This window comes from Promicromonospora aerolata (assembly GCF_042682255.1).
Classification (GTDB): Bacteria; Actinomycetota; Actinomycetes; order Actinomycetales; family Cellulomonadaceae; genus Promicromonospora; species Promicromonospora aerolata.
Genome location: NZ_JBHUHF010000001.1, coordinates 113831 through 344516, shown reverse-complemented (window position 1 = coordinate 344516; position 230686 = coordinate 113831). Strand labels below are relative to the sequence as shown.

Annotated in this window: 203 protein-coding genes, 7 tRNA genes and 2 pseudogenes (2 of these 212 cut by a window edge); 78 read left to right on the top strand and 134 right to left on the bottom strand. The window is 67.7% G+C overall.

The annotated features are described in order from the left end of the window. Together ACFSL2_RS01565 and ACFSL2_RS01560 are read left to right on the top strand one after the other, a co-directional pair. Positions 1–602, top strand: the 3' portion of a protein-coding gene (locus tag ACFSL2_RS01565; protein WP_377196143.1) for a hypothetical protein. 454 nt of this gene lie to the left of the window's left edge; the window shows 602 of its 1056 coding nt (coding positions 455–1056); the start codon falls outside the window, past its left edge; the stop codon is at positions 600–602. Positions 603–721: 119 nt separating this feature from the next. Then, positions 722–1495 carry a class I SAM-dependent methyltransferase gene (locus ACFSL2_RS01560; protein ID WP_377196142.1) on the top strand — a complete coding sequence of 258 codons (774 nt, stop codon included), beginning with the start codon at positions 722–724 and terminating at the stop codon, positions 1493–1495. A gap of 218 nt (positions 1496–1713) precedes the next feature. Here the strand turns inward: ACFSL2_RS01560 and ACFSL2_RS01555 are convergent, their stop codons facing one another. Continuing rightward, a complete protein-coding gene (locus ACFSL2_RS01555; RefSeq protein ID WP_377196141.1) occupies positions 1714–3078 on the bottom strand; it encodes an ATP-binding protein in 1365 nt (454 codons plus the stop codon). A 501-nt stretch (positions 3079–3579) separates the two neighbouring features. Between ACFSL2_RS01555 and ACFSL2_RS01550 the strand changes: the two genes are divergently transcribed. After that, positions 3580–5184, top strand: coding sequence for a recombinase family protein (locus ACFSL2_RS01550; RefSeq protein ID WP_377196140.1), 1605 nt, complete (start codon positions 3580–3582; stop codon positions 5182–5184). 93 nt (positions 5185–5277) lie between these two features. On the opposite strand, the gene ACFSL2_RS01545 is transcribed toward ACFSL2_RS01550, so the two are convergent. Continuing rightward, the gene (locus tag ACFSL2_RS01545) at positions 5278–6117 is read right to left on the bottom strand and encodes a hypothetical protein (protein WP_377183983.1); all 840 of its coding nucleotides are present in this window, start codon (positions 6115–6117) and stop codon (positions 5278–5280) included. 657 nt (positions 6118–6774) lie between these two features. Here ACFSL2_RS01545 and ACFSL2_RS01540 point away from each other — a divergent pair. Beyond that, the gene (locus ACFSL2_RS01540) at positions 6775–8691 is read left to right on the top strand and encodes an AAA family ATPase (RefSeq protein ID WP_377196139.1); all 1917 of its coding nucleotides are present in this window, start codon (positions 6775–6777) and stop codon (positions 8689–8691) included. A 542-nt stretch (positions 8692–9233) separates the two neighbouring features. On the opposite strand, the gene ACFSL2_RS01535 is transcribed toward ACFSL2_RS01540, so the two are convergent. Then, entirely contained in the window at positions 9234–9695 is a 462-nt protein-coding gene (locus ACFSL2_RS01535) for a hypothetical protein (protein ID WP_377196138.1), read from the bottom strand. A gap of 331 nt (positions 9696–10026) precedes the next feature. On the opposite strand from ACFSL2_RS01535, the gene ACFSL2_RS01530 reads away from it, so the two are divergent. Next, positions 10027–11235 (top strand): site-specific integrase, encoded by a 1209-nt coding sequence (locus tag ACFSL2_RS01530; RefSeq protein ID WP_377196137.1) that lies wholly within the window; start codon positions 10027–10029, stop codon positions 11233–11235. On the opposite strand, the gene ACFSL2_RS01525 is transcribed toward ACFSL2_RS01530, so the two are convergent. Beyond that, positions 11216–11692 carry a helix-turn-helix domain-containing protein gene (locus ACFSL2_RS01525; protein WP_377183974.1) on the bottom strand — a complete coding sequence of 159 codons (477 nt, stop codon included), beginning with the start codon at positions 11690–11692 and terminating at the stop codon, positions 11216–11218. The two genes, ACFSL2_RS01530 and ACFSL2_RS01525, sit on opposite strands and share 20 nt — an antisense overlap. Positions 11693–12138: 446 nt before the next feature. On the opposite strand from ACFSL2_RS01525, the gene ACFSL2_RS01520 reads away from it, so the two are divergent. From ACFSL2_RS01520 to ACFSL2_RS01435, 18 genes are all read left to right on the top strand, one after another. Next, positions 12139–12534: a hypothetical protein gene (locus ACFSL2_RS01520; protein WP_377196136.1), complete on the top strand. Its 396-nt coding sequence runs from the start codon at positions 12139–12141 to the stop codon at positions 12532–12534. Positions 12535–12678: 144 nt separating this feature from the next. Beyond that, entirely contained in the window at positions 12679–13983 is a 1305-nt protein-coding gene (locus tag ACFSL2_RS01515; protein WP_377196135.1) for a hypothetical protein, read from the top strand. 535 nt (positions 13984–14518) lie between these two features. Next, on the top strand, positions 14519–16363 hold the full coding sequence (locus tag ACFSL2_RS01510) for a phage tail tip lysozyme (protein WP_377196134.1): 1845 nt from the start codon (positions 14519–14521) through the stop codon (positions 16361–16363). A gap of 57 nt (positions 16364–16420) precedes the next feature. Further along, the gene (locus ACFSL2_RS01505) at positions 16421–17413 is read left to right on the top strand and encodes a hypothetical protein (RefSeq protein ID WP_377196133.1); all 993 of its coding nucleotides are present in this window, start codon (positions 16421–16423) and stop codon (positions 17411–17413) included. Continuing rightward, positions 17413–18105, top strand: coding sequence for a hypothetical protein (locus tag ACFSL2_RS01500; protein WP_377196132.1), 693 nt, complete (start codon positions 17413–17415; stop codon positions 18103–18105). Before ACFSL2_RS01505 ends, ACFSL2_RS01500 begins: the two co-directional genes overlap by 1 nt. Positions 18106–18243: 138 nt before the next feature. Beyond that, positions 18244–18990: a hypothetical protein gene (locus ACFSL2_RS01495; protein ID WP_377196131.1), complete on the top strand. Its 747-nt coding sequence runs from the start codon at positions 18244–18246 to the stop codon at positions 18988–18990. Then, the gene (locus tag ACFSL2_RS01490; RefSeq protein WP_377183955.1) at positions 18987–19724 is read left to right on the top strand and encodes a hypothetical protein; all 738 of its coding nucleotides are present in this window, start codon (positions 18987–18989) and stop codon (positions 19722–19724) included. The genes ACFSL2_RS01495 and ACFSL2_RS01490 overlap by 4 nt, the downstream gene beginning before the upstream one ends. A 63-nt stretch (positions 19725–19787) precedes the next feature. Further along, positions 19788–20297, top strand: a complete 510-nt coding sequence (locus tag ACFSL2_RS01485; RefSeq protein WP_377196130.1) for a hypothetical protein — start codon at positions 19788–19790, stop codon at positions 20295–20297. Then, positions 20297–21325 (top strand): hypothetical protein, encoded by a 1029-nt coding sequence (locus tag ACFSL2_RS01480; protein ID WP_377196129.1) that lies wholly within the window; start codon positions 20297–20299, stop codon positions 21323–21325. The genes ACFSL2_RS01485 and ACFSL2_RS01480 overlap by 1 nt, the downstream gene beginning before the upstream one ends. Positions 21326–21416: 91 nt before the next feature. Next, positions 21417–23708 (top strand): relaxase MobL, encoded by a 2292-nt coding sequence (gene mobL, locus ACFSL2_RS01475; RefSeq protein ID WP_377196128.1) that lies wholly within the window; start codon positions 21417–21419, stop codon positions 23706–23708. Positions 23709–23854: 146 nt separating this feature from the next. Further along, entirely contained in the window at positions 23855–24403 is a 549-nt protein-coding gene (locus ACFSL2_RS01470; RefSeq protein WP_377196127.1) for a hypothetical protein, read from the top strand. A gap of 417 nt (positions 24404–24820) precedes the next feature. Further along, a complete protein-coding gene (locus ACFSL2_RS01465; RefSeq protein WP_377196126.1) occupies positions 24821–25171 on the top strand; it encodes a hypothetical protein in 351 nt (116 codons plus the stop codon). A gap of 236 nt (positions 25172–25407) precedes the next feature. Next, on the top strand, positions 25408–27069 hold the full coding sequence (locus ACFSL2_RS01460; protein WP_377196125.1) for an AAA family ATPase: 1662 nt from the start codon (positions 25408–25410) through the stop codon (positions 27067–27069). 192 nt (positions 27070–27261) lie between these two features. Then, positions 27262–29277 (top strand): hypothetical protein, encoded by a 2016-nt coding sequence (locus ACFSL2_RS01455; RefSeq protein WP_377196124.1) that lies wholly within the window; start codon positions 27262–27264, stop codon positions 29275–29277. Between the two features lie 141 nt (positions 29278–29418). Beyond that, positions 29419–33453, top strand: coding sequence for a type IV secretory system conjugative DNA transfer family protein (locus tag ACFSL2_RS01450; protein ID WP_377196123.1), 4035 nt, complete (start codon positions 29419–29421; stop codon positions 33451–33453). Positions 33454–33630: 177 nt separating this feature from the next. Further along, positions 33631–39180 carry a hypothetical protein gene (locus ACFSL2_RS01445; protein ID WP_377196122.1) on the top strand — a complete coding sequence of 1850 codons (5550 nt, stop codon included), beginning with the start codon at positions 33631–33633 and terminating at the stop codon, positions 39178–39180. A 1-nt stretch (position 39181) separates the two neighbouring features. Then, positions 39182–40948 (top strand): hypothetical protein, encoded by a 1767-nt coding sequence (locus ACFSL2_RS01440; protein ID WP_377196121.1) that lies wholly within the window; start codon positions 39182–39184, stop codon positions 40946–40948. A gap of 36 nt (positions 40949–40984) precedes the next feature. Beyond that, positions 40985–41353 carry a hypothetical protein gene (locus ACFSL2_RS01435; protein ID WP_377183934.1) on the top strand — a complete coding sequence of 123 codons (369 nt, stop codon included), beginning with the start codon at positions 40985–40987 and terminating at the stop codon, positions 41351–41353. Positions 41354–41541: 188 nt separating this feature from the next. On the opposite strand, the gene ACFSL2_RS01430 is transcribed toward ACFSL2_RS01435, so the two are convergent. The 10 genes and pseudogenes from ACFSL2_RS01430 to ACFSL2_RS01385 all read right to left on the bottom strand — a co-directional run bounded on the left by ACFSL2_RS01430 (position 41542) and on the right by ACFSL2_RS01385 (position 49120). Next, positions 41542–41985, bottom strand: coding sequence for a DUF6283 family protein (locus ACFSL2_RS01430; protein ID WP_377183932.1), 444 nt, complete (start codon positions 41983–41985; stop codon positions 41542–41544). Between the two features lie 65 nt (positions 41986–42050). Beyond that, entirely contained in the window at positions 42051–42329 is a 279-nt protein-coding gene (locus tag ACFSL2_RS01425; protein WP_377196120.1) for a hypothetical protein, read from the bottom strand. Positions 42330–42331: 2 nt separating this feature from the next. After that, complete coding sequence (locus tag ACFSL2_RS01420) at positions 42332–43090, bottom strand: N-6 DNA methylase (RefSeq protein WP_377196119.1); 759 nt, start codon at positions 43088–43090, stop codon at positions 42332–42334. Between the two features lie 16 nt (positions 43091–43106). Beyond that, entirely contained in the window at positions 43107–43814 is a 708-nt protein-coding gene (locus tag ACFSL2_RS01415; RefSeq protein WP_377196118.1) for a hypothetical protein, read from the bottom strand. 56 nt (positions 43815–43870) lie between these two features. Then, on the bottom strand, positions 43871–44428 hold the full coding sequence (locus ACFSL2_RS01410; protein WP_377196117.1) for a hypothetical protein: 558 nt from the start codon (positions 44426–44428) through the stop codon (positions 43871–43873). Positions 44429–44915: 487 nt separating this feature from the next. Next, positions 44916–45968, bottom strand: a complete 1053-nt coding sequence (locus ACFSL2_RS01405) for a transposase (protein WP_377196116.1) — start codon at positions 45966–45968, stop codon at positions 44916–44918. Positions 45969–46018: 50 nt separating this feature from the next. Beyond that, positions 46019–46831: pseudogene (locus tag ACFSL2_RS01400) on the bottom strand (IS256 family transposase); the annotation flags it as partial. 10 nt (positions 46832–46841) lie between these two features. Beyond that, positions 46842–48047, bottom strand: coding sequence for an IS30 family transposase (locus ACFSL2_RS01395; RefSeq protein WP_377196115.1), 1206 nt, complete (start codon positions 48045–48047; stop codon positions 46842–46844). A 50-nt stretch (positions 48048–48097) separates the two neighbouring features. Further along, positions 48098–48622: pseudogene (locus tag ACFSL2_RS01390) on the bottom strand (transposase); the annotation flags it as partial. Between the two features lie 39 nt (positions 48623–48661). Then, a complete protein-coding gene (locus ACFSL2_RS01385; protein WP_377196114.1) occupies positions 48662–49120 on the bottom strand; it encodes a hypothetical protein in 459 nt (152 codons plus the stop codon). A 475-nt stretch (positions 49121–49595) separates the two neighbouring features. Here ACFSL2_RS01385 and ACFSL2_RS01380 point away from each other — a divergent pair, with 475 nt between their 5' ends. Continuing rightward, positions 49596–50327, top strand: a complete 732-nt coding sequence (locus ACFSL2_RS01380; protein WP_377196113.1) for a hypothetical protein — start codon at positions 49596–49598, stop codon at positions 50325–50327. A 32-nt stretch (positions 50328–50359) separates the two neighbouring features. On the opposite strand, the gene ACFSL2_RS01375 is transcribed toward ACFSL2_RS01380, so the two are convergent. The 8 genes from ACFSL2_RS01375 to ACFSL2_RS01340 form a co-directional block, all read right to left on the bottom strand. Then, positions 50360–51442 (bottom strand): AAA family ATPase, encoded by a 1083-nt coding sequence (locus ACFSL2_RS01375; protein ID WP_377196112.1) that lies wholly within the window; start codon positions 51440–51442, stop codon positions 50360–50362. A gap of 66 nt (positions 51443–51508) precedes the next feature. Beyond that, entirely contained in the window at positions 51509–52129 is a 621-nt protein-coding gene (locus tag ACFSL2_RS01370; RefSeq protein ID WP_377196111.1) for a hypothetical protein, read from the bottom strand. A gap of 45 nt (positions 52130–52174) precedes the next feature. Further along, positions 52175–52486, bottom strand: coding sequence for a hypothetical protein (locus ACFSL2_RS01365; protein WP_377196110.1), 312 nt, complete (start codon positions 52484–52486; stop codon positions 52175–52177). Between the two features lie 78 nt (positions 52487–52564). After that, positions 52565–52768: a hypothetical protein gene (locus tag ACFSL2_RS01360; RefSeq protein WP_377183916.1), complete on the bottom strand. Its 204-nt coding sequence runs from the start codon at positions 52766–52768 to the stop codon at positions 52565–52567. A gap of 202 nt (positions 52769–52970) precedes the next feature. Continuing rightward, positions 52971–55775, bottom strand: a complete 2805-nt coding sequence (locus tag ACFSL2_RS01355; protein ID WP_377196109.1) for an AAA family ATPase — start codon at positions 55773–55775, stop codon at positions 52971–52973. 563 nt (positions 55776–56338) lie between these two features. Next, on the bottom strand, positions 56339–56770 hold the full coding sequence (locus ACFSL2_RS01350; protein ID WP_377196108.1) for a hypothetical protein: 432 nt from the start codon (positions 56768–56770) through the stop codon (positions 56339–56341). Between the two features lie 207 nt (positions 56771–56977). Continuing rightward, positions 56978–58732 (bottom strand): AAA family ATPase, encoded by a 1755-nt coding sequence (locus ACFSL2_RS01345; RefSeq protein WP_377196107.1) that lies wholly within the window; start codon positions 58730–58732, stop codon positions 56978–56980. Positions 58733–59024: 292 nt separating this feature from the next. Then, the gene (locus ACFSL2_RS01340) at positions 59025–59279 is read right to left on the bottom strand and encodes a hypothetical protein (protein ID WP_377196106.1); all 255 of its coding nucleotides are present in this window, start codon (positions 59277–59279) and stop codon (positions 59025–59027) included. A 287-nt stretch (positions 59280–59566) separates the two neighbouring features. Here ACFSL2_RS01340 and ACFSL2_RS01335 point away from each other — a divergent pair. Next, positions 59567–60855 (top strand): IS3 family transposase gene (locus tag ACFSL2_RS01335; protein ID WP_377196105.1). Its coding sequence is split into 2 segments (ribosomal slippage): positions 59567–59840 and positions 59840–60855, totalling 1290 coding nucleotides; the frame shifts between segments, so codons are not numbered across the junction. 284 nt (positions 60856–61139) lie between these two features. Here the strand turns inward: ACFSL2_RS01335 and ACFSL2_RS01330 are convergent. The 3 genes from ACFSL2_RS01330 to ACFSL2_RS01320 all read right to left on the bottom strand — a co-directional run bounded on the left by ACFSL2_RS01330 (position 61140) and on the right by ACFSL2_RS01320 (position 64678). After that, positions 61140–61340, bottom strand: a complete 201-nt coding sequence (locus ACFSL2_RS01330; RefSeq protein ID WP_377183906.1) for a hypothetical protein — start codon at positions 61338–61340, stop codon at positions 61140–61142. A 354-nt stretch (positions 61341–61694) separates the two neighbouring features. After that, entirely contained in the window at positions 61695–63380 is a 1686-nt protein-coding gene (locus ACFSL2_RS01325; protein WP_377183905.1) for a hypothetical protein, read from the bottom strand. 65 nt (positions 63381–63445) lie between these two features. After that, positions 63446–64678, bottom strand: coding sequence for an AAA family ATPase (locus ACFSL2_RS01320; protein ID WP_377183904.1), 1233 nt, complete (start codon positions 64676–64678; stop codon positions 63446–63448). A gap of 174 nt (positions 64679–64852) precedes the next feature. Between ACFSL2_RS01320 and ACFSL2_RS01315 the strand changes: the two genes are divergently transcribed. Continuing rightward, on the top strand, positions 64853–64981 hold the full coding sequence (locus ACFSL2_RS01315) for a hypothetical protein (RefSeq protein WP_377196104.1): 129 nt from the start codon (positions 64853–64855) through the stop codon (positions 64979–64981). 169 nt (positions 64982–65150) lie between these two features. Here ACFSL2_RS01315 and ACFSL2_RS01310 read toward each other — a convergent pair whose 3' ends face one another. The 6 genes from ACFSL2_RS01310 to ACFSL2_RS01285 all read right to left on the bottom strand — a co-directional run bounded on the left by ACFSL2_RS01310 (position 65151) and on the right by ACFSL2_RS01285 (position 71020). Next, positions 65151–66170, bottom strand: coding sequence for a hypothetical protein (locus ACFSL2_RS01310; RefSeq protein WP_377196103.1), 1020 nt, complete (start codon positions 66168–66170; stop codon positions 65151–65153). Positions 66171–66276: 106 nt separating this feature from the next. Beyond that, positions 66277–67161: a hypothetical protein gene (locus ACFSL2_RS01305; protein ID WP_377183902.1), complete on the bottom strand. Its 885-nt coding sequence runs from the start codon at positions 67159–67161 to the stop codon at positions 66277–66279. 707 nt (positions 67162–67868) lie between these two features. Next, positions 67869–68378 carry a hypothetical protein gene (locus ACFSL2_RS01300; protein WP_377196102.1) on the bottom strand — a complete coding sequence of 170 codons (510 nt, stop codon included), beginning with the start codon at positions 68376–68378 and terminating at the stop codon, positions 67869–67871. Positions 68379–68545: 167 nt separating this feature from the next. Further along, the gene (locus tag ACFSL2_RS01295; RefSeq protein ID WP_377183900.1) at positions 68546–69646 is read right to left on the bottom strand and encodes a DUF6545 domain-containing protein; all 1101 of its coding nucleotides are present in this window, start codon (positions 69644–69646) and stop codon (positions 68546–68548) included. A gap of 210 nt (positions 69647–69856) precedes the next feature. Beyond that, complete coding sequence (locus tag ACFSL2_RS01290) at positions 69857–70255, bottom strand: hypothetical protein (protein ID WP_377183899.1); 399 nt, start codon at positions 70253–70255, stop codon at positions 69857–69859. A 249-nt stretch (positions 70256–70504) separates the two neighbouring features. Beyond that, entirely contained in the window at positions 70505–71020 is a 516-nt protein-coding gene (locus tag ACFSL2_RS01285) for a hypothetical protein (protein ID WP_377183897.1), read from the bottom strand. Positions 71021–71135: 115 nt separating this feature from the next. On the opposite strand from ACFSL2_RS01285, the gene ACFSL2_RS01280 reads away from it, so the two are divergent. Together ACFSL2_RS01280 and ACFSL2_RS01275 are read left to right on the top strand one after the other, a co-directional pair. Beyond that, complete coding sequence (locus ACFSL2_RS01280) at positions 71136–71834, top strand: SDR family NAD(P)-dependent oxidoreductase (RefSeq protein ID WP_377183895.1); 699 nt, start codon at positions 71136–71138, stop codon at positions 71832–71834. A 3-nt stretch (positions 71835–71837) separates the two neighbouring features. Beyond that, positions 71838–72926: a hypothetical protein gene (locus tag ACFSL2_RS01275; RefSeq protein ID WP_377196101.1), complete on the top strand. Its 1089-nt coding sequence runs from the start codon at positions 71838–71840 to the stop codon at positions 72924–72926. 41 nt (positions 72927–72967) lie between these two features. Here the strand turns inward: ACFSL2_RS01275 and ACFSL2_RS01270 are convergent, their stop codons facing one another. The 22 genes from ACFSL2_RS01270 to ACFSL2_RS01165 all read right to left on the bottom strand — a co-directional run bounded on the left by ACFSL2_RS01270 (position 72968) and on the right by ACFSL2_RS01165 (position 93450). Next, positions 72968–73303: a hypothetical protein gene (locus ACFSL2_RS01270; RefSeq protein WP_377183891.1), complete on the bottom strand. Its 336-nt coding sequence runs from the start codon at positions 73301–73303 to the stop codon at positions 72968–72970. Beyond that, entirely contained in the window at positions 73284–73901 is a 618-nt protein-coding gene (locus ACFSL2_RS01265; protein WP_377196100.1) for a hypothetical protein, read from the bottom strand. The genes ACFSL2_RS01270 and ACFSL2_RS01265 overlap by 20 nt, the downstream gene beginning before the upstream one ends. Before the next feature lie 41 nt (positions 73902–73942). Further along, positions 73943–74443: a hypothetical protein gene (locus ACFSL2_RS01260; RefSeq protein ID WP_377196099.1), complete on the bottom strand. Its 501-nt coding sequence runs from the start codon at positions 74441–74443 to the stop codon at positions 73943–73945. Between the two features lie 20 nt (positions 74444–74463). Then, on the bottom strand, positions 74464–75765 hold the full coding sequence (locus tag ACFSL2_RS01255; RefSeq protein ID WP_377183885.1) for a replication-associated recombination protein A: 1302 nt from the start codon (positions 75763–75765) through the stop codon (positions 74464–74466). Positions 75766–75795: 30 nt separating this feature from the next. Further along, on the bottom strand, positions 75796–76215 hold the full coding sequence (locus ACFSL2_RS01250) for a WhiB family transcriptional regulator (protein ID WP_377196098.1): 420 nt from the start codon (positions 76213–76215) through the stop codon (positions 75796–75798). Positions 76216–76278: 63 nt separating this feature from the next. Next, a complete protein-coding gene (locus ACFSL2_RS01245) occupies positions 76279–76806 on the bottom strand; it encodes a hypothetical protein (protein ID WP_377196097.1) in 528 nt (175 codons plus the stop codon). A 253-nt stretch (positions 76807–77059) separates the two neighbouring features. Further along, positions 77060–77728, bottom strand: a complete 669-nt coding sequence (locus ACFSL2_RS01240) for a hypothetical protein (RefSeq protein WP_377183879.1) — start codon at positions 77726–77728, stop codon at positions 77060–77062. A gap of 178 nt (positions 77729–77906) precedes the next feature. Beyond that, positions 77907–78539 carry a hypothetical protein gene (locus tag ACFSL2_RS01235; protein WP_377183877.1) on the bottom strand — a complete coding sequence of 211 codons (633 nt, stop codon included), beginning with the start codon at positions 78537–78539 and terminating at the stop codon, positions 77907–77909. Beyond that, positions 78536–78886: a hypothetical protein gene (locus tag ACFSL2_RS01230; RefSeq protein WP_377196096.1), complete on the bottom strand. Its 351-nt coding sequence runs from the start codon at positions 78884–78886 to the stop codon at positions 78536–78538. The genes ACFSL2_RS01235 and ACFSL2_RS01230 overlap by 4 nt, the downstream gene beginning before the upstream one ends. Continuing rightward, positions 78883–79146, bottom strand: coding sequence for a hypothetical protein (locus tag ACFSL2_RS01225; protein WP_377183873.1), 264 nt, complete (start codon positions 79144–79146; stop codon positions 78883–78885). Before ACFSL2_RS01225 ends, ACFSL2_RS01230 begins: the two co-directional genes overlap by 4 nt. A 186-nt stretch (positions 79147–79332) precedes the next feature. Next, positions 79333–79593, bottom strand: coding sequence for a hypothetical protein (locus ACFSL2_RS01220; protein ID WP_377183871.1), 261 nt, complete (start codon positions 79591–79593; stop codon positions 79333–79335). A gap of 446 nt (positions 79594–80039) precedes the next feature. Beyond that, positions 80040–80630, bottom strand: a complete 591-nt coding sequence (locus tag ACFSL2_RS01215; protein ID WP_377183869.1) for a zinc finger domain-containing protein — start codon at positions 80628–80630, stop codon at positions 80040–80042. Between the two features lie 120 nt (positions 80631–80750). Then, complete coding sequence (locus tag ACFSL2_RS01210; RefSeq protein ID WP_377183867.1) at positions 80751–82550, bottom strand: DEAD/DEAH box helicase; 1800 nt, start codon at positions 82548–82550, stop codon at positions 80751–80753. Beyond that, a complete protein-coding gene (locus ACFSL2_RS01205) occupies positions 82547–82747 on the bottom strand; it encodes a PDDEXK family nuclease (RefSeq protein ID WP_377183865.1) in 201 nt (66 codons plus the stop codon). Before ACFSL2_RS01205 ends, ACFSL2_RS01210 begins: the two co-directional genes overlap by 4 nt. A 134-nt stretch (positions 82748–82881) precedes the next feature. Continuing rightward, positions 82882–83133 (bottom strand): hypothetical protein, encoded by a 252-nt coding sequence (locus ACFSL2_RS01200; protein ID WP_377196095.1) that lies wholly within the window; start codon positions 83131–83133, stop codon positions 82882–82884. Between the two features lie 91 nt (positions 83134–83224). Further along, complete coding sequence (locus tag ACFSL2_RS01195; protein ID WP_377196094.1) at positions 83225–83389, bottom strand: hypothetical protein; 165 nt, start codon at positions 83387–83389, stop codon at positions 83225–83227. 28 nt (positions 83390–83417) lie between these two features. Further along, entirely contained in the window at positions 83418–86585 is a 3168-nt protein-coding gene (locus ACFSL2_RS01190) for a hypothetical protein (RefSeq protein ID WP_377196093.1), read from the bottom strand. Continuing rightward, positions 86554–86883 carry a hypothetical protein gene (locus tag ACFSL2_RS01185; protein ID WP_377196092.1) on the bottom strand — a complete coding sequence of 110 codons (330 nt, stop codon included), beginning with the start codon at positions 86881–86883 and terminating at the stop codon, positions 86554–86556. Before ACFSL2_RS01185 ends, ACFSL2_RS01190 begins: the two co-directional genes overlap by 32 nt. A gap of 5 nt (positions 86884–86888) precedes the next feature. Further along, positions 86889–88727, bottom strand: coding sequence for a DNA primase family protein (locus ACFSL2_RS01180; protein ID WP_377183855.1), 1839 nt, complete (start codon positions 88725–88727; stop codon positions 86889–86891). A 1469-nt stretch (positions 88728–90196) separates the two neighbouring features. Beyond that, positions 90197–90610: a hypothetical protein gene (locus ACFSL2_RS01175; RefSeq protein WP_377196091.1), complete on the bottom strand. Its 414-nt coding sequence runs from the start codon at positions 90608–90610 to the stop codon at positions 90197–90199. Positions 90611–90776: 166 nt separating this feature from the next. Continuing rightward, positions 90777–91577: a CPBP family intramembrane glutamic endopeptidase gene (locus tag ACFSL2_RS01170; RefSeq protein ID WP_377196090.1), complete on the bottom strand. Its 801-nt coding sequence runs from the start codon at positions 91575–91577 to the stop codon at positions 90777–90779. 19 nt (positions 91578–91596) lie between these two features. Then, positions 91597–93450, bottom strand: a complete 1854-nt coding sequence (locus tag ACFSL2_RS01165; RefSeq protein WP_377196089.1) for a DHH family phosphoesterase — start codon at positions 93448–93450, stop codon at positions 91597–91599. Between the two features lie 206 nt (positions 93451–93656). On the opposite strand from ACFSL2_RS01165, the gene ACFSL2_RS01160 reads away from it, so the two are divergent. Both ACFSL2_RS01160 and ACFSL2_RS01155 read left to right on the top strand, forming a co-directional pair. Then, entirely contained in the window at positions 93657–93992 is a 336-nt protein-coding gene (locus ACFSL2_RS01160) for a histone-like nucleoid-structuring protein Lsr2 (RefSeq protein WP_377196088.1), read from the top strand. Next, complete coding sequence (locus ACFSL2_RS01155) at positions 93989–94372, top strand: Lsr2 dimerization domain-containing protein (RefSeq protein WP_377196087.1); 384 nt, start codon at positions 93989–93991, stop codon at positions 94370–94372. Before ACFSL2_RS01160 ends, ACFSL2_RS01155 begins: the two co-directional genes overlap by 4 nt. 85 nt (positions 94373–94457) lie before the next feature. On the opposite strand, the gene ACFSL2_RS01150 is transcribed toward ACFSL2_RS01155, so the two are convergent. Next, on the bottom strand, positions 94458–94964 hold the full coding sequence (locus ACFSL2_RS01150) for an SLOG family protein (RefSeq protein ID WP_377196086.1): 507 nt from the start codon (positions 94962–94964) through the stop codon (positions 94458–94460). Positions 94965–96410: 1446 nt separating this feature from the next. Here ACFSL2_RS01150 and ACFSL2_RS01145 point away from each other — a divergent pair. The 3 genes from ACFSL2_RS01145 (at position 96411) to ACFSL2_RS01135 (ending at position 98585) form a co-directional block, all read left to right on the top strand. Next, positions 96411–96761 (top strand): hypothetical protein, encoded by a 351-nt coding sequence (locus tag ACFSL2_RS01145; protein WP_377196085.1) that lies wholly within the window; start codon positions 96411–96413, stop codon positions 96759–96761. A 63-nt stretch (positions 96762–96824) separates the two neighbouring features. Next, positions 96825–98126: a hypothetical protein gene (locus tag ACFSL2_RS01140; RefSeq protein WP_377196084.1), complete on the top strand. Its 1302-nt coding sequence runs from the start codon at positions 96825–96827 to the stop codon at positions 98124–98126. Positions 98127–98330: 204 nt separating this feature from the next. Then, on the top strand, positions 98331–98585 hold the full coding sequence (locus tag ACFSL2_RS01135; protein WP_377196083.1) for a WhiB family transcriptional regulator: 255 nt from the start codon (positions 98331–98333) through the stop codon (positions 98583–98585). Between the two features lie 117 nt (positions 98586–98702). Here the strand turns inward: ACFSL2_RS01135 and ACFSL2_RS01130 are convergent, their stop codons facing one another. From ACFSL2_RS01130 to ACFSL2_RS01115, 4 genes are all read right to left on the bottom strand, one after another. Next, complete coding sequence (locus ACFSL2_RS01130; RefSeq protein ID WP_377196082.1) at positions 98703–99026, bottom strand: hypothetical protein; 324 nt, start codon at positions 99024–99026, stop codon at positions 98703–98705. A gap of 69 nt (positions 99027–99095) precedes the next feature. Then, a complete protein-coding gene (locus ACFSL2_RS01125; RefSeq protein WP_377196081.1) occupies positions 99096–99635 on the bottom strand; it encodes a hypothetical protein in 540 nt (179 codons plus the stop codon). Positions 99636–99724: 89 nt separating this feature from the next. Then, positions 99725–100111 carry a hypothetical protein gene (locus ACFSL2_RS01120; protein ID WP_377196080.1) on the bottom strand — a complete coding sequence of 129 codons (387 nt, stop codon included), beginning with the start codon at positions 100109–100111 and terminating at the stop codon, positions 99725–99727. A 24-nt stretch (positions 100112–100135) separates the two neighbouring features. Then, on the bottom strand, positions 100136–100468 hold the full coding sequence (locus ACFSL2_RS01115; protein WP_377196079.1) for a hypothetical protein: 333 nt from the start codon (positions 100466–100468) through the stop codon (positions 100136–100138). 332 nt (positions 100469–100800) lie between these two features. Between ACFSL2_RS01115 and ACFSL2_RS01110 the strand changes: the two genes are divergently transcribed. Continuing rightward, a complete protein-coding gene (locus tag ACFSL2_RS01110) occupies positions 100801–101409 on the top strand; it encodes a hypothetical protein (protein ID WP_377196078.1) in 609 nt (202 codons plus the stop codon). A 262-nt stretch (positions 101410–101671) separates the two neighbouring features. Here ACFSL2_RS01110 and ACFSL2_RS01105 read toward each other — a convergent pair whose 3' ends face one another. The 10 genes from ACFSL2_RS01105 to ACFSL2_RS01060 all read right to left on the bottom strand — a co-directional run bounded on the left by ACFSL2_RS01105 (position 101672) and on the right by ACFSL2_RS01060 (position 107202). Continuing rightward, positions 101672–102169 carry a single-stranded DNA-binding protein gene (locus ACFSL2_RS01105; RefSeq protein WP_377196077.1) on the bottom strand — a complete coding sequence of 166 codons (498 nt, stop codon included), beginning with the start codon at positions 102167–102169 and terminating at the stop codon, positions 101672–101674. A gap of 286 nt (positions 102170–102455) precedes the next feature. Then, entirely contained in the window at positions 102456–102692 is a 237-nt protein-coding gene (locus ACFSL2_RS01100) for a hypothetical protein (RefSeq protein ID WP_377196076.1), read from the bottom strand. Then, positions 102689–103009, bottom strand: coding sequence for a hypothetical protein (locus ACFSL2_RS01095; RefSeq protein WP_377196075.1), 321 nt, complete (start codon positions 103007–103009; stop codon positions 102689–102691). The genes ACFSL2_RS01100 and ACFSL2_RS01095 overlap by 4 nt, the downstream gene beginning before the upstream one ends. Positions 103010–103176: 167 nt before the next feature. Then, complete coding sequence (locus ACFSL2_RS01090) at positions 103177–103362, bottom strand: hypothetical protein (RefSeq protein ID WP_377196074.1); 186 nt, start codon at positions 103360–103362, stop codon at positions 103177–103179. A 137-nt stretch (positions 103363–103499) separates the two neighbouring features. Further along, entirely contained in the window at positions 103500–103883 is a 384-nt protein-coding gene (locus tag ACFSL2_RS01085) for a hypothetical protein (protein ID WP_377196073.1), read from the bottom strand. 289 nt (positions 103884–104172) lie between these two features. Further along, entirely contained in the window at positions 104173–105552 is a 1380-nt protein-coding gene (locus ACFSL2_RS01080; protein ID WP_377196072.1) for an IS4 family transposase, read from the bottom strand. A 141-nt stretch (positions 105553–105693) separates the two neighbouring features. Continuing rightward, entirely contained in the window at positions 105694–105930 is a 237-nt protein-coding gene (locus tag ACFSL2_RS01075) for a hypothetical protein (protein ID WP_377196071.1), read from the bottom strand. Then, positions 105927–106217 carry a hypothetical protein gene (locus tag ACFSL2_RS01070; protein ID WP_377196070.1) on the bottom strand — a complete coding sequence of 97 codons (291 nt, stop codon included), beginning with the start codon at positions 106215–106217 and terminating at the stop codon, positions 105927–105929. The genes ACFSL2_RS01075 and ACFSL2_RS01070 overlap by 4 nt, the downstream gene beginning before the upstream one ends. After that, on the bottom strand, positions 106214–106666 hold the full coding sequence (locus ACFSL2_RS01065) for a hypothetical protein (protein ID WP_377196069.1): 453 nt from the start codon (positions 106664–106666) through the stop codon (positions 106214–106216). Before ACFSL2_RS01065 ends, ACFSL2_RS01070 begins: the two co-directional genes overlap by 4 nt. A gap of 107 nt (positions 106667–106773) precedes the next feature. Continuing rightward, the gene (locus ACFSL2_RS01060; RefSeq protein ID WP_377196068.1) at positions 106774–107202 is read right to left on the bottom strand and encodes a hypothetical protein; all 429 of its coding nucleotides are present in this window, start codon (positions 107200–107202) and stop codon (positions 106774–106776) included. Between the two features lie 692 nt (positions 107203–107894). Here ACFSL2_RS01060 and ACFSL2_RS01055 point away from each other — a divergent pair. The 3 genes from ACFSL2_RS01055 (at position 107895) to ACFSL2_RS01045 (ending at position 110165) form a co-directional block, all read left to right on the top strand. After that, positions 107895–108596 (top strand): hypothetical protein, encoded by a 702-nt coding sequence (locus ACFSL2_RS01055; protein ID WP_377196067.1) that lies wholly within the window; start codon positions 107895–107897, stop codon positions 108594–108596. Between the two features lie 76 nt (positions 108597–108672). Then, positions 108673–109038: a hypothetical protein gene (locus ACFSL2_RS01050; protein WP_377196066.1), complete on the top strand. Its 366-nt coding sequence runs from the start codon at positions 108673–108675 to the stop codon at positions 109036–109038. Further along, on the top strand, positions 109035–110165 hold the full coding sequence (locus ACFSL2_RS01045) for a hypothetical protein (RefSeq protein ID WP_377196065.1): 1131 nt from the start codon (positions 109035–109037) through the stop codon (positions 110163–110165). The genes ACFSL2_RS01050 and ACFSL2_RS01045 overlap by 4 nt, the downstream gene beginning before the upstream one ends. Before the next feature lie 568 nt (positions 110166–110733). Here ACFSL2_RS01045 and ACFSL2_RS01040 read toward each other — a convergent pair. Beyond that, the gene (locus ACFSL2_RS01040; protein WP_377196064.1) at positions 110734–111927 is read right to left on the bottom strand and encodes a UDP-N-acetylmuramate dehydrogenase; all 1194 of its coding nucleotides are present in this window, start codon (positions 111925–111927) and stop codon (positions 110734–110736) included. A gap of 961 nt (positions 111928–112888) precedes the next feature. On the opposite strand from ACFSL2_RS01040, the gene ACFSL2_RS01035 reads away from it, so the two are divergent. Beyond that, a complete protein-coding gene (locus ACFSL2_RS01035) occupies positions 112889–113581 on the top strand; it encodes a hypothetical protein (protein WP_377196063.1) in 693 nt (230 codons plus the stop codon). Between the two features lie 271 nt (positions 113582–113852). Here the strand turns inward: ACFSL2_RS01035 and ACFSL2_RS01030 are convergent, their stop codons facing one another. The 7 genes from ACFSL2_RS01030 to ACFSL2_RS01000 form a co-directional block, all read right to left on the bottom strand. Further along, positions 113853–114275, bottom strand: a complete 423-nt coding sequence (locus ACFSL2_RS01030) for a hypothetical protein (RefSeq protein ID WP_377196062.1) — start codon at positions 114273–114275, stop codon at positions 113853–113855. 754 nt (positions 114276–115029) lie between these two features. After that, complete coding sequence (locus ACFSL2_RS01025) at positions 115030–117030, bottom strand: ATP-binding protein (protein ID WP_377196061.1); 2001 nt, start codon at positions 117028–117030, stop codon at positions 115030–115032. Positions 117031–117990: 960 nt separating this feature from the next. After that, positions 117991–119967 (bottom strand): hypothetical protein, encoded by a 1977-nt coding sequence (locus ACFSL2_RS01020; protein WP_377196060.1) that lies wholly within the window; start codon positions 119965–119967, stop codon positions 117991–117993. 194 nt (positions 119968–120161) lie between these two features. After that, positions 120162–120935: a hypothetical protein gene (locus ACFSL2_RS01015; RefSeq protein ID WP_377196059.1), complete on the bottom strand. Its 774-nt coding sequence runs from the start codon at positions 120933–120935 to the stop codon at positions 120162–120164. Positions 120936–121121: 186 nt separating this feature from the next. After that, complete coding sequence (locus ACFSL2_RS01010; RefSeq protein WP_377196058.1) at positions 121122–124553, bottom strand: DEAD/DEAH box helicase family protein; 3432 nt, start codon at positions 124551–124553, stop codon at positions 121122–121124. A gap of 127 nt (positions 124554–124680) precedes the next feature. Further along, entirely contained in the window at positions 124681–125892 is a 1212-nt protein-coding gene (locus tag ACFSL2_RS01005) for a restriction endonuclease subunit S (RefSeq protein ID WP_377196057.1), read from the bottom strand. Then, complete coding sequence (locus tag ACFSL2_RS01000; RefSeq protein ID WP_377196056.1) at positions 125889–127397, bottom strand: type I restriction-modification system subunit M; 1509 nt, start codon at positions 127395–127397, stop codon at positions 125889–125891. Before ACFSL2_RS01000 ends, ACFSL2_RS01005 begins: the two co-directional genes overlap by 4 nt. Before the next feature lie 515 nt (positions 127398–127912). Between ACFSL2_RS01000 and ACFSL2_RS00995 the strand changes: the two genes are divergently transcribed. Continuing rightward, complete coding sequence (locus ACFSL2_RS00995; RefSeq protein WP_377196055.1) at positions 127913–129268, top strand: hypothetical protein; 1356 nt, start codon at positions 127913–127915, stop codon at positions 129266–129268. A gap of 81 nt (positions 129269–129349) precedes the next feature. On the opposite strand, the gene ACFSL2_RS00990 is transcribed toward ACFSL2_RS00995, so the two are convergent. Together ACFSL2_RS00990 and ACFSL2_RS00985 are read right to left on the bottom strand one after the other, a co-directional pair. Further along, complete coding sequence (locus ACFSL2_RS00990; protein WP_377196054.1) at positions 129350–129955, bottom strand: HIRAN domain-containing protein; 606 nt, start codon at positions 129953–129955, stop codon at positions 129350–129352. Positions 129956–130005: 50 nt separating this feature from the next. Next, entirely contained in the window at positions 130006–131622 is a 1617-nt protein-coding gene (locus ACFSL2_RS00985; protein ID WP_377196053.1) for a hypothetical protein, read from the bottom strand. A gap of 122 nt (positions 131623–131744) precedes the next feature. On the opposite strand from ACFSL2_RS00985, the gene ACFSL2_RS00980 reads away from it, so the two are divergent. From ACFSL2_RS00980 to ACFSL2_RS00960, 5 genes are all read left to right on the top strand, one after another. Beyond that, a complete protein-coding gene (locus ACFSL2_RS00980) occupies positions 131745–131948 on the top strand; it encodes an SOS response-associated peptidase family protein (protein WP_377196052.1) in 204 nt (67 codons plus the stop codon). A gap of 192 nt (positions 131949–132140) precedes the next feature. Next, positions 132141–132602, top strand: a complete 462-nt coding sequence (locus ACFSL2_RS00975; RefSeq protein ID WP_377196051.1) for a hypothetical protein — start codon at positions 132141–132143, stop codon at positions 132600–132602. Between the two features lie 365 nt (positions 132603–132967). Further along, the gene (locus tag ACFSL2_RS00970; RefSeq protein WP_377196050.1) at positions 132968–133717 is read left to right on the top strand and encodes a hypothetical protein; all 750 of its coding nucleotides are present in this window, start codon (positions 132968–132970) and stop codon (positions 133715–133717) included. 525 nt (positions 133718–134242) lie between these two features. Then, a complete protein-coding gene (locus tag ACFSL2_RS00965; RefSeq protein ID WP_377196049.1) occupies positions 134243–135058 on the top strand; it encodes a hypothetical protein in 816 nt (271 codons plus the stop codon). Between the two features lie 98 nt (positions 135059–135156). Then, on the top strand, positions 135157–135852 hold the full coding sequence (locus ACFSL2_RS00960) for a hypothetical protein (RefSeq protein WP_377196048.1): 696 nt from the start codon (positions 135157–135159) through the stop codon (positions 135850–135852). Positions 135853–135948: 96 nt separating this feature from the next. Here the strand turns inward: ACFSL2_RS00960 and ACFSL2_RS00955 are convergent, their stop codons facing one another. The 3 genes from ACFSL2_RS00955 to ACFSL2_RS00945 all read right to left on the bottom strand — a co-directional run bounded on the left by ACFSL2_RS00955 (position 135949) and on the right by ACFSL2_RS00945 (position 137848). Next, on the bottom strand, positions 135949–136095 hold the full coding sequence (locus ACFSL2_RS00955) for a hypothetical protein (protein ID WP_377196047.1): 147 nt from the start codon (positions 136093–136095) through the stop codon (positions 135949–135951). Positions 136096–136149: 54 nt separating this feature from the next. Further along, entirely contained in the window at positions 136150–137031 is an 882-nt protein-coding gene (locus tag ACFSL2_RS00950; RefSeq protein ID WP_377196046.1) for a 3'-5' exonuclease family protein, read from the bottom strand. Positions 137032–137359: 328 nt separating this feature from the next. Further along, complete coding sequence (locus tag ACFSL2_RS00945) at positions 137360–137848, bottom strand: hypothetical protein (RefSeq protein WP_377196045.1); 489 nt, start codon at positions 137846–137848, stop codon at positions 137360–137362. 174 nt (positions 137849–138022) lie between these two features. Between ACFSL2_RS00945 and ACFSL2_RS00940 the strand changes: the two genes are divergently transcribed. The 4 genes from ACFSL2_RS00940 (at position 138023) to ACFSL2_RS00925 (ending at position 147315) form a co-directional block, all read left to right on the top strand. Beyond that, the gene (locus tag ACFSL2_RS00940) at positions 138023–140431 is read left to right on the top strand and encodes a type IA DNA topoisomerase (RefSeq protein WP_377196044.1); all 2409 of its coding nucleotides are present in this window, start codon (positions 138023–138025) and stop codon (positions 140429–140431) included. 170 nt (positions 140432–140601) lie between these two features. Beyond that, complete coding sequence (locus ACFSL2_RS00935) at positions 140602–141501, top strand: hypothetical protein (RefSeq protein ID WP_377196043.1); 900 nt, start codon at positions 140602–140604, stop codon at positions 141499–141501. A 55-nt stretch (positions 141502–141556) separates the two neighbouring features. Continuing rightward, a complete protein-coding gene (locus ACFSL2_RS00930; protein WP_377196042.1) occupies positions 141557–143818 on the top strand; it encodes a hypothetical protein in 2262 nt (753 codons plus the stop codon). Beyond that, the gene (locus ACFSL2_RS00925) at positions 143815–147315 is read left to right on the top strand and encodes a hypothetical protein (RefSeq protein ID WP_377196041.1); all 3501 of its coding nucleotides are present in this window, start codon (positions 143815–143817) and stop codon (positions 147313–147315) included. The genes ACFSL2_RS00930 and ACFSL2_RS00925 overlap by 4 nt, the downstream gene beginning before the upstream one ends. A 114-nt stretch (positions 147316–147429) precedes the next feature. Here ACFSL2_RS00925 and ACFSL2_RS00920 read toward each other — a convergent pair whose 3' ends face one another. Further along, positions 147430–148215, bottom strand: coding sequence for a hypothetical protein (locus ACFSL2_RS00920; protein ID WP_377196040.1), 786 nt, complete (start codon positions 148213–148215; stop codon positions 147430–147432). A 196-nt stretch (positions 148216–148411) separates the two neighbouring features. Between ACFSL2_RS00920 and ACFSL2_RS00915 the strand changes: the two genes are divergently transcribed. The 4 genes from ACFSL2_RS00915 to ACFSL2_RS00900 all read left to right on the top strand — a co-directional run bounded on the left by ACFSL2_RS00915 (position 148412) and on the right by ACFSL2_RS00900 (position 153827). Next, entirely contained in the window at positions 148412–148864 is a 453-nt protein-coding gene (locus ACFSL2_RS00915) for a LexA family protein (RefSeq protein ID WP_377200749.1), read from the top strand. Next, the gene (locus ACFSL2_RS00910) at positions 148861–150135 is read left to right on the top strand and encodes a Y-family DNA polymerase (RefSeq protein WP_377196039.1); all 1275 of its coding nucleotides are present in this window, start codon (positions 148861–148863) and stop codon (positions 150133–150135) included. The genes ACFSL2_RS00915 and ACFSL2_RS00910 overlap by 4 nt, the downstream gene beginning before the upstream one ends. A gap of 186 nt (positions 150136–150321) precedes the next feature. Beyond that, positions 150322–153348 carry an orotidine 5'-phosphate decarboxylase / HUMPS family protein gene (locus tag ACFSL2_RS00905; RefSeq protein WP_377196038.1) on the top strand — a complete coding sequence of 1009 codons (3027 nt, stop codon included), beginning with the start codon at positions 150322–150324 and terminating at the stop codon, positions 153346–153348. Beyond that, positions 153345–153827: a GNAT family N-acetyltransferase gene (locus ACFSL2_RS00900; RefSeq protein WP_377183746.1), complete on the top strand. Its 483-nt coding sequence runs from the start codon at positions 153345–153347 to the stop codon at positions 153825–153827. The genes ACFSL2_RS00905 and ACFSL2_RS00900 overlap by 4 nt, the downstream gene beginning before the upstream one ends. 5 nt (positions 153828–153832) lie before the next feature. Here the strand turns inward: ACFSL2_RS00900 and ACFSL2_RS00895 are convergent, their stop codons facing one another. The 25 genes from ACFSL2_RS00895 to ACFSL2_RS00775 form a co-directional block, all read right to left on the bottom strand. After that, entirely contained in the window at positions 153833–154684 is an 852-nt protein-coding gene (locus ACFSL2_RS00895) for a hypothetical protein (RefSeq protein WP_377196037.1), read from the bottom strand. Positions 154685–154717: 33 nt separating this feature from the next. After that, the gene (locus ACFSL2_RS00890) at positions 154718–155686 is read right to left on the bottom strand and encodes a thiopeptide-type bacteriocin biosynthesis protein (protein WP_377196036.1); all 969 of its coding nucleotides are present in this window, start codon (positions 155684–155686) and stop codon (positions 154718–154720) included. Between the two features lie 12 nt (positions 155687–155698). Beyond that, complete coding sequence (locus ACFSL2_RS00885; RefSeq protein ID WP_377183740.1) at positions 155699–156868, bottom strand: lanthionine synthetase C family protein; 1170 nt, start codon at positions 156866–156868, stop codon at positions 155699–155701. Then, positions 156865–159939 carry a lantibiotic dehydratase gene (locus tag ACFSL2_RS00880; RefSeq protein ID WP_377196035.1) on the bottom strand — a complete coding sequence of 1025 codons (3075 nt, stop codon included), beginning with the start codon at positions 159937–159939 and terminating at the stop codon, positions 156865–156867. The genes ACFSL2_RS00885 and ACFSL2_RS00880 overlap by 4 nt, the downstream gene beginning before the upstream one ends. Positions 159940–160021: 82 nt before the next feature. Next, positions 160022–160180, bottom strand: coding sequence for an FxLD family lanthipeptide (locus tag ACFSL2_RS00875; protein WP_377183736.1), 159 nt, complete (start codon positions 160178–160180; stop codon positions 160022–160024). 50 nt (positions 160181–160230) lie between these two features. Further along, positions 160231–161460, bottom strand: a complete 1230-nt coding sequence (gene fxlM, locus ACFSL2_RS00870; RefSeq protein WP_377183734.1) for a methyltransferase, FxLD system — start codon at positions 161458–161460, stop codon at positions 160231–160233. 225 nt (positions 161461–161685) lie between these two features. Continuing rightward, positions 161686–162930, bottom strand: a complete 1245-nt coding sequence (locus ACFSL2_RS00865; protein WP_377196034.1) for a methyltransferase domain-containing protein — start codon at positions 162928–162930, stop codon at positions 161686–161688. A 123-nt stretch (positions 162931–163053) separates the two neighbouring features. After that, positions 163054–163668, bottom strand: coding sequence for a 3'-5' exonuclease (locus tag ACFSL2_RS00860; RefSeq protein WP_377179070.1), 615 nt, complete (start codon positions 163666–163668; stop codon positions 163054–163056). A 355-nt stretch (positions 163669–164023) separates the two neighbouring features. Beyond that, the gene (locus ACFSL2_RS00855; protein ID WP_377179072.1) at positions 164024–164560 is read right to left on the bottom strand and encodes an AAA family ATPase; all 537 of its coding nucleotides are present in this window, start codon (positions 164558–164560) and stop codon (positions 164024–164026) included. 128 nt (positions 164561–164688) lie between these two features. Continuing rightward, positions 164689–165366 carry a phosphotransferase gene (locus tag ACFSL2_RS00850; protein ID WP_377179074.1) on the bottom strand — a complete coding sequence of 226 codons (678 nt, stop codon included), beginning with the start codon at positions 165364–165366 and terminating at the stop codon, positions 164689–164691. Continuing rightward, positions 165363–166187, bottom strand: a complete 825-nt coding sequence (locus tag ACFSL2_RS00845) for a class I SAM-dependent methyltransferase (RefSeq protein WP_377179076.1) — start codon at positions 166185–166187, stop codon at positions 165363–165365. Before ACFSL2_RS00845 ends, ACFSL2_RS00850 begins: the two co-directional genes overlap by 4 nt. A 60-nt stretch (positions 166188–166247) precedes the next feature. Further along, positions 166248–167267 carry a CgeB family protein gene (locus tag ACFSL2_RS00840; RefSeq protein ID WP_377196033.1) on the bottom strand — a complete coding sequence of 340 codons (1020 nt, stop codon included), beginning with the start codon at positions 167265–167267 and terminating at the stop codon, positions 166248–166250. Continuing rightward, positions 167264–168979, bottom strand: a complete 1716-nt coding sequence (locus ACFSL2_RS00835; RefSeq protein WP_377196032.1) for a carbamoyltransferase family protein — start codon at positions 168977–168979, stop codon at positions 167264–167266. The genes ACFSL2_RS00840 and ACFSL2_RS00835 overlap by 4 nt, the downstream gene beginning before the upstream one ends. Then, positions 168976–169953: a thymidylate synthase gene (locus tag ACFSL2_RS00830; protein ID WP_377196031.1), complete on the bottom strand. Its 978-nt coding sequence runs from the start codon at positions 169951–169953 to the stop codon at positions 168976–168978. The genes ACFSL2_RS00835 and ACFSL2_RS00830 overlap by 4 nt, the downstream gene beginning before the upstream one ends. Continuing rightward, positions 169950–170963, bottom strand: a complete 1014-nt coding sequence (locus tag ACFSL2_RS00825; RefSeq protein WP_377196030.1) for an NAD-dependent epimerase/dehydratase family protein — start codon at positions 170961–170963, stop codon at positions 169950–169952. The genes ACFSL2_RS00830 and ACFSL2_RS00825 overlap by 4 nt, the downstream gene beginning before the upstream one ends. 69 nt (positions 170964–171032) lie before the next feature. After that, complete coding sequence (locus ACFSL2_RS00820) at positions 171033–172043, bottom strand: hypothetical protein (protein WP_377196029.1); 1011 nt, start codon at positions 172041–172043, stop codon at positions 171033–171035. Between the two features lie 119 nt (positions 172044–172162). Then, positions 172163–173533, bottom strand: coding sequence for a glycoside hydrolase family protein (locus ACFSL2_RS00815; RefSeq protein ID WP_377196028.1), 1371 nt, complete (start codon positions 173531–173533; stop codon positions 172163–172165). A gap of 60 nt (positions 173534–173593) precedes the next feature. After that, the gene (locus tag ACFSL2_RS00810) at positions 173594–173788 is read right to left on the bottom strand and encodes a hypothetical protein (protein WP_377196027.1); all 195 of its coding nucleotides are present in this window, start codon (positions 173786–173788) and stop codon (positions 173594–173596) included. A 197-nt stretch (positions 173789–173985) separates the two neighbouring features. Further along, complete coding sequence (locus tag ACFSL2_RS00805; RefSeq protein WP_377196026.1) at positions 173986–175317, bottom strand: cytochrome P450 family protein; 1332 nt, start codon at positions 175315–175317, stop codon at positions 173986–173988. A 72-nt stretch (positions 175318–175389) separates the two neighbouring features. Continuing rightward, on the bottom strand, positions 175390–176643 hold the full coding sequence (locus tag ACFSL2_RS00800) for a cytochrome P450 (RefSeq protein WP_377196025.1): 1254 nt from the start codon (positions 176641–176643) through the stop codon (positions 175390–175392). A 55-nt stretch (positions 176644–176698) separates the two neighbouring features. Continuing rightward, the gene (locus tag ACFSL2_RS00795) at positions 176699–177526 is read right to left on the bottom strand and encodes an HAD family hydrolase (RefSeq protein WP_377196024.1); all 828 of its coding nucleotides are present in this window, start codon (positions 177524–177526) and stop codon (positions 176699–176701) included. Positions 177527–177551: 25 nt separating this feature from the next. Beyond that, entirely contained in the window at positions 177552–177920 is a 369-nt protein-coding gene (locus tag ACFSL2_RS00790) for a hypothetical protein (protein ID WP_377179100.1), read from the bottom strand. Beyond that, positions 177917–178255, bottom strand: coding sequence for a hypothetical protein (locus ACFSL2_RS00785; protein ID WP_377196023.1), 339 nt, complete (start codon positions 178253–178255; stop codon positions 177917–177919). The genes ACFSL2_RS00790 and ACFSL2_RS00785 overlap by 4 nt, the downstream gene beginning before the upstream one ends. Then, on the bottom strand, positions 178252–178548 hold the full coding sequence (locus ACFSL2_RS00780; protein ID WP_377196022.1) for a hypothetical protein: 297 nt from the start codon (positions 178546–178548) through the stop codon (positions 178252–178254). The genes ACFSL2_RS00785 and ACFSL2_RS00780 overlap by 4 nt, the downstream gene beginning before the upstream one ends. Positions 178549–178739: 191 nt before the next feature. Continuing rightward, positions 178740–179099: a hypothetical protein gene (locus ACFSL2_RS00775; protein WP_377179106.1), complete on the bottom strand. Its 360-nt coding sequence runs from the start codon at positions 179097–179099 to the stop codon at positions 178740–178742. A 125-nt stretch (positions 179100–179224) separates the two neighbouring features. Between ACFSL2_RS00775 and ACFSL2_RS00770 the strand changes: the two genes are divergently transcribed. From ACFSL2_RS00770 to ACFSL2_RS00735, 8 genes are all read left to right on the top strand, one after another. Beyond that, the gene (locus ACFSL2_RS00770) at positions 179225–180010 is read left to right on the top strand and encodes a GntR family transcriptional regulator (RefSeq protein WP_377179108.1); all 786 of its coding nucleotides are present in this window, start codon (positions 179225–179227) and stop codon (positions 180008–180010) included. Continuing rightward, the gene (locus ACFSL2_RS00765; RefSeq protein ID WP_377179110.1) at positions 180007–180573 is read left to right on the top strand and encodes a GNAT family N-acetyltransferase; all 567 of its coding nucleotides are present in this window, start codon (positions 180007–180009) and stop codon (positions 180571–180573) included. The genes ACFSL2_RS00770 and ACFSL2_RS00765 overlap by 4 nt, the downstream gene beginning before the upstream one ends. Then, positions 180573–182099 carry a helix-turn-helix domain-containing protein gene (locus ACFSL2_RS00760; RefSeq protein ID WP_377179112.1) on the top strand — a complete coding sequence of 509 codons (1527 nt, stop codon included), beginning with the start codon at positions 180573–180575 and terminating at the stop codon, positions 182097–182099. Before ACFSL2_RS00765 ends, ACFSL2_RS00760 begins: the two co-directional genes overlap by 1 nt. Beyond that, positions 182096–182803, top strand: coding sequence for an SDR family NAD(P)-dependent oxidoreductase (locus ACFSL2_RS00755; RefSeq protein ID WP_377179114.1), 708 nt, complete (start codon positions 182096–182098; stop codon positions 182801–182803). The genes ACFSL2_RS00760 and ACFSL2_RS00755 overlap by 4 nt, the downstream gene beginning before the upstream one ends. Positions 182804–182982: 179 nt before the next feature. Then, on the top strand, positions 182983–183123 hold the full coding sequence (locus ACFSL2_RS00750) for a hypothetical protein (protein WP_377196021.1): 141 nt from the start codon (positions 182983–182985) through the stop codon (positions 183121–183123). Positions 183124–183551: 428 nt separating this feature from the next. After that, positions 183552–183923: a divalent-cation tolerance protein CutA gene (cutA, locus tag ACFSL2_RS00745; protein ID WP_377179118.1), complete on the top strand. Its 372-nt coding sequence runs from the start codon at positions 183552–183554 to the stop codon at positions 183921–183923. Between the two features lie 63 nt (positions 183924–183986). Next, positions 183987–185000, top strand: coding sequence for a helix-turn-helix domain-containing protein (locus tag ACFSL2_RS00740; RefSeq protein WP_377179120.1), 1014 nt, complete (start codon positions 183987–183989; stop codon positions 184998–185000). After that, positions 184997–186043 (top strand): helix-turn-helix domain-containing protein, encoded by a 1047-nt coding sequence (locus tag ACFSL2_RS00735; protein ID WP_377196020.1) that lies wholly within the window; start codon positions 184997–184999, stop codon positions 186041–186043. Before ACFSL2_RS00740 ends, ACFSL2_RS00735 begins: the two co-directional genes overlap by 4 nt. A 54-nt stretch (positions 186044–186097) precedes the next feature. Here the strand turns inward: ACFSL2_RS00735 and ACFSL2_RS00730 are convergent, their stop codons facing one another. Further along, positions 186098–186826 (bottom strand): GntR family transcriptional regulator, encoded by a 729-nt coding sequence (locus ACFSL2_RS00730; RefSeq protein WP_377179124.1) that lies wholly within the window; start codon positions 186824–186826, stop codon positions 186098–186100. 538 nt (positions 186827–187364) lie between these two features. On the opposite strand from ACFSL2_RS00730, the gene ACFSL2_RS00725 reads away from it, so the two are divergent. From ACFSL2_RS00725 to ACFSL2_RS00695, 7 genes are all read left to right on the top strand, one after another. Beyond that, positions 187365–187703, top strand: coding sequence for a hypothetical protein (locus ACFSL2_RS00725; protein WP_377179126.1), 339 nt, complete (start codon positions 187365–187367; stop codon positions 187701–187703). Further along, positions 187700–188524: an HAD family hydrolase gene (locus ACFSL2_RS00720; protein WP_377179128.1), complete on the top strand. Its 825-nt coding sequence runs from the start codon at positions 187700–187702 to the stop codon at positions 188522–188524. Before ACFSL2_RS00725 ends, ACFSL2_RS00720 begins: the two co-directional genes overlap by 4 nt. A gap of 39 nt (positions 188525–188563) precedes the next feature. Beyond that, positions 188564–189601 (top strand): protein-L-isoaspartate O-methyltransferase family protein, encoded by a 1038-nt coding sequence (locus ACFSL2_RS00715; RefSeq protein WP_377179130.1) that lies wholly within the window; start codon positions 188564–188566, stop codon positions 189599–189601. Positions 189602–189844: 243 nt separating this feature from the next. After that, positions 189845–190180: a hypothetical protein gene (locus ACFSL2_RS00710; RefSeq protein WP_377179132.1), complete on the top strand. Its 336-nt coding sequence runs from the start codon at positions 189845–189847 to the stop codon at positions 190178–190180. Next, on the top strand, positions 190177–190539 hold the full coding sequence (locus tag ACFSL2_RS00705; RefSeq protein ID WP_377179134.1) for a hypothetical protein: 363 nt from the start codon (positions 190177–190179) through the stop codon (positions 190537–190539). The genes ACFSL2_RS00710 and ACFSL2_RS00705 overlap by 4 nt, the downstream gene beginning before the upstream one ends. Then, entirely contained in the window at positions 190536–191078 is a 543-nt protein-coding gene (locus ACFSL2_RS00700; RefSeq protein WP_377179136.1) for a hypothetical protein, read from the top strand. The genes ACFSL2_RS00705 and ACFSL2_RS00700 overlap by 4 nt, the downstream gene beginning before the upstream one ends. Positions 191079–191288: 210 nt before the next feature. Further along, a complete protein-coding gene (locus ACFSL2_RS00695) occupies positions 191289–191576 on the top strand; it encodes a zf-HC2 domain-containing protein (RefSeq protein WP_377179138.1) in 288 nt (95 codons plus the stop codon). Between the two features lie 132 nt (positions 191577–191708). Here the strand turns inward: ACFSL2_RS00695 and ACFSL2_RS00690 are convergent, their stop codons facing one another. From ACFSL2_RS00690 to ACFSL2_RS00675, 4 genes are all read right to left on the bottom strand, one after another. Next, positions 191709–192239 carry an NUDIX domain-containing protein gene (locus ACFSL2_RS00690; protein ID WP_377196019.1) on the bottom strand — a complete coding sequence of 177 codons (531 nt, stop codon included), beginning with the start codon at positions 192237–192239 and terminating at the stop codon, positions 191709–191711. A gap of 212 nt (positions 192240–192451) precedes the next feature. Further along, positions 192452–192970: a hypothetical protein gene (locus ACFSL2_RS00685; protein ID WP_377179142.1), complete on the bottom strand. Its 519-nt coding sequence runs from the start codon at positions 192968–192970 to the stop codon at positions 192452–192454. 18 nt (positions 192971–192988) lie between these two features. After that, the gene (locus ACFSL2_RS00680) at positions 192989–193615 is read right to left on the bottom strand and encodes an SH3 domain-containing protein (RefSeq protein WP_377179144.1); all 627 of its coding nucleotides are present in this window, start codon (positions 193613–193615) and stop codon (positions 192989–192991) included. A gap of 256 nt (positions 193616–193871) precedes the next feature. Then, positions 193872–194360, bottom strand: coding sequence for a hypothetical protein (locus ACFSL2_RS00675; RefSeq protein WP_377196018.1), 489 nt, complete (start codon positions 194358–194360; stop codon positions 193872–193874). Positions 194361–194527: 167 nt separating this feature from the next. Here ACFSL2_RS00675 and ACFSL2_RS00670 point away from each other — a divergent pair, with 167 nt between their 5' ends. Then, the gene (locus tag ACFSL2_RS00670; protein WP_377179148.1) at positions 194528–196162 is read left to right on the top strand and encodes a competence protein CoiA family protein; all 1635 of its coding nucleotides are present in this window, start codon (positions 194528–194530) and stop codon (positions 196160–196162) included. A gap of 197 nt (positions 196163–196359) precedes the next feature. Further along, a complete protein-coding gene (locus tag ACFSL2_RS00665) occupies positions 196360–197724 on the top strand; it encodes a hypothetical protein (RefSeq protein WP_377196017.1) in 1365 nt (454 codons plus the stop codon). Between the two features lie 281 nt (positions 197725–198005). Here ACFSL2_RS00665 and ACFSL2_RS00660 read toward each other — a convergent pair whose 3' ends face one another. From ACFSL2_RS00660 to ACFSL2_RS00615, 10 genes are all read right to left on the bottom strand, one after another. Continuing rightward, entirely contained in the window at positions 198006–198623 is a 618-nt protein-coding gene (locus tag ACFSL2_RS00660) for a hypothetical protein (protein WP_377179152.1), read from the bottom strand. Positions 198624–199530: 907 nt separating this feature from the next. After that, positions 199531–200526 carry a PIN domain-containing protein gene (locus ACFSL2_RS00655; RefSeq protein WP_377196016.1) on the bottom strand — a complete coding sequence of 332 codons (996 nt, stop codon included), beginning with the start codon at positions 200524–200526 and terminating at the stop codon, positions 199531–199533. A 175-nt stretch (positions 200527–200701) separates the two neighbouring features. Further along, the gene (gene pdxS, locus ACFSL2_RS00650) at positions 200702–201643 is read right to left on the bottom strand and encodes a pyridoxal 5'-phosphate synthase lyase subunit PdxS (RefSeq protein ID WP_377196015.1); all 942 of its coding nucleotides are present in this window, start codon (positions 201641–201643) and stop codon (positions 200702–200704) included. Positions 201644–201780: 137 nt separating this feature from the next. Then, positions 201781–202368, bottom strand: a complete 588-nt coding sequence (locus ACFSL2_RS00645; protein ID WP_377196014.1) for a hypothetical protein — start codon at positions 202366–202368, stop codon at positions 201781–201783. Next, positions 202365–203594, bottom strand: a complete 1230-nt coding sequence (locus ACFSL2_RS00640) for a glycosyltransferase family 4 protein (RefSeq protein ID WP_377196013.1) — start codon at positions 203592–203594, stop codon at positions 202365–202367. The genes ACFSL2_RS00645 and ACFSL2_RS00640 overlap by 4 nt, the downstream gene beginning before the upstream one ends. Beyond that, positions 203591–204544 (bottom strand): phosphatidylinositol mannoside acyltransferase, encoded by a 954-nt coding sequence (locus ACFSL2_RS00635; RefSeq protein ID WP_377196012.1) that lies wholly within the window; start codon positions 204542–204544, stop codon positions 203591–203593. Before ACFSL2_RS00635 ends, ACFSL2_RS00640 begins: the two co-directional genes overlap by 4 nt. After that, complete coding sequence (gene pgsA, locus ACFSL2_RS00630; protein WP_377196011.1) at positions 204544–205224, bottom strand: phosphatidylinositol phosphate synthase; 681 nt, start codon at positions 205222–205224, stop codon at positions 204544–204546. The genes ACFSL2_RS00635 and pgsA overlap by 1 nt, the downstream gene beginning before the upstream one ends. Next, positions 205224–205796, bottom strand: a complete 573-nt coding sequence (locus tag ACFSL2_RS00625; RefSeq protein WP_377196010.1) for an HIT family protein — start codon at positions 205794–205796, stop codon at positions 205224–205226. Before ACFSL2_RS00625 ends, pgsA begins: the two co-directional genes overlap by 1 nt. Before the next feature lie 24 nt (positions 205797–205820). Continuing rightward, positions 205821–207863: a threonine--tRNA ligase gene (gene thrS, locus ACFSL2_RS00620; protein ID WP_377196009.1), complete on the bottom strand. Its 2043-nt coding sequence runs from the start codon at positions 207861–207863 to the stop codon at positions 205821–205823. 82 nt (positions 207864–207945) lie between these two features. Beyond that, the gene (locus tag ACFSL2_RS00615) at positions 207946–208371 is read right to left on the bottom strand and encodes a hypothetical protein (RefSeq protein WP_377196008.1); all 426 of its coding nucleotides are present in this window, start codon (positions 208369–208371) and stop codon (positions 207946–207948) included. 269 nt (positions 208372–208640) lie between these two features. On the opposite strand from ACFSL2_RS00615, the gene ACFSL2_RS00610 reads away from it, so the two are divergent. Both ACFSL2_RS00610 and ACFSL2_RS00605 read left to right on the top strand, forming a co-directional pair. Further along, positions 208641–210410, top strand: a complete 1770-nt coding sequence (locus ACFSL2_RS00610) for a cation:proton antiporter (protein ID WP_377196007.1) — start codon at positions 208641–208643, stop codon at positions 210408–210410. 9 nt (positions 210411–210419) lie between these two features. Further along, positions 210420–211118, top strand: coding sequence for a tyrosine-protein phosphatase (locus ACFSL2_RS00605; protein ID WP_377196006.1), 699 nt, complete (start codon positions 210420–210422; stop codon positions 211116–211118). A gap of 84 nt (positions 211119–211202) precedes the next feature. Here the strand turns inward: ACFSL2_RS00605 and ACFSL2_RS00600 are convergent, their stop codons facing one another. The 5 genes from ACFSL2_RS00600 to ACFSL2_RS00580 form a co-directional block, all read right to left on the bottom strand. Beyond that, entirely contained in the window at positions 211203–214943 is a 3741-nt protein-coding gene (locus ACFSL2_RS00600) for an Ig-like domain-containing protein (protein WP_377196005.1), read from the bottom strand. 287 nt (positions 214944–215230) lie between these two features. Next, positions 215231–215305, bottom strand: a tRNA-Val gene (locus tag ACFSL2_RS00595). Between the two features lies 1 nt (position 215306). Then, positions 215307–215377 (bottom strand) — tRNA-Cys (locus ACFSL2_RS00590). Between the two features lie 26 nt (positions 215378–215403). Beyond that, a tRNA-Gly gene (locus ACFSL2_RS00585) sits at positions 215404–215475 on the bottom strand. A gap of 186 nt (positions 215476–215661) precedes the next feature. Beyond that, a complete protein-coding gene (locus ACFSL2_RS00580) occupies positions 215662–216543 on the bottom strand; it encodes a S1 family peptidase (RefSeq protein ID WP_377196004.1) in 882 nt (293 codons plus the stop codon). 223 nt (positions 216544–216766) lie between these two features. Here ACFSL2_RS00580 and ACFSL2_RS00575 point away from each other — a divergent pair, with 223 nt between their 5' ends. Continuing rightward, on the top strand, positions 216767–217165 hold the full coding sequence (locus ACFSL2_RS00575; RefSeq protein WP_377196003.1) for a PPOX class F420-dependent oxidoreductase: 399 nt from the start codon (positions 216767–216769) through the stop codon (positions 217163–217165). 131 nt (positions 217166–217296) lie between these two features. On the opposite strand, the gene ACFSL2_RS00570 is transcribed toward ACFSL2_RS00575, so the two are convergent. From ACFSL2_RS00570 to ACFSL2_RS00560, 3 genes are all read right to left on the bottom strand, one after another. Next, a tRNA-Val gene (locus tag ACFSL2_RS00570) sits at positions 217297–217371 on the bottom strand. Positions 217372–217384: 13 nt separating this feature from the next. Further along, positions 217385–217455: transfer RNA gene (locus tag ACFSL2_RS00565), tRNA-Cys, on the bottom strand. A 48-nt stretch (positions 217456–217503) separates the two neighbouring features. Beyond that, positions 217504–217575, bottom strand: a tRNA-Gly gene (locus ACFSL2_RS00560). Between the two features lie 192 nt (positions 217576–217767). On the opposite strand from ACFSL2_RS00560, the gene ACFSL2_RS00555 reads away from it, so the two are divergent. The 6 genes from ACFSL2_RS00555 to ACFSL2_RS00530 all read left to right on the top strand — a co-directional run bounded on the left by ACFSL2_RS00555 (position 217768) and on the right by ACFSL2_RS00530 (position 226111). After that, complete coding sequence (locus ACFSL2_RS00555; RefSeq protein ID WP_377196002.1) at positions 217768–218874, top strand: chorismate-binding protein; 1107 nt, start codon at positions 217768–217770, stop codon at positions 218872–218874. 29 nt (positions 218875–218903) lie between these two features. Beyond that, positions 218904–219494, top strand: a complete 591-nt coding sequence (locus ACFSL2_RS00550; protein ID WP_377196001.1) for a dihydrofolate reductase family protein — start codon at positions 218904–218906, stop codon at positions 219492–219494. A 13-nt stretch (positions 219495–219507) separates the two neighbouring features. Further along, positions 219508–220356: an aminotransferase class IV gene (locus tag ACFSL2_RS00545; protein ID WP_377196000.1), complete on the top strand. Its 849-nt coding sequence runs from the start codon at positions 219508–219510 to the stop codon at positions 220354–220356. An 82-nt stretch (positions 220357–220438) separates the two neighbouring features. Next, positions 220439–220510, top strand: a tRNA-Val gene (locus ACFSL2_RS00540). Positions 220511–221268: 758 nt separating this feature from the next. Further along, positions 221269–222930 (top strand): beta-1,3-glucanase family protein, encoded by a 1662-nt coding sequence (locus ACFSL2_RS00535; protein WP_377195999.1) that lies wholly within the window; start codon positions 221269–221271, stop codon positions 222928–222930. Between the two features lie 229 nt (positions 222931–223159). Further along, positions 223160–226111: an AfsR/SARP family transcriptional regulator gene (locus tag ACFSL2_RS00530; protein ID WP_377195998.1), complete on the top strand. Its 2952-nt coding sequence runs from the start codon at positions 223160–223162 to the stop codon at positions 226109–226111. Here ACFSL2_RS00530 and ACFSL2_RS00525 read toward each other — a convergent pair. From ACFSL2_RS00525 to ACFSL2_RS00510, 4 genes are all read right to left on the bottom strand, one after another. Continuing rightward, positions 226075–227772, bottom strand: a complete 1698-nt coding sequence (locus ACFSL2_RS00525) for a peptidase inhibitor family I36 protein (protein WP_377195997.1) — start codon at positions 227770–227772, stop codon at positions 226075–226077. The two genes, ACFSL2_RS00530 and ACFSL2_RS00525, sit on opposite strands and share 37 nt — an antisense overlap. Positions 227773–227877: 105 nt before the next feature. Further along, positions 227878–228735 carry a peptidase inhibitor family I36 protein gene (locus ACFSL2_RS00520; protein WP_377195996.1) on the bottom strand — a complete coding sequence of 286 codons (858 nt, stop codon included), beginning with the start codon at positions 228733–228735 and terminating at the stop codon, positions 227878–227880. 97 nt (positions 228736–228832) lie between these two features. Continuing rightward, a complete protein-coding gene (gap, locus tag ACFSL2_RS00515) occupies positions 228833–229831 on the bottom strand; it encodes a type I glyceraldehyde-3-phosphate dehydrogenase (RefSeq protein WP_377195995.1) in 999 nt (332 codons plus the stop codon). Between the two features lie 140 nt (positions 229832–229971). Continuing rightward, positions 229972–230686, bottom strand: the 3' portion of a protein-coding gene (locus ACFSL2_RS00510; RefSeq protein WP_377195994.1) for a GlxA family transcriptional regulator. 242 nt of this gene lie beyond the right edge of the window; only the last 715 of its 957 coding nucleotides appear in the window; its start codon lies beyond the right edge, outside the window; its stop codon occupies positions 229972–229974.

Below are 230686 nucleotides of genomic sequence, written 5' to 3'. Positions count from 1 at the left end.
TTCCGGTGGTCACGACCCCTTCGGACGAGGCGGTGCGGGTACTGCACGAGGTCGGCGGAGAGCCTTGGCCCTCGTTGTTGTGCGGCTACCTGCAAGCCGCACCCCTTGGTGAGCGTCCACTCGCAGACCTGCTTGGTCTCCTTGGTCACGTCAGCGATCCGCCGGCGACTCCACGCTGGGACTATCTGGCCAGCAGCACACCCACCTATTGGCACCGCCTTGCGCAGGCGTGGATCTGCCTCGGCATCCTCCATCACGCGCCCGAGGAGCCGTGGGCAGCATCAACCCGGCGTCAGGTGCTCGTCGACCTCGCCTTCGGCGTCGAGGACTGGGTCTCCGACGCCGCGCTGTTCGCCCTGGTCACGATCGCGTTCCGCGAGCCAGGACTACGGGTCGAGGTGCACGACCTCGTACGCTCGCGGCTCGAAGCCGCGGTGGCAGCGGCCGACGGCCGCGTAGTAACGATCCTTGAGCCGCTCTCCGAGCTCATGCTGATCACACCCGGTTGCGACAACGACGACCGCGCCCTGGCCACGGCTTGCCTGGCAGCACCGGAGGCGACGGAGAAGCCTCGGAAGCGCCCCTGGTGGCGTCGTCGGTAGCGGTCCGGTCGCGAGCGCCCGGTCCTCGTCGGGTATCACTCACGATCCACTCTCGAAGGACGGCCGAAGAGGGCGAAAAAGGTGCGGTCCCCTGAGGAGAAGGTCAGTAGGCTCCCGGCGTGAGTCACCGACGACGGCCCTCGAACCAGAGCGAAGCGTTCTACGCGCACGCGAGGCTGTACGACCGGATTTTCCCGGGCGGCGGGCCTTCGGTCGACTTCTACCGGGCCGACGCCAACCGGCAGGGCGGTCGGGTGCTGGAACTCGGGTGCGGCACCGGGAACAAGCTGATCCCCATCGCGTCCGGCGGTCAGCCGTGCGTCGGCCTGGACCTCTCGCCGGACATGCTGTCCGAGGCGCAGCGCAAGGCGAGCGAGCGCGGTGTCGCGGTCGAGTGGATCCAGGGCGATATGCGGGACTTCGATCTGGGCCGCACCTTCGACTACGTGTTCATCGCTGCCAACTCACTGCTGCATCTGCATGAGGCCGAGGACCTGGTGAGCTGCTTCCGGTCGGTTCGACGGCACCTGGCCCCCGGAGCCAAGTTCGTCTTCAATGTCTTCAACCCGAGCGTGCAGATGCTTGCCGAAGCCGACGGCGTGCGCCGCACCCGGAAGTCGTTGTCGTTCATGGACCCAGACCGGGGCGACGTCAGCGTCGACGTCGCTGAGACCTATGACTCGCCCGCCCAGGTGACACGCGGGACGTGGTACCTCTCGACCGACTCCGAGCCGGACTTCGTCGTCGCCCCGCTCGAGGTCAGGAGCATCTTCCCGCAGGAACTGCCACTGCTGCTCTCGCTCGGCGGCCTCGAGCTCGTCGAGCGCTTCGGCGACTGGTCCGGTCGCCCGTTCGCCGCCGATGCACCGATCCAGCTCTGCATCTGCGAGTGATGGAGAGGCGCTGCGACTGCTGACCTTGATTCAGCAGGCGGCAGCGAGCCGTTATCGGACGAGTTATGGCCCCGCCAAGCCTGCTGAACGCAAATCAGGCAACGGCCCTCACGAGCCCCGCTCGGCCAGCCGCACCAGCGCCGGCTCCTCCTCGACGTTGATGCCGTGGTCCAAGGTCTTCGCGCACCCGAGCGACCTGAGGTCACCAGGGAATCCACTTAGAGCTCCCACAGGGAGGCGATGGGCAACCCGACGAGCTTCTCACCGAACCGCACACCCTGGTCCGCTGTGCCGAGCACGACTCCACCAAGGAACCTGTCGCCCAGGCGCTCAGCAAGCCGCTGTAGACCACGGAAGTGCTCGGGCTTGTAGGTCTGCTTCGCTTTCACCTCGAGGCCGAGGACCCGGCCATCGTCGAGCTCAAGGAGAACGTCCACCTCGACACCCGACGTCTCCCGGTAGTGGAAGACGGAGAACCGGGTGCCGCTCCAGGTCTGCTGCTTGCGCAGCTCGGAGACCACGAGACCTTCCAGCAGAGGACCCAGCAGCTCACCCCCGCCGACGAGTGCAGCAGCACGGGCGGCCGTGACACCCGAGAGATGCATCGCCAGCGCGGAGTCAGTGATGAGGCCCTTGGCCTTACCGGTCTGGCGAGTTGTGAGATTTCCCGTCCATGGTCGGATCCTCTCGACGAGATACAGCGTCTCGACGAGATCGAGGTAGGCGGTCATGGTCGTCTCGGGGACCTCGGCGTCCCGTGAGAGGCGGGCGCGGACCACCTCGCCGGCTTGGTTCGCCGCGACCAGGCGCAGGATCGTCGCCAAGCGATTGCCGTCGACGAGACGCCGAACATCGCGGGCGTCGCGCTGGACGATGCGGTCGACGTATCCATCGAACCAGGCCGCACGCAGTCGCGGCGACCGCCGGAAGACCTCCGGATATCCGCCTGCTGCCAGAAGGTCCGCATAGCCCTCACGCGAGACAGTCGAGCGGACGTCGAAGGGATCCACCCCAGCGACGAAGCGGGTCACGAAGTCGTCGACACGACCGTTGATCTCCCCCTGGCTCAAGGTCCGCAGCGGCAGAGTGACGGCTCGACCTGCTAGGGAGTCGGGCGTCCGTTCGAGCCGTAGCAGGTCGGCCGACCCGGTCAGAAGGAACCGGCCCGGGGTGCGAAGCCGGTCGATGGACGCCTTGATCGGCAGCAGCAGTTCGGGGGCACGCTGGATCTCGTCGATGACGAGCATCCCGTCGGGGAGCTGATTCACGAAGGCCTGCGGGTCGTTCTGCGCGGCGGCGCGCATAACGTCGTCGTCCAGGGTGAGGTAGCGCGCCGGTCGCTCCGAGCCTTCGACGAGCATCGTGGCGAGCGTGCTCTTGCCCACCTGCCGCGCGCCCTCGACGACAACCGCAGGGAAGGAGTCGACGAGTTCCTTGGCCCATGGGAGTGCATGGCGGGCGAGAATGTCGTTCGAGGTCACAGGACCATGAGACCTTGCAAGTCGCTGTTCTGCAAGCGCGAACCCGCTGTTCTGCAGAAGCCAGGTCGCTGTTCTGCAACCTCCAGGTCGCTGTTTTCGCACGATTCGGGATCGCAGTCGGCAGCGCTCGACCCGCTGGCATCTGATGAGATCGGGCCGCATCGGACGTAACCGTCACCGGGTCAGCTTGCCGACACCTGACCTTGCTTCAACAGGCGCCAGGCGGCCGCTATCGGAAGGGTTATGGCTCTGCCCAAGCCTACTGAACGTGGATCAGCCACCACCCAGTGGCTCACCTTGCCCAGGAAGCAGAGAGGCCCCGCGGACTCGATGTCCGCGGGGCCCTCCTTCAGTCACAGGACCGGGCTGTCACCAGCCGCGCTCCGCCAGCCGCACGGGCTCCGGCTCCTCCTCGACGTTGATGCCGTGGTCTAAGATTGTTCGATCCGGTGAGGGCATCGGAGCGAGCGTCGCATAGGGGAAGGCCATGCCATTGAGCCTAGTCAAGGCCCGATTCCGGGTCCCTGAGTCAGAGATTCAAGCCGAGGTTGACACGTGAGGCGGTCCAGGCGCACGAGCGGGCGGAAGCAGTGGCGGCCCGGCATGCGCGTCCTCCTCTACATCCGAGTCTCGAAGATCGGTGATCGGCACGACACCCTCATCTCCGACGACGTGCAGGAGGACGTTTGCCGCAAATGGGCCAGCAGAGAGGGGCTGGTAGTCGTCGGCGAACCTGTTACCGATCTGGACAAGACGGGTCGCGAGATGACCAAGCGGCAGATCTCGCACAGCATCGAACGAGTGCGACGCGGCGAGGCCGACGGAATCGTCGTATGGAAAGTTTCACGCTGGGGCCGCAACCTCATCGACTCCATGCTCAACGTCAACGAACTGCAGGAGGCTGGCGGGTTTATCGCATCGGCCACAGAGAACCTGGACGACGTCGAAACCCCGATGGGGCGCTTTTCGTTGACCCAGATGCTCGCAATTGCACAACTGCAGTCGGACCAGATCGGTGAGACATGGGAGAACATCCATGACTATCGGCGTCAACGAGGGCTGCCCCACAATGGCGGTCCACGTTTCGGCTATATTAAGAACGGTGACGTCGGTCGAGATGATCACCCTAGTCTCGTCTACACGATTGACCCACACACAGGACCCTGGCTTCGAAGGTGTTACGAAAACTTTGTCGCGGGCAAAGGAGTCAGCAAGCTTGTACTAGACCTAAACGAAAACGGCATCACCACCACTCGAGGCGGGCGCTTCACTTATCGAACGTTGCTCAAAATCCTGGACTCGGGGTTCGGTGCCGGATTGGTTATCGACCGTCGGGGCGCCAATCCGAACACCGACAAACCCAGTCTCGTTAACTACTATCCGGGCGCACAGGAACCAGTGATCGATACGGAAACGTGGGACGCTTACGTCGAGCGTCGCGCACGCAAGGCGCCACCTCGAGAAGTTTCCGCCCCCACTAAACTCTCTGGGCACCTCTACTGCGCATCATGCCAGCGCAAGCTGCGTGTATATTGGTCGACAAAAAGCGGCAGAAACAGTAGACATCGTGGCTATGAGTGCGGTCGCGACAAGTACAGCAATCAGACAACAATCCTCTGCCCCTCACCGGTCGCGATCCGGCAGAGCATGGCAGAGGCTAGCGTCTTAGAATGGCTGGAACGTAACGCACGTGGCGAGGATGACTTCGCCGCCGCGCTTGAGCGTCAGCACCAAAGAGAACAAGCATTGGCCGACGCCGAAGCAATTGATTCCGAGGTCGTGCGGTTGAAGTCTAGAAGGAAGCGCCTTCTTGACGTGTTCCTCGATGCAGATGGCGATGCCGAGGACTTGAAGGCCGAGTTCCGGGACAAGCGCGACGAGATCACGGCTCAGATCGAGGGACTCACGGCGAGGGCACAGTTCCTACGGAGCGAGAACTCAGTTGCGAAGGTCCCGTCGATCGAGGCCTTCGAAGGGCTTGTCGCGATTTGGCCCGATGCCGACGTGAACATGATGAATGAGGCTCTGCGGTCGGTGGTGAAGCGGATCTACGTGCACCGCGCGGGTGAGCAGAAGGCTGGGCTCGTGGGCCGTCTGGAAGTGATCGGCCTCTGGGCTGACGATCCGTATCAGACCTCGGAAAGCCAGGTCGGCGCCATGGGCGCACCCTCGTCTGCGTCGATCTCCGATGCCGACCGACGTTCGTAGATGACGTCGGACACGGCGTCGTCATAGGCGACAGCGACGCCCGGGCCGCTCCTGTCGAAGATGCTCTCCCAGTCGAATCCCATGGCCACGATCCTATTGGTACTCCGAGAGGATCCTCGCGATCCGGGTGTTGAGCTCGTCGGCTCGCGCGAGGATCGCGGCTTCCTCTTCCGGCGTGATCCGCCGCACTGGCTTCTTCGACCCGGGGTCGACCGGGTGGTCCAGGACGGTGGGTGCGTCGATCATCGTGGTCATCGTCCGGACGACGACCGAGAGGGACGACGAGTGCATCGAGGCGTACCGGTCGACGTAACCCCACTGGTCGGTCGCCGGCAGGAGGCCCGGGTGGTCGGGCCAGTCGAGCCAGCCGGGGCTCGGGTCGTCGCGCTGATGCCGGTGGGTCTGGTCGTCTGGGTCGTCGCGGCGGTGGCCCAGCGCCCGGACGGCCCTGTGTGTCCAGCTGCTGTTCGTGCCGATCACGTCGAGCCACGACCACACGGCGCACGCCGGGCATGAGGCTTCATCTTCTGTCCTGCGGATCCGAGGTCGCAGGTCCTGCAGCGCCCGTGGCGTGAGGCCGAGCGCACGGGTCCGCGTGAGTCCCAGTCCTCCGTGGCCGGTCGGTGCGAGCAGGACGGCGGCGAACAGCAGCCGGCGCAGCCTGAGTCGCGCCACCCAGTGGCTATTCGGGTCGGCGATTCGCGCAGTCCCGTGTCGCACGAGCCGTTCGAGGGAGGTCGCGTCGCCTCGAAGAGCGGCCGGCCACGCAGGCGCCGCGAGGTCTTCGGCCACGGGCAGCAGCGCGTCGAGCAAGGCACGAGAAGGGCTGGCCTGCCGGACGAACTGGTCGAGTGTCGTCTGGTCGCGGCGGTCGATCGGGGTCCCGGTGACCGCGCACCAGTCGAGCCAGAGGTCGGGTGCGGTGCTGCTCATCCCTCCAGCGTGTCACGCGACGCACAGGTGTCTTCATGCCCCGATAAGAGCCCTTACCAGGAACCCAGCCCGCCATGCCCGCCCTCCCCAACGAGGTGAATTCTCAGGTGTCCTCCGCTGTTGTCCTTCGTCAGCCGAGTTGGCGCATCGGTCACTTGATCTGTCGCATTCGCGATTTCCGGTCAATCTAGTTGTCGCACCGCAGGTCAGAGCGCTGGCCGCCGTCGGCGATTCGGTGATCCGTGACAGATCAAGTGACGGATCCCGCGCGAGGATCCGTCACTCTACTTGTCGCATCGCAGGTCAGAGCGTCGCGCTGCGCCAACTTGATTGACGGCGGACAGCTGTCCTCCGCCAGGCAAGTTGGCCCGTCCGCCACCTAACTTGTCCGTACGCGGTTCTCGGTCACTTAACTTGTCATCGGCGCAGGTCAGAGCGATGCGGCCATCAGATCCAAAGGCGCGGCGGCGACAACTTCACCGACCGGTTCCGGCAGGCGTGTCCGCCACTCAAGTTGTCCCACTGCAGGTCAGAGAGCCAGGCGGAGACAAGTTGAGTGGCGGAGGACATCAGGGCTCACGACGGGACCTACCCGGCCGTGTCGGTGGCTCCCAGTACGCTCGCCTCGCAGTGCCCACCGTTCGGGGAGGATGCTCAATGAGGCTGATGTCGTTCCGGGTTCGCCGGTACAGGAACGTGCTCGACTCGACAGAAGTGTCGGTCGAAGGTGACGTGACGACACTCGTCGGGATGAACGAGTCGGGCAAGTCAGCGATGCTCGACGCTCTCTATCGGCTGAACCCGGTCTACGGAGACACGTTCGTCGAGCGGGACGACTACCCGCGGTGGCGTTGGAAGCGCGACGGCCGGAGCGAAAACCTCTCGGAGGTCTCGCCGATCGAGGCGACGTTCGACCTGGACCAGGATGATCTGGCTGCGCTCAGTGACGCGCTGGGCACAGGTGTCGCTGCGCCAAAGACGGTGACTGTCGGCCGCCAATACGACGACGCGCTCTGGGTCGACATCGACATCGACATCGACCGCTTCATGCGCAACGTCCTCGAAGGCCACCCGGATCTGGACAAGATTCTGAGGACGCATGCCACCGTCACCGAGCTCAGGGAAGCCCTTGCCCCCGTCCCGGCCGCCGCCGTATCTGACGAAGCTGAGCTGGACGATCCGGAGGACGACAGCCCCGTCGCCAATGCTGCCGCGCTGGAGAGGATCAAGTCGCTCGTTGGACGCAACGACGATCTGAACATGATCGCGAGGGAAGTCGTCGCGGCTCGGATGCCTCAGTTCTTCCGGTTCGCGGGGTATCAGAACCTTGAGGGCCGTGTCGATGTCGCGACGCTGCGTACGCAGGAGGACGAGGAACCCGGAGCGTCACCCAAGCAGACTGCCCGTGCGCTCCTGCGCTTGGCCGAGACCGACATCGACTCGGTGACCGACGCCGAATTCGAGTCGCGCACCGCCGAGCTCGAGGCCGTCTCCAGCGATCTCTCACGCGAGATGGCCGAATACTGGAGCACCAACCCTGAACTCAGGATCAGGGTGGAGATCGAGGCGGAGACTGTGCCGCAGCCGCAGGGTCAGACGATCGTGGCGCGTTACCTCAATTTCCGCGTCGAGGACCGTAAGCACGACTTCACAAACAACTTCGCACTCCGCTCGTCGGGCTACCAGTGGTTCTTCTCCTTCCTCGCGGCGTTCAGCGAGTTCGAGGAACGAGAGGACGACGTTGTGATCCTGCTCGACGAGCCCGCGCTCACTCTCCACGCGAAGGCTCAGCGGGATTTTCTGCGCTTCATCAACGACCGCCTCGCACCAATAGGGCAAGTGATCTATACAACGCACTCGCCGTTCATGGTCGAGCAGATCGAGCGGGTGCGGGTCGTGGAGGACCGCGGCGAGGACATTGGTTCTGTCACTTCGTCGGACGCACTGGAGGTCGGTGAGGACAGCGCCTTTCCGTTACAGGCTGCACTCGGCTACGACCTCTCGCAGAACCTCTTCATCGGGGAACGGAACCTGCTCGTCGAGGGCCCCTCGGACCTCGCCTATTTCGACGTGATCAGCCGATACCTCCGTGACCAGGGTCGCGAGGGGCTTGACGACCGGTGGCGCATCCTCCCCGCGGGAGGTGCCTCGAACGTTCCCGCGTTCGTCTCGCTCCTCGGGCGCAAGGTGTCCGTCACTGTTCTGCTCGACTCGGGCACCGAAGGCGGCGGCAAGGTCGAGGCCGCGATCAAGGCAAACAAGATCGACGGTGGACGAGTCGTGTTCGTAGGTGCGGTCCTGGACCAAAAGCACAGCGACATCGAGGACCTGTTCGGCGTTGGTGACTACCTCTCGTTGTACAACGCCGCGTTCGCAAAGAAGCACAAGGTCGGAGACTTGCCAGATCATCCCGACCGCCTACTCCTGCGGCTTGAGGCGCTAGACGGCAAGTTCGACCACTGGCGCCCGGCCGAGGTGCTGCTCCGTGACCCGACGAAGGTCGAGAAGCTCTCACAGACCACGCTGAACAACTTCGAAGCGCTGGCACGCAAGATCAACGTCACCCATGCATGATGTGTCGATGCATGTTCGGAAGCTAACCCGGGATCGTCGCGTTGGTGCGGTGGACAGACGATCTGTCACCCTGCTTCGCCGTTGCCACTATCGGTGCCAGACGTGTACGTATTCGCTCGTCTTGAATGGGGCTCCCTCAGGACCTTTGGTGTAGGACGGAACCCACGTCGGCCGGCGCAGTGTCTGACGAGGTCCGTGGGGTTGCTGGCGCCAGTGGCCGCGCACGATCTACCGGTGACGGTACGTGCGCCCGCCGGCGCCGAGAGTTGTGTCGACGTGCTTCATACGACGCAGGTCGACCACAGTCACACCCGGGTTGGTGCCTGCCCGACGCCTTGCGGCCTTTCTGCCCGGCTGTACCCGGCGTGTGCTGGCGACCGTCGATTGCTTGCATGAGAGTCCACGCACCGACGAGCATCGCGACGAGAGCGCCGTAAGCGAGGTCCTGGCGCATCTCGGGCAGGTGCGTGGGGTTCCACCTCATCATGCTTCCTTCGGGTCGATACAGATCTCTGGCCAGGTCTCATCTATTGGTGAACCGCTTATTGCGTGGTGTGCTCGGCTAGCCAGTCCTGAAGGGTTTCTTCGTCCCACTCGGAGACAGGCTGCGGTGGCGCGCCGACGAAGGATCGCCGTGGATCCGTCGTCCGATTTGTCATTGCCCGTCTATAGGCGGCGTGGTCGGAGAAGTATGAGGTCACGTGGCCGTCGGTATAGGTGACGATCGTCGGGTTGTGACCGGTCGCATGGTCAGGCTCCCTCAGGCCCTGCTCCTCTGCGACGTCCCGCACTTGGTCGCGTAGGACGACAAGGCGTTCCTCAGCGTCGTCCGCAGCGTCCGCCTTGAGTTGTGACTTGGAACCGGCAAGGCCCGTACGCCAGGCGGCCGCCAGGGGTTTGATGATCCACCTGAACACCGCAAGGACAGCTGCCAGGATCACACCGCCGAGGACGACGTAGACGATCTCTTTGGTCTCAAACCCTTCCGCGAAAATGGTCGCCATGGGGTCTACTGCCCGACCCTGCAGCAACCTGCGTTACCCGTCTCGTGCATCCACCTTGAACCGCGCGGCGTGCTGCGCTCATAGTCCCGCTCATTCGCGCGCGAGGATCCATCCGTCATCTCGCGAGGATCACCTATGTCGTCGAGGTCCGCACGCCCGGCGCCTAGTCGACCACCACCTCCGAGCGCTGTACACGCTTCGTACCTAGCCATGGTGACGACCGTAGTCGGCAAATCCCGCAGCGCGCTATCGCCACCCATCAAACTCGATTTGTTCGTTGCCCGACGCTTCAGGAACTCGACGTCGTTTGCCCCCCAATTCTGGGCGGGGCGTGAACGACACTGGAGCGATGGTGATGGTGAACGCGCTGGAGCGCAGGGTGCACCTCGCGGCGGTCGACGCGCCGCCGGTGATCCTCGACGCTGACATCGCCGAAGAGCTGCACGAGCTCGAGGCTGTCTCCCGGGACCTCGAGACTCACACCCTGTCGATCAATACGCGGCGGGCCTACGAGAAGGCGTGGCGCTCGTTCGGCGGCTTCTGTGTCGACCTAGGCCTCGAGGCGCTGCCCGCTCACCCGCAGGTGGTGCGGTGGTACGTGGCGTGGATGTCGACCCAGGTCGACGACTGGGGCGAGCCCCGGTTCGCACTGGCCACCATCCGCCAGCATCTCGCGGGCATCGCCGAGCGCCACCTGCGTGACGGTTACCTCGACCCGACCGGTCACCGCGCGGTGAGCGACCTGGTCCGCGGCCTGGCGAAGCTGCGCGCCGCGAGGCCCGTGCGCAAGAGGCCCTTGGTGCTCGACAAGGTGGTACGGATCGTCGATTCGATGACCCACGACGTCTATCCCGCAGGTGTCTCGGCCACGAGGGACGCGACCGCGCTGTGGCTCGGCTTCGCCGGGGCTCTGAGGCGCAGCGAAGCGGCAGGTCTGCGGCTCAACAGCCTCGAGCTGCACCCGGGCGACGGCATCCATGTGCACGTGGGCCGGTCGAAGGCCGATCAGGACAACTCCCAGCCCGACGTCGTCGTCCTCCCCTTCGGCGGTACGCCACGGACTTGCCCGCCGTGTGCGGTGCACCGGTGGGTCGCACTGCTACGAGAGTCGGCGACTGTCGACCCCCGGACTCGTCGGCAGTCGCTCATGAGCCAGCTGTACGGCTACCAGCTCGACACGCATGTCTGTGGCGCCGACGGCGGCGGTCAGCTCATCGACGGTACGGATCTGGCATCGTCCGCTTACCTGCTGCGCGCGACGTACCGCAACCGGAAGGACGCACGGATCCACGAGGCCGGCGTCAGCGGCGACGCGCTGCACACGATGCTGCGCAGACGTATGACAGAAGCCGGGATGAATCCCTCGGCGTACGGCTTTCACAGCCTGCGCGCCGGGCACGTCACGCAGGCGAGGCGCAACGGCGCGAGCACCGAAGAGATCATGCGCGCGGGCCGGTGGCAGAAGGCCGAGACGGTGAACGTCTACGACCGGGAGTTCAACCCGGCCGCCCGCAACAGCGTCATGCGTCTGGGTCTGTGACCCGCGCGTCGATCGCGGCCTGGTGCTCCGGATCTAGCTTGTAGTCGACACGGGTCTTTGGATCCGCATCCCTGGCGTGCTTGCGAAGCTGCTCCCGTTCTGCGGACAGCAGCTGGATCTCCCGGGTGATCCGAGCGACCTCGTGACGCTGCTTCTCCCACAGCTGCTCGGCCGCTGCGAGCTCGGCGAGGCGCTCCTGGATCTCGGCCTCGTTCTCGCGGGCGGCATCGTCGCTCACGAGCACGATCAGCGGCACGCCGAGGGAATCGGCCGCGGCGACCGCCTCGTCGAGTCGGACCGCGCGGGTCATCTGCTCGATGCGGGTGATCCTGGTGGACTCGACGTTCTCACCGAGCAGCCGCGCCATGCGCCGGGCGAGCTCGGCCTGGCTGATGCCGAGACGCGCCCGCTCCTGTCGCAGGCGTCGCGCAAAGAGGTCTCCGGGCAGTGGGTTCATGCGGGTCGTTGCTCCTGGTCAGGTGAGCGGACATGCGGGCCTTGCATCTGTCGGAGCAGACCCTGCCACAGCAGTGCTGGAACAGCACATTACACAGATCGACCTGCGGATTCCACAGGGCCGCTGTGCGCTGCCGAGGCTGGCACGACACCGCCCGCCTCTCGCCACCGAGACCTATCGGAATCTATCCACAGCCCACCCGATAGTCCTATCGATTGATGACTCGAATGATGTAGATTGGCAATAGGAGACGCGCACGCATACGAGTAGACCCGGATCTTGTCGACGAGTACGTCGACCAGCCCGACCCTCAAGGCTCCTGGTCAGGATGCGTCCGACCGCATTGGCGATAGGTCGTCGCATCCTCTATCAGCAGGTAGTCGTGCTCGTGGTCTTGTGACTCGCCGTCATGTCACGAGCGATCCGAAAGGCCAGAGGGAAGAACCATGACGAGGATCTACTACGAGGCAACAGCCCTCGGACCGGCGTCGCTGCCGAGTGCCGCCTGGGACCTGACGAGCTTCCTGGAGAACGCCAAGGCCCAGGTCCAGCAATGGGGTGGTCTTGTGCTCATGCTGCTGGGGGCTGCCGCACTGGTGTGGGGAGGGGTGCTCCTCCTCAAGAAGCTATGGGCGAACCCGCAGACGGCCAGCCAGCAGGCGGGCTGGGGCACCATCGCCGCACTCATCATCTTCGCGGGTGCCCTGGGCACGGGCGGGTGGCAGTTCATCGAGACAGTCGGGTCCGGCGGCCAGCAGACCATCGAGGACCTCGGCGGAGGCACCGTGATCGTTCAGACCGTCGATCAGGTCGGCGGGGTCCTGGACCGCATCTCCGGCTAGGAGGTCCTCCCAGATACGCCCGGACACACGAGATGTCGCCGGACCGGAACCCCGGAGGAGCCCGGCATCCTCCGGCCCGGTTCGTCGTACCCAGGTCCGGGCCCGGTACAGGCAGGACAGAGAGCAGGGCGGCAGGCAGGGAACATGGGAATCAAGGACAAAGCACTGAACCTCGGCAAGAAGTTCAAGCTCGACTCGCACCACGCGATCGAGCGCTTCGGTGTCTTTTTCGGCATCTTCGTGGTCACGGGCGCGATCGTGATGGTGGGTTCGGGTGTCGCGGCCTTCAAGGCGGGTCGCGACGCGCTGTCGCAGACAGCTTTGTACACGCAGGAGTTCGTCACGTCGAAGACGGATCTCGGCGGCGACGTCGACGGGATCTACACGAACGAGAGCGGCGACAAGGCGCTCGTGATGATGCACTTCGACGAGAGCGCACAGATCTCGTACAACGCTGCGGACTACCAGGCGTTCCTGCTCGGTTCGGACACCTCGCTGAACAGCGAGCCGGTCAGCACCGGCGGGATCGAGGGGTCCTTCCACGTCTTCGGCTCGACCGGTTACGTCGGGGTCCTCCTGGACGCCGAGGAGCCTTTCGACCGTCAGGTCCTCAATCTGACCGTACGGGCGAACGCAGAGCTGTCCTTCGCGAAGCAGGATGGGACTGCGAACCCCGACGAGCTGGGTGGCGATCGGACTTTCGCCAAGTACGACCAGTGGAGGGTCTTCTTCAACCCCGGGGCCTCGGGAGCCGAGGTGATCCCCGCTCTCGACGCACTGACCTTCGATCCTGCGCGCGCGTTCTACGACGTCGTGCTCGAGACCCAGGAGGCGGAGCTCCGGACTTCCCTGGACCGGAAGCTCATCGAGATGCGCACAAGCCTGGCTCAGGTCGAGGCGTACACGACCGATCTGGAGATGACCAAGGTCGACGGGCTGTTCCTGCGTCCGCCGTCGGTGCCCGCGTCGCTGGCCGGCGACGAGATCACGGGTGTCTCGGCCGCTGAGGCGCAGGACGGTGTCTCGACGCTGACGCTGGAGACCGACCAGGTCGTCCCCGGCGGGTTCGGCCTCGACTGGCGCTCGGGCGACGTCTACGACGGCTACCTCGATGCCCTCGTACCTTCCGGGCAGAGCTACGCCGAGTTCCTCTCCGCGAAGCGTGAGGAAGTCGCGGACGGCAGGACTCAGAGGGTCTCGGACATGCAGTGGATCCTCTCGGACGGTTCCAGCCTCACCGACGACTACCAGCTCTCGGACGTGACGATGCGGCCCCTCACGACCGTGATGAACAACCTGTCACGGGCGTATCAGGACTACTCCACAGGCAAGGCCGAGTATCAGTCCGACCTGATGCTCGAGCTCCTCCGACTGGACGTCTCTCTACGCGGCGTGCAGTCCAACAGCACTGTCCGCGACGACCACGACTTCCTGACGACGCTCTACTGAGCGCGAACAGGTCACGACCGGGCACCGAACCGGGAGGGAAGTTCTGATGGCTACCGACAAGCCCAAGAATCCGGACGCGTCGGCCCGGTCCGGTACCTCCGCAGATCGGAAGGACGTGGAGGGGCACAGCAGCACGCAGCCACCACACCCGGCAGCACCGGAATCTGAGGGCTCAACCCCCTCACAGGTCCCTGCGAGTTCTTCGTCGTCGTCGGCCGGATCATCTGGGCGAGGCGGCAAGGACCTCGGCGCTGATCACGCCGGCACGAGCAGATCGCACGGGGACGGCACCAGACCGGGTGGGCCGGTCATGGGTCGAAGCAGACCTGCAGGCTCCGGCGGCGGACCCGCCACAGCCAAGCAACTGCCGATCCCGGCTTCCTCGGGCAGCCCGACAGCACCGACCGGACCGGACAATCGCCGGCCGGATGCCGGGGCTGCAGTTGCTGCCTCGCGTGCTGAGGGTGGCCCAGGTCCGATCTTGGGCCACCCTCAGGACGCAAGCCGCAGTGCGGGCGGCGTGGTTGGCCGGGCTGTGGAAGGCGACCGCGAGAGCAGCACCCGCCGCTACGCCGGCAAGGTTGTGGCCGGCAGCATCGGCGGCGGCCTGCAGGGCGGCCTGCATGGCGCTGCGGTGGGCGCGGTGAAGGAAGTCGGCATCGAGGCGGCAAAGGACACCGTCAAGGGTGCGGCCCAGGTCACCGGCGGCAGCCCGGACGCCACGCCGGCGGACGAGCGCGGCCTGGGTGCCGGCGGCACAGGCTACGCGCGCGCCGGCGCGAAGGCGGCGGACGAGGGCACGGGCTCGAAGGTCGCCAAGGGTGTCGCCGTCGGGGGTGCCGCGGCGGCCGCGCCACCGGCCATAGGTGTGCTCATGACGATGGCACTGCTGAACTGGCTGAAGTCGATGTTCTTCGCGTCCATGGCGTTGGCGGCCAACGCCGCGAACGCGCTGTGGATGTTCCTCGTCAACGTCGTCAAGGCGGTCGGTCACGCGGTGGCCGCGCCCTTCGTAGCGATCGGTGGGTTCATCGCGAACACCACGGGCGCGGTCCTGGGCGTCGCCGTCAGCGCCGCGGTGGCCCCGGTGGCCGCCGCGGCGTCAGGTGTCACCGCGTCGGTGGCCGCGATCGCCCTCATGAGCACCGTCGTTACCGGCGTCCTCGACCAGACGTCGCTCACCGAGGGTCGCATCAGCTCCAGCGGGTCGGCCTGCGTGGTCGAAACCCGCGGTGGCGGCGCAGCCGGCGTCGGGGTCTCGGTGAACAGCGAGCAGAACGCGAAGGCCGTCTATTCGGTGCTGAGCAGCTGGGGAATGCCAGACGAGAACATCGCGGGCATCCTCGGCAACTGGTCACAGGAGTCGGGTATCGACCCGACCTCGGTCGAGGCCATCTTCGACGAGCCCTATCGGATCGGCCCGCGCAAGCAGGCGGCCTGGGACGGGAACTTCACCCACATCCCCGGCCAGACGCACGGCGGTATCGGCCTGGGCCAGTGGTCGAACGGCCGCACGCTGCAGCTGCTCCGCTACGCCGAGACCAAGGGGCTCGACTGGTACACGATCCAGGCGCAGCTGGCGTTCATGGTCGAGGGCGACAACCCGAGCGACGTCGCGGTCTTCAAGGACATGATCACGACGTCACAGGGCTCGCCGAGCGCGGCAGCGATCCACTTCCACGACCGGTGGGAACGCTCCGCCGACAATGCGGCGATGAAGGCCGAGCGCTCCGCCGACGCCGAGATGTGGTTCGGCACGATGAGCGGCTGGCAGGTCGACGACTCCATCGCCGGCGGAGTCGAGGACATCGTCGGCGACATCGTCGGCGGAATCAGCAACGGGATCAGCACCATCCTCGGCAACTGCGGCGTCCAGGGTGAGAACATCGGCCTCACCGGTGGTGGGATGTCCGAGGCGGACGCCCAGGCACTCGTCGAGCTCTACAACGCGGAGGGCGACCAGATCCTCCGGGACACCTTCAACGGCGGCGGCCCCGGACAGTGCAACGGCAGCTACATCGAGAACTGCGTGAGCTTCTCCTGGTACTTCATCGTCAAGTACACCTCCTACACGGGTGGCTACACGCCGGGCAACGGCGTCGACGTGGCCGGGTCAATGGCGGGCGCGATGGGAAAGCACACCACGAAGACCCCGACGCCGTACTCGGTGTTCTCGCACGGCAACACCTCGGTAGCCGGCCACACGGGCATCGTCCTCGCCATCGAAGGCGATCGGATCCTCATCGGTGAGGCTGCCTACTGCCAGTTTCCCGGCCGGGTGCGGTGGGTCGAGGTCTCGGAGTGGAAAGACGGAGGCTGGGAGTTCGTCGACGTCTCGGACATGGTCGGAAACGGCGGGAACGACGAGATCAAGATCTAGATCTAGGTCGAGACCTGCCCCGTCCACTGGGTCAATGTCGAGGGAGGAGTTCGTGTCGTGACGGCAGCCGACGGCAAGACCGAGGACACAAGTCCGGACTGGGCCGACGCCGAGCCGGCGTCCGAAGAGAAGCCTGTCGCGTGGAACAGGCGCAAGCACTTCACTGGGCCCGAGCTCGAATCACGCTTCGACGACTGGGCTATGCGTCAGCGCGTGACCCCCGACGCACGCACACCCCAGGGCGACGCCCGATTGGTTCGACGCGCACTCGCTGCGGTCATGGGCGTGGGAATCCTCGTCCTCGTCGTCGCCACGGGCGTGACTGGTGAGAAGTACGACGCGACCCGGGCGCAGAACGAGGCCCGGATCGTCGAGCTCGAGGAGCAGCTGGCCAAGGTCGAAGCGGTGGGGCAGGACACGGACCTCGCCGAGCAGATGTCGACACTCACCGAGGCGGCCGCTGCAGATGCGGAGCAGGTCGCGACGGCCCAGCAGACCTTTGCCGAGCTCTACCGCGAGGCCAGCACGCAGCCCGGCCCGAACAACGGCGCGCCCAACCGGGCCATGCTCGACATCGCCGAGCACCGGCGACGGCTCGCGCCGCTGTTCAGCCACTCCTCCTACCTGGTCCAGGACGAAGAGGCCTACAACTGGTCGACGGCGACGTCGTTCGATGCGACCTCCGAGGTCGACCCTCGCTACGCCTGGTACATCCGCTACGACGGGCCGGACGCCGCCGATCCGCGTGCGTACACGTGGGCCCTCGAGACGGTGCTGCCGGACGTCGACTCCCTGGACACCTCGGGCACGACGGACCGGGCACAAGCGGTCTGGCTCTGTCGGGACGCGGCAACCGACGAGGTGCTCGCCTGGGCGAGCGCGCGCTACACGCATGACGGCACGACGGGGACCTTCGACCAGCTCGAGGTCGCGACGACGGCGGCCGGTGCGCAGTACCGGCGCGGCTCGAGCCCGCCTCAGGACCGGTCAGCGGTCCCAGAGATCGCCGCCGGCCTGGGCGGACAGGACAAGAACAGCGGCGGGAACTGATGAGCGAAGCATCGACGAGGCGAGGACTCTTCCGGCGCAACCTCTGGACCTCGGTGATCGCGGCCGCCCTGGTGGTGGTCTCGATCGTCGCAGGCCTCACCTGGAACGCCCAGCACGTGGACCTGGCCGGGCAGCAAGCGCGAATCAATGAGCTCGCCGGACGGCTGGCCGACGTCGAGCAGGAGAACGACGAGCGGGTGGAGGTGAACGTCCTCAAGTCTCTCGGCGTCAGCCGGTCGCGGATGGACACCGATGCCGCGGTCATCGAGTCGCTGCTCGATGTGGCCTTCACGTGGGACTCGGGCGTGGCCTACGACGAAGCGCGTGAGCGCCTCAAGGACCGGTTCGACCTCACCGAGGACGACGTGTTCCTGCAGGAGTTCATGCCTCCGTCGCGATTCAACGAGGTCCGCGACGGTCAGAGGTACTACTACATCGACGCGGTCGGGCTGAACTCGGCGATCGGCGACGATCCCGACATCGAGGTCGTCGAGGTCCGGGCGAGCGACTACGCCTATGCCGTCCTGGTCGACATCGCGATTACCTCAGACGCGGTGAGCCGGAACGACGCCAACAGTGCGAGCGTCACGGCGCACCGACCGATGCTGCTCTTCGTGACGGTCGACGCCGACGGAGCGGTCTCTGAGCTCTCTGGCGTCCCCGCGAGCGGCAGCACTCGCCATTCCGGATGATTCCATCCATCTTTCGAATCATCCTATTGATAGGCTTGCATTGGAACGCTAATGGACCAGCGAGTCGAGGCGAATGATGTCGACACGGATCGGCGAGTCGGAGGTCAGGCTGTGAGCGGTACGCACAAGAAGCGTTTCGTGACCCCGTCGAGCGTGTCGGGCCTCGAGCCGCCGAACGAGGAAGCTGATGCCCCCGACCAGATGGGGACCACCGGCGACATGCGCACCGGCACGGTCGTCGCGGCTGTGAGCATGGGCGTAGGGGCGCTGTTGTGTTTTGTGCTGGCCGCAGGGTTCGCCGGTGGCCGGCCCGGGGACAGCGCCCAGATGTCGCAGGAGCTCTTCGCCCTGCAGGAGCGGATCCGGGTCGCGGAGGCGAAGACCGTTGCCCTGCCGGGTGCGGAAGACGCCGACCGCGGTCTGGTCGCGGCCTTGTCTGCTTCTGGCCAGGTCGCGAAGCTGCAGAACGACTATCGCTATCTGACGCCCCACGTGGCCGCTTCCGGCGGTGACGTCGACTTCGATGCGAGCCTGTCGGGGCGCCGGAACCTCGTCCCCTACTTCGCGCCCTCGGTCGACCAGGCACGTCTCGCGCCCTGGTATCTGCTGGCCGGCGACAAGGACGTCGCGAGCGGCATAGGGACCCCGATGAGCTTCGACTCGGGCTTCGAGTGGGTCGCCCAGGTGCCCTACGCGATCACCGACGACAGCAGCGTCGAGGTCACGTGGCTGGCGTTGGAGACCCGGACCGGTCAGGGCGAGACACCGGCGCTGCTCGCCTGGGCCAGCGCCCACTACGACATGCACCGCAGGACGTTCTCGGGTGTGACGACGGGTACGACGGCGACGGGTGAGGCGCTGCGACTGGAGGTGACGGGATCGTGACCGCAGACAGGAGGTACTGGCTGCGCAGCCACGCCGGGAAGCTCCTGGTCGGCGGTGCAGGGGCTCTGCTCACGCTCTCGGTGTTCGCGCTCGGCTCGGCCCTGCTCGATGACGGCTCGACCGAGCCCGATGACGAGGACGCTCTGGTCCAGGCGCTCGAGGCAGATCTCGCCGTCGCGCTGCACGAGCTCAAGGTCGCGCACACCGCGCTGCAGACAGAGCTCGCGAGTACGGAGACCGATCGAGTGAGCCAGGACGAGGCCGTGATCCGGTCCCTCCTGCTCAGCCTGACGGACAGTTCGGCGTCAAGCCGGTCGGTCGCTAGGACGCAGGCGCTGCTCGACGCTCGCTACGAGTTCCTCGACCACGAGTCGAGGGTCCTGACCGAGTTCGTGCCCGGGTGGATGACGGCGACCGGATCCATGCAGGGCGCTGGCACTGTGTACGCCCTCGCCGGTCTCGACCTCGACGTGCGTGGCGTGCAGGGCCTGGACTACTCCTACGTCGGAGTGGCCCGGCTCGATCCTGTCGAACAGGACGAGAACAGCACCACCAAGAGCGAGTTCGTGGTGTTCACCTGCGCCACTGCCCATGACGGCACCGTGACGTCGCTGGACGCCTACCGAGCCTCGAACAGGACCCGCGATGTCCTGGTCGCGGCCAGGAACGAGGACGAATCTGCCGAGACCGGCATGACGCCGACGGCGGATCCGTCGTCCGATCAAGGCGGCTGATCGGCGCACTGATCGACCAGCACATACCCACAGGGCCTCGACGACACGAAGGGCGAGCAGAGTATGACCACCTCGACGTTGGACCAGACCGAGACGGCAGACACGACCGCTACGAAACCTGTGTCGAAGAAGCGGGATTCACGGCTCCGAGCTGTATGGCAGCACCTGGCCCCGACGAAGAGCCGCGACGGCGGTCTGCCGCTCGTCCTGTGGGCCGGGTTCTACCGGACAGTCGTTCTCGCCGGCGACTATCTGCTCGCGTTCATCTCTGCCATGGTCGTCATCCCGTCGTTGGGTGCCTGGCTGCACGCGCAGTCCGGTGCGTCCCAGGGCGGTCTCACCGAGGCCGGGACGGTTGCGATGTGGCTGATGCCCTTCCTCTTCCTGGTCGCTCTGCTCGTCGCCGGCGAGATCGCCCTCATGCGCGGCATGTGGCGCTGGGCGACGCGGATGATCGCGCGGATCCGAGACTCCCGGACCAAGGAGACCGAGACCGAGACCGAGAGCGAGACCACGGTGCCCCGCGCCAGGACCGGCCGACAGAGCAAGAGGAACCACAGGAGGAGCACGTGATGCGAACCGCAGGACTTCCGATGGACGACGTGTGGGCGCACCGTGTGCTGCACGAACGAGGTGTCAAGACGTACCGGATGGAGGGCGTGCCTGCCGAGATCGGTGTCCTGGTCGGATCGCTCGACCTCAAGCACCGCAGCAAGGAGGAGAACTACCGCCCGTACCTGCACCTGACCGGCGAGCTGCGTTCGATCACCCCGACCGAGCCGCTGCCGTACGCGATCTCCCAGGTGACCTACTCCCCCGGCCACGGAGAGAAGGTCGACGCGTTCTACGAGTTCGACGACCAGCAGCTGGTCGCGCTCGCCGCCAAGGGCTATTTCACGGACGGCTTCGTGGTGCCCGAGCAGGTCACCGGGATTGAGTGGGAGCTGCCTGCCGCGGTAGACGTTCTCGTGCTCGCCCCGTCGGGGATGCCGACCGAGGGTGACGCACCTGTGGTCTTCACCCGGGTGCACGACATCGGAGGCCTCGAGATCGATCGCGAGTCAAGTGGCTACGACCTCGCCCAGTACTTCGCCGAGCACCCCGCGGACGGCGCACGGAGGACGCAGACCGTCGTCGACGAGCGCGCGCTGTTGGCTCGCTCGGACGCGATCAACTCGTTGTTCACCCAGGACGAGCTGAGCCTGGACGCCGAAGCCGGGCGGGCTGGCGCTGCGCCCGGGGTCCAGGCGGAGCCGGTCGGCGACGGTGTGAGCGAGCGGTTGCAGCAGGTCGAGGCCGAGATCGCAGCCGAGGCCGAGCAGTTCCGCGCCGGACGCGAGCGTATCGAGGGCACCACCGAGAACCTGTACCGGGAACGCGTGGCCCAGCCGAGACCCGCGACCGAGCACAAGGGCGAGCCGTTGCTCGAGCGAGCGCCCCACGTCCCAGAGGCCGACCTGGATCTCGAGGTCGAGGAGCGGGAGACCCGCTGGCAGGCAGGCGAGCCCGCTGCGAGCTTCGAGGAGCACAAGCGCATGGTGGCCCGCCGAGCGGCCGACCTCGATCTCGACGACTTCGGCGAGCAGGGTCTGGGGTCCTGAGGACGGTCCAAGCACAGCGAGCGTGCGGCCCCGGTTGCTGGTGGACGGCAGTCGGGGCCGTGTCGTTCCGGGACAGAAGGAGCGCGCCATCATGGGTCTCAAGCAGGACATCGTCATCGTCAACGAGTTCTCGGTACCGCAGCCGGGTGGCACGGGATCTCGTGGCGCGACACCGGGCCGGTACGTCGAGCGGTACATGGCCCGCGCGCAGGCGACGGAGTCGCTCGCACCGATCCAGCGGCTGCGCACCGACGACTTCGTTCTGCGCTACATGGCTCGCGAGTCGGCCGTGGAGCGCGCCGGCCTCTCGCGCAGCACGGTCAAGACCCAGATGCGGCAGGCCCAGGCACACGGCGGCGTCGCCTTCGGCTACGGCTCGGTCTCCCTCTCGGACGAGCAGCTCAGGGCTGCTTCGAAGGATCTCCAGCAGCACTTCGACAGCGGCAAGACCGTGCTCAAGACGGTGCTGAGCTTCGACGAGGCGTACCTGAAGAAGCACGGCATCGTCGACCAGGACTTCCACTGCACCGAGCGCGGCGCCTACCGCGGCCACATCGACCAGATGAAGCTGCGCATGGCGATCATGCACGGCCTGGACCGGATGAGCGCCGGCACGAGCGGCTTCGACGACCTGCGCTACGTCGGAGTCATCCAGGTCGACACCGAGCACGTCCACTGCCACCTGGCCATGGTCGACGGCGGCCGGGGTCAGGTGACGAAGCACGGTACCCAGCGCGGCAAGCTGCTCGATCGCCACAAGTCGCGCCTGCGTCGCGGCGTCGACGCCTGGCTCGACCAGAAGCAAACTGTCGCCCACCTGTCGAGTGCCGTCGGCTACGAGCGGCGCAACGTCACGACGTTCATCAAGCGCTGGGCCCACGAGCAGATCCGAGCCGAGTCCCTGCCACAGTTCCTGCTCGCGTGCCTGCCGGCGGACCGCCGGCTGTGGCGCGCCGGCAGCAACGACCACCGCATGCGCAAGGCCAACCATCTGGTCACCGAGCTGGTGGTCGAGCAGCTGGAACGCCCAGGCTCCCCCCTGCCCGAGGCGATGGAGCGGATCATCGACTACGCCAACGGCCGGCGCGAGAGCGAGGACCTGTCCACCGACCAGTGGCAGATGCTCGTCGACCGTGGCCGAGCCCAGATCATGGAGCGTGCCGTCAACGGCATCTACCAGCTGCTGCAGGCGATGCCCGAGTCCGAGCTGCGGGTGCGCACGCCGATGCTCGAGCTCATGGGGATGGACTACGAACAGATAGCGGTGCTCGCCGCCGACCGGCAGAACACGGACGAGAGCGCCAAGGACGACCTGGTCTCCTTCGGCTTCCGGCTGCGCAGCTACGCCACACGCCTGCAGCACCACCGGGACAAGGCCGGGGTCTATCGCGACCTCGCGCGCCAGTGGGAACATGCCGAACGGGTGGGTGTCGCCGCCGAGGACTCCCGCCCCCTCTACGACTTCTATCGGTTCGAGGAGGACTATCACCGGCGGGTGATGAGCAAGTACCAGCACTTCCTGCCTTTCGTCGGGGACTCCGGGCAGTGGCACGAGCAACAGCAGCACGTCGCCGCCTACGGCCGGCGGCTGCTCTCGCTCATGGCGCTGCGCGCGGACGCCTCGCTGCGGCGGATGAAGGACCCCGAACAGGCCGAACGCCTGGGACGGACGATCTACGACCAGCCCGGCGGCAGGCACCTCACCGCCGGCAAGCACGGTCGTGCGGTGCTCGACCAGCGCATCCGGACGATGAAGCAGGTCTATGACGAGCGTCTCGAGCATCTGCGTGCCGATCTGGCGTCCTCCGGCCTCGTGCTGCGCGTGGGCCGTGCCACGGAAGACGACGGCAGGCCGCCGAACACGGGTGGGACCGAGAAGGTGAGCACCGACCTGGGGGTCGTCGTCGGCGCTGCGCACGACTTCGACGAGGTCAAGGCTCTGGATCTGCACCACCTGGGCTACGACTTCACCGGTGACGTCGAGGTCGGGCCGAAGGCCTGCCGGGACTTCGTGGCGGCCACCCGTGAGCGCCGCCGGTTGCTGCTGGCGGCGGCGACCTACCTCGACGAGTCCGGCCAGTCCGAGGCGATCTCCGACCTACCGGTGGACGACGTGGCGGTGATGACGCGCGTCTCCCGCGAACTGGCGACCCAGGCGGACGACGCCGGGACCGGAACCACCGTGCTCCGCTCACGGATCGCCGAGCTCCGCGCCGGGCGCGAGCAGGCCCGGCACGGGCGCCGGTCGAAGGCTTCTTCCCTGGACGCGGGGCTGGTCGTGCGCGTCCGCGCCGAGGTCGATGGCGCCGCGACCAGGCCGAACGCCACGAACACCACAGGATCCAAGCCGATTGATCTATCAACCGATGCACAACACGAGTGATAGATGATCGCTACGCCTTGTCGAATGATCTATCGCGCATTAGTCTGAATAGTGTTCGGCAGGCATTCGGAGACTTGTCCGGACGATGTGACTGATCATGGCCGACCTGTCGAGAGGGCAGGCGGATCGACGAAAGGCGAGAGATCATGGCACTTCTCAAGGGCAAGGGCGCGATGACCGGGGTCAACCTCATCGCGAAGGTGTACAAGAACGGCCGCACCCACGACGGCAAGACGCAGTACGCCGACGTCCAGGTCGACGCGCGCGACAGCCGCGGTCCGGAGCAGACGAACCTCCACCTCAAGTCCGAGCGGTACAAGACCGACGACGGCAAGACCGGCTTCAACAACGGCGCGCCGTACTCCATCGGGCAGCTGGAGGAGATCGTCAAGGCTGCGGGTCCGAACACCGAGCCGATCCTCGACAAGGACGGCAACGAGATCGGCACCCTCTACGGCCTCAAGGGCAACGTGATGCCGGCCTCGCGTGGCACCGGCCTGGTGGTCAACACCAAGTCGGTCCAGGCGAGCGAGTTCAAGATCGACAGCACCACGCTGGACAACCAGTTCGCGTCGATGCGCGCGGCGCGGGAGGCGCAGGAGGCAGCCAGGGAGACCCAGGTCGACGCTCCGGCCCAGGAGTCCGAGCAGGTGGTGGAGCAGGTGGTCGCGGTCGAAGAGCCCGCTGTCGGTTGAATCGACTCCCCTTCGAAAGGCCCCTGGAGTGCCATCCAGGGGCCTTTCCGTTCAGGACGGAGGATGATCGTGGTAGATCTCAGCAAGGGCCGTAGCCGGCCGATCGGGCTGGCGAGACAGGAAGGGCTCTCCCGGCAGCGCACAGTCGGGCGGCGTGGCGACCAGGATCCTTCGGCGCTTCGCCAGCAGGCCGCTCCGGAGGCAGCTCCGGAGGCCGTGCGGACTCCGGCAGTTCCACCAGCCGACCCGGTCGAGCCTGGTTCCCGTCCAGGAGTCAGCTCCCAGGCAGGCATGTCGGCGGTTGGACGCCCGGCACGGTCGGTGCCCTCGTCCCCGGCTCCTGGCGAGCAGGGCTCACCGTTCAACCCTGTCGTGCGTGAGCGCCGTACGTCGGCCCCTGAGAGCGCGGACCCGAAGATGATCACCTCCCGGGACGTGCCGACGACTCAGCCGGAGCAGCCGGATGCCACACCCAGGGGGCAGGAGAGTCGGACAGCGCAGCGCCGCGACACGGCGCAGGGCCAGTCGACGAATGAGGTGCCCGACCGCCCTTCGAACGCGATCGCCCATGAGGCCGAGAAGCGTCTTCCGCGCAGCGCGTACAGTGCGGCGCTCCTCGGACGCGTCAACGCGGTGGTACATCCGGATGGTGCCGGTGGCCCGAAGCGCCGGGTGCCGTCGCACAAGGCCCCAGTGAGCGAGCGGGTCAAGGACCAGTTCGAGCAGCCGACGACGCCGGCGGCAGTCGGGTCCGAGTACGAAGGATGAGCGCCCTCACTCGTCTTGGCGAGCAAACCGGCCAGACCCCGGAATCGCACCGAGAAGCGCCGCGGACCTTGTTGCCTCCTCATGAGCAGCGACCCGTCGAGCTCGCGCCTCGTCGACAAGCCCTGTCCGGCGCATCCCACGATGCACACCTCGGCGAGAGCTATGGGCTCCTGTCCAGTCTGGCGGACCCGCTCAAGCCGCCCGAGCGGCCGATCGTCGGTCGCGAGCAGGAGAAGATGCAGCTTCTGGCCTCGATGAACCGGCCCGAACTGTGCAACGCCCTTCTGCTGGCGGAAGCCGGAACGGGAAAGACGGCACTCGTCCAGGCGACGATGCTCGCCGATCCGGAGCGGCTCTACCTCGAGGTGGACCCGGCGCGGATGATCACGCACGCGGGCAACGCCGCGAACATGGCCTCGACACTCAAAGGTCTCTTCGACGAGGCCGAACGGTTCGTCGAGGACGAAGAGCGCGAGCTGGTGCTCTTCATCGACGAGTTCCACCAGATCGTCCAGCTCTCCGACGCCGCGGTCGAGGCGATCAAACCGGTCCTGGCAGCCTCGGGCACCCGTGGCATCAGGATCATCGCGGCGACGACCTACGACGAGTTCCACAAGCACATCTCACCGAACCAGGCACTGGTCGAGCGCCTACAGCGCATCAACGTCAACCCTCCGGACCAGCACACGACGGTGACCATCCTGCAGGCGATGGCCAAGCGCTACGACGTGTCCGACCAGTTCTACGACGACCACATCTTCCGGCAGATCTACGAGTACACCCAGCGCTACATGCCGGCCAGCGCCCAGCCGCGCAAGTCGATCCTCGTGCTCGACAGCATGGTCGGCTGGCATCGCCTCACGAAACGGCCGATGGACCGGGAGCTCCTCTCGGACGTGCTCCAGGAGTCCCTCGGCGTCAATATCGCCTTCCAGGTCGACGGGACGAAGATCAAGCAGCAGCTGGACGCCGAGGTGTTCAGCCAGGACCTCGCGACGAGTGTCGTCGCCAGGCGCCTGCAGCTGTCGGTGGCGGACCTGAACGACAAGGCGCGCCCCGAGGCGAGCTTCCTGTTCACCGGGTCGACCGGCGTCGGCAAGACAGAGCTGACCAAGCAGCTCGCACGGCTGCTCTTCGGCGACGACCAGCGCCACCTCATCCGCTTCGACATGACCGAATACGCCGAGGACTCATCATTCACGAGCTTCCGCTCCGAGCTCACCAAACGCGTATGGGACCTCTCGCACGCCGTGCTGCTCTTCGACGAGGTCGAGAAGGCCTCGCAGATGGTCACGCGCGTGCTGCTGCAAGTGCTCGACGACGGCCGGCTCACCGACGACAACAACCGCAAGGTGAGCTTCCTCAACACCTACATCGTGCTCACCACGAACGCGGGCTCCGAGATCTACAAGACGATCGCGCAGTACGCCGCCGACGACACCGGCTCCGGCAGGCAGCTGCTCGAGTACGAGAAGCTCATCCACCGCTCGATCTCCACGACGACCGGTGACAACAGGTTCCCGCCGGAGCTGCTGGGCCGCATCGACGCGATCGTGCCCTTCCAGCCGCTGTCGCTGGAGACGCAGACGAAGATCGTCCGCAACAAGCTGCGCCGGATGACGCAAGAGGTGCTCGTCAAGCACGACGTGCAGGTCCACACCGACAAGCGAGTCCTGCAGTACCTCATCGAGGACAAGGGCGACAGCGACTCAGACGCCGGCGGCGCCCGCACGGCCGTAGCGAAGATGACCGACGAGGTCACCACCGCGGTGGCGACGTTCATCAACGAGCATCCCTCGCAGCGGCAGATCCGCATCGACGTCGTCGGCGACCTGGTCAGCGACGACAAGAACCGGCTGAGCTCGGACGCCCACATCAGGGTCGGTGCGATGCGATGAGCGAATCAGCGACACCACCATAGATGCCCCCACTCATTCGATAAGCATGTCGATAGAGCAGCTAAGAGAAATGTAGATCATACGATCTGTGGCTAGTCATCGAAGGGATCGGTACCGATGGGCATTCTGAGAACGAGGACAGGACGCCGGAAAGTGGAGCGGAGGAAGAAGCACGACGAGCTTCTGTCCTCCGTGGTGAGGGAGACGGCGATCCCCGCAGCCGTAGAGCTGCTGCGGTCGAACTCGCGGTTCGTCTTCCCCAGCGGCACGGCATGGGTCATCCTCGTGCTCACCGCGGACGCGATCGGGGGGCTGAGCAGGCGGCACAGCCGGGACGAGGCGAAGGGCTCGATCATCGAGCTCATCGGCTCCGACCAGATCCACACCGTGGCGACCGCGGAGATGCTCGAGGAAGAAGTCTTCGGCATCATCCCCACCGACGAGACGCTGGCGCGCATGGAGGAGTACTCGCTGCTCACCGGTGCGCAGTACGCCTGGGCGGTCGTGTGGCAGAAGTCCAGCGGCGAGCTGCTCGTCGACGTGGTCAACGAGGCGACCTTCCTGCAGGCCCGCACGGTCGCCGCGGGCACCACCACGCTCGAGGACGCGGTCGGCATGCAGGCCTGGGCGGAACACAGCGGTCTGGTCGTCGAGGACGCCGCCGGCCCCGAGCTCGCGGCCGCTCCCGGCGCGGACTTCGAGCCCGTGAGGACGGCCGAGGACGAGGACGACGGGATCTTCGGTTCGGGGTCCGGTGACGACGTCGCCGACCCCGACGACGAGCCGGTCTTCGGCGACGTCGTCGACGCTGAAGCGGCCGAGTACGAGGGAGCAGACGCACCCGTGTTCGACGAGGACGCGGGTATCGACGATGACGGTGGGGCTCCGGTCGAGCCGGAGGCTACTGGCGCAGCACTCGAGGAGGTCGATGACGGCCAGGGCGTCGAGGGTGGCTATCGGGAGGACGACAACGTCAGTGGCACCGAGGACGTCGTGTCGTTGGCCGACCAGGACCAGGTGCGCGAGGTGATCGCCCGCCGTTTCCTGTCCGAGGATCTCGACCTCGCGATCCGCCTGGACGAGTTTCATGCCACCTTCGCGATCGGCGCTCCGGTCGTGCAGATCGACGTGCCCGAGGGGGCCACCGAGTGGCTGGGTGACCAGATCGCTCAGCTGGGCCGGCAGGCGAACGCGGAACTCGCCCAGCTCCGCTTCGCGCACGAGGACGAGCTGCGTGCGCTCTACGTCAACCTCATGTCGGCGCACGCCGAGCAGGTCATCCGGGAGGTGGCCACCGACCGCGACGGCGCGCTGTACAAGCTGCTGAAGGAGGCCGCGGAGTCTGAGCACCAGGAGCGGCTCGCCGAGAAGGAGCAGCGGATCCGGACCCGCAGGGCCGGGATCGTCAGGGAGTACGAGGAGCAGGCAGCCAGGCTCGCGCAGCAGGCGGCGATGCAGGCCGAGATCCAGTACAAGGAGCGCAACCGGCCGAGGATGGAGCGGGAGCAGGTCGACGCGGTCGCCGAGATCGAGCGGATCATCGACAACGACCGCACGCGCGACCAGCAGGAGATCCTGCGGGTCCGCCGGCAGCACGCGGCGCTGAAGATGCAGACCGGGCAGACGCGGATCTTCGAGCTGCTGCAGGAACGCCATTCGCAGTACCTGGCGGCCGAGGAGGAGCGTCTGGGCCGGTGGAAGATCGAGATCCAGACGGTTGTCGACGACAACCGCAAGGCCGACATCGCGCAGGCCGAGACCCTGGCCGAGCACCTGCGGACCGTGGACGAGATCGGCACCATGCGCCGTGAGCAGGAGGCTCTCGTCGAGTCGATGCGCACCGAGCACACCCACCGGATCGGCCGGATGGAGGACGAGCTCGAGCGCCTCCGCACGGACACCATCACCCGGATGAAGGCGCGCGACGAGGAGTGGCAGCACAGCCTCAACCTCGAGCGGGAGAAGACCAGCTCCCAGACGTCACGGGTCGCCGACCTGCTCAGGCAGGTCGAGATGGTCGAGGACACGACGGCTCGGCAGTACGAGGCACGCCTGTCCGAGCTGACGACCGACAAGGAGTCCTACGCCAACGCGCTGGCACGGGCCTCGGAGGTGCAGGGACGCTCGAGCAAGCTCTTCACGATCCTGGTCGTCGCGAGCTCGCTGCTGACGGGCGTGGCCGGCTTCATCATCGGCGCCGTCCTGTGACGCACGCAGAAGTCGGGGCGCGCACGAGGAATTGACGAGACGGCGCGTGGGGCCGCACCCCCACACGCGGTCGTCGACCGGGGAGGGCCTGCGGCGCACGCAGGACGACCGACGGACCAGGTTCGAGCGAAAGGAACCCCAATGGCTCTGCACAGGTGGAAGGCGACGCGGCCGAACGCGAAGAGCTGGGACAAGATCTCGGCCCGGGAGCCTGGCGAGACGCTGGCGAACCGGGACGTCTACGACGAACAGCAGCTGGACCGCGGAAGGTTCCGGACCCGGCGGTCGAGGGCGCCGGGCCTCGTCGCCGCCGTGGTCGCCGGAACGCTCGTCGCAGGCGTCACCTGGGTGCTCTACTCGCTTATCGCCACGGCAGTGATCTCGGTGAGCGCGTCCATCGGGGCGGGGCCGCCCGTCTCGAGCGGCGAGGCGGCCGGATACTACGTCGAGGACACGACGACGGGTGCGGGCGGGTCGGTCGTGACCTGCTACCGGCCTCTGGCCGAGACCGGCACCCCGGACCCCCACGCGGGCTGCTACCCCAACGCTGAGGAAGTACCCGTCCCCCACTGGTACACCGGCACACAGGACGGCACCCCGAGCACCGAGAACGGCGCGACGAACGAGGGTGCGACGCCGACGACGTTCCGTGAGCAGCTGATCTCCGTCTCACCGTTCAAGCACGTCGTCACGCTCGGCTCGGGCCTTCTTCTCACGCTCGTCGTCGGTACATGGTTCGCGCGCCGGGTCGGCGCGGCGAACCTCATGAACACCACGAGCGACATCAACCAGTACCAGAACGATCAGCACATTGCCCTGCCGGAGGAGATCCAGCGGAAGTTCGACTGGTTTCCCGACGCCGGTGCGCACTCGGACGTGCAGGTGAGCTCCGTGATCAGCCACATGATGCTCAAGCAGAAGGGTCTGGGGACCGTCGAAGTCTCCCAGCGCGCCGAGCAGGACATCTTCGACGAGGACGGCCACCTAGTCTACTACGCCGGCGAGGTCCTGGACGACGACGAGGGCAACCCGATCACCAGGACGCTGCCGATCATCGACGAGGCCTTCGGGAACGATCTGTTCGAGACCTCTGGCCTGCCGCAGGACAAGACGATGCGCAAGAAGTACGACACCACGGCCATCCCCTACAACCCGGACGGCAAGGACCGCGACAAGCTCGGGAAGTACAAGACGGTCGCCGACCTCATCAAGAACGACTGGACCTTCCCGGACTACGAGGTGCAACGCCCGGCTGGCGGCTACATCGTCGACACCACACCGGTGAACACGATGGTGCTGGCCATGACCCGCGCCGGCAAGGGTCAGGGCTATATCGAGCCGCAGATCGACATGTGGTCGCGCGAGAAGCGCCCGTCGAACATGGTCATCAACGACCCCAAGGGCGAGCTGCTGGTCAAGTTCTACGTCCCGCTGGTCACGCGTGGCTTCGAGCCGGTGCAGTTCAACCTCATCAACCCGCTGGCCACCGACATCTACAACCTGCTGGGCCTGGCAGCGGAGGCCGCTCGCGAGGGCGATGCGACCAAGTGCGCGCAGTACGTGGAGAACATCGCCGATGTGTTCTTCCCGCTCGACGGTGGCGAGGACCCGGTGTGGCCGCACGCGGCGAACAACGCCTTCAAACGCGCCGCCTATGGCCTGATCGACTTCTACCTGGAGGAGGAACGCGAGCTGCGCGGGGTCGCGGCGAGCACCGGCATGGACCCGGAGACGCTGGAGCGGCGCCTGGACGACATGTGGGGGGTGTCCACTCTCTACAACTGCTACCAGCTGTTCGTCCAGCTGACCTCGAAGAAGATCAAGAACCCCGAGGTCGAGCTGGAGAAGAAGGTCAAGGCCGGGCAGTTCGACCAGGACGAGGCGGCGCTGGCCGAGGAGCAGGAGAAGGCCGCGGCGCAGGCGTTCCTGTGGGAGGGCAAGGCGGAGCAGGACATGCTCACGCTCTACTTCAATGCGACCGAGGCGCTACCACGCAACACGATGCGCACGCTCATCGGCAACGCGAACAACGCACTGCGTGCGATGGCCGGCGCGGAGAAGATGCTCGCCTCGGTGTACGGCATCGCGATCACGGCCATGTCGTTCTTCACCGACCCGACGATCTCGACGCTGACCTCCGGCAAGCCCTCGCAGAACACCGACCTGGGCGGCTTGAGCTTCCCCCGCCGGTTCGGCGTGCGCTTCGCGCCCAACTACCTCAAGCGCGACCACCTCGTCGGCCAGCAGGCCGTGTGGTCGGCGTACGCGGACGCGATGTTCACCCAGGACCTGGGCACGGACTTCGAGCACTCCGACATCGTCAGCAGAGAGGGCTGGGCGCGGTACTACTTCAAGGGGAAGTTCCCCACCGACGAGGCGTGGATCAAGCTCGAGCTGGTCAACCCGCAGAGCAAGATGCTGGTGCGCACCTTCTATCTCCACTTCAGGAAGAACTACCAGGTCTCCCTCAACGGCCGGCACTACGTGACCGAGCCGGTCACCGGCAGGAAGATCATCAAGAACGGCGTGCTGCGCGAGCTCAGACCGGTGCGCGCGGGCGGGACGCGGGACGGAGAGATCCTCTCCTTCGAGCCCTCGGACACGATGTACCCGCACACCCGGTTGGACTTCTCCGGTGGCGGCAACCCCGAGATCGTCCAGGGCGAGACACGGGCGATCACGCAGACGATGGTGCGCTACTCGGAGTCACCCAAGGCAGTGTTCCTGGTGACCCCGCCGCACCTGATGAAGTACGCCAAGCTCATCCTGATCCTGGTCAAGCAGCTGGTCGACCTGAACTTCGACAAGTCGTACATGACCAAGTCGGACCAGAAACCGCTGTACAAGACCCGGTTCATGCTCGACGAGCTGGGCAACCTGCAGTCCGAGGGTCACGGCATCGCCGGCTTCGAGACGATGCTCTCGATCGGCCTGGGACAGGAGCAGCAATTCACGCTCATCCTGCAGACGCTCCAGCAGCTGCGCGACGTCTACGGCGAGAGCGTGGACAAGATCGTGCAGGGCAACACCTCGAACATCGTGTTCCTCAAGTCGACCGACGACTCGATGATCGAGACCCTCGAAAAGATGTCGGGCAAGACACACAGGTCCTATATCGACTCCAAGCAGATCAGCCAGGACCTGGACCGGATCGTCGGCGGCAAGACCGAAGGTCGTGTCACGTACACGATGAACACCAAGGAAGAACCGTTGATCTCCTACAACGACATGGAGTTCATCCCCCCGCGGAACTCGATCGTCTTCCGGGCCGGCGACCCACCCGTCTGGAACAGGAACGAGACGATCCTGCCCATGTCGTGGCGCCTGCTCAAGGACACGATCGCCCATCCGGGGCACGCATACACGCTGCAGGACATCCCGACACTGTCCTCGGCCATCGACTTCGACGTCCGCAACAACCAGCCAGACTTCGTCCGGATGCTCGACAAGCGCATGCGCCAGGCCGTGCGCGCCACGGACGCCAAGACGCTCTACAAGGAGACGTACCGATACCGGGACGTCGACATCGAACGCCTCGATCCCGACGTCTACTCCGACGAGGTCATGGAGATCATCACCATGATGACCGCGGCCGACGAGGGCCATGACCCAGGCGCCCCGACCGTCGTGGACCCCGAGGCCTACGCAGCCACGATGATGCTGGACGAGGACCAGTTCATCGACAACGTCGAGCTGGCCACGGAGGTCGCCGCACGCGAGGCAGCCCGTGCCGAACGGCAGCGCCTGGTCTACGCCGAGGAGACGATCAGCAAGGAGATGCTGATCAACCCCGACGGATCGGCGAAGGTCAAGAGCCTGGACACCGAGATCAGCGAGGCATACAAGTCCGCGCAGACCGACCTCGAACAAGATCACGAGCACTTCTCGGTCGGCGGTCACGGCGAGCTGCGCAGCGCCGACGGGTCCAAGACCTACATCAGCCAGGTCCGCTCGGACGCGTACACCGAGGCGGCCCGCCGGATCAACGGCCAGGTCAGGGACCAGGACACCCGAGTCTTCGCCGAGGACGACCTCACCGAGGAGGACCTGAAGTCCCTGTCGACAGTGAAGGTCCACGCGGCCTTCTACCAGTATCTCGCCGCGCTACCGAGCTGGGAGGTCCTCGCCGACGGCCGGTTCGACCGGGCAATGGCCATCGAGATGAAATCGAAGTAGGACGCGCCCTGCCTCCGTCGACCAGACCCTGAACCAGTGCCGAGGTGGCCGCCTCTCCCCAGAGGCGCAACCACCTCGGCATTGATCTTGTCGAATGCCTATCATCCTCCTTTCGATAGGTGGCGTATGATCTATGCATAGATCCAAGCGCCGAGCGTCCACAGGGGGCTGAGAAGCATGAAGAAGGCACATGGTCTGCGCAGGTACTTCTACGAGTACATCTATTACAAGGCAGTCGAACAGGCGAGGGCTCAGACCGGACAGGTCATTCCCATCTCTCAGGGCAAGGCGATCCGGGGCCGGGTCGACGAGATGCTCGGCGAACAGGGCACGGCGGTCGCCGACCCCCGGCTGGGTGTCTCCGACTGCCTCACCGCCATCGACCAGGCCTTCGGCGAGCGGGTACCGGGCTACGAGCCGCAGTTCGGAGACCACTCCACACGCGGCGAGCGGTACCTGGAGCTGCAGCGGGAGTTCACCGCGCAGACCGGTGTCGGTGCTCCTGTCGCCTCGAAGTCGGCCCGGCTGCCTATCAGTCCTTACGACCCGCACTGGTCGGAGCGTGCGAGCGTGAAGCGGGCGGGGACCGACCTGGTCTACCTCCCCGACGAGACGATCAACCGTGTCGCCGGCGGCGAGGTGGAGACCCTGGCCGAGCCGCGACGCGGAAACATGGTTCTCTGGCGTATCGACGACGAGGGTCAGTTCTACGAGGCCGGTCGGGCGATGACGAGCGACGACGCGGCCGGTCTCACGGCGCTCATGGACAAGATGAGCCAGCAGGAGTACGAGCAGGTCCGTGACTGGGTCATCGACGGCGGACGCGACCCGCGAACAGGACGGGTCGACCACAACCGCTTCATGTCATCGCAGGCCGTCGCGCGCTCGGCAGCGCTGCTCGAGGAGCTCAAGTCCCAGGGTGTGTCCTACGAGGTGCTGCGCGACCGCGAGCCCGGTCAGATCAAGGCGAAGGTCGCCGGGACCGGTATGGAGATCCGGCTGACCGACACACGCCAGGAGGAGTACGCCGGGGCCCGGATCTACGACAACGGCACCGTCCTGCGCTACTCGACGAACTATCGGGTCCCCGGCGGCATGGCGGTCCACTCCCCCACGCCCGCAGAGGCCGTGCAGCTGCTGCGCTTCGCCCAGGGCCAGCGCATCGAGCGCACCGACGTGCCGGGCCGGGCCGTCGGCGAGATCGGCACGACGCACCCGGAGCGCGGCCGCGGCGGCATCGCCGTGGACGTTCCCGACGCCTACCACGTCGACCGCGAGTCGATGTTCGTGGTGAGCGACTATGTCGTCCCCGGTCAGGCGAGTCCAGGTCCCGGCTCGAAGGTCATGGTGCGCAGGGACGCGAAGAACCGGTCGCTGCCGACCTTCTTCGTCGACGCCGAGCCCGCGGTGGTCTATGCGAGTACCGCCGTCCAGAGCGCTCGGGAGAACCTGCGCACGGCTCTGGGCGTCGAGAGCCTGATCGCGCACGCTGAGGCAGAGCGCGAGCGCACGGGTGGCCGGATCGATGAGATGGAGCTTCCGGAGTACTCATCCGACCCCGAGATCGCCGCGATCCAGCGCTCGTACTGGGATGTGCTCACCGGTGCCCGCGGCGATCTGCTGCGCCCGGGCGCGACACAGGAGATGTACCAGGAGCGCCTGGACGCGATCGGTGAGCTGCAGGCGGGTGATGTTCCCGACCTGGGCAACATCGTCTATGGCGGCACAGGCGCCGAGAAGGTCCGTGCGCATGCCGAGGACGTGCCCTTCGAGCTCGTCGGGACGTGGGAGGCGCAGCCGCACGACGTCGACGGCGAGTGGGTCGACCAGCGCTTCGACCCTGCCCGGGTGGCGAAGTACATGACCAGCGCGACAGGGCAGTGGTCGAACCTCGACAGCCTGGCCTCCGCTCTTCGGCGCTGCGGTGTCCCTCCCGAGGAGATGATGGGCTCGAGCTTCCAGACGACGCGGTTCAAGGACCGCCTGGTCAGGTTCGACGCCAGCCGCGCCGTGCCGATCGCCGAGCATGAGTCACCGTTCATCCGGCGTATCGGGACCACCGTGCGCGAGAGCCTCGAGCGCAACGCGGCGCTTGCGGCCGAGATTCTGATCGACGACAAAGGGGTGATCCGCTGGAGCGGCAGCAAGCTGCGCCGGAACGGGAAGGCCACCCCGTTCTCCGGCGAGATCGGTCAGGTCTTCGACGTCGGCCGGCACGGCGAGATCACCACCGTCTTCGCCAGCGGTGAGAACGCACTGGTCGTACCCGGCTACGAGGCCCGGATCACGGCGCAACCACCAGGTGCGGCGCCGACCTCGGTGGAGGAGCGCACCCGGCTGCGCGGCTACGAGCAGCTCATGCACGAGCGCATCCAGTACCAGATCGCCGGTGACGTCGTCTCCGGGCGCAGCGAGACCGGGGAGCCATCCTCGCTCAACACGGTGTACTCGCAGCTGTACGGCACGAGGCACCCGGTCGACTTCATCCAGCGCGCCACGACGTACGAGATCGACCAGTCCACCGGCGAGGTCAGTACGCACCTGGACGAGTGGACGGCGTCGATCCTGGCGACCGAGGCGCGCCGGGTGCGCTACTCGGGCGAGATCAAGCAGGGCTCGACGATCTACGCGGAGTACCGGGCTGATCGCGACCGCACGGATCCGGCCGACGACAACCGCTTCGACGCCTGGCGACTGACCGGCGGGAGGAACATGACGGTGCTCACCGGAAAGAACCGGAACAATGTCGCGGCCCCGGGCGGGTACTTCGACCCGGTCATGACCGGCGGCGCGACCAACCAGGGCATCGTGCGGTACCTGACACAGGACGCGACGGTCGCTCCCGACGGCTCCATCCGCCCGGGCGACCCGCAGACCGTGACAGGTTCGCGAGCACCGCTGATGAGCCGTCCCGAGCTCGAGACCCTGCGGTACGACCCGTTCGACCGCCAGCAGATGACTGCCTCGACCATCATGCAGTCCTCGCAGGTCACCCGCCCCACTGGTACGGCGCTGATGACGTTCGGCGGATGGACCGCTGATGACCCGATCGTGGTCAGCTCGCACTTCGCCCAGGACCATCAGATCCGCGGGGCCGGTGGCCAGCTGCGTGACCTCGTCGTCGGCGACAAGATCAGCGACCTGCACGGGAACAAGGGTGTCGTCTCCCTGGTCGTCGACCGGGAGATGCTGCCTCACGAGGCGCGTGAGCAGGGCATCGAGCAGGAAGTGGCCTGGTTCCGCGCCAACGCGGATCTCGATGTCGTCATGAGTCCGTTCAGTCTCATCTCCCGGCGCAATGCCGGCTCGGCGCGCGAGCTGATGAACGGACGGGTCGCGGGCTTGTTCACCCCCGACGGCGACTACAAGCGCGGCGCGCTCGGCGAGATGCGGTTCGTGGTGACCCACATGGCGGTCGACGAGAAGACGAAGATCTACGACGAAGCGCAGCTGCGTGCCGGCAGGGGTCGCAAGGCCTCCTCGCAGCTGGCCTGGGCGCTGCAGGCGCAGGGCTGCTCGGCGATCATGCGCGAGTTCTACGAGCACAACTCCGGCGCGGAGGCGAACCTGCGCGAGTACCTGCTCGTGGTGGGCATGGACATGGAGGCCGACGGCACGCTGCGGGTCATCGGGCAGGCCGAGAGCATCGACGAGCGCCCCGAGCGCCACCTCATCGCGATGCCCGAGCTGCAGCGCACCCAGCCACGCGCTCAGGGCCAGCGCCCAGGTCTGAACACCACGGCGATGCGCAAGTCCTTCGGCGAGCTGATCGGTGACCGGGGCGGGGACATGGAGATCCCGTTCCCGCTGAAGTACCCGACCGGTGAGGAGACCGAGACGGTCAGCGCGACCTCGTGGAGGCTGCCGGTGATGTCCTCGCACCTGCGCAGCGCCCAGGAGTTCGACGACGGCGCCTCGGTCACGCACGACTACACCCGCAGCTACCAGGACGTGTTCGTCGAGGCCTGCCGGTACCGGTACATGGCCGAGCAGCTCGAGGGTCAGGACCTGCCCCCGCAGAAGCGCGCCGAGGTGCGCCGCGCCATGGGCGAGTCTGTCTCACGGGCTCAACGCGCCTTCGAGGCGATCACGACCGACGTGCGCAGCCGGGTGCTCACGGGCAAGCACAACGTGTTCAAGACCGGTCTGATGTCCTCACAGTTGTCCGACTCGGCGACGATGGTCTGGACCGCGGACCCGCGGCTCGACGTCGACCAGGTCGCGCTGAGCTCGGTCAAGGCCGCACAGCTCGGCCTGGCCGAGGGCGACCACGCTCTCGTGTGGCGCGATCCGGTGCTCCGTGACGCCGGCGTGCGTTACATGCGGGTCGCGATCGACGACCGGCTCACCGGCGCCGCGATCAACCCGGTGATGGACCAGTGCTTCGACGGCGACTTCGACGGCGACGCGGTCGCCGTGGTGAGGCTGCACAGCGAAGCGGCCAAGGCCGAGGCGATGGATCGGCTCTCGGTGCCCGCGAACCTGCTCGAGACCGGAGTCGTCAGCCCGGACGGGACGCACCCGCTGGCCATGCAAGTCTCGCTGGACACCCAGGTCGCCATCTCCAAGCGCCCGGACCTGGCCGAGGACATGGACAGTGCTCGCAAGGAGGCGAACCGCCTGCGGTTCGTCGACTACGAGCCCGCGGAGCTGCGCGCCTGCAAGGAGATCGTCACCGAGGAGCTGAGCGGCTTCTACCGGGAGGCTCAGCGCTCGGAGTTCGGCTCCGCGCTCGTGTTCGGCGACCGCGAGATGCACCTGCGCAGCGTGCGGGAGGTCTGCGTCGAGACCCGTGCCAAGGGCAGCGAGCGGAAACTGGCCGACTATGCCCGGAACCTCGGTGACGAGCAGGGCGTGCCCGGTATCACGCAGGCCGACCAGGAGGCCTCGATGTTCGCCACGGCGATCAAGGCCCACGGCACGGGGCTGGGAGGCTCGTTCAGCCAACGCGCGGTGCGGGCCCTGCGCGGCGCGGACCTGAAGGCGGTCCTGGAAGTCACCTACCCGGTGACGCAGTCGATCCTCCAGGCCAAGCACGACGCTGCCGAGGCACGCCACAAGTACGAGATGCTCCAGGGTCCCGGCCGTGACCTGTGGCGAGGTCGCAAGCTCGAGCACGTCGGGCCGGGTCAGTGGCGCACCCAGGTCGCCGACGGCGCGCCGGTCCAGGCCACGGCCACGGAGTGGGAGGCCCAGTTCGCCGAGTTCTACGCCTCCAAGGAGGGCTTCGGCGTCGAGGTGAACCCGGACTACGTCGCCCGCGTCGCCCGCGCGCTGGAGGACCCCAGGACAGGGCTGATCCGCAACCTCGAGGAGGACCCGTCGCTGCGTGGCACCGTGATGGACCGGATGGCCTACGGCGGCACGTTCGCCGACCTGGTCGAGGCGGCAAAGAACCGCGAGAGCGTCTACGACGGCGAGAAGAACGAGCAGTTCGCGGCCACGCCGGCCCGCAAGGCCCGGGCGGAGACGGCCCGGCAGCTCGACACGCTCGAGACGCTCGAGACGCACGACCTGGACGAGGTAGGCAGTGCCGTGATCACCGTCGACGGCTCGGTGATCAAGCGCGATGTCGTCGCCCAGGAGGGGCGCACTCACCGCGCGCGGGGCGCCGATCGGCGTTCGGTGCACGCGGTCGGCGTCGGGGTCTCGCACCCGGTGTACACGCCGAGCATCGAGCTCGAGCAACAGCGCACCGGCGGGGACGACTACGGAATGGGGTACTGAGATGGCGCAGCGCAAGGACCTGGGGGCGGGCCCGACGAGCCGGCCGCAACCGACGAGGGTGCTGCCGGTCAGCACGGACGGCACGGTCCACCTGGACGGTAACGGTACGGCCGACGACGGCGAGCCGGTCGAGCCCGAGGTGATCGACGAGACGGGACCCGGTGATCCGCTCGGCGGGCATACCTGGCACGACAGGCTCCGGGACCGCGCCCGCGCGTTCTTCGGCGAGAGGACCCGTGAGCGGATGGCTGACCATGATCGCGTCCACCGCATCGACATCGAACGAGCGCAGGACGAGGACGACGGCAAGGACCAGCGCGAGCAGCTGCTGAAGCTGCGGGCCGAGACGAGGCTCGCGGGCGAGAAGTACATGGACTCGCTGCGGGACTCGAACCTGCTGGTCCCCGGGTTCAACGACGAGGAGCGCGACAAGCAGCTCGACGTCATGCACCAGGTCTACATGCAGATGATGATGCAGTCCTGCCTCAAGCCGCTCGCCCGCGGGGTGAGCACCACCTCGGTCGTCCAGGCCGCAAGCATGATGATGGCGATGCGGATGCTCTCGCCCGACTTCAGGAGGGAGATGGGCGTCTACCTCCAGCCGCTCAAGGACAAGATCCAGGAGCGCATCGACCTGCGGACGAATTTCGTGGGCTCCTGGGCCGAGGGCCTGTCCGAGTCGCACAACCGGCGCACGGACCAGCGCACGCGCGCACTCCTGCAGGAGACGCCGTCCCTGGCCGAGAGCGAGACGTTCCTCAGGCGGCGGGAGAGCAAGAAGACCGACCGTGGTTCCTACCTGGCGACGAGGTGGCAGCGCCGGGTGGACGATCTTGAGCGTCGTGAGCGCGGCAACCGGGAGATGTTCACCCCGGACTCGGCGGCGATGACCGAGGTCGCGCTCATGGAGAGCGCCTTCTGGAAGATGCGTGAACCGGATGCTGACACCGGCCAGATCTTCGAGAGCTACCGGGCGATGCGCAAGCGGCTGCGCGATCAGATGGGCGAGGACGGCCTGGAGCGTCAGGAGGTCGTCGCGCGGGCGCGGATGATCATCGGCCAGCGGATGGACTACGAGCCCGAGCTGCGCACCATGTTCAACGGCGTAGCCCACGGCCGGATCGTCAAGGCGATCCCGCACGAGGAACGGATCGGTGGCACCGACCACGTGCGCGAGGTCTGGAGCGGTCAGTTCGACGACCAGCTGGGCCAGCACGTCCCCGAGGACGGAATGTTCACGCTCCGCCGCCCCATGGGCGCGGACGCGCACCAGGTCCAGCTCGCCGAGACGATGACGACCTCCCTGCTCCACGCGCTCGACCGCGAGGACCGAGACGCCTTCGCTGCCAACGTGCAGGGCTACATGGTCGGCTTCGCGGCGAGGAGACAAGGGCTGGACACCCGGGGCCTTCCGCGCACGCTCGGGCACCGCCTGGACCAGTGCGAGGTGATGATCGCGAGCATGGACATCGACGGCCTGTCGGCCGAGGAGCAGCAGCGGGTCTACTCCAACGCCTACGTCGACGCGATGGAGGCCGCGGGTCAGAAGTACCCGGACCTGGCGCACGAGCTTCGGCTCGCCCTCGGTGACGACTGGCAGCAGACCCTGCAGATGGCAGTCGACGACCCACAGGGCTTCTACGAGGAGCGGCGGCTCAGGCCGCGGCCATACCGGGCGGGTCCGGCGCCCTCGACCGGCCACGAGGACGGCTTCGATCGCGACGCACCGGGGCAGACGTCCGCCACCGGCGGCTACCAGCCCGCGTGACAGACCAGGGACGAACAACCCAGGAAGAAGAGAGCCATGAGCGATGACCAGCGGGCCGAAGGGCAGCAGAGCCGGTACGGATCGCGCCTGGCGCGGATGTTCGGCTACGTCACGGCCAAGGACCGCGGCGAGTGGGAGCAGGAAAGGATGCAGAACAGGAGAAACGTCAATGCCGTGAAGAAGGGCGCGAAGTCGTCGCTGAGCTCGATGATGGAGTTCGGGGAGCGCAACATCGGCTCAAGGCTCGACGCGGCCCATCGCGTGGCGGCGCAGACGCGGTTCGAGGAGTCGCACGACAAGGTCGTGAGCAGGCACCGGGACCCGCGGACCCGGTCGATCGTCGAGACGGTCGACTACGAGCCCAAGGACGAGCGCCAGGAGATCGAGCCGGACATCGAGATCTAGGCGGACAGGCGGACGAGCGCCTGGTCGGTGCAACCTTGCCGGTGGCCTCGCGTCGTACCGGACGACGGCGAGGAACGGCCTGAAAAAGAAGAGCCCCGGTGATGCACGGGGTATCACCGGGGCTCTTGCGTCGCAGGTGGATCAGTGGTCGACACGCGCCGTGCGGGCAGCGTCCACGACGGACGGGTTCAATACCGGGCGCTGTCAGTCCCGGCCTGCGTGAGTTTCTCCCGCAGCTTCGCGTCGAGCGTGCGGCGCAGCTCTACGGTCTCGCGGGACGGGTCGGCCGCGAGCCCGTGCTCGGCGGCCTGACGGCCGGAGTCGAAGAGATCGACGCCGGTGCGGTAGCTGAGCAGCTGGTCGTGCTGTTCTCCGGTCAGGTGCCCGGTCAGCAGAGCCAGGCGAGCGCCGAGGTTGTGGTCCATCGGATGGCAGCTCGCCCATCCGGAGCAGATCCGATCGTTCTCGTGGTGGCACAGGAACAGGGAGCGCGGCTGTTCCCACGTCTCGGCGTCATAGCCGGTCAACAGGCTCAGCTCTTCGCGGTGCCACAGGCCGACCGGCGCATCGCGCCGGTACGGGCATGACCCACAGGGATACCTCGCCGGCAAGGGTGCGGGGAGGTTGCTCATGCAGGCTCCTGAGGATCGACGGCACAGTGGCCACGGCACCACGACTGGACAGACCACCAGGGATCTTACGGAGTGTCTGGGACCTCGGTCCGCGGATCGTCCGGTGCGCTCAGGACCTCGGCGACCCAGTACGTCTGGTCGCTCTGGACGACGCCGCCTTCGTGACCGTGGCAGGCCAGGTCGTGGCTGCCGTCCCAGGTGTGCGGTCCCTGCGCGATGACCGTTTCCGTGGGCACGTCGAGACCTGAGTGGGTGTGGTGGTGGAAGTCGCGGCAGCCCGACTCGTCGTCGTTCGCCAGCTTGAGCGCGCAGCACTCGCACAGGACGAGGGTCCGGCGTGGCATCGTCAGTCCTCCCTTTCGTCGTCGAGGCCGTCGGCCCCGGCGGTGACACGGTCGACGGGATGGTCGGCGGTGGGTGGGTCGCAGGGGGTGCCATCAGGAGCGCCGGCCCTTCGGAGTCTCGAGTCCCATCCGCCGATCACATGTGCTGGCGTGGGCCAGACGTCGCGCTGCTCGAGGGCGAGGGTGTTGCCGTGCACGACCAGTGCCGGGATGTGCAGCAGCGCCAGCTGGACGTACGTCATGTGCACGGCCGTGATGTCGATGTCCTGCGCGGTCACGTGCATGGATCTCTGATAGTTGATGCCGGCGTCGCTGAGAGCCTCGGCGGTGGCGACCACCATTCCGCCCGAACCGCAGGTGGGTTCGCTGACCGTCACGAACGCCTGCTCCTGCAGGCGCTCGACCAGGTCACCTGCGGTCATCCTGGCGGCGAGCACGCTGACCTCGTACGGCGTGAAGAATTGGCCGAGGCGCTCATTGCCGAGGTCGAGGCTCATGTACAGGGTCCCCAGGACGTCCGAGAGCCCGGACTGCAGCTCCTGCGCGAGAAGCGCCAGCGCCGTGGCGAACCGGTCCATCTCCTCGGGTGTGTAGGTCGCGGCGACGGAAAGATACCGGTCTTCCCGCTCATCGAATCCTCGTCGGTCGATGGCGTTCCGGATCGCGAGGGCGCAGAGCTCGCAGAAGTCCGTGAAGACCTGCGTGACCCGGCGCCGGCCCGAACCGGTGTTGGCTTCGAGGAGCTTCTTCAGGTTCGTCATGGCGCGGGCGCTCTTCCTACTCTTGGTCGTCGTCCGCGTCCGCCTCCTTACCGACGTACTGCGTCAGGAAGTTGCTGTTCGTCGGGTCGAACTCGTGAGCCTCGGTGAAATCGCGCAGGTACTCGGCCGGTGTGGGGCTGCCGGGCTCGGCCCGGACGGCACCTACGACCTCGGCGATCCACGTGAGTTCGTCAGCACCGGACCACTCCGACTTTGTGCCGAGGCCGAGCGCGATGGCGTCGACGACGTCGGTGTCGGTGACGTGGCCGGAGCTGCCGTTCTTCCGGGCGAGCGGCTTGCTGTAGTCGGGGATGAACCCCATGGCCAGCAGCACGGGCTCGGGCAGCTTGTCGGCGTTCCACATCGCGTCGGCGGCGTCCGTGGGCGCGCCGCCCCAGGATCGGCCGGCGGAGAAGTAGATCTCGTAGCCGGCCACGACGAGGAAGCTGGTCTGGCTGGAGGCGAGGGCTTCCTCGAGGCGGTCGATGATGGCGGCCCCAGCCTGTTTCGCGTATCGGAGGATCGGCTGGCCGTGCTCGTCGACGACCTCGACGGCGGGATCGAGGTCTGGCATCAGGTCGTGGATCTCGTCCATAGGCTCGTCGAAGCTGAACTGGGAGACGTCGTCGGTCTGCTCGAGCAGCTGGCGACCGCGGTCGAAGTCCGGAGGTTCGGTGCGGTCGGCCGGGACGGCGAGGGTCCCGATGAGCATGGCTGAGCTCATGGTGGTGGCTCCTTCTGAGGTATCGGTCCGGGGCGAGGTCGTGTGCGCCCCAGGGGTCATTGGCCGTCGCGGACCCATCCCAGGACGGTGTCGACGTCCTCGCTGTAGTTGGCCTCCACGACGGCTTCGAGGTCGGCGTCGGGGAACTTGAGGAGGTGCAGGCCTGCGTTGACGACGAGGTTGATGGCGTCGCCCAGGCGTTCGTCCTGCGGGGCAAGTGCGCAGACCTTGTCCGCGGCGCGGTTCAGCGCGGCACTGATGCGGTCGCGGGTGTGCTTCTCGGTGACCGGGGAGGCGTTGGCAACAGCGACCAGTTCGATCAGCTGCTCCCACTCCCCCAGCGTCATGTGGACACGGCCGTCGTGAAACGACGTCAAACCGGGCGAGCCGGCGGCGGCTATCAGCCGGTCCTTGAGCGCGTTGAAGCGCTGCTCAGGCGTCGATGTTGCGTTCTCGTTCTCCCTGGCCGCGCTGGCGGAGACGCATCTGCCGGACAGGTGCTCCTCGGCCCACAGGCGCCGGTCGAGTTCGCGGTTGGCGGGCGATGTGTATTGTCCGGAGGTGTCGTGCTTCTCGCCACAGTTCGGGCAGTCGACGTAGTGGGGTGCGGTCATCTGCGTCCTCCTGGCTGGTGGTGGCAGTTCAGTGGTCCTTGCATCGCCTTTCGAGCAGCCATCGGTGGAGCGCGCCGGGTACCGCGTCGGACTTACGGGCGTTCTGGCGGTGGCACAGGAGCTTGCCTGTTCCCCAGCTCGGTCGGCCCGCCGCGGCTCAAGGGGACAATGTGGTCGGGCTCGGTGCCCTGCTTAGGGCACCTGCCCAGAGCAGCGAGTGGCTGCTTGTCCGGCCAGCTGAAGAAGCGGGATGGGTCGTGCCTGCGGCGATTCAGGCCAAATATGACCGGGAGCAGGGTGCTCGGTATGAGCAACGCCTAGCCTCGATCATTCACTTGGTGGGTAGCCCGGCCTGAGCGGTTCGTCCGATTTGGTGGTTGGCGCGTCTTGGGCATGGTTGCCGTGCGCGTGTCGCTGCGTGCGCCGGTTCCGGCCGGGGGTTGTGCGGTCGCTCCGTTCCGGTTCGTGGGAACAGTCGTCGGGCTGGTCAGGTCACGGCGGGTAGAGCCGCGAGGCGGTGCCAGGCGGTGGTGATCGCGTCGGTGTGCGGGTGGTCGCGGTCGAAGCGCAGCCACCTTTTGCGGGCGTGGTGGGCCAGGCGGGCGGGCAGCCAGTAGACGAGCTTGCGCATCGTGGCTGGCTCGGCCTTCGCCAGGAGCTCGTGGTCGTGGAAGGCGAGCAGCCGGGTCCAGACGTCGAGGTCACGGGCGATGCCGGTCAGCAGGACCCAGGCGGTGTTGATCCGCCAGGACGCCGAGGGCAGCAGGCCAAGGCCCGTGGTCTTCGCGGCCCGGACGTGGTCCTCGACGACGGCGTGGTGACGGTGCAGGACATCGAGCCACTGCGGCTGGTTCGTCCCGGGGATGCCGCGCATCCGGCCGATGTTCGTCGCGGTGATCGCGTATTTCCACCCGGTGGCCTTCTCCAGGGCGGTGACCTTCCCCGCAGCCTGGTCGCGTGGCGCGATCGGGACCCGGCGCACGATCAGCCGCATGCTGGTCGGCCAGCCGGGCCGCTTCGCCAGCCCGGTCAGCTCGGCGACATGCCCGTACTCAGACCCGGGCCCGCCGCAGCCGTGGGTCTCGTCGCTGGTCGCGTCGTCGTAGTCGACGGGCGGGGCGATCGTGCCGTCCTGGTCGAGGTAGGGCACCCATACCCGCTCGGGCAGAGCCTTGATCGCTGCCTCCTCAACGCTGGTGATGGTCCAGCCGATCGTCCAGGCCACCCGGCGCCGGGTGGTGCCCAGCCGTTCCAGGTGGCTGACCGTGTCGTGGGACGCGCCGGCGCCGTCGATCCGCACCAGCAGCTTGGAGTGCCGGCCCTCGTCAGGGATCTGCGCGAGGACCTCGTCCAGCACGGTGACGTGGTCGGTCGCGGTATTGCTGCCCGCGTTCCCCGGTCGGGGCAGGATCGACAGGGACTCGCCGGTGTTCGCGATCCACCCGCCGAGGTGGTGGTGCCCGAACCCGCCCTTGTAGGTCCCCGTCGCGTTCTGCTTACGGGAGTGGCAGCCCACGATCGTGGCGTCCAGGTCCACCACGACCCACCCCTCCAACCGAGCCTGTCAACTTCTCTGTGTAAATGGCCTGGTCAGTAGGTCAGGTAGGGGTTGATGCGCTCGGGGTAGGCGAGCGCGAGCTGGGCCAGGGCCTGCTTCCAGTTCGTGGTGACCTGGCCCTCGACGAGCCTGCCGGAGGCCTTACGCTTCTCGGCCGGCAGGCCGCGTTCCTTCGCCCGGTCGCGGGCGCGTTTGTCCTCGATGTTGCAGATCGCCAGCCACAGCAGCTTGCGCACCGCGTCGTCGGTCGGGAAATGACCACGGTTCTTGGTCACCTTCCGCAGCTGGTAGTTCAGCGACTCGATCGAGTTCGTCGTGTAGATCACCCGGCGCAGCTCGGGCGGGAACGCCAGGAACGGCGTGAACCGTTCCCACGCGGCCTTCCACGTCGCGATCGCGTGCGGGTACTTGCGCCCCAGCGGTGAGGCCTCGAACGCGTTCAGTGCCGCCTGCGCGGCCTGGTCGTTGGCGGCCGTGTAGATCGGCCTCAGGGCCGCGGTGACGGCCTTGCGATCGGTGTAGGACACGAACCGCATCGAGGCACGGATCAGGTGCACGACGCAGGTCTGGACCACGCTGTCGGGCCAGGTCGCCTCGATCGCCTCGGGGAACCCCTTGAGCCCGTCACAGCACACGATCAGCACGTCACGGACCCCGCGGTTGGCCAGATCGGCACAGACCGAGGCCCAGAACTTCGCGCCCTCGGTGTTCTCGATCCAGATCCCCAGCACGTGCTTGATGCCGTCGAGGTCAACCCCGACGGCGAGGTGCGCGGCCTTGTTGCGCACGTGCGCCCCGTCGCGGACCTTGACGATGATCGCGTCGAGGTAGACGACCGGGTAGAACGGGCAGTTTCTAACGAACGAAGCGAATGCTTGAGGTCTTGGCTCGTCTCGTTGATGTTCTCATGAGCTGGGCCGGGGTGCGGTCGTTCAGGCAGGCGCGTGGCCGGTCGTTGAGCTCGACGGCGACGGTGTCGAGGTGCTCCTGGGTGTGGACAGACAGGTCGGTGCCCTTGGGGAAGTACTGGCGCAGCAGGCCGTTGGTGTTCTCGTTGCTCGGCCTCTGCCAGGGTGAGTGCGGGTCTGCGAAGTAGATCCGCAGCCCGGTGGACTGCTCGATCCGTTCGTGCTGGAACAGCTCGTTACCCTGGTCCCAGGTCAGGGTCCGGCGCAGGTGCGGCGGCAGGGCGCTGAACGTCTCGACCAGCGCGTCAGCCACGACCGTCGCGGAGTGCCCGTCGGGCAGGGCGACGAGCATCGTGGTGCGGGTCTTGCGGTCGACCAGCGTCGCGATCGCTGATCGTTGACCTGCACCGATGATCAGGTCGCCTTCCCAGTGCCCGATCTGGGTGCGCGCCTCGACCGCGGCGGGACGGTCGTGGATCGACCGCATCGCGGTGTGCTGGCGCAGCGCCCCGTCCTTGGACCGCCCGCGCCCGCGCTGGTGGCGGTAGGTGCGTCCGGTGCGTAGCGGGGAGTCGCACTGCCGGGTCGTGGCCGGCAGGATGATGCGCCCGTGGTAGATCGCCTCGTAGATCGTCTCTGGGCAGATCCACCAGGCCGGCAGGTGCGGGTAGCGACGCCGTAGCCACCGGCTGATCTGGCCCGGGGACCACTTCTGCGCCAGCTGACAGGCCACGATCCGGGCCAGCTTCGGGTCCGTCTCCAGGACGCGCGGCTTGGGACGTCGCCTCCGGGTGAATGCCTGGTTGTGGGCGTACCAGGGCTGGTAGCGGCCGCCGGGCCTGCGGTTGCGGGCGATCTCCTTGTAGACGGACTGGTAGGACTTGCCGATCCGGGCGGCGATCGACTTGACCGCCTCTCCGACGGCGATCCCGTCGGCGATCTCGATCCGGTCGTCCTGGGACAGGTACCGCGAGCTGATCGGCTTCTCCTCGACGACGGTCATGCTGCCAGCGTCGATGTACCAGTTCGATCCGGACGACGCCGACACGCCGACCAGCGCGGCGGCCTTCTGGCCCGACATCCCCGATCGGATCAGCTCGAAGTAGCGGCGCTTCGTGTCTGATGACGCCTTGTTCCATGCCCAGCGAGGCATAGCGGATCCCTTCGGTCAGGATTCGCTTCGTTCGTTAGAAACTGCCACGGCTCCAGCGGCCGGTTCTGCCAGGCCATGACCTCCTCGAGGATCTCGTCGATGACGTTGCTGATCGTCTCGTGGGACAGCTCGGTCCCGATCGTGGTCGCGAGGTGGTGCTCGATGTCGCGGATCGTCATCCCGCCCGCGTAGAGGCTGATGATCATCTCGTCCAGCCCGCCCAGACGGCGCGCGCCCTTGGGCACGAGCATCGGAGTGAACGTCCCCTCCCGGTCCCGCGGCACGTCCAGGGCCACGTCCCCGACCTCGGTCGCGACCGTCTTGGGCGTGGTGCCGTTACGCGAGTTCGGGAAGTGCTTCGCGTCCGGGTCGCCCTTGTCGTAGCCGAGGTGATCGGCGAGCTCGACGTTCAGCCCCCGCTCGAGTGCCGCCTTGATCATCGCCGGCAGCATCCCGCCGTCCCCAGTGAGCTTGACCTCGCCCGCGTCGATCCGGGAGAACAACCCGTCCAACGCACCCGACGCGACCAGCTCGGCAGCCATCGCCGACGTCGCGTCCTGCTTCTCGTCCGTCATGGACATACATGCTCCTCTCGAAAGGCCCGTGATCAGGCCTTACACAGACAAGTTGACACCCCCCTCCAACCGTTTGCCGCCGACCCGCAGCCACGGAAAGCCGCCCGGCCGCGCGGCCAGCATCCGCCACAACGTCCTGCGACTTCTGGCACGAGCCCGCGACAAACGCCTCAAGACCCGCTCGTCGATGGAGTCCAGAGTCCGCCACAGCGTCGAGTCCGAACCGCACGACCCGAACGTGCCGGCATGGCCGGCGAGCATCCGCTCGACCTGCGACAAGTTTCTGGCCCCCGCAGCGATCGCCGACGCCGCACCCACCAGCACCGCCCCGCGGCAGATCCGCTCGACCCTGCCCGGCCCGAACACCTCCGAGATCCGAGCGGTCAGGCCGACAGCGTCGGCGGTCTTACGCAGCAGCACCACACCCGCGTTCGCGACCAGCCCTTTACCGTCCCCGGTCAGTTCCAAACGCGCATCCCACGCGGTAGTCTCGCCCACCAGAAAGGTGCTCCGATCCTCAGCCCGACACGTCCCTCGACAAGACGTATCGTGCCAGTTCAGAGCACCTTTCCTATGCCTTGACTCACCTCACCCACAAAGGATCGAGGCTAGCAGAAGGCCCCTCGCACGAGTTCGGCTCCGTGGCGCCTTCTGCCAGTGCGGGTAACCGCTGGACTCAACGAGCATCCGGCCAGTGACGAGCGCGAAGTCCTGTGACCCACCCCAAGGACCACTTGGAGGGCAGAACCGCCGTATGCCCATTCCTCACCAGATGCCGTAATTAGGTACGCCTGACTAGGACGGTATGGTTCGTCGCATGAGTGCACGCGCCGAGGGCGGCGGGTGTGGCCGACCTGCCCGGGATCAGCCTCCGCAAGCCTGGACTCCGAGAGCGCCCGAAGATTACATTGCCGCTGGCGTGCGACCTCGCCGCCCCTCGACCGGTCAAGCACGGGAATTTACGGTCGCCGTAATGGCCGGTATCGCCTCAATCATTGCGGCCCTCGCTGCGGGGTACTGGGGGATTCGAACCGCCCGCCAAGCTAGTGGAAATCCCGCAGGGGGTCCCGAAGCTGATGCAGCCGCATCAAATTTCGTTTCCGCAATTTTCGGCTTCTCCATCTCTCTGGCGACTGCAGTCGTTGTCGGCGGGTACATCATGCGTGCTATTGCCCTATACCAGGCCGACCGTCGCTACGACGAGGTCAGGACTCGAGTCCAGGCCGCCGAAGACGCCCTCCAGGTTGCCCTTGAGAGTCAAGACCAGAACTTGGCTCTCCAGCGCATCTGGGCTGTCGTGCACGAACGTCTTGAGCAGTACCATCAGGACGCACAGCGCCAGGGGCGAATCGCGTTCTCGCGGGCAATGGGCGCGATGAGCCTAGGATTTCTCATATTGGCAGCTTGTGTTGCCGCGACATTCTTTGCTACTTCTGCCATCGGTATCGTTGTGACAGGTTCCCTGGGTGCAATCAGCGCGGGTGTAGCCGGATACGTCTCGCAAACCTACCTCCGCGCGTACCAAGATTCGGCCATCCACCTACGTGCATACTTCGCTCAGCCGGTCGAGGCATCTAGATTCCTCTTCGCGGAGCGTGCCATCGCTGTATCCGGGCTTCCTGACGCTGACCGTGCCGAACTTATGAAGGTGCTCGTGCACGCGATGGTTGCGGGTGGTCTCGGCAAGGCATCCGAGACACAGTAGCCATCCCTCGGTCGGGTGGTGGTGCCAGAGACTCAAAAGTCGATCGAGCGCTTCTGGGGGCGGCGCAGGACGACGGAGACGGCTGTCGGCCGCTCGTCGTCCTCGGCCTTGTCTTCGTCGTCACGGGTGTCGACGGGCTCGAACGCGCCGGTCGAGAGGAGGTAGCCGCCCTTGGTCGGCACGGCGTCGCGCATGCGGAACCGCAGGCCTGCACGGAGGTCCCAGTCGGTGATCAACTGTGTGCTGTCGCGGTCGAACAGGTCGACAGGGCCGGTCAGGACGTCGGTGTCGCCGTCGTCCCACGTCACGTGGGCCTCGACGTAGGAACCCGTGCGCTCCGTACGCTTGATGTTGAGGTCACCGAGCACCTCGGCGAACGGCTCCCCCAGGCGCAGCTCGAAGGCGACGGCCCGGAGGTGGTCGAAGTTGACGTCGTACTTTCGGGCAAAGTCGACGACCTCGTCCACCTCTGCGCCGGAGATCCCGGGGACATGGTTGCGCAGGTAGGTGGCGACCGTCGCAGGCTCCGGGTAGGCGAACCGCATGTGGTAGTGGAACCGGCCAGGACGGTTGAGCATGTAGTCGTTGACGCGGCTCAGCTCGTTGACCGAGAGGACGTAGAGGCGCTTGGTCACGCTCAGCCCGTCGAACAGGCTCAGGAACTGGTTCTGCGACTCGGCGTCCCCCTCGCTGGCGAACACCTTCTCGAACTCGTCGAAGACGACGACAGCCTCGCCGAGCTCGTCGAGGAACGACCCGAGCCCTGGCGTGGAGTGCTGCACGAGGACCGTCGGAAGCCGGTGCAGCTCGCGCATCTGCTCGGCGAGCATGCGGATCATCAGGCTCTTGCCCATGCCCTTGTCGCCGGAGAGGATGACCCCAAGAGACCTGTCCATCGCCCCGTAGCCGGTGACGATCCGCCGCACGCGGGAGGCATGGTTGCCGTAGATGGTCTCCTCGCCGGGGGCGAGCGGCTCGGCCTCGTGCAGGCTGTAGCCGCTCATCTGCGAGAACGCGATCGTGTAGGTGGCCACGGGCAGATCGTCGAAGGTCTGCACTGAGTCGTCGTAGAGCCGGAAAGCACCGCCGGAGGCGACGATCGTGGATGCGGGCATGGACGAGGTCTCGCTTTCGCTGGATCGTGGGGTGTAAGTGGTAGTACGGCTCCCGGGTCCAGGCGCTCAGCAGATCGGCAGCGAACCGCTGGCCGGTCGGTAGGCGCCATCGCGCTCGTCGAGCGCGGACTCCGTGAGGGTGACGGTGGCCGGCATGAGGAATGTCGCGACGAGCGCGGCCAGTCTCTGCTCGTCGCAGAGCACGCTGCTGGGGATTGCCCCAGTTGCACCGAAGAACTGCTCGGCACGCTCGACGAGGCTGGCGGTGCGGGCCACCCGGTCGGGGAAGTGCTCGGCGACGACCTGGCCTCGGCCGTACTCGGTGACGACCGAGTAGAGCACCCGGGGAGCGGCGCTCCTCTTCTCGGTGGTGCTCACGTACAGCTGCACGCCCCATGCGCGGCAGAGCGTCGCGATGGCGTTGACGACCACGTCGGGATCGGCCGGCCACTGTGCGACGTGCGCCCGATGGAGCTCGTGGATGTGGGCAGCGCGCTCGGAGGTGATCGTGCCGGCCAGGGTGTCGGAGGCGGCGAGGACCCCGACGCCCGCGCTCAGGCGCTGCTCGGGGGTCGCATAGTGGTCGTGGAAGACGACCCGGTCGTCGCGACAGACGATGAGGTCGTAGGTCGTCCGGGAGCTTCGGTCGGGCTCGGCGGAGTCGGCCCGTGTTCTGGTGGTGGTCATGGTTCGCTCCCTTCGAGGCTCCACCTGGTGGTTCGTGGTCAGCGTTCAGGCGACAGGCTCACCGAGTCCGGCGATGTAGGCGCGGACCCACGATGGCGTCAGACGGGGGCCGAACCGCTCGGGATCGACCACACGGACCTGGATCGGATTCCCGTTCTTGTCATTCCCGGGCAGAGTCGCATAGACCGATTCGCTGAACTCGTTCCCGATGAATGTCATGACATGTCGACAGCGGCCATTTTGGCAGGCGCAGACGGGAAACGGCAGGTCTTCTCCGTACTGGAAAGTGACGTGGTAGGCGAACTGTCCAGCGGCGCCGCGCTCCTTGCGAATCTTCCCGAGAATCGTCGCCATCATTCACTCTCCGTCGCTCTCAAACCTCTTCGGGCAGGGAATACCACTCGCCGCGTGGCCCGACTGCGTTACGACGGTGGATCACGCCGTCACGGGCATGTCCACGATGGCCTTTCCTTCGGCAGGACCGCAGAGCATTCGGCTCTGGAAAGCGCCAGCTTCGTGCCCGTCGTCAAATCTCACGACGTACGCGTCACCTGTGATGCGCTTGACGACGGTTGCGCACTGCCAACCGATTTCCTCACCCTTTTCCCAGCGAGGAGTCATGACGACGATCTCAGGCATTCCTCATTCACTCCCTCCGGGTTTTTGCATGCCGAATGGTTGCGGCCTGGTGGCCGTCACAGCCCGTCCGGCGCACACCGCAGGCGGCCGCTGTACACCTGGGACCTGCACGGTCTCGATTCATGGACCGGCCGACGCGGACGCGGGCGCTCCGTTTCGTGGTGCGAGCGGGCGCCCGCGTCCGTGGGGTAGCGGCGGTCGATCAGTCGGCCTGGCCGACCACGGCACCGTCATCGACGGCACCAGTCCCGGCTGCGTCGTCGTTGCTGTCATCGTCGAGGAGATCCGGGTCGATACCTTGCGCCCGTAGCGTGTTCTTCTTGTCGCGCTCGGTGAGGGCGTTGACGATCCGCTCGTAGCTGCTCTGGATCGGCGGGTTCTTCGCCGTTCCGTAGGACAGGACGTACTGGCTGTTCATCGCGCGGGTGAACGCCACGTAGAACATCCGCTTTGTGTCCTGGCTCATGGTCGTGTCTTCCTTGTAGAGGACGACGACGTTGTCGAACTCGAGGCCCTTGGCTCCGTGGATCGTCGAGACTACTAGGTCGGCCTTGGTCTCGAGGTTCTTCCGCTTGCGCTCCTGGTTCTTCTGCTTGTTGATGTTCAGCTTCTTCTGGGTGCGCTGGATCTCGAAGGACAGAAGGTTGTCGCGGAGCCGGTCGAAGAACGTCTCATGCGGCAGGGCGCCCTGGTTGCAGAGCGCGACCCACCCGTTGATGGTCGGGCTGTTCTCGATCCACCATTCGGAGATAGCGCGCAGGATCGCCTTCTCGACGTTCGGACTGCCTGCATTCTTCGTCAGCTTGTCCATGTTGTCCTTGATCCCCTGGGAGACCACGAACGCGGCGTTGCCCGGCAGGACCTGCAGGACGTCGTTCCAGTAGAGCTTGATGTACTTCGAGAAGATGTCCGTGGAGTAGACCCGCTCGCTGACGAGAGAGGCCACGTGCCGGCTCGGGTACTTCTTCTCGAGCGCCTCCTGGATCACCGCCACCTCACGGCGCGAGTAGGCCAGGAAGGCGACCTGCTCGCCCCGGTCGAGGCACTCGTCCACGTACTGGGGCACGACGACGTTACGCACGAGCGGCTGCAGGTCCTGGTTGACGAAGTCCCTGAGCCGGGTGACCTCGTGGTGGTCCAGCGTGACCTTCTGCTGGAACGAGTCCGCCGTGGGAGCCACGAGCGAGTTCGCCTGCAGCTGGATGTTCGCGAACTGGTTGGTCTCCAGCCCGCCGAGCACGACGTTGGCGAAGTCCAGGATCTCCTGGTTGCTTCGGTAGTTCGTCGTGAGCCTGAAGGTCGCGAAGACCCCAGAGCCCTCCAGCGTGTTGAGCGCTCTCGGGTTCGCCGATCGGAACTCGTACAGGGTCTGCGAGGCGTCACCGACGATGAACAGGCTCTGCGCGTGCTTGGTGATGTACTTCAGCAGGTAGATGAACTCGAAGACCGAGTTGTCCTGGACCTCGTCGATGATGAGGTACTGCGACTGGACGTGCGCGGGCTCGGCCATGTCGTCGATCCGCTGGTAGCAGATGATGATCTGCAGCTCCAGCGAGGTCTGCTGGATGCGGTTGAGCAGCGCGATCACCGCGTCGAAGTGGATCTCGACGAAGGTGTTCAGCGCCGTGAACGCACCGGTCTTGTTCTGGTCGACCTCCAGCAGGCGGGTGCGGAACTGTGCTGCGAGCTGGTTGTTCGGGTAGAAGATGTCGATCGAGTTGATGATCGTGTCGATCGCGGAGACCTTGTGGGTCGGGTGATTGAGCGCGTAGATGTCGATGATCTTCCGGGCGATGGTCATCGAGCCGACGTTCGGGTTCTTCTCCGTGATGTTGTCGGCCGCGGCGTTGGTGAACGACAGCACCGTGATGTCGCCGGCGGGGACCCCGCAGGCCTCGAGGTACTTGATGCGCTCGAGGATCACGGTGGACTTGCCTGTCCCGGCACCGGCCTGGGTCATGACCAGCGGCTCGTGCGTGGTCAGGGCGTCGAGCTGCTGCTTGGACAGGTGCGCCGGCAGCGCCGGGGGCGAGGCCGGAGCCGCGGGAACGGTCAGCTGGGGCTTCATCTGCTCGAGGTGGCCGAGCGTGTGGTTCATCAGCAGGCTGAGGTTCTGCTTCGAGAGCGTCGCGGCGACCTGGTCGGAGAAGGTCTGCTCAAGCGTCCGGTGGATCGAGCGGTAGGCCTCGAGCGGGACGTTGTAGTTCTCCAGGTAGCGCAGCTGGACGGCGAGCATGTTCAGTTGGTCCTGGGTCGGGCTCGCGGGCATGTCGGCGATGTACCGGCAGACCTCGTCGGCGATCGCCTCGGAGTCCCAGATCTCGGCCAGGCGCGTGATGCGCTCGTAGATCGGGTACGCACGCAGCCACTCGTCGAGGTCGTCGAGGTTGGACCCGGTCAGCCCGGCGCGAGCCAGCATCTCTTCGACGAACTCGCGGGCGTTCTCCAGCGGGCTGGTGTCCCACTGGAGGAGCACCGCGGCGTCGTGGTTGCCGTAGCCGGCCGTGGGCGAGACCAAGGTCGCGCGCTCCGGCTCGGGGAGGCCCTTCTTGAAGAAGTACAGCTCCATCCGGTACTGGATGACGAGGTCACGCGTGGGCCTGTCTCCCGACTTGTCCTCGTAGAGCATGAGCGCCTGCGGGGTCATGTCGAGCAAGACGTCCCAGTCGTCGTGCCGGCTGGTGGTGGTGTCCACGACGAAGCGGTCGTCGACGTGCGGAGCCGGGAGCGTGAACGACCCGCCGGCGTTCAGGGCGCGGCGGGTGATCGGCGCGAGCGGGATGGACGACGTCGTGATGTCGTGCTGCGTCGAGCTCTGCTTGACCTCGATGTCGTTGCCCAGGGCGTAGGCCGTGTTGGTCGCGGTGTTGATCGGCAGCAGGCTCTCGTTGAGCAGGCCGGTCTTCTTGCCGGACCCGGTCAACTTCGAGGAGAAGAACTTCGGGTCGGCGGCCTTGTGGGTGACGGCGGCCGTCGAGAGGTCGATGTCATCGAGCAGGATAGGCATGATGTCGTCTTTCGTCAGCCGGGTAGTGGGGTGGGATCGAGAGAAGAGGAAGTCGGTCGGCACAGCCGTTCTGACCAGAGCCGGATGGTCGATCGACCGCTGCACGGCGAGCATCGGCCGCGGTCGCATATCCGGGTCATGGGTGCAGGTGCGAACACGGACGGGGCTCTCGTCAGCCGACGAGCCCCGTCCGTGTTCCTCTCAACCCAACCCGTCAGGGGCCGTGAGGCCCCTGAGTCCGGGGTCTGTGGCGCAGCCACACCCCGGACACCACGCGCTACCCAGGCACGTGGTCGTTCATCAGCGGAGCTTCTCTCCTGGGGTAAGCGCCGGCAGGGACCGTCGGCCTCAGGTGCCCAGGAGAGGCCGAGACGAGGGATCCGTCTGGATCGACCTCGTTCAGCCCGAGCATGATGCCCATATCGTGCAGCTCGTCCGTGCTCCGGGCGTGGACGACGAGGTTGTTCAGGCGGCGGCGAGCTTCGTAGCCGGCTGATGGTGCTGAGCGGCCATGGCAGGCACGGGTGTCCTACGTCCCGTGCGACGCGGGGCGCCGAGCTGCCCTACATCAGCAGCAGTGCCGGCTCCTCGGACCACTGCATCGTGACGGTGCTGAAACGCTTGACATGGGCGTGAACCGCGTACCGCCAGACCTCGTCCGTGGTCGCGTCGTACGTCTTGGTGCCGGTCGCGTAGATCGTGGGCCCGTGATCGCTGTGCACCGGACCGAGCAAGGCCAGGACGTCTGCCAGTTCCCCGCGTTCGTCCTCGTTCAGCGGCAGGTACGCCATGAACACGGGCTCCACGTCGTTACGCGCCTGCACGGGCTCGTCCGGCTGGTCCAGGCTGGAGACCCACCCGAACCGGTCGGCGCTGCCGAACTCGATGGCTTCGTTGGTCCAGACCTCGGCAGTCGCGTACACCACCAGATACCCGTGCTTGGGCAGCAGGTCCAGCGTGAGAGCGTCCTCGGGACGCACATGGTGCTTCGACATCTTCTTCTCTCCGCTCTCGGGTGCGTAACGGTTACGCGGTGTTGACGGGCAGCCCGGTCAGGTCCCGGGGGGCACCATGCGCTCCAGCACCACCTCGTCCAGCGGACGCACCAGCCACGTCGATGAGGTGGCGGGCACACCCAGAGCGCCCCTCCCCCCGGTGTGCCGGAGAAGGGACGCTCAGCGCGATGCCCGGCTGGTGCTCGATCAGTCGTCCGACGCGGGCGAGGGCATGCTGACGGCCTGGGCCGTGAGCAGCCGGTCCTCGATCCAGGTGCGCACGGCCTTGCGGGCAGGTCGCGCGCCCTGGGAGTCGACGTAGGTCGTCTCGGCAAGGGCATGCAGCTCGTCGTCGGGCATCTTCGCGGGCAGGGCGCTGGCGAGGCGCGTGTTGACCTGAAGGATCCGCTCCCGTTCGGCGGCGTAGTCCGTCGCGACGATCTCCCGGTAGGTCGCTTCGCTGATGGGGTTGAACCCGAGAACGAGGGAGAACCGTCCCAGCAGCTCGGCGTCGAAGTGATCCGCCAGGGCCTTGACGAGGCTCTGGTGCGAGATCGTCGTGGGTTCGGAACCGAACCCGACAGTCTTACCGCTGAGGGACTCGCGTGCTGCGTTGGTGGTGGCCACGATGATCGCCTTGGAGAAGTCGATGGCCCTGCCTCGGCTGGTCTTGATCGAGCCCTCGTCGAGGGCGGACAGGAACAGGCGCTGCACTGAGCTGTCGCACTTCTCGAACTCGTCCAGGAGGATCAGCCGGTGCGGGTTGGACTCCAGGGTGTCGAACGGGAGCTCGGCGTTGGAGTCGTAGCCGACGTATCCGGCCGGCGACCCGATGATGCGGGCCATGGCGGCCGGCGAGTTGTACTCGGTCATGTTGAGGATGATCGGGTCCTGGTCGGTGGTGTGACGGGCGACCATCTTCGCCGTCTGGGTCTTTCCGACGCCGGAGGCGCCAGCGAACATCCACGCGATCGGGGTGGTGCGCGGGAAGAGGTTCAGCTCCTCGCGCGCGAGCCGGTCGACGAGCTGGTCCAGGACCTGGTCCTGCCCCTGGATGCTCTGCTTGAGGCTGGCCTCTAGCTCCTGCACGTCGAACGTGTGCTTGACGGCGTTGCCGGTGAGCAGACGCCTGGCGACTGCGAGAACCCTGGTCTCGGTGAGCGGGACGTTCGGGGTGGCTTGCAGCACCTGAGCGACAGGGTTCGGGCCGGCGGCCTGCGCTTGGGTGGTGATGCGCTTCTGCTCCAGCACACGATCGGCCATCGCCCGGTCGAGCAGCGTGATGGCGTTGTCAGGTCGGTGGGACCCGGCTCGTGAGTTCTGGTCGGCGATGCGGACGACCTCCTTGAGGACGTTGTCGTCCACGGTGATCTGGTGCTGGTAGTGCGCTACCAGACCGGCACGTACGGTACCGAGCACCTCGAGGGTCTGGGGCGCGGTGAGCTCGTCGACGACCAGTCGGGAGAAGCGGCGGCTGAAGGCCGGGTCGTTGTCGAGATCGCGCGATTCCTGACTCGTGGTCGCACCGATGACGCGCAGGTCACCGCGGGCGAGGGCAGGCTTGAGGATCTGTGCGATCTTCGAGTAGCTCGGGTCGCGGCCGGAGACCAGGAGGTGGATCTCGTCCATGAACAGGACGACCTTGTTCCTGGGGTTCCGTGCGTACTCGACGACGTCTTTGACCTTCGCCTCCAGGGTGCCGACGATGCCGGACCCCGCGACGAGGTCGGAGATCGGCAGTTCGAAGACCGTGTGGCCCTTGAGCTGGTCCGGGATCAGCGTGTCGCCCAGTTCGATGCGGCGGGCGATGTCCTCGACGATCTTTGTCTTGCCGACGCCTGCGGCACCGATGAGCAGCGCGTTGCTCTTGGTCTTGCCGATGAGGACGGCCAGCGTCTGCTCGATGAGCGTGTCGCGGAACCGGGTCGGGTCGGCATTCTTGAAGCGCTCGTTGTAGTTCACGAGCATCTCTTCGACAGCATCGCCGATGCTGTTGCCGCCCGAAGGCGGCCCTGCGGGCGGGAGCCTTGTCGGGAGACCACCTGACGACGAGCCGGCACCGTTGGTCGCGTCGTCTTCGGAACCATCCGGTGTGAAGTTGGCGAGTCCCATCGCGGGGCTCCTCTCTGGGCATGGCTGGGCAGTTGGGTGGGCTGTGGTGAGATCTGTGTGGCGGGCGCTGCCTGCAAGGTGTCGCCGATGCGGGCCCGTGCGGCGGTGCATGATGCACTGGGCTCGGGTCGTCATTCCGCGGCTATCGGGCGACCTTGTTCCCGGTCACGGTGAACTGGTCGCCGTAGAGCAGCCGCAAAGACGTGTAGGCGTCGCGGGTCTCGCTCGTGTGGTCGCGGAAGTCGATCTCGTCGAGGTTCTGGTCGACCCAGATCAGACCGTCCGCGGCCACACTCATATACCTGGCAGCCGACGCGCTCTCGCGGCGGGCCGCCCTGAAGGCGTCCATCAAGGCGCGCTCGGCGCGCCGACGCTCGTCCTCGGCGATGACGGGCACCTGGCCCGCCTCGATCGTCAGGTCGGGCTCGCGCTCACTGGGATCGCCCAGGTAGCCGAGCCGCCGACGGAGCCGGGACAGGTCGGCATCCTCGTCGTCGGTCTGGGTCTGAAGATGCCAAGGCTGGAGCTCGGCGAGCAGATTTCTCGGGTTCTGCGTGTCGAGCCACCGTGCGATATCGGCTCGTTCCGTGTCGGTGGCAGTCTCGGCGACCGCACCGATAGCGGCCAGCCTGAACCGGCCCGGGTTTGATGCCGCTGCTGTTTGAGTCCGAGAGGATGAACAGCATGCCGAAGAAGATCGATCCCCAGCTGCGTGCGAGGTGCGTGCGACTGGTGCGCGAGCACCAGCAGGAGTACCCCACCCTGACCGCGGCGGTGACAGCGGTAGCCCGTCAGGAAGGTGTCTCGAAGGAGTCGGTGCGGCGTTGGCTGGCCCAGGCTGACGTCGACGACGGAACCCGGCCCGGTGTCACCAGCGAGGAGTCCGCAGAGGTCAGACGGTTGAAAGCCGAGGTCAAGCGGTTGCGGGAGGACAACGAGATCCTGCGGAAGGCCTCGATTTTCTTCGCGGGGGAGCTCGACCCCCGAAACCGCTGACCTGCGCGTTCATCGACGAGATGAGGAGCCAGGGCTACGCAGTCGAGTCGATCCTCCGCGTCCTGCACCAGCAGGGCCTGCCGATCGCTGCGAGGACCTACCGGGCCTGGAAGCGCCCGACCCACATCGCGGACCGCACGATCACCGACGCCGTGGTCGAGGACAAGATCCGCGACCTCGCGTGGACGTTCAACGACGTCACCGGGCGCAAGCAGATGACTCCGGAGGGCCTGTACGGGCGGCGGAAGTGGCTCGCCCTGCTGCGCCGCCAGCACGGCCTGGCCGGCACGTCCCGTGGCGCGGTCGACCGGGCGATGCGGACCCTGGGCCTTCAGGGTGTCGTCCGGGCGAAGAGACTACGAACCACCATCGCGAGCCCGGACGGGAAACGTGCCGGTGACCTGCTGAGCCGCGACTTCACGGCCCCTGCACCCAACCGTGTATGGGTCACCGACTTCACCTACGTCCGCACCTGGGCCGGGTTCGTCTACGTCGCGTTCGTCCTGGACGTGTTCGCCCAGCGGATCGTGGGCTGGCACGCCAGCTCCAGCAAGAAGGTCGAGCTGGTCATGACCCCGCTGCGGATCGCGCTGTGGCAACGCGAGAGAGATGGAAACCCCGTTTCACCTGGGAGTTTGATCCATCACAGCGATGCCGGGTCTCAATACACAGCGATTCGCCTGACCGAGCACCTCGCCCTGGAAGGCATCAACCCGTCGATCGGAACCGTAGGCGACGCCTACGACAACGCCCTCATGGAGACCATCAACGGCCTCTACAAGGCCGAGTGCATCCGCACCACCGTGTTCCACGCCGGCCCTTACCGCACCCTCGCGGACGTCGAGTACGCGACCGCCGGCTGGGTCGACTGGTACAACAACCGACGCCTCCACGGCACCCTTGGGATGCTCACCCCGATAGAGTTCGAAACGCTCCACTACCAGGCCCTCACCCGAGAGCCCGAACCCGCAAAGTAGCGGCAAGGAACCCGGGCCGGTTCAGCCTGGCTTCCCCGAACGGGCGCCTCGTGAGCAAACCGATCGCACCTTCGAGGGTGTCGATCCGGCCGGTGGCCCGTTGGATACGAGGCGAGAGGTCGTAGCGGTACGGGATCGGTGCTCCGAATTCCCAGATGCTTTGGCGGATCTCACGCATCAGGTCCAGGATGAGTCGTTCAGCCGCTGTGACGGTCTCTCGCTCTGCGTCGCGAGGTGATCTGACCATGGCCGTCATCCTCCTTCTCGAGAACTTTGGGTGCGGGCTACCCGTCGTGGGGAATGTGTGTGCTTGAGTCGCCGTCGACGCCGAGGAGCGCACGCAGGTCGGTGATGACCTTGCGGTCGTCGGTATCGATCGGGATCCGGACGACCAGGTGCTCCCGCCCGGAATCGGACTCGGCGATGTCCCACTGGATCGGGCGGATGGCGTTGAGATCACGCAGGAGCGTGAGGACCTCGAACATGGAGCTGGTCCTTCCTGGTCAGAGCAGCCAGCACCAAAGGGCAGACATGTGGCTCTGGCTGTTCGGATGGAATGCAAGAGGCCCGGACCGGTCCGCCGTCTGACTTGACTCTGCGAACGGACCCGTCCGGGCGTTGTCTTCTGCTCAGTGCTCCTACCGGCGCTGGTGCGACATCCCCATGTGGGGCTGTCGGCCTCCGGCGCCCCACTCCTTGCCATCCCCGTCTGGAGGTCAAGCTCCCTACGGCCTCGGTGAGCAGAAGAAGATCGGGTGGGAGCCGCGACCACGTCGAAACGGCGAACCTGGTCCGCTCCCTCTCCGGCACGCTCGTCGTTGCGACGGAGCCGGCCGAGCTCAGATGACCATGCCCAGGAGCTTCTGTCTGATGCTCGGGTCGATATGGCGCATGCCGTGCGCGTACCGCTGGGCGGACTGGACCATGTCGTTCCAGTCCATCGCCGAACACGGCGCGTAGTACAGGTTGATCGGGTGGTCCACACGGGCCGACGGCGGGTACCACTCGAAATCGGTGATCATCAGCGAGAGCCGACGACGGCGATCAGGGCTGGCATTGATGTAGTCCCAGACCTGACGGAACTGGGTTCCGCCGGAGACCTTGGGGACTCGGCGGAACTCCTTCCAGATCTGGCTCACCGACCTGTTCTGGACCTTCAGCATGACCTCCTGGGACAGGATGTGACTGAAGGAGTTGAAGTACAGGTTGACGTTGAGCTTCTTGGCGACCTGGATGAGCATCATGACCGCCTCCTGGTAGTTCTTCTCGCTGATCGACCCGGAGGTATCGACGAAGACGTGCAGGTCGGGCATGTAGTGCGTTGACGTGACGCGGCCCGGTTTGTTGAAGTCGTCCGGGTTGCGCCGGTTCGCCTTGGCGAAGCTGGTGCGCGAGCTGCGGAAGATGTTCTGCGAGTGGTTGACGGTCCCCATCCGCCTCAGGACCCTGGTCAGGTCCTTGAAGAGATCGAGCTTGCTCGGTGGCTGCTTGCGGAACTTCACCCGTGCCGAGCGGCCGCTCGGAATGCCGGGTCGGTTCCTGACCGCCTGCATGGCGGCTCGCGCCGCCACACGGGGCAGCGCGGTGAGCTTGGACAGCGTCCGGTTCGACACCACCTTGACCGGTGAGGCCAGCGACTGGTTGATGAGCTTCCACTCGGTCGTGACCTTGCCGTGCACGGCACGGGCGTGAGCCTCAACGTTGACCAAGACCAGCGTCAGCGGGCAGAACAGCTCCCCCGCGGTGAACGGCAGGATGCCCGTGGTCACGCCTGTGCCGTGGTGCGACGCCTGCTGGCGTTCCTGATCCACATAGAGCATGAGCATGTGGATCAGGACGCGTGCGAACGAGTGCTCGTCGTTCTCGTCGGCGTCACTCTTGCGCAGCAGGAGCGACTCGGTGAGCCCGTTGAGCGACAGCTTCACGAAGTCGCCGAGGAGCTTGCGGGTATCGGGGGGCAGCGACGAGGCCATCACCGAGGTCTGCTGGACGAGCCAGGCCTTGAAGTCGTTGAAGGCGCCGCTGGACTGGAACCAGAATCCCAGCGTGTCGGGGTGGTAGGCGTAGGCCAGGGACGCGAAGAACAGGCTGTCGTCGTTCGCGCCTCCCAGCAGCCCCTTGGCCGCTGGGATGACGTCGTCCTGGGCCGTGTAGAGCACGGTGGGCCCTGGTGCGGGCAGCTTGTTCCTGTGCCCTGCCTGGGCGGCGAACATCTCCCGCACCGGCAGGGAGGTGTTCTGATCGAAGTTGACCAGGGTCTGCCCGAGCAGTTCCTTGACAGCCTGCTCGCTCGGCGGTTGCACGGTCTCGCCGAGGCAGTCGAGGACGAGCGGCAGGATGTCGCCGGTGAGGTCGGTGCCCTGCGTGTTCGTGATGCTCACCGGCGACGCGGAGTTCAGCGGCCGCAGCAACGGATCGACGAGCGTCGCCTGCACCGCGGTCATCGGGTCGTAGGGTCCCGTGCACGGGATGAGGTGCAGCGGGTCGAGCACAGCGGGCTTCTGGTTCGTGACGGTGATCGTCATGCTCTACTCCGTTTCTCCAACGGTCGTGAGGTCGTTGCCGCGGCGGGCCAGCGGTCCGCCTCCCGTCACAGGAAGGCCGACAGAGCAGGCTTGACACTGTTGGCGATCGCCGTGTCGCTGTCGATGAAGGCCTCGAGGTTCTGACGGTTGACGTGCTGACCGGTGACCATCTCCAAGAGGGTTCGGATGTGCTCCGCCTCGATCTGGTTCATCCCCTGCGCGAGCTGCTCGATGAGGCGCGTGTTGTCGTCGTTCTCCTTGAGGGCGTACAGCAGGGAGCCGGACTTCTCGTTGTCGGTGAGCAGACCGATCTGGTCGGCCAGGTCGGTGACCGTGGTGGCCGCCTTGAGCCCTGCGTAGCAGTTAGGCGTGGGCACGTTGACCCGGGAGGTCTGGGCACTGCCGGCACCCGAGGCGAGGTCCTCCGCGATCGCCGCAATGACCTGAGTGGCGAAGAGGGTGTTGCCGACCTTGGCCTCGACGATCTCGTGCAGTTCCGTGTCCTCTCGCCCCTGGGTCTGGGTCGGGGTCGAGAGATACCGAGCAAGCTGCTGCTGATCGACCTTGTTCAGCCACTTCGACAGGTTCTCGATGGTGCGTGGCGTGGTGATCTGGTTCATCTCCTCGCCGGAGTCGAACAGCTCGGCCATGGTGACCGTGTCATCGTCCTCGTCGTCGCTGCCGTCGGCCACGATGGCGCTCAGCGTGGACTTCTGAAAAACCAGGGCCGGGAACTGCGTGAGAACCTTCTTGACCCAGGGGTTGATGGCGTCACCGAGGATCCGGATCAGCGTCGGTGCGTCGGGCTCCACGTGGTAGATCGCGAAACGCGAAAGGCTGGCCTCGTCGAGCGTGGTCACGTTGCCCTTGTCGTTGCCGGCGACCATCAGGCGGACGTTCTGCGGCAGCTCGACGTGCCCCATCTTGCGCAGGGTCACCAAAGTCAGGGCACCAGAGGTGACGTCAGTGGAGGTGCGGTTGATCTCGTCGAGGAAGAGGATCGGCCACTCGCGCGGGTTCGCCAGCGCGTAGTCGATGGCGTCCTGGATGACGTGGTGCGGGTAGAAGAGCTGCGTGTAGGACTTCCCGTCCGCGGTCGGCACCAGGCGCGCACCGGTCAGGTCGGCCTTTTCGGCGAGCTGGTTGACCGGCAGCACGAAGGCTCTGGTGCCCATGGAGTAGGCGAGGTCGTCAACGAAGGACGACTTGCCGATGCCGGACTCGCCCATGAGGGCGGGGACAATGCCCACCTCCAGGTCCTGCTTGACGATCTCGGTGAGAGTGTCGCTGAACTTCATGATCGATGACGTTCCTTCTGTGATGAGCGGGATGGGAGGAGACCGCTGTCCGGGCTGTGGCAGCACGCGGATCTGCGCGGGTGTGAGGGCCCGAGATACCGGTCGAGTTGATGGCGTTGTCGTGGACACCCATGAACACCCGGGCTCAGGCACCGGAGGAGCGTCGACCCGGGGGTGCGGGTCGACGCAGGTCAGCTGCCGCGCCACGAACACGCCTGCACACCCGGCGAGGAGGGCGCCAGCAGCGCGGACCCCGAGGCCGACGACGCCGTCTGGTGCGGTAAGGAGAGCGCCGAGGTGTGAACCGAGACCTCGGCCGCTGGCGGAAGGCGCCAGCCGCCTACCGCCACCCGATCGCGCTGCGCGCGATACAGGCCCTGCTCCACCGGTGCTCGCCGCTGCTGGGCCGACGCGCGAACCAGTGCCGGACGAGCAGGCGCGCCACAGGGCCAAGCACAGTCGACGCAAAGAGTCAGGAACTCGACTGCGCGGAGGCTTCGCGATCGGCCACCAGCGCCGCGGCGCGGTCCAAGAGGAAGGGCCGTCCGTTACGGCGCTGACTGTGCTTGGGGCGCGGGGGGATGATCTCCACCGCCGCGCGGTAGAGCAGCCAGGCGACGTCACTGACGGAGTACTCGATGCCGAGGGCGTTGTAGGCCCGCAGCTGTGTCCTCATCCACCCGTGGAGCGAGGCGAGGACGGAGAACTCCCAGCGCGAGAGATCGTGGTCGAAGTCCTCGGGAGCGCGAAGCTGATGACGCGCGGTGGCCAGGGTCTGCTCGACGATCTCCTGGGCGTACGGGATCTCGGGCATCGCCTCGTCTGTGTCGATGTCCGATGCCGAACCGGCCGCGGACTCGCGGGCCTTCAGTGCCAGCTCGGCATAGAGGTCCTCGTACGAGGCGAATGCTGCGCTCTCGGTCGCCGAGTTGGCGTGAGCAATGATTCGCTCGGGCACTGAGTGACGCGTGAAGGTCGCCCAGTGGTCCAGGAGCAGCTCGTACCAGCCGTGCTCCTCGCGTAGCACGCGCTTGGTCGCTGCGTTCGGGAAGTCGTGGAAGTTCTTCGGGAGCGCGGCGAGGAGATGGAACCCCTTGCCGGACATGGACAGCTCCGAGTAGAGCGTGCCGGGCAACCGGAGCAGGTCGGTAGCGACCTCTGGCGGGCAGTCTGGCTCGATGTCCAGGACGAGCAGCCCGTCGGTCTGGGCCTGCAGATAGAACGCATTGTTCGCCGCATCGGGGATTGCCCGCGTGAGCTCGCCCAGAGTGACCAGGCAGGACTGGTCTTTGGCCCACGCGCCTCGGAGCCGGCCGAAGTCGAGTAGGTGCCGGATGTCGATCGGTGCCTTGTGCGTCGGCGGTTTGTCGTGACCCTCGGGATCGTCGTCTCCGATCTGGCCGGAGATGGTCCACCGGGATGCGTCCGCGAGAGCGCGGATCGCGGGGTTGGCGTAGAACTGCGGGAACCAGGCGTAGGGGTCGGCTGGCATCATCGCTCGTGCACGCTTTCGGTCGGCCGGGCTGAGGAGAAGTAAAGACGAGACCCCCGTACTGCGCGGATGCCAGTACGGGGGTCTCATCGGTGGTCAGCGAGGATCAGCCCTCGTAGGTGATCCCGGCCTGCGGAGCCTGGCCCGGGTTGTTCCAGGGACCCGCGGCAGCGCCGACGGCGGAGCCGGTGTCCTTGAGCGAGGCGTTTTCGGCCTCAAGACGCGCGAGCTTCTCCTGGAGCGTCTCCTCCGTAGCGGGAGCCGGGGCTGCCGCCACGGCTGACGGCTGGTCCGGGACCTGCCAAGGATCGGAGGTTGGCGCGGCCGCCGGCTGCGGGGTCGGGAAGGACAGGCCATCCTCGACCTCCGTACCGTTCGAGGCGCCCTGCGCGTCACCGGTGGGCTGGGCCTCGGAGGCCTGGACCGGAGAGAGCGGAGTGTTCAGCACGATTCCGCGCGCACGGAGCTCGTTCACGTCGACGCCGACGTTGTAGTACCGCGGCTTCTCGTGGACGATCACCTGGTCCAGAGCCAGGCCGCGGTTGTTGAAGTTTCGCGGCTTGTACACGCGCAGCACGAGCGTGACGTCGAGGCCCTGCGCGAGCTCCTGACCGGAGTGGTCCTGGTCGTAGGTGCCGTCGCCCTTGTCGGAGGGGATCACGATCGTCGGCAGGCCGGTGCCCTTGGAGTCGATCGCGTAGTTCATCCCGCTGTCGGGGTTCTTCCTCGATGTGTAGCAGCGCTCGGCGACGAAACGCTCTTCAAGGGTCGGGGCACCCGGGTTGGCGAGCTGGACCTCAGCCTCGGTGATGGTCACGGTCGTATGCGGCTTCTCGACCGGGTTCATGCCGTTCTTCACTCTGCGCAGGTCACTTGCCTCAAGCTCCGCTCCTTCGATGAGGCGGGTGAGCCGGGCGAAGGCGAGCTTGCCGCGGATGAAGACGCTGCTGCCCTCGGTGAGCTGAGTGGCGGAGACGGAGTAGGTGGCCATGGCGGACGTTCCTTCGGTCGGTGGATCTGTGGTCTATCAAACGTCTATCAACAAGTGCACTGTATGATGCCCACTCGCTCATTCTATCAAGGCTCGGTTCGACTCCAGTAGGTCACTGATACATGAGTCGAATGCTCGCTCGCACTGGTGATAGAGGTAGGGCACAGGGATGCGGATCCGGTTCACCAGGCAGCCGTGACGGAGTCGGAGCCCTCGGGCCATAGGGCGCCGCCGATCCCGGTCAGGTGGAACCGATGGCTGCGGCAACAAAACAGGCGGCCCGGGCCGGCCTCGTGGTGGGCGGACCTCGGTCCTCGCCGATGGGGCCTGACACTGATGGGCCGGCGGGCGTACTCGAGGGCCCGCAGCCGCCATGCGCCCCTGACGCGGCTCGCTGTTCTTCGTGGGCTCAGACCCTCTGGCAGGCCGTGGCACGGCGTGCCGGCCAGTGGGCGCGGCCCTGTTCACCACATGACGCCACCCGGGACCGGCGCCAGCCGGTCCACCGCACGCTTCTGCGCAGAGCACCCCGCGATCCACGACTTCCAGAGCTGGGCGCGGCGGGCACGCTTCGGCCCGGTACCCGGATCAGCTGCGCTGATCCCCCGCAGGGACTGCGCAGGCTCGCGGGCGCCTCAGACACAAAAAAGCCCCGCCCGAGTCGGGCGGGGCCTGCTGCGCTGGCCGGGAATCGAGGTCGTGGCCCTTCACGCCGCGTCGGCGTCGCCGAGGTCGATCAGGAAGCCTCGGGCTTGACCGTTCGTCATCATGTCCTTGAGGTGCGCCACGAACATCGCTCGCTGCGCGGCCCGACGGTCAGCGAGGAGGTCGTAGTTCCGCAGCGCCGACATGTCGATGATCCAGCCATCCTCGCGGGCCACGACTCGCGCGAGCTCGGATCCACGCGGGACCGCCAAGCCAGTGAAGTCGTGGTCGAACTCGGGCGCGACGTCGAGGCGCTGCTCCGGTTCGTCGATGTAGAGCGTGTCGGAGTCGACCAGCCGGCCACTCTTGTCGAACGCCGAAAGAGAGACCCGGTCGGCCCGCGAGAAGTTGTCGACATAGACCGCCGTGACGCCCTCGTCGAGGATGAAGGTCGTCCGGTCGAGCTGCTCGCGCACGCGGGTGCGCGCTTCATGGCACCACAGGACGTGCCGGGCCTCGTGGAAGCCCTGGAACTCGTCAGGGCCATGGATCTCGGGTTGGGGGGCGGTCATCGATGCACTCCTTACACGTGCGCGGCTGGGGAGTCCGTGATGCGCCGGGGTCAGGACGGCGGCATCGCCGGGTGCATACTGCGATCATGCCTCATGAGTGGAATTATTTCCACTGGTGTACCGATCGGCAGGGGTCCCCGGCTCAGCACGGCCCGACGGTGAACGCCTCAGGTCACCAGGGCCGGCTTCCACCACTGGTCTCGTGAGCCGCAGGCCCGCCTGATGGCATACAGATCCCGGATCGACGACATCAGGGCCTCGTTCTTGGTGCCACTGATCAGGCGCATCAGGAGCCGTGTCACACGTCCGGGCGATCTGGGCACGGCGTCCTCGCCCAGGAGGTGCAGGAGCAACCCGGCCGTGAGCTTCGGGTCGTCGCCGTACCGGTCGCGGACGACATCCAGGGCGTGATCGGAGTCGGAACGGATGAGGGTGAGCGCGTCATGGGTCTCCACCACGAGCCGGATCATCCGCTCACGCCTACTGAACCCCTCGCTCGGGAGCACGACATCAGGGTGGAGCGTCACCACAGCGCGCCAGAGCGGCTCGATGACGTCGGTGGCGGTGTAGATGGTCAGGGCCTGCTGCCCCTCGACGACGATCTTGCGCAGGCCGCCGATGGCGAGGCCGACGAGCAGGAGGACCAATGTCAGGAGGTACACCTGCCCCCTGAGCTCGGAGGTGTCGGCCGCACCCCCGGACAGGGAGTACCACCCGAGTGCGACGTAGACCATGGTGCCCACCGCCGCGACGGCGATCATGATCAGAGACAACCGGGCAACGATGGGCTGCCCGGTTCTGACCAGCGCGGACCAGCAGCCAACCGCGACCACCAGGGCAGTGACGGCCATAGTGGCTTCATACAGGCCGTAGTAGGCCATGCCGGCCGGCGACCCAGCAGCCTCGAGGTGGGTGTAGAGGGTTCCGTCCGCGTGCGTGGGCACGAACCACACGAGTGTCGCCGTCAGCACCCCGATCGCGGCGGTCACGGCCCAGATCTTGCGGGCGGCACGAAGGGTGACGGACCTTCGACGGAAGGTGAGCATCAGCAGGATCGAGGAAGTCTGGGTCACGAGGAAGGTGAGGCGCTTGAGCAGGTCGATGACCGGCACACCCTGGACGGGTTCGAGCTCACGCAGCACCGCAGCGATGAACATCGTGATGACGGCGTACCGCAGCAATTTCGATCGGTCACCGCGCCCCTTGTGGACGAACGATATGAGCACGACGGTCGCGGCGGCGACACCGACGATGAGGACCGAGAGCATGGTAGGCCTCCTGCTTCTGCGCAGATGAAGTCGAACACGGCACCTTGCTCGCGACAACGGCCTGTCTCGAGCTACTCGGCGTTTCCGTCCCGGCAGTCGAGAAGGAAGCGCGGCACGATCGAGGACAAGTTCAGGAACGAGGTTCGGACGGCAGACCAGCCAGAGACTCTCGCCCCGACTTCTGCTCGCAGGCTCTGCACGAGTCCGGGCTCATCCTTGGTCATGCGGCTGCGGCACATCATCGAGCTGTTCGCTCTTGCGAGCGAACTCGATGATGGCCTCGATGCTGGACAGAGCATCCGGGCTCAGACCGTGGACGCGCAGCGCGATCGTGCGCTCCTGCGGCGTCAGGTCCTGCTCGGCGTCCAGATTCGAGGGTTCGTCGTCGAAGTACGACAGCGTGACGCCGAAGGCGTCGGCGAGTGCCCGCAAGTGCTGCAGCCGGGGATTCTGTGCCTCACCCTTACGCAATTGCTGCAGGTAGCTCATCGACATCGTCGAGATGCCGCGCTGCTCCATCCTGCTGATGATCTCCTGCATGGTGACCGGACGGCCACGAGGTCCGGCAGTCTGTGCAAAGAGATCCTCGAGTCGCTGTGCGATGCTCACAGGCCCGGCCCCTCTCGCGATCGGTGACGACTGGCTCGTCACGGCGCTCCACGAGAACCGCGACACGAACCATCGTAGTGGAAAATCTTCCACTCGGGTACCGGTCCCACGGGTTCCCCGTTGCCATCGGCAGGACTGCTCAGCCTCTGGCCCCGTCAGCGGTAGCCAAACAGGGGCCCGGGCGGCGGGTACCACGCGGGCAGAGCCACCGGCTCGACGTGGGGGAACGTGTGCGAGGGACACGCCAGATCACGAGCGATGCTCAACGTCACCGTTGCCGGAGATGAAGTCAAGGACGTCCGACCCGCGGTGCTTGCGCAGCATGGTGTCCATCAGCCGCATCCCGGTCGTCTCGGCCCGTTGCTCGACCGGGCTGTCGAAGGTCGTGCGGGCATGCGTCGCATCGGCGTTCGTCCGGACATCGCCGTGGAGGATGTGGGCATATTCGTGCAGCACCGTCTGCATCTGGTTGAGCGGAGAGACTCCGGCGTCGTAATAGACATGCGCGGTCGACCCAATGACGATGGTGAGTCCACTGATCTCGGGGTGGCGCAGTCTCGTGGGGATGGGCGCAACGACGATCCCGAGACCACACACGGAAGCGATAGTTGCACCGAGAGCCTCGAGCGTGGACTCCTCAGGCCATTCGAGGCTGTCGATCGGATCCTGGACGGGGCCATGACGGGCCGGCTCAACAGGCGCGCCACTTCGGTGGTGGAGAAGATCGCGGAGGGACCCGGTGATCAGCGGCGTCAAGGCAGGCATCTGTAGTCCTCTGGGGAGAGTAGTACGGACACCGCCTGTCGCTGGCTAACGCAGGGGTACGAGTCCTGAATCTTGAAGGGAAATCACAATAGCCGATAGAGGGTTGGGGGGACAAGTGGTTGAGGCAGCAAGAACGGCACTTGTGATCGGAGCGAGCCGAGGAATCGGCGCAGCTACCGCGCGAGGGCTCCTCAAGGTGGGATACCGGACCGCAGGGACACATCGTGGTGGCGGGTCGGTGCCTACGGGAACAGTCGGGATCGAAATGGATGTTCGCGACGCCGGGTCGATCTCGGCAGGCGTGAGAGAAGCGGTGGCTTTGCTGGGTCGCCTCGACGTGCTCGTGGTCGCCGCCGGAATCACGCGGGACAAGCTGCTGTTGAGGATGAGCGAACAGGACCTGAGCGAGGTGATGCAGGTCAACGCGATCGGACCGATGCTGGCCTGCAAGGCCGCGCTGGAACCGATGATGCGTCAGCGAGACGGCTCGATCGTGCTGGTGTCGTCGATATCGGTGAAATACGGGGTTGCCGGCCAGTGCAACTACACCGCCTCCAAGGGTGCCCTGGAGGCGTTCGCCCGCTCGATGGCCAGGGAATACGCAGATCGCAACATCCGCGTGAACGTCGTCGCGCCCGGCGCGACAGACACTGACATGATGGCGAACGTCTCGCAGCAGGCACGCGCAGCGATGCTGGAAGGGATTCCGTTGAAACGCCTGGGAACCGCGGACGAGATGGCATCGGCAATCATCCATACCGCTGAGAACACGTACATGTCCGGGGCCACTATTCCGGTCGCAGGGGGAATCTGATACATGCCAGTCCAGCTCGACGTCGGGTCCTGGGGCCTGTTCTGCGGCCATGGCGGAAGGCAGCTCGTTCTCATCGACGACCAGCCCTGCGGACCCATCTCGGCACGGAAAATCACACGCCCGATTCCGCGCCGCCTGCTGCTGGACCAGAACCGGGTCACCCATGCCTACGAAAACGGCAGTGCGACCACCGAGACGGTCACCCATAGCGGTACCGAGTGGACCGTCGCCCTACGACCGGTGTTCTCACCACGGTCCTCGACCCTGATCGGCGTGCTCGCCGCCGTCTCGTCGGCCGACCAGGCGCTGCCAGATCCGCCGCTGGTCGGCAGCTGGGAATGGGAGATCGAGCGCCACCCAAACGGTCAGCCGACATCGCATCGACGCACCTACTGGGATCAGAACCTCTTCCAGATCTACGACGTCGACCCGAGCATCGCCCAGCTACGTCAGGACCAGGGCTACTGGGAGGCCGGTGAATGGGCGACCGGGCTCATTGATCAAACCGACCAGATGCGGTTGAGCGCTTCGATCCGGGACAGCATCCAGGACGGACTGAAGGGCATCTCGGGTACGCTCCGGTGCCTCACCTACAGCGTGGTGACGGGCTACGGCTCCTCATCGCAAGGTCGTCGGCACCTGCGCATGGTCGGTCAGGTCGTCCCGGTTGAACCGGGTGACGACAAGATCGTCCTGCAGGGATTCAGCTACGACGCGCCGTCGACGTTCCACGATCTGGCGTTGGAGCACGACGCCGCACGCGTCGATGACGTACTTCGTGGAGTGATGGAGCTCGCCACGGAACCGATAGCCGTGGTGGACGGAACCACCCTGGACGTGCTGATGACTTCTCAGTCGTGGCGGCGAGCGGGCTTCGGACATATTGGTGGGCTCGGCGATTTCGCCAATGGTGCTTCAGGAGAGCTCCGTGCCTTCATCGCAACGGCGGCAGCGGGCGTGACGGAGGAACCTCGCTCGATGGTGGTCGATCTTCGCCGGGTTGACGGCTCGGTCAAGACGGTGCGTATCACCGTCACGAGTGTCAGGTCCGGCGCGCAGGGTCGCGATGCGGTGATCCGGCTCGACCTCTAGCAGAACGGCGCTCATCTGCGATCCGTGTGTCCGCCGCACCCTCAGGGCAGGAAGATCTCGCGGCCAATCAGGGCCGCGGGGTCGACGCCGGTGGGGACGTAAGCGTCCAAGCAGTCCTCCTCCGCGAGGCTCTCGACGAGAGGATGACTCTCGATGGCCTCGCGTGCCTCGTCCGGCGTGGAGAAGACGATCGCGGCGTTCGGGTGGTCCTGCCTGTCGATGAGGACATAGCCCAGCTTGGCCGGTTCGCCGCGCTGCATGCGTGTGAGGTCGAGACGGAAGCGGACGTGTTGCTCAAGCATGAGGACGTCGAAGCCGAGATCATCCGAGAGGTCGTCCACGCGCTTCGACGTGTCCTCAGTGCTGTCGTCGACCATGGTGGTCCTCGCTTTCAGGGTCGGAAGTGTCGGCGCCGGATTCGTCGAAGGTCTGGATGACCGTGCCGGGGGGCACATGGATCGCGACACGGTGGCGGGTGCTGTCCATGGCTTGTCCGTCTGGCATGACGCATTCGGTGACCTGCCAGTCGTCGGGCAATTCGCACCGGTAGATCTCGATGCGTGCGCTGGTGCCGTCGGGCTCGGCGTCCTGGTAGATGGTCACGACATTCGATCCGGGATACGCGTCGTAGTCGGCGATCCGCTCGTAGGTGGAGCTCATGAGGTCTTGGCGAAAGCCGCCTTCGTCGAGCTCACGGGCGTACTTGTAGTCGATGACTCCGCGGCTCCGGACCTCGCCGCGGCCCCCGACCAGGCCGGTGTTGACGTATCCCTCGACGTAGACGCCGGTGGTGGCGTCCATGGCGACGATGTCACCCTCGGCCACGAGTGTCCACGTGATCTCGTCGGGTTCCGCTGACCGGCAGCCGGCCAAGCCGGCGACGAGGGCAAGCGCGAGCGCGGCGATGGTGGTGATCCTGGTCTTCACGCCCGAGCCCCCTCGGCGGACCGCTGGGCCCGTGGTGGGAGTGCTCATGGGACGGCTCCTTATGTTGTGTGCTGTTCGACCTCGCGTGCCTACTTCGGCAGCACGACGGGCTTGTGGTTCTCAGGTGTGAGGCCGGCCTGCCATTTGGTGACCTGGTTGTCCTCGACGGTGATGCCCCAGAGGTCGAGGTACTCCTCGCCTTGAGCGGTGAAGGAGCCGTTCACGACGTGGTCAGTCGTGAACTCGGCGAGCCTCGGGTCCTCGTCGCGATGCGCGTCGAGATATTCCTTGGCGCTGGGCGCGAGCAGACGGGTGACGAGGAAGGCGATCCGCTCGGCGCCCTGGTAGGTCTTCTCCGATTCGTTCCAGACGATGGTCGTTCCGTCTTCGTCGGGCTCGAAGTGGCACCAGACGCCCGGCTGTCCGGCAGGCGGCCGGTTGAAGTCGACGGTCACACCGGGCAGCGCGAGAGGGCCCTCGATGCGCTGGCACCGGCGGGTCGCGGCGAAGTCGATGAGGTAGGCGGTCTCGTCGTCGTTCAACGGCGGGACGATCGTAAGACTGCCGCTGAAGTAGGTGTCAGATCCCATGGGTCAAAGCTTCTTTCTCGTCAGGCGGACTGTTCGTCGGCGAGCTGCTCAATCGCATCCAGCCGTGTTCGCACGGTGTTTTCGAAGCCGTTGGTCGTCGGCGTGTAGTACTCCCGGTCCCGGACCTGGTCGGGCAGGTACTGCTGCGCGACGACCCCGTGGTCGTAGTCGTGCGGGAACAGGTAGCCCTGGCCGTGGCCGAGAGCTTTCGCTCCCGGGTAGTGCGCGTCGCGCAGGTGCACGGGCACCTCGCCGGTCATCCCTTGCCGGACGTCCCGGAGCGCGCTGTCGATGCCCCTGATCACTGCGGGGCTTTTCGGTGCGGTGGCGATCGCGATCGCCGCGTGGGCAAGGTTGATCCGTGCCTCGGGCATGCCGACCAGCTGCACGGCCTGCGCTGCGGCGACGGCGATCGACAGGACGGACGGGTCCGCCATGCCGACGTCCTCGGAGGCGTGCACGACGAGCCGGCGCGCGATGAAGCGCGGGTCCTCCCCCGCCTCGATCATCCGGGCGAGCCAGTGCAGCGCTGCGTCGGGGTCGCTTCCCCGCATCGACTTGATGAACGCGGAGACGACGTCGTAGTGCTGGTCGCCGTCGCGGTCGTAGCGCTGCAGCGCGGAGCCCGCGGTCTGCTCGAGGATCTCGTGGTCGATGCTGTGCTTGCCGGCAGCCTGCGCCGTGGCGACGGCGGTCTCCAGGCGGTTCAGCGCCTGGCGGACATCGCCGCTCGAAGAGTCGGCGATCACGTCGAGGGCGGAGTCCTCGAAGCCGATGCCCGTTGCACTGACCTGAGGGTCGTGCTCGAGCGCTCTTCCGAGGACAGCGACGATGTCGCGGCTGCTCAGCGGGCGCAGCACCATGAGGATGGACCGGGAGACCAGAGCCGGGTTCACCGAGAAGCTCGGGTTCTCCGTTGTCGCGCCGATCAGCGAGATGGTCCCGGACTCCACGGCGGGCAGCAGGACGTCCTGCTGTGCCTTGGAGAAGCGGTGGATCTCGTCGATGAAGACCAGCGTCTGGGTGCCGTCCACGTCGAGCGCCTTCTGCGCAGCAGCAAGCGTCCTGCGCACGTCGGCGACTCCGGCGGAGGTGGCCGAGAGCTCGACGAAGCGCCGCCTCGTCTCGAGCGCGATGACGCTGGCGATGGTTGTCTTGCCGCAGCCGGGAGGACCGTAGAGCAGGACAGACACAGCGGGCGCACCCTGACCGCTGGCGAGCTGCTCGAGCGGCGAGCCGGGGAAGATGAGGTGGTTCTGTCCGACGACCTCACTCAGTACGGTCGGCCGCATGCGCGCGCCGAGTGGTGCGTTCCCGGTCATGGTGCTGCTCCTGGATCTCGAGGGCCAGTGTCAGCCCGTGTTCGCGAGGCGCTCGCGCTCGCGCGCCCTGCGCGCCTTGATCGCTCGGTACACGGTCTGGTCGGAGACACCGAAGCTCGCGGCAACGACAGGTGCGCCGACCTCTGTGTCGACCATCGCGAGGATGGCCTGGTCACGCGTCTGCCTGCGTGCACGAGCGAGACCCAGGCGCTGGCCGGGCAGAGCGCTCGTGATGCGGTCACGCTCCGAGACGGAGAGCCCGCCCCAGATACCGAAGCGCTCGCCGTTGCGCAGCGCGTACCTCAGGCACTGAGCTCGGACGTCGCAGCTGTCGCAGACGCGCTTGGCGTCTGCGCTACTGCTGCCCTTCTCGGGGAAGAATGTCTCCGGGTCGGTCTGCGCGCACAGGGCCTGGTCACGCCAGCCCTCGTCGACGTCGATCTCGGACATGACTGCTCCTGTCCCAGCTTCCCGCCGTTGGCCCTGGACCGCGCTCGCTTTGCTGGCGACGGTTCAGGCACCTGCTGCGTGTGTCTGGGCGAGCGTCGCGATGGCACAGCGGCGGACCGCGTCGTACTGTGCCCAGAAGTCGTCGTCGACTGCCTGGGTGATGGCGCGGTTGATCTCGTCGTCGCCCAGGTGCTGGATCAGCGCGGCCTGCTGAGGGGTCAGATCGTGAGCCTCCGCAGGGGCATCGTCCAGCTCGGCGCGAACCGAATCTGCGTCGAGGCTGATGCCGTGCCTGCGCGGAGGCAGGTTGGTCGGATCGGTCGCGGTCTTCTCCTTCTCCGCAGCCTCGGCCGGGTTCTGGTCTCTGGCTGTGGCCATGCCGATATCCTGGAGGTAGGACTCCATGAGTGCGGCGTTCCGGGCGTCGTCACGGGCGAGGTACTCGGCCTTCAGCTGGCGGAGGTAGGCGCCGATGATGCGCTTCGGCCGTCCGCCCTCGGCCATCGCCCAGGGGCATCGCGTGCACCAGTAGTTGCCGTCGTAGACGACGGTTCCGACGTGGCGGCATCGTGGACAAGGCTCGTCGTGCACGGGATCACCCGACAAGATCGCGGGGTCGAACCTGGATGACATGGTGGTCTCCTTCTCGGTCTCGGGTCGGTCCCGCTGCGGTCTGTGCTGATCGCGGCTGACACTTGCGCACACGCCTGGTGCTCTTCCGTCGCTTCGGGGTGGGTCGCTACGTGGCGCTGGACTTTCCGAGCTCGGTGCATCCAATGCGCCAGATCGGAGTTCGGCGCAGCACGGAAGCCCTCGATGGGCTGACGGCTGCGCTAGTAGCGGCTCATGGTGTGTGCCTTCGCGAGTGCACTGCCAGGTGGCGTCGGAGGCTCTGTCCCGCCCCGGCGAGGAGGTCGGTGATCTCCTCGGGGAACGTGACGAAAACGAAGTCCAGGGAAGTCACCTTGTCGAACAGGAGCATCACGGCCTCGTGGCGCGCGATGCCCCGGCTCATGAGGTAGAACAGCTCGTCCTCGTCGAGGACCGGCTGCCCGCCGAGCGCGTTGAGGGTCGCATCGGGATCAGACGCGAGCTCCATGGGCCGTTCGGCCACGACGTACTCGTGCGGCCAGAGGTGCAGGTCGCCTGCCGGGGTGGCGATGATGGCCTGCTTCGGGTAGACCTTCACACCGTTGGTGGTGAACGCTCCGGAGTTCAGCTCGTGCGCGCGGGCTCGCCACATGCTCAGCGGTGGGATCCGGAATCGCGATCGCAGCTCGGTGAAGGGCTCTTCGACCACGATGACCCACGCTCCATCCTCGGGGATCTCTTTGCCCTCCTGCTCGGGGAAGTACATCGATGGCTCGATGCCCGCTGATGCTGCTTCGAACCAACCGTCATCGGAGGCCTTGGCACGACGGGACTCGTACCAGTCCAGCCACTCGGGCGTGACCTGGGTGCGTCGGGAGTCGGTGTACTTTTTCGGCGCGCGTGCGCGCTTGCTCTGTGCCAAGGCTGGATCACCCGGATCTGTTTGGGCCCTCGGCGCGCATCGGGCACACGGGGTACATGCGGAGTACTTCTCGGAGTTGAGCAAGAACTGCCAGGTCTTCTCGCCCAGTGCCCTGCTGGTGCAGATATCCCGCAGCCGGCGGCACCCACGACGTCGCGCACACTGTCGGCCGGCGTGCTCACGACCTGTTGCGCTGTTTGGCCGTGCGGGTGATGCGGTCGAGCAGGCCGCCGATCAGGCTCCAGGCCTCGTCGTCGTTCTCGTGCTCGGCCAGCCACTGGGCAGCCGCCAGGGATTCGGGGTCCCCGCGGTCGCGCAGCGCGTTGGCCAGCTCACGGGGGATCGCGTTGTCCCAGGCACCGCGTTGGTCTGCTCGGGCGTCGACGACGGCGGCCGAGATCTGGAGATCGGCGCCGGTCTCCGGGTCGATGAGCGTCCCGACCGAGACGACGTCGGAAAGGGGCTGATGGTGAGCGGTGCCGTGCTCGTCGAGGTAGACGAGCGCAATGTGCTCGGCGCCCACCGTCGTCGGCGTCGTGGCAGCGGGCTGGGGTGCAGTCCCCTGGAAGACCTCGATCAGCGTGTTGATCTGCTTGCGGCGCACCAGGAGTGCGTCGCGTTGAACCTTGCGCTCCTCATATCGGGCCAGGTGTGCGTTGCAGCAGACATCCAGCGGACCGGGCGTCTCGTCGACCTGGTAGCCACGAAGGTAGTGATCGGACTCGACGGCCTTCTCGTGGAGCGCGCTCAGAACGAGGCGCTGCTGCACTGGGGTCACCGTGATGCCGAGGTTGGAGTCGGTCGCCGTCATCCCGTGGTCTCCTGCCCTGCCGAGTCGGCGATCTCGAGCATGTTGATCACCTCGCGTGTGGCAGCGACGGCCGCGGCGTCCGTGTCGGTGTTTCGCACAGCGAGCTCGGCGATGGTGAGGCGTGCGCTGGCTGCCCGGGCCGGGGTGATGGACGGCAGGACGTCGACGTCGACGTCGCCGTCGGTGACGAGATGGCTCCGGCGGAGCTGGAACCTCCCGAACGCACCCGCACGCTCCCGGGCGGGGATCTTCGCGAAGCACTCCCGGCAGTGGACGGCGCGGGTCTTGCGCCCGCAGCCGCCGGCGCACGGCTTGAGCCGCTGGCTGCGGCCGTTGAAGCTGGTCATGAGCGGTCCTCCGCGATGACGGCGTACAGGTGGACGGTGACCGGGTGTGCACCGTCGGGCAGATGGCCGACGTGGGGCCTGCGGTCGAGGTCACGGTGACGCGAGTCGATGCAGAAGCAGACCCAGGCGCCGGAGCGGACGTGCTCGGCGACCATCACGTCGCCGTCCTCGACGACGTGCACATCCAGTGCAGGGACAGGGACCGTGGCAGTTTCAACGTCGCGGTCGTTCAGCAGGAGGTCCTGCATCAATGCGTTCATGGTGTGCTCCTGGTATGGGGCCCAGGCCGGACGACACGGCCCGGGCGTGGATGTCGGTCGTGGTCGCTGCGCTCCCCGCCAGGGCACAGGTCGTCGCTGGTCAAGAGCGCAGCGCGGCCGGAGAGGATCTTGCGGACGCGCTCGCATGGTTCTCCGGGTCATCGACCTCGGAGGTTGTACGGATGATCAGCCGAACTCGAAGCTGCGGCCCAGAAGCGCTGCCTCCGACGAGCCCGTGATGGTCACGTCGTAGCTGGAGTCGCCGTGGGTGCGGCCGGTGCCGGTGAACTCGAAGAGTTCGTCTGTCGCCCAGTCCTGGAGCTCGTCCTCGACGAAGCTCTCCGGTGCCCCGACGACAGCAGACAGCACGAACGTCTGCACGGTCTCGCCGGGGTAGAAGTTGTCGATCGTGAGGTCGACGGTGATGGTCCGGTTCTCGGTGCTCATGGGTCGCTCTGCTCCCTCGGGCACGCGTGCGTGCCAGATCGTTTGGTGGCTGGGCGTTCAGTCCGCGTTGCCTCGGCGGTGCCGCACGTAGACGCGCTCGTGGTTCTCGGCGAGGACTCCGGCAGGCCGCATCAGCGACTCATGTAGGTCGCGAGTGCGCAGTCCGTCTCGTCCGAAGCTCCTGCGGGGGCTGTCGATGTCCCTGACGAGACACCGATGTGATCCTGGGGGGCGCCCGATACCCGACCCGTTGCGCCATCGGCCTGCCACCCGGGTCGGCGCCGCCGACCTCCGAGGGTCAGCGCCCGCAGGGCGCGACACCGAGGGGTGACCGCGACCTCGTCGTGCTCACCCAGCTACTCGTCGACGCTGGTGCGATGTGCTCAGGCCACCGGACGGACGTGGGTCCGGGATTCTCCGTGGTCGTTGTGCGGATCAGGCGCAGATCACTGCCGACGACGAGCGATCTGCAAGAGCTTGTCGATCGACTCGTCCCGCGACAGCGCGTGGTAGATCTCCGAGACGATGTCGTGCTCGTCGAGGACCTGGTCGCGCAGTGCGGCGATCTCCCGGCCGGCGACGGTCTCGACGGCGGGCACGCGCTCGTCGTGCGGATGCTTCGTCGGCACGTGCCTGCCGCTGCGGCGCTGGACGAGGTTCTCGCACGGCTCGGCCCGCCCTGCTCCGCACCTGGGGCAGTCGCGCTCGAGGCTGTGGCGCGCCACGAGTTCCTGCAGCTCTTGCCGGGTGCCCTTCGCGGCTACTCGGGCGTCGGCGTAGCTGGCCTGGTCCCAGGGCGAGGTGGTCTCCTCGCGCAGCCTCTCAAGACTCTGCACGACGGCGTCGATCTTGCGCTGGTACTCCTCGATGTCCTCGTCGAGGCACTCGTGCGGGAGGTAGGTGTACCGCTCCTCGAAGTCCCCCGGGTCGTGGGTGGATCGGGTGAGCAGCCTGCCGGCGACGGGGTCGTAGAGGCCCTGGTCGTACCGGAACCCGGTGCGACCGCAGGAGTGGCACACGGACTTGCGCATGAACATGACGTCTCCTCTTCTCAGCCCGACCACTCCTCTCGACGCGACGCGGAGACGATATGGGCGGGGTCGGCAACCGCGGCGACATCCCCACTGGTGCGCAGCGGGGACGTCGGGGGATGAGCCTCAGGCTCGTTCGATGGCCCAGAGATCGCTCAGGTCCTCGCGGATCTCCGCCTCCAGGGCAGCCAGGAAGGCTTGCTCAGCGGCATCGTCGCCGGAGACCGCCCGGATGAGGTCGTCCTGGATCTGCTGCTTGCCGGCGAGCACCGCGGGCATCCGCTCGTCCTGTGTGCCCTTGGCGATGAGCCGGTGGATGGTCACCGGCTGGGTCTGGCCCGTGCGGTAGAGCCGGCCGTTGGTCTGCAGGTAGTGCTCGAGCGAGAACGGCAGCGTGTACCAGATCATCGTCGAACCGCCGTCCTGCAGGTTCAGGCCGTGTCCGGCGCTGGCGGGGTGCAGGAGCATCACCGGGATCTGCTTGGTGTTCCAGCGACGGACCATGGCGCGCGATCCGTCGAAAACCCGTGCATCGAGTCCGGCCTTCTTGAAGCGCGCGAGCAGCTGCTCGAGGTCCGAGCGGAAGTGGTAGGCGACGAGCACCGGCTCGCCGCCGTTGTTCCGTACGAGGTACTCGGCCATCTCGAGCTTCTTGTCGTGGATGACCTCGTATCGACCCGCCGTGGAGGGGTCGTCCGGATCCGCTGTGTAGAGCGTGCCGGAGGCGAACTGGGCGAGCTTGCTCGTGAGCACGCCCTGGTTCCCGGCGACGACGGTGCTGATGAGCGCCTGGTCCGGATCAGTGACGAAGTCCCCGATCATGCTCTGCCGGAAGTCCCGGTAGGCGACCTGTCGATCGTCGCCGGCGAGCGTGCTCAGATGCGTCCGGATCACCTGGGCCTCGGGCTCGTGCGATGTCCTGAGCCAGTCGTCGTAGGCGGCGCCGGCCTTGCGCATGACTGCCTCGTTTACGACGTCCAGGACGAGGCGGCGCCTGAAGTCCTTGTAGGCCTGCAGCAAGTCCGACGGGAGCGTGACGTTCGTGTCCTGAATCGTGAGCGCCGGGAGCTGCAGGCTCGTGTTCTGCGCGCTCATCACCAGATGCGAGATCGCCTGATGGATCTCCGCCTCGGCGCCTTCGGTGGGATCCCACCTCGCCGGCCTCGTGGTGCCCGGAACCATCTTCGCCACGAACCAGCGGTCGCGAAACGCATCGATGTCCTGCCCCAGGGCCTGGCCCTGGTCGAGCAGGAAGACCTGGCTCCACAGGTCGTCCAGACCGTTGGGACTCGGCGTGCCGGTCAGCTCGATGAGGCGCGTGACGGCCGGGCGCACCTGCTTGAGTGCCTTGAACCTGTTGCTCGTGGGCGACTTGAAACCCTGGGACTCGTCGATGATGACGGTCTGGAAGGGCCAGATGATGGTGTCCTCGCCATTGATCGACTGGATCGGCATCTGGTCGACGAGCCCGCTCTGGCACCCCAGGCAGGGGTGGTTCCCGTGGCCACCTGCCCCTTTGCAGGTCGTGCAGGTCTTCTGCGGGGAGCGGGTGAGCAGCTCCTGGTTGATGAAGTACATCGTCGGCGGGTCGGTGAAGACGTCCCGGAACCGCGCCAGGCGCTTGGCCTTGGGCAGTTTCCGGTCGTTCTCGTCGACGATGAGCGACTTCGTCCGGATGGGGAAGCCCCACTTCTCGATCTCGTCGAGCCAGGTGGACCGCGCGATCGCGACAGGGGCGACGACGAGGATGTGGCCCATCGGGCGGACCGTCTGCAGCACGGAGAGCGTGGTCAGGGTCTTTCCGTCCCCGACGCCGAGCCATGCCCCGGCGAAAGGGTGGTCGACGAGGAAGTCGTGGATCTGCTGCTGGTGCGGCTTCAGTGTGATCGCGGACGGTGACGGATGTGTCGTCGTGGGGGCGTTCATGGGGTGGGGTCTCCCTTCTGGATGGTGTCGGCGGCGGCGCCGTGTGCCAGGCGCGTAACGAGGTGGTTGACGAGGTCGTCGACGGCCGCCTTGTTGTCGATGACGTCGACGCGTGCGCCGTCGCGGCGCAGTTTGGCGTGCCTGGTTCGCTGCCGTTTGCGCACTTCACCGCCGGGACGCTTCAGCTCGACGGACACGATCCCGGCCGGCCGGCGACGATCCGGTCAGGTACTCCCCCGTAGGCCGGGACCAAAACGCAGCAGACCGTGCCGCCTGCACTGGCGCGGGAAGTAGCGCGCCACCATGCCCTCGCGTCGGCCGCTAGGCGAGATCACCGGGGGTCGGCAGTCCGGGCGACGGCCTCCCGCAGCATGGCGAGGCACTCGCCCGCGCCCGGTGAGCCGTGGCCATCCGTCCATCTCGCGGCGGCGATGACGATGCCGAGGGCACGGTCCTGCTCCGCTGCGGCGTCCAGCGCCAGCGCGAGGGCATGGTGGCGCGCGGTCCCGGCCGGTCTGCCGGGCTCTTCGGCGACGACGCGTGCGGTCTCGAGGATCATCTTGAGGAGCTGTTCTCGGGTCATGTTTCTCTCCGTGGTTGAAGGACGCGGTGCGGGAGCTGAACAGCGCATGCCCGTTCGGGAAGCGTTGACCGACCCTCGGTCGAGGTCACGGTCACGAGAACAGGCCTGTGCGGTAGGTGCGCAGGGTCGCCTTGATCGTGCCGAGCGCTTCGTCCAGAGCCCGGACCTCTTCATCGGAGTCCTCGTAGACCGACCGGTCGGACGGGATCTCCCCGACGACCTGGGTGATGATGGTCAGCGCCTCGGTGGGGGTCATGGTTGGTCTCCTTCGCTGCTCTGGGCCGTCAGGTGGCGTTCATCCAGTTCTTGGTGAACGTCTCGTCGAGCATCTGGGTATAGGTGCCTAGATCGAGCGCTGCGATGAGCCGTTCGACCCGCGGGGCCGGCAGCGTCCTCAGATCGTCGTTGGCGACGACCATCGACCACGTCGGGTCGATGCCGTTGATGCGGCGGATCACGACGTCCTGGTCGTCGGGCAGCAACATGAGGCCGTCAGTGGCGATGGTCTCGTTGCGGTTCTTCGCCCAGCCGTGGTGGCGCAGGACCTGGACGGCGATCTCGTCACGTCGCACTCCGGCGCTGCCGTTCTGGCGGCGCTTGGCCTGGCTGGCCGGGCTGACCTTCCAGGCGCCGGCGTTGTGCAGGCTCACGGCACCGTCGGTGCCGTCGAGGACGATGAAGACCCGGTTGACCATCTGCAGGGCTCGCGGGTTCACGATCCGGGCGTCAGCATCCTCATCGTCCTGGTCACCGTCGCTGAGAGGGTCCGCGGCGAACGGGTAGGTGATCGATCCACGCGATGCGGCGATGACGTTCTGGAACAGCACGAGCGTGCGCACCGGGTCGTCGGGGTCGATCGCCTCCTCGATCGCCTTGCGGCCCAGCACGGGGTCGAAGGGTTCGGACAGGGCGCCCTCTCCCCGGCTGGCGACGGTCTGCAGGTATCGGGCCAGGGCGAAGTCGATCACGGCGGGGTGGGCCAGCGACTTCGTCGGGGTGGGTCCCGCGTGGCAGGCCAGCGTGCCACCCGAGGCGGTGATGATCGGGCTGTCGGCGACGGCCCGGCCGGGGGTCGGCGCCTCCAGCTCGAGGCGGTTGTTGGAGTCCTTGCTGATCAGGAACATCAGCTCGGGCTCGATCTCGACGCCGATGGCCGACTGCTGCTGCGCGAGCACGCGGTTGTTGGTGCTCTCGTCGAAGCCGTTGCTGCCGTCGACGACGGAGTAGAGGCCGTCGGTGTTCGTCGAGATGATCCGTGCGCCCGCGAGGGTCTGTGCCTGGCCGATGCGCCAGCTGAACAGCTGGCCGATGATCCGCATCGAGATGATCCGGTTGTTCATCCGGATGGGAGTGCGGTGCGAGGCATCACCGGCTCCGGACGCCGAGTTGAGGATCAGCTTGGTGCCGTTGCGCAGGGTCGCCAGCCGGGCCTTCTCCTCAGGGGTGATCCCGAGCTTCTTCATCTCCTGGCCCAGGCGCTCCTTCTCGAAGAAGATCGTCGTGTAGCGGTCTTCACCCAGCTCGGGGTTGTAGAAGGCCCGCATGTTGCGCAGCAGGTTGGGGTAGTAGCTCGTGAAGTCCTCGTGGATGACCAGGCCCGCGCTGGTGCGGGCGTACTTCGGGTGCAGCCTGGTGGAGCCGTCCTCCTTCGAGGTGAACAGGGCCGGTGCTCTCTTGGCCGGTTCGTCGCGGTAGACCGCCTTGGCCGCCGAGGTGACGGCCAGGACGGCCTTCCCATCGAGCACGGTCCCGTCGGCCAGACGCACGTGCAGCGCCTCGGCTTCTGGGCGCTGGGTGGCCAGCAGGTCGGCGGGGTCGGATGTTTGGGCCTGCGCGCGTGCGAGCTGCGCGGTCTGCTCGGGGTCGTCCTTCTTCGGCTTGCGGTACTTGACCTTTTCGGTGTCGGAGCCGAGCAGCACGAGGCGCTTGTCGACCCATGTGCCGTCGGGCAGGGCCAGCAGGTGGTGCTGGCGCTTGGCCGCCGCGACGAAGTCCTTCGCGTCCGGGAAGGCGATCCGGGCACGCTGGAGCATCGTGTCTGCCTCGATGCGCGCGATCCGGTCCAGGGTGTAGGCAGACATGTCGGCCTCGGCGCCGTGGATCCCTCCGGTGGAAAACGTGACGAAGCACGAGGACGGCGAGGCGTCGGAGTGGAAGTAGGGCACGTTGTTCGGTGTCTTCGGCACGTCACGCAGCGACCTGGGCGGCAGGGAGTAGAGCTCTTGGTACTCGTCCGAGTCGTTGAAGTTCTTCCCCTCGACCGAGCGGTAGTAGCCGACGACCTGCATGAACTGCGCATGCGCCGCCTTCTGCGCCGGTGTCGTGCCTGGGTTCTTCCTGGGGTCGGGTGCCACGTGGTTCTCGAAGAAGCGCACGCACTCGTCCAGGACGTTGACCTGGGCGACGCCTCGCTCGGCGGCCACCTCCTTGGCCGGGTAGAGGAAGGAGACTGCCTCGATGTCGTTCAGCGGCGTGTACGGCGCGAGGATGCGGCCGACGAACTTCGCCGAGGACGAGTCGACGGTCAGCCGGTCGCGGCGTGCCGAGCCGTCCCTGGCGTAGACCGTCTCGGCGTACTGCGTGAGCAGGCTGGCCTTGAGGTCGAAGCTGCTCGCGTAGGTCGGATGCGTGAACAGCTGCGCCAGACCGAGGCAGTCGGAGACGTTGTAGGCCAGCAGCTCGTAGAGCTCCTCGAGGGTCCGGATCGAGGTGTCGTGGCTGAGCTTGTCGGACTCCTTGATCTGGTGGCCGAGCATCCCGAGCAGGCGCTTGAGGCTCACCTTGAACTGCTGCTCGTTGAGGCGGGCGACGTCGAGGTGACGCCCTGAGTGCAGCATCGCGCGGCGGATCTTGGCCGCCGGGCCGTCCCAGCCGAGATAGCCGGGCATGTACTCGATGTGCTCGCCGAACAGCGTGTCGTTGTGCTCGCGCATCCCTCGCGCTGTGGCCGGCTGGAACAACCGGTCGCTGTGCGGGGCCGGGAACGCCTCGTGGAGATAGAGCGCGAGCATGACCGTGTCGTAGTTCATCGAGTTGTACCCCGCCAGGAACGGGTGCGCGCTCGGGTCGTAGTCGGGATCCGTGTCACAGACCGGGCGCAGGTGCGCCGGGTAGCTCGAGACATCGCTGCGGTCGTTGACCTGGTCGGCGTTGGACAGGCCCACGAGCTCGGCGAGACGGATGTTGCCCCGCTCGGAGCGCAGGTTCCACAGTTGGGTGCTCACCGCGGGCAGGCCCGGGTTGGATCGCACGACCGCCTCGTACAGCGCCTGCGGGTCGACGCCGTCCGAGAGCTGCTCGTCGTCGGTCAGGAAGAAGATCTCCAGCCGGTCGACGACGCCGTCAGGCTCGGGCGTGTACGCGCACAGCGTGAAGACGTCTTTGAGCGACTCGATGTCGTAGAAAGTGAAACGCGCGTTCTCAGCCGTGACGGGTCTGCGCTGGGTGGTCATGATGGGGACCTCTTTCGTCGTTCCGGCCGTCACGGCCGTCTGCGTTCGCCGGTGTCGGGCCCGCTCTCAGTGCAGGTCTGGGGTGGGCGCCGGGGCGTTCGTCCACGCGCCGGGTGGCCGCAGCCATGAGCCGGGCCTTCACGGTCGGGGCGGTCGCGATCTGCGCGCGCAGGGTGGGCTTGGTGATCCTCTGCTCGCGCGCGATGTCGGCCAGCACCGTGCTGGTACGGCTCGGTTGGCCGGCGAGATCGAGCACCGCCCGGGCGCGCCCGGCGATGGTGTGAACGACTGCACGCATACGTCTCAGAACTCCTCGTCGGTGGTGTCGTCGCTCTGGGTGGGGCCACCGGCGTGCCGCAGCAGGCCGCGATAGCTGGCCTGCGGGAGTGGCTGCGAGATCTTCATCGGGTCCTTGCCCGTGTAGATCGGGTTCGTCCACTTCTTCAGGTCGTACTCGGCGATGAGCGGCTCGGGGTTGCGCATCATCTGGCCCGGGCGGATCTTGCGGTTCTTGTCCGGGCAGTGCCACAGGGCGTCGGCCCGGACGATCGCCACGACATCGGTGATGAACTGCTTGTTGCTCACCGGGGAACCCGAGGGCGAGACGTCGGCGAACCAGGACTTGTACAGGTCGTAGAGGAACGTGAACGGCGCCAGGTCCCACACCAGCCGCTCCCGGAACTCCTCCCAGAAGGCCCGCACGGGGTCGTTGGCCTCCTTGTACTCGGCCAGGACGGCCCTCGTGGCCGGAGGCTCGGACAGCTGGTAGTAGTTGCCCGGATCGGCGGCGCCGGCCTGGTTGAGCACGTACCACAGGGCGTACTCGAGGACGTCGGCCCGTTGGAGGTAGTCGCCCTTGATGTACTTGCGCTCCATGCCGGTGAAGCTCTTCATGAAGGGCACGAAGAGCTGCCGGCGGTAGAACGACTCGGACTTGTCCTTCACGCGCGGGAACTCGTTGAGGCACTGGACCATGAAGCCGAAGAACTGGTAGGCGATCGGCATCCGGAACTTGCGGTTGATCTGGATGACGTCGTTGGTCACGATCGCCTTCAGGTTGGCCGCCTTGTCGATGAAGGTCCCGACGTCGTTCTCGTCGACGATGATCGCGTTGGCGCGTACGAGCGGCTCGAGGGCGAAGTCCTTGCCGAAGTCGGACAGCGGGATCGAGGTGTGCGACCTCGGCCCGCACAGGTTGCGCATGAGCGAGCACAGGCTGCCCTTGCCGTTGTTGCCCTGCTCGGAGTAGAACCAGGCCGTCTTGCCCCACGAGACGTGCGGTCGGATGATCGCGCCGACGATCTCCCAGAGCAGCTCGGGCACGCCCTCGTCGTCGGAGAGGTCGTTAACCCAGGACTCGATGTCCCACACCGTGCCGTCGTCGGGGTCGGTGATGACCGGGTTGTCGGGTGCGTCGACGTAGTCGATGTGGCACTTGGCCAGGAAGACGAGCGCCGGGTCGAAGGGGCGCAGCGACTTCGCTTTGAGGTGGAATGCTGTGCCGGCGATCGTGATGTCGCGGTCCTCGCGGCCGTAGTAGAAGACGCCGTTGTTCACCGCGATGAGGTCGCGGTCGCTGCACTGGTGGGTGCGCGGGCTGTCCTCGCGCAGGACGGCGAGGATCTCGGCGAACTCCTTGAGGGTCAGCTGCGTGTTGTACTTCCGCGCGGTCGTGCGGATGTCGTCCTCGCTCGTGGTGTAGGTGCCGCGAGCGGGGCCGGTGGCCTGGTACATCGCCAGCAGGTCGTACTCGCGGTCGGTGTCCTTGGCGCTCGGCGCGATGCGGATGACGTGGTGCAGGTGCAGCAAGATCTGCGCGACCTGCCAGTTCGTCAGGCACTTGGCGGGATGGAGCTTCTCGGTGGCCGTGGTCGCCTTGGCGTTCTCTGCCTTGCAGACGACGTTGACGATCGCGAGCAGCTCCTTCTCCAGGACACGCGGGGCCGGAGGTTCCGCTGGATCGAGCACCTCGAGGTAGGCCGCGGTGACGTACGTGACGATCTCGTTCGGCAGGGCCATGCCGCCGTGCTTCGAGAAGTACCCCGTGACGCGGGCGAGGGCGTCGGCCGCGGGGCTGGTGCCAGGGCTGCGCGTCGCGGTGGCCTCGTCAGGGACGGGTGTACGGGCATCAGGTGTCGTCATGCTGCCGTCTTTCTCGATCGTGTCGAGCGCCGCCGGCAAGGTGTGGGAAGCCGATCGGACTCGCAATCGAATGGAACGTGCACGCGACTCTATGCCATCCGACCCTCCTTTTGCAATCATTGCAATGACCTATCGAATGATCATTCGATAGGTGCTCCGGGAGCGGCCTGTCGAAGACTCGGTCGCGCCTCGAACGGGATCGGCGAAGGCGCGCGGGTCCGCGGTTCGGCTACACCGCGGAGCGTCGAGGCGCCGGACCCGTGTGAGCACCGGCGGTTCCGTGAGCCATGCACCGCGGGGCGACCGGCGGCTCACTCCCGACCACGCCGCCCGCGGGCGGCGTGAGTCGCCCGGCCGTCCGGTCGGGGTTCGGAGGGGTTCTTCGGCCCGGCCCTCGGCTGGCACTCGTGCGCCTGGCAGACGCCCCACAGGCACCGCATACCTCGTCGGGGTATCGGGGCGTGTACCACGTGTCGTGGTACACCTGTCCTGCCTGGTCAGGGCGACCATTTCACAGGAACACAGCGAGGCTGTACCACGAGGAGATACGCACGTGGTACACACGTTTCCCCTGGTCAGGCAGGCATTACATACCCCCTGTACCACTTGTACCAGGAAAATGAAGGCCAGAAACACGCGCGAGGGATCCAGAGCAGACTGGTGATCGGGTGGTGGATAGGGTCGGGTCGCCGACTCGATGCGCCCCTATACACGTGCTCGGAAGATCGTGGTACACGTGGTACATCGACGAGAAACGCCCGTTGAGCAGGCAAGACGGCGTACCACGTCGGCGGTTCCAGGTGGTACAGGCGGCGTCCAGAAGACCCTCGTGATGCAGATGTTTGACCAGGTCAATCCTGGTTTCCCGGCGTGTACCACGTCAGATGGTACACCTCGAGGCCCGAACGCCCGGTTCTCTTCCTGGGCGACCACAGGCCCTGGCGTCCGACGCCGTCGTGCACCGTCCAGTTGCCGCGGGTTCTGCGCAGCCGCCGAGCGCGATCGCCGGGCAGGTGTCACTCAGCCTCGGTCGTGTCGGCGCGCTTCCCCGTCGCCGTGACCTCTCGTGCTCCGCTGGTGGGCTCTGACGAGCCCCCCGGGTGCGTCCTTGCGAGGTATCGATGTCTAGCATCCGCCTGGCGGACTCGTACGACAGCCCGGTCTGACTGATCATCTGCGTCGTGGTGGACTTGGATGGAGCTTTCGATGCCGGCGCAAGTCGGGATCGTGGTGTCCAGCGCCGGCAGTGCCGAGACGGTCGCAAATGGTTTCACCGGTCGTGTGGGATCCCTGCTCATTGCGAATGATCATTAGTGGTTGGTAGCATTGGCGTCGGGTGATACGCGGCTGTCGTCGCCGTTGTTGCACTGGAACGTGAAAACACAGAGGCCGGAGAGCGTCCCCGTGGGAAGGGAACTCTCCGGCCTCTGTGCATCGTGTTGACGAGCGCGAGACGCGGACGGTGGCCGTCACACGTGGACGGCAGCACCTCGGTCTCGGTGGTATCCCGCATGGGGAGACTCGGGACTGTGGCTACGGGACCACGCGGGCCGTTCGACGGCGTAGAGGATCTCGTAGGCGATCGTGGTGTTGCGGTTGATCCGGTTCATGTCGGTGGTCTTGCTCATCACGATCTTGCGGAAGCCGTGGACGGTCTCGGCCCGCTCGAAGAAGCGGCGCAGCTTCTCGCTCACGCGCTCGTGCGCGTGGTCTTGCGTGACACCGCTGGCGGACACGACGAAGACGTGCGTGTGGCCGCGATCGAAGGTGGGGAACCCACCGGTGTCGAGATCGAGACCGATCTTCGCGCGGCCGATGTCGAGCTGGTCGGGACGGACGAGCCGGCCCCGCGCGTCGTAAGCGCAGGCGCTGACGATAGCCATGATGGATTCCTCCTCCCCTCTTGTCGAGTATGACTGAATGAATTCTCTCAGCCGTTCCCCCGGTGACCGGATCACCCCGGTCACCACGATGACCGGAGGGCACCATCGCTTCCTCCGCGACGCGACCAGGTCGCTCTCGGACGAGGGCACTCCGAGGACCTCAGCCCTACCTGTCGCCTCCCGGTCCGTCCGCGGCGGCGGCGGGGGCAACTGGGTCCAGGACGACCATCTGGCAGAGGACCAGTGCGACCCCGGCGAAGACGGTGCCCAGAAGCAGCGCCGCGACCGGGTTGGCCAGCCCCACGAGCGCTGGCGCGGGCACGAGGATCGCCGCGAGATTGAAGCCCACGTGCAGGAGCACGCAGGGCCAAAGCCTCCGTATGCGCTCGTAGACCAGCGCCAGCAGTATGGCCAGGGGTAGCACCGCGACGAGCTGGACGGCGTTGCCGTGTACGAGGCCGAACACCGCGGTCGTGACGAGCACGGAGCCGACGACACTCACGTGGCGGCGCAGCAGGGGGTAGAGCAGGCCCCGGAAGAGCATCTCCTCGGCGATCGGCGCGATGACCAGCGCGAGGAGGACTGTGACGGCCGCGCCCGCGTCCGCCCTGGCCCGCAGCGACTCGTCGAAGCCGGCCGAGCCGGCTGTGGTGTAGAGCCACAGCGCGAGCGACTGACCAGCGAGGAAGGCCAAGACGGCGGAGGCTGCAACGAACAGACCGAAGTGCGAGGTCTCGCAGGTCGGATGCGGCGCGGGCGTGTAGTCGAGCCAGCGGGGCCGGGCCACACGCATGAGGCCGGCCAGCACGATCACCACCGCGCCGAGCAGGGCGGTCGCACCGATCGGCTCGCCAACGACGGATACCGCCCCGAGGCCGAGACCGAGGTAGGCCGTGACGACGCCGAGCGGCACCAGGACGCACCAGGCGACGGCGAGCAGTCGGTGATCGGTTCGTGGCGCGGCCATGGCTGCCTCCTTGGCAGGGTCATGCGGAGGACACGACCTGTTGGGTGATGACGGCCTGGACGCGGGTGTCACCGCGAAAGGTGTTCAGCTGCAGCGTGGCCGTGAAGCGCAGCGTCCCGAGGTCGGTGCGGCTTGCCCGGCGGACAAGTCCCTGGATGTCGTCGAACTTCTCCTCGGCGGCGTTCCACCACAGGCAGGACAGACCTGACCGGGTGACCAGGCGCAGGTGCTGCGCCTCGGACCCGATCCGGTCGACGCGTAGCCCGAGGGGCTCGATCGCGATCTCGACGACCGGCGCGGTGAAGCCGTGCCCGAAGGGCTTGAGCGTCTCGGTCCGGCGCACGAGCTCGAACAGGGGCTCGAGGTCGTCGAGCCCGGCGTCGCAGTCGGCGTCCGGCCCCAGGACGAGATCGCCCTGAGGCGCATCGGGGTCGACGGCCAGGAGAGCGACCCGTGTGGCGTCGGCGAGGATCTCGACGAGAACGTTGAGCTTGTCCGCGCTCTCGATGCGCACGCCGCACGCCTGCTGGTGCCCGATGGCGTTAAGTCCGTCGTACGGTTCGAGGCCGGTGATGATGTCGAACCAGCCTGGCGCACGACCGGAACCGCTGACGAAGTCGTCGGGACTGCTGGGGCGGTTGACGACGACGACGGGGTGGCCGCTGCGCTCCATCATCTGGCTGGCCAGCAGGCCGTACATGCCCGCCCGTGCGTCCGAGAAGTACACCCACGGAGCCAGCGGCTGGTCACCGTCGGTGAGCTCCTTGAGATGCTCGACGGTCATCTGCCTGCGCAGTTCGTTGTTCGCGATGACCGTGTGAGCAGCCTTGAGCTTCTCCTCGGCCCCGACGGCCGTAAAGACCTCGAAGCAGTCGTCCAGCGGCGCCCCGATCCGGCGGGGGCTGTTCATCGCCGGTGCGAGATAGAAGCCATAGAAGCCCTCGTCGAGGTCGTCGGCGTCGCGGATCTTGCCGTGCTGCGCGAAGGCCTTCAGCATGAGCGCGAAGCCCTCGAACGCCGAGAGGAACGCCGGGTGATGCGCCTCGGTGCGCAGCAGCTGCATCAGGGTCGACCTCTCGATGTCGATTGCCTCGGGGTCCGGGTCGTAGCCGCCCCAGGGGTTCGGGATCGTCTTCGGCGCAGCCACGCGGAGAAGGCGGGCGATCGAGAGCGAGTCGCGTACCAGCTGACGGTTCTCGTAGAGGATCGGCATGACGTCGGAGACGGTGCCGAGGCCGGCGAACAGGCGCAGCAGGTGGATCGCCCAGAGCTTGTCTGGACGGTGCTTGCGGGCGTGGGCCTCGACGACCTGGTAGAGCACGTGCGCTCCGCAGATGCCCGTGTGAGCGTAGGTCTCGTCGATCCGGCAGGGATCGACGGTGATGTCCGCGGTGGACCCGGGCTCGAGCTCCTCGTGGTGGTCGGTCACCAGCGTCGTCCAGCCCAGAGCCCGTGCGGCGGCGATTCCGTGGTGGGAGTTCACTCCCCCGTCACAGGTCAGGAGGATCTGGGTGTCGGGCCAGCGCTGATGGATCTCGTCGATGTCCTCAATGGTGAGATCGTGACCACGGCGGTAGTCAGGCACGTGCAGCTCGACATCGAAGCCAAGCTCGGACAGCCCTGCGTAGCCGAGGACACCGGAGGCGATGCCGTCCATGTCGAAGTCCGGGGCGATCGTGACCTTCTTGCCTGTGGTCCGGGCGTCCTCGAGAGCCTCGACCATCTCGGCGAGATCCAGGAGCTCGTCGTGCTCGGTGGACTCGATGGCCTCGAGGTAGCCGTCCGACCAACCTCGGCGCCGGCACAGCAGAGCAAAGAGGTCGGTGTTCTCGACGCTGCCGTAGCGGTCGCCGACGGTCTGGAGCATGGACATGCTGGTGGCCTCTCTCGATCGGGTCGATAGTCGTGGGAGCGGCGTGAAACCATCCGAGCCCGTAGTGCGATTTTAGCAGTGCGATCCGTCTCTACTGCTAGAATCGCAGCACCAATGGCACTATACGAGGGCCTATGGCACAGATCTGTCACTTGATCACTCGATAGGCTTCTCATGGCTCTCGCGCATGAGCTAGTGTCGGCAACATGGCCATTAAGACAATCGTCGAGTCAGACATCAGTGGGCAATCCGATGCCGCCACGGTCACCTTTGGCCTGGGCAACACCTGGTTCGAGGTCGACCTCACAGAGGATGAGCAGAAGGAGCTCGAACAAGCCCTGGCTCCCTTTGTGAAGGCTGGCCGGAAGGCCGGGCAGTCGACCAAGAAGAAGCGGGCCACGCCCGAGACGACCGTCGAAGAGCGCGCGAAGATCCGCGCCTGGGCCCGAGAGCAAGGCCATGAGGTCACCGAGTTCGGTCGCATCCCGCGAAAGATCATCGACGCCTACCGGGAAGCCCACAAGAAGAGCGATCAGACGTGACTGTTCGGAACGTCGTTGTCGTCGAGTCGGACATCAGCGGGAAGCCGGACGCAGGTACGGTTGTGTTCGGACTGGCAGACACGTGGTACGAGATAGATCTCACGGACGAAGAGCAGAAGGATCTCGAGCGAGTCCTGAAGACGTATCGCGAGGCCGGCCGGAGAGCTTCGAAGAAGACGGGCGATCGGGTCCCGTCAGACACGACCCCCGAGGAACGCGAGCAGATCCGGATCTGGGCCCGAGCGCAGGGCTACGACTTCGCTGACCGTGGTCGAATCCCGAAGAGGATCTACTCCGCCTACCGCGAGGCTCACAAGGAGAGCGATCGGTCCCGCGCGAGGACGCGCAACCGGGCCACCAAAGAGCAGCTGATTCGCTGATCCTGCTGCGGAACTGCCGCAGCATGGCCCGGACCATTTTCCCGGCCCGGGGTTCGTCATGGGCGACCCAGTCGCGCGCACGGCCTCAGCGAGCCGAAACGCTGGATGGTACGGCGTCGAGGACCTGGAGCCCGGCAGCCAGCGCGCGCGATCGACAGTGCACGGTGCCGTGGGAGAAGTGACCTGGAGGCCCGGCAGGCAGAAGCTGCTCCTGGCTGCGCCGCGGACAGGCGGGCTTGCGGCACAGGTCGAGGAATGCTGTGCAGAGCACGCTCGCGCCTGTGTCGAGGAAGTCCCCTGCGACGTCGACCATGCGTTGGTTGCGTCGCAGGCCGGGCCGGTCGTGCGCGGACCAGTCGGCGGGGAACGTGAGGACCTCGAAGCCGGCGTCGCGCCACAGCCGTTCAGCCATGGCATCGGCACCTTTGTCGCAGTTGCCGGACAGGAGCAGCGGGCGCACGACGTTCTCTGCGCTCCAGGTGCGCCAGGCTCCGCGGAAGACCGAGCGCATCGTCGGCTCGTCGGTCCAGGTGCGGGCACCGGTGACGAGGACGACGTGGGAGAACCTGTCTGAGATCTTTCCGGGGATCATTCCACTCTCCTCTTCCAGTGGCGTCGTCGACTTCCGACTCGTCGCATAGATGTGCGACTGCGCACCCGTGCCAGCTCTGCTGGCTTGACGGCCCACTGCTCGTTCTCGTGCGATCTGCTCCCCTACGGGAGCGCAGCGAGCGGTCGCACGGACCGTCCTCAGTCAGCCCGGCGCGCAGCGCAGGGCCATCCGCCACGGCTACGCCCTCCTGCTGCGGCCGGCTTGTGGATGAATGCAGCGGAGCAGTGGTGGGGCCTCCTCTCTCAAGCGCAGCGCTGGGCATAGCCGAGGGAGCGCAGCGACCGAAGGTCTGGCGAGCGAAGCGAGCGGCGGAACCCGTCGGCTATGCCGACTAACACGTCCTCGCAGCGCAGCGGAGAGGCCGAGCGGAGCGAGGGTCCGCAGGACACGTGTTATCAGGTTCCCTTATGCCCTTTGCTTCCTCCCTCCACTGCAGCGCGTCCGGAGCCTTGGCGGAGGACCGATGCGCCGTTCATCAGGGGAATCGGTCCGTACCCTCTCGACCCGTACCCCTCCTCCATTTCCGCGCAGCGGGGTACGGGTCCAGCCGTTTCGCCTGGTCATCGCACCTTCTGGTAGTACGCCTCTTTCAACGACCGTGATACAGCCGTACCCCAAGCTGATTCCGTCTCGTGAGGCACGATCGAGGCGGGGGGTACGGGTCTGCACAGCCCTCGGAACGCGGGGCGCAGCCCTGGTCCATCGCCCCTGTCACAGCGTGCTGCCGCAGGCGAAGCAGTCCTCGCCGTGCCCCTCGTCGCCTGCGCGGTTTCGGCTGTAGGTGGGCGCTCTGGACGGTGACCGAGCCTCTGGATCAGTGGAGCAGACGCCCGGTAGAAGGTGGAGCAGACGGTTGGTAGCGACCCGCCCCCCGTTGCACAGCGCACTCGAGGCGTGCGCGTCACGCTTCTCGACGTCTGCGAGCTCCCATCCTGGGCCGTCGATGTGTCGCACCAAGTGGCTCCTCGGGACACGGACAAGACACGACCCGTGCCCGGGTAGGCGGCCGGGCTTCGCCAGGACCCAGCGGGAACACCTCTGGGCGTCATGAAGCCGCCGGAGCGGCTCCTGTCGGACGACGCCGTCGTCCCGGGTGGCTCGATGGTGTCCCGTGCGCGTCTCTCCCGTGTATCTCGCGTGGCGCGCTGGCGCATGCGGCCGGCGCCCTGCGTTCCATCGCCCGTGAGTGGCGCAGAGGTGTCTCCTGCGTGTCCTCACTGGTACCCGATTCGTACCCCAATGGTGGATGACTCGCGTATCCGATAGGTCTTGCAAAGGGCTCGATAGATCATCTATGCTCGGCCCGGAATGATCCATGCTTGAGCCTGAATATGAAGGTGAGGTGAGTCCGCATGACGGCAACAGCCACGTCGGTCGCACAGCCGGATGGGCGTCGACTGCGAGCTCGAGGGTCAGGTGAGCACGATGGCGACGCAGTCGGGTGAACCCCGCAAGATTCGCTGGACCGTGCCCGCCGTCGACACCTCGGTGATCGCCTGGCTCGATGCGCAGACCAAGCCCACGCAATCGCTGCGGTGGCTCGTGCGGGAAGCGATCCAGCACCACGGCTACACAGACGTCGTCTACCAGCCCGTTGAGCAGCTGCCACACCTTGGGCACCCAACGCGGGCAGAGCAGTCCGATGACGGGCCGAGCTCGAGTCCCGCACCGCGGGACGAGGAGTCAACCCCCGCGCCGGCCGACGATTCCGAGGAATCCACACAGCCCGCAAAGCAGGTATCCATCGACGAGATCATGTCGAGCACCCGGCGGTAACGGAGTGATCGTCGCTCTCCAGGCAGGGACACCATTCGTGAACGACACCAAGGGGTCGAAGAAATGAACAGCAGCGCGAACGACATCATCACTCTCACCGGCGGTATCGACGTCGGCAACGGCTACGTCAAGGGCGTCATCCAGAACACGAAGACCGCGGTGTTCGACGAGATCGACCTTCCCAGCGCGGTCGTCTCGACGTCTCGCACCTCCCCGAAGGTGCCTCTCTCGGACAGCGACGCGTTCGCGGTGATCACCGGTGACTTCTACAACCAGCTCGACTGCTCACTCACGACGCCGCTCGTGGCCGCCTCGGATCGCCGGATCTTCGGCCGGGCCGCGCTGTCCGTGCGCGGCTCGAAGTTCACCGAGTTCGAGGTGATCGGCAAGCACTCCAAGGCCGATCAGGAGCTGTCGAAGGTGCTCGTGCTCGGCGTCTTCGCCGCCAAGGCGCTGCGCGACCACGTCACCACCCACGGCTCGCTGCCGGATCACGAGCTGCGCGTCCAGGTGCGTGCCGGCCTGGCGCTGCCGATCTCGGAGTACGTCGCACGACGCCACGCCTACGCCGCGGAGTTCACCGGCGCTCGAGGCGGTACCGACCGCGCGGTGCACCTCGTGACGATCAAGAACTTCAACACACCCGTCAGCATCCGCCTCGAGTTCATCGACGTGCAGGTGATGGCAGAGGGCGCCTCCGCGCAGTTCGCCATCACCGAAAAGGGCGAGGTCCTCGCCCAGGCGCTCCTGCAGGACCTGCGCACTCGCGATGCCTCGCTCGTCGAGGGCGTCACGGCGGCGGATCTGGTGGCGGTCAAGAACACGATCGGCGTCGACGTCGGCGAGGGCACCGTGAACTTCCCGACCTTCACCAACGGTCGGTTCAACCCCGAGGCCGCCGCAACCCTCGACGAGGGCTACGGCACGGCGCTGGTGAACGCCATGGAGCGCATGAGCGAGTCAGATGCCTCGCTGCAGTTCTCCTCACGCAAGCAGCTGGCGGACTTCCTGCACGCGAGCCCGTCGGTGCTCCAGAAGTCGCGCCACGACCGCGCGGCGGGCTTCGCCGAGGTCGAGGCCGGCTACCTGGTCGACGAGATCGTCTCCGCCCTCGGTGACGTCCTCTCGCAGGCCGGCGCGACGACCGAGGTCGTCTACGTCTACGGCGGCGGCTCGGGCCCGATCAAGAACCTGCTGCACCCGGCACTGCTCAAAGCGGCCGGCGACATCCCCGTGCTCTACCTCGACTCGAGCTACTCGCGCCACCTGAACCGCGAGGGCCTCTACATCGCGGCCCGCCACGTCGAGCAGAGCACGCAGGCGGCCAACGCGGAGAAGACGAAGGAGGCGGCAGTGGCGTGGTGAGCACAGACAGAAGAGCAGGAGGCCGCAGGTGGCCGTGCATGGCGAGGGTCGGCTGAGGACACGCGGCCGTGCCGGTCGGACACGCTGCGCTCTGGTTGAGCGCGTGGTCTGTCGTGCGACATCGGTCGGACGCTCGACGACACCGACAAGTAGCACGAGAACCTCACGCTCCCCGGTACCTCGACGGGCCGGGAGGACTGGACTATGACGATCTTCGACGTGTTCAGCGACGGGTTCCCTGTCATGGGGGCGTCATGGCGTGACGCAAGCTGCCTCACCGAGGATCCTGAGATCTTCTTCGCCGGCGGCGGGGTCAGCCGCAAGGCGAAGAAGATCTGCCAGTCCTGCCCAGTGCGTGATCAGTGCCTCGAGCTGGGCTTGCTCAACGACGAACGCTTCGGCATCTGGGGCGGGCTCACACGGGCCGAGCGGAAGGCACTGAAGCGCAGCCCGGCATGAAGAGTCGGCACAGCTCGGGCCTGTGACGGGAAGGGGATCGAGTGCAGAGAAAAAGAAGACCCCACCGTCGGAGCATGCGCTCCGTACGGTGGGGTCTTCGGTATCTGCTCGTGTGCTTCAGGGGATGCGCTCGATGAGCGTGGCGCCGCTGCCGTCCTGGAGCCCGGTGGCCAGGTCGTACCAGAAGCCGCTGGGGAGCCTCACGAGGGTCTTCGCCGCGCAGGCCTGCCACGATCCTGGGGTCGCCGGGTGGTGGCGGCGGTCGACGACCACGGCGATGCCGATCGTCTCGACGACGCTCGGGTCGCGGACCCACCTCGTGCCGCCGTCCCGGAGGTCGGCGGGCACCTGCTTCATCCACGCGGGGTGGTCGAGGTTGCGCTTGACGACGACGCGGTCGCCAATCTGCAGGTCGGCGAGGTTGGCAGGTGCTGTGGGCATGGTGGTGTCCTTCGTCTCAGGTATGGGTAGCGCCTGTTCGATCACCGGGATGCTCGATACGTCCAGCGATCACCACCAGTGCCGGAAGATGTAGTTACCTCTCGGCAGTTCCCCTCGGCGGATGAGGTCAGCCAGGACTCCCTCCAGCGACGGTGTGAAGGCGAGGTCGGCGTAGAAGTAGGCCTCGAACACGGCGCCCTCCAGATCAGCGGTCTCCGGCGGGTTGGGCTGAGCCGTGACCTTCGCGGGGTCGTCGGATACGGAGATGCTCAACCAGTAGTCGAGCGCCGTCATGCCGGCCTTGGTGACGCTCTCCTGCCGCGCACGGTCGTACCCGAGGTAGATCTCGGTCCGGTCGAAGTCGTGAAGCGCCTGCTCGTAGTCGTCGTCCGACTCCAGCTCGTAGAGCTTCACGCTGTCGTTCGGCAACGACTCCTGATCGCGCTGGCAGCCCCGCAGCGAGCTGTAGGGCTTGCCGTGGACGCGCTCGACGATCGTCTCGATGGGGATGTAGCCGGTCTGGGGACCCGCGCAGTGACTGTGTGGCTCAAGGATGTAGTAGGTGCGGCGCGCGTACGCGGCGGATGGCTGAGGGGTCTGCTGAGACATCTGTGCTCCTCGATGAGGGTGCGGGTACGCAAAAGCGCGGCCGCCGCCCGCCTCGATGGACGGACGGGACCGGATCACCAGGACATGGATCAGCCGAGGCTGACTCTCTTGCCGCGCGCCAGCTCGGCGCCGGAGACGACGATCCGGTGGCCGCCGACCGGGTAGGCCGGGTGGTCGGAGGCGACGACGGCACACGTCCAGGAGCCGGAGTGGCGCCGGCGCGGCAGCGGCTCCTGGTCGACGCCGTCGGGCAGCGCGTCGCGCTGGTACTCGATGGGCACGACCACGACCCGGTACTGGCGGTCGGTGCGCGGCGCGACCCAGGGCAGCTCGATGAGCAGGTCCAGGGGCCAGCCCGGGATCGTGACCGGCAGTGTGGACAGGAAGTGGTTGATCGAGCCGTCGGGGGCCTGAGCGAGCCGGCCGTGCTCTTGCTCGGGGGTCTCGACGAAGCCGATGCGTTCGAGGAAGGCCATGGTGATCAGGGCTCCTTTCTTCGGTCAGACGGCCGCGCGGTGCACGAGCACCAGGCGCGAGCCGGGGGTCAGGAACAGGCCGTGCTCGGTGGTCATGACGAATGCGGTACCCGTGGACGAGACGTACGTGTTGACGACGGTGGCTACGCCCGGGACATCGGCCCGGATCAGGGGCAGGTCGCGCAGGGCGACCATGTCGCCGGCGCGCAGCAGGCGAGCGCTCTTGCCACCGAAGAGGCGATGACGCCCGGTCGAGCGGTAGACGACGTCGAGGAAGTCCGGGGTCGGGTTCTGGAACATCTCGCAGAAGGCCGGGGTGAGGGCGTCGGCCCGGTCTCTGCGGGTCGCTGCGGGCATGTCGGGGTCCTCAGCGGGTCTCGCTGTAGCCGCACTCCGGGCACGTGTGTGAGACGTCCTTGTGGGAGTGGACACCTCTGGCGTCGGACTCCATGGGGACGCCGTCGTTGGGGCAGGTGAAGCTGGGCATAGTGGCCTCCTGGAGAGAGAGAAGATGTTCTTCGACGCCAGATCCGGATCAGCTCCGCTGATCCCTGCTGCTCCAGCCAGCAAGGAGGCGTGCAGCGCAGGCGGGCATGGGCGGCGGAGGCTGCCACCTCGTAGCGGTTCCAGTTCGCGGTTCGCAGGCGCGTCAACTGGTCAGATACAGGGCTGTGCAGCACGCTGGGGCCGTGGAATTCCTCGGCAGGTTGTTCGGCTTCGACTGGTCCGCGCTGGAAGCCGAGACCAAGGTCGCGCTCGCCACTGCGCTTGTCGCCGTCATCGGGACTGTGGTGGCCAGCGGGATCGGGTGGTTCGTGAGCTTTGTCAACAACCGCAACACGCTCAAAGAGCAGCGTCGGCTGGCGATGGAAGAGAAGGTCTGGCCAAGACGCGCTGAGACGTACGTGGAGGTTCTCGAGTGGGCGCGCCAGGCATCGAAACACATCGAGGAAGGTGAAAAACTTCCTCTTGCACTTCAGAGCAAGATGGCCGCATACGCCTCACCCGGCGTCCGTGCAGCGTGGGCCAAGGTCGACAACGAGATGGGAGGCATCTCGGGTTTCCGCCTTCTCAAAGCAATCGACGAAGGTAGTGCCGCCGTACCCGAGACGCTCGCGCTGTTCGGCAACGCCAGCCTCGGCCAACGGGTGGTGGACTTCACTCGTCAAGAAGTGCAGCAAATGGGCGGTCATGAGAAGGCGCTTCGAAATTCCTACGTACGGCTCCATCTTCGTTTGGACGACCTAGAGCGCGAGATCAGGGAGGATCTCAACGGTCGGCAGGTCAAGAAGAAGTAGTTTCCGAATCTGGCTCAGACTGCTGCGTCAAGAAGCGCTCCAGGTGCGAACGGCCCTCCTGGCGCTTCAGAGGTTGGCGAGATAGCGAAGAAAAAGAAGATCCCCGTTCGAGGAGCACGAGGCTTCTCGAACGGGGGTCTTCGGGTACGACTCTCTATTCAGTTGTGGCCCGCGCAGCCTGGACCGGTGCCTGGGAGGTGCTTCCATCCCTGCGACCCTCGTCGCTCGTGGCGGGCTGCCCCGCAGGGCACCGGCCGCACGGCTAGCTGGCTGCGCTGGTTCCGAAGGGCAGCTGTTCGTCCTGCACGGCGCTGGAGGTCGCAGGCTGTGCGGCCGCCGCAGCGACGTGCGCCTGGTCCTGCCTGGCGGCCTGGTTCTGGGCCTCCGCGTTGACGACGCGCTCGGCCAGGCGAGCCTGGGTCACCGAGCGCGGCTCGAGGAAGGTGATGTCCTCGGCGGTCACCTTGAGGTCGAAGACCTGCTCGCCGTTCTTCGAGTAGCGGTCCATGCGCAGCGTGTAGCCGATGGCGACCTGGTCGCCCTTGTGGATGTTCGAGTACGGGCCAAGACCCTGGGTCTGCGAGCGGACGAAGGCCTCGACTGGGATGGCGTCGGACGGGCGCTCGTTCTGCGCGTTGGTGTAGTTGCGGTCGGCGAAGATCGTGAGGAGGACCTTCTTGGAGCCGTCCTTGTTCTCGAAGACCTTCGGGTCGTTCGCGAGGCGGCCGATGACGGTGCCGTTGTTACGGGGGTTCGACATGATGATGCTCCTCGGGTACACGAGAGCGCGCGGTCGATGTCGTCGATCCGCGCGCGGGGTGGGTTGGGTTGAGCGGTTCGGTTGTCTGTCGAGCCACCATCCGGATCAGCTCCGCTGATCGAACGATGGTCTTCATGACCAGCTCCGGATCAGGCGTGCTGATCGAGTGCTCTTGCACGTACCCTCCGGATCGACTTCGTCGATCCCAGAAGCCCTTGCACCACGTGTTCCGGATCAGCTCTGCTGGTCGGACGCTGTGATTCCTGGGCTCAGGTCCGTCCCGGTGTCAGAGGTTCAGCCGTTCGCGGATGAGGCGGTCGAGCTGCTGGTCGTTGCACGACGCGCCCTGGTCCGTGCTGGTCGTGCGGGACATCTGCAGGTAGGCGATGAGGCTCTGCGTCTGCTGCTCTTCGAGTTGCTTCTGCTGGAGCACAACGAGGTCGAGGGCGCGTTCGGCGATCAGGTGGATGGACCGCTTGATCTCCTCGAGGTTCTCCCCCAGAACCGTGTTCCGATCGGTCACCCCAGCGTCACCTCGACCTCGTAGGCGGTCGAGCGAAACGGCCCGACGACCACCTTGCGCACGCGCTTGACGAGACCAGCGGCCTCGAGCCGGGCGGTCAGGCCCTCGCCCTCGGACCAGTCCTTGATGAAGACGTTGCCGGGCCTGGCGATAAAGCCGTAGTCCAAGAGGTTCACCGAGAGCCGCTCAGGGCCCTCGTCGGTCATGAGCGTCAGCCCCTGGTACCCCATGTCGTGGTGGAGCGAGCCGGTCAGCTCGGTCAGCTCGGTGGTGCCGAAGTCGATGGTGACGTCGTCCTTGGTGGTGGGCGTGATCATGATGGTGGCTCCTTCGTGAGCGCGCGTACTGGGGTGGTTGGTGCCCCCGGGCCGCCGCGGCTTCGCCAGGTCGCCGGCGCGCACGGTGATGCGTTGCGGCGGGCGCGGGACCTGATCTGCTCGCGCGACGGCTCGGGGGTGCTCGGTGGAGGCCGGGTGAACCGGTCTCAGAGCCCGTCTTTCTCGTGGTTGTAGGGCTCGTCGGGGTCGTGCGAGTCGGCGTGCACGCCGGAGTCCTGGCCGTGTGTGTTCCGGTACTCGACCTTGCGGGTGAGCCGGACGAGGCTCAGACACAGGCACAAGAGCAGGAACAGGGCCAGGGCGAGGAACGCCCAGCTCTGCAGCGGTGTCATGGGGGATCCCTTCGACGAACGGATGTCGAGAAGACCCCCGACGCAGCCCTGCTGCGTCAGAAGCCCTTGCCCACGGCACCCAGGCGTGTCCACCCCGAGGAAGCCAGCCGATGTTGCGATGACTCGTCGCTCGCGCGTCAGCAGAGCTGCGCGAGCGTGTGACCACAGCAGAGGTGCCAGACCTCGTACTGCGGGCCCTGGCCCCAGCGGTCGTCCCAGGTGGGGTCGTGCTCGATGGAGTAGTCGACGACGTCGCGGGGCATGCCCGGCTCGCACGTCTCGTCGTAGGAGCACAGGTCGCACCACTCCTGCTCGGCGCTTCGTGGCAGAGCAGAGCCTGCGTCGAGCCAGGGCGTGCCGCTCCCCCAGGTGGCACCTGCGGCGGGTGCCGTCGACGAGCCGGCAGTTGCCTCGTCGGCCAACCGACTCGGCTCGTACCTGGTGAGAAGGTTGCCGGCACGGATCGGCGTGCGGACGATCCCCTCGGCGTCAGTGATGCTGGTGGTCGTGGTGTCGATCATGGGGTGCTCCTGGGCGTCGGGTCCGGGGCCGGTGGTGCGGCCCCGGGTTGGTGGATCAGAGATCGGGCGGGACCGGCAGATGGGCGCCGCACCCGTCGTTCGCAAACCTTTGGCAGCGACTACGCGGACTGCGCGCAGCTGCTCGCTGACGCACTCCGCCGATGTCAGGACCGACTTCACAGAAGAACCCCGGTGATGCCTCGCACATCACCGGGGTTCTTCTTTTTCAGCGGCCGAGTGATCGACCCGCCTGGGCGCAACCAGAGGATCTAGATGCAATGCCGCGAAGTTAAGGTTCGGGCGGGGTCGTCAAGCCTGGTGGGGCGGTCGTGATGGTCACGGTGATCGGGTAGGTCCTGTGGTCGATCGCGGGGCCTCGGGCGTTGTACTTGCTGATGGCGCGTTTGCGGATCCGTTGACGGGTGCGGGGTCTGCGGTCTGGGAGCAGGTTGGCCAGGACCGCGGCTCCGATGACGCCGATCAGGTCGGTCGCGCTCTCGTGGAGGGCCTGCTGGATGGTGGTGATCTGGTCACGGGCGGTGTTGAGCGCGATGCTGAACGAGGCCCGGTCCGGGTCCAGGCCCGGGGTGGTGTTGGTCGCGTCGGTCATCGCGGTCCGCAGTACCTGGTAGCAGGTCAGCAGGGCGTAGATCTCCTGGGTTACGCCGTCCGGGGTGCGGGCGCGTAGCACCCTGCCGCCCAGCATCGTGGACTTCAGCTCGCTGTAGGCGGTCTCGATCTCCCACCGCTGGTGATAGAGCCTGATCAGCGCGGACGCGGGGGCTTTGCTCGGGCGCAGGAGCGTGGTGATCAGTCGGTAAGCCTCGGTGCGGGTGGTGCCGTCGGGTGTGGTGACGGCGATGCCCGCGTCCAGGACGCGCACCAGGGTGGTGCCGTGCCAGGCCAGCCACGAACCGTCGCTCAGGGTGAGCACGCGGGTCAGGACGGGCGCGGTCGTGCCGGTCTTGAGCCGGAACAGCAGGTGCGCGCCGGTATCGGCCATCCGCGCGAACAGGTCACGGACCGGGAAGCCCCGGTCAGCCAGTACCAGCATCCCCGGGCGCAGGGACCGCAACAGGCCGTCCGTCATGACCGTCTCTCCGATCGTGGTCGGCCCGAACACCACGTCGATCAGGGCGCGGGTGCCGCACGCGACCAGCGCGACGATCCGCACCGCGGGATACCCGCCCCCACCACCCAGGTTCGTGGGCTGGCGGCGAAACACCGCCTCGTTCGCCCGGCCGGCAGGGATCGAGACCTGCGTCCCGTCGATCGCGGCGACCAGCAGTCCCCGCCACGACACGTTCGCTGTCGTCGCCGCGGGGCCACGCAGCAGATCGAACAACGCGGCCAACGGCGCCACGCCCACCCGGCGCAACGCCTGGCTGATCGCGGGACCTGACGGCGCGGCCCGCGGCAGGTCGAGCCCGGCGACCAGCCGCGCCCAGACCTGCTTCCAGCCCATCGGCTCGAACAACGCACCGGCCAGCAGCAGATAGACCACGACCCGTGCAGGCAGCAGCCGCGCCCGCTGCTCGACCCGACCGGTCTCGGCCAGCACCGCATCGACGACCTCGGGCGGGACCTGAGCGGTGAGCTCTCCCAGATGCCCCGGAGCGAATACCCCAGGGGCTGACAGGGCACGGACGTTGATGACAGGATCGGACACGGCGAAGCTCCTGTGGTGAAAGCTGTCTTGGCGGACTGCTCTCAACTACAGGAGCTTCGCTGCTGCTACCAGCACAAACACGGTCTTGACACCCGACCCAACGCCCTAACTTCCCGGCATTGGATCTAGATGTGCTTCTGCTCAGCTGCGCCGCGCCTCCTTCACGGCGATCACGGCGGCTCGCAGCGCCCCGTCCCCGCGACCGCGGTTGACGTTGTGCTCTGCGACGTCGAACAGGTCGAGAAGGGCTGCTCGGATGGACTCGGCCCGGCGCATGGCGGCTTTCGCCGTGGCGCGCATCGCCTCGTACTGGGCCAGCTCTTCCTTGGTCGGGACCCGGGGCTTCTGGCGGACGGTCCGGGTATTTCGGGCGGTCATGCTGTCGCCTCGTATCCGGCGCCGAGCAGCACTACTCGGTGGTCGAGCGTGCCGGCCGTGGAGCCCGGCAGCGCGGCAGGATCGGCGAGCACCCCGTCGGCGTCGGCGCCGTAGATGTAGGTCTCGGCGTGCATGCTGGTGCCGCCCGCCTCCGGGTCGTGGTGCGGGGCCTCCAGTGCGGAGACCACGACGTGCGCGTGACCCTGTAGCGGTGGGTCGAGGCGATACAGCGCTGCCATCCCGTGGAACTGGGGCAGGCTCGTCCTGAGCAAGGTCGCGGTCTTCACGCTGCGAACTCCTCTGCATAGGCGGTGCGGGCGTGGTCCCACCTGTTGGCAGCCTCGACCAAAGCGACGGCGAGGCGCGGGGCCCGGTCGAACGAGGCGGACAGCGCGTACCGGACGGCCGCGGTCTCCATGGCGATCAGGGCCTGACCGACGGCGAGGCCGTGTCTGGCGCCGGACCAGTAGCGCCCCGCGTCCAGGTGCAGCGCGGGGTGCAGTGCGGGTCGGTGAGTGCTCGACCCAAGCTGGATCAGTTGGGCCTCCAGCGGTGCGTACCAGGTCAGGCCCACCGGGTGAGTGCGGTCAGGGTCGGGGATGGTCGCGGGGTCGGCGACGGCTGGCGGGATGTAGACCGCGGCGATCTGCCCAGCAGGCGGGCAGGTGTGCTCGTCGCCGGTCCAGTACCAGTTGCCACAGGACCTGCACTGTCTGCGGTCGATGTGCTCGACCATCGCTGGTGCCCGATCGGGCCGGACACCAGGTGTGCGTGGGCCAGGACGATCACGCGGGGCGTGGGAGGCGAGCACGGGTATCGAGGTTTCGTGGCGCCGGCGGAGGGTCATTGGTCCGTCTCGCACTGCTCGGCCGCCTTGTTGAACGCGGCGGCGGCGCCGGCGGCGTCGAGTTCAGCCTGCTGCACCAGCGCCATCTCGGCGTCGAGTGCTCTGGCGGCCTCGGCGATCGTGTCGTTGTCACGGGTGCGCTCGGCGTCGTACCTCTCGGAGGCTTGCACCCTGGCCAGTGCGTCGTGCTGGTCGGCTGTATTGCGGTGGGCGCGCTCGGCGCGTCCGGACTCGATCAGGTCGGCCAGGCACGGCGGTGTGTCCGTCGCGATGGTGTGGGTGATGGGCTCAGGCTCGGGAGTGAGGGCGACGGTCAAGCCGTGCCCGGCGGCGCCGGCGACGAGAAGCGCAACGGCCATGGCGCCGTACTGGATCAGGACCGGGGACCGTCGTTCCTTCGACCGTCGTTCGTTCTTGCGGAGCATTAGGATCTCCTTTGGTGGTGCCGTCACGTCCGGGTCTGGAAACTGGGGCGTGGCGGCATTGCTTTGCCTGAGGCGTCAGGCGGCGGTGGCTCGCTCGGCCTTCCTCACCCGACCCAGGACCGCAGGCCGACGCGAGGACGAGCGGCATGGTGACCTCGCGGCCGTCGGCCGTCGGACCGAGTGCGGCAAGGCCGGACGTGAGAGATCAGCAGCCGGACGACGAGGTCCTGTGTCTGCTTCTCCTGGAGCTACCCACGCTGCATGTCGAGATGCCCGACATGACGTGTCAGAAATCGCTCCGGATCAACTCCGTTGATCCCAGACCAGACCAGGCCTGCACACCACCTGTGCGCTCGATCCCCGCTCGACGCTCCCCCTCACCAGGCGGCACCACCGGTGGTGGCATTCCGATTGATCGAAGACAACCATTCGATAGATCTTTCGGATAAGATGCTATGGAACGTCGGTCTAGATGATCGATAGATCACTGCGGACCAGTCGAGTCGGCGATTCCGCGCGCTCGGCTGGAACAGGGCACAGGGTGTCGGACAGGAGACACGAGGACAATGCAGACCAGGACGACGAGGAAGACCGCGCTGCCAGCTGTCGTGTTCGCTGCGGCCCTGGGCCTCCTGCTTCCCGGGTGCTCCGGTGGCGGGGCCTCCGAACAGGCGATACCCACGCAGCGTCCGATGACCGAGCCGGTCGAGGTCACCGACGAGGCTCTCGGCAGGGCGCTGGACAAGCTCGTCTACCAGGGCACCCAGCGTTCGAGCTCGGACGGCGGGGTGTGTCTGGTCACCGCCGTGCGCACTGCGGGACTGTCGGACGAGGCGCTGGTCTACCTCACCGAGACGGGTAGTGACGACCTCGGGGCGATTATCGACCGCCTGCGTGAGGTGAGCGAGGACGACGCCGCGATCCTGCTCTCGCCACGGCTGCGCGAGGACTTCGACACCTGTGTCGACCAGGACCTGCTTCCCGATGGCAGCGGGCATCAGACCTACGAGTCCCCGAACCCAGCAGAGGCACCGGTGGCCGACGAGCCGAACCTGAAGCCGAGGTACGACATCGGCGAAGACGAGCAGATCACTTCGGCCGCGCAGCTGACCGACGGGCTGGTCTCGATGTTCTCCTCCTACGCACTCGACGAGAACCAGAAGGAGATCTATGCGGCGGCCGGGCCGTGCCTGTCCGGCGCCGTGCTCGACGCGGGCTTCACACAGAAGACACTGCGCTTCCTGGCCGGCGGAGCGCCCGTCGGCACCGGATCGGTGGCCGACCACCTGCCGGGCAACGAGGACGAGGCGATCTGGGAGTCGGCGGAGTTCACCACCAGTCTCGTGGACTGCACGAACGTGACCCCGGACCTGCCCCCGGAGGCTGGATCCTGAGAGCCACCCGCGAGGCCACGCAAGGACCCCGAGGAGCGCTCGAAGACCGAGCATCGAACGGAGCAAGGAGCCGGTCATGACCCTCACGCAGCAGCCGGATCAGGCAGAGCCGCCCGCAGGCGGCCGGCGCCCCGGCATGTTCGTCCGGATGTCGCCCGACGACAAGCAGCGGGTGCAGTACTGGGCGGACAAGCGCGGCTACTCGTCGGCGGGCGAGTACGCGGCCGAGGCGGTGGTCGAGAAGATCCAGCGCGAGAACCTCGACTACGACCTCCCGGCCCTCGAGATCGCGCGGCTCAACCAGCTCGTCGACGAGGTCAAAGCCCTGTCGACGAACTCGGCGAACCTGGAGCGCGTCGTCACCCAGGGTTTCGACTCCCTCATCGGGCTGACCCGCGGCGACAACTACCTGCTCGACGACGAGGACGGTGAGCTGTCATGAGCCGGGACTTCTCGGAGATGCTGGAGACGACCACACCCACCGACGAGGTGATGGATGTCGACATGCCCTTCCTCGACGCCTACCGACATGGCGGGAGCTCCGAGCTGCAGCGACTCCAGGCGCAGGAGGCGGACGCACCGCACGCCGAGGCGCAGCCACGAGCAGCCGATCCACCGGCTGGGACCCAGCCCGGCGACGGCGACCGCAAGAGCAAGGCCCTGGGGCCGGATTCCGAACCCACCGTCGCGGGGTCCGAGCGCTCCGGTGGAACCAGACGTCGCGTCGGCTCCGGTGGCGCGAGCGCTGCAGGCGGTGCAGCTGGCGAGGTGACCACGGGCGGACCGGCCGAGGCGTCCGCGAGCATGGCTGCCCCCGTCCGCGAGTCCCTGGTGGGCTCTGCTGTCGAAGTCGGTGTCAGCGATATCGCCGTATCGGGACCCGATCTCGAGACCAGACCTGAGACGCCGGCGTCGCTCCAGCTCACGGACCACCAGGAGGCCGTGCAGGGTGCGGCGTCGACGAGGGGTGGCTCGGGCGGTGCAGACGACACAGCGGCACTCCCCCAGTCAGGTTTCCGGCTCTCGGGCGTGAAGAGCCAGCCGCACATCAAGTCGCTGCCTGACGCCATCATGAGCGTGCTGCGCGAGCAGCTGCGCTCGGCTGCGGTCCGTGAGCTGAGCGTGAGCGACGCCGACGCCCGCGAGTTCAGCCGGCGGCTGAGCCAGGGCACGCTCGTGACGGCGTTCCTGCTGGCGCAGCTCGACCTGCGCATCGACGCGGACACAGCGACCCAGCGCGCCGCGGAGCTGTTCCGCTCTCGGGACCCGCTGCTGGGCAGCGTGGCGGCGCGGCTGGAGCGCCTCGAACAGCTCGAGAACGACCAGAGCAATACGCTGCACCTCCTCGGCGACGAGCTCGCCACGGTCCGTCAGACCGGTGCCACCATCGAGCAGGCTGTGGCGTACTCCATCGCCGACCGGACTGAGAACTTCCTGCGCGGCTCGCACAACGTCCATGACGCGCCGATCACGCACAAGGACGCGCTGTTTGTCCGCGACAGGTTGCGTGAGGCGACCAGAAAGCAGGAGAGGCTCGAGCGCGAGCGGGAAGGACGGCCGATCAGGTGATCCTCGCGGTGCGCTGGGATCGCCCCATCCGCGCAGCAGCCCAAGGATGTGCCGCGAAGTACAACTTGCAGACCAAGCTCCGAACGCCGGAGGGCCGCCTTGTGCGTGTGGAGAAGAGCCTGCATAGCGATGTGCTCCGATGGGCCGGTCCAGTCTGGTCGGCCTCGCTGCCCTGGTTGCCAGGCGCACGAAGGTCTCCATGCCTACCTGGTGGTAACCCCGGCCCGTGAAACTCCGGTACCAAGGGCGCGCGGACAGCTCAGTACTTGTGAGCAAGCGACCGAACTACCGCTGCCCACGTGGGGCCGCTCAACCCAAAAGTGAAACCAAGTTGGCAACGATCCACCACACCAGCAGGAGCGCGATGGACGAGCGCGTAGTCATGACCCAACGTTAGGACGGCGGACCGATGTACGCCTGCGACCGATCCTCCCCTATGCGATGAATTCATCCCGCTCTGCCAGCGTGTCCCGGGCCACCGTCGATGCGTCCTCACGATGCCGAGCGTCGAACACCTCGACTTCCAGCGCACGCAAGTTGATCGCGCTAAGGGACCACCGAGGTGAGGTCAGAGGGAGACGCCCACCAGGACGGTCTCCGGGACCAGCGTCACGCCGAACCGGTCGCGGACCCCGTCGCGCACCGCGCGGGCGAGGGCCACGACGTCCTCGGCCCGGGCGCCGCCGCGGTTGGTCATCGCGAGCGTGTGCTTGGTCGACAGCCGTGCCGGGCTGTGCTCCCCGGCCAGGCCGAAGCCCTTGGCGAAGCCGGCCCGTTCGATGAGCCAGGCGGCGCTGGTCTTGACGAGCGCCGGGTCGATGGCGCCGAGGCTCGGGCCGGTGCTGGTCTCCGGCGTCGCCGAACGGACCGGGTAGCGGGGGGCGTCCTGGGGCAGATGAGCCAGGTGCTCCACGGGGATGACGGGGTTGGTGAAGAACGAGCCCGAGTTCCAGCGGTCGTGGTCCGGCTGCGCCCCGAAGGACGGGCGGTCGAGCAGCATGCCCTTGCCGCCGCGGAGACCCAGCACCGTCTCGCGGACGTCCTTCATCGGGGCGCGCTGCCCCACCTCGACGCCCAGGCGACGTGCCAGCTCCCCGTAGCCGACCGGCGCCGAGAGCGTCCCGAGCCGGAACTGGAACTGGACGCCCAGCACGACGTAGCGCGGTGACGGGTACCAGGGAGCGCGGGGGTCCTCGTCCCGGCCCTCGCTGTGCATCGAACGCTTCAGCAGCGACGTGCGGTACCCGAAGTCCAGCTGTCCGACGGAGAAGGTGCGCACCCGTCGCTCGCCCCGGTCCCACGTGCGGACCAGCGAGACCACCCCGGAGAGCTCCTGGCCGTACGCGCCGATGTTCTGCACCGGGGCGGCGCCCACCGTCCCGGGGATGCCCGAGAGCGACTCGACACCGACCCAGCCCTCGAGGACCGCGCGCTCCACGAGCTCGTCCCAGTTCTGGCCGGCGGGGGCGCTCACCACGGCGCCACCGCAGGAATCGTCCGACTCGACAGTGATACCGCTGCGGGTGTCGCGCACGACGACGCCGTCAAAACCCTCGTCAGCCACCAGCAGGTTGGAGCCGCCACCCACGACCAGCAGCGGCACCCCGTCGTCGTCGGCGGTGCTCACCGCCTCGATCAGAGCGGCCTCTTCCTCGGCCTCCACGAACGAGGCTGCCGGGCCACCCACGCGGAGTGTGGTGAGGTCGGCAAGGCTGGGGGCCACCGCTTGCGCCTGGACGGTGTCTGCCGGGTATGGACTCACCATGCGAGCCTATCTACCTGTCGCGTTGGATTTGTGGACATCTCCGACATGCCGTGGGTGATGTCTGCCAATTCTGGAACCTTCCAGCGCCCACGAACGTGTTCCATGCCCGACCTCGCGGGCCCTGCCGCGGACCGGTGGCGCCGCGCTCCCTGCACTACCTCTTCACACCGGCCGCCGTCGGCAGCGGTCGGAGGTAACGGGCCACGGCCAGCACCATCGGCATCAGCAGCACCAGCACGGCCAGCCGGTAGCCCGTCGCGTGCGCGACGGGGCAGAGGAGCGGCGGCCCTACGAAGGACGCGGTGTGCGCGATCGGGTGCGGATGTGCGCACTAATCGTGCCGTAGCTGCCGGCGTGACTCCTGGCTCGGAGGTGAGAACGGTGACGACTGCTTCCGGTGCGACCGCGGTGCAGGTTCTATTCCTGGAGGGGCAGGAAGGCGGATCTGGAACACATCGGGTCCGCGCACGACGGCGTAAAGGTGGGCCCGCGCAAGACTGTCTCCGCCCAGACGATCACCGCCGGGCAGGACGAGCGCGACCTCGGTCTGGAATCGGCCGGTCCGTGCCCCGGCCCGGCCGCGGCGCCCTGCCGCCCTCACTGGCTCCCGCGCGGAGGTCTTGAACGCGGGCTTTACGCTCTCGGCCTGGACGGAGCCTCAGGCCGGTGATCATCGTTTACCCCCTGCAGCGACCGTGGCCTCCCCCGTGTTCGAGACCGATGCCGACGCGGAGGCATAAGTCGCCGTCGGCGACGCCGCTGAATCGGCTCGGCCAGATCTCCCGGCCGCACCTGAGACGCTGCATCGCTCCAGCTGACCGACCACCAGGAGGCTGGGCCACACCGATCTCCATGCGGTGCATAGTGGCACCCGCCACTGATATCCCGACGGGGTGGCAGAGGTCCTCACGCGCGCAGCAACCGCGCGACCCGGTCGCTAGTGCGTAAGATCGAACACATGTTCGCACCTGCCGCACATGCCGGAGCCCTGGAGCGGGCTCGCAATGTCTTGTGGTCAGCCGAAACACGGACCGGGGTCCGGTCGCGAGCCGGGGCGTCGGTCGAGCTGAACCCTCCTTCCGTGCGGTTGGCGAGCATCCTGCCGAACGAATCCATGCCCCGAGGCACCGCGGTCGTCGTGGCAGGGTCAGCACACTTCCTGGTCCAGCTCATCGGCGCGACGCTGGCAAGTGGCTGGGTGGCCGTAGTGGGATGGCCAGAGATCAACGCGATAGCGCTGTCCGAAGCCGGCGCTGACCTCGAGCACGCCGTGATGGTTCCTGATGCGCGCGGCCGCAGTGCTGAGGTCATCGCAGCGCTGCTCGACGGCGTCGACCAGGTCGTCGTCGGTCCACACGTCGCGCTCACCGCCAGCGAGCAGCACCAGCTTCTGGCACGTGCCCGCCGAAGGAACAACACCTTGCTCACCGGCCGCGCGTGGGAGAACGCCGCGCTGCGCATGCGCGTCGACCGCGCGACATGGTCCGGCGCTCGACATGGTGACTACTGGTTGCGCGAGGTCCGATACGACGTCGCACGCCAAGCACGCGGCGACGGCCGTGAGCGTCGGTTCATGGTGTCGCGGGGCGCCGACACGGTTAGAGTCGAGGCCGTTCGTTCTGGCGCTCGTCTGGTATCCGTCGGGGCGTAGCGCAGCTTCTGAGACCGGACCTAGGCGCGTTCATTCGGTCGGCGAACAAGCGACGCAACATCCGAAGACTTGCTCCCCGCCGGCCGAACACTGACAGGCGTCAGCGACGACGTCCTGCAGTTCAAGCGATGCAGCCAGCTCAGGGGGGAGATCATTGCCCTCCAGACCATCCGACCTGCGGCGGACCGAATCTCCTTCTACACCAAACTGGGTGCTGCGATCCGCTTGTCCCGTGATGGTCGCCAGCATCGTCCCCGCCGCCGGACCGGCGTCAGCCAGCAAGCGCCGATCTGGCGACCTCGATGATTCGCTCCGGCTGATCTACCGCCGCTTGCGCCTCATAGACACCCTCTAGTGCTGCGATCCGCGGGTCTGGGTCCAGAGCAAAAGCAAGCGCTGCAGCAGCACGGGCACGAGAGAACACAACTAGATACTCGTCGGGATGATCCTCCTGCAACCCGAAGGCGCGTTCGTCGAGCTCTGCGACCAACTCATGCAGGCGGCGCTGGTGCTGTGGTCCAGTGAGCCCATTCGTTATAGCTACGCGGGCCTCCTCGACGATGTCGCCTGTCACGCCAGCGGACGACACCGCAAGCAGCGCAGCGCTGGTCGCTGCGGTGCGCTGCCGCACGACGCTGGCCTCTTCCAGACTCGCAGACAACTGCTGATCAACGCTGTCAAGTCGTGTAGTCATTAGTCCTGTCCTGTTCGGCGAGCATCTTTCAACGGGCTAGCTGGCCTGGCGTCGGCCGCATCAATACTGTCGGCGCACGGGGAGCATATAGGTCTACCCGCAGCGATATAGGTCGGGCGAATACTGCGATCGGTCATGTGATCTAGGATACTGACTTCAGCGTGACCGTTTCCGCGCGCCAACTCCTCGCCGTCCCGAAGTGTTACGCCAGGCCGAAGATAGCCACGAGGCTCACTCGTGCCGACTACGACACGTACGCCACCTTCGCCGTCAGTGCCGACTCCGACACCCATTGTGATACGGCCACGACTGTGTTCAGGAACTCGCTCCTGGAGGTCACTGGATCGTGCGGCAGCGTATGCTTCGGGAGACTTGCTCGCCTCCTCAATCGCAACCGGATTCTTGTCCCCGTTCCGAAGATCACCCGGTGCGTCCTCGACCAATTTCCTGGTCGCGTCGGGGTCAGCTATGCGAGGGCTTTCGTGTCTGTCAATGACTCGGCCCACAGCAGTATCATTGAGTGCCGCCTCATTCTCCCGGAGTCTGCTCTCAGAAGGCTTGGCCAACGACCCGGCGGCCGATTCAAGCCCATCGCTGACGGGCTCACGGGAGATGTCACGCCCGACGATTCGGCCGGCAGCTGCATCATCGAGTGCCGCCTCGTTCTCGCGAATCCGGGTTCTGGGCACATCAGCCTCAGGTTCGTGCGCTGGCTTTGGCCTGTCGACATCGGACGACCCCACTCTGTCGATGCTCATTGGCCACCCACCATCGCACGGGTGGATCTCTCGAGTGCGTTGAATGCCCACTCAGTGTCGAAGGTGAGGAATCTGGTCGCCTCGTTGAACCGATCGTACCGGTCAGGAGCGTCGCTCAGCTTGGCGATTACATCCTCCCAGAGCAGCGGTTCCCCGCCGCCGGGAACGATCCGTCGGTCGTACTGCCAGGTGGACGGGTGTGCCCGGAGCGCGGCCAGCTGCTCGCCCATGGTGGACCCAGACAGGGTGATGCCCCTGACTGCCCAGCTCTCCGTTTCCGGATGCGGACCGCTCAGATTGCCGTTGCCCGTGTCGACCATCAGGGTTCGGTAGATGTCGTTCCAGCGGTAGGCCCCGGCCTGCCACTGAACCTCGCTGCCGTCACAGCCGCGTTGTTCGCCGTCCAGGGTGGCGGCGACGCTGGCCATGAGATGTCCGGCGAAGTCCTCGGGGCGGTAGTAGGCAGACAGCCCGGTGTACCGGGCCTGGATTGACGTCTCGATGCGATGGGCGATACCGCGTTCAAGGAGGCGCGTGTTCTCGAACCGCTGCCCCAGGTCCCGCAGCCAAACTGCACTCGGCACGGGGGCGGGTTGTCCGGTGACGTGAAACAGCACCAACAGCTCGATCCACAAGATCAGCTCCGGGTGGTCGCCGGCGATGCGTATGGCTCGGTTGAGGTCCCTGAGCGTGTACGCCTGTTGCGATCTTCCCGGGAAGGAGAGCGGTACGCGGAGGGTGTCGGTGTAGGGGAACGGTCGAGCGAGCGAGGGGTCTTCGGTGGTCTCGCCGAGGGGGATGGTTAGTCGGATGGGGCGGTCCATGCCGTCGGTGAAGATGACGGCCCTGCCCGGTGGCAGTGTCACGACGTGTCGGGACTGGGCGTCGTCGAGGTTCATGGTCGCGCCGACCGTCTCGCGGTCGTCGGCTGCCGGCAGGCGGTGCAGGATCTTCAGGGCGGTGTTCTTGATGACGTCCGGCACGATCTTGGCCGGGATCTGCTCGGCCACGATGATGCCTTCACCGTAGGCGCGGATCTCGGCCAGGAGGGAGGTGAACAGCTCGACGGCGTGTGCGGTAGGGCTGCCTTCCTCGGCGCGCTTAAGCAGACGGTGTGCTTCCTCCAGCACCGTGACGTGCGCCAGGCCCCTGGCTGTACTGTCCCCGTGGTGGGTGCGTTGTTCGTGGCGGACGCGCAGGTGCTCGTAGAGGCGGATCAGGATCGTGCCGATGAAGAAGGCCTTGTCGGCGTCGTTGCCGATGTCTTCGATCTCCAGCACGACATTGCGTCGCAGCAGCTCGCCGACGTCGATGGGGATGGCGGCCTCGAAGAACCGGCCTGGGGTGCCCAGGCGCAGGGATCCGATCCGCACGTCGATGAAGCCGCGGACGTTCTGGCTGATCTCCGGTCCGTACCCGATGCCGTCGACCACGTCCATGGCCACTCGCTGCAGGTCTGCCAGATCGGGATACTTCGGTCGGCCGGCCGGGGTGTGGGCGTCGCCGGTGACCGGGTCCCAGCCCAGCTCGCTGTAGCAGGTGGCCAGAGCGTGCGAGAGGACTTGCGGGAACGGTTCCTGGGCATCGAACGCGGCCATGAACAGCGCCCTGGTCAGGTCCAGATGCGTCTGCAATGGAAAGCCCGGCTCTGGTTCCAGCGGGTTGAGCCCGACCGGCGCAGCATCGGGATCACCCGGGCGGATGACGTACACGTCACCAGCACCAGCGTCGCGGGGCTCGGCGCCGCTGTGACGCAGGCGTCCGGCCATGCCGGCGTACTCGGACTTGGCCGGTTCGATCACCAGCCACGGGATGCTCTGCTCGTGAAGCTCTTCGAGGACGTAGCGGACAGTCTGGGACTTGCCCGATCCGGTCGCGCCGGCCACGAATGTGTGCCGGTTGAGGGTGTCCAAGCCGATCTTCAGTCCGCCGACCGGCAGGTCGGCGTCGTCCAGCACCGAGCCGAGGGAAATGTCGCCGTCGTGCTCGGGGGTCACGTCGAATCGTGGCTGCTCGACCAGGCGGATACCGGGCAGCTCGCGCTGGGGCGGCCGGGCGATCGCGGCCAGGAACTCCGAGGTCGCGGTGAACGGCGAGATCGCCTGGGACCGTCCTGTCCTACCAGGGGCGGCCGCGGCGTCCCAGGTGGCTTCGAGGTCGGCGACGTCCTGGCCAGGGGTCAGGACGTAGGGCAGGTCGTCGAGATCGCTCGCACTGCAGAGCAATGCTGCGGCAGACCTCGTGGCGGCCTCGCTCTGCGCGCCGACCAGGACATGCACGTCCCAGGTCCCAGCAGCGTGGGCCATGGAAAGTTCCCGGAACCTGCCCTCCGCCCGCGCGAGGGCGATCCGGCTGGCTTCCACCGACTCTTCGAGCCGTAGCTGCGGGATCGTGATCTCGAGCTGGTCGAGGTCGTCCTGAAGCTGCCTGCTGGTTCGGGGCGTGGCGATGACGAGCCAGGCGAACGCTCCCGGCAGGTGCGCGACGTAGTCGTCGAACCCTCCCCGGGCCTGCCCGCGGCCGACGGCACTGTCCTGGGTGCCGTCGTCGGTCCATAGGTGATCAGACCGGCCCTGGCACCGGGTCCAGTAGGGCAGCTGGCTCCACTGGGCGTGCAGCGTGGCCGGGTCGATGGCCGTTCCGCGGCTGCCCGGCGGGTACAGCACCGACTCCAGACCACCATCGGCTCCTGGGCCTGCCGGTGCATCAGCTGTCGGCGGGAAGGTGGAGTGTCCGCCGGCAAGGACACGGATCTGCCTTTGCCCGGCGGGCCTGTCCCACGCCACGACCACCCCCGGCCGGCCTTCGGCTGGCGTGACTGCCAGCTGGGCGTGCGCGGCAGTCAGGGCAGCGAACAGCTGCGCTGGCACGCGCGGGCGCTCCTCGTCGTCCAGTGGTGTCTGGCGCAGGTGGTAGAAGGAGTATCCGTCCAGGAACGTCATCAGCGCCGAGTCCCTCTACCGGCCCTGGCCGGCGGGCAGGGCGTGGGGAACGTCGGAGACGCCGTCCAGGAGCGTGATGCCGGGGTTGCAGTCGACCGGCACAATGCGCCTGGCTGCGCGACCGTCCGGGTCGATCAGCAAGGCAGCGGTCTCGGGCAGCGCCTGGATCTGGTTGGGCTCGACGTCGTACTCGTACCCCCGCGCGCGCGTCTCGCTGGCGGAGGTGGAGTCCGCCGTCGAGTGGTTCACGGTGTCCTGCCACGTCGTGGCCCGTGTGTGGGACTCCGACTCCGACCACGTCGTGCCCGAGCCCCGGGACCGGCCCATGTTGCTGCCCGACGAGCCCGATGCGCTCCCAGCGCCCTGACCTGTGGACGTGTTGCTCCCGAACGAGACAGAGGAGTTCTCGGTGACCGACGTGGAAGTGCCATGGGTGCGTGACTCTGAACCGCCGTCGGACCACGACGAGCCCTCGGTGAAGGTCCGGCCGATCTGGACGGTGACCTGGGACAGCGTGATCTTGTGGTTCTTCCCGATGAAGTCAGCCGCAGCGGCCGCTTCCTTGGACGGCCCCAGCCGCATGATCAGCGCGGTGCTGTCCGCCGCACCCAGCAGCGGCTGGACGTCCTCGCGCAGAGACTTCATCAACAGCACCAGACGGACCCCGACCCGGCGCGCCTGATGCGACAGTGCCTCCAGGCTCTCCAGGCCCAGGTCATCAGCCCCCGCCACGAAGATCACCGCGTCGGCCCGCCCCCGCTGCCTCGACGCGCGCAGGTCACGAAGGATCCGGTGGAAGACCGCCCGGTCGTACAGCGGCTTGCGCCGCGCATACTGCGACCCGGTCGAGACCACCGTCAGGCCCCGCGCCGACCACACCTGCTCCACCTGAGCATCTGCAGGTACCGCCGGCGGCGTGTCGTCGGTGTCCTCCACGAGTTTCTTCAGCTGCCCGGCCAGGTGCTGCAAGCGGTCCTTGCCGATCGAAGTGGCGCCGGCGACATCGATATGGGCCTGCAGGGTCTTGACCTCGCCCGCGACCAGGACGTCCTCCTCGCTGGCCCGGTAGCTGCTGCGCAGGACCCGCACCCCGGCTTCCAGGCGCGTGAACGTGTACGGCGCCTCGAGGCGCTCGGCCACGGCCTCGACCAGATCAGCGTCCAGGTTCCGCGCCCGCGCCGCGTCCTCGCCCGACCCCGGGCTGGCGACATGGGCCACCAGCTCCCCCACGTCCTCCGGGCTCAGCCCAGCCAGCAGGTCCAGCCCGGCGGCCCGTGAGGGCCACCAGACCTGGGAGACCGGGACATTCTGGCTCCGGCAGAAGTCGACCAGGTCACCCGCGATGGCGTTCTCGCTGAAGTCCAGGACCAGTGCGTCCTTGCCCGAGCCCATGATCGACGGGCCAAGCGTGGTCAGCAGGCTTGCCCACCCGTCGCTCGTGCCCCCGAACACGTCCACCCGGCTCCACCCGGGCCGCAACGGCACGGGGAACCAGCGCGGCGTCGACGCATAGCGGTTGCGCTCGGCCTCGTCGTGCCGGTCCACCTCAGCCTTCCACCGGGCAAGGTCCACCTCGTGCTGCGCGTCCAGCTCGGCGCCACGCTGCTGGTGAGCGGCAACGATCTCGTTGGACCGCAGCCGCGGCGACACGACCGCGGCGATCGTGAACGTCACTCCGACCACGAACGCGGCGGGCGCCAGCCAGTCCCCCCACGCGGTCCACGACAGCACCAGCGTCACGATCAGCGTCCCGACCAAGCGGCGCACCATCCGCTTGACCCCGGCCTTGCGGTCGGCAGCGAACTCGTCCTGGTTCAGCGGTTGCAGCACGGGTTTGACCGGACGCTGGTGCACGAGCGGACTGGCCACCGGCTCGGCGGGAGCGACATACGTGAAACCGCATCGCACCTGAGGGACGAACACCCGCTCGGCCAGGAGCGCACCGGCAGTCTTCTCCGTCGCCTGCAAAGCCTCACTCGTACTGCGCTCCACGTCCCATTCCCCCAAGCAGAAGGCCCAATCGCACGTACCAGACGTACCGTCAAAGAGGATGTCAGACGCGGCATCCCGAAGCGAGGTCTACAAGCTCGTCAGCCGGTGACCAGTGCCAGATCGACCACGGCCAGCTACTGCCCGCACGGTCGGTCAGCCCTGGTGTCCGCCCCGCCAGGTCCGACAGGCGTCGTTCACGCGTCGTCCCACACCTTGAGCAGCACGTCGACATAGGCCGGATTCTCCGTGTCGAAGTCGTCCGGGTAGGTCTTTGGCGAGAGCACCGTCGCGTGGCCAGTCCGGCCGGCGCCGGTCGTGAAACAGAAGCGGTGCTCGTAGCTCTGGTAGCCATCGATCTCGACCTCGACGAAACCGCTTGGCTCACCCTCTGGCTCGCAGACCGCGTATTCGTCCGAGTTCCCGAACCGGGTGCTGTTGACGATGTCGGACGCGTTCACGATGAACCGGTCGTTGTCGCCTGCGCTCGCGAAGCACAGCAGCTCGTCGCCGGGGCCCTTCGTCATGCCCCAGTCGTCTGCCTGACTGTCCGGATCGACACACTGACCGTCCTGGAGCCGCAACGGGCTGTTCCCGACCCGGTACAGCGCGGGAGCGCCCGGTTCGGTAGACGGACTCGCCGAACCGTCACCGGTCACTGCAGTAGCAGCGCTGTCCGGATCGCCGAGGTCGCCGGCCTCGAACCCAGCGCCTGCCTCGACCTGTGCGCGCAGCTCAGAGTTCTCAGCCTCCAGCTGCCCGATCGAAGACTTGGCAGCCTCGAGTTCGCGATCGTTCCCGGCGCCTGTCGCGATACCGATCAACGCCGTCGCCAGCGCGCCGACGACAACCCCAGCCACCAGCCCGGACATGAACCGGCGCTCCCGCAACGAACCGGCCGCTGCATGCAGTGCTTGCGCCGCGCCATCCTCGAGACGGCTACTCCTGGCCTGCTGGTCGTCTCCGGCCATGGGCCGCCTCACCTCAGTGTTCGCAGTTCGAGCCCAGAACGGGCAAGTCGGACTTCACCTCATCGCCGGAGAATCTTGGCACAGGCCCGACATTCGTGCAGCAGAAGACCCGTGGCCTTGGCAGTGGCCGGCCGACGAGGGCCTCCCCCGCGGGCCGGGGCTCGGCCAATCATGCGACCGATACGGTTACACGGCCACTACCTTCGCAGTGTCGCTGACCTCGCGGACGATGCTGATGATCCGGGCAACGTCCGGCTCGTCGAAGAGGTCGTTCGGTCCGCCGGGGGCGTCGTCGGTGAACGGTGACCGGTACAGCAGCCCCGGATCGAGGACACCGTTGTACGACAGGTCAGCGACGACGGCGTCGATGAAACGGATCTGGTCGGCGTCGAAGTTCCGGTCATGGAGGAACTCGGCAAAGGCATCGGCTGCGGCAGCGGGGTCCAGGCCGACGATCGACCGGACGAATACACCAAGGCCGCCGGCCTGTTCGCCTGCTGCGGCGACGTCCTGCTCGGTCCCGGCTCCGGCTTCCACGAGCAGCCGTCCGAGCTGGTCGAGGTCGGTCTGAGTGAGCTGGTTGCCCAAGCGCACCCTCTGCAGGGTTACGTTGTCGGCGTGCTTGCGGAGAATGGAGCGGGCCTTCTCCCGGAGCCGCTCGGGGCTGACACCGACGATGGGCCGGTTCAGGTCGACGAGGCGCAGGTCCCCGAGGGTGTCCTCGAAGTTCGTGTACACCGGGGCCCGCTTGTGCTTGGGCAGGTACTTCACCAGGCCCCGCACGCGACGGCGGACGAGCTCGAGCAGCGGGACGGTGGCGTCGGTCCACCACTCGTCACCGGCGATGGCTTCCAGGAGGGCGACCTGCTTGCCCACCTCGGGCACCGCGACGGCCTCGAGCAGGCCTCCGGCGATCTCCTGGACCTGGGACTGCAGCCGCATCGCGTACAGGTCCGGCTTGAGGGTGCCGAGCTGGAGGCGCAGCAGGGTCAGGTCAAATCGCTTGGCCAGTTCCTCGCCCTCTGGCGCCGCCGATGGTAGAGCGGCCAGGTGCCCGACGATGTCCGGGGCGGCCTGGTCGGTCAGCGCGCCCCATGCTTCGCGGTCGGAGTAGGTCGCGACCCAGGGCCGGTGCGGGCGGACCAGGAAGTTGTCCGTGTCCATGCCACGCACTCGCGCGGTCAGGGCGTCTGCGACATCGGCCCGCAGTGCGGCGAGCGACGTCGTACCATCCTCCTTGCCGGGGACGGCAGCCAGCACGTCGTCGCCGGCCTGGTCACGCAGGGTGAGCAGCAGCTCGACCCGGTTGGTGAAGATCTGCTCCGGGACGGACGGCGCGGCCTTGCTCTCGGTGCCTTTCGGGTTCTGCCCGAAGTAGTCGAGGTTGCCGCAGAAGTCGAAGACGTAGAACTCCTTCTTGTCCTGGCCAGGCCCGAACAGGCCGCCGGACAGGCGGGTGCCGCGGCCCATCATCTGCCAGAACTTCGTCACCGACCGGACCCGCTTGAAGAACACGAGGTTGACGACCTCGGGCACGTCGATGCCGGTGTCGAGCATGTCGACGCTGATCGCGATGTGCGGGGTCTTGGCCGGGTCGGAGAAGTCCTCCAGGAGCTGGTCGGCCCGCTCCACGGAGTAAGTGATGACATTGGCGAACTTGCCCTGGTAGTGCTTGTAGTGGTGGTCGAACCGTTCGGCGATGAACTTCGCGTGCGCGTCGTTCTTCGCGAAGATGATCGTCTTGCCGACCCGTTCCCCGCCGGCGACCTTGATGCCCTGGGTCATCAAGACCTCGAGCACCTTGTCCACGGTGTCGGCGTTGAACAGCCACCGGTTCACGGCCTCGGCGTCGATCTCGTCGGGGACGTCGTCGTCCTCCTCACCCCAGTCCAGGGTGTCCCAGGCGTCCTTCTCCTCCTCGGACAGGTCCGCGTACCGGATCCCGCGGCGGGGGAAGCCGAGCTCGATGTCCACCGGTACGGGTGGGACGAGGTAGCCGTCGGCGATGGCCTGGTCCAGCCCGTACTCGTAGGTCGGGGCACCTGCCTCGAGCCCGAACAGGTCGTAGGTGTTGCGGTCGACCTCGTCCTTCGGGGTGGCCGTCAGCCCGACCAGGTGCGCGTCGAACCAGTCGAAGATCGCGCCGTACTTCTGGTACACCGAGCGGTGCGCCTCGTCGATCACGACGACGTCGAAGTACCCCGGTCCGTACTTGCCCGGCTGCATCGCCAGGAGGTTCATCATCGTGGGGTAGGTCGAGACGTACACCCTGCCCTCGGAGTCCTTCTCCTCGAGCAGGTTCACCGGGTTGGCGTCCGGCAGGTGCTTCTTGAACGCCGCTACCGCCTGGCGCACCAGCGCCTTGCGGTCCGCCAGGAACAGCACCCGCTTGACCCACCCGGCTTTGGCCAGCTGGTCGGCCAGCGCGACGACGGTACGGGTCTTGCCCGACCCGGTCGCCATCACCAGCAGCGCGGCCCGCTCGTTCTTGGTCTGGAACGCCTTGTCGACCGCTTCCACGGCACGTAGCTGGTAGTAGCGGCCGGCGATCTCCTCATCGATCGGCACCTGGTTCAGGTCCCGCCGGTCCCGACGACGACCGATTAGCCACTCCAGTTGGTCCGCGGTCCGGAACCCCGCCACCTTCCGTTGCGGGTAACCGACACGCTCGTGGTCGTCCCACAGCCAGTGCTCGTGCCCGTTGGTGTAGTAGATCAGCGGCCGGCGCCCCGGGAACGCCTGCTCCAACGCGTCCGCGTACGCGCGTGCCTGGTGCTGTCCCGCGCGAGCATCTCGCTGGGTGCGCTTGGCCTCCACCACCGCCAACGGCAGACCGTCAGCGCCCCACAACACGTAGTCGACCTTGCCCGACTTCCCGCCAGGCAGGCCCGTCACCGGGTACTCCATCGAGGCGTGCACGCCCTCGTGCGGGTGCGGGAGGACCGGGAAGCCGGCCTCGATCAGCAGGTCATCGATCACCTGTGCCCGCGTGGTGGCTTCGTCGTAGTCGTGCGTGTCCGGCCGGGTCAGGTTCTCCTTCTTCGCTTTCGCGACGTCACGGCGCAGCTCAGTCAGTTGCTCTTCCAGGTCCGCGCTACGCGCCTGCTCCGCGGCGATCTGCGCGTCCCGGGCCGCGAGCTCCTCGGCAAGCTTCGTCACCTCAGCGCGTGACCGTGCCTTCGCGGCCGCCGGGTCCGGAAACGCGGATGGGTTCAACCGTGCGGCGTACGTGATCGGGGACTGCCGCGTGTAGGTCCGGTGGAACCACACCAGCACGTGGAACAACTGCCCCAACGTCGCCTCGCTGTCCCCGGGCTGCACAACGACGTCGTCGTGCACCGCGCGGTTGGTCTTCTTGCGGACCAGGTTCATCTTCGACTGCACGTCGTTGCCGGCCAGCTCGCGCAGTCCCGGCTCGTGGATCATTGCCGACAGGTCCGTCTTGTATGGCGGCGTCAACGACCCGTCCGCCTGGAACGCCCACCCCAGGGCCTGCTCCAGCGCCCGACGCGCATACAGGCCGCTGACCCGCGGGTCGACACGCACGTACCGCTCGGCGCGCTCGGCCTCACCGAACACCTGCGGGAACTCGTCCTTCAAGAACCCGAAGTTGCTCACACGATCTCCCTAGCGGTTGGCGACGACACACGATCCACGTCGCCAGCATGCCAGAACCTGCAGGTCACGGCGCCGAAAGGAGGGACGAACTTCGCAACCGGCACCCTCGTTCGCCGACCATGCGGCCCTATAACGGCAAGGGCGCCTTCGACGTATCCAGTTCTCCGGCAAACGCCCGTGACTGCAGCGAGGAGAAGAGCGAATCTAGTTCGGAGAGGTGCTGCTCTGCCGTTGCTCGGATCATGTCAATCTGGGTCACCTGGGCGGCGAACTGCCGCTGGGCATTGAGTGGGGGGACTCTCACATGAATGGACTTCAACCTACTGCCGCTAATCGTATTGAGCCCTGACGTAGTCGTCGTGATCGTCCGTATCTGCCGTCGACCGTCCGGAGAATTGAGGAGGTTCACGAGGTATTTCGGCAGCACCCGAGACGCATCGGGCCGCAGGCGAAACAAGTGGTTCTGGTGTGACACGTCGCCTGAAATCTCGCCGGACCATAGCGCCGCGCGACCGATTTCGTCAGCATTTCCGTGCCCCTCCACGACCAGTACGTCGCCTGATTCGAGCGTTGCGCGGGACGCTTCCTTTTCAGTCACGCGCACAGTTTTGACTTCAGCGAGATCAAGGCGACCACGCATCACGTTCGCAACACGGAGGTAAGCCATTTCCCCAGGGTATTCCGCCCGTTTTGGACCCAGTGTGAGACCACCTTGGAGGGCGACGATCTCGCCGATTGGCAGTCGCTGCCCCTCCGACATCTGTTCGAAGAGCGAGTCGACAATGGTGTCACACATGCGTATTGACAAGCGGCGTGAGGCCCGGATCGCATCGACCTTGTCGAGTACGGCGGAGATGCGTCGCTGTTCGTCGAGTGGCGGGAGAGGGATCTCAATGTTCTCGAGGACTCGTGATTCAAGCTTGGTCGTCCCATGAGCGGCTCGGCTGACGTCAGTGAGGATCTTTGCTTGCTGCGCACGGAGCGCACCCGCGAGGTACGCGATGTCGAACTCGCCGGGTCGTTTTGGCAATAGTGCTTTGAGGTCCTGGTTGATCGCGGCCGGGACGTCGAGGATCGAAATCGGGACCGTGTGCGCGAGGATCATCCCGCGCACGACGACCGCGATCGTTCCGGCGGGAAGCAGGCGCAGACTCGTCTCGTCAAACACAGCCCTGTCGATGTGGTCGATTGAGTCGGTGAGCCTGTCCCGCTTGAGGTCCTTGGCGCTGAACCACGGCACATCGCCGTTCCAGAAGCGCGGTACTGACTTTGACGGAGTGCCACCGCTGTGGAAGTCAACAAGGTCGCCAAGCCGAACGGTGGTCCAACCCGCTTTCACAGCATCTTCTCCAGTTCGTCCAGCCCCGCGCTGATCTCGGCTTCGAGCGCCCGCAAAGACGTGAGAATCTCGGCCGGATCGGCGTGGTCCACTTTCTCGTGGATGGTCTCGCGATACCGGGTCAAAGAGAGGTCGTAGTCGTTCGCGACGATATCCGCAGCGGTCACGAGAAAGGACTGATCAGTCCGAGCCCGCGACTTCTCCGAGGTGTTGCGCTGCCGCCAGCGGTCGATGACGTCCGGCAGGTTGTTCTTCTCGTGGTTCGCCACAACGAAGGGCTCGCGGGGCGCTGCGCCGAGCTGCCCCTCGGGCAGGAGAGGCTGGCGCCTGTCGTCCAGAGACAATCCGTCAGCTCGGATGTCATAGAACCAGACGTCGTCCGTGCCGCCCGTACCGGTCTTGGTGAACACGAGAATTGCGGTCGACACGCCCGCGTAGGGCCTGAAGGTACCGGCGGGAAGCTTGATGACCGCATCGAGTTTGTGATCTTCGACCAATGCCCGTCGCAGCGCTTTGTGCGCACCGCTCGAGCCGAACAGGACGCCGTCGGGCACGATGACCGCCGCCCGACCACCTGGTCGGAGCAGCCGCAGGAACAGGGCGAGGAATAGCAGCTCAGTCTTCTTCGTCTTGACCGTCTTGAGCAGGTCGGTCGCGACAGTGTCGTAGTCGAGCGACCCGGCGAATGGTGGGTTTGCCAAAATCAGGGAGTACTTCTCCGCGTCCTCCCCGGCGGACTGCGACAGGGAGTCCCGGTACCGGATGTCTGGACGTTCGACGCCATGCATGAGCATGTTCATCGAGCCGATGCGCAGCATCGTGTTGTCGAAGTCGTAGCCGTGGAACATCGTGGAGTGGAAGTGGGTGCGCTGGGCAGCGTCGCGCATGACGTCCGGATGCTCGGTGCGGACGTACTCCGAGGCGGCCATGAGGAAGCCGGCGGTCCCACATGCGGGGTCGCAGATCTCGTCATTCGGCTTCGGGTCCGTGAGTTGAACCATGAGCTCGATGATGTGCCGCGGTGTGCGGAACTGGCCGTTCTGCCCGGCCGAGGCGATCTTGCTGAGCATGTACTCGTACAGGTCGCCACTGGTGTCCCGCTTGTTCATCGGGATGTCCGACAGCAGCTCCATGACCTTGATCAGCAGGCCCGGCGTCGGGATCGTCAGGCGCGCGTCCTTCATGTGGCCCGCGTAGGTGGAGTCCTGCCCACCCATCGCCTGGAGGAACCTGAAGACGTGGTTGGCGACCAGGTCGTATGCCACGGCGGGTGGCTGATCCTTGAGGTACTTCCAGCGCAGGTGGCTGTACGGCACGCCGGACGGAGCGTTCCCGTCAGGGAAGAGCGGGTTCTCGATCGGTTCGCCGGTGGCGTTGGCCCGGTTCTCCTTCGCGGTCTGGAGGTCGTCCAGGCGGCGGATGAACAGCAGGAAGGTGATCTGCTCGATCACTTCCAGCGGGTTGCTGATACCGCCCGACCAGAACGCGTCCCAGACGCGGTCCACCTTGCCCTTGAGCTCTCCAGTGATCACCAGGCGAGTCTATTCGCGCTGGTGGAGCGCTGCGTGGCTTCGCGGTGAAGCAACCCGGTGATCAGCTCGCCGGCAACGGCCGAGTAGGTCATCAGCTCGCCGTGCTTGAGTTTGGCGCGAGTGCATCGTGTGCGGCGTCGCCGATATCACACAAGGATCTCGCGGCGAAGATCGCCGCGTGAGCAGCTGCGCCTCCCGTCGTCACTGGACCTACCTCGCGCTCAGGGACCGGTACCGGAAACAGCTAGGCCCGTCAGATTCGGAGCCCCCCCAACGATCACGGGTCCGCAGGGCCAGCACTGGCCACGTCCACTCAACGGGAAAAACCCCGGCAGAGGATCGCCTGAAGTGTTCATCCCATGCCTCGGAGCCAACAACTCTTGCCAGCGGCTTCGGTGCAGTGTGCTTCCTCCCCGCGCAGCGAAGTTCACCCCGAGCCTCGCCCTCCGGCCTGGCGCTGAACGCTTGGGTTCCCGGAGGATCAATTCATGAGAGCCGTCGAAGAGTTGGTGGGGCAGGTGCGTGATCCACGCTCGCGTGATCACTTCGCCGAGGCCGTGCGTGCCTACGGCGCCGGCGCGTACCGGGCCGCGATCATCTCCACGTGGGTCACGGTCGCGCTCGACCTGCTGGGCAAGATTCGTCAACTGTCGGAGGACGGCGAAGGTGCGGCAACGGAGCACATAGCCAAACTCGACAAGGCGATTACGAGCAATGACCGATGGAAGCTGCAGGAGCTTGAGCGGTCGCTGTTGGACGTATGTCGCGACTCGTTCGAGCTGATCGATGCTCGCGACTACGTCGCGCTTACGCGGCTGTATCAGGACCGCCATGTGTGCGCTCACCCGGCATTCGTGGCCCCAGAAGAGACGTTCGAAGCGTCGCCCGAGCTCGTGCGCGCTCACCTAGCCACTGCCGTCGATTCGGTGCTCCGACATGGTGCCACCGCAGGCCGGCGAGCGATAGAGCGCTTCACAACCGAGTCCAAAGGCTCAACATGGCCTGCGTCCCATGAGGCACTCGTGACGTACCTACGCGAGCGCTACCTCGAGCGCGGCAAGACCGGACTACGCCGCAATCTAGCGATCGTGGTGGTCAAAGGCACCATCGATCGGATGACCCCGGAACCCACTCGGCGTCGGCTCGCCGACGCCGCCCACGCCATCGATGAGATCGATCCCCTGCTCTTAAGCGAAGCGGCTACCGCTGTTGTCCGACGGCGCGAGGAGGGCCGTGGCTTGGGTCCGCACGAACTTGCACATCTCGTTGGATCGCTCGGAGACCTCTCTCCTGTCTGGTCGGCGTTCCCGGCGTCTTCGTTGCCACGCGTCGTCGCGCACATCACGAGTAGCGAGACCGAAGTGCTCGAACGGGCGGGAGTGATGTCGACCCCAGTCGTCGAACCGACCATTGCGGCGGCGATCGACGCGCGGCTCAGTGCGCTGAACGACGACGATCTTCACCGCGTCATACTGTTCCGGCCTCGTGCCCATCTTGTCGGCCACGCTCTTCGAGCCCTCGCGAGCGCCGATTCAGTGAACAGCGCGGACGTTCGCATGATCAGGCTCCTACAGCCCCTGGCTCGCTTCATCGAAGCGCCCCATCTCGAGCGATTCCTTGAGATCCTCCGAGACAATGGTGAAGTGAGGGAGGCGGCCGTGACTCACTTCCTGCTCGAGCAACTATTCGACGAGACTTCAGCACACCCGGGCAACCTGGTGGTGTGGCAGCGCATCGGCGAACTCCTTGCCAAGACGCCCGTCGGTGACGATCCAGGAGTCTTCTACTCCGTTGTGCCCGAGCTCCAGATAAAGATCCATGCTGCGGTCGCTTCAGGTACATGATGGTCGGTGCGTGGGACGTGCGGCGATGCGGCACGGCCTGCCCTACGGAAGCTGCGTCAGAGCGCGGACGGCTCGACACGGTCAGTGCGTTCGGGCGAACCGGCGCAGCGCGTCCATCTTGGGCACGTCGACCCACAGCTGGGAGCTATTCGCGGTGACGCCTGCACCGGTGACGCGGAACGCATCGGCATTCATGCCGTCTAGCACGGGAGCGAGCGAAGCAGAGCGCGAGGCGGAGATGTGCCCGACCTTGCGGCCCGCGACGCCGTAGACGGCGACCGCGGCGCCGTCGGTCTCGTTGTCTGGCTCACGGATCAGGAGGTATTCACGCCCGCCGAACTTCTTGCGCTCGGGATCGCGTAGCCAGTAGGCCGGGCCCTTGATCCGCATGCGTACCGACTCCAGGCCTGTCAGGTCCAGGATTCGTAGCCCGGCGGGCTTGACGGTGCGCACCTTGACTCGCTTGTCCTCGTTCGCGTACGCGAGCGCGTCGTCGTACGCGGCAACAACGGCCTGCAGGTCGAGGCCGTGCGTGTCCACCTCATCCCAGTCCGGCACGCCGTCGGGATGCTTCGCCACGAGCTCGCGCACGAGCCGGCGGGGTGTGATCGGCGCAGGGTGCCGCTCGCGAACGACCGGCACCAGCTTGGTCGGTGCGGAGCGCTTGAACAGGTCGAGCAGGCCCATGTGGCAAGAGTAGTCAGCATGGCGGCCGTATCCCGTGCTGATGTGCACCGTCAGCTTCTCGTGTTCGGTACCAGGTAGTGAGGCCCGACGAACCCGACGTGGATCTTTCCCGTCACTCCGCCGGTGTCGTCGTGAAAGTAGACGCGGGGTGCCAGGTTGCCACCGCCCTCGCTGATCTTTAGGTGTGCACCCATGTACTGCTTCCCGTCGGCGGCCAGCGCGGTGTCGACGGCGAAGATGCGGGCGTTGTAGAGCTTGGTGTTGTTCTGGACTGTCTCGGACTCGTTCATCGCCAACTTCTTGGTCGTCGCCGGCCAGACGAACGGGTTACCGCTGCCGGCACACCACTCCCAGAAGCTGCCGGTCCAGCCCTCCTGCTTGGCCTGGGCGTACGCCGCGAGTGCCCGCAGGCCTCGCCAGGTGTTGTTGGCCCAGGTGAAGGCGGTGGGCGCGGAGTCGATGCCGTCGAGCTCTTGTGCGGCGGTGTCGGGTACGGAGAGCCACTGTCCGAGGTGTTCTTGAGCGAGGAGGACTGCGCCGGTGGTGTCTGGTACCTCGTCGGGTAGCTCGTCGGGTTCTGGCCGTTCGTCGCGGGAGGCCCAGAAGAGTTCGTCGAGGTGTTTGTCGGCGAGCACCTGGCGCAGGCGCTCGAGGTGGCCGTTGGCCTGCGCGAGCTCGCGCGTGAGGGTCTCCTGGTCGTCGAGGGCGAGCTCGAGCTCCCATTCCAAGTTGTCGCGCTCGGTCTTGAGGCTGGAGGTGCTGGTCGTGTCGGTGGTCTGTGCGGCGAGCGCACTGAGCACGGCGGGCACCCGGCGTCGCGTGGAGAGTTGCGCCACGGTGTACACGAGCCGGTCGACGACTCCTGATCCGTCGGTGGTGAGGCGGTCGTGGGAGAGGTAGCGGTGTCGCCAGCCGTCGCTGGCGCGGTCGACCGGTCCTGGCTGGTAGGTGCGTACTGCACCGCCCCAGATACCAAGGGGTCCGAGCTTCTTGCGGAGGGCGCTGGCGCTCTCCGCGTCGAGCCGGATCACCCGTGCGACGCCGGCAGCGCGCTTGGCGACCTGGTCGGCCCGCGAACGCCACTGGTCGTCGTCGCGTGTCCAGGGTTCGGTGAACACGATCACGGGCAGCGTGCGGTGCGGGTCCTGCAGGTGGTCGACGAGCATCTCGACACCGTCTGACGGGAAGTCCAGAGCCTCTGGGGAGAGTTTCGAGGATTCGAGCATAGGTGCGCCGGCCGTGGTGAGAAGGGACTCGACGATTCGCGGTCGCCCGACCTTGTACCGCCGGGTTAGGTCCGCGGTCTCCATGAGCGTCTCGACCCAGGTGTGCACGGCTTCGTCGTCGCGCACCACGCGGACGGTCGTGGTCCAGACCGTCTGTTCGGCATCGTCCAGGTCGGGCACGTCCCGCGAGGTCAGGCTGACCCCGGTCGATCCGGCGTCCTCGTACGGGCGCACGGTGACGGTGCGGGTCAGGTGGCGCTGGACCGATCCCGTCGCGCGCCAGTCGACGGCGACGTAGTCGGTCACGTGTTCCCCCGCGGGAAGCGCGACCGCGCTCTCGTCGCTCAGGGCCCACCGGGCGAAGAGTCGGCTGGCATAGTCGACGGGGTCCGCCTGAGGTGCCTTCTTGTCGCTCCACAGGGCGCGATACAGCACGCTCATCGGTTCTCCCTCGAGGTCCACGGGTCGCGGCCAGGCGGCCGACCTCCAGTGTCCCCCGGCGCGCTCCCCCAGCGCTGGCCTACAGCGGGCGAGTTCCGCGTCTCCCGGCCAGACTGACAGCCATGTGCGGTAGGTACGCCAACTCGCGCCGGGACCAGGAGCTCGCTGACCGGTTCCATATCGCTGAGCTCATCGGGGAGGAGCCCGGCTCGTCGTGGAACGTCGCGCCGGCGAACAACGTGCGTGCCGTGCTCGAGCGGGACGAGGGTGGGCACACGATGCGACAGCTGCACCTTGCGCTGGGGCCTGGTGCCGTCCTGGGCTAAGGACACCAAGATCGGGTCTCGGACGATCAACCCTCAGACGGATCGAGGCTAGACTCAATAGTCCGCGACAGCGGCCATTTAAAGGTGAAGTCACCCGACGAAGGCCGCCCGCAACTCTTTGAGGATGCCCACGATGGGACATAGACCTCGCACCGCTTCAGGCAATAAGCCTCATTTTGGGAGGTGGTGGCGTTGCCAGCCAACGTCAAGTCGTTGAAGATCGTGCGCGACTTCAAGGAACCCGTGCAGGTGACCTTTGACAGTGCACCAGCGAGGTGCAAGGCACTCGACGAGAAGGCGTACGACCTTCTTGCAGGCAGGCTGGGTCCGCAAGGGCTGCGCCAGTATGCGAGGGCTCACGGCGGGATGATGTCGTTCTTCGAAGCTGACTGGGTGGCCACCCAAACTTGCCTCTGGTACATCAATTACAATGCCGGTCTCAGCCAGATGATGGAATGGTATTGGGTCTCCGGAGCGGAGATAGTCAAGCGGAGGTTTGGCGGCACCGCAGACGTCCGAATCGAGAGCACGAGGCAGAACGGAATCGTGTGGATCGTTAACACTGGCAGGCCCGCAGCGGAATCGCTGGTCAAGCTAGCAAGAGGGTTCGCAGGAAGCCAGGATGGACGCTTCGACGTGAAGGCGAGCGAATAGCACGGATCTTTCATCGCTCGGTGTGAGACAAGTCGGGAGGCCTCAACCGAGGCCACAGTTTAGGTCCCCGGACTCGTCCAAGATGAGGACCGCACCAGGATCCGCAAGCCATGGCGACCGCGTAGGTACGCACGTCGTTACGGGCGCTATCGGCGTCCCTGCTCCGCTGGTAACCGATCGGGTCGGCGCCGGCCACGGGGACCGTGTCGCTGAGGCGAACGGAGCGCTCACGGTGCCTGTCGTGCGTGAGGTCGCGATGCTGCTCGACCGTTGGTGTTACCGAAGCAGGTGGTCAGGCCCTGATCTGCCCACCGTGGGTGGCTCGCTCTAGCCTCTACTGCGGTGACGTCAAGGAAGGCAGACCTGTGAACCGCTGGGCAAGGGCCAGATCATGGTTGCGTGACCGCTACGTGCATTGGCAAAGATCTGGCGCGAACAAAGATCTCCAGCGTCTGGGGTTCGAGGCAGAAGTCCTGAAGGACCTTCAAGTTCCCGATCTCCTGCGGCTGGCGCGCTGGATCACGTCACCGCAGACTCAGCTCGATGGAATGTTGTACTTCGGGATGAGCCTTCTGCTGGCCGTGGTCGTCATCGACGCAGCCCCGACCCCGTACACGGGCGGGGCGCTGCCGGTGCTGCTCGGTGCTGGGCTGCTCGCCTTCGTGGTGACGGTGCTGTCCAGAGGGCTTTCTGTGTGGCTCAACCGGAGCTTTGACTACTACTACGAGTTCGGGCAGAGCGGCGGCCGGATCATCCGCGCCCTGCGACGCACGGACGCGGGTGAGCTTTCCCGCAAGGAGAAGGCTGTCCGGGCCGCTCATGCGTGGAGCCGGACCGGCCGCCGCGGCGGGGTCATGTTCGAACAGCGTCGGGAACGTGTCTTCGCCCTGCTGGCGCGATCGCCTGTGGATGATCCTGCGGAGCGGGAGATCTGCAACGACGTGCGCGCATCGATGCTCGATGCCGTCGTCGGCAAGTTCGATCCCGAGAAGTATCAGGTGCCGCGGCGGACGTGGCACGAGCGGGAGCACCTAGAGTTCCTCACCGCGCGCGTCACGTTGATCGTGACGGTCATGGGGCTGTTCGCCCTGGCCGCATCCTGGTTCGTCCGCTGACTGCCCGCCCGCCCGACCAAGCCAGGATGAGTGCAGCGACCGCAGGCCCTGGTGCGCCGGGGCGACGTTCCGTTCACTGGGCTCGCCCGGTGCGGTCCGCCTGGTGAACGCCGGCCTGGACATGCCGGTTGACCGACGTCGCGCCCGCCGGACACTTCGGCTCTCAGGCTGGGGGCGGATAGGGCGTTATCGGGGCGTGCGCGCGATTGTTGTCCATGCTCACAGATCTGGCTCGCGCTCAGGCTGCTCCGAGGCCTGCTGGCCCGTGCCGGACGAGGTGACACGGCCGTCGGCAGCCCGGTCGTTCTCGGCGCCGCGCGTGACCCACGCCCGTCCCGCACTCAAGGACCGGGCGGGTCGGCCGAGCACGCGAGCTGACTCGGTCTTCGCGCCAACGAGTGGCTGGCATGCGAGAAGGATCAGGTTGACCGCGTCGGTGGCCGGAATTGGATGTCAGTGGTGGTCCGTACGGTGTCACCGAACCTGCCCTGAGCTGGCACCGAGCACGACGACCTGGGAGAGAACATGGCGGTAGCGAGCATCGACAGCAGCGAGGACACCACACCAGCCGCGTGGAGGGAACACACGACCGCGCACCTGACCGGGCGCGGCGTCCATGTCGCCGAGGGCGAAGCGGGCGGAGAGCTGTTGGTGTCGATCTCCCTGGAGCCTGGAGGCTCGATCGGGGCCACCATCGCCATCGTGAACGCCGTTCGACCGACCGTCGCCTTGTGGACGAAGATGGACGGCAGCGACGACGCCGAAGTCGAACAGAGCCTGGCGCTCCTGGGCGAGGACGGCACCTGGCACCACCTGCGCTTCATCGCGGACATCGACCCCGACGAGGACTACGACGACCTCGCGGGCTACGACGACACCGACACGACCGAGATGGACGGCCGGCTGAGCCAGTTCCTGAATGCGACGGTCACACAGGCGGCGGCCGAGGTAGACATCGACTCCTTCCACGACCGCTGGACGCTGGAACGGCGGGTGCACCAGCACCTCGCCGAGGCAGTCGAGAACGCCCCCAACGACCTTCGTGCGGCCTTCGAGCGCCGGGAACGACGGATCGGCGAAACGGTGCGCGAGCGGATCAAGATCGAGGTCGAAGATCTGCACATCAAGCAGATCCGTCACCGTGCGGGCGAGTACGCCCAGGGAATTCTCGACAGCGACCCGAGCCTGCTGACGGCGACAAAGCCCCACCGACGCGGTGTCGTCAATCGGTGCATGAAGCTGGAAGACGGCCACTGCATGACGGTGGACTCGGCCGACGTCGTCGTCGCAGCGCTCGAAGAGCTGATCGCTCGGCGAGGAACCGGACAGTCACTGTTCTGAGAACACTGTTCGACACACACCGACGTAAGACGAGGTAGTAGATGCGACTGGGTCGAACTGGGCAAGGAGCAGACGGTGGGTGGCGGCAACGCCGAGCCGTGACGCTGCTGGCCGGCGTCGGGATCAGCCCGGCGATGGTGGCGCTCCTTCCTCCCGCAGGCGTCCGCCGCTTGTCGGGATGGGCACAGCACCGTGGGTCATGGCTCCAGGTTCTGTTCTCGGTCTACCTCGGCATCATGTACGGAGCGATCCCACCTCTGGCGCTCGATATCGCCGGGACGGGTGTCTTCGCCTTCGCGTGGGCAGTCTCGGGGCTGTCGTTCTTCCTGGTGTTCCTCTTCGCCGCGATGGTCGTTGACGAGATGTTCTCCCGGTGGACCGACAACTTCCATGACTATGGGCAGGCGGGATTCCGGATGATCCGAGCGCTGCACCACATCGAGGCATACAGCCTCGCGCAGAAGGAGACGGCAATCCGAGCGGCTCACGCCTGGCAGCGTCTTGGACGGGCGCGCGGCGTGGATGCCGAAGAGCGCACCCGTCGCGTGTTCGAGTTGTTGGCCGGGCACCCGTTGGACCAGGACGCAGCAACCCAGGTCCGTGACCTGGTCAGGACGGCGCTCGTGGAGACGGCGAGTGGCAAGATCAACCCCGCCACCTACCAGGAACCGCGAGGAATGTGGCACCAGAGAGCCAGGGTCGAACTGGTCAGCGTCTGGGTAGGGTTGGCTGGCGGCGTCTTGGCACTCACCGTGCCGGCCATCTCGCTCCTGCTGAGCCTCCTGGCACGGTAGCCCGCCGGTGCGCTCTGTCCCCCACGCGTCTCGTCCCCAACGGAGCGAGGGTGACCCCTCGGGCGTTAGCAGAGCAGGACCTGCCCGTGCGAATGGCTAGGCTTGCTGGTCCCACAGCCGCCGGATCTCCAAGGATGCATAGATCGCGGCCTGCTCGACGGCCGCGACGGCGTGCTCCAGCTCGTCCAGATCACTCGCGCTGACCACGACCATCCCGGTGGCCGGCAGGAAAGGGCCGCGCATGGCACCGCAGCGGCGGACAGTGACGCCCTCGCCTGGTCCTGCGCCGGACGCTCGTTACTCGGGCCGACCAAGTGGTGGCGACAGGCGCCAGCAGCGACACACCCTGCAATCGGGGCATCCATCGGGCCAGGGGTCCTCGGGTCGCGGAACGCGCCGCTCATCCAGGATCCCGGGGTCACCGCGCCACTGCGCGCGGATCTCCAGGTAGGCGGCAACCTGTAGTCCGGGGTGACGGTTCAGGCCGTAGGGGACATTGGCGACGGGGCGTGCGCGCGAGTAGCCGCGCTCGACCCAGCCCTTGGAGGTCTGGCACTGGTTTGCTTCCATCCGCCACGTGCGGGTTCCCGTGTGAGCGATGAGCTCGTCGAGGGTCGCTGTGCCCGTCTCACGCATCGCGGCCAGGATGACCTCGGCGCACGCCTCAGCATCCTCGACGGCGTCGTGGCAGACGTTGTAGCGCGTTTCCAGCAGTCCCTTCTCGGGGAAGACATGAGTCGAGAGCTCGTCGAGTGTGTGGTTCGCTCCCGATCGGTGCCAGGGCTTCCAGACTTTCTTCGCGATGCTCAGCGAGCAGGTGTACTGGAGAGCGGGCCACGGTGCACCGTGTGCATCAAAACCTGCGCGAACCCGCGCGAAGTCGAGGCCCGCGCCGTGCGCAACGACGAGCCGCCCAGCGATGATCGCGTCGATGGCTGGCCATGCGTCGACGATGTACGGCGACCCGGCGTAGACGTCCTCAGTGAGCTGCTCACCGCGGAGGAACATGTTGTCGTAGTGATGCCCGGTCCCGGTGAAGTGCCAGGGGCGGCCCACGACGCGGAACCAGAACCCATGCCGGGCGACCACAACCCTCTCGCGAACCTCGACGAGTCCGAGCCGCAGAGGAAGCCGACTGGCATCGGAGTACTCCAGATCGATCGCGACGAACGAGTCCATGCCCCCAACTTTCGACGCAGCACCGTCGCTTTGCCAGCCCAGTGCGGGCGGTGCTATGCCCAGAACGAATGATTGGCGAGTGAATGCACGTCCCCTTGGCAAGGAGTCGGTGTTCGGTGAAAGGTGTGTACGCGAGACCCGCGCGCAGGTCGCACGATGAGGGTGTGGAGGTGCGCGACGTCGTCGTCGGCCAGGCGTACCGGGTCCGGGTGCCGACGCGGCTCCCGAGCCCGGCAGTTCCCGGACACCGCCTGCACGAGAGTCTCTCGGCGCCAACCCCGAGCGGCCCTGGCCCCTCGGTGCCTTACGTTCGCGGTCGTCCAGCGCTTCAGGATCGGGCGAGCCGGTCTTCGAGCAGATCGTCACGCAGCTGCGAGAGCATGTACCACTGCGGGCCCTTCCTTTTGCACGAGACGTAGTGCTCGTGCTCCTGGCCGTCGTACTCCCAGTCGAGCACGAGCTCGGGTCGACGGAGCACGCCGTTGTCCTCGTCGACGAATGCTCGTAGCTCCACCCGCACACGCCGCTCGCCTGAGGGCACGAGCAGCACCGCGACGTCCCCCTCGTAGCTGACGGTCACTTCACGGGCCAGGACCCGGCGCGCTTCCGCAGTGCTGATCTCGCCACGGTCGATGTCGACGACGTTCTGACCGCCGGTCTCGGTCTCCCACATATCGATGCTCGCGATGAGCGACGCGCAGCGGTCGGCAAGTTCCTGCAGGTCGGTCTCGCTGGGTGGCCAGCCAGGGACGCGCAGGTCCGCGAGCACACCACTGAAGTCCTGGGGCGAGCAGAAGAAGTCGTGATCGGCGGTCAAGGGGTGAGCTCCTGGGCGGGATGAGCGGGTGTGCCGGTCAGACGCTATCCCAGCATCTCGGCGGCCAGGCAACCGGCGCCGGCGTGCCAGCCGGCCCGGCTCCGACCATTCGACATCTATTCGATCACCTATCAAATCATCATTCGGATTGACCTATCGGATAGGATGGCACTCGTGCACGAGTCGTCGACGAGAGGCAAGCGCATGACGGTCGGGATCCTCACGGAGAAGCCGAGTGCCGCGCGACACTTCGCCCAAGCACTGGGCGGGACCAGCGGGACGTACAAGGGCGAGCAGTTCGTGATCGCGCATGCGCGCGGCCACCTCTACGAGTTCGCCGACCCGCACCGGATGGTCAGCGACCCAGATCTCGCGGTGAAGTACGAGAGGTGGGACCTGGGGAACCTGCCGTGGGATCCGGACGAGCTCGACTGGAAGCTCGAGGTGATCAAGGACGCGAGGTCGGTCGCGCACGAGGTGAAGCGGGCGCTGGGCGGCTGCGACGAGATCGTGGTCGCCACGGACGTCGACCCGACCGGTGAGGGCGGGATGATCGCCGTCAACGCTTTCCTCGAGCTCGGGCTGAGCCCGAGGACCTGGTCGCGGATGTACTTCACCGACGAGGCCCCAGCTTCTCTGCAGAAGGCATTCTCCGCGCGCAAGACGATCCCGTCGCTGGTCGATTTCGACGAGTACCGGAAGGCGCGCTACCGCTCGCAGTTCGACCTGCTGTCCATGCAGTTCACCCGGGTGGCGACGAACATGGCACGCTCGTCCGGACAGGATCTCGTCCTGCGCCAGGGCCGGCTCAAGTCGGCGATGGTCAAGCTCGTCGGCGACCAGCTCAAGGCGTACAACGACTACGTCAAGAAGCCGTTCTTCCAGGATCGCTTCCGCGACGAGAACGACGTGATGTACACCAACCCGGACGAGCCGCGGTTCGACCGGTCGGACCAAGTACCGGCCCAGTACACGGCGTCGCCGGTTGTGCTGGACGGGACTGCCGAGAAGAGGACCGCTCCCCCGAGGCTGCTCGATCTCGCAGCCCAGTCCTCGATGCTGGTCGGCAAGGGTGTGAAGGCGAAGCTCACGCTGACGACGTACCAGAAGATGTACGAGGACCAGGTCGTCTCCTATCCGCGCACCGAGGACAAGACGATCACCCCGGAGCAGTTCGACGAGCTCTCTCCCCTGGTCGATCAGATCGCCGGCGTGGTGAACGTCGATTCGGCGCTGCTGACGCATCGACGGCCGCGACCGACGCACGTGAAGCCGAAAGGCGCGCACGGCGCCAACCGGCCTGGTCCGACGGTGCCGGGCTCTCTCGACGAGGTCGAGCGCAGGTACGGCACGGCGGGACGGCTCATCTACGAGACGCTCGGGAAGAACTACCTGGCCATGCTCGCCGAGGACTACCTCTACGAGCAGCAGAAGGGCCACGTGCAGAAGTACCCGGACTTCGTCGGGATCGCCAACGTGCCCAAGAGCTTCGGCTGGAAGGCGGTGTTCGACCCGGACGCAGGCGACGGTTCCGCCGAAGGCGCCGAGAACGAGAGCAGCAAGGGCCTGGGCCGCAGCGCGGACCCGTTCATCTTCGAGGGCGCGAACAAGCGTCCCGAGCACCCGAGCATGAAGTGGCTGATGAAGCAGCTCGAGAAGCGCGACGTCGGCACCGGTGCGACGCGCACGTCGACCTACTCGGAGGTCACCAACGACCGCGCGAAGTACCCGCTGCTCGCGGAGAAGGGCACGAAGGTCACGCTCGCGCGGGCCGGCGAGCTGAGCTGGTTGCTGCTGCCGGGCACGCGCATCGGTGACCTGGGTCTGACCGAGAAGGTCTACCAGGACATGCGCGACATCGCCGACGGGAAGACCACGGCGCAGGAGTGCCTGAAGGTGGTCGCTGGCTGGGTGCGCGAGGACATCGCCACGATGCAGAAGAACGCCGCGACCATGCGCGCCGGCCTGGGGTTGAAGGAGAAGCAGGTCTCCGCCCGCGCGGAGGGTGTCTGGCAGAACGCACCGGGCGGGCCGGCGAACGTCGCCTTCAAGAAGATCTGGTCGGGTCACGAGTTCAGCGACGACGAGGTCGCACGGCTCTTGATGGGCAGGATGATCTCGTTCTCCGCTACGACGAAGGCCGGCCGGACTTACACCGCGACCGGCGCGCTGGCACTTCAGACGTACAAGGGCCGGAAGTTCATCGGGTTCCAGCCCGAGGTCCCCGACAAGCCGACGAAGTGGTCGGGCCGGACCTTCACGCCGGACGAGGTCAGGGCACTGCTCGCGGGGCAGGTGCTTGAGATCGACGACTTCGTGAGCTCGAGGACGGGCAACGCCTTCGGCTGCAAGGTCCGCTGGGACACGAGCGCGAAGAAGATCGTCCCCGACTTCGGATCCGACGACCAGCCGCCGCTGTCGTGGTGCAAGCACACGTTCACCGACGCCGAGAAGAAGAGGCTCGCCGACGGCGAGCGGATCTTCGTCAAGGGCTTCACCTCGAAGCGAGGCAAAACGTTCGACGCCGAAGTCTCGTGGAAGGAGGAGAAGGGCAAGAAGAAGATCGTGCCGGCCTTCGGGTGAGAACGTGCGGCACCACCGCCCCGGGTGCGGTCGAGACCGCAACCGCCGAGTCGCATCGCGATCGAGTACTCAATCCACCTGAGACACGGCGCTGCCTGTGCCCCAGACGCATATGGCCACCCCCGGCCGGTCACACCCGGTCCTATCGGTGAAGGACGAAGGAGAGTCTCATGGCGAAGACGTCGTACAAGGTGCCCAGCAGCCTCAACCGGTCCTTCCTCGACCACGAGATCACCCTGAGCAAGGGTGGCTGGGCGGCCAGGCCGTCACCGTTGAAGCAGCTGTTCTTCTTCGGTGGGGGCGCGCTCATGCTGCTGTGGGTGACGACTTCGACGTTCGTCTCGAGCTCGGGGCCGGTCTCCATCACGCTGTTCGTGATCTGGGGGCTGCTGACGATCGTCTACTTCGGTGGGCTGACGAGGACGAAGGAGCTGCGCGTCATGACGGTGCCCGCTCTCCTGACGTACCTGCCGGCGAGGGCCCGTCACGTGATGACCCGTCGCAGCTCGAACCCCTCGGACTTCTACTCCATCGTCGGCATCCACGGGATCGACGAGGACGGGCGGATCCATTTCGCCGACGGCGGCGAGGGCCAGGTGTACCTGGTCGTCGGCTCGGCGAGCTACTTGCTGTTCGATGAGGACCGGATCCGGATCCTCGACCGGGTCGACGCCTTCTGGCGCAAGATCGACACGGCCTGCGAGTGGTCGTTCATCACGACGAAAGAGCCCCAGCGGATCTATCACCAGGTGGCGAATCTCGAGGAGCGCAACCAGGCCCTCGAGGTCCGCGACCCGGATCTCGTCGAGCTGCAGAACGAGCAGTACGACATCCTCACGCAGCACGTCGGCGGGAAGTTCACCTCGATCCACCAGTACTTGCTGCTCAAGGGCAGGAGCGCCGACGCGCTACGTCGTGGTCACACCGTTCTCCAGGCCGAGCTCGAGGGGTCGGTTCTGATGATCAAGGAGGCCACGTTGCTCGACCGCGAAGAGACCGAGCCGATGCTGCGGCTCTTCTACCAGGGCGTCGACGGCGCGGCGATCACGCCCAAGGCGTCGCTCGGCTGATGTGCACCGAGCTGACCCGCACGACCATGAACGAACGAAGGACACCATGGCGCTGATGACCACGGTCCGGCGGCAGCTGGGCATCCCAGGGAAGAAACAACTCGCGACCAACACGAACGAGCCCGTCGACGTGGCGGACGAGAACCCGCCCACGGACGACGCCGCACGGCGTGAGGCCAAGACGGCGGACGACAAGACACCCGAGCGGGAGAAGGGCTGGTGGCGGCGCCACCAGGAGATGCGCGAGCTCCAGGGCATGTTCGACGCTTACCCCCACCTGCTCGCGCTCAAGCCGAAGGAGAAGTACCTCTTCCGCTCCGACTACTTCGAGGTCGACGGCTCGGCCGCCTGTGTGCTCGCGTACTTCCACGACGACGCGTCGCACGACCGCTTCGCGGCCTTCTGGGGCATCGACCGGATCCCGGACGGCCTCGACGACCGGGTGACCGCCGTCGTGCTCGAGCAGGTGGGGCGGATGAGCGACAAGTGGGTCGACTCGTTCACGAAGCAGTCCGAGAAGCTCGACAGGCTGGACGCCAACGAGCAGGCGGAGACGGGCACCACGTCCTCGAGGCGCAAGGCCGAGAAGATCTCCTCGGACCTGGAGGTCACGATCGGCGAGATCCAGGACGGGGCGAGCTATCTCTCGGTGCACAACCGGCTCTTCCTCAAGGCTCCGGACCTCGAGACGCTGGACGACTCGATCGAGCGCGTGACGCGGCTGTACATCGACCGGTTCGGCACGCTCCAGGCTGCGCCGTACGCAGGCGAGCAGCGCCAGGAGCTCTCCGGCCTGTTCAAGAACAACGAGAAGAAACGCGGTCGCGGTTTCCATTTCACCTCGACGGAGCTGGCCGGCTCGTACTCCCTGGTGACCAATGGGCTCAACGACAAGGGCGGCGAGTACGTCGGCTACATGGTCGGTGACGTGAACAACTCCGCGGTCCTCATGGACGTCAACGCCTATGACCACCATGTCGTCATCGCCGACGCGACGCTCAGCACCTTCCTCGACCGTCAGCGAATCTCGGGCATGTGGTGCTCCAAGGTCAGCCAGTCGGCCCTGCTGAACAACGGTCAGGTCGTCCACCTCGTCCTGGACGCGACGGACCTGGACCGGCTAGGCCCGAGGTTTGAGGGGCTGACCTCTCGAGTGGACCTGAACCAGGGCGACGTGAACATGTTCGAGATGTTCGGCAACCAGGACGACGAGCTGACGGTCTTCGCCGCCCAGATGGAGAAGCTCAAGCTCATGTTCGAGCAGCTCTACGAGACCTCAGACGGTGCGATCGGCTCGATCATCCGCAGCGCCCTGGAGGACACGGCCACCGACTTCTACATCGAGCAGGGCATGTGGAGACACAACGCCCAGGAGCAGCGACACCGCCTGCGCGTGGTGAACCTCCCGCACACGCAGGTACCGCGCCTGCAGATGTTCGTCTCCTACCTGAACACCGCGCACAAGGCACTGCTGAGCTCCGCGAAGACCGATCCGGACCAGCTGCGGGCGTACAACGTGCTCAAGGGCCTCGCAGCCGCGATGCTCAGCACGAACGGCGACCTGTTCAACAACCACACCGCCAGCACGGTCGACGGTGTCCGGGACTCCCGCCGCGTCGTCTACGACTTCTCCCGGCTCATGCGCCGCGGCAAGGGCGTGGCCATGGCGCAGCTGGTCAACATCATCGGCTTCGCCGTCGGCACGCTCGGCCCCGGCGACACGGTCATCATCCACGGCACCGAGCACGTCGACGACCGGGTGAAGAAGTACATCAAGGACCAGTTCGACCACATGCACGAGCGTGGCGGCCGGGTGGTCTACAGCTACAACGACGTCGACAAGATGCTCGCCGACTCAGACTTCAACGCCTTCGACGCCGCCGACTACACGCTCTTCGGTCCGATGCGCGACCGCACGGTGGCGAACTACCAGAATCAGCTCCACCAGCAGATCCCACCCGATCTCGCCCAGCTCATCACGAAGAAGGGCCTGAACCTCACCTACCTGCGCCGGGACGTCTCCAACGTCGTCTTCCACCTCGACCTCGCACTGGGGATCAACCCCTACCGAGAAGCCCAGCGCAGGCGGGTCCGGCTCGATGCGCAGAGGGCCGCGGAGGCGGCGCGGGTCGAGGCGATCATGAAGGACGAGCCGGTCGCTGGTGCGAACCTCACCAGCATTCGAAAGCCTGACGAGAGCCGTCCGCACGTGCACAGGACGCCGCAAGGTGACGGCACGGGGAAGACCCTGGCCAAGCCGCCGGGTGGCGCGCAGAAGGCGGATCAGAAGCCTGCGCGGAAGCTGGTCGGCCCATGAGCCTCGAGAAGGTGGGGAGAAGCGATGTCCGGGCGATCCCGACCGCGCCGCTGGCGTGGACGCGCGGGGGCGGTGCGGACCGTCACCGCGCACGCATGCGGGTGCTCGTCCTGGTGATCATGGCGGCGCTGCTCGTTCCGTTGCTCATGGCGGTGTCCTCCGGGCCGGCGCACGCAGCCGAAGAAGAGGAACGCGACAACTACAGCCTCTACCAGCTGGCGTCGAACGCGGCCACGTACTTCAGCGAGCAGAACTCGCCGGAGACGAACGGAATGAGCCAGGAGTGGCGCGAGGTCACGAGCAACCCGGCCGCGGGTGGCTCCATGCTCGGCTACGCCGACCCGGACTTCAGCGTGGGCAACATCGTGGGCTGGTTCTTCGCCGAGGTGTCTGGCTCCTCGCAGACCGTCCGGTACGACACCCTCAAGGCCAACGACGCGAGCCAGGAGGGCGTCGACACGTACGCGGGCATGCTCGACTACGCCCACTTCGGTGCGGCGAATGCCGATCTCGGCCTGGACACGATGTCGTCGGGCATCGGCGGTCAGATCGTGAGCGTGATCGGCGGCTCGGCCATCTGGATCCTCTACGCCCTGGCCCTTGCCGTCGGCACGCTGTTTTTCGTCATCATCCAGCTGCTCAAGCTCATCAACCCCTTCATGTGGTTCTACCAGGCCGTCGCCGGCGTCGCGGACGCCGGCGGCAACAGCGGCAGCGCGCACCAGCAGGAGCTCGCCGACGGGATGACCGGAGGTGACGCCGGCGGTGGTGCCCTGGCCGGCCTGCAGCACTGGATCAGCAGCTGGTACGGCCTGCTCGTCGAGATCTCGTGGCAAGCCCTTGTGCCGCTGTTCATCGCCTTCCTGCTGATCGGCCTGGTCCTGTTCAAGAAGATGGACCGGGGCTCGGCGATCAAGAAGCTCGTCGTGCGCATCATCTTCATCGGCGTCGGGCTGCCTCTGATCGGGTCGATGTACACCTCGGTGCTGGACAAGTTCGACGACTCGATGCTCGGCCAGCACGCCGGCCCTACCCGTGTGGTGCTGAGCACCTACGTCGACTTCAACGCCTGGGTGATGAACGACCGCCTCGGGATCCCTCCGAGCGCGTCGATCTCCTGGGACGGCGAACAGGCGAAGCCGGAGTCGATGATGTCGGTGCGCACCAGTGCGCTGGCGATCAACGCGCAGTCCCACGGGTCGACGTTCGACGGCATCGACGTCGGGACCAAGACCGACGACGCCGAGACCGCCTGGCGCAGTGGCACGGTCACGATCGACGACTCCGCATCGGACGACTTCCGTGCGGTGTTCGCGACGTTCGGGATGATCAACAGCTACATCACGAGCACCGAGGTTGCTGCGTCCGATTTCGAGTCGGGGATCAAGAGCTCGATCACCCAGCTGGACGTGGACTCCGACGTCAAGAAGGACTGGTTCGTCACCGACGCCTACGGCGATCCGGACGGCTTCGGTGAGGGCGAGGACCCCACGCAGCATCCGGTGATCGCCACCGGCGGTATGGAAGGGCTGTCCTCGGACAACCCGGGCGGCGCCACGAAGACCTTCACCACGTCGACCACGGCGCGCGGCTGCGGCTTCACCGTGGTCCAGGAGGAGGCTCCTGCGTCGTGCAACCTGTCTCCCCTGGCGGCGTACAACTACCTCAACACCGGCTTCGGTGCCGACTCACTGACGATGTACTCCTCGAACAACGCCACCAGCGGGTTCACCCGGGAGAACCACATGGCCGTCAGCCAGGTGGGGACGGGGCCAGCGAAGTTCATGTACTGGCACAACGCCGCGACGGTCCTGGGCTGCATCGTCCTGCTGGGCTTCTGGTACGCGATCGGCATGCTGGCCGGTGCGGTCAAGCGGACGTTCAGCCTCGTGGCGGCGGTCCCCTTCGCCACCCTCGGCGCACTCCAGGCGATCAGCAAGGTCATCGTGTACTCCGCGGCGCTGATCCTCGAGGTCGTCGTCACGCTGTTCCTCTACCAGTTCGTCTCGGAGTTCCTGATCTCGGTCCCGGGCATCATGGCCGGGCCGGTATCGAGCTTCATGACTCCGAACGGGCTGCTGGGCAGCCCTGCTCTGGGCGGGATCGTCGTGGTGGTCCTCACCCTGATCTCCTCGCTGGTGATCATGGGCGTCACCTTCGCACTGCTGCGGGTGCGCAAGTCGGTGCTCCAGGCGATGGACGAGGTGGTCACCAAGCTCGTCGACAAGTTCCTCGACACGAACACCTCACCGAGACCGGACCAGGGCGGGATGCTGCCGGCCCTGGCCAGCGGCATCGGCGCGGGCGCCGGAATGGCCGCGGGCCACAAGCTCGCCTCCGGGTTCGGCAGCAAGACGGGCGGGCCGACGTCTCCGAACCTGGGCGGCAAGCCCCGCACCGGGGCGGCGTCCACGAACGCCGGCGGCACCAACGGGGCACCGGAGGCTCTGCGCGCGGGCAACCAGAAGCTGGCCCTCGAGGGCGGCACCGGGGCACCTCACGGGCCGGATGACCCGAACGGCCCGTCGCCCGACGACGGTCCCGACGGCGCAGGCTCGGGCGGGGACGTCCCGGGACAGCCGGGCGGCAGTGGACCGGCGGGTGCCCAGGGGGCATCCGGTCAGGACGACGGGCCGGACCGCAACGGTGGACGCCTGCAGCTGACCAGCGGCTCGGCGGGCAGCTCGCACTCGGCCAAGGAGGCGGCACAGGGCCTGAGCAACCAGGGCGGCCTGTCGAGTCTCGGGTACAGCTCGGGCAACGGTGTCGCCGAGGACCGGAGTCGGGGTCGCACCGACAGCCCGGCTCCGACGAGCGGAGGTCGCAAGGGGACCGCGCGTCATGCAGCGTCCACGCAGCTCGGTACCGATACGCATCCCCCTTCGCAGAGCACGGACGGTCACAGGACCCCGCAGCGCTTCAGCGCTGGTGACGCTGGTCCGGCACCGAAGACGAAGCGCGCTCCGGGCACCCCGAGCGGGCCGGGCACGCCCCGTACGCAAGGTGTTCCGGGCACGCCGTCAACACGGACCACGCAGGCTCACCTGGTGCCGAGGCGGATCGACTCCGGCAAGCCGGGTGTTCCGCGGCAGAATTCGGTCGGTCCGCGACCGGCCGGAGCGCAACATCCGCAGGCTCCGGCCCAGTCGGACGCAGCACGTCAACCGTCCCCGCAACGCTCCAGCAGCAGTGGCACGGAAGGTACAGAGACTCCGGTTCGCCTGCAGGCTCCGGCCCGGCGTTCACAAGAATCGGCCCAACCCTCGATTCCCGTTCCGGCCGCACCTCCGAAGCAGCCGGTCCGGGGCCGCCAACCCCCGCTCCGGCCCGTGTCGAAGGTAGCTACGGCGCCGGACTCCGGCCAGGACCATGTGCAAGTCCCGACGCCACCGCGAAAGGTCGGGGAGCATGCTCAGCCGGGCTCGGAGACCCCGGGGCCGGAGCGGAAGCGCGCGAACGGGCGCGGGCGCGACAAGCAGCGGAGGTCGAAGGATTGACCGGCTGTGGCGACCCTGATTGTCGTCACGACTGGCCAAGATTCAGAGTACACAGAACCCCGCGGGCATCACGTCCGCGGGGTTCTGTCTTCTCGAGATCGGGGATGTTCCGACTCAGAGCATCGGCGCGCTGCACAATTCTTCGTACGTCGCCAGCATCTCGGCCACCTTCGGATCGCTCCTGGGGAAGAACTCGCGCGTCGGGTCGTTCCCGTTCGTCAGGTCGATCCGGCCGTTACCCCCGTGCGCCAGCATGCCGGTGACACCGGAGTCGTCGTCCCAGGCGACCTCCAGGTCTGACACCGTGCCTGACTTCGTGGTCACGATTTCCTGACAGGTGGCGACACGGAACGTGACCGTCGTGCCACTGATGGCCAGTTCGGCAACCTCGTACTCGGACGAGACGCCGACATAGGTTCCGTCCTCGATCGAAGTCGAACCATCCGTGGCAGAGCCTGAACCGGCATCCCCCGTACCAGCGCAGCCCTCCTCGTGATCGGCACGGACCGCATTCCCCGCGTCGGAACCCTCGCGGGCGAAGGTCTCCCAGCCGCTGATGTCGATCGCGTTCTCGGTGATCGTGACCTCGCTGCTGTTCTCGAACCGGCCGGGCTCCGTCCACGCGATCGCGGTCTGACCCTCGTTGAGCTCGCCGACGCTCCTCTCGGCGTCGTCGAGGTCGCCGTCGCAGTGGATCTCCGTGTACGTCACCGAGCTGCCCTCGACGACGAGGCTGAGCAGATCATCGCTCTTCGTGCTGAGGTACTCGCCGTCCGCACCGGAACCACCGCCTCCACAGGACGCGAGCAGCAGGACTATCCCCGCCAGCCCGGCGGTGGTCGCGGCGATCCTAGGACGCGTCGCGGGGCCGTCTGCAAGGTTCTCGAACATGCGTCGCATTTCCACTCCTGTGCCAGGTTTCTCAACCAGGATGGCAGATCCATTTCTCATATGCACCAACCACAGACGCATTCATCGACGCTGCCGCCTCGGAACGACACCCCCGTCGCTCGCTGACCAGCATCGTTGTCCCCGCTCGACGTTCCCGACATACACTCGAACGCATGTACTACCATCGACCGTTCCGGGAAGCGTGATGTACGCCCTGTCGCCACGCCCAGCCTGCAGCGCCATCCTCAGCCCCACCAGCACCAACGCGCTGCGGGTCGCGCCGGTCTCCGTCGCCGCGGGGTTCCCCTCCCCCGCGCAGGACTACTACGACGGGGCGATCGATCTGACCGAGATGCTCGTGCACGACCACGCGGCAACGTTCATCGTGCGAGCTGCGGGCGACTCGATGACCGAGGCCGGCATCAGCCACGGCGACGAGCTCCTCGTCGACCGGTCCAAGACACCCCAGGACGGCGACGTCGTCGTCGCCGTCCTGGACGGCGAGCTCACCGTCAAACGCCTCGAGGTCAGCCCGCGCGGCGTGGTGCTGCGGGCCGAGAACGCGAACCACCCCGACATCACCGTGCCGGAGCTGTCCGACCTGCAGGTCTGGGGCGTAGTCACGTACTGCATCCACCACCTGCGGGGTCACCGGTGATCGCGCACGTCGACGTCAATAGCGCGTACGCCAGCTTCGAGCGGGTCTTCAACCCTGCCCTGGAGGCTGTGCCCCTGGTCGTGCTGTCCAACAACGACGGCATGGTCGTCGCGGCCTCCCGCGAGGCCAAGGCGCTCGGTCTCGACCTGGGCAAGCCCTGGTTCGAGCTACGGCCCACCGCCGCCCGGTCCGGCATCGTGGCCGTATCGAGCAACTACGAGCTCTACGGCGACATGTCCCGCCGCGTGATGGAAGTCCTCGAGCGCTTCACCCACGACCTGGACGTCTACTCGATCGACGAAGCTTTTCTCACCGTCGACCGGCGCACCGCCGCCGATCCCGAGGCGATGACCCGGCTCGGGCACGACATCAAGAACACGATGCGCCGCCTGCTCGGCGTGCCGGTCTGCGTCGGGATCGCCGAGACCCGCACGCTGGCGAAGCTGGCCAACCGGGCTGCGAAGAAGATCGGCGACTTCGACGGGGTGTGCGTGTGGCCGGCCATCGACACTGGTTGGCGCGAGAGGTTGATGCGGGCGCTGCCGGTCTCCGAGGTCTGGGGCATCGCCTCGCGCCTGGAGCGACGGCTCGGCGGGCATGGCGTCCTGACGGTCTGGGACCTGGCCACCGTCGACCCGGCGCACATCCGCGCACTGTTCAACGTCGTCGTCATGCGCACCGCGCTGGAGCTGCGCGGTGTCGCGTGCATCGGGCCTGAGGAGGACCGAAACGGGAAGAAGCAGCAGATCATCGTGAGCCGCTCGTTCTCCGAGAAAGTCACCTCCGCCGTGACCATGCGCCAGGCGCTGAGCATCTACGCCCAGCAGGCCGCGACCCGCCTGGTCAAGCACTCCCAGGTCGCCCACACCCTGACCGCGTTCGCCGGCACCAGCCACTGGGCCCAGGACAGGCACCACCCGACGGTCGCGGTCCGTCTCGCGTTCCCGACCGCCGACCCCGTCGAACTGACCCGGGCGGCCCACCGCCTCCTGCCTCAGATCGTCGAGGGTGCCCGGTACGCGCGTGCCGGGCTGCTGCTCACCGACCTCACCCCCGCCGGCGCGCAGCTCCCCTTCGAGATGTTCCGCTCCCGACACGAGGACGCCGGGATCGCCACCCTCATCGACCGGGTGCAGAAGAAGACGGGCAAGGACTCCCTGGGGCTCGGCTACGGCGGATTCCGGCCCGGCCCGTCCTGGCAGATGAAACGCACCATGCTCACTCCACGGGCAACGACGAACTGGGCCGAGCTCACCACCGTTCGAGCGTGATCCGACTACGGTCCACATCGTGCGGCGAGCTCGTCGGCAGTCGCCAGCGAGACGCCGACCTACCCCGGTAGGTTGGCTATCGCCGCAGTGGCTCTGCATTTTCTGGGCGCGATCTGCGCAGTGCCGCGCTCACGCAGGCACGGGGCCGTCGGCACGGTTTGGTAGCCCAAGTCCGGAGGGGGACTGATGACCTCAGTTGTGGGGCGGTGGACCGGGCGCGAGCTGAAAGTGCTGCGCCTGGCTCGTCGGTTGAGTCAACGCCAGTACGCCGCCCACCTGGGGCTGAGCGACGTCGCGCTGTCCAACGCCGAGCGCAAAGGCCCTGAGGCGGTTCTCCGGATGGAGACCCAGCAAATCCTGGACACGGATCTTGAGCAGGCGTCCGAGATGGTGCTGGAACGGTTCTGGCTGCTCCTCGAGGAACGAAACGACCCGGATCTGGCCGCTGCTTCGACTGCTCGCACCCTGTCTGCAGCGACCTCGCCCGCCTGGCACGTGCCGGACGAGGCTGGAATGGCCGTTCTTCAGGATTTCGTGGGGTCCGGTTCACGCGTGTTCGTGCTCAATGGCCTGGCGGGAACCGGGAAGTCCATGCTGGTGCGGTCGGTTGCGACCGGCTTGTCGGCGACGGCGGACGTCCAGATCCATCCGGCCACCGCAGCAACGCCGACGGACCTCGCCGCCGACATCCTCCGGTACGGCTCTGCCCCGGTAGGCACCGACGCCCTGCTGACCCTGGAAGGTGCGGCCGAGTCCTTACTCCGTCCCCTGGTCGTAGTGGTGGACGGCATCAACACCGAGGCCACGCTCGATTCCGTCGGACGAGCGGTCGACGCGATCCTGCGCCAGGCGGCTGCGCCTGCTCTCCGCTTCGTCCTGGTGATCCGCACTCCCCCGACACCGGACCTTTCCGCCTATCCGTTGCTGACCGCGTCGATGTTCCGCCCGAGCTCAACAGCTTCGTACACGACCTCCTTGTGGTCCCCATCGACCGCCGCTCAGGCATGGGAACAGGAGCCACGAGCGGATCAACCGGCGTTCGCGGATCTGCCGCCTCAGGTCCAGGACTTGATCCGGTTGCCGATGTTCATGAGCTTGCTGCGCGAGGGCGCGGTCGATCTTCCCGTGCACAACGCCGGTCCCTACTTGCTGATTGACCAGTGCGTGCGCGCGATCGTGCAGCGATCTGCGCTCAAGACCGACGACGTGATGCGCGTCCTAGGTGACGCCGCCGCCGCCGACCTCAGTACCCGCCTACCGCAGCTCCGGCCCTGGCTCTCCCCCGCCACCGGCCCCAACCTGTTCCAGGCTCCTGCGGAACTTGCGCAGCGAACGGCCGGCGGGCGCGTCGAGTTCAGCCACGACCTCGTGCGGGAGTATTTCGCGGCCACCAACTTTGCGCATGTCACATCCGAACGAGGACGGGGCCAGCTCATCGAAATGATCGGTGTCTTGTCGGACGCGGCCGACACCAGCGCCGTGGCCGCCGGCCTGCACCGGTTCTTCGTCATGGCCGTAGACGACGGCGCACCTGGGACGCTCTCGGCCGTCGCGCTCGCTCCGGCTCTCGCCGGTACGCCCGCGATGGCACGCCTGCTCGACGCTGGCAGCGACGGTGCCCGTTTCACCACTCCTGAGGTGCTGCGCTCGTGCGCCCGTAGCTGCGCCGGTGATCCGGAAGCTCTCCCGGTCGTTCTTGCGCTGTTGCGCCACCGATCGTTGCCTACCGCGCTGGGCGGCAGCTGGTTCACCTGGCTGACCGAGGTTCTGCACGATCACGGGTCGACCATCTGGCCCGATCTCGCCCGGCATGTCGAGGCACGATTCGATGCCGACTCGGCCACACAGTTCGTCCAGGACCGCGTCCTTGACACCACCGAGGTCGCAGCTTTCCTCGCCCACCACGTGAGCCTGTTCATCACAGCCGACGATCGTGCCGGCCTGGTCACCCGCCTCTTGCTTCATGCGGACTGGCGTGTCCGAGCAGCCGTCGCATCCGGGCTCAGCCAGGTCACGGCCTCGGCTCCTGCCGTCGTACGGGGCCTTGAGCATTTGGTTGCCGATCGGGACTACAAGGTTCGCTCCGCCAGTGCCCAGCTGCTGCGCACCGCTCCTGACCATGTCGCGTCCGCCGTGCTCTCGACACTGCTGGACGACGACGTCTGGTACGTACGGGCTCGCGCACTGGAGGAGCTCTCGCGCCGTGAGGATCCTACTGACCTGGTTCGATCCGCCTTGGCTCGATGTCGCTCCCGAGAGTCGTGGCGGCGGGCTCCTCGGTACGTGCGCGACCTGCTGGATCGGCTCTCGTTGCTGTGCGACGATCCGGCGAAGGTCGAACAGGACGTGGTGCCACCGGCCGCGGTCCGATTGGTGCGGGAGATCCGCACTGGTGCACTGTCAGTGCCGACCGCGCGCGCCTCTCTGCTCGCAACCGTCTCTGCCCGGTCAGGTGCCTGGCTCGCAGTCCGCGAGGGAAAGGCCTTGGCCGCGCAACACGCTTCGCACGATGAGGAGCCACAAGGTCTGATGACGAGCGAGGCCTTCCGCCGGCTGCGCGACGGCCGCCATCTCCAGGTCGCCCTGGACGTCTCCGACCTGGACCTGGCAGTAGCCGTTGCGCAGGCCGCCGCCGACGCTGGAGCGAGGTTAATCGAGGTCGGTGACCCGTTGATCAAGGCCAGTGGCGTCTTCGCCATCGAGACCATCAAGCGGGCCGTACCCGACGCGCTGGTGGTGGCCGAGATGATGTCGTCCGACTGGGGCCGCGACCAGGTGGAGAACGCCGTCGAGCATGGTGCAGATGTCGTCCTGCTGATCGGGCCGGCCAGCCGGGCGAGCGTGGCCGCGGCCTGTGCCGCCGCCCGACGACTGGGCACGTCGATCCTGCTTGACGCCCCGGCCGAACGACACTCCGCGGAATGGGTGCGTGAGATGGCGCGTGCCGGCGTCGACGGACTCGTAGTCACCACCAACATCGACCTCGGCCCCGGGGGCCGAGAGCCCTTGCTGCGCGCCCGGCAGATCCGAGCATGGACGCAACTGCCGGTGGCTGTCTCGGGCGGGTTCACCGCGGCCGACCCGTCTGTGGTCACCAGCCCGGACTGGGACATCCTGATCGCGGGTCGCGCCGTGACCGAGTCGGCCGATCCCGGCCGGGCGACCGCCGCCCTGACCGAACTGTTTTTCCCGCCTGCTGAGAGGACCTCATGACCGCCACTGTCACCCCCCTGACCGTGCCGATGATCAACGACGTGATCGCGCTGATGGACCAGGGCGCACCGTTCATCACCGCGCGCACCGCATCGGACTACTGGGCGTACGCCACGCTGTTCTCCTCGACCTGCCCGGTCGCGCACGTCGACGGCGAGCTCGCCGGAGCCGTGATGGCGTTCCGCAGCCAGGACGAGCCCGACCAGATCTACGTCCAGGACGTGATGGTGCACCCGAATCACCGGCGCAAGGGGATCACGTCGGCGCTGCTTGGCACCGTTCGCGCACAGGCAGCGGCGTGGGGCTGTGCCCGGTTGTGGCTCACCTCTGAGCCGGACAACCGGGCCGCGGATGCGGCCTGGAAGGCGCTGGGCTGGTCGAACGTCCCTGGCGACCAGGCGGTCGACGGTGTCCAGGTGGTCTCGGACTTCAAGGGCCCGGGCAAGGACCGCGCGGTGTACGAGCTGCTGCTCGCCTGACCCGCTCAGGCTTGCGAGCGCGGGCGGCGGAGGGCGGCGGCGTGTTCGTGCAGCACTGGCAGGAGCGGATCGTTCGGGGTGTCTTCACGGCGCCAGATCTGCTCGGCGACAACGACCTGTTGTGCGTATCGACCGTGCTCGCCGTCCAGGACATCGGCGAAGTGAGCTCGGACCTGGACGGCCAGGTCTGGCACGAGCAGGCTGTGCACGAGCAGTGTCGCGGCGTCGTAGCCGACCGGGCCGCTGCCCCAGCCTTCCCAGTCGAACAGCATCAGGTCTCCTCCGGCGAGATTGGCCCAGTGCACGTCGCCATGGCAGGTCGCCCACGGATAGTCACCGGCGACTGGCTGGCCGAAACGGTCGACGACGAGCTGGCTGGCCCAGATCGGGCCGATGGTGAACCGATCGGTGGGCACCGTCGCGACGGTGCCGAGCGCGCCGCGCAGAGTCGTCCACCACCCCAGGTGCAGAGGGCCGGAGAGCGGCGCAGGTACGGCGGCCGTTTCGCTGAGGGGATCGACGGTCGCGTACTCGAACATCTCGGCGGCGTAGCGCCAGGGGCGCGTTTCCCACTCGTCGCGCAGCAGCAAGCGAGGTCGGGGCACGGTCGTTGGCAAGGCCCGCTGAGCGGCGGCGTTCCCGTGCCAGAAGGTCTGGGCGATCTCTCCGATCCGGCCGCTGGCTACTCGTACCCAGGCGACCGTGTCGCCCACGGTGGCGGGGCCGGACAGGGTCCTGCCCCGCCACCCCCAGATCCGCTTGGCCTCTGGCCTGGGTTGGCCTCCGAGTCGGTGGGTCGCGACGTCGAACGCGGCGGTCATTCGGTATCGGGTCTGCGGGTCGGGCAGGTTCGGCAATGCCGGCGGCGTAGGGGTGTGCGGCGGCAACGCTCAGTCCATGATGGCGAGCCGGGCGGCGTGGGCCCAGACTGCTTGCTGTTCGGCGGTGAATCCGACGCGGTTCCAGCAGAAGATGACCGCACGGGCTAGGACCTCCCGCAGACCGGTCTGGAGTCCGCCGCTGCGGTGCAGCTCCACCAGCCGGTTCCCGGCGGTATGCATCCCGGTGGCCCACGTGCTCAGTCCGGTAAAGCGAGGGTCGTTCTCGATAAGGACGGTCAGGTCCGCGGCCAGGGGCTCGCGGGCGTTCGTCGCGAGGGCTGCGGCTTGGTCAGCGGTGATCGGTGCTGGGGGTCGCTGGGACTCAACGCGCGCCCATACGTCCCCTTGCTCGGTCCATTCCAGGCCTGCTGCCCGCATCAAGTGGGAGAGGACCATGAGGGAGGCCACCGACCGCCCCGGGCCGTCGTAGGTGGGGACCGCGGCGGCGTCCAGGTAGGCGAACAGGCCAGCGGCGTCAGCGCGATGGAGCTCGTGGACTGCCTCGATCCCGTCGGGGCCGCCGAACGCGGTGGTCTCTGGTTCGTAGATTGCTTCGTCCCACCGGCGCAGCACGCCGCCCTGCGTCATCTCCTCCAGGGCTGCGCGCAGGCCGTCGGGCACGCCGTGCGTGGCCGGGTATCGCAGCCTCCAGCAGGGCGTCTTGCGGACGAACCACCATGGCTGGCTCTGCAACGTGGGCCACAGGCCCTTGCGGAAAGCGTCCTCGGCTTCGGCGTAGTTCGTGAACTCGACGTTGATCTGTGCCCACCCGACCGTTGGGGCCAAGGTGGCCAGCCCGGCGGCTCGGTACCGGTCGGCCGCCCGGGCCAGGTGGTCGATGCTGACCCCGGCACTCTGTGCAGCGGTGTCGGGGTCGGTGCCGCTCAGGTAGGCCAGGATCGCATTCTCGAGCGAGGACTTCTCCACAGTTTCCCTTCCGAGAAGGTGCTGTTCCAGCTCGTGTGCTGCTGTCGTCATGGGTGTCTCCTGTCAGGCCAGACCGAGGCAGGCGTCCCAGGCGGGGGTCTGCGGGTGGGGCGGGTGGTCCAAAACCAGGCGGAGGCCGGGCGTGCCCTCGAGCAGACCGGCTCGGCGCGGTTCACCTGCGGCGCGCACGCGTGCGGTCCAGTGCTCGATGTGCTGGTTGAACACGGACGGGTCGTCGGCGTCGGCGGCGACGCGCCGCACGGTCTGCAGGACGCCGGCCGGGCCGTGGCAGATACCGTCGCCGACCAGATCGCTCGTCGGTGCGGGGTCGGTCAAGCAACTGGTGAGGGAGTCGGCCAGCAGGGTCTCGACCTGATTCTTGCGCTGCTGATCGCCTATGGCGATGGCCGCCAGTTGCTGGGCTCGTGCGATGCCAGGGGTGCCGTAGCACCATGACGGTGCCAGCGGGCCGGGCTGGTGGTCGCCGGACCAGCGCGCCCAGCCGTCGCCGGAACGGCGTTGGGTGTCCAGCCAGTCGAGGATGCGGTCGATCGCGGCCAGGTCACCCGGCACCCGTACGCCGCGCTGGACCGCCAGGGACAACACGGCCAGCGGTCCGGTGATGCCATGGGCGAGCCCGGCGTTGGCGTGCGGCCAGGGTCGCTCCAGGTCGGAGTGGTGGTGCCACACCTGCCACCCCGGATCCGGCTCATCGGCCGTTGCGCGTAAGGGTTCGGTCAGTCGGACCAGATAGGTCAGCAGTGCTCGGGTGGTTTCCGGGTCCGTCGACCGGACCAGGAGCAGGGCGCCGATTCCCGCCAGACCATGCATCAGGTCGTACTCGCCGAAGTGCGCTGTTTGCTCGGTGTCGATGCGCTGGTGTGCGGCGGCCAGCCGGGCAGTGGTGTGTGTGGCCAAGGCCTGGTCGAGATGAGCCATCGTGGGACCGGTCCAGCCAGCGGTGTGCAGGACGAACGTCAGGGCCGGAGCCCCGAAGAAGATGCCCGCGCTCGGGCCGTCCACCAGCGGCATCGCCGCCCGCGCCAGCTGACTCAGCGCCTGGGTATGGGCTGGGTCGTCCGGGTACATCGCGTGCAGGAGTGCCGTTCCCAGGTCGCCCCGGGACAGCGACTGCGCGGCCGCCGGTAGTTCACCGGCGTTCGTCGCAACTGCCTCCCGTCCGGCCACCGGAGTGGCCGACGGGACAGATGTGGGCGGGTTGGTGGTGCTCATGCGGGCACCGCGTCCAAGCCGTGCATGGGTGCCGGCTGGTCGGGGGCATTGACGTCATCGCTGCCAGAGTCCCTGCGGCTTGTCTTGGTCGGTGGCGCGGTGGTGAGGGTCAGGGCGGTCTGGCGTGCGGCGCGCAGTATCATCGTCTCGCGGTCGCGGTCGATACCCAGCGCCCGGTTGTGGTGCATGTGCAGCAGTGCTCCGAGGACCTCGGCCGGGTCGGTACCTGCCGAGCGCAGCCGTTCGGCGTACTGTCCCAGGGCGTCACGGCGCTGGCGCCACGCAGCGACCAGCTGCTGGCCGTGCTGGGTCTGGCCCATGAGCGCCGGCCCTTCAGGCCCGGCCAACCGGGAGGCCAGCAACTGCATGGACCGGTCAGGGCGCTCAGCGGAATCGCGGCGAGGCCGCCGAAGGATCCAGTCGAGACCGTCGCTCTGCCCCAGAAGCCCTCCGGCCAGATCGACCATGCTTGCCACCGTCACAGCCGCATGCCAGGTGCTCTCTTCCAGGCCACCGCTCTTGTCCTGGTCCGCCAGGTCGTGGGTGCTGGAGGCTGCCTGCGCTACAGCGGCCTGGGAGTCGACGACGAAGAACTCCTCGGCGGCCTCCAGTACGGCGCCGGTGCCGTAGCGCCCGACCTCCGGGGTGTCGGTTTCCCAGCGGATCCGGGAGACCATGCCGGTCTCCCGGGCCTGCGTGGCCCAGTCGGCCATGTGGCGGGCGACGGCGCCGAAGTCGTCCGGGTCGCGCAGCCGCAGTCGCAGCTTGAGGTGGTCGTCTGGGTCGCGGTAGCGGATGAACCACCAGTCCTGGATGCGGGTCTCGCGGGCCAGGTCGGTTTCCAGGGCATCCGTCAGCAGGGTGTCCATGAGGTCGGCCGGGGTGTAGATCTTCAGCAGGCAGGAGCGGGCCGTGCCGGGTTGACGAACATCCGGGCGTCGGACCAGGGCTGGCCCCGCCAGCGGCTCGGGGGCCGTTGCCGAGGGCTGGGTAGCGGCGAACTCGACGGTCAGCTGGTGGGCGTGACCGATCCACCCGTAATCGGTGAGGTCGGGGGCCTCGGTGAGCGTCACCCGTCCCTGCCGCCTGACCTCATGCAGCAGCAGCTGACGGTGCCCGGGCTCGGCCAGGTCCAGGCGCAGCCGCCGGTCGTAGGCGCCCAGGAAGACGTGGTCGGGCACGCCCCAGCGGTCGAGCCACACGTCCAAGATGTAGGAGGGGTCCACCTGACCGCTACCCTTCGTGCGGCCCTGGTCGATGTCGCCCACGCCGAGCTTCCACTGAGCTTCGGACAGGATGACCCGGCCGGTGCGCACCCGCGGTAGGAACGGCAGAGAACCCGCAGCGCCCCAGGAGAACGGGGCCATGACCGTGGTGTGGGCGCGGGGCAGCTCGTAGAGGAAACGGACGATCGGGTGAGTCGCCGAGACAGGTTCGAGCGCGTGCAGCACGAACGGTTCGATACGGCGCCCGGTCGGCAGGTGGACCAGGATCATGCGGCTGGTGGTGGCCCCGACCGCCAGGTCGGCCAGGCGGATCGTCGCGTCCTGGTTGTGCTCACCCACGGCGATCAAGTCAGGCACGATCTGGTCGGTTCGAGCTACGTTCTGCGTGCGAGCACGTAGCGCGGCACCGGAGATTTGAACCCTGACGGCGTCACGGTCGAGGGTGGGCAAAGCTGCCAGGGCTTCGACCCGCTCATCATGGTCTGCGGGGTCTAGCAGCGGGAGGAACCTGCCCGCGGTGACCCCGGACGCCACCGACAGGCCCCCGCAGACGACCCGGAACTGGCCCTGGTCGATCGCGGTCGCGGAGGCTGCGTGAACGGTGATGTTCATCGCGGTGTTCGACGGGACCTGACTCGCGCCAGTCTGGTCGGTGGTGAGTGCGTCGACGTCGCTGGCGGTCAGGATGATCTCCGGGGCACCGGTGACGACTGCCTGTTGCACCAGGGCCAGGAGGTGCTCGTCGCGGCCGGTCACGTCCTTGGATGTGTCCTGCTCGTCGGCGCCGCGGTACCCGTCGGGCAGGCCGATCCCCTCGACTGGGTCGATCAGGTCGGTGAGCGGCACGAGCGTACCGAGGCTGTATACCTCTAGGAACCGGGAGCGGTACGCGCGCCAGGCCGGGGTGCCGTTCGGGTGCGGTGAGGTCCGTGCCATGACCGCCAGAGCCCGCTCGACCTCGCGGGCGACCTTGGCCGAGACCATAACTCTGGTACCTGAGACAAGATCGGTCATCGCGCTGGACTTGCCCTCTGTCGTGGCGTCCTCGGTCCAGGCCACTGCGACGTCACGGACGGCCTCGACGGGATGCGCGGCCAGGTAGGCCAGCGGGTCCGGTGCTGTGGCCGGGGGCCGGACGTCGGTGTGCAGGAAGCGTTCACGGACCAGCCCGATGATCGCGGTGCGGACGACATCGCGAGGCACGTGCGGGTACTGCTGTTGGACAGCGTCGAGCAGGGCCGTCACCGGGATCGGGTGCGTCGCCAGCTCGAGGATCTTGGTCAGGGCCGGTGTGGCGTGCAGGCGTGCTTCGGTGGGGCCGTCGCTGCCTGGCCTGTTCGGCAGGACGAGGGTGTCACCGTGGCGGCGCGCCGTCGCGTCGGCGACGACCTGGCAGTGCTCGAGCACCTCGGCGTCGGACTCCAAGCTGGCGACCTTGGCGTCGAGCCACAGCGCGTCAGGCCGGGTCCGCACCCGGGATGCGGCATGCGTGACCTGTGTCGGCTCCGTCGTCTCGGTGAAGCGGGCCGGGCCGATCCCAGCGAGCCGACCGAACGGGCTGGAGCGGGTCGTGGCACGCAGGTGGTAGCGCGCAACGGACAACGCGATGCGGCGCACGGTACGCACATCCTGCACAGGCGTGGCGGTCAGGACGGTGGCCACCGCTGAGGCTAGGTCAGGGCTGGCGTTCTGCACGGCCGTACGGAATGGCGCCTGGGCCCACAGTGTTCGGAGCCAACCGAGGAGATGCGCCGGGTCAGCGTCTGGGCCGGGGAACGCGGGGCTCTGGTCGGAGACGGGCAGGGCAGCCGTACGGATCAAGGCATGGGGAAGATGTCGGTACATGGGTTGGTCCTTTCCGCTCCGGTAGTGGCCTGGTGCCGGGACAGCCGGCTGGGCGATGTCACGGCACCAGGCCTGGGGTGGATCAGCCGCAGGTGGAGTTCGTGCAGGCCGACTCGCAGGTGGAGGTGCAGCCGTCGGACGTGCCGCGCATCAGGTTGCCGACCACGGGGGCCGACTTCACCGTGGTGATGTCGAGGTCGAACTCGCCGAAGCTGCTGCGCGAGATGGTGGAAGTGGGCATAGGTGTGCCTCCTGGTTGTGAATCGGTTTGGTTTCTTGCTCCCTGGCCGCTCAGGGCCAGGTGATCGTGAGCCGGCTGTGCGGTCGCTCGACGGTCCGCGAAGGCCCAGCGGCGTTGGGCGCCTCGGTCCTCCTGGGTCGGACGGTCAGGCGGGGCCGGTCGCCGCGGTGCTGCGCATCCCAGGCCACGATCTGCTCGGCGTACTGGGACGCAACCTGGTCGGCACGGGGTCCGTGCGCGATGACACCGAGCTCGTACCGGTCAGGCTCCTCGGTCGGGCGCGCCTTGCGGTAGGCGAAGGTGTCCCCCTCGACCAGCGTCGGAATCCCCAATGGGGACGCCGCGGCCACCAGGCCAGCGGAACGTGCGCCCGGTTCGGCGGCCATCAGCGGCAACGGGTTCAGGACCGTCGTCAGCCACATGTCGAGGTACTCGGTCGACTCCGTTCCCCCGATACTCACCCCGGTCCACTGCTCGGTTCGCTCGGTGTGCAGCGACTGGCTCAGTCCTGCTACGTCCAGGTCCTCGGGACCGTCCACGCGCAGCCCGACGGAGGTGCCAGGTTCGTCGTGCAGGACTACCAGTCGGACCGCGTTCTCGCCTTCGCCGCGCATCGGGACGAACCCGCACACGTCCATCGAGCGGCTGACCAGCGTGTCGCCGTCGCGGACCAGCGCGGTGCTGCGGGTCAGTCCACGTACCCGAACCGGAGCGACGATCAACCCGTCTGGGCTCAGCTGCTCCCACCAGGCTGGAGGGATGTCGGGGGTCTCCACCGTGGCCACGATCCGGTCGTACGGCCCATGCCCTGGTACGCCGTGCTCGGCATCGCCCGTCACGACTGTCACGTCGTGGTATCCGGCCTCGGCCAGGAACAGATGTGCCTGATCGGTCACGTCCGGATCGATATCGATCGTCACGACCTTGCCTGACGGGCCGACAAGCTCGGCGAGATAAGCAGCGTTCACACCGCCGGACCCGATCTCCAGGACCCTCATCCCCGGGCGCAGGTCTGCCTGCTCCAGCTGCATCGCCTGGATCCGTGCTGCGGAGACCGAGCTGAGGCTGACGCCCTCGTCCGATCGCTTCGTCACCAACGGCTTCTCCGGGGAGTAGGCCCGCTCCGGATCGGCCCCCGCCACGAAGTGACGGGGCACAACGCGCAGAGCTGCGATGACGGACGGCGTGCGTGCATCGCCGTGCTCGACGAGGTACTGAACCATCTCCTCGCGCAGGCCGATGGCCCGCTCGTCAGCGGTCGTCGTGGGTAGCTCGGTCACGTGGGACTCTCCTTCGGGTTGTTACCTGGTTGGTGTCGCAACGTCATTTACGATCCTGCCCGGCCCGGGCGCGGCGCGGGAGATGGGAGCCCCCAAGCGACGACCAAGTCTTGCGAACCTCATTGGCCGCAGGGCGGCTCAGGCGACGCTGTCCTGTCTCCCTGAAGCAGGGATGGCGTCGCCAGCCTTCGCGACCAGGTCGTGCCGGCGGTCGAGCGGGTGGGCTCAAATGTCGTCGGCGCCGTCGTGGTGCAGGGTGACCGCGAGGTCCCCGCTCGGCAACGCCATGGTCGTCCCGTCCAGCGGAGACTTGACGCCGGCCGGGCGGTAGACGTGGGCGGCGCGTTGCGGCATGCCTGCCCGGCCCCATGCCGCCACCTGTTCGACCAGCACTTCCGCCACGTGCTGTGCGCGAGGGCCGAAGCCGCGGGCGCCGAACTCGTGCCCGCCGTCGACGGGCCAGTAGCACAGGAGGGCCAGGGAGTCGTCGTCTACCTGCGCGATGTTGACCCACTGCTCGGTGGTGTGCCCCAAGAGGTTTCGGTCCTCGAAGGCGAGCTCGGCGAGGCCGGGCAGCGCGTAGACCAGGTGGGTGCGCAGGCCGATGAACATCCCTGGGGGCGGCAGGACCACCCCGGAGGGGACCATGACGCTCTTCTCGGCCAGGGTCTCTGGCAGGCCGGACAGGTCCGTGCCGTGGTCCCACGAGCGGGCCACGACTGCTCCCCCGTTTGGGCCGGTGATCAGTGCCGTGTCTGGATCGAGACCGGCGGTTCCTTGGATGTCGACGAACCCGCAGACCATCGACGACTCTCCGACCAGGAGGTCGCCCTGGTGGCGGAGCTCGATCGACCAGCACTCCGAGGCATGCCGGGCGCGCAGCGGGACGACCAGGGCGCCTCCGGCGGTCAGCTGTTCGAGCCAGGCCGGGGCGATGTCCCACACCCCGACCGTGACCACAATCCGATCGAAGAGCCCCAGGCCCAGCGGCTCGACGCCGTCGGCATGGACGACCGTGACCCGATCCGTGTACCCGGTCGCGGCCAGGGCGGCGCGAGCGGACTCCACGACGACAGGGTCGATGTCCACGGTCACGACCTGCCCGGTCGGGCCGACCAGCTCCGCCAGCAGCGCCGCGTTGTACCCGGACCCCGCGCCGACCTCCAAGACACGCATGCCGCGCTCGACACGGGTCTGATGCAACTGCCGGGCCACCAACCACGGGGCACTCACGGAGGACGTGGTCCGTCCGGAATCGTTCGTCCGAGTAGGCACGACAGCGTTGGCGTACGCCGCCTCGAGGGTCGTGCCCGGCGGGCAGAACCGGTGTCGGGGCACCCAGTGCATCACTTGCTCGATCAGCGGCGTCACCTGACGCGGGTATGCCTCCTTGAGGCCGGCGACCATGGCGCGTACGTGGTCACGGGCGTCAACGTCGTCGGGCGCGGTGTTGTTGGTCCTGGTGGTCACTCAGTTCCCCTTGTCGGTGAGTTGCAGATGGCTTGTCTGTCGCCGTTCCGGTGTCGTTCGGACGACGATCACCTTCTCGGTCAGGACGGCGGCGGGAGCCCGCGGCGGCAGGTCTCTCGCCGGCTACAGCAGGTCAAACAGGGTCCGGTCGACGGCGGCAGCGGCGCTCGTCGTGCCGGCGGCCTGCCGCAGCTCAGCCAGAGTCGTGCCCCGGGGGTTGAGGGTGGCCGCGAGCTCGATCAGGAGCTTCGCGGCGACCAGGGCGTCGTAGTCGGCCCGGTGGGCTCGCATCCCGGCCGGCAGCCCGACACCCAGGTCGTAATGCTCGACTAAGGCGCCGAGACCGTACGAGGGCAAGTCGAGGACGTGACGGGCGAGCCGGAGGGTGTCCACCGCGAACGGCGGGGCCCAACCAGGCAGGATGCGACGCAGGACAGCCAGGTCGTTGTGCACCGCGTGCCCGACCGGGATCGCATCACCCAGTGCGCCCAGCACGTCGGGCACGATGTCGTCGAAGCTCGGTGCACTCGTCACGTCGTCGTCGCTGATGCCGTGGATCTGACGGGCGTGCCACGTGATCGGTGTCGGCGGTCGCACCAGCCACGCCTGCACGTCGCCGATGACGCCGCCTCGGAGGGGCACGACGGCGAGCTCGACCAGCTCCGGTGGCTGTGCGCCGTTGCCTTCGATGTCGATCACCACGTAGTCGGCTGCGGTCCAGGGCTCACCCAGGGTCACGCTGGGTCCTCCAACGGGTTCGGCGATCGGCATCTGTCGGCGGGGTCTCGCGGTGAGAACTCCAGACAGGGATCTGCCCCACTCGCCCCCTGAACCGCCAGTAGCAACGACACGGTTCGCGGGGCGTTCTCGGTCCGCGGAGTCGCGCGCAGTGGGCGACTCCGTTGGTCGGCGCGCACATCCCACGACCCGAAGGCTGGCACGCGCGACTCGGCAAACTTCGAGTCCGGGTTCGCGATCAAGTACTCCGTCATGAAAAGCCCGTGCTGCCCGTTCAACGTGGTCCGCCACCCCACCCGACGGCGCAGGTTCATCCGCCCGCGCAGCTCAGCTACGACCTGAGGCCCACCGGTGCTCACCCCTTGGAGGGTGCTGTGTCGAGCGTGCTCACCAGGCTCGTGAGAAGCCAGTCGACAGTCTCTTGGGCGGCGATCTGCGGACCGACGACGATCTCTCCGTTGAGGTCGAGGTAGTCGTCCTGAGCCCACCACTGGGCCATGAGCTCTGGCGTGAAGTCCGCGGCTTGGGGGCGGCCGGCATGCCTGCGGAGCGTCTCGTCGAACGGCACATCGAGATACGCGACCGCACTGGTTCCCCTGTGGTCAGCGACGAGGGCCCGCAGCATGTCCCCGTATCGAACCTCATGCATGATGCCTTCAACGACGGCGCTGTACCCAGAGTCGAGGGCGTGGCGGGTAAGGGTGTCGATCATCGAGATGTTGACGGCACCAGGAGTGTCCTTCTCCCACAGCAGCTTTCGGCGCACGTAATCCTGCTCAATGAGCGCTGTGCCGCGACCCATCCTCTCGCGCAGATCGCGCGCGACGGTGGACTTTCCTGATCCGGACGGGCCGCGCACGATGACGAGGCGCGTTGAGTCGTTGCCAGTCACGAGTTCTGCTCCGTTCGGACGCACAGGTTCGGAGTAGTGGCCGGTCGATACCGGCGCAGAGATCCTGTCATGGTCTTCCTTCCTCTGCCCTGCCGGCGCAGCCGACAGTTGCGGGTTCTGGTGGCTAGCTACAGCCAGGGCTGGGCTTCTGGCCAGGCGTGGCGGTATCCGTTCCGGTGGAGATAACGGGCTGTGAGGTGGTTATGGATGGCCGTGTACTGGCGAAAGGCTCCTTCCGTGCACTCTCCTGGGTTTGCCGCGCTCGTGGTCTCGTTGTAGGCCGCGAGTGTCTCCTCGACGAGCGTGGCCAGAAGGCGGCCGTGGGTCATTGCGGTGCTGACGACGAGCTTGGCCAGGTCGTAGCCGTAGGGCGCAAGCGTCAGGTCGTCGAAGTCGACGACCGCGGGGCCCTCGTCGGTGAGAATGACGTTGCGGATGTTCGTGTCCTTGTACAAGGCGACGTTCTCATCAGGACTCACGGGGAAAAGGGCGAGCGCGCCCTGTCGAGGGCCGTGGAAGTCGGTGATGGTCAGGTCGGCCGTGACGGCGGCCGGCTGGTCGAGGCGCGCTTGGCGTAGGCGCAGGGATGCGGCGGTGTGCAGTTGTCCAAGTGCTTGTGCGACCTGTGGCATGTCGCCTGGCGTCGGGTGGGGGCCGGTGAGGTGCTCGAACACGAGGGTGTCTGGTGTCACGTCCAGCAGGGCCGGGATGCGTACCCCGCTGTCGAGCTGGCTCAACCAGATGTGGTGGCGGTGCGCGGCCTCAAGCACCTGCGGGTCTTGGTAGGTCTTGATGAAGGTCGTCATGCCGTACGCCGGGCGGTCACGTAGGTCACGGTGGAGGTCGTGGTCACCGGTCCATCTATCCCGCGCCGGGCCAGCTCTTCGGCCAGGCTCCGCGGGTTGTCGACAAGTTGCTCGGGCAGGACGTACTTGGGTGTCGTGGTGAGGTATGCCGCCAGGTGGGCGGAGTCGTCGAATCGGAACACGTGCTGCTCGTTCGCGATGTCCACGACCTGCAGACCTGCTGCGGCAGTCACGGCGGCAGCGTTGGTGCTGTTGAAGGAGCTGTAGAGGCTTTGGCGCTCGCTGGCGGCCGGGTCGAGGCCGGTCCGGGCGAGGAGCTCGTCGAGCTCGTGGTAGCTGTCTGCCGACTTCGTGGCCAGGACGGCATGTCCACCGTCGGCGAGGCAACGGGCGATCTCGGCGGCCACCATCTGGGGGTGGTCGGAGTGGTAGAGGCAGAACGCCGCGGTTGCGACGTCGAGCTCTCCATCGGGCAGGGGCAGCGCGTGGAAGTCGGCCTGGAGAGTCTGGATTGTTGCGCCGGCGCTGGCGGCGCGGGCCCGGACGGCGTCGAGCAGAGCGTTGGACTGGTCGATCGCGATCATCCGGGCCGGCCTCAGGTGGGCGGCGATGCTCAGCGCGAGGCTGCCGCGCCCGCACCCGATGTCCGCGACGACAGGGCTGGGGGGCGCTACCGATGCGACGAGCTGGGTGAGGGCGGTGGTGGCGTTTGCTCCGGAGATCTTCGCGGCGAGAAGGGCCGTCGTGCGGTGTTTGATCCGGACCGCGGTGCCGTACAGCGGCGTCATCTGCGCCGGGTCGGTGAAGGGGTTGGTGGGCAACGGGGCCTCCGGTTTCATGTGCGAGGTGTCGATGGGGTGATGGCAGGTCGTGAGGTGGGCTCAGGCTGGGTTGAGGATCCGTTCCAGCGTGTCGAGCTGGCGTGAGACGCGGAACCGGTCGAGCTTGCGCAGGCACTGTGCGATGAGCTCAGCGTGCTCCGGAGTGCCGGCGATGGATGCCAGGTGCTGCAGGCGTTGAGCGGCCTGGTTCCCGGTCCGTACGTGCAGCGCCGCGGGCGTGAACAGCTCGGCCGACCGGATCGCGGTGGGGGTCAGCGGCAGGCAGCCGGCGAGGACGGCCTCCGGGAGCCGCTGGGTCATCTGGCCGACCTTCGCGTACCGGTCCGGCAGGAGGAGGACGGTAGCCAGTGCGCCGCCATGCAGCTGTTCGACCTGGCTGAATGGCACACGGCCCGCGAACGTGACGTGGGGCCAGGCCTGTGTGCTGGTCCACTTGCCGGCGACCAAGTGCTGATGATACTTGGCGGGGACCGCGAAGAACTCGTCGAAGAGGTGGTCCCTGTCGTACTGGTTTCCGATGTACACCAGCGGCAGGTCACGACGGCGCGCGGCGAGAGCCTGGGCGTCAGCCTGGTCCAGGACGACGTCGTCGACGGGGAACAGCAGCGAGCGTGCGCCCGAGGCAGGGTGGAGGGCTGCCTCGCAGATCGTGACGTTCGCCAGCTGGCGCAGGGGGTGGTCGCTGGGCAGCTGCCGGTCCTTGTCCCACAAGATCGTCGGAACCGAGCGGCGGCGGGTGTAGTGATCGACGAGTTCGGTCTGCCTGTGCAGGTCGCAGGTGTGACCTGGCGACCCGCACGGCACGGTGTTGCGTCCAGCGATGGGCCAGCGCCACTCGAGGAACAGCGCGTCGATCTCTGGCAGGTGTTCGTCCCACCGGTAGGTGCCCGTCAGGTCGTGCCCGGCCTCGAGTCGGTCCCGGTCAGCCTGCAGGAACACGATGTCGTGTCCGCGGCTGAGGAGGCCGTCGACGAGGACCCGGCGGTGGCTGCGCCCTCCGTCTGGGGTGTCGGTGATGCCAGGGCCTAGGAAGCCCCAGAAGCTGTAGCCGATCCTCACTTGGTGACCCACCAGCCCTCGAGCAGGAGTGCGTCCAGGCCGCTGCCGACCAGGCAGTCCAGCGCCATGTCCGGGGTGCCGCAGATCGGCTTGCCCTTGATGTTCAGGGAGGTGTTGATCAGCACCGGCACCCCCGTCAGGGCGGCGAACTCCGCCAGAACCTCGGCGAGGAACGGGTTGCTGTCGTGGTCGAGTGTCTGGACCCGCGCGGTGCCGTTCGCGTGGACGATCGCGGGGATGACAGTCCTCGTCAGGTCGGTGACTCCGGAGGCGATCGACATGAACGGTGCTGGCTGGGGCAGCGTGAAGTAGTCGCCGGCCTTCTCGGTGAGCACGATCGGCGCGAACGGGCGGAACGGCTCGCGGAACTTCACCGTCGCGTTCAGGCGGTCCACGACGTCCGGCAGCAGGGGCGAGGCCAGGATCGACCGGTTGCCCAGTGCCCGAGGGCCCGCCTCGAGGCGACCGTGGAAGAGCCCGACGATCTTCCCGTCGGCGAGCTGCCCTGCCAGGAACCGTGCCGGGGCCTCGGGACGGTGCGCACGCGTGCCGTGCCGCGGCTCTGCCGGCAGGGCGAGCCGCTTGTAGGACGGACCGAGGTAGCACCCGCCGACGTCGCCCGGCAGAGTGCCGGCCGCGGCGAGGTGTACGGCGGCGGCCGCGCCGATTGCGGTGCCCGAGTCGCCGGGCGCCGGCGGGACGTGGACCTCGTCGAAGTGCCCGGCCTCGACGATCTTCCCGACCGCGACGCAGTTGGCCGCCACTCCCCCGCCCAGGCACAGCCGCGCGGCACCGGTCAGCCGGCGCGCACGGGCGGCGAGGTGGAGCATCACCTGCTCAGTGCGCTCCTGCAGGGCGGCGGCCAGGTCCTGATGAACCTGCTCGACCGGCTCGTCAGGGTGCCGCGGCCGGCAGGTTGCCGCAGCGAGACGGTCGCTCACCCTCGGATACCGGCTCGACAGGACTCGCAGCGGCAGCAGCGCCGGGTCGAGCGTGAACCCGGTCTCGGTGATCCGGACCGCTTGCGCCATGACCTTCCGGAACTGGCCGGGGTCGCCCAGGGCCGCGAGCGCCATGACGGTGCCTTCTTCGTCGCCGCGGCGCCAGCCGAGGTGTTCGGTGATGGCTCCGTAGGCGTAGCCGAGTGAGGCGGGGTCGTCGATGGCGTCCAGGATGCGGTGGTCGTAGGTGCCGTCGGGTGTGCGGGTGGCGTGGGCGATGGTGGTGGTCTGGATCTCGCCGAGGCTGTCGGCGATCAGGACGGCGGCGTCGGTGTATGGGGAGGACGCGAAGGCGTAGAGGCCGTGGGCGTGGTGGTGCTGGACGGCGGTGACCGTGGCGTTGGGGAACTGCTGGCTGATGAGCTGGAGGCGGGATCGGGTTCGTGCGGCGACCTTGGTGAAGCTGCGTGCTCGGGCTGTCGCGCGGGCCCTGGTGCTGGGGCGGGTGAGGTGGTTGGGCAGTTGGGCGATGGCGGCAAGGTAGCGGTGGGGCTGGAAGTTGTACCCGACGGTGGTGATGTCGGCGGGTGTGAGGTCGTTCTGGGTCAGGAGCCAGTCCAGGGAGCGCGCGGGGAAGGCTTTGGTGTGCTTGTCGCCGGTGAGGCGTTCCTCCTCGCAGAACCCGGCGAGCTGTCCGTCAACGAGAAGCGCGGCGGACGAGTCGTGGGTGTAGGAAGACAGACCCAGGGCTAAGTGGCGGGGCGCGGTCATCGGGTCGCCTCGCTGGTCACGGTGGTCACCGCGGCAGGGTCCTGGAGGGCCAGGCGCTCGTACCAGCGCTCGAGCGCGGCGCCCAAGGGGCCGGGTGTGGTGGCCGCGGTGGCCAGCGCGAGGGGCCGGTCACCGGCCGTCCAGGAGCGGTAACCGGTCATCACCGTGGCGAAGGCGGACCATGTGCGGGTGGGTGCGGTGGTGGGGTCCTGGCCGCTGATGACGTCGTCGAGCAGTGTGGTGAAGTCCGTCCAGGGGACGGCGAGGGGCTCCAGCGGTTCTGACGGCGGCGTGGAGCTGGGGTCGATAGTGGCGGCGGCGGTCGTGTGCTGCTCGTACAGGTGCAGGGAGTCGACGAAGTGGTGGTACTCGCCGAGCTCGACGTCGAGCCACGTGGCCAGGAGCTCCTGCAGGACGGTGGCGGCGAAGACGTCGTAGGGGAACCCGAGCCACAGGTCCTGGCTGCGCATGGTGGTGTGCATGTGGAGTCGGCCGTCGCGGATGAAGAACCGGTACCCGAGGGTGCACGGCACGTCCCGGTGACCGCGGGTGTCACGCTCGGGGTCGAAGAGCTGGATGACGGCTTGGCGGGAGTCCGGGTCGCGTGTCAGGAGCTGGCGGACGTTGTCGAGCTGGTCGGGCCCGTCGCGCCAGCGGCGCATCCGGGGGCCGTAGGCGCCCTGCAGGCGCCCGTCGTCGGCGTACTGGGCGAGGTTGCGGTTGTAGTCGAAGATCCACGGGTCGTCGGATCCGGACAGGATCCACAGGGTTTCGGCGACGGCGAAGGCGGGGTTGATCACCCGTGCCGGGGGCAGGTCGACGAACCTGTGTCGCGGGCTGGTCAGGCACAGGTGTGCCCCGAGGATCTCGGTGGTGGGCATCCCCCGAGGCCGCACGTCACGGCCCTGGGTGAGGACGGCGTGGCACGCCTGGGCGTAGAGCTCGTTGGCGGTGGGCGCGGTCAGAGAAATCATCGGGTGGTCTCCAAGGTCTCGGCGGGCGTCTCTGTGGTCGGGTTGTTCAAGGTGGCGGTGAGCCACTGGGCGTGACGGGACAGGCCCTCGAGGAGGCCAACACGGGGCCGGTAGCCGAGCAGTTGCTCCGCCAGGGTCAGGTCTGCGCTCGTCGATAGGACGTCGCCGGCTTGGTCCGGCTCGTGCCGGATGGGGACCTCGGATCCGGTTACCGTGGCGATTAGGTGCAGGACGTCGAGCATGGTCACGCTTTTGCCGCCGCCGACGTTGATGACTGTGCTGGGTACAGCAGGGTCGGCGGCCGCGATCGTCGCGCGTACGACGTCGTCAACGTAGGTGAACTCGCGCCGCTGTTCGCCGTCCCCGAAGAGAGGTGCGGGCGTGCGGGTCAGTGCCGCCAGCAGCATCTGGTCGATTGCCATACCGGGTCTCTGGCGAGGGCCGTACACGGTGAAGTAGCGCAGTGCGACGGCCGACAGGCTCGTGCCGCTGCGCGTGGCGTGGGCGAGGCACAGCTGCTCCGCGGCAAGCTTCGTGACCCCGTACGGCGAGATAGGCCTGGTTGCATCGTCCTCGCGGCTGGAGCGAGTGATCGCCCCATACACACTCGAGGACGAGGCGTAGATCAGGCGGCGTACACCCGTCTGTTCGCAGGCGTCTATCACGCGGTGCGTGGCCGTAAGGTTCGTCGTCACGTAGTCGACGAAATGTGCACCCCACGAGCCCCGGACCCCGCCCAGCCCGGCTAGGTGGTAGACCGTGTCGGCGCCGTTGAAGATCGCCGCGAGATCAGCGTGCCCGAGGTCGACGTTGTGGAGCCTGAAGCGATCGCACGCCGAGGCAGCCTTCAGGTTTCTCACCGCGAGCCTGTCGGTGGTCCCTCTCACGTCGATCGCGGTGACTTCGTGGCCAGCTCGAAGGAGCGCGTCGACCAGAGTCGACCCGATGAACCCTGCGGCGCCGGTGACAGCGACATGCGGGAGTGACTGCGGATGAGCGTCGTTGTTCATCGGTCTCCTGTCTGGATCACTACAGGGCGTTGCATGTCGTCGGTTCGGCGCATCTGCGCTCCTCGGGGTTCAGCGCGGTGGATGGTGCAAGGCGATGTGCAGGTTGGTCGCGGCACGGTGAACAGTCGCGCGCAGGCGAGTGAGGTTGTAGCCGGTGAGGTGGTCGCCGGTCAGCCCTGCTCTGGTCACGTTGCGCGTCAGGGCGGCGACGTCCTTGCGCGACAGACATCCGCCCACGTTCCGCAGGACCTCGCGGGCGGCATGTCCGTCACGCAGAGTGATCGCCTCGGCGGCGAGCTGGCGCGCGATGTCGGCGTACGGGTGTCCCGTGGCGTGCGCCAGGCGTGCGACGGTCACGCCGTACCGCGCGCGGTAGGCGGCGTGCAGGGGTTCCGGTCGACTCTGCCGGAACGTGGTGAGCATCGCTGCAACTTCGTCCGCGCGGTCGGCGGGCTCGGCGGCCAACGCTCTGAGGCAGGACGCGACCTCTACCTCCCAGAGCTCGGTAGGTGTTGTCTCAGCCAGGTGGTGACGGGCGGCCTCCAGTTCACCGTCGACCAGGTGGGCCACGACCAGTACCTGGCGTGTCTCGGTTAACCGGGTGGCGGGTCCGCTGTGTCGTGTGACGAGGTCGGATGCTTCGCTCCATCGACCTGCCACAGCCAGGACCTTGACGGCGTCGGCCAGGAGCCGGGACCAGGCCCAGTCCCGCAGCAGCCGCAGCTCCTCGGGCGCACCATCGACGCGGTCCAGGGACAGCATGTACCTGTCCACGGGTGTGCGACTGCCGGTGCGGACCGCGTGCATCAGGTGGGTCAGCCACGACAGTGCCTGGTCCGTGCGACCGGCTATGGCATGCAGGCGCGCGAGGTCGGTAGCTGGCTCGAGCATGGCGATCGCCACGGGAACGCTCAGTGTCGTCAGCTCGGCATAGGCACCCAAGTGGCGGCGCAGGATCGCAGTCGTCTCCTTGGGCCGCTGGCAATCCGACGCGAGACCGGCGGCGCGATCCAGCGCGATCGCTGCCAGGAGCACATCGACCTCACGGCCGAGCGGCGCAAGGTCGAGGATTCCGGCCACCTGACTGATGCGATCCTCCAGGGAGACGCAGACCGGCGCCGGGCGGGCGATCAACGGAAACTGTCGCGCCAAGCCCGCCACACCCGCTGAGCCGAACAGCGACACCGGCGCTGTCGCCGTTACCACAGCACGTACCCAGGGGCAGTCACACGTGGGCGGCCCGTGATCAGCAGACAGGCGTCCCAGTGCGAGGTGGGCGCAGTCCCGCGGCGAAGCGTCTGGGCAGCCAGCCCAAAACCCGACCGCCCAGTCCAGAACTCGTCCGGCGCGTCCAGGGCCTGAGCTGATGCATGCCGCCGCAGTGCGTCCCCAACGGCGGACATGCGGTGCTTCAGCCTGATCTCCATCGGGCCCGACGCGTCAGCCGCGGCACGATAGCCCGTCTGGTACAGGCCAGCCAGACCACCCCACAAGCTCGGATCGTCCAGCCGACGAATCTGCCGGTCGGTCAGACAGGCCAGGAGCGCCGCCTCCGCAAGGCCTCGCGCGGTCTCGTCGCCGATCGTGATCGCACCCATCTGCAGCGCCCTGGCCATCCCCGCCATCCGCGACCAGGACGGCAGCGCCTCCTGGTCGCCGCGGTCCACGCCGGACGGGTCCCCGGCACTGATCTCGTCCGGCGTGACCCAGCGGGGCCACCACGCACTGTCCGGCCAGATCTCGGCGCTCGCGGGCTGCTTCCAGCGGACGAACCAGTCGACCAGGGTCTTGATTGGCATGCGCAGGCTGTCGAGGGTGTAGCCGGCGCGTACGCAGGTCACCAAGAACGCCAGCAAGCCGCCGGCGCCACCAGCCATGGTCATGTTCACGTGCCCGCCGGGCGTCACGGAGTCCGGTCCCGGGTGATGCGCGACGTACCAGCCTGGCACTTGCGTCCCGTTGACCAGAACCGGCCGCGTCAAGCCGACGACGTAGTCGATCACCCGCTGCATGAGAAGGGTGCCTGGAGCGCAGCGCAGGAGGATCACACCGAGTCCGAGGATCCCCTCGAGCAGTCCAAACTCGGCTACAGTCGGCGGTCGCCCTGACTCGTGGCGAGCTGTGGCCGCGGCCAGTCGCTGCCCGACGATCTGTCGCAGGTCTTCGTCGATCGCCAGCTGCCTCTCGCGGAACAGGCGCGGCTCGCTGATCTGCTGCCGGCGGGCCTCCGCGATCAGTTGGGTGTCGCGGAAGTCGAGGTACCCGTCGGTGCCGGCCGCGTCCATGACCAGCGCACTAGCGGGCACCCCTCGGAACAGAGTCGCGGAGCCTGTTGTGTTCGCGTCGCTGGTCAGCTCGTCGATCGCAGTCTCGGCCTGTTCCCACCCGCCATCACCGGTCAGGGCAAGCTCGACGGCCAGGAGTGCGGGCCCGACATCACTGTCCGACAGTTCCCTTCGCGTGTCCGCCGAGGCGGGCGTGCGCGGCTCAGGCTCGGGCCTGCTCATCTGAGGTCGCCTGGCCTTCCGTCGGGTGCGCTCGCCGATCACCGGGTTGATCTTCTTTCTCACGTACGTCGTTCCTATAGCTCGTCTAGTCAGTGGATGCACCGCAGTGGCCCGTGCATCGGCTCAGGTCTCGTTCGCTTCGTGATGTCGCGATGTCGGGGAAACCGGGGCACCGTCGCCTGTGGCCTGAATCGCCAGTTCGTACCCGGCCAGGACGTCGGTCGAAGACATCACCCGCCGCCACCGGGCGCGGAGACCGAGGTCCGCTTTCGGGTAGGACAGTCCTTCCTGGTCGAGCGCACGCTCGACCAGGTTCATGCGCAGGCCCACTGCCGCCGGCAACTCGCATGACCGAGTCGGGGCCTGTCCCGGTGCAGACGTGACCCAGAGCTCGCCCGCCGCCAGCAACGGTCCCGTTCCGTGCCGGACACGGACCACTGCAGTCGCCTCGGACGGCAGATGCGTGAGCGCGGCACTGATCTGGGCACCGAGCTCACGCAGTTCTGTCGTAGTGCTCATCGCCGCGAGGCTTCCGTGCTGGTCCAGTTCTCGTCGTACCCGGTCACAGGGTCGAAGCTCACCGGCAGACTCGACGCACTCCTGGCCCATAGCGAGAGGCCGGTGCCAAGTTGGTCGGCCGGGACGGTGAGCCTGAGTCCGGGCAACCGGTGCAGAACCGCTTCGACAGAGGCCTTGACGATGATGCGAGAGATGCGCTGGGCAGGGCAGTGGTGGGGGCCACTGGCTCCGAACGCGAGGGACGCGCGGGAGGTGCCTGTCCAGACCGGGTCGGCGCCGCGGTGGACGGACGCCGTCGCTTCGGCGGCGGCCGCGACGATCGCTTCGCCTTCGTGTACGAAGCGTCCACCGATATCTACGTTGCTGTCGTTGAAGACGCTGCCGATCTCGATGTCGGCCGTGGCGAACCTCGCCGGGGTGTTCCATACCGGCGAGCTGTGCACGAGGACCGCGTCGAGGGCCTCATCGATACCGAGACGGCCGCCGCGCACCCGCCCGTCGAAGTCGTTGTCGCTCAGCAGGTAGACCAGTGCCATGGTGACCCAGGCGACGGACATCTCGTGGCCCGCGGACTGGATCATCTGGGCCGTGTCCAGCAACTCCTTGTCCGTCAGCCCCGTGCCCGTTCGCGGGTCGCGCCAGCGCACCATCGTCGACAAGACGTCATGACCCGGGTGGCTCGTGCGCTTCCTGATCAAGTCCTCCAGCATGGTGTTCAGCCCAACGAACGCAGGGCCGGCCGCCGCGGTATTGGAGAAGATGTCCCTCGCGTACTGCCCCATGACGCCGGCGTCCTCAGCACCCAGGCCGTACATCGCCGCCACCGCCAGGGACGGGACGAACTGGGTGTAGGTGGGGACCAGGTCCGCAGTTGTGGCGCCGTCCTTGGCGATGTGGGTGAGCATGAGGTCACACACCCGCTTCACGTCGCGTCGCAGCGCAGACTCGTCGACTTGCGCGAACGCGTCGTCAACCACCGCGCGCCGTCGCGTGTGGTCGGCCCCGTCGCTGTAGTACGCGTTGTCACGGTCGGAGAAGAAGGCGTGCAGGCCCGTTCCGGGCTTCACCTGTCCGTTCTGGAACGCTCGCCAGTACCGGACCTCGCGCGTGAAGTTGTTCCGCTCGCGCACGACCCGCAAGGCGTCAGTCCAGTCCAGGGCGAGCCACGCCGGGACGCCATCGGACAATTCGACCGCGGCCACGGAGCCCCATTCGGCTCGCAACGCAGCGTAGGCGTTCTCCGGGTCGAGGGTGGCCGCGTACAGCGGCATCAGGCCCGTCAGGCTCTCGAGGCGGACATCTCGAGGCCGCCTCACTGTGGTCAGCACGTCGTGATCTCTTTCTGCTTGGCGAGTGAAGAGCCGTCCCCCGCACGACGCGGGGGACGGCTGTGACGTGGGTCAGTCGTTCGGCTCGAGGGTCACCAGCAGACGGGCATGGCCGTTGGTGATGATTCCGTCGTTCGCCGGGATCTCAGCGGGGTCCTCGACCAACGTGAGGCGGTACCGGCTGAACAGGGCAGGCAGCGCGAGCTTCGCCTCTGCGATCGCCATCGCGGCACCGGGGCAGCGGTGAGGCCCGTACCCAAATCCGAGGTGGTCCTTCTTGATGCGGGTCGGGTCGAACACGTCGGGAGCCTCGTGAACCTTCGGGTCCCGGCCGGCGCCTGCGAAAGACACCAGGAGCGGCGTGCCCGCGGGGATGTCGAACCCGGCGATCACGATGTCCTTGATGGCGAACCGCATCGGAACGACGTTCGCGGGAGAGGAGTGGCGCAGGGCCTCGTCGATGATCGCTTCCCAAGCCTTCTCCGCGGCGTCGGTGCTGGGGTCCTCTGCGAGAACTGCGGCGAGATGCTGCGGGTGGGTGAGCAGGAGGAAGATGCACTGGTCCAGCAAATTGACCGTGGTCTCGTACCCGGCGACGATCAGGATCCGGACCACCTCAGCGATCTCCGCAGCCGTGTACGTGTCGCCGTCTTGGTTGGCCTGGATCAGGGCGCTGGTCAGGCTGTCATCGGGGCGGGCGCGCTTGCGGGCGATGAGCTCGTCGATCGCGCCGAGCAGCCCGATGAACGCGGCCCCGAGCTCCTCCCGGCTGATGCTGGTGTCGAACAGAGCGTCCGCCCCCGCCCGGATGACAGGGAACAGGTCCTGTTCGTCATCGACGTCGACGCCGAGCACTGCACCGATCGTCCTGATCGGCACGGGGAAGCAGAATTCAGCGCGCAGGTCCAGGGGTTCAACCTGGCTCCTGTCGTGCGGGCCTGACGGTGCGATCTTTGCCAGAGCCCCGGCCACGATCTCGTCGATCATCGGTTCGAGCTTGTCGATCTGGCGCTGGGTGAATGCCGGCGTCATCAGCTTCTTCAGACGCCGGTGTTCTGCGCCATAGGCACTGAACGGCCCTGCGTTGGTCACCCAGGGCACCACCAGAGAGTCGGCCGGCACGTTTCCTGCGCGCAGGTCCGGCCAGTGCGCCGCGGCGTCGCGAGACACGTCCGGATGGGTTCCGATCTCCTTGATGGCGGCATAGTCCGTGACCATGACCGCCCGCAGGCCGTCCGGCATCTCTACCCAGCCGACCGGGCCCACGCTCTCAATGTCGGCATAGATGTCGTCGGTGAGGACGTAGGGGTTCGTCTCTGTCGTCATGTCGCGGCACTCCCAGGGGTCGGAGGGAAACATTGGAGCGGTGCGAGGAAGGAAGTCACCGCACCGCGGGGATCGTCTCGGGCAGCAGTGAGCGCAGGACGGTGGCTGCGCCGTCCTCTTCGAGGGTGCCGGTGATGTCGTCGGCTGCATCGAGGAGCTCGGTGGGTGCGTGCCCCATCGCGACGCCGCGGTGTGCCCAGGCCAGTAGTTCGAGATCGTTGATCCCGTCGCCGACGGCGGTCGTGCGCTGCGGGTGCACACCGAGCAGGATTCGGATCGTCTCGAGCGCGGTGGCCTTAGAGAGGTGAGGTGGTGTGACGTCGAGCCAGCTGGAGCCGTAGGGGTTCACCGTCACTCCGGTGGCCTGGAGCTTGTGCCGCATGTCCGCGATGCCTGGCGCGCGCAGGATCAGTCTGGTGGTGCGCTGGTCGGCGATCTGGTCTGGGTCAATGTGCCGCTGGGCACCGTTGACCTCGTTCGGGGCGAACACGTGCGTGACGCGGTAGCCGCGACCGACTTCTTCGGCCGCGATCTGTACGCCGGGATGAGCGGCCCGGGCGCGGCGGACCACCGGCGCGGGGTCAAAGGTTTGCACGTCGTGGAGCAGGTATCCCTCGGGGGCTTGGGGAGTTAGGCGGGCGGTCACTGCGCCGTTGGACGCGACGGCCCAGCACTCGGTCAGGCCGAGCAGGCGCGCGACCGGGAACACTCCGACCAGGGATCGCCCCGTAGCCAGAACGACATGGTGTCCTGCCGTGCGTACCTCGGCGACGGCGGCCTGGACGACGTCGGTGACGTCAGTGGTGCCGGGGATAGCGATGGTGCCGTCGATGTCCAGTGCGATCAGGGCGGCCTGCCGGCTGATGTCATACGTCGTTGTCATGTCCACGTCCGGGAGTTGAGGGTGCTCACGCCGGCACCGCCTGGCGCTGGCGAGGGGGGTCTGTGGCGAGGCGCCCGGCGCGCTGGGGAGCAGCCGGGTGGCTCTGGCCGATCACGACGCATACCGCGCCGTGTGGTTCGAGATCGCGGGTCACGCGGGCCGAGGCTTCGGCCATGCGCGCACCGGCGGGGATCAGCACGACGCGTGCATCGCAGACGCGTGCGGTGGCGACCAGCTGCGTGATGGTGAGCATGTCGAACTGGTCGGTCACGATCCGCTCAAGCGCGAGCCCTTCGGCCGCGGCGTGCTCGGTGACCACAGCACGCTGGTCGTGGAGGGCCTGCTCGGTAGGGCCGCTCACGTACGCGAGAGCTGTCGGCCGAACGCCGGTCATGACGCGATCTGCTTCGGGTTCGGGCGTCCGCCCGCAAGAGGCGCACCGGCGCACCACGGTGTGACGGTGCATCGGGCGGGCAGGATCGCATCGTCGCGAGTTGTCATCCCCGACCAGGTGTCGGGCACCGTGAGCTCAAGGTCCAGGAGGCTCGCCAGTGCCCGGGCGCTGGACTGGTCGGAGGCAACGACATTGACCATGAGTGATGGATAGATTTCGCCGTCGTCCCCGCGTCGTCGTTCGACAGTGAGCCGGACATCTTCTACGTCGACACTGGCGCACCCGAGGGCGATGAGGGTGAACGCACTGACGACTTCGCCCATGGCGACCATCACGCTGTCGTCCTGCGCAGTGCACTGCGAACGTGGACCTCTACACCCTTGACCTGGCCACACCAATCCGTGAACCCGGGCGTTGACGAGTAGCTGTCGAGGGTCGAACGCAAGCCCAGCCTCTGTGCGATCTCGTCGCCGTCCTGAAGTTCCGACGGCTGGATGTGGATGTTGTCGGGGCGAACCACGCACCCAGCCACCTTTTCGGCGCCGACCAGATCCACGAGCTCCACCACGACGTCCAGCGCCGTTGAGAGCCCGACCAAGGTCTGCTGGTGGGACAGCGCGGCTTCCATGGTGGGGCCCTCTCCGTCGACTGGATGTGCCTCGTCAGTCTCGGGGGGCGTTATCGCGAGCGAAACAGCGCTCGCTGGAAACTTTGCATTCTGCCCGGGTATGCCCTGTGACCTGCGACGATGCGGCCGGAAGGACAAGAGTTTCCACCAGATGGAAGTTCTACCTGTCGTGGCCCGTGCAAGTGCGGCGGTCACGAGACGACCTCCGGTGTCGCAGCAGCGCCTTCTCCTGTGGTCGGCGCGTACAGGCGGAGCGTCACGGGGTCGTACTGCGACACGTGCCGCAGCCAGCCGATCCAGCACACCAGCCCTGCCTGCGAGGTCAGTGCGGTGTCCGCCCGGTCCAGCTTGAGCTTGGTCGCCAGTTGCTCGGCGTCCGAGTAGGCGTCCGCGAGCGCCTCGATGACTACAACGCCGAGGGGGTGTCCGTGTCGGTCGTGGTGGTTGGTGATTTCGGCTCGGGCCTCGATGACGGCGCAGGAGAGGCCGTAGAGGTTTGCGAGGGTTTCGAAGCCGTGTCGGGCGTGTTCTGTCTGGATGACCGTGGCCATGTTGTTGCCCCGTCCAGTTCGTTTGTGCTAGCACATCTAGCACATGAAGTAGAGCATGGGGCATGTCGGCGGTCAACTGATTGCGCTAGACTTGCTAGCACATTCGCGGAAGGGAGTGATCGGCCGTGGCCGTATCTGGCACGCAGGCTCCTTCGATCAAGGCACGGATCGCTGATGATCTACGGCGCAAGATCGTTGACGGCGAGCTGGCGCCGGGTGACCGGCTTCCTACGCTCGTCACCTTGACGGAGGCGTACAAGGTCGCGCCCATGACCGTCAGGGAGGCGCTCGGGATCCTCAAGAACGAGGGCTTGGTGATCTCGCGTGGTCGGCACGGAACGATCGTTCGTGATCTGCAGCGGATGACGTACCGCCCGCAGTCCGATCTGACCCTGCGTCCAGACGACGTCGCCAAGGATCTCTTTCTCTCCGAGCAGGAGTCGGACGGGCGGCGCCCGACGCAGACGATCGACATCGCGATCGTGCAGCCGCCGCCCGAGGTCGCCGACCGCCTCCCGCTGGCCGACGGCGAGCTGGCCGTGGTGCGCCGGCGCGTGCGGTACCTCGAGGATGAGCCGTACCTGACCAACGACAGCTATTTTCCGTTCTCCATCGCCGAGGGGACGGAGATCATGTCGCCCGACGACATCGCCCGTGGCGCGAACGTGGTGCTCGCCGAGAAGGGGTACGTCCAGGACTATGCGCGGGACGAGATCACCGTGCGGATGCCGACCCGTGAGGAGCAGCAGCGGCTCGCGCTGATGCCCGGTGTCCCTGTCGCTCACCAGGTCACCACCGGGTACGACAGGAACGGTCGTGCGCTGCGTGTCGCGGTCACCGTGCTGCCGGGCGACCGGCATGTCATCGTCCTCGAACGACCCGGTATCCCGGACTCAGGGACGGTCCGATGACCACTGTCGCCACGGCGCGGCCCGTCGACGAGGCGGCGGTCCGCGCCCTGCAGGAGGAGGCCATCGCCTGGCTACGCTCCCGCGGGACCGACCAGTGGCAGAACCTGCGCCCGGCCCGCCACGGCACAGGTCGCAGCCTCGCCGAGGCGATCAGCCGCGGCGAGGTCTACCTTGTGCGTGATGGCGCCCGCATCATCGGCACCGTCACCGTCGACGACTACGCCGACCCGGAATTTTGGACGCCGGAGGACGACCCCGCCGACGCGCTGTACATCCACCGGATGGTCGTCGCCCGGAGCTCCAGCGGCCAGGACGTGGGCGGTCAGATGATCGCCTGGGCTCTGGACCGCACCAGGGCCCTCGGACGCACCTGGCTGCGCTTGGACGCCTGGCGGACGAACCCGGCACTACATGACTACTACCTGCAGCACGGCTTCGAGCACCTGCGCACCGTGCCATTGGCACACCGCGGCAGCGGCACCCTCTTCCAGCGCCGAGCCAGCGAGCTGGATCGCACCACCGACGAGAGCCAGGGAACACCCGACACGCACAAGGGGAAGTGATGGTGAACAGGGCGAACGCAGCGCGGCGGTTTCGTGCCGAACTACTCGCGAAAGGACACAGCGTCCGAGAGGTCGCGAACGAGATAGGCCAGCGGCTCAACGAGCGTCCGCGCCTCGCCTGGCGTCGCGCTATGGGTTGGTCGCAATCGGAGCTGGTCGAGCAGTACAAGGCTCGCAACCCCGGGTCCCGCCTCTCCGTGTCCCGGGTCTCTGAGTACGAGCAGTGGCCCTATAACGGAACACGCCCCCCGTCGCTGAAGTACCTCATCGACCTCGCACACACCTTCGGCTGCACCGTGGCCGACTTGGTCGACAACGCCGACCTGGCCAAGTTCACGCCGGCCGAACGGGAGCACCTGGCCGCGGCGCAAGGCATCCCAACCATCCAAGCAGGAGCGGATACCACCGCCCGTCCAGGCAAGAGCGCCGGCCGCGCCATCTCGGTACTGACTGTCCCGTGGACCACGGCGGGGGGACTATCGCTGCTGAGCTCCGCGCCCGGAGGCGAACAGGTGGACGGGCGCGAGTTCCTCACACTCAGCGCTGGCGCCGCGGTAGGCGTTGCCCACGACTGGCTCACCATCGAGGCGCCGCAGGTCGCATCCGCAGCAGGCGGAGGGCGCATCGACGGCGGGCTCGCGGCAAGCCTCGAACAGCGGCTGCCAGCCCTACGCCGGATCGACCACACACTCGGTGGGCTGCGCGCCCGCCCCTTGGTCGACGCCGAGCTCCGTCTCGTCAACGACATCCTCACCAACAGCACCTACAGCAACGCCGTCGGACGACGATTGTTCGCCGTAGCAGCCGAGCTGTGCCGGATCGCAGGCTGGGCCTCGTGCGACGCAGGGCAACACGGGACCGCCGAACGGTACTGGACCGCTGGGATCCGAGCCGCACACCTAGCCGGCGATCGCGGCATTGGTGCAAACATCCTGAAATCGCTGAGCCTTCAGCGTGCCGAGGCAGGCCAGCACGCCCAGGCGATTGCGCTCGCCGAAGCTGCCCGGGAAGGTGTCCGGGGAACCGATGAGCGCGTCTTGGCGATGCTCACCGCCCGGCAGGCACGAACCCACGCGTCGCGCGGAGATATCTCCGAGGCTGAGCGGCTCCTCGCCAGAGCCGACACCCACATGGGACGTGTCCACGAGGACGGCACGCCGTCATGGGCGGCCTACTTCGACGACGCGGAGTTCCACGCCCAGACGGCATCGTGCTACCTCCTGCTCGGCAAGTACCGCACGAGTGACGCGATGCTCGAGCGCGCCCTGGCCTTGCAGCCAGACGAACGCAGCCGCGACCGCGCCACCTACACCATCTGGCGGGCTGAGGGCGCGCTACACATGGGCGATGTCGAGGGGGCCTGTGCCCACGTCAGTAGTGCGATCCCCGACCTGAAGGGCGCGGTCTCCCCCAGGAACCGGAAGAGGCTCGCCAACCTGCACGGGCATCTCCGTCCACACGCCCAACTCGGCGTCGTCCGCGACCTCGACGCTCAGCTCGCGGACCTGCTCCAGGCGGCCGCATGAGTCAGGACACCCGCATCGCAGTCGTCACCGGCGCCAACCGCGGGCTGGGGCGAGAGGTCGCCAGGGCTCTGGCCGAACACGGGATGCACGTCGTGGTCACGGCCAGGGACGCCCGCTCGGCGGACGCCACGGCAGAGGAGCTCAAGGCAACCGGGCTGCCGGTGTCTGCTCACCAACTAGACGTAACCGATCCCGCCAGCGTCGCGAGAGCATTCGCCACTATCGGACATCAGCATGACCGCCTGGACGTCTTGGTGAACAACGCGGCAATCGCGATCGATCGCCACCGGTCTGCCGCTCTCGCTGATATGGAGCGCGTCACCGCCACCCTGAATGCGAACATCACTGGGGCATGGCGCTGCTGCTCGGCGGCGATACCGGAGATGCAGCGCCACAACTACGGGCGAATCATCAACGTCACCAGCCATATGGCCACCACAGGCCGGCTGGCCCAGGGAAGCCCTGCCTACCGCGTGTCCAAGGCCGGCCTCAACGCCCTGACCCAGATCCTGGCCGACGAACTGCGCGATACAGGCATCCTCGTCAACGCCATCACGCCGGGCATGGTGGACACCCGACTTACCTACGGCAAGACCGACCGGCCCCCTGCCGACGCAGCAGGAGACTTCGTCCGTCTGGCCACCCTTCCCAATGACGGCCCCACCGGGCGGCTGTACCACAACAACGACGAGATCGATTGGTAAGAACCGTCTCAGCGGACGCCGCCTCCTGAAGGTTGCGGATGAAGCGTTCGGTCGACAGGCAGGCCGCGCAGTGCCTCACGTGAGGAGCTCACGCAGGACGCCGTGTGGCGTGCTGCCGCACAATCCAACGCAGGGAGAGCGCCGCGGCCACTATCGGCGACGAGAAGCTCGTCGTCGACATGCTCGTCGGTGATCTCCAGCGTGTGATCGAGTACCCCAAGCTTGGGTTCGCCATCGAGCAAGAGATACCGGAGGACGCGCATGCCGCCTACGGCTACCTCGCCCGACAAGGATTCACCAGCCGGCTCATCGCCGCCTGAGACACCGCCAGGTCTCGGGTGGTGTGCAATCCACCAGCGGAGCTTGTTCCCAAAGTTCAGCATGCTCGCCAAGATCGGGCCCGGCGGCGCGATGTACCTTCTGGCTGGCCAGCGGCGGTCGCCCCGACACCGACCATTCCGAGAACCTCGACACCCTGCCCTGCTGGCACTCGACCAGGATCGCGCACCGAGGGATTTCACCGCTGTCTGCTCACCGGTGGCGGCGCCGACGGAGTTCGGGCTGGCCGCAGGCCACCTCCGGGGCCGACGGGTCCTGACGCCGGCCGGGATGGAACCATCCTCGGCCCACCACCGCGGAATCCCGAACTCGGCTCCACAGACTCGGCCCCGAGCCCCGAGCGCTCCCCAAACAGGGCTCCAGATGCCCTCACCGTTCTCACTCTCACTGGCCGCGTAGGGTCGGGTACATGATTGCTGATGTGGAGTTCTGCCAGGTCGTGACGATGTACCAGGAGCGCGACCTGGCCGACGCGTTGGCCGAATTGCTGGTTGCTCGGCGGCTGGCGGCGAGCGTGCACGTAGAGGGCCCAGTTACCGCTCGGTTCTGGTGGGACGGCGCTGTTCAGACCGTCCAAGAGTGGCGGGTGACCTGCAAGACCACGATGGACCGCTACGACGAGATCGAGGCGTTAATCAATTCCAAGGAGCACCACCCGTATGACTTGCCGGAGGTGCTGGCGGTCCCGGTGCTGGCCGGGTCTGACCGGTATCTGGCGTGGATCGCTGCCGAGACCCGCACCGCTGGTACTCCGTTCGGGGAGGTTGACAGCGGCGCGTAGGGGTGACGTCGTTCGACGATCGAGCGATCATGGTCACGGTGGTCATCGACGGGGGTGAGGTTCGTGGCACGGTATGTGGACCCGCGGTTCGCTGAGCGGATGCGCATGCTGCGGCACGCCCGCGGGCTGTCGCTGAAGGGCCTGTACCGGATCGCGCACGTGTCGGTGTCGTCGCTATCGGAGTACGAGACCGGGCGTCGGCGCCCGTCCGCGGAGATGGCCCGGAACCTTGACCTGGCGCTGGACGCCGGCGGGCAGCTCGCCGCCATGGTGGTCGAGACACCCCGCACGACAACCGCCGACGAAGCCGACGAAGCGTCCGACCGGGTCACGCACGCGGTCAGCGCCCCGCGGATGATCGACGCCCGGGCGGTCGACGCCCTCGCAGCGGCGCTCGCCGCGCACAGGAGGGCCGACGATGACGCCGACCCGGTGCTGCTGCTGCCCGCGGTCAGCGCCGGTCAGGTTCAGGTGCAACGCCTGGCGGAGCAGGCACGTGGACCGCACGCGCACGCGCTGCAGGTGGTGTCCGCTGAGTGGACCCAGTTCACCGGGTGGTTGCATGCCCAGGCCCGGCATGACGCCGAGGCTGTGCGGTTGCTGACCGAGTCCGCCGATCAGGCCGTCCGCCTCGGCGTGTCGAACCTGGCCTGCCAGGCATGGGGTTTTCGTGGGTACCTCGAGCGGCAACGTGGTGTACCGGCCCGGATCACCCGAGCGTTCCGCACCGCTGCGGAGATTCCCGGGATCTCACGTCTGCACCGCGTCGATGCGATGCTCAACACGGTCCACGGGCTAGGTCTCATGGGTGAGAAGCGCCAGGCGTTGGAACTACTCGGGCAGGCCGACGATCTGACCACGAGCGCAGGCGGAGACGAGGTCGACCCGGCGTCCTACTGGTTGACGCCGACGTGGCTGCGGATCCCGATGGGTATGGCGTATCTCGGTCTAGACCGGGCCAGCGACGCCGTCGAGAACTTGCGTGCGGGCCTGGGGGCGTTGCCTGGCGGCTGGCAGCGAGCGGAGTGGGCCGCCGAGTACCGTGACGCCCTGGCCCGGGCCGAGGACGCCGCATGAAGCGGCCCGTCGATCCGCGGTTCGGTGCCGAGCTGCGCAGGCTCCGTGAAGCCCGCGCGATGTCGCTGCGTGAGCTGTCCGCCGTCGCGCACCTGTCCAAGTCGCTGCTGTCGCTGTACGAGAACGGGTCCCGACTCCCGTCGCCCGAGAACGCCGCGCACCTCGACAAGATGCTAGGCGTCGGCGGGAGGCTAGCGTCCCTGACGCCCGACCCGATGCTGGGCAACGAAGCGACACCGAACGGCATGACTCCGGGCGGCCTGACTCCGAGCGACTTGGAGCAGGCCGAGCGGGTCGCTCACGCCGAGCGGGTGCCTCGTGCGCTGGATGGTGGGGCCGTGGAGTCGCTGGGTGGCGTTCTTGCCGCGCACCGCCGCCTGGACGACACGGTTCCTGCCGAGGTGCTGTGGCCGATCGCGAGCACTCATCACCAGATGCTGGTGCGGGTGGCCGGGGAGGCCCGGGGCCCGCATGTGCCGGCGCTGCATCTGGTGGTGGCCGAGTCGCTGCAGTTCGTGGGGTGGTTGAGCGCGCAGCGTGGGCAGTACGAGATGGCGGACCGGATGTACGCGCAGTCAGCGGACCGGGCCGAGGAGCTGGGCGCGGGCGGGCTCGCGTCGCAGTCGCGCCGGTTCCGGGGTTCTCTCGCGTGGGAGCAGGTCCGCCTGGCGCAGATGGTGGCGCACTACGCGCACGCCGCGCAGACCCCGGGAGCCGGGATCCTGCACCGGATCGATGCCGGGCTGCGACACGCGCACGCTCTGGCACTGCTCGGTGACCCTGCGGGTGCCCTACGCGCGCTCCACGCCGCCAGTGACCTGACCACGGCGGCTGACGGCGCGGCACCCGACCCGTTCGCATACTGGCTGACCAACTCGTGGCTGCGGTTCCCGCTCGGCCTGGCCCACCTCGAGCTGGGCCGGGCCCAGGACGCGGCGGACAACCTTCGCGCCGGGCTGGCAGACCTGCCGGACCAGCAGCGCGATACTCCCTGGACGGCGCAGTACCGCAGCGCGCTGGAGACCGCGCAAGCGCGGGCCTGACCCAGCCCCGAGCACGACACGCTCAGTCCCGGTGCCTGGGCGAGGGTGGTGTGCTCAGTGCGTGTCGGTCAGCGGTGTTGACCACTTCAGGACGGTCGACCCGTTGCAGACCTTGAGCGCCACCTCGACGACGCGGCCGTCGGTCAGGTACACCGTCCGGAGCACCTGGGTCACGATGACCGAGCCGGTGAGCCCGAGGGCTGTGCTCTCGGGCTCGGTGGCGAGCCGAGAGGTCACCTCCTCCAGCACGCGGCCCTGCGCGACGCCGAGCCGCTGGCTGGCCAGCTCACGTGAGCCGCCCGTGGACACCGGCTCGGCCAGCTCCGGGGCGGCCTCGAGGACGTAGGCCGGGTAGTAGGACGAGGACAGGTGAACAGGTGATCCACCGCGCGTGACGAGGCGGCGCCGCACCTGGACGGGCGAACCCGGCTCGACGTCGAGTCGGGAGGCGATCACTTCCTCGGCGCCGACCGTACCGACCTCCACGATTCGGGAGGTCTCCCCCGTGGCCAGAGCGGTACCCGTGACGGCATGCGTGCGCACCCGCGCGGCAATGTTGTCGCTCCCGTAGTCCGTCACGACCGTCCCGGCACCGCTGTTGGCGCTGGTCAGGCCCTCCTGCTTGAGAGTGGCGTACGCCTGCACAACGGTTCCGTTGGACACCCCCCAGTCCTGCATGACCTTCCGGATCGTCGGCAGGCGGTCGCCGGGGCGCATCGTTCCCTCCCGGATCTGCCCGCGGAAGTGCTCGGCGATCTCCGCGTATCCCACAGCGTGCGTCATGCCGCCGACCCCTCATCTCTCCATAGGGAGTACTACCCCGTCGCATCTTGCTCTAGATGGTCCCATCGCGGCATGTAGAGCATGCCGGACATCCTCCACCAGGATAACCGCCACCGGACCCCGGGAACCAGAGCCCAGTTTCGGCCCACCACCCCAACCAGGACACCAAGAATGGCGCCACAGAGAGCCCTGGGTAGTTATCACGCCTCCCGATGTGGACAGCGAACCCCTCTCGGAAACTTGCTCCAGGTGCTCAACTTGCTCCAGGAGCAACTAAGCGACTGAGGGGAGCAATGGTGACCACCCACGACGCGCTGCCAGCCCACTGCCGTTGTAGCGCGACTGCACCGTCCAGTAGCCGCCATGCCCGCTTCGTCGGTGGCACCCGCTCTGGACAGGGCTGTCGTCTCGCGCCGATGCCGCCGCGCAGCCGTACCTCGTTCGATACCTCGCTCCGCAATCGTCCGACCGGTGACGCGCCGGAGAAACCGTCACCGGTCGGGTCCCCAAACCTCGACCAGACCCCAGGAGACCTGCGATGGGCACGTCCTACTCACCTTCCGACCACGCCGCAGCACCCGATCCCATGCCCGGGGACACCTCCTCGATCTTGCTCGCCCTCGATACAGCGAGAGCAGCCCTCGTGGAGATCGGCGCGGGCCGCATCGAACTGCTGACGGCCACCGGCAGCGGGCAGGTCACGATCCAGCCGACCCGCCTGGCCGACGGCGAGAGCATCGCCCAGGCGCTCGACCTGGACTCGCCGCTGGACCACCGCATGGTGCCCCCCGGCTACACCCTCTGGTGCGGGACTCGCGACGGCTTCGAGTTCCAGGTCCGCGGAGCGCTCCGTCAGCCCCTTGGAGTCCGGCCGTGAGCCGCCCGGCTGCGCGCCTGATCACGCTGGACGTCGACGGCACCCTCCTGGAGACCGGCACCACCGTCCCCGAGGTCACCGCCCGGGCCGTGGCCGCCGTCCGCAAGGCCGGGCACCACGTCGCCCTGACGACCTCACACCCGCTCATCGGGGTGCTGCCCGTCGCGCACAGCCTTGCCATCAGCGGGGTCTGGATCGTCGGGTCGAACGGAGCCATCACCGCGTACGCGTCACCGTCGGTGCCTGGCGGGTTTCGCGTGCACGCGGCGCGCACCTTCGACGTCGACCCCGTCGTCCACCTGGCCCGCACCCGCATACCCCGCGTGAAGATCGCCGTCGAGCTGGCAGGGTGGGGGTGGCGCGTCAACCAGCCGTTCGACCCCGGCCACCTTGACGGACAACAGCACGTCGTGGCCGACCTGGGCGAGCTGTGGGCAACACCAGCGACCCGCATGGTCCTGTGCGCGCCGGGCATCGGCGCCCTGGTCGAGCCGCTGCGCCAGCTCGGCCTCACGCCGAGCGCCGCGGGCCTGGGCTGGGTCGACCTCACGCCGCGCGGACCGTCCACGGCGTCCGCCCTGGAAACACTCCGGGAGCACCTCGACGTCCCGCCCGAGCGCACCGTGGCGATCGGTGACAGCTGGACCGACGTCGCGATGCTGCAGTGGGCCGCCTACCCCATCGCCATGGGCAACGCCCCGACCGCCGTCAAGGCCCTCGCGAAGCACGTCACGGGCCCGGTCGGGCGCCACGGCGCCGCGGACGCCCTGCGCGCGCTCCTGGACACCGACGCTTCCCGGCCCGCCACCGTCCACGCCTAAACCCCCACCCCACTGGTACCAGTTCTGGAGCACTGCACGATGATCAGCACGCGGAGCACCATCGTCGGCACCGACGCCGTCGCGGACGCCGCCCGGGCCGTCCCCCACGAGATCTACCTCGGACCCGACGGAGAGGCCGTCAAGCCCGTCATCTCCCGCAGCAGCACCTGGCAAGACCTCAGATCCTTGGACCTGCGGCCCCGCATGCGGGTCCTGCAGGTCGGGACCGGGTCCGGCTACCCGGCCGCGCTGATGGCTCACATCGTCGGCCCTGGCGGTCACGTCCTGACCATCGACCCCGACGAGGCGCTGACCAGCCGCGCCGGTGACCTGTTCGCCGCTCACGGGCACCGTGCGATCGCCGCGACGGGCAACGGGCTCGCCGGACACCCCGGTCGCGCACCGTATGACCGGATCGTGGTCGCCGGCACCCCGGCGGCGATACCTGCCGCGTGGATCGACCAGCTCGCCCCCGGCGGGGTCCTGGTCACCGGGTGCAGCGTCTCCGACCTGCCCGGTGCGTATGCCGTCGCACACATCGTCAAGACCCCGGCCGATGACCTGCACGTCACCGTGCACGCCGGCCGGTACCCGTTCATGCAGTCGCCCGTCGTCCCGTCCCACGTCACGGTCGTGACCGCGACAGACCAGCCCGGGTACTACCTGGCCTCAGCCAGCGACGACCACCAGACCACGACCGCCTTCCTCACACTCCTGCGCGCCGGTACCGCAGGGCCCTGGCCCGGCCCGCCCGGCGAGTTCCTCGACTTCAAGCACTGGCTGCTGGCACGTCAGCCTCGGGGATTGTTCACCGCAGTCACCGAGCGCGGGGAGGGCGTCGGGATAGGCGACCGTGCCCCCAGCAACTTCGGTCTGGCAGCCAGGTCTGACGGCCCGCCGGAGGCCGTGATGATCACCCCCACCCACCTCGTGACCCACCCGCAGGAGTCGCCGACCTGGGCCCGGTTCCTGGACCTGATGGACGAATGGCGAGCAGAAGCATCGCGCACCACCCACGAGCTCGACGCCGTCATCTGGCGCGACGGCGACTCCTACCACGTCCGCCTCAACGACTGACGTCGACGACTGACCACGACCGCAAACCCTCCGGACAACACAGACAGTGAGGATCTTCGATGACCGAGCTCCTGCTGCTGGTCGGCTACCTGCTGGCCGTCGCAGCCCTCCTGGTATCCGCCCTCGTCGCCTGGCGCCACTGACCACCACCACCCGGTGCTCACGCACCCCGACCGACAGGACGCGAACAGAGCCCGCACACCGACCCACCACACCCCGACCCACCCCAGCCGGAGGCCCGCGATGCACAGCACGACCGAACAGATCGCGACAGACCAGATCGTGCGCGACTACCTCAACGACGTGGAGCACCTGCTCCAGCAAGCCGACACCGCTTCAGTGGCCGTCATGGCACCCACCGAGCTGGAACGGACGATCCACGCACTGCGCGCGATCCTGGCCGACACCCCCGACACCAGCGATCACGGTCACCGCTGCACCACCAGGTGGGCACCTCGGTGGGCGTGGTGGCACCGGGCGTGGCCGTGCCGGGCGTGGCAGATCGCCTACCAGCACCTCGTCGCCGCTGCCCCGGCCCACCCGACCGGACCCATCCACCCCGTCCGCGGCCCCCGATGAACCCCACGACCACCACAGCGACCCGCACCACGTCCAGGACCTCATCAGGTACGGCCGGGCAGGGCTACGGGTGGGAGAAGGCTGTGATCGCCCACTGGTGTGGCGTCAACGTTCTCGACGTCAACGCCAAGAACACGGCACGCATCTTCGTGCCCGACGTCGTCACGGTCACCGAGATCATGCTCACCGTGGGCTCAACCCAGGATGCCTGGGCGCTGGCCGTCCTGCTCGACCTCCCTGCGGCACCGTCCGATCCGGCCGTGGCCTGGCGGACCTGGGCCGGGTGGGTCTCGGACCTGTCCGCACAGCAGCCCGTGCTGGTCTCGGTCACCGCACCCACGGACCAGGAGGCGCAATGACGCGCCGGCACACGCTGCACGCACCAGCAGCGGGGATCCGCCTGGCTGTGACCACAGGCACCACGATCGTCCTCGATCCCGGACCTGACGAACGAGCCCGTCGGCGCAACCTCACCCGTGAACGTCTGCTGACCGCTGGCGTGGTCGTCCTAACGGTGGTGAGCGTGGAGCTCCTGCGGACCTCCGAGTCGCACGACCGGCCCTGGACGCTCGCCGCGGGGCTCCTGCTCAGCGCGGCGGTATGCCACGCGGCCCGCCCCGGGCGCCGCACAGTGCCCGGCGTGCTGGTCGACGTGCTCGAGCCGCTGCGCGCCACCTTGCCCGCACGGCCCGGGGAGATCCACCGGCTGGTGTGGGAGGCCGTTGGCCTCATCTCGGCCGAGGCATCCGGGCAGACGCCGTTCCCCGAGAGCGGTGGCCACCTGGGGGAACAGATCCACGCGCGCCTACGCGTGCTTACCGCCCCGGTCACGCGGGCCGCCACAGGCCTGCGGGCATCGCCGACTAGTGCCCGGTGTTCGTCATCGCGCCCGATCTGAGGAGCTGACGGTGATCATCGCGATCACCGGGAATACCCGGTACGCGACACCCGACCTCGCGCGCCGCTCCGCGCAACTGCGCCACCTATCGCAGCGCCGCGGGCGCAGTACACACATCGGGCCAACCGGGAACGCACCACCACCAGCCACAGGAGGCAGGTTTCGCGTGTCGACCACGAGTGAGCTGCGGTCCGACGACGTTGCCGCCGAGTGAGCACCGAGAGCTCCACCAGCGCCGGCAAGGCACTCGACTCCCGGTCCGCCCTGACACCGGCCACCGTTGCGTCGGGCGCCACCGGCGCTCACGACGTCGACGCCTCCGAATGCCGCTCCACCCGCGCCGCGATGCACGACTACCTCAATCGCCGCCTCCAACCCCGCCGGCAGCGTCGGTTCGAAGCCCACATGGACGGTTGCGTGGAATGCATCCGCGCGTTCATCCACATCCGTGAGCTGTCCTGGAAACGCCGGGCGGCAGACCAGCCACCGCGAGGCTGACCACCGACCGCCCGCAAAGCCGGACCGCGAGAAGGCCCGTCGTAATCGGCCCCGATCACGACGACTCTCGTCCAACGAGCTCCCTGGTACGGACCTCGCCCACGCTCTACTCGACGAGCGCGCGGGGGTGCATCAGCGAGGGCCGAGGGCCGTGGTCCCGGCGCCGGGGACTGGGTGACCCGTCCCGGGCCGTACACCGTCGAACAGGTAGTTCGTGGTCTTGCGGGCGCGGGCGTCGAGCGCGGCCTCCACCCGCGGCGCGACCCGTGGCGGGAGCAGGCGCGCGCACTGGGCCGGAGTGTGGAACTCGGCCGCGTCGAGCTCCTCCGGGTCGGCCTGCAGCCGGTATGGCGAGGCAAGGTCGCCGCCGTCGAAGAGGAAGTTGACCAACGACCGAGGCCGCGGCTCGGCCGGTGAAGCCCAGTCGACGACCAGCAGGACGCCCGCGGTCACGTCCAGGTGGAGCTCTTCGCGCAGCTCGCGCTCGGCTGCCTGGTGAGGAGCTTCGTGCAGATCGACATACCCGCCGGGCAGGGACCAGTGGTCGCGGTAGTTCGGCTTGACCAGCAGTACCCGGCCCGCGTCGTCGGTGATGAACAGCGCGGCCGCGGCATGGAACGCGGCGAGTTGCGCGTACCACTGGTGCGGTTCGACCCACGTCATCCTCACGACTCTATCGGCTGCGCAGGCGCGGGCAGATGCTCACGAGCCGCGTGCAGGAAGCCGTCGACAGCCTCGCTCCCGCTGTACACAGACAGCCCACGAGCGAGCTCGCCGATCCGGTCGGCGACCGTGGTTCCCGACGAGCAGGTGGTCAGCGGTGACCGTGCGGGTGATCTCGGCCAGGCGCACCGTCGCCGCCTGCTCGTTGTCGATCAGCCGGGCCGGCGAGTGCTGGCGGTGGCAACCGGTTCTGTGGGGCGGGCCAGGCGCCGTAAGACGGCCGCCTTGTCCACACCACCATCCTGGTGGCGGAGCAACGTTCCGCGGGCGACCATCTGAGCGATGGAGCCCCGCGTGATGCCCAGCATGTCGGCAGCTTGCTGGTGGGTGACGGCTCCGTCGACCTGCGGGGCCAGGGCTGCAGCGCACGCTCGGCCCAGGGATGTGGTCCACCATGGGTCAGGCGGGTCACCCCGTCCCCACAGTGCGTTCATGAGGTCGATGACGGCCTGGGCTCGCACGCGGGTGTCGGCACCGGTGAGCTCGGCGGCCAGGAGCCTGGAGCGGGCCTCGGCCCGGTCCAGCATCAGGTCGTGCGCGTCGATCCCGAGCAGGGGTACCAGCGGCCACAGGACATACGCGTCCAGGTCCTGCACGATCTGCCCGGCCACACCAGGCCCTGCCGGCCGGCCGGCCGGCTCCTCACCGTGCGCGGGCGCGCTCTCAGTCATCGCCGACCAGCCGCCCGCTCAGACATCGGCGTGGTGCTCCGCATCGCCGTCGGGATCGAGGGCGTCGCTGTCGGCGATGATCCAGTACGTTCCCGGGCCCCGGTCGGCCTCGTCCTGGGCGTGCGACCACTCGTGCACGTAGGCACGCTGCCCGGCGAGCTGCTGGGGGTGGGACACGATGTTCGTCTCCCCGGTGGCGCGCGAGCGTCCGATACCGATCGGCGGCTGCTCGGGGTCGGTGCCTACCACGACCCGGGGCCATCCAGTCACGTCGTTGACCCCGGCGGTGACGTCCTCGGGGATCCACGCCACGGTGACCTGGCGCTCCTTGCCCCACGCGTCGCGGCCGGACACAGTTGCGGTCAGGGCACGACCGGCCACGTCTGCCCGTGCCACCCACTCGCGCACGCACCGCTCCACCAGGTCCGCCGCAGTCCGGTCGTCGCCGTCGAGCGCCTCCCAGGACCTGTCTTTGCGCTCCGTCGCAGTCCAGCCCTCCCCGTCATCCTCGTCGATGACGCCCATCTGCTCTCCGTCGGCACGGGTGATGACCAGCACACCGTCGTTGTCGTTCCGGTAGCAGTCCGCGCCCGCCGACCTCGCGACCCTGCGAGCGATCACGGTCGCCCTCGACGCCTCGGCCATCACTTCCCTCCTTCAGTGGGCACCTCGCCCATCACTGTCATGCAGTATTGCATGACACAGGTGGGGCTGACGAGAATCTCATAACTGCGGCGCCATCACTCCCAACCTCGATTACGGGTTGCCACCGCCAGACTCCCGTCGGGTCTGCCGCCAGCGTTGCGCAGACCGAGCGAAAGCGACCGGCGGGTGCTTGGCGACGGTTGGCGGGGCCCAGCAGTTCTATGGCCGCCCCGTGCCGTCAAGCCCGGCGGAACCACTACTCGGTGGCGGACATCTGCTCGTCGGTGTCGGTCATGATGACGAACTCGCCGATGTCCTGGATGAAGGGCAGGGCGCGGAGCGCCTCGGCACTGGGCAGATCATCGGGAATCGGGCTGTCCTCATCGGAGTCGATGGCGTTGTCGTAAGAGACCCAGTTGTTGGCCGCGAGCAGCTCGGCGAAGCCTTCGAAGTCGTCGTGGTGCCGCGCCAGGACCTCGCCTGTGCGGTGGTCCGTGATGGTGTTCATCACCGGACAAGCGTCCTTCCCGGGGCAGTCGCCGTGCCCGCCACCGTCGTGGTCGACGACGGTGTACCCCTCGGCTTCCACCGCCGCTATCCGCTCCATGTGGAGCCGGTCCTGCTGGCGGTAGTGATCGACGGCGTCGCTCACATAGGCGAGAACGGCGCGGCCTGCTTCGAGGGCGAGATGGTCCGGGATCTCGGTCGGGATGGAGGTGGGAGTCGTCTGGCTGGTCGTGTTCACGGCGCCTAGCCTGGCCGAGAACCATCGGCGGCGCTCGTCATGGCGCGAGGTGAGAGGTCGTGGTGGTACGGCGTGCTTGTACTGGGTGCGGGCGTGCCGTGCCCGGCTGGTCGGGCAATGGATATCAGCGCCGGTGGATGTCAGTGGCTGCCGCGATACTCGCCGTCATGGACGAGGCGGACGCGGCGGTACTCAGACGGTTCCAGCAGAGCACCGAGCAGATGGTGCTCGCAGCCGACAAGCATCACGGCTTCAGGCCGGTGAAGTTTCCCGTCGGGCTGACGGACGAGGTAGCCAAGAAGGCATTCCGGCAGTACACCCAGGATCACTTGGTGTGTGTGATCGAGGATTGTCACGCCCCGCTGCAGGCTCACTTTCGGACGACCCGGCGCCCTGGATTTCAGCATGATTCTGGTACCGCCAACCCGCACGGCAACGAGTCACACCTGCATCAGATGGGCAAGCGGCTGGTGGCCCGCTGGGCTGGTGAGCAGGCAGGTGCGACGGTGCAGGTCGAGGCGACCTCACGCGACCGGACCCGGCGGCCCGACGTCACGATCAACACCCCCACCGGCAAGAAGATCGCCGTCGAGGTGCAGTACGCCAGCATGACAATCGCCCACTACCTCGCCCGCGACCAAGACCACGCCCGACAGTACGCGGTACGCGTGTGGCTCCTGGGTCACTCTGGAGAGCAATTCACCGTCGATAAGGGCCGCATCAAGCTGAACGAGCTCGCCCGGAAGATCGCCGCCGATGGGAACACCTTGCTGTGGATCAACCCGCAGGACGGCACGATCCTCACTGCCTGGTCCGGATCAGAAAAGGACCCTCACCCGCTTCGCGGCCAGGACAAGGAGACCGGCCTGTGGTCGATCGCGCCGCTGGACCTGTGCCACATCGACGACCGCACCGGCATCCTCACACCAGCAGGCGAGCGCATACAGATCGCCGAGGACCGCCGCCTGGCCGCGCGTCGACAGCTGGAACTGGCCCAACAAGCCCGCCGTGAGGAGGAACGCCGGCGCGCCGAGATCGCAGCACGTCGCGAAGCCGCCCAGCGCGCAGCAGCCGAGAGGCAGCACCGCGAACGCACCAGCACCTGGGATGCATCCGCCGAGAAGGTGTGGCTCGACGCGTGGCTCATCGGCGAACACCGCAACAAGGCCCTGACCGTGCTGACGGCGACCAGCCCGCAGGAGGAAGCGATCGCTGACGCGCTGGGCCAGTCGTGCGTGCACTGGAAGACTCGCGTCTACCAGCGCATCGCGACGGCCAGGCAGGGCGAATGGGTCTCCTGGGGGAAGGCACTGGGAGCCTTAGAAGCCACCGGCGACGACGGCACATCCCGCCGTCTGAGCAAGTCCCACTGGACCGCGTTCGAGAAGTACCTGCGCGTCTTGGGCGAGGCCGGGCTGATCCTCGTGATCGGAGACGACCACACCCCGACTACCGCGCCGGTGAGCATGGATGGCAAGGGCAAGCGCCGCCCCCATCGCGCGCCTGATGGCCGCACCCGGACGACCGCCGTACAGGCCCCGGCTTCCACGCCCGTCCAGGAGACCGCTCCCCCACCGCCACCCCCGCCTCCACCGCCACCCGCGCAGGAAGAGCCGCCCGCGTTGGCGGAGTCTCGGCAGGTCGAGGAGCCGGTACAGCCCCAGGAGGCAACTCCAGCGCCCGCCCCGGACGACGGACGGGGTACGGAACCCGCGACGGCGGCCAGGACAGCGCAGGGCATCCGTACCGAGCGACAGGGTCTGGGCACACTCCTGGATCGGCTCTTGCGCCGGAGACGCTGAGGCTTCCCACGTGGTCGGGCCCGGGAACCCATCCCTCATTGCCCGACCAGGGGAATTCAGGGATGCACATACGCTGCCCAGCCCATAGCTCAGTCGGGCGACGCGGGCAACGGTCCGTCGCGAAATCACTCGACCGGTGAGGGTGGAATCATCCAAGCCACCTCGTCCCATGACACCCATTGATCCAGGAGTCACCCGTGCCCACGCCGACCGATCCGCATGCACTCGACGACGCGCCGGCGGCCCGCCAAGGGATCTGCGAGCTCTGCACTGATCCAGGTGATCTCGTCCGGACAGACCTGCGGGAGAACGTGTACCTGTGCGCGACCCACCAAAGCGCCCAGCTGCGCCGTCGCCTTCCGTGGCGGCAGTACCTCAGCCTGGCGAGCGTGTTCCTGGTCGCGGTCCCCTTCCTTGCCCTCTATGCCGGCATCGCCTACGACACGATCGCGGCGGTGCGATCCGACGTCGTGCTGCCCTCAAGGACACTGCCAGAAGCTGTCGCGTACGGGTGGGGCATCCTCACCATGGCGACCGATCACTGGGTTTCCCTCGGGATCGCCACCGCGGTCGCGATCGCGCTGCCGGTCTCGCTGGTCCTGATCGCCTCCCAGGGCGAGACGGTCGCCAACCGGGTCGAGCAGGCGTCCGTGCCCAACCTGGACGACAACGTGCGGCTCCTGTACTTGGACAACGCGCTGGCGATGATCAGGGGTATTGCGATGCTCACCACGGTCCTGACGCTCATCCTTGCGATCGATGCGATGATCGACGGTGAACCGGGCGGGGCACAACAGGTCCTGTTCTGCCTGATCCTTTCCGCCATGCTGACTGTCGAGATCGTCAAGCTCGGCGCCTTCTCGAACTTCGCCAGCAAGAGCCACCTGAAAGTCACGGCCGACTTCGCCCTTGGCGTGAGCGGCCGTCGCAAGTACGCCAGGAGCCTCGATTGGACACGAGGTGTCATCGTGCTGGCGATCATCCTGAGCTTTCACGTCATGTGCTTCCTGGCGGCGACGTTCCCAGCCGGGCTTGCAGCCGTCGGCACGGGACTCGCGCTGACGTTGGTGTGCGCGGTCTGCACTGCGATCCTGGCAGCCCTGGCATCCCTTTACTTGCACAACGGAGACCGGCCTACCGGAGCGCTCGTCGTCGGCGTCGGCATCTTCTTCGGGATGTGGTGGGCGTCGACTGTCTTCGATATCGCCTACGACAAGAACTTCCACCTGGTTAACCCCTGGGGCGTACTACTGGGCAGCGGGTCGTTCATCCTGCTGTATCTACTGATCGCCCTCGGACTGATCAGTACGGGCCCGTTCAAGGGGCTCGCCTACTTCACCGCCCGCATCGAGGACGCCACCACGGCCCTCAACAAGGCGACTCGCCACACACGCACAAAAGCTCGACGAGACCGAACCGCCCAGCGCGAACACAACACCCGACAGAACGCGGCCAGTCCGGCAGACCAGGAGCATCCTCCGGCAGGAGCCACACCCACGGACGAATCGGCGGCACCGGCCAGCAGCGGCGCCACTCTCGGTCAGGCCTGCGGTCGCCAGTAGAGCGGCAGCGGGGATCTGGCATCGTGATAGCAATCGCGAAAGGGCGCTTCTTCGTGGCCCGCAGGTGTCCCAGAGAGGACCGAGCAGGCCACATCGGTGACTCGCCATAGGTTTGGGCCCGTGAGGCGTGCCGCACGAAACTCCTGCAGAGCCCGTCAATGGCTCTCCGGAGACACTCAAGTGACACAGAAGGCCGCCGTCGACACCCACATCGATCCGATCACGGCGGGAAATTCGGCAAGGTGGCCCAGCCCTAGCGGCATACCTCTACCCACGAGAGTTCAGACCGAGTACACCCACAGCGTGTCGAGCTGCATCTCCGCCAAGGCCAGCGCGATCTCTGACTGGTTGAGTGCGTGCTCACCGTCACGAATGAGCACGTGGAGCACCTGGACCTGCGGGGCGTCCTCTTCCTGGATCGCCAGTTCCCCGAGGTCGCGGATCTCGGCGTATGCGCCTTGCAGTTGCTCCTCGTGGTGCGCTGACAGCACCCGGAGGCGTCCGACTTGGTTCCGCCACCACCGCATCCGTGACTCGCGATCGAGCATGGTCCTTCCCTCGATCCACGCGCGGGCCTCCGCTTGCCGGACGTCACCAGGCAGTCCCGTAGCCAGCGGTCCCTCTGGATCGGGCATGTCGATGGGGATGTGCGTCAGCAGGACCGCCGGTGTCGTCCCAAGTGCGTACGAGATCGCTACGAGGTCGTCGACGGCGACGGGACGTTCTCGGTCCTCCATCTCGGCGATGCGGCCAGCAGAGATTGCGTGGCCGGACATCTCAAGCACGTAGGCCAGCTCGTCGCGGGTGAGCTCGCGCAGTTGGCGGTAGTGGGTGATGGCGTCGGAGACGGCGAGAGAGGTGGGGGCGAACGGCAGCATGAGGGGATCGTAGAGGAGCACGAAGATCTCCCTCGAAGGAGTTGCGGATACCGCACTGGAAGCGTGTCCAGTTGCGGATTCAGCACAGCGATGACAGGACGCCGGCGGGTACCTGTTCGCTCGTCGAGACGTGGGCTTTGGACGCTTCGAGGGCCCGGATGGCCTAGGAGATCAACGTCCGCCTCGAGGACTATCGCCAGTTCACACCACGCAGCGCGCGATGGCGGCCGTGCTCTCGAGTCGAGCGGCGCCGACAGCCCCGAAGCCCTTGTTCTTTCCAACTCGCTCCGAACGTGCAGTGCATGGCCGATCCGTTTGACGATCGACACCGAGCACAGTCGGCGCGAAAGTCGGCTCCTCAAGCCTCCCTGGCGCCCGAAGCCACACGTCGTAGCACCTGAAGAACCAGACCCTAGAGCCCCTCCTGGACAGATCGGCCAACCGATAGAGGGATCAATAGATCATCCACCGCCTATCGTTGCTGCCATTGATAGATCTATGCGATAGACTACTGGAATCGCAGCAACCATCAGTCGATACGCCATCAGGTGGGTTCCATGTCCAGACAGCACCAAGGCGAGCTCGAGGCTCGCGCGGGCGACTCGGTCGAGCCTGAACGACCGACGGAGGCCGAGTGCTGGAAGAACTTCTGGGAGAAGCTCGCGGCAATCTGGGTATCGATGCCGCCTGAGGCGCAGCAGAGGTGCATCGATCGAGCTGCAGAGCGAAGGCGAGAAGCTGCTGCGTCATAGTTTCGACTGAGACCAGACGCGACGGGCCCAGTGGACATGGCGTCTACGGAGCCCGCTGCACGATGCGCCGCGATCAGCGATATCGCACACGCACAAGTCTCATCCCAGGTAAACCGTTGTGTTCCGCTCAGCCGTGGACTGTGTGGCAGAAGAGCCTCGAGTTGCCAGTCAGTTGGCTAGGTGTCGAGGAAGTCCCATTCGCTGCCGAGCACCCAGCGCAGCGCAGAGAGCTTGCCATTGAGCATCCCGAGCTCGAAGTCGGTGTAGGGTCCAAGGTCGCCCGGTTGGGTATACGTCTCCTCGACATCTCTCCGAGGGGAGCCTGCAATCGCCAATAGGCGTTCGAGCTCGGCCTGGTCGCCAGCGTCCTGCAACCGGTACTCGTGCTGAAGGGAACGGTGGTACCAGACGCGGTCGAAGAACACCTTCTCCGCATTCAGGATCTCGTCCAAGCGTCGTGGCTCTTCGACGAAGTCTGTATCGGCGAACAGCTCCTCGATCTCCTGCCCGAAGTACAGCAGGAGGAGATCGTTGAGTCCATCGACGCCGAGGGCGTACGAGGACTGGTCGGGCGCGAAGGCAGGCGCAATGTCTGGATGAGGCTGCCGCTTGTCTGCTCCCTGCGCAGAGAAGTCCTCGCTGTTCGACGTGATGAACGCGTGCGGCTCGCGCGCGAGGTCGCCATCATTGATGACGGTTGCATACAACTCGATCAGCAGTGCGTCCGCGACGCTATTGCGAGACCGATGGAACGGCGCTCGCTTCGCAAGACCTCGTTCGACCACTGCCTGGTGGTTCGCGCCGGTCGGTTCGACGACTCGTGCAGATCGCAGCAGATCGAGGGTCTCTTCGAAGTTGCGCGTCGTCATCGCCCCGATCAGCGGCACGTGACGGGCAAGATCTTCGACCACCTTCAGTGCGTGCTCGTTATCCGTCCCGCCATAGTCGTCGAGGTCTTGCCTGATGAGCTTGAACCGCTGAGCGACGCTCGAGGTCATGGACTTCTCGATCCGTTCCCGGTTCCGCTCGAACTCGTCGACCACGACGGAAGGCACGAGCAACTCGACCTTGCCCTGATGGATTAGGACACGGAGAGCGACGATCCACCGCTGCCCGTCGCGCCGTTTGGACAGGTCAAGCCATGTCGATGTGTCAACAAGCAGGTGCAGCATGCGCTCCAACGTATCCGCGCCAGAGCTGCGCGACTACATACGAGACCAGAACCGGAACCGCGGCCGCTGCCGACTCACCTGCACCCAACTAACTGTGCGGACACCACACCTGCACGGCGGAGAGGCTCCGCAGACACGACGTCTGCGGAGCCTCGCCCGTCTGCTGCAGGGCAGGTCAGCGGTCCTGGAACCGCTGGAACTCCGTGCCTGTCAGGAGGTCGTCCTCGGCACCAATCTTGGACACCGGCACGTTGATGCCGACCATCGCCTCGCCGAGACCGCGCGAGACCTTGGCGATCACGTCCGCGTCGTCGAAGAACGTGGTGGCCTGGACGATCGCCTTGGCACGCTGGGCCGGGTTGCCCGACTTGAAGATGCCGGAGCCGACGAACACGCCCTCGGCGCCGAGCTGCATCATCATCGCGGCATCCGCGGGAGTGGCGATACCGCCGGCGGTGAACAGCACGACCGGCAGCTTGCCGGTGGCCGCGACCTCCTTGACCAGCTCGTACGGCGCCTGCAGCTCCTTGGCGGCGACGAACAGCTCGTCCTCGGGGAGCGACGTCAGGCGACGGATCTGCTGACGGATCTGGCGCATGTGCGTGGTCGCGTTCGACACGTCACCCGTGCCGGCCTCGCCCTTCGAGCGGATCATCGCCGCGCCCTCGGTGATGCGGCGCAGCGCCTCACCCAGGTTCGTCGCACCGCACACGAACGGCACGGTGAAGTTCCACTTCTCGATGTGGTTGGTGTAATCCGCCGGGGTCAGCACCTCGGACTCGTCGATGTAGTCGACGCCGAGCGACTGCAGCACCTGCGCCTCGACGAAGTGCCCGATGCGCGCCTTTGCCATCACGGGGATCGAGACGGCCTCGATGATGCCGTCCACCATGTCAGGGTCGCTCATGCGCGACACGCCACCCTGCGCACGGATGTCGGCGGGCACACGCTCCAGCGCCATGACGGCCACCGCACCCGCGTCCTCGGCGATCTTCGCCTGGTCGGGCGTGACGACGTCCATGATGACGCCGCCCTTGAGCATCTCGGCCATACCGCGCTTCACGCGCGCGGTGCCAACCGTGCCCACGGTGTTCTCGCCGGTCACGGATTCAGTCACGGTTACCTCGCATAGTTCTCGCCGGTGGGATCGACGCCGGTCGTTCCGGGCGCGGTCGGCGCCCTACCTCGATCCTATCGTCCGCCCGGACCCGTCCGGCCCGCCCTCTGACCGCTGGCCCGCAGCCAGCGGAGCGGTCAGCCGCCGCCCAGCTCCAGGGCGTGCGGCAGGGCGTCGTCCAGCTCCACGGTCCGGGGCATCGGCGCGTGGCCGGCCAGCCGGAACAGTCGGACGTACCAGAGCCTGCGCACCCGCCGGGCCTGCGCGACGGCCTCGTTGTGGAAACGGCGGGCCAGCGTCGCCCGGTACCAGGCGGCGGCGAGCCCCGCCACGACGTCACCGGACGGCCCCGCCAGGAGGGTCCGGATCGCCTCCGGCGCCCCCATCGCCTCTCGCAGCGTGGCCGTGAGCCCCGACTCGGCCCGTTCCCGGTCCGGCCCCAGCCCGTCCATCTGCAGCGCCGCGGCCGGCGAGGTGACCGGTCCGACGTCCGACGCCGTGTACGCGGCATCCGCCACCAGCACCGCACTGGCGGGGTCCAGGGCGCCCGACGCCGCGAGCTCGACCGCCGTGGACGCGCGCCGCACCAGCTGCGCGTCGAGCGCGATCCGCGACGCGGCCACCTTGCGGTGCAGCCGGTCCAGGCGGGACGCTCCGCGCCAGGCCAGCACCAGGCCGACGGCGAGCATCCCGAGCGCGACAAGGGCCATCTCCGACCAGGTCATGCGTCACCCCCCACCCGGCGCGGGAACAGCCCCATGATGCGCCCCACGACGTCACCGCCGATCGCGTGGTCGGCCGCGAGCGTCATGTCGTACACGGCGAGCACCTGTTCGGTCACGCCGGACCAGTCGAACCGCTGGACCCAGTCGGCGGCGTGAGCGCGGTAGGCGTCCCGGCGCGCGGGGTCGGCCAGCAGCGTCAGCACGGTCGAGGCGAGGTGCTCGGGATCGCCGGTGCGGAACAGGGCGCCCGCCGCGCCGTCGTCCAGGACGCGCTGGAAGGCGCCGAGGTCGCTGGCCACGACCACGGACCCGGCGCTCATCGCCTCGACGAGCACGATGCCGAAGCTCTCCCCGCCGGTCTGCGGCGCGACGTACAGGTCGGTGGACGCGAGGAGCTCGGCCTTCTCGGCGTCGGTGACGCCGCCGAGGAACTCGACCGACGCGGCGTGCTCCCCCAGGAGCTCGCGGGTCTCGCCGGCGATGCCGTCCCCGCGCCCGGCGACCAGGAACCGCGCGCCGGGTTTGCCGGCGAGGATCGTGGGGACGGCCTGGAGCAGCACGCTGAGTCCCTTGCGCGGTTCGTCGAGCCGGCCGAGGAACGCGATGGTGGGTGCGTCGGGGGTGCCGGTCCACGCCGGGCGTCGGGGACTGCTGGCGAACACCTGCGTGTACACGCCGTTCGGGATCACCACGGCGTCGCCGCCGAGGTGGTCCACCAGGGTGCGGCGCGCGTCCTCGGACACGGCGATACGGGCCGCGATCTTCTCCAGGGACTGGCGCACCAGCGGGTAGGCGACCTGGAGCGCCCGCGAGCGCACCTGCGAGGTGTGGAACGTGGCGACGACCGGCTCGGTGGTCTGCCACAGGGCGAGCATCGACAGCGACGGCACCATCGGTTCGTGCAGGTGCACGATGTCGAAGGGGTGGCCGTCGATGCCGCCCTCCAGCCAGCGGCGCACACGGGTGGCGGTCAGGGGCCCGAAGGTGAGCCGGGCGACCGACCCGTTGTACGGCACCGGCACGGCGCGGCCGGCTGCGGTGACCACACCGGGCAGCTCCGTTTCGTCGCTGGAGGGGGCGAGCACGGACACCTCGTGCCCGGCAGCCTGGAGCGCCTCGGCGAGGTCGCGTACGTGGAACTGGACACCGCCAGGGGCGTCGAAGGAGTACGGGCAGACGAGACCGACCCGTAGCGCGCGGTGGGTGCGCCGCCGGACACCTCTCATCCCTGGTCCCGCCCCCGGCCGCCGTTCCGCCGGGCGGGTCCGAGGTCGGCGACGAACACCCGCTGCAGCATGTGCCAGTCGTGGGTGTGCTCGACGATCGTCCCGGTGAGCTGGTCCACCCAGCCCTGGGTGAGGAGGCGCACCCGCTCGTCGCGCGGCAGCCCGGCGTCCGGCACGGGCAGGGGTGGGTAGAACCGGATGATGATGCCCCACGGCGTCCCGGCGGCCCGACGGCGGGCGCCCCGCAGCCGCTCGTACGTGATGCCCACCGCGTGCACGGGGACGTCGGCCTCCAGGCCGAGCAGGGCCGGACCGGCGGCGACCCGCGCGCGGTGTCCCGCGAGGTCCACCTCGATGCCGGTCGAGGTGAGGTCGCGGTCGCTGAGCAACGGGATGAGCCGGCTGCCCTCCTTGGCGCTGCGGATCAGGGAGCCGAGCACGTCGCCGTTGCCGAGGGCCAGCACGTCGATGCCGAGCGAGGCACGGAACCGCACGAACTCCTCGAACAGCTCGTCGGGCTTGAGCCGTTCGGCGACGGTGAGCACGCTCGCGAGGTACTGGGAGCCGTACGCGCCGGCGAGGTCCCAGTTACCGAGGTGGCCCAGCGCGAGCGAGACGGCGCCCCCGCTGTCGACGACGGGCCGTACGTGCTCGTCGTAGCCCTCCACGCGCACACGCTCCCGCAGCTCCTGCGTGGTGACGCCCTGCAGCGTGAACGCCTCGCGGAAGTACCGCATGTAGCTGCGCATGCCGGCGCGGGAGAGCCGGCGGACGCCGGCGGCGTCGAGGTCCGGCCGGACGCGCGCGTAGTTGTCCTCCATGCGGCGCACGCTCTTGCCGTGCCGCAGCCAGGTGACGTCGGCCACCACCGTGAACAGCGCCCGGAGCACCGGCTCGGGGATCTTCGTGGCGTTCCGCCACGCGAACGTGTAGGCCGCCGCGACGTCCATCAGGCCCCCCGCACAGCCGGCGGACCGTCACGCGGGTCGTCGTGCGGGTCGGGCGGCGGGTCGACGGCCTGCCGCGTGATCTGTGCCCGCACCGTGGCGATGCGCTGGAACACGGTCACGAGACTGGCGAGCGCCAGGAGCGTGAGCACCACCTCCAGCACCACCACGGGCAGGCCCACCTGCAGGAACGTGAACGGGACCAGGGCGAGCACGAGGCGGTCGGCGCGTTCGGCGATGCCGACCTGCACGGTGGCCCCGACGCTCTCGCCTCGGGCGCGGGCGTACGGGACCACGCTGCCGAGCACCAGGCACGCCAGCGCGACGCCGATGCCCCAGAGACCGTGGTGCTCGTCCGGGTGCAGGACGAACCAGAGCATGATGCCGCCGAATACCGCGCCGTCGGACACGCGGTCGAGCGTCGAGTCGAGGAACGCGCCCCAGGGGCCGGAACGCCCGGCCTGGCGCGCCATCACCCCGTCGAGCGAGTCGAAGAGGACGAAGAAGCCGACCAGGAGGCCGCCCACGAGCGTGTGCCCCGTGGGGAACAGCGTCAGCGCGATCGTGGTGACCACCACCGTGCCGGCGATCGTCACGGCATCGGGCGAGACCCGCAGTGCGAGCAGCAGCCGGGCCAAGGGCGTGAAGACCGTGGTCATGAAGGAGCGCAGCCCCCGGAACATCAGTTCTCCTCTCCGCCCCCCGCTGTCACCCACGCCTCCGCGAGCCGGCGGCGGGTGTCCCCCAAAAGTTCGGGCAACGCTTTGGTCTGGCCCACCACGGGCAAGAAGTTCGCGTCACCCAGCCAGCGCGGCACCACGTGCTGGTGCAGGTGCGCCGCGATGCCCGCGCCCGCCACCTCGCCCTGGTTGATACCAAGATTGAAGCCTGCGGGCGCGTACACGGCGCGCGACACGCGCATGGCCTGCTGAGTCATCTGTGCCAGCTCGACCGTCTCGGCCGCGTCCAGGTCCGTGTAGTCCGAGACGTGCCGATACGGGAGCACCATCAGGTGCCCCGAGTTGTACGGGTAGAGATTGAGCACGACGTAGCACCGCTCCCCGCGGGCGACGACGAGGCCCTGCTCGTCGTCGCCCTCCGGGATGCGGCAGAACGGGCACGTCGCGATGGTCGAGTCGGTGGGCCGGTCCTGCCCGCCGATGTAGACCATCCGGTGCGGCGTCCAGAGCCGCTGCAGCCCGTCGCCCGGCGGGCCGAACGTGGCCGACGACTCCGGTGCGGGTTCGGTGCTCATGCGATGACGACCATCGGCGGCCCGTCAGACCTGGACGCGGTCGCGGACCGCACCCACGATGCGCTCGATGGCGTCGGCCACCGGCACGCCGTTCTCCTGCGTCCCGTCCCGGAACCGGAACGACACGGCACCCGCCTCGACGTCCTCGCCCCCGGCGATCAGGGTGAACGGCACCTTCTCCTTGGCGGCGTTGCGGATCTTCTTGCCGAACCGGTCGTCGCTGTAGTCCACCTCGGCGCGGATGCCCTGGGCCTTGAGCTGCGTGACGACGTCGGCCAGGTAGTCGTCGAACGCGTCGGCGACCGGGACCGCCTTGACCTGCACGGGGGCCAGCCAGGCGGGGAAGGCGCCCGCGTAGTGCTCCAGCAGTACCGCAAAGAACCGCTCGATCGAGCCGAACAGCGCGCGGTGGATCATGACGGGGCGCTGCCGCGAGCCGTCGGCCGCCGTGTACTGCAGGTCGAACTTCTCGGGCAGGTTGAAGTCCAGCTGGATCGTGGACATCTGCCAGGTCCGGCCGATGGCGTCCTTCGCCTGCACCGAGATCTTGGGGCCGTAGAAGGCTGCGCCCTCCGGGTCGGGCACGAGCTCGAGGCCCGATGCCGTCGCGACCTCCTCGAGCGTCCGGGTCGCCTCGTCCCAGACCTCGTCCGAGCCGACCGACTTCTCCGGGTCGCGCGTCGACAGCTCGAGGTAGAAGTCCTCCAGCCCGTAGTCCTTGAGCAGGTTCAGGACGAAGGTCAGGGTCGCGGTGAGCTCGTCCTTCATCTGCTCACGCGTGCAGTAGATGTGCGCGTCGTCCTGCGTGAAGCCGCGGGCGCGCGTCATGCCGTGCACGACGCCGGACTTCTCGTACCGGTACACCGTGCCGAACTCGAACAGGCGCAGCGGCAGCTCCCGGTAGGAGCGCCCCCGGGAGTCGAAGATCAGGTTGTGCATCGGGCAGTTCATGGGCTTGAGGTAGTAGTTCTGCCCCGGCTTGCGGACCGTGCCCTCGTCGTCGAGCTCCTCGTCGAGGTGCATCGGCGGGTACATGCCGTCCGCGTACCAGTCGAGGTGCCCGGAGACCTGGTACAGCTTCTCCTTGGTGATGTGGGGGCTGTAGACGAACTCGTAGCCGCCCTCGATGTGCTTCTGCCGGGAGTACTCCTCCATGGCGTTGCGGATCACACCGCCCTTGGGGTGGAACACCGCCAGGCCGGAGCCGATCTCGTCCGGGAAGCTGAACAGGTCCATCTCGGACCCCAGCCGGCGGTGGTCGCGGCGCTCGGCCTCGGCCAGGCGCTCCAGGTACGCCTTGAGCTCGTCCTTGGTGGGCCACGCCGTGCCGTACACGCGCTGCAGCATCGGGTTCTTCTCGCTGCCGCGCCAGTAGGCGGCGGCCGAACGCTGGAGCTGCACGCCGTTGCCGATGAGGCGGGTGCTCGGCAGGTGGGGGCCGCGGCACAGGTCCTTCCAGACCACCGTCTCGGTCTCGCGGCCGGCGCCCCGCACGTTCTCGTAGATGGTGAGCTCGCCGGCACCGACCTCGACGGAGGCGCCCTCAGCGGCCTCCGCGGAGGAGCCCTTGAGACCGATCAGCTCCAGCTTGTACGGCTCGTCGGCCAGCTCCGCACGGGCCTCGTCCTCGGTGACGACGCGGCGGCGGAACGTCTGGCCCTCCTTGATGATGCGGCCCATGATCTTGTCGAGCGCCTTGAGATCCTCGGGTGTGAACGGCGTCTCGACGTCGAAGTCGTAGTAGAAGCCGTCGGTCACGGGCGGACCGATGCCCAGCTTGGCATCAGGGTTGACCTGCTGCACCGCCTGCGCCAGCACGTGTGCGGCGCTGTGCCGCAGGACGGCGAGGCCGTCCGGCTCGGTGATGGTGACGGGCTCGACCTCGTGGCCGGCCGGGATCTCCCGGTCGAGGTCCCACAGCTCGCCGTCCACCCGCACCACGACGACGTCGCGGCGCTCGGCGTACAACTCGGCGCCCGTGGTCGTGGCCGTGGTCGTCGTCGCCTCCGTGGTGGTGTCAGCCGAGGTGAGTGCGGTGGGGCTGGGCGGCGATGCGACGTCGGACACGACTGTGCTCCTAGGGAAAGGTCACGGAAACTGATCGAGGGGCACCGTCGTCGCCGACAGTGCCCCTCGATCGTACCGACCGTCAGTCGCGGCCGCCGCCACCGTGGCGTCCGGGACCGTCGTGGCCACGGCCTTCGCCGCGGCCCTCGCGGCCACCCTCGCGACCTTCGCGGCCCTCGCCGCGGCCACCCTCACGGCCCTCGCCGCGGCCCTCGCGGCCCTCACCGTGGCCGCCCTCACGGCCCTCCTGCTGCGGGCTGGCCTGGCGCTCCGCGGCCTGCGGCTGCGCCTCGCGCTGCGCCGCCGGCTCCTGCGCCGACTCCTCGGGGCCACCCCAGTCCTTGGCACGGTCGCCCATGGAGTCGATCGCGCCGTCCGCCTGGTCGGGCGCGAACTGCTTGAGCTTGTCGCTGGCTGCGTCGACGTTCTCGTCGGTCAGCTGCTCCTTCGCCTTCGCGACGTTGTCCGGGTCGGACACGAAATCCTTGGCCTTGTCAAAAAGCCCCATGATGAAATCCTCTCGACAGGCACACGAACGGTGCGCCCCCTGCGTGCGACGGGGTTCCGCCGCCCACTCGAACCTACGCGTCCCCGGAAGGGTCCGCACGGCAGCGCCGAAGCGCCGCGCCGAAACTATCGAGCGGCCGGAGGTCTCGCACGTGGAGCGCCGGGCCCTCCACCGTGGACGTCCGTGCGGCACCGGCACGACATGACGCGGGCACGTGATCCAGCGCACGATGCCCGGCGGAGAGCCCCTGCGTCTCGTACCGTCAGGCCGTGGAGTACGTCGAGTACCTGACCATCGCCGTCGCGGCGGCAGCCCTCATCATCGCGGTGACCGCACTGGCCCCCCGGGCCGGAGTCGCCTCGCCCCTCGTGCTGGTGGTGCTCGGCGCCGGGGTGAGCCTGCTGCCGTGGGTACCGGCGATCGAGGTGCCGCCCGAGCTGATCCTCGGCGGCGTGCTGCCCCCGCTGCTGTACTCGGCGGCGGTCGGCCTGCCGTCGATGGACTTCCGACGTGACTTCACGGCCATCGGTGGCCTGTCCGTCACGCTCGTCGTGATCAGCTCGGTGCTGCTGGGGCTGCTGTTCCGGCTGCTGATCCCGGGGATCGACCTGGCCACCGCCATCGCGCTCGGCGCCATCGTGAGCCCCACGGACGCCGTGGCGACCTCGATCGTCAAACGGCTCGGGGCGTCGCCGCGCAGCGTCACGATGCTCGAGGGCGAGTCGCTGCTCAACGACGCGTCCGCCCTGGTGCTGCTCCGGGCGGCGATCGCGGCGACGGCGGCGTCGGTCAGCCTGTGGGAGGTGGTCGGCAACTTCGCGTACGCGGCAGGGGTGGCCGTCGTGATCGGCGCGCCCGTCGGCTGGATCGGCCTGCGCATCCGCAAGCGCCTGCGGCACGCCGCCCTCAGCACCGCGATGTCGTTCGTCGTCCCGTTCGTCGCGTACCTGCCCGCGGAGGAGCTGGGCGCGTCCGGCCTGGTCGCCGTCGTCGCGGCGGGGCTGGTGACCGGCAACGGCTCGGCCCGGCACCTGCGACCCCAGGACCGCATCGCCGAGCGGTCCAACTGGCACACCGTCGAGCTGCTGCTCGAGGGCGCGGTCTTCCTCGCCATGGGGATCCAGCTGTTCGACCTCGTCGAGGACGCGGAGAGCGGCAGCAGCTCGGTCTGGCGGGCCGCCGTCGTCGCCGCGATCGCGGGCGCGGCCGTGCTCGTGGTCCGGGCCGCCTTCGTGACGCCGCTGATCGGCATCCAGGCCCGCCGTGCGCGCCGCGGCCAGGCCGTCCGGGAGACCTTGACGGGCTTCCAGGACCGCATCGACCTGCGGGTCGCCGCCACGCCACCGCCGTCCGACGAAGGCACCGGGAAGAAGGGCCGGCGCTCGACCGCCGCTCGTCTGCGGCGCATCCAGGACACGCTGCGCCGCCGCACCGCCGACATCGACTACGACCTCTCCAGGCCGCTCGGGTGGCGGGAGGGCACCCTGCTGGTGTGGGCGGGCATGCGCGGCGTGGTGACGCTCGCCGCCGCACAGACCCTGCCCGCCAACACGCCCGACCGGTCCTTCCTGATCCTGGTGGCGTTCGGTGTCGCGTTCGGCACGCTGCTGGTCCAGGGCAGCACCCTGCCGTGGGTGACCCGGCAGCTCGGCCTGGTCGGACAGGACACCGCCGAGGACCTGCCCGCCCTGCGCCGTGAGACCGAGCAGGCCGCCCGGACGTTCCTCACCGACCCGCGCCGCCCCGACGGCACCCCGTACGACGACGGTGTGGTGGCCCGGGTCCGCAAGGACATGTTCCGCGAGCACGAGTCGCAGGACGAGGACGCGGTCCTGTCCAAGGAGCGCTTCGTGCAGTACCGGGAGCTGCGGCTGGCGGCCATCGCCGCCCAGCGCGAGGAGCTCCTCGCCGCGCGCTCGGCCGGCACCTACGACTCCGCCCAGCTCGGCCACGCCCTCGACCTGCTGGACGCCGAGCAGATCGCCGTGGAGATGCGCAAGGGCAGAACTCCCTTACCCGACGACACGCCGGAGCGCTAACCTCCCCGCGTGACGGATTACACACCGCTCCATCTCGACTGGCCCGGCTGCCTCAACGTACGTGACCTGGGCGGACTTCCGCTCTCGGGCGGCGGCACCGTGCGTGAGCGGGCACTGGTCCGCTCCGACTCGCCGAGCTTCCTGACCGACGACGGCGTCGCGGCCGCCACGGCCTACCGGCTGGCACGGATCATCGACCTGCGCCGCCCCTGGGAGAACGAGGAGTGGCCGAGCCTCCTGGCGGACCACCCCGGCTACCTGAGCCTGCCCGTCCAGCAGCCCGACGACCCGGAGGAGGGCCCGTGGGTCCACCTGTACACGGGACTGCTCGACCGGCACCCGGACCTGTTCGCGCGGGCCGTCGCCGCCCTCGCCGACGCGCCGGAGGGTCCGGTGCTCGTGCACTGCGTCGCCGGCAAGGACCGCACGGGTCTGGTGGTGGCGCTCGCGCTGAGCCTCGTCGGTGCCGACGCCGACGCCCTCGCCGACGACTACGAGCTGACCAACGAGCGGCTCGCGCCCCGGTACGCCAAGCTCCCCGAGGACCGCGAGATACCCGCCGGGCGCGAGATCCCGCCCACCCGGCACGTCATCGTCGCGGCCCTGGAGCACCTGCGTGCGCGGCACGGCTCGGTCGAGGCCTACCTCACCCGCGGCGGCCTGACCCCGGGCCACGTCCGCGCCCTACGCGCCCGACTGGTCGGCTGACCCCCACCTTCGCCGTTGAGTGCTGGGTATCTGTGCTCCGGAATCGGTTTCGCAGCACAGATACCCAGCACTCAACGGAAAGGGTCAGTGGGCGACCGCCGCCGCCCACGACAACATGGGCGACTGGCTGTTCGTCGCGCGGAGGCGGATCGTCACCGGGCCCGGTTCCGCGAGGTCGACGTCGTGGCTCAGCACCTCGCCCGGGTTGCCCGAGTCGAGCGTGACCGAGCCGACCGTGCGGCTCTCGCCGTCATGGTCGAGCACCACGTCCGCGCTGCGGCTGTTGCCCGGCCACCACGAGTGGGAGCCCGCCACGAGCGTGTACGAGCCCGCCGGGAGGGTAAAGGTGTACGACACCTCGGCACCCACCTGGTTGGCCGTGTACATGCCCGTGGTCGTGGTCTTGTCGTACTCCCCCGGGACCAGGCCCTTGTAGCTGATGGAGCGGTTGCTCGAGGAGTCCTGTGCCCAGTGCCCCCACGTCGAGCCGGCCCCGCGCACCTGGTCGGGCCCCTCGTTCAGGAGCCCGCCGTCCACCAGGTCGGCGATCGCGCGGTAGGCGGGCGAGTCGTACCCCAGGGCGCTGCCCGCGGTCGCGTTGACGTCGCCGAAGGCGACGGTGCCCCGCGGCACCACCTCGACGTGCGCCGTCGCGGTCAGCGGGCCGTACGCGCCCCGGACCTCGGCCGTGGCCCAGGCCTCGCCGAACGCCGTCGCGTCCACGTCCCACTCGACCGGCACCTCGCGCGTGCTCCCGTCGGTCAGCTCGGCCGTGAGGGTGTCCGGCAGGGCCGGCGCCTCGCCGACGTAGGCCGCGACCCGGGGCTCGTCGAGGCTGACGATCCGGTTGATGACCGGAGCCGACGCCGTCTCGAGCCGGGACACCAGGTGGGCGGAGCCCTGCCCGTCGAGCCGGTAGGCCGCCGGGTCGGCGAGCGCCGTGCGGGCGGCGGAGATCCCGTTCTGCAGGACCGCCCAGTCCGCGTCGGTGAAGTCGTCGGTGCGTTCGATGTCCTCGGCCGCTTCCAGGGCGCGTTCCAGCGACCGGTCGTCGGCCGCCCGGGAGGCGGGGACGGAGACCACGCCGACGGCGTCCACGTTCAACGTGCCGGACGCGACCGTGAGGGTCACGGTGTGCCGGCCCCACTCGAGGCCTCGCAGCTCGAAGGCCTGCTGGTACTGGCCGGACCGCCGGGTCCGGGCGTTGATCGCCACGGCCTCACCGTCGACCGTGACGTCCAGGCGCGCCGACCCGTCGTTCGGCCCGAGCACGTCCAGCCCGGAGCCTGTGAAGGTGTAGCTCACCGAGGCGCCCTCGCCCTGGCTGACGGACGACGTGCGCCCGTAGTCGAACATGCTCTTGCCGTTGTCGTGGGCCCACTCGCCGCCGTAGACCAGCTTGGCCGCGGCCGGGTCGGTGAGGTCGGTCGTCTCGTGGCCGTCGAGGTACTCGCCGTAGTACGGCACCTCGTCGTCCACCCGCTCGACCGTGAGGTTGTCGAACTGCGTCCAGTGGAACCCGCTGGCGAGGTCGACCCAGCCGGACAGGATCGGCGCGTCGTCGGTCCAGGCGAACACCTGCTCGCCGTCGACCCAGCCCGTGATGCGGTCACCGGCCACCTGCACGGACAGCTCGTGCCAGGCACGGGCGTCCCAGTCGCCGTCTCCGACGGTGCCGGTCTCGACCGCCGTACCCAGGCGGTCGAGCCGCCAGCCGCCGTCCGAGGCGAGCTTGAGGGCGTACGGCGTGCCCCGCAGGTCGTGAGAGGTGCCCCCGCCGCTGGACCGGGCGCCGAGCGCGGCGTAGTTGTCGTCGGCGGGGCCACGCTCGAAGCGGACGTCGACGGTGGCGCGGTAGTTGCTCCAGCGCCGGTCGCCGACGGCGGTGATCGGTTCGCCGTTGTTCCACGCGCCACCGACACCGGTGCCCGCGCGGTCGACCTGCTGGCGCAGCACCCACTGGCCGTCGTCGGCCCGGTACGACTCGAACGAGCCGTTGCGGTCCCACGTGTACAGCGGGATCGCGCCGGTCTCGCCGCCACGGGACTCGACGAAGTCCTCACGAGCACCCGTCAGCCCGCCGCCGTCGGCGACGACGGGGACCGTCCTGCCCTCGTAGTCGAAGTCGTCCTCCCACAGCACACCGTGCTCAGGGTCGGCGTCGAGGACCGTGCGCTCGCCGTCGGCGGGCAGCGGTGTGGTCCAGCCCTTGTCACCGGTGACGTCGAGCGACGTCACCGTGGCGATGGAGTACGGCTCGACGGTCACGGTGTAGGCGCCGTCGCCGTCGGCCGAGAGGTCGCCGGCGTGGCGCTTGTACCGCTCGTCGAACGCCTCGCCGTCCTCGGCCGCGCGGGTCTCCCACACGGCGAGCTCCGGGTCGGCGCCGAGGTCGAGGTCCTCCGGGGTGATCCGGTAGGTGCGGGGCGACTCGGAGTCGTTGACCAGGACCGTCGAGAAGTCGGTGCGGTCCGGTGCCGCGAGGGTCAGGTAGTTCGGGCCGCCGTTGCGGCCGTTGACGGGGTTGGTCCCGGTCGCGGTCGTGGCCGATGCCTCGGGCACGGTGCGCCAGATGCCGGCCGTGTTGTCCGTGTTCTCCCACCCCGTCACCGCGAAGCTGGAGAAGTGCTGGAGGGCGGCCAGACCGGCGTCGTAGTGGATCCACCCCGACCACGGGTCACGGGCGCTGACGAGCTCCTTGTACGAGTACTGCCCGCCCTCGTAGAACGAGCCGATCGCCGGCTGGTAGATGAAGTGCGTACGCCGCGAGTTCACGAAGCCCTTGACGATGGTGTTGGCCATCTCCAGGGAGCTTCCCGTGCCACCGAGGCCGGTGCCCTCGACGCTCGGGTCGGTGGTGTTGTTGTTCGGCCGGAACGAGGAGTTGCTGAACGTGGCCTGCGCCTCGCTGTTCCAGATCTGCTCGTCGAACTCGTCGGCCAGACGCTTGAAGCTCCCCGCCCGGTCGTCGTTGGTGTTGTAGTGGAACCCGGAGGCGCCCACGACGTCGCGCAGCGAGGCGTCGGCGACCATCTCGTCGCCGAAGGTACCGGTGCCGACCTCGTCGGAGATGACCACCTGGATCTGGTGGAAGAGGTCCGCCTCGCCCGCGCGGAAGCCCGCGAGCCGGGGGTCGTCGCTCACGTATCCGGTGTCGTCGGTGCGGACACGCTCGGCGTACTCCCTGGTCCACGCCAGGTCGGCGGAGTGCTCGTTCACGCCGGGGTTGACGTAGTCGACCATGTACCCGTAGTCGCGGTAGGCGGCGAGGATGGTGTTCTTGTACCAGTCGTAGATCTTGTCGTTCGTGTTCGCCCAGGGCACGGCGTTCCAGCGCAGGATCGACACCTTGAGGTCGGGGTTGACCTTCTTGGCGTCCGCGGCGAGCTGGAACCCGGGATGCCGGCGCACGTTCGCGGGCTCGTCCGCGGTACGCATCGTCGCCACGTCGGAGCCGGTCGAGTTGTTGCGGTCGTCGCCCATCTCGATCTTGACGTGGTGCATGATCGGATGGTCGCCGCCGAACAGGACCTGGAGCAGCTCCGCGTACTTCTCGGGCTGCTCGGACTTGTAGTCCATGAGGACGGCGCTGGTGCTGTTGGCGCTGAGCACGCCGAAGCCCTTGAACGTCAGCCCGTTGACGTTGTCCGCGGCGATGTCGTCGCCGTCGACGGTGATCTCGGTGACCTCCGCGACGTCGGTGATCGCGGCGCGAGGTGCGCCCACGGCCGACGTCGCCGCCCCCGCCGCGACGAGCGACGATCCGACGACGCCACATACGAGCATCCCCGCGATGGCCGTTGATGACACGCGTCTGCGTCTCATGATGGATTCCCTTCCTCGTTGAAGTACTCGTCGACGGCCCCGGGGCAGTCGGGCGCCTTCGAGCCCCGTGGGGCTCCGGACGCAGCGGTGCAGATCTCCGTTGAGCTGCACTCGGTGACCATCGACGTCGATGTTCGTTTCTGATCAGTTAGGTGCAAGAACTGACCGATACGCTAGCCGCAGCGACCGAACGTGCCAACAGGTTGTTCGCTATTGATCAGTTGGTCCGGCGCCGAGCCCGAAATGCGCGCACGAAAAAGGCCCCGGACCGAAGTCCGGGGCCTTGCTGGTGGGCGATACTGGGATCGAACCAGTGACCTCTTCCGTGTCAGGGAAGCGCGCTACCGCTGCGCCAATCGCCCGAGGTGGGTACGGGATTCGAACCCGTGTGTACGGCTTTGCAGGCCGCTGCCTCGCCTCTCGGCCAACCCACCGTGCTCCCCACCAAAAAGCGGGTTCGAGCGGATGACGGGACTTGAACCCGCGACCCTCACCTTGGCAAGGTGATGCTCTACCACTGAGCTACATCCGCGTTGCACCATCTCGAGCCCTTTCGGACCTGTCTGGCGACCTCCGGAAGAGTAGTTCACAAACGGCGTGCCGGTCCAATCGAAATGACCGGGCCACCTGCGACGCACCCGCGGCACAGGACAGGACGCGAGCGGCGCCTCCGGACTGTCCGTCGGCCCCGCCCGCGCAGGTCAGCAGCGGTCGGTCGTCAGTAGACCTCGACGCCGTACTCGCTGAGCGCCTCGGTGACGGGCTGGAAGAACGTGGTGCCGCCGGTGGTGCAGTCACCGCTGCCGCCGGAGGTGATGCCGAGGGCGACAGACCCGCTGTAGAGGGCGCCGCCGGAGTCACCGGGCTCGGCACAGACATCGGTCTGGATCATCTCCCGCACGACTCCGCTGCCCCGATAGCGGACCGTGACATCAAGAGCGGTGACGGTGCCCGAGTGCACACCGGTGGTGGAGCCGTCCCGGGTGACGCTCTGACCCACGTAGGCCTCGCCGGCGGTGTACCCACCGGGGTGGGTCAGCGAGGTGTTGTCGTACCTGACGAGCGCGTAGTCGTCGCCCGGGAAGCTCGAGTCCACGGTGGGGCCGATCAGGGTGGACTGCGCCGAGTCGCTGTACCAGGTGGGGGCCACGTCGCCGCAGTGCCCCGCGGTGATGAAGTAGTACTCGCTGCCGGCACGGACGTTGAAGCCCAGCGAGCAGCGGTACCCCGAGCCGTAGATGGCGTCGCCGGATCCCAGCAGCGGCTTGAAGACGCCGGAGGCACGCTTGACGGTCAGGGCGTCGGCGTCCGCACCGGCCGCACGACGGACCCTGTTGAGCTCGGCCGCCGAGACGGCCGCGTCGGCGGTCACGACCACCTTGCCGGTGGACGGGTCGGTGTACCAGGCGACGCCGTCGACGCCTGACTTGCCGACCGCGGCGTGCACCGTGGCCAGCTCAGCGGCGGTGGGCTTGTCGGGCGCGGCCGTGGCCGCGGGCGCGGCCAGGGCGGACATCACGAGCCCGAGCCCCGCTGCGAGTGCGATCAGCCGGTTCCGCTGCGCAGGGCCGGGGTAGGGCGTGGTGCGAGTAGACCTCATGGCGTCCTCCTGGGTAGGGGCCAGCTCGTGGCGGGCCCTCGTCGGCAAGGGCGGATCGACATCCCTTGCCGTCTCGCTGGCCGAAAGTATGCTAGAAACCCGAATTCACCCACAAGACCCCAAAGCAGATGTAACCAGCCGGAAACGAAACCGCCCGCGTGTCGACCGCACCGATACATCACCACCTCCGCGCCAGGACTGGAACCGGGTTATGTTCGGCGACATGAGTGCGAAAGACGTCATCCCCACCCATCTGATCCCGCTCCTCGAGGCGCCGAACTATGCGTTCCTCGGCACGGTCCGTCCGGACAGCACCGTCCAGGTCAACCCGATGTGGTTCGACTTCGACGGCGAGACGCTGCGCTTCACGCACTCCTCGAAGCGCGCCAAGTTCCGCAACCTGCAGCACAACCCGTCGATGAGCCTCGCGATCCTCAACGACGAGAACCCGTTCAACTACCTCGAGGTGCGCGGCAAGCTGATCGAGGCGATCCCCGACCCGACCGGGGCGTACTACGTGCACCTGGGCAAGCGTTACGGCAACCCGGACCAGCAGCCGCCGTCGGACAGCCCGGACCGCGTCATCCTGGTGATGAGCGTCGAGCACTACACGACCCAGTAGGCCCGCTCGTGACAGCCTGACGCCGTGACGACACTCCACGACCGGCGGCGTCCCCGTCAGCCCTGAGCGGTCCGGGACGCACAAAAGGCCCTCTGATCGCGTTTCCGCTGGTCAGAGGGCCTTTCGAGGCGTGGTGGGCGATACTGGGATCGAACCAGTGACCTCTTCCGTGTCAGGGAAGCGCGCTACCGCTGCGCCAATCGCCCATGCTGCATTGCGAGGTGGGTACGGGATTCGAACCCGTGTATACGGCTTTGCAGGCCGCTGCCTCGCCACTCGGCCAACCCACCGTGCTGGGTGCTCTCTTCAGCCGAAGATTCCACGAGAGCGGCTTTCCGAGCGGATGACGGGACTTGAACCCGCGACCCTCACCTTGGCAAGGTGATGCTCTACCACTGAGCTACATCCGCGATGCCGGGCACCCTGGGGTATCCCCCGGTGTTCCGGCGCGTTCTGAACATTAATCGAACAGAGGGCCAACCGTCCAATCGCACGCGCCGCCGTACGGTTGTCCCGTGTCCCCCAGCCCGGCCCGCCCGCCCACGAAGCGTACGATTCGAGCCGTTCCCTCGCACCCGGCCACCGCGGCCCCTCCGTCCGACGTGACGGGAGACACCGGCTGGGCGAGCTTCGCCGGACGCACCGCCACCGGCGCGGTCGAGTGCATCGACGTCCTGGCCGAACCCGAGCGGCTCGAGACCGGGACCTGGTTCGTCGTCGCCGACTTCGAGGCGGGCACCGGGACCCGCACCGACGGCCGGGCCCGCGCGTGGCGCTTCGCCGCCCTGCACGACGCCGCGGCACAGCCCGCCACCACCTGGCACGGACCGCCGAGCGACGCCTGGACCTCGTCCATGGACCGCGCCGGCTACGAGGCCGCCGTCGGCCGGGTGCGCGAGCACGTGCGCGACGGCGACGTCTACCAGGCCAACGTGTGCCGCGTGCTGTCCGCACCGCTCACCGGCTCACCCGGCACCGAGCCCGACGCCCGGGCGCTCGCCACCCGGCTCGCCGTGGGCAACCCGGCGCCGCACGCCGCCGCCGTCCACGTGCCCGCGGCCACGGGCCTGGACCCCGTATGGGTGGTGAGCGCCTCCCCCGAGCTGTACCTGTCGGTGCGCGACGCCCCCGACGGCGCCGGCCGCGTCGTCGAGTCCGGGCCGATCAAGGGCACCGCCCGCACACCGGACGGCCTCACGGACAAGGACCGCGCCGAGAACGTGATGATCACCGACCTGGTGCGCAACGACCTGCAGACCGTCTGCCGCCCCGGCACCGTCACGGTCACCTCGCTGCTGGAGGTCGAGGAACATCCCGGCCTGGTGCACCTCGTCTCGCGAGTACGCGGCACCCTGTCCGACGACGTCGCCCGCTCCGGGGAGCTGTGGCGCCACCTGCTTGCCGGCACCTTCCCGCCCGGCTCGGTCTCGGGTGCCCCGAAGTCGAGCGCCCTGCGGATCATCGGTGAGCTGGAACCCGTGCCGCGCGGTCCGTACTGCGGCGCGGTGGGCTGGGTGGCCGACGGCGAGGCGTCCCTCGCCGTCGGCATCCGCACGTTCTGGTGGGCCGACGGGCTGCTGCGGTTCGGCACCGGTGCCGGCATCACCTGGGGCTCCGACGCCGCGGCCGAGTGGCGCGAGACCGAGCTCAAGGCAGAGCGGCTGGTCGCGTTGGCGTCCACCGGCACGGAGCCCGCCACGGACCGATGAGTCCTCGCCGCCGCCGTCGTCCAACCGGTATGGGAATCGTCAAAGCAGATATGGCAGTGTCGCTCGACGGCTACTCCGCCGGGCACGACCAGAGCCTCGAGCACCCGTTCGGGCAACTCGTGGGCGAACGCCTGCACACCTGGATGTTCGAGTACGGCGACGCGCACCAGGCCGAGGTGGACGCCATCGTCGGCGCCGGCGCGTACATCATGGGACGCAACATGTTCACCGCCGGCCGCGGGCCGCTGGACCCGGACTGGAAGGGCTGGTGGGGCGACGACCCGCCGTACCACGGGCCCGTCTTCGTCCTGACCCACCACGCCCGGGACCCAATCCCGTTGGAGGGCGGCACCACCTTCCACTTCGTCACCGACGGCCCGGAGAGCGCCCTACGGCAGGCGCGGGAAGCAGCCGGCGACGGCGACATCTCCATCACCGGCGGAGCCACCACCCTCAACGAGTACCTCGCCGCCGGTCAGGTCGACGAGCTGCGGCTGCACGTCGTGCCGTTCACGCTCGGCTCGGGCACCCGGGTCTTCGACGGGGTGCCGCCGATCGAGTTCTCCTCCACCTCCGTGCGGCACACGCCCGAGGTCACACACGTGACCCTGCGCCGGTGACAGACTGGACGGCATGACCGTCATCTGGACAGAGGGGCGCATGGTCGCGCCCGACGAGGCCGCGCTCAGCGCGGTGGACCACGGCATCACCGTCGGCGACGGCGTCTTCGAGACCTGCGCCGTCCTCGACGGCCACGCGTTCGCCCTCACGCGACATCTCGCCCGCCTCGAACGCTCGGCCGCCGGCATGGGCATGGCAGACCTCGACCTCCACAAGGTGCGCGGCGGCGTCGACGCCGTCCTCGCCGCAGCCCCCGACGCCGGACGCCTGCGCATCACCGTGACCGACGGCGTCGGCCCCCTCGGCTCCGGACGGTCGGCCGGACCCCAGACCGTGGTGGTGGCAGCGACCCCCGCCGTCGTCGTACCCACCGGACGTGCCGCACGCTCCCCCTGGACCCGCAACGAGAACAGCGCCGTCGCCGGGCTCAAGACCACGTCCTACGCCGAGAACGTCGTGGCGCTCGCGGACGCGATCGCCAAGGGCGGCGACGAGTCGGTGTTCGCGAACACGCGGGGCGAACTGTGCGAGGGCACCGGTTCGAACGTGTTCATCGAGATCGGCGGCGAGCTCGTCACTCCCCCGCTCGGCGTGGGCTGCCTGGCCGGCATCACGCGCGAGCTGCTGCTCGAGTGGGGTGCCGAGGACGGGCTGCCGGTCCGCGAGGCGAAGGACGGCGAGCTGCCGTTCTCGGTGCTCGACCAGGTGGCGGCCGGCGAGGCCCGGATGCTGCTGACCGGGTCGGTGCGGAACGTGCAGCCGACGGTCTGGCTGGACGGTGTGGACCTGCAGATCGGCGAGCTCTCCGTCGCCGCGCGCGACCTGTTCGAGCGGAACATGCGGGAGCGGATCGATCCCTGACCCGAGCAGGCGATCTGGATTTCGCATCCGCGCTCGAAGCAGGCTAATATCGTCCACGCACGCCTTACGGGGCAGGCAGCACGGGCGATTGGCGCAGGGGTAGCGCGCTTCGTTCACACCGAAGAGGTCACTGGTTCGATCCCAGTATCGCCCACCGTGAGAAAATCCCCCTGATCAGCGGAAACGCTGATCGGGGGGCCTTTTCGTTTACCTAGGCATGTCGCTCTGCGGGCCCCTGAGGGACCAACTGACGGACTAAGCGCTCCCCCGGCCCTCAGCCGTGGCGACGTCGAACAGCGGGGCCATGTGCCAGTCCGGCCCGACGTCGGCGACGGCGACGGCCTGATCCATGACGGTGAACGGGGCCTTTCGCGTTGCCGAACCGCACGTTGGCGGCCCCGGGGTCGTTGGACGCTGCCGAACCGCAGCTTCCTCGTCGTTGCGGGCGCCGAACCGCACGTTCCTCGTCGTTGCGGGCGCCCAACCGCACGTTCCTCGTCACCACGAGCGCCCAACCGCACGCCACACGTCGATATGAGCCCCGGACCACTTGTTTCTTGCGGTTCGGCGCCCGGCCGGACAAGCAAGTTGCGGCTCGGCACCCGGCCGCACCAACACGTTGCGGCTCGGCACCCGGCCGCACCAACACGTTGCGGCTCGGCACCCGGCCACACCCGCAAGTTGCGACTCGACCCCGAAGCCCTCCGCCCCACGCCCCAGCCCCCACCCCACAGCCCTCTCACCCCAAGCCCCGCCGGAGCCCTGCCCCACCCCCGAACGCCGGCAGATCGCCCCGACCCACCCCGGATTCCCGCCACCCTAGTGACATAGGCAGGATTCCTCACTAATATCCGTTGCTGACAGTCCAGTAAGTACAACGACGTACCCAACGGAACACGAGGAGCTCTCCCCATGTCACCCACCAGACCCAGACTCCGCAGGCTCGTACGGGCCGTCGCGGCCTTCGGCGCACTGGCCGTCACGGCTGCCACGCTCGTCGTCACGCAGCCCGCGCCGGCAACGGCGGTCCCCGCCACCATCCCCATGACCATCACCAACGACTCCGGCCGCGGCGACCAGGTCTTCATCTACGTCCTCGGCACCCCTGGTGAAGGCCGGCTCGGCTGGTCGGACGCGGGCGGCACCTTCCACCAGTGGCCCACGGTGGGCGGAACGCCCGTCGACGCGCCCGACGCCTCGATCGCCGGCCCGCGGGACGGGCAGTCGATGACCATCCAGCTCCCCAAGCTGTCCGGCCGGGTGTACTTCTCGTACGGCAGCAAGCTGTCGTTCAAGATCGTCAACGACGGGCAGCTCGTCCAGCCCGCGGTGCAGAACCCGAACGACCCGAACCGCAACAAGCTGTTCGCCTGGACCGAGTTCACGCTCAACGACGACGGCCTGTGGATCAACAGCACCCAGGTCGACTTCCTCTCCGCGCCCTACCAGACGGGCCTGCAGAAGAGCGACGGCACGGTGATCAGCACCGGCATGCTCAAGCCCGACGGTTACGCCAACGTCGTCAACGCCCTGGCCGCGACGCCCGGGTGGGGCAACCTCGCCCAGCGGGCACCGGACGGCTCCCTGCTGCGGATCCTGGCCCCTGGTCACGCGATCGAGACCGGGCAGATGGACGCGAACATGATGGCCGGCTACGTCGACCGGGTGTGGGCCAAGTACGCGAACGAGCCCCTCACCGTCGCGCCCTACTCGTACGACCCGGCCGCACGGTTCACGGGCCGGGTGGTGAACGGCGTCATGCGGTTCACCGACTCGTCCGGCGCCTACGTCACGGAGTTCCGCAAGCCGTCGAGCGACTCGATCTTCGGCTGCTACAAGGACCTGGCGGCACCGAACAACGACATCGGCGCCATCGCCCGCACGCTGTGCGCGGGCTTTCACCGCACAACCCTCCTGACGACCACCACCCAGCCGGGCACCAGCACGTCGAACTTCTACCAGGAGCCCGTGACCGACTACTACGCCAAGTACATCCACGAGCAGATGGCGAACGGCAAGGCCTACGGTTTCGCGTTCGACGACGTCCTGGCGCAGGAGTCGCTGGTCCATGACGGCAACCCCACCGCTGCCTACATGCAGCTCGACCCGTTCCAGGGTGCCGCGACGCCCATCGGCGACTCCGACGGCGGTGGGGGCGACGGCGGCGGTGGTGGTGACGACGCCCTGCCGCAGGGCACCGGCCCCGTGCACGCGGCGAACGGCATGTGCGTGGACGTCCCCTGGGCCGACCCGTACGACGGCAACCCGCTGCAGATCGTGAACTGCAGCGGCAACGCCGCCCAGACCTGGACCCGGTCCGGGTCGACGCTCAGCGCGCTGGGCAAGTGCATGGACGTCTCGGGCGGCAGCACGGCCGACGGCGCCGTCGTACAGCTGTGGACCTGCAACGGCACCGGCGCCCAGAGCTGGGCCTACCGGTCCGCCGCACGCGAGCTCGTCAACCCGCAGTCCGGCAAGTGCCTGACGGCGGTCGGCGGCACCCCGCTGCACGACGGCCAGCGTCTCGAGCTGCGCACCTGCTCGGGTGCGGAAGGTCAGCGCTGGACGTTCTGAGTCCCACGGTGCACGCCCCCGGCCGGCGCCCGCGTCGGCCGGGGGTTTCGTCATGTCCGTCCGACGACGAGATGCCGGTGTACTCGTCGGCCCGCAGCACAGGTTCCGGTTGACGCCGGGCGGGCGCACCGCCAGGGTTGTGTCCGGCCCGGGCCAAGGGTCGAGAGTCGCCGTCATGTCTCGCTCGGGGCCGTTTCCCCGACCGGGGGAAGCGAACGGAGTGCTCGCGATGCGCGTCAGGATTCTTGGACCCGTCGAGATCAGCGACAACGACGACTGGCACCCGGTGACCGCGGGCAGGTGCCGCGCCGTGCTGGGCAGCCTCGTCGCGCGGGCGCCGCACCCGGTCGCCGTGGACGAGATCATCGACGACGTCTGGCAGCTGCGACCACCCGGTTCGGCGCCCACCCAGGTCTACGGCTACGTCAGGAAGCTCCGTAGCCTGCTGGGCGACCGCGACGGCACCGTGCTGAGCCGCACCGACGCCGGCTACGTGCTGTCCGTCGGCAGCCTCGGTGTCGACGCCCACCGGTTCGAGACCACGATCCAGCGCGGCCTGGACGCGTTCCGCACGGGCCGGCTCGAGGAGTCGCGCGGCATCCTGGACGAGGCCCTGGCCACGTGGCGCGGCGAGCCGTTCCACGGCGTCCCGCCGGGGGCCCGCGCCCTGGAGATGGCGGTCCGCCTCGAGAAGCTGCGCCTGGCGGCCGTCGAGCACCGCCTGCAGGCCCGGATCGACTGTGGCGAGCATGCCGCGGTGATCGGCGACATCCAGGACCAGGTGAGCCGCCACCCGTTCCACGAGCACCTGTGGCGCCAGCTGCTGGTAGCGCTCTACCGCAGCGGGCGCGAGGCGGAGGCGCTCCACGAGTACGACCGCCTCCGCCGCACTCTCGCCGACGAGCTGGGCACCGATCCGAGCCAGGCGACCCGGGAGGTGTACCAGCAGATCCTGGACCGGAGCCTGCCGCACCCGCCGCACCCCCCGGTGCGGGTGTCCCCCGCGCCCACGGCACCGATCCGCCAGCTCCCGCCCGGGGTGCCCGACTTCGCCGGGCGCGCCACCGAGGTCGCGACGCTGGCGGCGGTCCTGCGTGAGCACGACGCGCCGGACGCGCCCGCCGTCGTCGTCGTGAGCGGCGCTCCGGGGACGGGCAAGTCGACGCTCGCGCTGCACCTCGCACGCTCGGTGCGCACGTCCTATCCCGACGCCCACTTCCATCTCAATCTCGCGGGTACGTCGCCGAGCCCGCGCGAACCGGCCGAGCTGCTGGCGACGATGCTGCACGGCCTCGGCCGGTTCGGCCACCCGCTGCCCGAGTCGGTCGACGCCCGGGCCGCTCTGCTCCGCTCCATGCTCGCCGACCGCCGCACCCTGCTCGTCCTGGACGACGCCGCGCACGCCGCCCAGGTGCTCCCCCTGCTGCCGCCGAACGGGGAGTCGTCGGTCATCGTCACGAGCCGGCACACGCTCACCGACCTGCCGGGAGCCCGGCATCTCCACCTCGGCGCCCTCGACCCCGGTGACGCCGAGGACCTCCTCGCCACGATCGTGGGCGGGGCTCGCGTGGCGCGGGAGCCGGCCGAGGCACGCGCCATCGTCCGGCTGTGCGGCTACCTGCCGCTGTCCATCCGCATCGCCGGCGGCAAGCTCGTCGGCCGCCCGTGCTGGCCGCTGCGCGAGCTGCGGGTACGGCTCGCCGACGAGTCGCGCCGCCTGGCCGAGCTGAGCCTGGGCGACCTCGACGTCCGGGCGAGCGTCGACCTCTCGCTCCGGGCCCTTCCGGCCGACGCGGCACTCGGCTTCGACCTGCTCGGCCTCCTGGGGCCGAACGACCAGCCGGGCTGGGTCCTCGGTGCGCTCGTTGGCCAGGCCGACCACGAGCCCGTCATGGACCGGCTGCTCGACGCCGGCCTGGTGCAGCTGGTCCGGCAGGACGCCGCCGGCCAGGCTCGCTACCGGATGCACGACCTGCTGCGCGTCTACGCGTACGAGCGCGCCGTCGGCCGTGGTCGAGAGATCTGCCGTCAGGCCGCCGACCGGGTCGTGCGCCAGTGGACCCGCCTGGTGGAAGCAGTGCGCCGCGGCCGTCCGCCGAGCATGTTCGACGCCCTCGCGGACGAGCGGCCGGTCGGCCTCGGAGCGCCGTCGGACGACGTCGTACCCGGCCTGACGGAGCCCGCCGCCCTGGACGCGTCCACCTGGCTCGCCGGCGAGCGGCACGCACTCCTCGACGCGGTGCGGCTCGGGCGCGACTGGGCCCTGGCCGCGCCAGGGTCGCGGCTCGCCGGCGCACTCGCCCCCCTGTACGACGAGCGGGCCCTCCACGACGACTGGCGCACGAGCCACGAGGTCATGCTGACGTGCGGCGGCCTGGAGCCGGTGGCGCGCGCCGCGCTCCAGCGCGGGCTGGCCCAGGTCATGATCTACGCCGACGAGTTCGAGCCGGCGGCGGACCACCTGCGGGACGCCCTGCGCGCGTACGAGTCGGCGGGGCACGCGATGGGCAGCGCGCTGGCCCTGGCCGGGCTCGGCACCATCCACCGGTTCCGTGGCGACACGACGGCGGCCGAGGAGTGTCTGCGGCGCGCGCTCGCTACCGTGGTCGCGGCCGACGACCCGCCCAAGGAGGCACTCCTGCGCGGGGCGATCGGCCGGGTGCTGGTGGCCCAGGGCCGGCTGGCCGAGGCGCGGCCCTGGTACGACGCCGCGCTCCGCCTGGCCCGGCACAGCGGCGACGGGCACCGGGAGGCGGTCACGCTCCGTGACCTCGGCTCCCTCGAGCACGGCCTGGGCCGCCCGGCCGCGGCGATCGGCGGGCTCCAGCACGCGGTCCGGCTGTTCCGGGAGCTGCGGGACGAACGCTGTGTCGCGCTGACCCTCCTGCAGGCCGGCGCGGTGCTGATCGACCTGGGCGACCACGGGCCGGCACGAGCGGCCCTGACGGAGGCGGGCGAGCTCTTCGGCCGCTGCGGCCTGTGGGACGAGGCCGACCGCTGCCGGGCGCTGCTCCGGCACCTGTGCGGCGAGGTCCCGGCACGCGTACCCGGCGGGGCGTCGGCACCGACGCCCGAACCGGCGCCGATACCCGGCGGCGCCCCGCGGTCGTCGTCCGCCGGGCGCCGCTCAGTGCTCCCGCCGGATCAGCGGAAGGTACCCGACCCGGCGTCGAACCGGTGACGGGCGCCGTGCTCGTCGACCAGGACGAGCACGCCGGCGTGCGCCGAGGCGACCCGGAGCGTACCCGCGCCGGGCACGTCGACGACGTCGTGCGACCGGAGCATCCCGTCCGTACCCGCTGAGGCGATCAGGAGCCGCCCCAGGCTCGCGTCCGTGCCGGACCGGCCGGCCCAGACGATCAGCGTGCGATCGGCCACCTGCCCGACCCACCGGTTGCCGCCGCGGAACTCCGCACCACGGGCGGGTGCCTCCGCGTCGGCGAAGATCCCCGACGGCCACACGGTCTCCGTGTACGCCGTCGTGCGCTCCGACCCGCTGTCGAGAGCCGTGGTGGTCTCCTGCCAGTGGATGTTGGTCGGTGCCCCCGGGTTGGTCGCGGTCCGGCTGTCACCGTCGAGCTGCTCGTTCAGCTGCGTCCAGGCGGTGGCCGGGCTGTTGTCCGTCCCGGTGCACCCGCCGCGCTGGTCGCATGCGCCCCGCTGGGCCATGACCGCCGGGAAGGACATCGCCGCCCCCTTGCGGTGGGCGTACAGCGACAGGTTCTTCCACTGCTTGGCCTGCGACCCGGTGGTCGTGTAGATCTCCGGCAGCGGTCGCGCCGCTCCCCTGGTCGAGACGTACCAGATCGTGTCCGCGCTCAGCCCCGCGTTGCAGCTGCCCGCCGAGGGCACGGACGAGGTGGGGCACCCGTCCGCACTGCCGAAGTTCACCAGCGGACGGCGACCGGTGACGCCGTTGTAGCCGTCCAGCATGTTCCGCGACTGGCCGTTGAGCCCTGATCCGGCGCCCCAGGCCTCGAAGTCGACGGCGCCCCAGGCCGTGGCCTGCGAGTAGTCCGCCAGGTCGCTCGCCGCGCCCTTGGCCGCGCGTGCGAGGGCACGGCCCGCCGCGCCGGTCACCGCGGAGCCGGGGTAGTTGCTCGTGCCGAGGCCGATGCGGAGCACCGACGTCGTGTCGGCCCCGGTGCAGCCGTCGTAGCCCTTGCCCATCGCCACCACCATCCTGCGCGCGTCGGCGAAGGTGCGGTCCGCCCCGCCGAAGTACGAGAGCCGGTGCACACCGTCACCGCCCTTGGTGGTCTTGCCGAACGCCAGCACGATGGTGTGGACCTGACGACCTCCCTGGTTCCGGTCCGAGGTGCCGATGCTGCAGCCCACGTTCCGTGCCCACGTCGTGCTCTGGGTGGAGACGTAGTAGCTCGGGCGTGACGACGGCGCCGCGACGAACGGGCCGAACTTGTGCGAGGCGTTGTTGTTGTACAGCGCCGGGCCGAGGTTGACCTTCGCGCCCGCGGCGACGGCCTGGTAGGTACCGCCGTAGTTCGAGTTGTAGTAGACCCGCACGGTTCGGCCGGAGCGGTTCCAGACCGAGGCCGCCTCGTTCTTGACGCACTCGCCCTGCCCGTTGCCCGGGCCCTTGAAGTCGAAGCACGAGGGCTGCGTGGTGCCGTAGTCGGCGACCGACACGTCGAAGTCGGACACCGAGCCGGCATGGTCGCTGTTGTAGTAGTAGCAGAACTCGCCGGACGCGCAGACCCCGTCCCGCGCTCCTGCGGCCTGCACGGGCGGCGCGGTCCCGACGGCGAGCAACCCGCTGCCCGTGAGGGCGGCGAGCGCCGCTGCCGCGATGACGGCTGCGAAGCGCTTTCTTGTCCTGGACATCTTCTCCCCTGGCTCTCACGTGACGTTCGCGCTGGACGGATGCCCGGGGGCGCGCCCTGGCGGACGCGCCCCCGGGGACGGAGGCCCTGCGGCCTCGGCCAGGTGTCAGTGGTTGACCTTGAACCAGGGCTGGGCCCAGCCCAGGTAGGTCTGGCCCCACTCGTTCTCGACCTCCGCGATGGTCGCCTTGGAGATCCGGTTGTAGCCGTCGATGTCGTTGGAGACGAACTCGCCGCCGCCGATGGAGATCATCACGTGGCCCGCGCCGGAGCTGCCGCCGCGGAAGAAGGCCAGCCCGCCGGCCGGCACGCTCCGGTCACCACCGTGCCGGTGGGTGCTGGGGATCTGGCCCCAGTGGATGTAGGCCGTCGCGGAGCCGCTGTTCGAGTGGCCGTAGGCGTTGGCGACGAACCGGTCGCACAGGCCGCCCCAGCCGGTGGCGCCGATCCGGTTCTTGGCCCAGGTCACGGCACCCGCACAGGTCCGGGGATTGTTGAAGGAGTTCTTGCAGCCGGCGGTCGAGCGCAGCGGGCCGACGTCGTGGGAGGCGTTGTTGTTCTTGAGCGTGGCGTTGAGGTTCCTCTTGTCGCCCGCCTGGAACGTCTGGTAGGTGCCGCCGTAGTACGAGTTGTAGTGGACGCGCACGCGCTTGCCGGTGCGGTTCCACACCGAGGCGGCGTTGTTCTTGATGCACTGGCTGTAGCCGTTGCGGCCCGACGTCCGGAACTCGTAGCAGGACGCCGGATCCGTGCCGTAGTTGCCCAGGTCGCTGGCCGGGTGGTCGGAGATCGACCCGGCGTTGTTGCTGTTGTAGTAGTAGCAGAACTCGCCCGACTCGCAGACGCCGTTGCGTGCCGTGGCGGCCTGTGCCGGCGCAGCCGTCACGGTGGTAGCCAGGAGACTGCCGATGAGGGTCAGGACGACCGCGGCCGACGCGGCGACGCGGTTCTTTAGCTGTGTCATGCTCACTTCCCCACTCCTTGCGTAGACGGACGGCAGTAGCCTGCGCCGGCCACCTACATCCGGCCTACATCCGCGGGGAGAGTGCCCGGACCAGCGTTTATTCGCGCGCCAGCAGTTCCAGGGTGTCGATCACGCGGTGGGAGAAGCCCCACTCGTTGTCGTACCAGGCCACGACCTTGACGTGCTTGCCATCGACCCGGACCAGCGCGGCGTCGAAGATCGCGGACGCCGGCTCGCCGGTGATGTCGCTGGAGACCAGGGGCTCGTCGGAGTAGTCGAGGACGCCCTTGAGCCGGCCGTCGGCCGCCGTGCGGTACGCCGCGAGCACCTCGTCCCGGGTGACCTCGCGGTCGACCGTGGTGTTCAGCTCCACGAGGGAGCCCACCGGCACGGGCACGCGGATCGAGTCGCCGGACAGCTTGCCGTTCAGGTTCGGCAGCACCAGGCCGATCGCCTTGGCGGCGCCCGTCGTCGTCGGCGCGATGTTGACGGCGGCCGCCCGCGCCCTGCGCAGGTCCCGGTGCGGTCCGTCCTGCAGGTTCTGCTCCTGCGTGTAGGCGTGGACGGTGGTCATGAAGCCGTGCTCGATACCGGCCAGGTCGTCCAGGACGGACGCCAGCGGCGCCAGGGCGTTGGTGGTGCACGACGCGTTCGAGACGATCACGTGCCGGGCGGGGTCGTACGAGTCGGTGTTGACGCCGTAGGCCAGCGTGACGTCGGCCCCGGCGGAGGGCGCGCTGACCAGGACCCGGCGGGCTCCGGCGTCGAGGTGCGCGCGGGCGGCGTCGGCCGAGGTGAACCGGCCGGTCGACTCGAGCACGAGGTCGACCTCGAGCTCTGCCCACGGCAGCTTGGCGGGCTCACGCTCGCCGAGCACCTTGATGCGCCGGCCGTCGACGACCAGGTCGGACCCATCGACCTCGACGGAGCGGCCGAGGCGGCCGAGCGCGCTGTCGTACTTGAGCAGGTGCGCGAGCGCGTCGGGGGCGGTGAGGTCGTTGATCGCGACGACGGTGAGGTCGCTGTCGCGCTCGAGCAGGGCGCGGAGGGAGTTGCGGCCGATGCGGCCGAAGCCGTTGATGGCGATGCGAGTCATCAGGTTTCCTTTCGTCGGCTCCATGCTCCGCGGCTCGCCGTCCCGCCGAAAGCGGCTGGAACGCCATGGTGCGCAAGGAAACCGCCAGCGGTCACGCCACCGCTCGCAAGGATCTCGCCAGCCCTCTCTCGGCGCACCTGTCAGGCGGAGAACGTGTGCCGGTACTCCGTCGGCGACGTGCCCAGGATCCGGTGGAAGTGCAGGCGCAGGTTGGCGGCGGTGCCCAGCCCCACGCGGTGCGCGATCTGCTCGACGCTCAGGTCGCTGCGCTCCAGCAGCTCCCGCGCCAGATCCACGCGTGCCCGCAGCACCCACTGCATCGGCGTGTAGCCGGTGTCCTCCGCGAACCGCCGCGAGAACGTGCGCGCCGAGACCCGCGCGTTGCGTGCGAGCGCGGCGAGCGTCAGGGGCTCGGCCAGGTGCTCGAGGGCCCACGCCCGCGTGTCGGCGAACACGTCGCCGAGCGGCTCGGGCACGCTGCGCGGCACGTACTGCGCCTGTCCCCCGCTGCGGTACGGCGCCGCCACCAGCCGGCGGGCCACGTGGTTGGACAGGCCGACGCCGTGGTCGCGGCGCACCAGGTGCAGGCACAGGTCGATGCCGGACGCCGCGCCCGCCGACGTCAGCACCCCGCCCTCGTCCACGAACAGCACGTTCTCGTCGACCTGCACGAGCGGATGCCGCTCCCGGAGCGCCTTGGTGTAGTGCCAGTGGGTGGTCGCCCGCTTCCCGTCGAGCAGGCCGGTCGCCGCCAGCGCGAACGCCCCGGTCGAGATGGCGGCGAGCCGCGCCCCCCGGGCGTGCGCCGCCTTGAGCGCCTCGACGACGACAGCGGGCGGGTCGGCCGCGGCCGGT

What these genes read in the sequence shown, in the direction of transcription:
- ACFSL2_RS01260 (WP_377196099.1), bottom strand. Translation starts at nt 74,443, where the DNA reads ATGGGATCTGACACCTACTTCAGCGGCAGTCTTACGATCGTCCCGCCG.
- ACFSL2_RS01425 (WP_377196120.1), bottom strand. Translation starts at nt 42,329, where the DNA reads ATGCCACGCCGGACCCTCGTCCTGTGCGAGTGCTGCGCGCTCAAGCTG.
- ACFSL2_RS01325 (WP_377183905.1), bottom strand. Translation starts at nt 63,380, where the DNA reads ATGACGATCACCGTCACGAACCAGAAGCCCGCTGTGCTCGACCCGCTG.
- ACFSL2_RS00525 (WP_377195997.1), bottom strand. Translation starts at nt 227,772, where the DNA reads ATGTCCAGGACAAGAAAGCGCTTCGCAGCCGTCATCGCGGCAGCGGCG.
- ACFSL2_RS01430 (WP_377183932.1), bottom strand. Translation starts at nt 41,985, where the DNA reads ATGAGCAACCTCCCCGCACCCTTGCCGGCGAGGTATCCCTGTGGGTCA.
- ACFSL2_RS01550 (WP_377196140.1), top strand. Translation starts at nt 3,580, where the DNA reads ATGCGCGTCCTCCTCTACATCCGAGTCTCGAAGATCGGTGATCGGCAC.
- ACFSL2_RS00750 (WP_377196021.1), top strand. Translation starts at nt 182,983, where the DNA reads ATGCTCGTCGGTGATCTCCAGCGTGTGATCGAGTACCCCAAGCTTGGG.
- ACFSL2_RS00875 (WP_377183736.1), bottom strand. Translation starts at nt 160,180, where the DNA reads ATGCCCACTTCCACCATCTCGCGCAGCAGCTTCGGCGAGTTCGACCTC.
- ACFSL2_RS00690 (WP_377196019.1), bottom strand. Translation starts at nt 192,239, where the DNA reads ATGACGTGGGTCGAACCGCACCAGTGGTACGCGCAACTCGCCGCGTTC.
- ACFSL2_RS00670 (WP_377179148.1), top strand. Translation starts at nt 194,528, where the DNA reads ATGGACGAGGCGGACGCGGCGGTACTCAGACGGTTCCAGCAGAGCACC.
- ACFSL2_RS01185 (WP_377196092.1), bottom strand. Translation starts at nt 86,883, where the DNA reads ATGCGTGCAGTCGTTCACACCATCGCCGGGCGCGCCCGGGCGGTGCTC.
- ACFSL2_RS00900 (WP_377183746.1), top strand. Translation starts at nt 153,345, where the DNA reads ATGACCGCCACTGTCACCCCCCTGACCGTGCCGATGATCAACGACGTG.
- ACFSL2_RS00725 (WP_377179126.1), top strand. Translation starts at nt 187,365, where the DNA reads ATGGGCACGTCCTACTCACCTTCCGACCACGCCGCAGCACCCGATCCC.
- ACFSL2_RS01150 (WP_377196086.1), bottom strand. Translation starts at nt 94,964, where the DNA reads ATGATCCCCGGAAAGATCTCAGACAGGTTCTCCCACGTCGTCCTCGTC.
- gap (WP_377195995.1), bottom strand. Translation starts at nt 229,831, where the DNA reads ATGACTCGCATCGCCATCAACGGCTTCGGCCGCATCGGCCGCAACTCC.
- ACFSL2_RS01500 (WP_377196132.1), top strand. Translation starts at nt 17,413, where the DNA reads ATGAGCGAAGCATCGACGAGGCGAGGACTCTTCCGGCGCAACCTCTGG.
- ACFSL2_RS01535 (WP_377196138.1), bottom strand. Translation starts at nt 9,695, where the DNA reads ATGGCGACCATTTTCGCGGAAGGGTTTGAGACCAAAGAGATCGTCTAC.
- ACFSL2_RS00775 (WP_377179106.1), bottom strand. Translation starts at nt 179,099, where the DNA reads ATGGCCACGGTCATCCAGACAGAACACGCCCGACACGGCTTCGAAACC.
- ACFSL2_RS01060 (WP_377196068.1), bottom strand. Translation starts at nt 107,202, where the DNA reads ATGCTCCGCAAGAACGAACGACGGTCGAAGGAACGACGGTCCCCGGTC.
- ACFSL2_RS01545 (WP_377183983.1), bottom strand. Translation starts at nt 6,117, where the DNA reads ATGAGCAGCACCGCACCCGACCTCTGGCTCGACTGGTGCGCGGTCACC.
- ACFSL2_RS00915 (WP_377200749.1), top strand. Translation starts at nt 148,412, where the DNA reads ATGTACGCCCTGTCGCCACGCCCAGCCTGCAGCGCCATCCTCAGCCCC.
- ACFSL2_RS00615 (WP_377196008.1), bottom strand. Translation starts at nt 208,371, where the DNA reads ATGGGGCTTTTTGACAAGGCCAAGGATTTCGTGTCCGACCCGGACAAC.
- ACFSL2_RS00965 (WP_377196049.1), top strand. Translation starts at nt 134,243, where the DNA reads ATGGCGGTAGCGAGCATCGACAGCAGCGAGGACACCACACCAGCCGCG.
- ACFSL2_RS01520 (WP_377196136.1), top strand. Translation starts at nt 12,139, where the DNA reads ATGACGAGGATCTACTACGAGGCAACAGCCCTCGGACCGGCGTCGCTG.
- ACFSL2_RS00795 (WP_377196024.1), bottom strand. Translation starts at nt 177,526, where the DNA reads ATGACAACGACGTATGACATCAGCCGGCAGGCCGCCCTGATCGCACTG.
- ACFSL2_RS01180 (WP_377183855.1), bottom strand. Translation starts at nt 88,727, where the DNA reads ATGACGACACCTGATGCCCGTACACCCGTCCCTGACGAGGCCACCGCG.
- ACFSL2_RS00680 (WP_377179144.1), bottom strand. Translation starts at nt 193,615, where the DNA reads ATGGCCGAGGCGTCGAGGGCGACCGTGATCGCTCGCAGGGTCGCGAGG.
- cutA (WP_377179118.1), top strand. Translation starts at nt 183,552, where the DNA reads ATGATTGCTGATGTGGAGTTCTGCCAGGTCGTGACGATGTACCAGGAG.
- ACFSL2_RS00735 (WP_377196020.1), top strand. Translation starts at nt 184,997, where the DNA reads ATGAAGCGGCCCGTCGATCCGCGGTTCGGTGCCGAGCTGCGCAGGCTC.
- ACFSL2_RS01255 (WP_377183885.1), bottom strand. Translation starts at nt 75,765, where the DNA reads ATGACCGGGAACGCACCACTCGGCGCGCGCATGCGGCCGACCGTACTG.
- ACFSL2_RS01380 (WP_377196113.1), top strand. Translation starts at nt 49,596, where the DNA reads ATGGCCGGTATCGCCTCAATCATTGCGGCCCTCGCTGCGGGGTACTGG.
- ACFSL2_RS01360 (WP_377183916.1), bottom strand. Translation starts at nt 52,768, where the DNA reads ATGCCTGAGATCGTCGTCATGACTCCTCGCTGGGAAAAGGGTGAGGAA.
- ACFSL2_RS01320 (WP_377183904.1), bottom strand. Translation starts at nt 64,678, where the DNA reads ATGAAGTTCAGCGACACTCTCACCGAGATCGTCAAGCAGGACCTGGAG.
- ACFSL2_RS01050 (WP_377196066.1), top strand. Translation starts at nt 108,673, where the DNA reads ATGACCCTCACGCAGCAGCCGGATCAGGCAGAGCCGCCCGCAGGCGGC.
- ACFSL2_RS00800 (WP_377196025.1), bottom strand. Translation starts at nt 176,643, where the DNA reads ATGACGACAGAGACGAACCCCTACGTCCTCACCGACGACATCTATGCC.
- ACFSL2_RS00985 (WP_377196053.1), bottom strand. Translation starts at nt 131,622, where the DNA reads ATGAGCGTGCTGTATCGCGCCCTGTGGAGCGACAAGAAGGCACCTCAG.
- ACFSL2_RS00730 (WP_377179124.1), bottom strand. Translation starts at nt 186,826, where the DNA reads ATGACGCACGCTGTGGGATACGCGGAGATCGCCGAGCACTTCCGCGGG.
- ACFSL2_RS00950 (WP_377196046.1), bottom strand. Translation starts at nt 137,031, where the DNA reads ATGGACTCGTTCGTCGCGATCGATCTGGAGTACTCCGATGCCAGTCGG.
- ACFSL2_RS01055 (WP_377196067.1), top strand. Translation starts at nt 107,895, where the DNA reads ATGACCGAGCCGGTCGAGGTCACCGACGAGGCTCTCGGCAGGGCGCTG.
- ACFSL2_RS00790 (WP_377179100.1), bottom strand. Translation starts at nt 177,920, where the DNA reads ATGACCGGCGTTCGGCCGACAGCTCTCGCGTACGTGAGCGGCCCTACC.
- ACFSL2_RS01480 (WP_377196129.1), top strand. Translation starts at nt 20,297, where the DNA reads ATGCGAACCGCAGGACTTCCGATGGACGACGTGTGGGCGCACCGTGTG.
- ACFSL2_RS00835 (WP_377196032.1), bottom strand. Translation starts at nt 168,979, where the DNA reads ATGACCGCGCCCCGCCACTTAGCCCTGGGTCTGTCTTCCTACACCCAC.
- ACFSL2_RS01420 (WP_377196119.1), bottom strand. Translation starts at nt 43,090, where the DNA reads ATGACGAACCTGAAGAAGCTCCTCGAAGCCAACACCGGTTCGGGCCGG.
- ACFSL2_RS01470 (WP_377196127.1), top strand. Translation starts at nt 23,855, where the DNA reads ATGGCACTTCTCAAGGGCAAGGGCGCGATGACCGGGGTCAACCTCATC.
- ACFSL2_RS01525 (WP_377183974.1), bottom strand. Translation starts at nt 11,692, where the DNA reads ATGAACCCACTGCCCGGAGACCTCTTTGCGCGACGCCTGCGACAGGAG.
- ACFSL2_RS01215 (WP_377183869.1), bottom strand. Translation starts at nt 80,630, where the DNA reads ATGTTCATGCGCAAGTCCGTGTGCCACTCCTGCGGTCGCACCGGGTTC.
- ACFSL2_RS01465 (WP_377196126.1), top strand. Translation starts at nt 24,821, where the DNA reads ATGATCACCTCCCGGGACGTGCCGACGACTCAGCCGGAGCAGCCGGAT.
- ACFSL2_RS01365 (WP_377196110.1), bottom strand. Translation starts at nt 52,486, where the DNA reads ATGATGGCGACGATTCTCGGGAAGATTCGCAAGGAGCGCGGCGCCGCT.
- ACFSL2_RS00885 (WP_377183740.1), bottom strand. Translation starts at nt 156,868, where the DNA reads ATGAGCACCACCAACCCGCCCACATCTGTCCCGTCGGCCACTCCGGTG.
- ACFSL2_RS01440 (WP_377196121.1), top strand. Translation starts at nt 39,182, where the DNA reads ATGGCGCAGCGCAAGGACCTGGGGGCGGGCCCGACGAGCCGGCCGCAA.
- ACFSL2_RS00700 (WP_377179136.1), top strand. Translation starts at nt 190,536, where the DNA reads ATGACGCGCCGGCACACGCTGCACGCACCAGCAGCGGGGATCCGCCTG.
- ACFSL2_RS01140 (WP_377196084.1), top strand. Translation starts at nt 96,825, where the DNA reads ATGAACAGCAGCGCGAACGACATCATCACTCTCACCGGCGGTATCGAC.
- ACFSL2_RS00765 (WP_377179110.1), top strand. Translation starts at nt 180,007, where the DNA reads ATGACCACTGTCGCCACGGCGCGGCCCGTCGACGAGGCGGCGGTCCGC.
- ACFSL2_RS00625 (WP_377196010.1), bottom strand. Translation starts at nt 205,796, where the DNA reads ATGAGCACCGAACCCGCACCGGAGTCGTCGGCCACGTTCGGCCCGCCG.
- ACFSL2_RS00685 (WP_377179142.1), bottom strand. Translation starts at nt 192,970, where the DNA reads ATGACTGAGAGCGCGCCCGCGCACGGTGAGGAGCCGGCCGGCCGGCCG.
- ACFSL2_RS01085 (WP_377196073.1), bottom strand. Translation starts at nt 103,883, where the DNA reads ATGATCGACACCACGACCACCAGCATCACTGACGCCGAGGGGATCGTC.
- ACFSL2_RS01230 (WP_377196096.1), bottom strand. Translation starts at nt 78,886, where the DNA reads ATGACCAGCTTCAACGGCCGCAGCCAGCGGCTCAAGCCGTGCGCCGGC.
- ACFSL2_RS01225 (WP_377183873.1), bottom strand. Translation starts at nt 79,146, where the DNA reads ATGAACGCATTGATGCAGGACCTCCTGCTGAACGACCGCGACGTTGAA.
- ACFSL2_RS01195 (WP_377196094.1), bottom strand. Translation starts at nt 83,389, where the DNA reads ATGACCCCCACCGAGGCGCTGACCATCATCACCCAGGTCGTCGGGGAG.
- ACFSL2_RS01015 (WP_377196059.1), bottom strand. Translation starts at nt 120,935, where the DNA reads ATGGCCGGAGACGACCAGCAGGCCAGGAGTAGCCGTCTCGAGGATGGC.
- ACFSL2_RS01395 (WP_377196115.1), bottom strand. Translation starts at nt 48,047, where the DNA reads ATGCCTCGCTGGGCATGGAACAAGGCGTCATCAGACACGAAGCGCCGC.
- ACFSL2_RS01130 (WP_377196082.1), bottom strand. Translation starts at nt 99,026, where the DNA reads ATGCCCACAGCACCTGCCAACCTCGCCGACCTGCAGATTGGCGACCGC.
- ACFSL2_RS01125 (WP_377196081.1), bottom strand. Translation starts at nt 99,635, where the DNA reads ATGTCTCAGCAGACCCCTCAGCCATCCGCCGCGTACGCGCGCCGCACC.
- ACFSL2_RS00580 (WP_377196004.1), bottom strand. Translation starts at nt 216,543, where the DNA reads ATGAGGTCTACTCGCACCACGCCCTACCCCGGCCCTGCGCAGCGGAAC.
- ACFSL2_RS00760 (WP_377179112.1), top strand. Translation starts at nt 180,573, where the DNA reads ATGGTGAACAGGGCGAACGCAGCGCGGCGGTTTCGTGCCGAACTACTC.
- ACFSL2_RS01135 (WP_377196083.1), top strand. Translation starts at nt 98,331, where the DNA reads ATGACGATCTTCGACGTGTTCAGCGACGGGTTCCCTGTCATGGGGGCG.
- ACFSL2_RS00755 (WP_377179114.1), top strand. Translation starts at nt 182,096, where the DNA reads ATGAGTCAGGACACCCGCATCGCAGTCGTCACCGGCGCCAACCGCGGG.
- ACFSL2_RS00955 (WP_377196047.1), bottom strand. Translation starts at nt 136,095, where the DNA reads ATGCGCGGCCCTTTCCTGCCGGCCACCGGGATGGTCGTGGTCAGCGCG.
- ACFSL2_RS00600 (WP_377196005.1), bottom strand. Translation starts at nt 214,943, where the DNA reads ATGAGACGCAGACGCGTGTCATCAACGGCCATCGCGGGGATGCTCGTA.
- ACFSL2_RS01350 (WP_377196108.1), bottom strand. Translation starts at nt 56,770, where the DNA reads ATGTCGAAGCACCATGTGCGTCCCGAGGACGCTCTCACGCTGGACCTG.
- ACFSL2_RS01285 (WP_377183897.1), bottom strand. Translation starts at nt 71,020, where the DNA reads ATGCCTGCCTTGACGCCGCTGATCACCGGGTCCCTCCGCGATCTTCTC.
- ACFSL2_RS00995 (WP_377196055.1), top strand. Translation starts at nt 127,913, where the DNA reads ATGAGAGCCGTCGAAGAGTTGGTGGGGCAGGTGCGTGATCCACGCTCG.
- ACFSL2_RS01045 (WP_377196065.1), top strand. Translation starts at nt 109,035, where the DNA reads ATGAGCCGGGACTTCTCGGAGATGCTGGAGACGACCACACCCACCGAC.
- ACFSL2_RS01175 (WP_377196091.1), bottom strand. Translation starts at nt 90,610, where the DNA reads ATGGCTATCGTCAGCGCCTGCGCTTACGACGCGCGGGGCCGGCTCGTC.
- ACFSL2_RS00705 (WP_377179134.1), top strand. Translation starts at nt 190,177, where the DNA reads ATGAACCCCACGACCACCACAGCGACCCGCACCACGTCCAGGACCTCA.
- ACFSL2_RS01300 (WP_377196102.1), bottom strand. Translation starts at nt 68,378, where the DNA reads ATGACCGCCCCCCAACCCGAGATCCATGGCCCTGACGAGTTCCAGGGC.
- ACFSL2_RS01190 (WP_377196093.1), bottom strand. Translation starts at nt 86,585, where the DNA reads ATGACCACCCAGCGCAGACCCGTCACGGCTGAGAACGCGCGTTTCACT.
- ACFSL2_RS01305 (WP_377183902.1), bottom strand. Translation starts at nt 67,161, where the DNA reads ATGGCCACCTACTCCGTCTCCGCCACTCAGCTCACCGAGGGCAGCAGC.
- ACFSL2_RS00825 (WP_377196030.1), bottom strand. Translation starts at nt 170,963, where the DNA reads ATGAACAACGACGCTCATCCGCAGTCACTCCCGCATGTCGCTGTCACC.
- ACFSL2_RS01160 (WP_377196088.1), top strand. Translation starts at nt 93,657, where the DNA reads ATGGCCATTAAGACAATCGTCGAGTCAGACATCAGTGGGCAATCCGAT.
- ACFSL2_RS00980 (WP_377196052.1), top strand. Translation starts at nt 131,745, where the DNA reads ATGTGCGGTAGGTACGCCAACTCGCGCCGGGACCAGGAGCTCGCTGAC.
- ACFSL2_RS00545 (WP_377196000.1), top strand. Translation starts at nt 219,508, where the DNA reads ATGACCGTCATCTGGACAGAGGGGCGCATGGTCGCGCCCGACGAGGCC.
- ACFSL2_RS01035 (WP_377196063.1), top strand. Translation starts at nt 112,889, where the DNA reads ATGTTCGCACCTGCCGCACATGCCGGAGCCCTGGAGCGGGCTCGCAAT.
- ACFSL2_RS00880 (WP_377196035.1), bottom strand. Translation starts at nt 159,939, where the DNA reads ATGTACCGACATCTTCCCCATGCCTTGATCCGTACGGCTGCCCTGCCC.
- ACFSL2_RS01435 (WP_377183934.1), top strand. Translation starts at nt 40,985, where the DNA reads ATGAGCGATGACCAGCGGGCCGAAGGGCAGCAGAGCCGGTACGGATCG.
- ACFSL2_RS01220 (WP_377183871.1), bottom strand. Translation starts at nt 79,593, where the DNA reads ATGAGCACCGAGAACCGGACCATCACCGTCGACCTCACGATCGACAAC.
- ACFSL2_RS01310 (WP_377196103.1), bottom strand. Translation starts at nt 66,170, where the DNA reads ATGCCAGCCGACCCCTACGCCTGGTTCCCGCAGTTCTACGCCAACCCC.
- ACFSL2_RS00890 (WP_377196036.1), bottom strand. Translation starts at nt 155,686, where the DNA reads ATGACGACAGCAGCACACGAGCTGGAACAGCACCTTCTCGGAAGGGAA.
- mobL (WP_377196128.1), top strand. Translation starts at nt 21,417, where the DNA reads ATGGGTCTCAAGCAGGACATCGTCATCGTCAACGAGTTCTCGGTACCG.
- ACFSL2_RS01065 (WP_377196069.1), bottom strand. Translation starts at nt 106,666, where the DNA reads ATGGTCGAGCACATCGACCGCAGACAGTGCAGGTCCTGTGGCAACTGG.
- ACFSL2_RS00830 (WP_377196031.1), bottom strand. Translation starts at nt 169,953, where the DNA reads ATGATTTCTCTGACCGCGCCCACCGCCAACGAGCTCTACGCCCAGGCG.
- ACFSL2_RS00715 (WP_377179130.1), top strand. Translation starts at nt 188,564, where the DNA reads ATGATCAGCACGCGGAGCACCATCGTCGGCACCGACGCCGTCGCGGAC.
- ACFSL2_RS01170 (WP_377196090.1), bottom strand. Translation starts at nt 91,577, where the DNA reads ATGGCCGCGCCACGAACCGATCACCGACTGCTCGCCGTCGCCTGGTGC.
- ACFSL2_RS00850 (WP_377179074.1), bottom strand. Translation starts at nt 165,366, where the DNA reads ATGACGACCTTCATCAAGACCTACCAAGACCCGCAGGTGCTTGAGGCC.
- ACFSL2_RS01415 (WP_377196118.1), bottom strand. Translation starts at nt 43,814, where the DNA reads ATGAGCTCAGCCATGCTCATCGGGACCCTCGCCGTCCCGGCCGACCGC.
- ACFSL2_RS00575 (WP_377196003.1), top strand. Translation starts at nt 216,767, where the DNA reads ATGAGTGCGAAAGACGTCATCCCCACCCATCTGATCCCGCTCCTCGAG.
- ACFSL2_RS01445 (WP_377196122.1), top strand. Translation starts at nt 33,631, where the DNA reads ATGAAGAAGGCACATGGTCTGCGCAGGTACTTCTACGAGTACATCTAT.
- ACFSL2_RS01410 (WP_377196117.1), bottom strand. Translation starts at nt 44,428, where the DNA reads ATGACCGCACCCCACTACGTCGACTGCCCGAACTGTGGCGAGAAGCAC.
- ACFSL2_RS01450 (WP_377196123.1), top strand. Translation starts at nt 29,419, where the DNA reads ATGGCTCTGCACAGGTGGAAGGCGACGCGGCCGAACGCGAAGAGCTGG.
- pgsA (WP_377196011.1), bottom strand. Translation starts at nt 205,224, where the DNA reads ATGTTCCGGGGGCTGCGCTCCTTCATGACCACGGTCTTCACGCCCTTG.
- ACFSL2_RS01145 (WP_377196085.1), top strand. Translation starts at nt 96,411, where the DNA reads ATGGCGACGCAGTCGGGTGAACCCCGCAAGATTCGCTGGACCGTGCCC.
- ACFSL2_RS01460 (WP_377196125.1), top strand. Translation starts at nt 25,408, where the DNA reads ATGCAGCTTCTGGCCTCGATGAACCGGCCCGAACTGTGCAACGCCCTT.
- ACFSL2_RS00655 (WP_377196016.1), bottom strand. Translation starts at nt 200,526, where the DNA reads ATGCTGCACCTGCTTGTTGACACATCGACATGGCTTGACCTGTCCAAA.
- ACFSL2_RS01090 (WP_377196074.1), bottom strand. Translation starts at nt 103,362, where the DNA reads ATGACACCGCTGCAGAGCTGGGCGTTCCTCGCCCTGGCCCTGTTCCTG.
- ACFSL2_RS00925 (WP_377196041.1), top strand. Translation starts at nt 143,815, where the DNA reads ATGAGCCTCGAGAAGGTGGGGAGAAGCGATGTCCGGGCGATCCCGACC.
- ACFSL2_RS00935 (WP_377196043.1), top strand. Translation starts at nt 140,602, where the DNA reads ATGGCGAAGACGTCGTACAAGGTGCCCAGCAGCCTCAACCGGTCCTTC.
- ACFSL2_RS01370 (WP_377196111.1), bottom strand. Translation starts at nt 52,129, where the DNA reads ATGACCACCACCAGAACACGGGCCGACTCCGCCGAGCCCGACCGAAGC.
- ACFSL2_RS00530 (WP_377195998.1), top strand. Translation starts at nt 223,160, where the DNA reads ATGCGCGTCAGGATTCTTGGACCCGTCGAGATCAGCGACAACGACGAC.
- ACFSL2_RS01375 (WP_377196112.1), bottom strand. Translation starts at nt 51,442, where the DNA reads ATGCCCGCATCCACGATCGTCGCCTCCGGCGGTGCTTTCCGGCTCTAC.
- ACFSL2_RS01210 (WP_377183867.1), bottom strand. Translation starts at nt 82,550, where the DNA reads ATGAACGCCCCCACGACGACACATCCGTCACCGTCCGCGATCACACTG.
- ACFSL2_RS00780 (WP_377196022.1), bottom strand. Translation starts at nt 178,548, where the DNA reads ATGGAAGCCGCGCTGTCCCACCAGCAGACCTTGGTCGGGCTCTCAACG.
- ACFSL2_RS01355 (WP_377196109.1), bottom strand. Translation starts at nt 55,775, where the DNA reads ATGCCTATCCTGCTCGATGACATCGACCTCTCGACGGCCGCCGTCACC.
- ACFSL2_RS01095 (WP_377196075.1), bottom strand. Translation starts at nt 103,009, where the DNA reads ATGATCACGCCCACCACCAAGGACGACGTCACCATCGACTTCGGCACC.
- ACFSL2_RS01030 (WP_377196062.1), bottom strand. Translation starts at nt 114,275, where the DNA reads ATGACTACACGACTTGACAGCGTTGATCAGCAGTTGTCTGCGAGTCTG.
- ACFSL2_RS00930 (WP_377196042.1), top strand. Translation starts at nt 141,557, where the DNA reads ATGACCACGGTCCGGCGGCAGCTGGGCATCCCAGGGAAGAAACAACTC.
- ACFSL2_RS00535 (WP_377195999.1), top strand. Translation starts at nt 221,269, where the DNA reads ATGTCACCCACCAGACCCAGACTCCGCAGGCTCGTACGGGCCGTCGCG.
- ACFSL2_RS01275 (WP_377196101.1), top strand. Translation starts at nt 71,838, where the DNA reads ATGCCAGTCCAGCTCGACGTCGGGTCCTGGGGCCTGTTCTGCGGCCAT.
- ACFSL2_RS01270 (WP_377183891.1), bottom strand. Translation starts at nt 73,303, where the DNA reads ATGGTCGACGACAGCACTGAGGACACGTCGAAGCGCGTGGACGACCTC.
- ACFSL2_RS01200 (WP_377196095.1), bottom strand. Translation starts at nt 83,133, where the DNA reads ATGACCCGAGAACAGCTCCTCAAGATGATCCTCGAGACCGCACGCGTC.
- ACFSL2_RS00810 (WP_377196027.1), bottom strand. Translation starts at nt 173,788, where the DNA reads ATGAACCTGGTCGAGCGTGCGCTCGACCAGGAAGGACTGTCCTACCCG.
- ACFSL2_RS01235 (WP_377183877.1), bottom strand. Translation starts at nt 78,539, where the DNA reads ATGACGGCGACCGACTCCAACCTCGGCATCACGGTGACCCCAGTGCAG.
- ACFSL2_RS01115 (WP_377196079.1), bottom strand. Translation starts at nt 100,468, where the DNA reads ATGCCCGCAGCGACCCGCAGAGACCGGGCCGACGCCCTCACCCCGGCC.
- ACFSL2_RS00550 (WP_377196001.1), top strand. Translation starts at nt 218,904, where the DNA reads ATGGGAATCGTCAAAGCAGATATGGCAGTGTCGCTCGACGGCTACTCC.
- ACFSL2_RS00920 (WP_377196040.1), bottom strand. Translation starts at nt 148,215, where the DNA reads ATGCGACGCATGTTCGAGAACCTTGCAGACGGCCCCGCGACGCGTCCT.
- ACFSL2_RS00645 (WP_377196014.1), bottom strand. Translation starts at nt 202,368, where the DNA reads ATGACCTGGTCGGAGATGGCCCTTGTCGCGCTCGGGATGCTCGCCGTC.
- ACFSL2_RS00520 (WP_377195996.1), bottom strand. Translation starts at nt 228,735, where the DNA reads ATGACACAGCTAAAGAACCGCGTCGCCGCGTCGGCCGCGGTCGTCCTG.
- ACFSL2_RS01485 (WP_377196130.1), top strand. Translation starts at nt 19,788, where the DNA reads ATGACCACCTCGACGTTGGACCAGACCGAGACGGCAGACACGACCGCT.
- ACFSL2_RS01250 (WP_377196098.1), bottom strand. Translation starts at nt 76,215, where the DNA reads ATGTCCGAGATCGACGTCGACGAGGGCTGGCGTGACCAGGCCCTGTGC.
- ACFSL2_RS01075 (WP_377196071.1), bottom strand. Translation starts at nt 105,930, where the DNA reads ATGACCGCCCGAAATACCCGGACCGTCCGCCAGAAGCCCCGGGTCCCG.
- ACFSL2_RS00905 (WP_377196038.1), top strand. Translation starts at nt 150,322, where the DNA reads ATGACCTCAGTTGTGGGGCGGTGGACCGGGCGCGAGCTGAAAGTGCTG.
- ACFSL2_RS00710 (WP_377179132.1), top strand. Translation starts at nt 189,845, where the DNA reads ATGCACAGCACGACCGAACAGATCGCGACAGACCAGATCGTGCGCGAC.
- ACFSL2_RS01165 (WP_377196089.1), bottom strand. Translation starts at nt 93,450, where the DNA reads ATGTCCATGCTCCAGACCGTCGGCGACCGCTACGGCAGCGTCGAGAAC.
- ACFSL2_RS00640 (WP_377196013.1), bottom strand. Translation starts at nt 203,594, where the DNA reads ATGAGAGGTGTCCGGCGGCGCACCCACCGCGCGCTACGGGTCGGTCTC.
- ACFSL2_RS00990 (WP_377196054.1), bottom strand. Translation starts at nt 129,955, where the DNA reads ATGGGCCTGCTCGACCTGTTCAAGCGCTCCGCACCGACCAAGCTGGTG.
- ACFSL2_RS01120 (WP_377196080.1), bottom strand. Translation starts at nt 100,111, where the DNA reads ATGGCCTTCCTCGAACGCATCGGCTTCGTCGAGACCCCCGAGCAAGAG.
- ACFSL2_RS01105 (WP_377196077.1), bottom strand. Translation starts at nt 102,169, where the DNA reads ATGTCGAACCCCCGTAACAACGGCACCGTCATCGGCCGCCTCGCGAAC.
- ACFSL2_RS01330 (WP_377183906.1), bottom strand. Translation starts at nt 61,340, where the DNA reads ATGTTCGAGGTCCTCACGCTCCTGCGTGATCTCAACGCCATCCGCCCG.
- ACFSL2_RS01540 (WP_377196139.1), top strand. Translation starts at nt 6,775, where the DNA reads ATGAGGCTGATGTCGTTCCGGGTTCGCCGGTACAGGAACGTGCTCGAC.
- ACFSL2_RS01265 (WP_377196100.1), bottom strand. Translation starts at nt 73,901, where the DNA reads ATGAGCACTCCCACCACGGGCCCAGCGGTCCGCCGAGGGGGCTCGGGC.
- ACFSL2_RS00635 (WP_377196012.1), bottom strand. Translation starts at nt 204,544, where the DNA reads ATGGACGTCGCGGCGGCCTACACGTTCGCGTGGCGGAACGCCACGAAG.
- ACFSL2_RS01515 (WP_377196135.1), top strand. Translation starts at nt 12,679, where the DNA reads ATGGGAATCAAGGACAAAGCACTGAACCTCGGCAAGAAGTTCAAGCTC.
- ACFSL2_RS01295 (WP_377183900.1), bottom strand. Translation starts at nt 69,646, where the DNA reads ATGCTCTCGGTCCTCATCGTCGGTGTCGCCGCCGCGACCGTCGTGCTC.